Source organism: Nocardioides sp., from assembly GCF_047602075.1.
Taxonomy (GTDB): domain Bacteria; phylum Actinomycetota; class Actinomycetes; order Propionibacteriales; family Nocardioidaceae; genus Nocardioides.
In genome coordinates this window covers 910,362-1,141,047 of record NZ_JASGIF010000002.1, presented here as the reverse complement: position 1 = coordinate 1,141,047, position 230,686 = coordinate 910,362, and the positions used below count along the sequence as shown (strand labels likewise).

212 protein-coding genes, 2 tRNA genes and 6 pseudogenes (1 of these 220 running past the window's edge) are annotated in these 230,686 nt (G+C 68.3%); 96 read left to right on the top strand and 124 right to left on the bottom strand.

Features of this window, described 5'->3' with window-relative positions; translation table 11 throughout:
- Positions 1–369: the 3' end of a 2-phospho-L-lactate transferase gene (gene cofD / locus QM714_RS18180; RefSeq protein WP_415102747.1), read on the top strand. It extends 645 nt beyond the left edge of the window; the window shows 369 of its 1,014 coding nt (coding positions 646–1,014); the start codon falls outside the window, past its left edge; its stop codon occupies positions 367–369.
- Positions 366–1,379: a coenzyme F420-0:L-glutamate ligase gene (locus QM714_RS18175; protein ID WP_415102746.1), complete on the top strand. Its 1,014-nt coding sequence runs from the start codon at positions 366–368 to the stop codon at positions 1,377–1,379. Before cofD ends, QM714_RS18175 begins: the two co-directional genes overlap by 4 nt.
- Positions 1,380–1,395: 16 nt before the next feature.
- Here the strand turns inward: QM714_RS18175 and QM714_RS18170 are convergent, their stop codons facing one another.
- Positions 1,396–2,475 (bottom strand): mannose-1-phosphate guanylyltransferase, encoded by a 1,080-nt coding sequence (locus QM714_RS18170; protein ID WP_415102745.1) that lies wholly within the window; start codon positions 2,473–2,475, stop codon positions 1,396–1,398.
- 24 nt (positions 2,476–2,499) lie between these two features.
- On the opposite strand from QM714_RS18170, the gene QM714_RS18165 reads away from it, so the two are divergent.
- The gene (locus QM714_RS18165) at positions 2,500–3,234 is read left to right on the top strand and encodes a TIGR03089 family protein (RefSeq protein WP_415102744.1); all 735 of its coding nucleotides are present in this window, start codon (positions 2,500–2,502) and stop codon (positions 3,232–3,234) included.
- A gap of 144 nt (positions 3,235–3,378) precedes the next feature.
- On the opposite strand, the gene QM714_RS18160 is transcribed toward QM714_RS18165, so the two are convergent.
- The 4 genes from QM714_RS18160 to QM714_RS18145 all read right to left on the bottom strand — a co-directional run bounded on the left by QM714_RS18160 (position 3,379) and on the right by QM714_RS18145 (position 10,191).
- Positions 3,379–6,297 (bottom strand): FG-GAP-like repeat-containing protein, encoded by a 2,919-nt coding sequence (locus QM714_RS18160; RefSeq protein ID WP_415102743.1) that lies wholly within the window; start codon positions 6,295–6,297, stop codon positions 3,379–3,381.
- Between the two features lie 188 nt (positions 6,298–6,485).
- Positions 6,486–7,283, bottom strand: coding sequence for an ABC transporter ATP-binding protein (locus tag QM714_RS18155; RefSeq protein WP_415102742.1), 798 nt, complete (start codon positions 7,281–7,283; stop codon positions 6,486–6,488).
- Positions 7,280–8,176 carry an ABC transporter permease gene (locus tag QM714_RS18150; RefSeq protein WP_415102741.1) on the bottom strand — a complete coding sequence of 299 codons (897 nt, stop codon included), beginning with the start codon at positions 8,174–8,176 and terminating at the stop codon, positions 7,280–7,282. The genes QM714_RS18155 and QM714_RS18150 overlap by 4 nt, the downstream gene beginning before the upstream one ends.
- A complete protein-coding gene (locus tag QM714_RS18145; RefSeq protein WP_415102740.1) occupies positions 8,173–10,191 on the bottom strand; it encodes a glycosyltransferase in 2,019 nt (672 codons plus the stop codon). Before QM714_RS18145 ends, QM714_RS18150 begins: the two co-directional genes overlap by 4 nt.
- A 94-nt stretch (positions 10,192–10,285) precedes the next feature.
- Between QM714_RS18145 and QM714_RS18140 the strand changes: the two genes are divergently transcribed.
- The gene (locus QM714_RS18140; RefSeq protein ID WP_415102739.1) at positions 10,286–11,527 is read left to right on the top strand and encodes a hypothetical protein; all 1,242 of its coding nucleotides are present in this window, start codon (positions 10,286–10,288) and stop codon (positions 11,525–11,527) included.
- An 80-nt stretch (positions 11,528–11,607) separates the two neighbouring features.
- On the opposite strand, the gene QM714_RS18135 is transcribed toward QM714_RS18140, so the two are convergent.
- Positions 11,608–12,645, bottom strand: a complete 1,038-nt coding sequence (locus QM714_RS18135; RefSeq protein ID WP_415102738.1) for an iron-containing alcohol dehydrogenase family protein — start codon at positions 12,643–12,645, stop codon at positions 11,608–11,610.
- A 5-nt stretch (positions 12,646–12,650) separates the two neighbouring features.
- Entirely contained in the window at positions 12,651–13,385 is a 735-nt protein-coding gene (locus QM714_RS18130; protein ID WP_415102737.1) for a sugar phosphate nucleotidyltransferase, read from the bottom strand.
- A 140-nt stretch (positions 13,386–13,525) separates the two neighbouring features.
- On the opposite strand from QM714_RS18130, the gene QM714_RS18125 reads away from it, so the two are divergent.
- The 4 genes from QM714_RS18125 to QM714_RS18110 all read left to right on the top strand — a co-directional run bounded on the left by QM714_RS18125 (position 13,526) and on the right by QM714_RS18110 (position 16,918).
- Entirely contained in the window at positions 13,526–13,825 is a 300-nt protein-coding gene (locus tag QM714_RS18125) for a DUF6752 domain-containing protein (protein ID WP_415102736.1), read from the top strand.
- On the top strand, positions 13,822–15,405 hold the full coding sequence (locus tag QM714_RS18120) for a LicD family protein (protein ID WP_415102735.1): 1,584 nt from the start codon (positions 13,822–13,824) through the stop codon (positions 15,403–15,405). The genes QM714_RS18125 and QM714_RS18120 overlap by 4 nt, the downstream gene beginning before the upstream one ends.
- A 72-nt stretch (positions 15,406–15,477) precedes the next feature.
- Positions 15,478–15,735, top strand: coding sequence for a DUF6752 domain-containing protein (locus QM714_RS18115; protein WP_415102734.1), 258 nt, complete (start codon positions 15,478–15,480; stop codon positions 15,733–15,735).
- Positions 15,736–15,790: 55 nt separating this feature from the next.
- On the top strand, positions 15,791–16,918 hold the full coding sequence (locus QM714_RS18110) for a hypothetical protein (RefSeq protein ID WP_415102733.1): 1,128 nt from the start codon (positions 15,791–15,793) through the stop codon (positions 16,916–16,918).
- 11 nt (positions 16,919–16,929) lie between these two features.
- Here QM714_RS18110 and QM714_RS18105 read toward each other — a convergent pair whose 3' ends face one another.
- From QM714_RS18105 to QM714_RS18090, 4 genes are all read right to left on the bottom strand, one after another.
- On the bottom strand, positions 16,930–17,931 hold the full coding sequence (locus tag QM714_RS18105; RefSeq protein ID WP_415102732.1) for a hypothetical protein: 1,002 nt from the start codon (positions 17,929–17,931) through the stop codon (positions 16,930–16,932).
- 188 nt (positions 17,932–18,119) lie between these two features.
- Complete coding sequence (locus QM714_RS18100; protein ID WP_415102731.1) at positions 18,120–19,313, bottom strand: hypothetical protein; 1,194 nt, start codon at positions 19,311–19,313, stop codon at positions 18,120–18,122.
- A 5-nt stretch (positions 19,314–19,318) separates the two neighbouring features.
- The gene (locus tag QM714_RS18095; RefSeq protein ID WP_415102730.1) at positions 19,319–20,458 is read right to left on the bottom strand and encodes a hypothetical protein; all 1,140 of its coding nucleotides are present in this window, start codon (positions 20,456–20,458) and stop codon (positions 19,319–19,321) included.
- Between the two features lie 10 nt (positions 20,459–20,468).
- A complete protein-coding gene (locus tag QM714_RS18090) occupies positions 20,469–21,842 on the bottom strand; it encodes a phospholipase D-like domain-containing protein (RefSeq protein WP_415102729.1) in 1,374 nt (457 codons plus the stop codon).
- Between the two features lie 413 nt (positions 21,843–22,255).
- Here QM714_RS18090 and QM714_RS18085 point away from each other — a divergent pair, with 413 nt between their 5' ends.
- The gene (locus QM714_RS18085; RefSeq protein ID WP_415102728.1) at positions 22,256–23,290 is read left to right on the top strand and encodes an endonuclease/exonuclease/phosphatase family protein; all 1,035 of its coding nucleotides are present in this window, start codon (positions 22,256–22,258) and stop codon (positions 23,288–23,290) included.
- A gap of 27 nt (positions 23,291–23,317) precedes the next feature.
- Here the strand turns inward: QM714_RS18085 and glf are convergent, their stop codons facing one another.
- The 4 genes from glf to QM714_RS18065 are packed head-to-tail and all read right to left on the bottom strand — an operon-like array spanning position 23,318 to position 27,924.
- Positions 23,318–24,520, bottom strand: coding sequence for a UDP-galactopyranose mutase (glf, locus tag QM714_RS18080; RefSeq protein WP_415102727.1), 1,203 nt, complete (start codon positions 24,518–24,520; stop codon positions 23,318–23,320).
- Between the two features lie 36 nt (positions 24,521–24,556).
- A complete protein-coding gene (locus QM714_RS18075; RefSeq protein ID WP_415102726.1) occupies positions 24,557–25,474 on the bottom strand; it encodes a glycosyltransferase family 2 protein in 918 nt (305 codons plus the stop codon).
- Complete coding sequence (locus QM714_RS18070; RefSeq protein WP_415102725.1) at positions 25,474–26,406, bottom strand: glycosyltransferase family 2 protein; 933 nt, start codon at positions 26,404–26,406, stop codon at positions 25,474–25,476. Before QM714_RS18070 ends, QM714_RS18075 begins: the two co-directional genes overlap by 1 nt.
- A 48-nt stretch (positions 26,407–26,454) precedes the next feature.
- Positions 26,455–27,924: an LCP family protein gene (locus tag QM714_RS18065; RefSeq protein ID WP_415102724.1), complete on the bottom strand. Its 1,470-nt coding sequence runs from the start codon at positions 27,922–27,924 to the stop codon at positions 26,455–26,457.
- Between the two features lie 142 nt (positions 27,925–28,066).
- On the opposite strand from QM714_RS18065, the gene QM714_RS18060 reads away from it, so the two are divergent.
- Positions 28,067–29,278, top strand: a complete 1,212-nt coding sequence (locus QM714_RS18060) for an LCP family protein (protein ID WP_415102723.1) — start codon at positions 28,067–28,069, stop codon at positions 29,276–29,278.
- Between the two features lie 108 nt (positions 29,279–29,386).
- Here QM714_RS18060 and QM714_RS18055 read toward each other — a convergent pair whose 3' ends face one another.
- Positions 29,387–30,235, bottom strand: coding sequence for an MFS transporter (locus tag QM714_RS18055; RefSeq protein WP_415102722.1), 849 nt, complete (start codon positions 30,233–30,235; stop codon positions 29,387–29,389).
- 120 nt (positions 30,236–30,355) lie between these two features.
- Here QM714_RS18055 and QM714_RS18050 point away from each other — a divergent pair, with 120 nt between their 5' ends.
- The 3 genes from QM714_RS18050 (at position 30,356) to QM714_RS18040 (ending at position 32,872) form a co-directional block, all read left to right on the top strand.
- A complete protein-coding gene (locus tag QM714_RS18050; RefSeq protein ID WP_415102721.1) occupies positions 30,356–31,558 on the top strand; it encodes an MFS transporter in 1,203 nt (400 codons plus the stop codon).
- A gap of 343 nt (positions 31,559–31,901) precedes the next feature.
- A complete protein-coding gene (locus tag QM714_RS18045) occupies positions 31,902–32,144 on the top strand; it encodes a hypothetical protein (protein WP_415102720.1) in 243 nt (80 codons plus the stop codon).
- Positions 32,141–32,872 (top strand): tyrosine-type recombinase/integrase, encoded by a 732-nt coding sequence (locus tag QM714_RS18040; protein ID WP_415102719.1) that lies wholly within the window; start codon positions 32,141–32,143, stop codon positions 32,870–32,872. Before QM714_RS18045 ends, QM714_RS18040 begins: the two co-directional genes overlap by 4 nt.
- Positions 32,873–32,953: 81 nt before the next feature.
- Here the strand turns inward: QM714_RS18040 and QM714_RS18035 are convergent, their stop codons facing one another.
- Positions 32,954–33,550, bottom strand: coding sequence for a hypothetical protein (locus QM714_RS18035; RefSeq protein WP_415102718.1), 597 nt, complete (start codon positions 33,548–33,550; stop codon positions 32,954–32,956).
- Between the two features lie 284 nt (positions 33,551–33,834).
- The gene (gene ychF / locus QM714_RS18030) at positions 33,835–34,911 is read right to left on the bottom strand and encodes a redox-regulated ATPase YchF (protein ID WP_415102717.1); all 1,077 of its coding nucleotides are present in this window, start codon (positions 34,909–34,911) and stop codon (positions 33,835–33,837) included.
- Positions 34,912–34,995: 84 nt separating this feature from the next.
- On the opposite strand from ychF, the gene QM714_RS18025 reads away from it, so the two are divergent.
- From QM714_RS18025 to QM714_RS18005, 5 genes are all read left to right on the top strand, one after another.
- The gene (locus QM714_RS18025) at positions 34,996–35,487 is read left to right on the top strand and encodes a PH domain-containing protein (protein ID WP_415102716.1); all 492 of its coding nucleotides are present in this window, start codon (positions 34,996–34,998) and stop codon (positions 35,485–35,487) included.
- Positions 35,484–37,154 carry a PH domain-containing protein gene (locus QM714_RS18020; protein ID WP_415102715.1) on the top strand — a complete coding sequence of 557 codons (1,671 nt, stop codon included), beginning with the start codon at positions 35,484–35,486 and terminating at the stop codon, positions 37,152–37,154. The genes QM714_RS18025 and QM714_RS18020 overlap by 4 nt, the downstream gene beginning before the upstream one ends.
- A gap of 9 nt (positions 37,155–37,163) precedes the next feature.
- Complete coding sequence (locus tag QM714_RS18015; RefSeq protein WP_415102714.1) at positions 37,164–37,946, top strand: exodeoxyribonuclease III; 783 nt, start codon at positions 37,164–37,166, stop codon at positions 37,944–37,946.
- 136 nt (positions 37,947–38,082) lie between these two features.
- A complete protein-coding gene (locus tag QM714_RS18010; protein WP_415102713.1) occupies positions 38,083–39,216 on the top strand; it encodes a DNA recombination protein RmuC in 1,134 nt (377 codons plus the stop codon).
- Entirely contained in the window at positions 39,213–39,623 is a 411-nt protein-coding gene (locus tag QM714_RS18005; protein ID WP_415102712.1) for a DUF6542 domain-containing protein, read from the top strand. The genes QM714_RS18010 and QM714_RS18005 overlap by 4 nt, the downstream gene beginning before the upstream one ends.
- Here the strand turns inward: QM714_RS18005 and QM714_RS18000 are convergent, their stop codons facing one another.
- Both QM714_RS18000 and QM714_RS17995 read right to left on the bottom strand, forming a co-directional pair.
- The gene (locus QM714_RS18000; RefSeq protein WP_415102711.1) at positions 39,624–40,250 is read right to left on the bottom strand and encodes an L-threonylcarbamoyladenylate synthase; all 627 of its coding nucleotides are present in this window, start codon (positions 40,248–40,250) and stop codon (positions 39,624–39,626) included.
- Between the two features lie 4 nt (positions 40,251–40,254).
- Positions 40,255–41,256 (bottom strand): 4-hydroxy-3-methylbut-2-enyl diphosphate reductase, encoded by a 1,002-nt coding sequence (locus QM714_RS17995; protein ID WP_415102710.1) that lies wholly within the window; start codon positions 41,254–41,256, stop codon positions 40,255–40,257.
- An 80-nt stretch (positions 41,257–41,336) separates the two neighbouring features.
- Here QM714_RS17995 and xseA point away from each other — a divergent pair, with 80 nt between their 5' ends.
- Together xseA and QM714_RS17985 are read left to right on the top strand one after the other, a co-directional pair.
- Positions 41,337–42,620, top strand: a complete 1,284-nt coding sequence (gene xseA, locus QM714_RS17990) for an exodeoxyribonuclease VII large subunit (protein ID WP_415102709.1) — start codon at positions 41,337–41,339, stop codon at positions 42,618–42,620.
- Positions 42,613–42,831, top strand: a complete 219-nt coding sequence (locus QM714_RS17985) for an exodeoxyribonuclease VII small subunit (RefSeq protein WP_415102708.1) — start codon at positions 42,613–42,615, stop codon at positions 42,829–42,831. Before xseA ends, QM714_RS17985 begins: the two co-directional genes overlap by 8 nt.
- 19 nt (positions 42,832–42,850) lie before the next feature.
- On the opposite strand, the gene QM714_RS17980 is transcribed toward QM714_RS17985, so the two are convergent.
- Positions 42,851–43,447 carry a DUF4245 domain-containing protein gene (locus tag QM714_RS17980; protein ID WP_415102707.1) on the bottom strand — a complete coding sequence of 199 codons (597 nt, stop codon included), beginning with the start codon at positions 43,445–43,447 and terminating at the stop codon, positions 42,851–42,853.
- 35 nt (positions 43,448–43,482) lie between these two features.
- Here QM714_RS17980 and QM714_RS17975 point away from each other — a divergent pair, with 35 nt between their 5' ends.
- Positions 43,483–44,736: an SLC13 family permease gene (locus QM714_RS17975; protein WP_415102706.1), complete on the top strand. Its 1,254-nt coding sequence runs from the start codon at positions 43,483–43,485 to the stop codon at positions 44,734–44,736.
- A 94-nt stretch (positions 44,737–44,830) separates the two neighbouring features.
- Positions 44,831–45,757 (top strand): alpha/beta fold hydrolase, encoded by a 927-nt coding sequence (locus tag QM714_RS17970; RefSeq protein WP_415102705.1) that lies wholly within the window; start codon positions 44,831–44,833, stop codon positions 45,755–45,757.
- 81 nt (positions 45,758–45,838) lie between these two features.
- Here the strand turns inward: QM714_RS17970 and QM714_RS17965 are convergent, their stop codons facing one another.
- The gene (locus QM714_RS17965) at positions 45,839–46,921 is read right to left on the bottom strand and encodes an ABC transporter ATP-binding protein (protein ID WP_415102704.1); all 1,083 of its coding nucleotides are present in this window, start codon (positions 46,919–46,921) and stop codon (positions 45,839–45,841) included.
- A 164-nt stretch (positions 46,922–47,085) separates the two neighbouring features.
- On the bottom strand, positions 47,086–48,108 hold the full coding sequence (locus tag QM714_RS17960; RefSeq protein ID WP_415102703.1) for a LacI family DNA-binding transcriptional regulator: 1,023 nt from the start codon (positions 48,106–48,108) through the stop codon (positions 47,086–47,088).
- Between the two features lie 250 nt (positions 48,109–48,358).
- On the opposite strand from QM714_RS17960, the gene QM714_RS17955 reads away from it, so the two are divergent.
- The 4 genes from QM714_RS17955 (at position 48,359) to QM714_RS17940 (ending at position 53,940) form a co-directional block, all read left to right on the top strand.
- Positions 48,359–49,636 carry an ABC transporter substrate-binding protein gene (locus QM714_RS17955; RefSeq protein ID WP_415102702.1) on the top strand — a complete coding sequence of 426 codons (1,278 nt, stop codon included), beginning with the start codon at positions 48,359–48,361 and terminating at the stop codon, positions 49,634–49,636.
- Positions 49,637–49,757: 121 nt separating this feature from the next.
- The gene (locus QM714_RS17950) at positions 49,758–50,741 is read left to right on the top strand and encodes a carbohydrate ABC transporter permease (RefSeq protein WP_415102701.1); all 984 of its coding nucleotides are present in this window, start codon (positions 49,758–49,760) and stop codon (positions 50,739–50,741) included.
- Positions 50,738–51,652: a carbohydrate ABC transporter permease gene (locus QM714_RS17945; protein WP_415102700.1), complete on the top strand. Its 915-nt coding sequence runs from the start codon at positions 50,738–50,740 to the stop codon at positions 51,650–51,652. The genes QM714_RS17950 and QM714_RS17945 overlap by 4 nt, the downstream gene beginning before the upstream one ends.
- A 164-nt stretch (positions 51,653–51,816) precedes the next feature.
- Positions 51,817–53,940, top strand: a complete 2,124-nt coding sequence (locus QM714_RS17940; protein WP_415102699.1) for an alpha-galactosidase — start codon at positions 51,817–51,819, stop codon at positions 53,938–53,940.
- A gap of 8 nt (positions 53,941–53,948) precedes the next feature.
- On the opposite strand, the gene QM714_RS17935 is transcribed toward QM714_RS17940, so the two are convergent.
- Positions 53,949–54,584, bottom strand: coding sequence for a DUF1707 SHOCT-like domain-containing protein (locus QM714_RS17935; RefSeq protein ID WP_415102698.1), 636 nt, complete (start codon positions 54,582–54,584; stop codon positions 53,949–53,951).
- A gap of 55 nt (positions 54,585–54,639) precedes the next feature.
- Between QM714_RS17935 and QM714_RS17930 the strand changes: the two genes are divergently transcribed.
- The 3 genes from QM714_RS17930 (at position 54,640) to QM714_RS17920 (ending at position 58,510) form a co-directional block, all read left to right on the top strand.
- Positions 54,640–56,352, top strand: a complete 1,713-nt coding sequence (locus QM714_RS17930; protein WP_415102697.1) for a fumarate hydratase — start codon at positions 54,640–54,642, stop codon at positions 56,350–56,352.
- Positions 56,353–56,435: 83 nt separating this feature from the next.
- Positions 56,436–57,119 carry a spermidine synthase gene (locus tag QM714_RS17925; RefSeq protein WP_415102696.1) on the top strand — a complete coding sequence of 228 codons (684 nt, stop codon included), beginning with the start codon at positions 56,436–56,438 and terminating at the stop codon, positions 57,117–57,119.
- Entirely contained in the window at positions 57,116–58,510 is a 1,395-nt protein-coding gene (locus tag QM714_RS17920; RefSeq protein ID WP_415102695.1) for a class II fumarate hydratase, read from the top strand. Before QM714_RS17925 ends, QM714_RS17920 begins: the two co-directional genes overlap by 4 nt.
- A gap of 17 nt (positions 58,511–58,527) precedes the next feature.
- Here the strand turns inward: QM714_RS17920 and QM714_RS17915 are convergent, their stop codons facing one another.
- The 4 genes from QM714_RS17915 to QM714_RS17900 all read right to left on the bottom strand — a co-directional run bounded on the left by QM714_RS17915 (position 58,528) and on the right by QM714_RS17900 (position 62,540).
- The gene (locus QM714_RS17915) at positions 58,528–59,199 is read right to left on the bottom strand and encodes a lytic transglycosylase domain-containing protein (RefSeq protein ID WP_415102694.1); all 672 of its coding nucleotides are present in this window, start codon (positions 59,197–59,199) and stop codon (positions 58,528–58,530) included.
- 201 nt (positions 59,200–59,400) lie between these two features.
- Complete coding sequence (locus QM714_RS17910) at positions 59,401–60,753, bottom strand: PhoH family protein (RefSeq protein ID WP_415102693.1); 1,353 nt, start codon at positions 60,751–60,753, stop codon at positions 59,401–59,403.
- 414 nt (positions 60,754–61,167) lie between these two features.
- A complete protein-coding gene (locus tag QM714_RS17905; protein WP_415102692.1) occupies positions 61,168–61,944 on the bottom strand; it encodes an isoprenyl transferase in 777 nt (258 codons plus the stop codon).
- 35 nt (positions 61,945–61,979) lie between these two features.
- Positions 61,980–62,540 (bottom strand): FAD-dependent oxidoreductase, encoded by a 561-nt coding sequence (locus tag QM714_RS17900; RefSeq protein ID WP_415102691.1) that lies wholly within the window; start codon positions 62,538–62,540, stop codon positions 61,980–61,982.
- 76 nt (positions 62,541–62,616) lie between these two features.
- Here QM714_RS17900 and QM714_RS17895 point away from each other — a divergent pair, with 76 nt between their 5' ends.
- Entirely contained in the window at positions 62,617–63,282 is a 666-nt protein-coding gene (locus QM714_RS17895; protein ID WP_415102690.1) for a TetR/AcrR family transcriptional regulator, read from the top strand.
- 5 nt (positions 63,283–63,287) lie between these two features.
- Positions 63,288–63,998: a PAQR family membrane homeostasis protein TrhA gene (trhA, locus tag QM714_RS17890; protein WP_415103057.1), complete on the top strand. Its 711-nt coding sequence runs from the start codon at positions 63,288–63,290 to the stop codon at positions 63,996–63,998.
- A 119-nt stretch (positions 63,999–64,117) separates the two neighbouring features.
- Here the strand turns inward: trhA and QM714_RS17885 are convergent, their stop codons facing one another.
- Positions 64,118–66,094, bottom strand: coding sequence for a thioredoxin domain-containing protein (locus tag QM714_RS17885; RefSeq protein ID WP_415102689.1), 1,977 nt, complete (start codon positions 66,092–66,094; stop codon positions 64,118–64,120).
- A gap of 124 nt (positions 66,095–66,218) precedes the next feature.
- On the opposite strand from QM714_RS17885, the gene QM714_RS17880 reads away from it, so the two are divergent.
- Positions 66,219–67,625, top strand: a complete 1,407-nt coding sequence (locus tag QM714_RS17880; RefSeq protein ID WP_415102688.1) for a hypothetical protein — start codon at positions 66,219–66,221, stop codon at positions 67,623–67,625.
- Positions 67,626–67,678: 53 nt separating this feature from the next.
- On the opposite strand, the gene QM714_RS17875 is transcribed toward QM714_RS17880, so the two are convergent.
- From QM714_RS17875 to QM714_RS17835, 9 genes are all read right to left on the bottom strand, one after another.
- Complete coding sequence (locus QM714_RS17875; protein WP_415102687.1) at positions 67,679–68,557, bottom strand: hypothetical protein; 879 nt, start codon at positions 68,555–68,557, stop codon at positions 67,679–67,681.
- 34 nt (positions 68,558–68,591) lie between these two features.
- A complete protein-coding gene (locus tag QM714_RS17870) occupies positions 68,592–69,008 on the bottom strand; it encodes a hypothetical protein (RefSeq protein ID WP_415102686.1) in 417 nt (138 codons plus the stop codon).
- Positions 69,009–69,141: 133 nt separating this feature from the next.
- Positions 69,142–70,383 carry a hypothetical protein gene (locus tag QM714_RS17865; protein WP_415102685.1) on the bottom strand — a complete coding sequence of 414 codons (1,242 nt, stop codon included), beginning with the start codon at positions 70,381–70,383 and terminating at the stop codon, positions 69,142–69,144.
- A gap of 43 nt (positions 70,384–70,426) precedes the next feature.
- Positions 70,427–73,462, bottom strand: coding sequence for a type I restriction endonuclease subunit R (locus QM714_RS17860; protein ID WP_415102684.1), 3,036 nt, complete (start codon positions 73,460–73,462; stop codon positions 70,427–70,429).
- Complete coding sequence (locus tag QM714_RS17855; RefSeq protein ID WP_415102683.1) at positions 73,459–74,457, bottom strand: Fic family protein; 999 nt, start codon at positions 74,455–74,457, stop codon at positions 73,459–73,461. The genes QM714_RS17860 and QM714_RS17855 overlap by 4 nt, the downstream gene beginning before the upstream one ends.
- The gene (locus tag QM714_RS17850) at positions 74,454–75,041 is read right to left on the bottom strand and encodes a restriction endonuclease subunit S (protein ID WP_415102682.1); all 588 of its coding nucleotides are present in this window, start codon (positions 75,039–75,041) and stop codon (positions 74,454–74,456) included. Before QM714_RS17850 ends, QM714_RS17855 begins: the two co-directional genes overlap by 4 nt.
- Positions 75,034–75,711, bottom strand: coding sequence for a restriction endonuclease subunit S (locus QM714_RS17845; RefSeq protein WP_415102681.1), 678 nt, complete (start codon positions 75,709–75,711; stop codon positions 75,034–75,036). The genes QM714_RS17850 and QM714_RS17845 overlap by 8 nt, the downstream gene beginning before the upstream one ends.
- The gene (locus QM714_RS17840) at positions 75,708–77,270 is read right to left on the bottom strand and encodes a type I restriction-modification system subunit M (protein WP_415102680.1); all 1,563 of its coding nucleotides are present in this window, start codon (positions 77,268–77,270) and stop codon (positions 75,708–75,710) included. The genes QM714_RS17845 and QM714_RS17840 overlap by 4 nt, the downstream gene beginning before the upstream one ends.
- Positions 77,267–79,399, bottom strand: coding sequence for a DUF262 domain-containing protein (locus QM714_RS17835; protein WP_415102679.1), 2,133 nt, complete (start codon positions 79,397–79,399; stop codon positions 77,267–77,269). The genes QM714_RS17840 and QM714_RS17835 overlap by 4 nt, the downstream gene beginning before the upstream one ends.
- A 326-nt stretch (positions 79,400–79,725) precedes the next feature.
- Here QM714_RS17835 and mobF point away from each other — a divergent pair, with 326 nt between their 5' ends.
- Positions 79,726–82,266 (top strand): MobF family relaxase, encoded by a 2,541-nt coding sequence (mobF, locus tag QM714_RS17830; RefSeq protein ID WP_415102678.1) that lies wholly within the window; start codon positions 79,726–79,728, stop codon positions 82,264–82,266.
- On the opposite strand, the gene QM714_RS17825 is transcribed toward mobF, so the two are convergent.
- A complete protein-coding gene (locus QM714_RS17825) occupies positions 82,263–82,925 on the bottom strand; it encodes a helix-turn-helix domain-containing protein (protein ID WP_415102677.1) in 663 nt (220 codons plus the stop codon). The two genes, mobF and QM714_RS17825, sit on opposite strands and share 4 nt — an antisense overlap.
- 118 nt (positions 82,926–83,043) lie before the next feature.
- Here QM714_RS17825 and QM714_RS17820 point away from each other — a divergent pair, with 118 nt between their 5' ends.
- The 5 genes from QM714_RS17820 (at position 83,044) to QM714_RS17800 (ending at position 84,585) form a co-directional block, all read left to right on the top strand.
- The gene (locus tag QM714_RS17820) at positions 83,044–83,292 is read left to right on the top strand and encodes a helix-turn-helix domain-containing protein (protein ID WP_415102676.1); all 249 of its coding nucleotides are present in this window, start codon (positions 83,044–83,046) and stop codon (positions 83,290–83,292) included.
- Between the two features lie 3 nt (positions 83,293–83,295).
- Complete coding sequence (locus QM714_RS17815; protein ID WP_415102675.1) at positions 83,296–83,577, top strand: hypothetical protein; 282 nt, start codon at positions 83,296–83,298, stop codon at positions 83,575–83,577.
- Positions 83,578–83,695: 118 nt separating this feature from the next.
- Positions 83,696–83,932 carry a hypothetical protein gene (locus tag QM714_RS17810; protein WP_415102674.1) on the top strand — a complete coding sequence of 79 codons (237 nt, stop codon included), beginning with the start codon at positions 83,696–83,698 and terminating at the stop codon, positions 83,930–83,932.
- 56 nt (positions 83,933–83,988) lie between these two features.
- The gene (locus tag QM714_RS17805; protein ID WP_415102673.1) at positions 83,989–84,183 is read left to right on the top strand and encodes a hypothetical protein; all 195 of its coding nucleotides are present in this window, start codon (positions 83,989–83,991) and stop codon (positions 84,181–84,183) included.
- Positions 84,184–84,186: 3 nt separating this feature from the next.
- Entirely contained in the window at positions 84,187–84,585 is a 399-nt protein-coding gene (locus QM714_RS17800; protein ID WP_415102672.1) for a PIN domain-containing protein, read from the top strand.
- Positions 84,586–84,598: 13 nt separating this feature from the next.
- Here the strand turns inward: QM714_RS17800 and QM714_RS17795 are convergent, their stop codons facing one another.
- From QM714_RS17795 to QM714_RS17785, 3 genes and pseudogenes are all read right to left on the bottom strand, one after another.
- Entirely contained in the window at positions 84,599–85,363 is a 765-nt protein-coding gene (locus QM714_RS17795) for a helix-turn-helix transcriptional regulator (protein WP_415102671.1), read from the bottom strand.
- A gap of 288 nt (positions 85,364–85,651) precedes the next feature.
- Positions 85,652–85,822 (bottom strand): annotated as a pseudogene (locus QM714_RS17790) (DUF255 domain-containing protein); the annotation flags it as partial.
- Between the two features lie 485 nt (positions 85,823–86,307).
- Complete coding sequence (locus QM714_RS17785) at positions 86,308–86,973, bottom strand: hypothetical protein (protein ID WP_415102670.1); 666 nt, start codon at positions 86,971–86,973, stop codon at positions 86,308–86,310.
- A gap of 106 nt (positions 86,974–87,079) precedes the next feature.
- On the opposite strand from QM714_RS17785, the gene QM714_RS17780 reads away from it, so the two are divergent.
- Positions 87,080–87,739 carry an AAA family ATPase gene (locus QM714_RS17780; RefSeq protein ID WP_415102669.1) on the top strand — a complete coding sequence of 220 codons (660 nt, stop codon included), beginning with the start codon at positions 87,080–87,082 and terminating at the stop codon, positions 87,737–87,739.
- A 16-nt stretch (positions 87,740–87,755) separates the two neighbouring features.
- On the opposite strand, the gene QM714_RS17775 is transcribed toward QM714_RS17780, so the two are convergent.
- Complete coding sequence (locus tag QM714_RS17775; protein ID WP_415102668.1) at positions 87,756–88,535, bottom strand: IS630 family transposase; 780 nt, start codon at positions 88,533–88,535, stop codon at positions 87,756–87,758.
- Complete coding sequence (locus tag QM714_RS17770) at positions 88,424–88,894, bottom strand: helix-turn-helix domain-containing protein (protein WP_415102667.1); 471 nt, start codon at positions 88,892–88,894, stop codon at positions 88,424–88,426. The genes QM714_RS17775 and QM714_RS17770 overlap by 112 nt, the downstream gene beginning before the upstream one ends.
- 252 nt (positions 88,895–89,146) lie before the next feature.
- On the opposite strand from QM714_RS17770, the gene QM714_RS17765 reads away from it, so the two are divergent.
- Positions 89,147–89,533 carry a hypothetical protein gene (locus QM714_RS17765; RefSeq protein WP_415102666.1) on the top strand — a complete coding sequence of 129 codons (387 nt, stop codon included), beginning with the start codon at positions 89,147–89,149 and terminating at the stop codon, positions 89,531–89,533.
- A 106-nt stretch (positions 89,534–89,639) separates the two neighbouring features.
- Here the strand turns inward: QM714_RS17765 and QM714_RS17760 are convergent, their stop codons facing one another.
- From QM714_RS17760 to QM714_RS17730, 7 genes are all read right to left on the bottom strand, one after another.
- Positions 89,640–90,332: a hypothetical protein gene (locus QM714_RS17760; RefSeq protein ID WP_415102665.1), complete on the bottom strand. Its 693-nt coding sequence runs from the start codon at positions 90,330–90,332 to the stop codon at positions 89,640–89,642.
- Positions 90,329–90,841, bottom strand: coding sequence for an RNA polymerase sigma factor (locus QM714_RS17755; protein WP_415102664.1), 513 nt, complete (start codon positions 90,839–90,841; stop codon positions 90,329–90,331). The genes QM714_RS17760 and QM714_RS17755 overlap by 4 nt, the downstream gene beginning before the upstream one ends.
- A 158-nt stretch (positions 90,842–90,999) precedes the next feature.
- On the bottom strand, positions 91,000–91,683 hold the full coding sequence (locus QM714_RS17750) for a hypothetical protein (protein ID WP_415102663.1): 684 nt from the start codon (positions 91,681–91,683) through the stop codon (positions 91,000–91,002).
- Positions 91,683–92,603 (bottom strand): hypothetical protein, encoded by a 921-nt coding sequence (locus QM714_RS17745; protein ID WP_415102662.1) that lies wholly within the window; start codon positions 92,601–92,603, stop codon positions 91,683–91,685. Before QM714_RS17745 ends, QM714_RS17750 begins: the two co-directional genes overlap by 1 nt.
- Positions 92,600–93,466 (bottom strand): ATP-binding cassette domain-containing protein, encoded by an 867-nt coding sequence (locus QM714_RS17740; protein ID WP_415102661.1) that lies wholly within the window; start codon positions 93,464–93,466, stop codon positions 92,600–92,602. Before QM714_RS17740 ends, QM714_RS17745 begins: the two co-directional genes overlap by 4 nt.
- Entirely contained in the window at positions 93,463–94,254 is a 792-nt protein-coding gene (locus tag QM714_RS17735) for a zf-HC2 domain-containing protein (RefSeq protein ID WP_415102660.1), read from the bottom strand. The genes QM714_RS17740 and QM714_RS17735 overlap by 4 nt, the downstream gene beginning before the upstream one ends.
- Positions 94,251–94,814 (bottom strand): RNA polymerase sigma factor, encoded by a 564-nt coding sequence (locus QM714_RS17730; protein ID WP_415102659.1) that lies wholly within the window; start codon positions 94,812–94,814, stop codon positions 94,251–94,253. The genes QM714_RS17735 and QM714_RS17730 overlap by 4 nt, the downstream gene beginning before the upstream one ends.
- Positions 94,815–94,897: 83 nt before the next feature.
- On the opposite strand from QM714_RS17730, the gene QM714_RS17725 reads away from it, so the two are divergent.
- The 6 genes from QM714_RS17725 (at position 94,898) to QM714_RS17700 (ending at position 101,857) form a co-directional block, all read left to right on the top strand.
- Complete coding sequence (locus tag QM714_RS17725; RefSeq protein WP_415102658.1) at positions 94,898–96,151, top strand: hypothetical protein; 1,254 nt, start codon at positions 94,898–94,900, stop codon at positions 96,149–96,151.
- Positions 96,152–96,234: 83 nt separating this feature from the next.
- Positions 96,235–96,669, top strand: coding sequence for a hypothetical protein (locus tag QM714_RS17720; protein ID WP_415102657.1), 435 nt, complete (start codon positions 96,235–96,237; stop codon positions 96,667–96,669).
- 69 nt (positions 96,670–96,738) lie between these two features.
- Entirely contained in the window at positions 96,739–98,505 is a 1,767-nt protein-coding gene (locus QM714_RS17715; RefSeq protein WP_415102656.1) for a DUF429 domain-containing protein, read from the top strand.
- A 97-nt stretch (positions 98,506–98,602) separates the two neighbouring features.
- On the top strand, positions 98,603–99,829 hold the full coding sequence (locus QM714_RS17710; protein WP_415102655.1) for a phosphoglycerate dehydrogenase: 1,227 nt from the start codon (positions 98,603–98,605) through the stop codon (positions 99,827–99,829).
- Positions 99,826–100,908 carry a DUF1015 family protein gene (locus tag QM714_RS17705; protein ID WP_415102654.1) on the top strand — a complete coding sequence of 361 codons (1,083 nt, stop codon included), beginning with the start codon at positions 99,826–99,828 and terminating at the stop codon, positions 100,906–100,908. The genes QM714_RS17710 and QM714_RS17705 overlap by 4 nt, the downstream gene beginning before the upstream one ends.
- A gap of 49 nt (positions 100,909–100,957) precedes the next feature.
- Positions 100,958–101,857, top strand: a complete 900-nt coding sequence (locus QM714_RS17700) for a homocysteine S-methyltransferase family protein (protein WP_415102653.1) — start codon at positions 100,958–100,960, stop codon at positions 101,855–101,857.
- 28 nt (positions 101,858–101,885) lie between these two features.
- Here the strand turns inward: QM714_RS17700 and QM714_RS17695 are convergent, their stop codons facing one another.
- The 15 genes and pseudogenes from QM714_RS17695 to QM714_RS17625 form a co-directional block, all read right to left on the bottom strand.
- On the bottom strand, positions 101,886–103,328 hold the full coding sequence (locus tag QM714_RS17695; RefSeq protein WP_415102652.1) for an aldehyde dehydrogenase: 1,443 nt from the start codon (positions 103,326–103,328) through the stop codon (positions 101,886–101,888).
- A complete protein-coding gene (locus tag QM714_RS17690) occupies positions 103,325–103,537 on the bottom strand; it encodes a tautomerase family protein (protein ID WP_415102651.1) in 213 nt (70 codons plus the stop codon). The genes QM714_RS17695 and QM714_RS17690 overlap by 4 nt, the downstream gene beginning before the upstream one ends.
- Entirely contained in the window at positions 103,537–104,319 is a 783-nt protein-coding gene (locus QM714_RS17685; protein WP_415102650.1) for a 2-keto-4-pentenoate hydratase, read from the bottom strand. The genes QM714_RS17690 and QM714_RS17685 overlap by 1 nt, the downstream gene beginning before the upstream one ends.
- On the bottom strand, positions 104,319–105,449 hold the full coding sequence (gene dmpG / locus QM714_RS17680; protein WP_415102649.1) for a 4-hydroxy-2-oxovalerate aldolase: 1,131 nt from the start codon (positions 105,447–105,449) through the stop codon (positions 104,319–104,321). Before dmpG ends, QM714_RS17685 begins: the two co-directional genes overlap by 1 nt.
- An 11-nt stretch (positions 105,450–105,460) precedes the next feature.
- Entirely contained in the window at positions 105,461–106,426 is a 966-nt protein-coding gene (locus QM714_RS17675) for an acetaldehyde dehydrogenase (acetylating) (RefSeq protein WP_415102648.1), read from the bottom strand.
- On the bottom strand, positions 106,423–107,241 hold the full coding sequence (locus QM714_RS17670) for a 2-keto-4-pentenoate hydratase (RefSeq protein WP_415102647.1): 819 nt from the start codon (positions 107,239–107,241) through the stop codon (positions 106,423–106,425). Before QM714_RS17670 ends, QM714_RS17675 begins: the two co-directional genes overlap by 4 nt.
- The gene (locus tag QM714_RS17665) at positions 107,238–108,206 is read right to left on the bottom strand and encodes a PDR/VanB family oxidoreductase (protein ID WP_415102646.1); all 969 of its coding nucleotides are present in this window, start codon (positions 108,204–108,206) and stop codon (positions 107,238–107,240) included. The genes QM714_RS17670 and QM714_RS17665 overlap by 4 nt, the downstream gene beginning before the upstream one ends.
- A complete protein-coding gene (locus QM714_RS17660) occupies positions 108,199–108,864 on the bottom strand; it encodes an HAD-IA family hydrolase (protein WP_415102645.1) in 666 nt (221 codons plus the stop codon). Before QM714_RS17660 ends, QM714_RS17665 begins: the two co-directional genes overlap by 8 nt.
- Position 108,865: 1 nt before the next feature.
- Positions 108,866–109,162: a hypothetical protein gene (locus QM714_RS17655; RefSeq protein ID WP_415102644.1), complete on the bottom strand. Its 297-nt coding sequence runs from the start codon at positions 109,160–109,162 to the stop codon at positions 108,866–108,868.
- Positions 109,155–110,414, bottom strand: a complete 1,260-nt coding sequence (locus QM714_RS17650) for a Rieske 2Fe-2S domain-containing protein (RefSeq protein WP_415102643.1) — start codon at positions 110,412–110,414, stop codon at positions 109,155–109,157. The genes QM714_RS17655 and QM714_RS17650 overlap by 8 nt, the downstream gene beginning before the upstream one ends.
- A 40-nt stretch (positions 110,415–110,454) precedes the next feature.
- Entirely contained in the window at positions 110,455–112,215 is a 1,761-nt protein-coding gene (locus QM714_RS17645) for a PEP-utilizing enzyme (RefSeq protein ID WP_415102642.1), read from the bottom strand.
- A gap of 149 nt (positions 112,216–112,364) precedes the next feature.
- On the bottom strand, positions 112,365–113,453 hold the full coding sequence (locus QM714_RS17640; RefSeq protein ID WP_415102641.1) for a PEP/pyruvate-binding domain-containing protein: 1,089 nt from the start codon (positions 113,451–113,453) through the stop codon (positions 112,365–112,367).
- Positions 113,446–114,519 (bottom strand): histidine phosphatase family protein, encoded by a 1,074-nt coding sequence (locus QM714_RS17635; RefSeq protein WP_415102640.1) that lies wholly within the window; start codon positions 114,517–114,519, stop codon positions 113,446–113,448. The genes QM714_RS17640 and QM714_RS17635 overlap by 8 nt, the downstream gene beginning before the upstream one ends.
- 9 nt (positions 114,520–114,528) lie before the next feature.
- A pseudogene (locus tag QM714_RS17630) lies at positions 114,529–115,374 on the bottom strand (catechol 2,3-dioxygenase); the annotation flags it as partial.
- 66 nt (positions 115,375–115,440) lie between these two features.
- Positions 115,441–116,535: a catechol 2,3-dioxygenase gene (locus QM714_RS17625; protein WP_415102639.1), complete on the bottom strand. Its 1,095-nt coding sequence runs from the start codon at positions 116,533–116,535 to the stop codon at positions 115,441–115,443.
- A gap of 99 nt (positions 116,536–116,634) precedes the next feature.
- On the opposite strand from QM714_RS17625, the gene QM714_RS17620 reads away from it, so the two are divergent.
- The 4 genes from QM714_RS17620 to QM714_RS17605 are packed head-to-tail and all read left to right on the top strand — an operon-like array spanning position 116,635 to position 119,304.
- Positions 116,635–117,309: a hypothetical protein gene (locus QM714_RS17620; protein WP_415102638.1), complete on the top strand. Its 675-nt coding sequence runs from the start codon at positions 116,635–116,637 to the stop codon at positions 117,307–117,309.
- Entirely contained in the window at positions 117,306–118,085 is a 780-nt protein-coding gene (locus tag QM714_RS17615; RefSeq protein ID WP_415102637.1) for an IclR family transcriptional regulator, read from the top strand. The genes QM714_RS17620 and QM714_RS17615 overlap by 4 nt, the downstream gene beginning before the upstream one ends.
- The gene (locus QM714_RS17610) at positions 118,082–118,483 is read left to right on the top strand and encodes a Rieske (2Fe-2S) protein (RefSeq protein WP_415102636.1); all 402 of its coding nucleotides are present in this window, start codon (positions 118,082–118,084) and stop codon (positions 118,481–118,483) included. The genes QM714_RS17615 and QM714_RS17610 overlap by 4 nt, the downstream gene beginning before the upstream one ends.
- Positions 118,480–119,304 (top strand): alpha/beta fold hydrolase, encoded by an 825-nt coding sequence (locus QM714_RS17605; protein ID WP_415102635.1) that lies wholly within the window; start codon positions 118,480–118,482, stop codon positions 119,302–119,304. The genes QM714_RS17610 and QM714_RS17605 overlap by 4 nt, the downstream gene beginning before the upstream one ends.
- Before the next feature lie 122 nt (positions 119,305–119,426).
- On the opposite strand, the gene QM714_RS17600 is transcribed toward QM714_RS17605, so the two are convergent.
- The 4 genes from QM714_RS17600 to QM714_RS17585 form a co-directional block, all read right to left on the bottom strand.
- Positions 119,427–119,837, bottom strand: a complete 411-nt coding sequence (locus tag QM714_RS17600; protein WP_415102634.1) for a GNAT family N-acetyltransferase — start codon at positions 119,835–119,837, stop codon at positions 119,427–119,429.
- On the bottom strand, positions 119,834–120,415 hold the full coding sequence (locus tag QM714_RS17595; protein WP_415102633.1) for a class I SAM-dependent methyltransferase: 582 nt from the start codon (positions 120,413–120,415) through the stop codon (positions 119,834–119,836). Before QM714_RS17595 ends, QM714_RS17600 begins: the two co-directional genes overlap by 4 nt.
- A 725-nt stretch (positions 120,416–121,140) precedes the next feature.
- Positions 121,141–121,464: a YciI family protein gene (locus QM714_RS17590; protein WP_415103056.1), complete on the bottom strand. Its 324-nt coding sequence runs from the start codon at positions 121,462–121,464 to the stop codon at positions 121,141–121,143.
- Positions 121,465–121,514: 50 nt separating this feature from the next.
- On the bottom strand, positions 121,515–121,871 hold the full coding sequence (locus tag QM714_RS17585; protein WP_415102632.1) for a hypothetical protein: 357 nt from the start codon (positions 121,869–121,871) through the stop codon (positions 121,515–121,517).
- Between the two features lie 245 nt (positions 121,872–122,116).
- Between QM714_RS17585 and QM714_RS17580 the strand changes: the two genes are divergently transcribed.
- Both QM714_RS17580 and QM714_RS17575 read left to right on the top strand, forming a co-directional pair.
- On the top strand, positions 122,117–122,683 hold the full coding sequence (locus QM714_RS17580) for a hypothetical protein (protein WP_415102631.1): 567 nt from the start codon (positions 122,117–122,119) through the stop codon (positions 122,681–122,683).
- Positions 122,680–124,185, top strand: coding sequence for a carboxylesterase/lipase family protein (locus tag QM714_RS17575; RefSeq protein WP_415102630.1), 1,506 nt, complete (start codon positions 122,680–122,682; stop codon positions 124,183–124,185). The genes QM714_RS17580 and QM714_RS17575 overlap by 4 nt, the downstream gene beginning before the upstream one ends.
- Positions 124,186–124,192: 7 nt before the next feature.
- Here QM714_RS17575 and QM714_RS17570 read toward each other — a convergent pair whose 3' ends face one another.
- Together QM714_RS17570 and mca are read right to left on the bottom strand one after the other, a co-directional pair.
- Positions 124,193–124,483, bottom strand: a complete 291-nt coding sequence (locus QM714_RS17570; protein ID WP_415102629.1) for a hypothetical protein — start codon at positions 124,481–124,483, stop codon at positions 124,193–124,195.
- A 12-nt stretch (positions 124,484–124,495) separates the two neighbouring features.
- On the bottom strand, positions 124,496–125,347 hold the full coding sequence (gene mca, locus QM714_RS17565; RefSeq protein WP_415103055.1) for a mycothiol conjugate amidase Mca: 852 nt from the start codon (positions 125,345–125,347) through the stop codon (positions 124,496–124,498).
- Between the two features lie 91 nt (positions 125,348–125,438).
- On the opposite strand from mca, the gene QM714_RS17560 reads away from it, so the two are divergent.
- Together QM714_RS17560 and greA are read left to right on the top strand one after the other, a co-directional pair.
- Entirely contained in the window at positions 125,439–125,837 is a 399-nt protein-coding gene (locus QM714_RS17560; RefSeq protein ID WP_415102628.1) for a DUF4307 domain-containing protein, read from the top strand.
- A gap of 203 nt (positions 125,838–126,040) precedes the next feature.
- Positions 126,041–126,535: a transcription elongation factor GreA gene (gene greA / locus QM714_RS17555; protein WP_415102627.1), complete on the top strand. Its 495-nt coding sequence runs from the start codon at positions 126,041–126,043 to the stop codon at positions 126,533–126,535.
- A gap of 12 nt (positions 126,536–126,547) precedes the next feature.
- On the opposite strand, the gene ilvA is transcribed toward greA, so the two are convergent.
- The 4 genes from ilvA to QM714_RS17535 are packed head-to-tail and all read right to left on the bottom strand — an operon-like array spanning position 126,548 to position 131,709.
- Positions 126,548–127,762, bottom strand: coding sequence for a threonine ammonia-lyase (ilvA, locus tag QM714_RS17550; protein ID WP_415102626.1), 1,215 nt, complete (start codon positions 127,760–127,762; stop codon positions 126,548–126,550).
- A 23-nt stretch (positions 127,763–127,785) separates the two neighbouring features.
- Complete coding sequence (locus QM714_RS17545; protein ID WP_415102625.1) at positions 127,786–129,141, bottom strand: AI-2E family transporter; 1,356 nt, start codon at positions 129,139–129,141, stop codon at positions 127,786–127,788.
- A gap of 10 nt (positions 129,142–129,151) precedes the next feature.
- The gene (locus tag QM714_RS17540; RefSeq protein WP_415102624.1) at positions 129,152–130,549 is read right to left on the bottom strand and encodes a glutamate mutase L; all 1,398 of its coding nucleotides are present in this window, start codon (positions 130,547–130,549) and stop codon (positions 129,152–129,154) included.
- Positions 130,546–131,709 (bottom strand): cystathionine gamma-synthase, encoded by a 1,164-nt coding sequence (locus QM714_RS17535; RefSeq protein ID WP_415102623.1) that lies wholly within the window; start codon positions 131,707–131,709, stop codon positions 130,546–130,548. Before QM714_RS17535 ends, QM714_RS17540 begins: the two co-directional genes overlap by 4 nt.
- Before the next feature lie 95 nt (positions 131,710–131,804).
- On the opposite strand from QM714_RS17535, the gene QM714_RS17530 reads away from it, so the two are divergent.
- The 12 genes from QM714_RS17530 to QM714_RS17475 all read left to right on the top strand — a co-directional run bounded on the left by QM714_RS17530 (position 131,805) and on the right by QM714_RS17475 (position 141,570).
- Positions 131,805–132,164, top strand: a complete 360-nt coding sequence (locus QM714_RS17530; protein WP_415102622.1) for a VOC family protein — start codon at positions 131,805–131,807, stop codon at positions 132,162–132,164.
- Between the two features lie 52 nt (positions 132,165–132,216).
- Positions 132,217–132,711, top strand: a complete 495-nt coding sequence (locus QM714_RS17525; protein WP_415102621.1) for a hypothetical protein — start codon at positions 132,217–132,219, stop codon at positions 132,709–132,711.
- Complete coding sequence (locus tag QM714_RS17520; RefSeq protein WP_415102620.1) at positions 132,647–133,549, top strand: ABC1 kinase family protein; 903 nt, start codon at positions 132,647–132,649, stop codon at positions 133,547–133,549. Before QM714_RS17525 ends, QM714_RS17520 begins: the two co-directional genes overlap by 65 nt.
- 93 nt (positions 133,550–133,642) lie before the next feature.
- Entirely contained in the window at positions 133,643–134,284 is a 642-nt protein-coding gene (msrA, locus tag QM714_RS17515; RefSeq protein ID WP_415102619.1) for a peptide-methionine (S)-S-oxide reductase MsrA, read from the top strand.
- A gap of 74 nt (positions 134,285–134,358) precedes the next feature.
- Positions 134,359–134,685: a VOC family protein gene (locus tag QM714_RS17510; protein ID WP_415102618.1), complete on the top strand. Its 327-nt coding sequence runs from the start codon at positions 134,359–134,361 to the stop codon at positions 134,683–134,685.
- A 246-nt stretch (positions 134,686–134,931) separates the two neighbouring features.
- Complete coding sequence (locus tag QM714_RS17505) at positions 134,932–135,168, top strand: hypothetical protein (RefSeq protein ID WP_415102617.1); 237 nt, start codon at positions 134,932–134,934, stop codon at positions 135,166–135,168.
- A complete protein-coding gene (locus QM714_RS17500; protein ID WP_415102616.1) occupies positions 135,161–135,331 on the top strand; it encodes a hypothetical protein in 171 nt (56 codons plus the stop codon). The genes QM714_RS17505 and QM714_RS17500 overlap by 8 nt, the downstream gene beginning before the upstream one ends.
- A gap of 174 nt (positions 135,332–135,505) precedes the next feature.
- Positions 135,506–136,885, top strand: coding sequence for a hypothetical protein (locus QM714_RS17495; protein WP_415102615.1), 1,380 nt, complete (start codon positions 135,506–135,508; stop codon positions 136,883–136,885).
- 32 nt (positions 136,886–136,917) lie between these two features.
- Positions 136,918–137,814, top strand: coding sequence for a methylenetetrahydrofolate reductase (locus tag QM714_RS17490; RefSeq protein ID WP_415102614.1), 897 nt, complete (start codon positions 136,918–136,920; stop codon positions 137,812–137,814).
- Between the two features lie 37 nt (positions 137,815–137,851).
- The gene (locus QM714_RS17485) at positions 137,852–139,597 is read left to right on the top strand and encodes a PEP-utilizing enzyme (protein WP_415102613.1); all 1,746 of its coding nucleotides are present in this window, start codon (positions 137,852–137,854) and stop codon (positions 139,595–139,597) included.
- On the top strand, positions 139,594–140,655 hold the full coding sequence (locus tag QM714_RS17480) for a PEP/pyruvate-binding domain-containing protein (protein ID WP_415102612.1): 1,062 nt from the start codon (positions 139,594–139,596) through the stop codon (positions 140,653–140,655). The genes QM714_RS17485 and QM714_RS17480 overlap by 4 nt, the downstream gene beginning before the upstream one ends.
- A gap of 87 nt (positions 140,656–140,742) precedes the next feature.
- The gene (locus QM714_RS17475; RefSeq protein WP_415102611.1) at positions 140,743–141,570 is read left to right on the top strand and encodes an IclR family transcriptional regulator; all 828 of its coding nucleotides are present in this window, start codon (positions 140,743–140,745) and stop codon (positions 141,568–141,570) included.
- 51 nt (positions 141,571–141,621) lie between these two features.
- Here QM714_RS17475 and QM714_RS17470 read toward each other — a convergent pair whose 3' ends face one another.
- A complete protein-coding gene (locus QM714_RS17470) occupies positions 141,622–142,263 on the bottom strand; it encodes a TetR/AcrR family transcriptional regulator C-terminal domain-containing protein (RefSeq protein WP_415102610.1) in 642 nt (213 codons plus the stop codon).
- Between the two features lie 59 nt (positions 142,264–142,322).
- Between QM714_RS17470 and QM714_RS17465 the strand changes: the two genes are divergently transcribed.
- The gene (locus QM714_RS17465) at positions 142,323–143,273 is read left to right on the top strand and encodes a zinc-binding dehydrogenase (protein WP_415102609.1); all 951 of its coding nucleotides are present in this window, start codon (positions 142,323–142,325) and stop codon (positions 143,271–143,273) included.
- 110 nt (positions 143,274–143,383) lie between these two features.
- Here QM714_RS17465 and QM714_RS17460 read toward each other — a convergent pair whose 3' ends face one another.
- On the bottom strand, positions 143,384–144,400 hold the full coding sequence (locus QM714_RS17460) for an LLM class flavin-dependent oxidoreductase (protein WP_415102608.1): 1,017 nt from the start codon (positions 144,398–144,400) through the stop codon (positions 143,384–143,386).
- A gap of 109 nt (positions 144,401–144,509) precedes the next feature.
- On the opposite strand from QM714_RS17460, the gene QM714_RS17455 reads away from it, so the two are divergent.
- Positions 144,510–145,067, top strand: a complete 558-nt coding sequence (locus tag QM714_RS17455) for an ArsR/SmtB family transcription factor (RefSeq protein ID WP_415102607.1) — start codon at positions 144,510–144,512, stop codon at positions 145,065–145,067.
- A complete protein-coding gene (locus tag QM714_RS17450) occupies positions 145,064–146,224 on the top strand; it encodes an MFS transporter (protein WP_415102606.1) in 1,161 nt (386 codons plus the stop codon). The genes QM714_RS17455 and QM714_RS17450 overlap by 4 nt, the downstream gene beginning before the upstream one ends.
- Positions 146,225–146,370: 146 nt before the next feature.
- Here the strand turns inward: QM714_RS17450 and QM714_RS17445 are convergent, their stop codons facing one another.
- Positions 146,371–148,401 carry a hypothetical protein gene (locus QM714_RS17445; RefSeq protein ID WP_415102605.1) on the bottom strand — a complete coding sequence of 677 codons (2,031 nt, stop codon included), beginning with the start codon at positions 148,399–148,401 and terminating at the stop codon, positions 146,371–146,373.
- Positions 148,398–149,798, bottom strand: coding sequence for a magnesium chelatase (locus tag QM714_RS17440; protein WP_415102604.1), 1,401 nt, complete (start codon positions 149,796–149,798; stop codon positions 148,398–148,400). The genes QM714_RS17445 and QM714_RS17440 overlap by 4 nt, the downstream gene beginning before the upstream one ends.
- 112 nt (positions 149,799–149,910) lie before the next feature.
- Between QM714_RS17440 and QM714_RS17435 the strand changes: the two genes are divergently transcribed.
- The gene (locus tag QM714_RS17435; protein ID WP_415102603.1) at positions 149,911–150,405 is read left to right on the top strand and encodes a thioesterase family protein; all 495 of its coding nucleotides are present in this window, start codon (positions 149,911–149,913) and stop codon (positions 150,403–150,405) included.
- Positions 150,406–150,652: 247 nt separating this feature from the next.
- Here the strand turns inward: QM714_RS17435 and QM714_RS17430 are convergent, their stop codons facing one another.
- Together QM714_RS17430 and QM714_RS17425 are read right to left on the bottom strand one after the other, a co-directional pair.
- Positions 150,653–151,183 (bottom strand): GNAT family N-acetyltransferase, encoded by a 531-nt coding sequence (locus QM714_RS17430; RefSeq protein ID WP_415102602.1) that lies wholly within the window; start codon positions 151,181–151,183, stop codon positions 150,653–150,655.
- Positions 151,180–151,716, bottom strand: coding sequence for a DinB family protein (locus QM714_RS17425; protein ID WP_415102601.1), 537 nt, complete (start codon positions 151,714–151,716; stop codon positions 151,180–151,182). The genes QM714_RS17430 and QM714_RS17425 overlap by 4 nt, the downstream gene beginning before the upstream one ends.
- A gap of 290 nt (positions 151,717–152,006) precedes the next feature.
- Here QM714_RS17425 and QM714_RS17420 point away from each other — a divergent pair.
- The 3 genes and pseudogenes from QM714_RS17420 to QM714_RS17410 all read left to right on the top strand — a co-directional run.
- Positions 152,007–153,734: pseudogene (locus QM714_RS17420) on the top strand (DUF6531 domain-containing protein); the annotation flags it as partial.
- A 2,530-nt stretch (positions 153,735–156,264) separates the two neighbouring features.
- Positions 156,265–156,486, top strand: a pseudogene (locus tag QM714_RS17415) (RHS repeat-associated core domain-containing protein); the annotation flags it as partial.
- A 285-nt stretch (positions 156,487–156,771) separates the two neighbouring features.
- Positions 156,772–157,074 carry a hypothetical protein gene (locus tag QM714_RS17410; protein ID WP_415103073.1) on the top strand — a complete coding sequence of 101 codons (303 nt, stop codon included), beginning with the start codon at positions 156,772–156,774 and terminating at the stop codon, positions 157,072–157,074.
- Positions 157,075–157,314: 240 nt separating this feature from the next.
- On the opposite strand, the pseudogene QM714_RS17405 reads toward QM714_RS17410, so the two are convergent.
- From QM714_RS17405 to QM714_RS17385, 5 genes and pseudogenes are all read right to left on the bottom strand, one after another.
- Positions 157,315–157,728, bottom strand: a pseudogene (locus QM714_RS17405) (GrpB family protein); the annotation flags it as partial.
- 37 nt (positions 157,729–157,765) lie between these two features.
- Positions 157,766–158,404: pseudogene (locus QM714_RS17400) on the bottom strand (IS1634 family transposase); the annotation flags it as partial.
- A 373-nt stretch (positions 158,405–158,777) separates the two neighbouring features.
- The gene (locus tag QM714_RS17395) at positions 158,778–159,857 is read right to left on the bottom strand and encodes an IS1634 family transposase (protein WP_415102600.1); all 1,080 of its coding nucleotides are present in this window, start codon (positions 159,855–159,857) and stop codon (positions 158,778–158,780) included.
- A gap of 73 nt (positions 159,858–159,930) precedes the next feature.
- Complete coding sequence (locus QM714_RS17390) at positions 159,931–160,458, bottom strand: GrpB family protein (protein WP_415102599.1); 528 nt, start codon at positions 160,456–160,458, stop codon at positions 159,931–159,933.
- Complete coding sequence (locus QM714_RS17385; protein WP_415102598.1) at positions 160,455–161,204, bottom strand: VOC family protein; 750 nt, start codon at positions 161,202–161,204, stop codon at positions 160,455–160,457. The genes QM714_RS17390 and QM714_RS17385 overlap by 4 nt, the downstream gene beginning before the upstream one ends.
- 38 nt (positions 161,205–161,242) lie before the next feature.
- Here QM714_RS17385 and QM714_RS17380 point away from each other — a divergent pair, with 38 nt between their 5' ends.
- Positions 161,243–162,742 (top strand): alkaline phosphatase family protein, encoded by a 1,500-nt coding sequence (locus QM714_RS17380; RefSeq protein ID WP_415102597.1) that lies wholly within the window; start codon positions 161,243–161,245, stop codon positions 162,740–162,742.
- An 11-nt stretch (positions 162,743–162,753) separates the two neighbouring features.
- Here QM714_RS17380 and QM714_RS17375 read toward each other — a convergent pair whose 3' ends face one another.
- Both QM714_RS17375 and QM714_RS17370 read right to left on the bottom strand, forming a co-directional pair.
- Complete coding sequence (locus QM714_RS17375) at positions 162,754–163,125, bottom strand: pyridoxamine 5'-phosphate oxidase family protein (RefSeq protein ID WP_415102596.1); 372 nt, start codon at positions 163,123–163,125, stop codon at positions 162,754–162,756.
- Between the two features lie 9 nt (positions 163,126–163,134).
- Positions 163,135–163,767: a YigZ family protein gene (locus QM714_RS17370; protein ID WP_415102595.1), complete on the bottom strand. Its 633-nt coding sequence runs from the start codon at positions 163,765–163,767 to the stop codon at positions 163,135–163,137.
- A gap of 159 nt (positions 163,768–163,926) precedes the next feature.
- Between QM714_RS17370 and QM714_RS17365 the strand changes: the two genes are divergently transcribed.
- Positions 163,927–164,487 carry a hypothetical protein gene (locus QM714_RS17365; RefSeq protein ID WP_415102594.1) on the top strand — a complete coding sequence of 187 codons (561 nt, stop codon included), beginning with the start codon at positions 163,927–163,929 and terminating at the stop codon, positions 164,485–164,487.
- A 102-nt stretch (positions 164,488–164,589) separates the two neighbouring features.
- On the opposite strand, the gene QM714_RS17360 is transcribed toward QM714_RS17365, so the two are convergent.
- Positions 164,590–166,002 (bottom strand): cystathionine beta-synthase, encoded by a 1,413-nt coding sequence (locus QM714_RS17360; protein ID WP_415102593.1) that lies wholly within the window; start codon positions 166,000–166,002, stop codon positions 164,590–164,592.
- A gap of 85 nt (positions 166,003–166,087) precedes the next feature.
- Between QM714_RS17360 and QM714_RS17355 the strand changes: the two genes are divergently transcribed.
- Positions 166,088–167,164 carry an SGNH/GDSL hydrolase family protein gene (locus tag QM714_RS17355; protein ID WP_415102592.1) on the top strand — a complete coding sequence of 359 codons (1,077 nt, stop codon included), beginning with the start codon at positions 166,088–166,090 and terminating at the stop codon, positions 167,162–167,164.
- 62 nt (positions 167,165–167,226) lie between these two features.
- Here QM714_RS17355 and QM714_RS17350 read toward each other — a convergent pair whose 3' ends face one another.
- Both QM714_RS17350 and QM714_RS17345 read right to left on the bottom strand, forming a co-directional pair.
- Positions 167,227–168,108, bottom strand: coding sequence for a Bax inhibitor-1/YccA family membrane protein (locus QM714_RS17350; protein WP_415102591.1), 882 nt, complete (start codon positions 168,106–168,108; stop codon positions 167,227–167,229).
- Between the two features lie 141 nt (positions 168,109–168,249).
- Positions 168,250–168,323, bottom strand: a tRNA-Leu gene (locus QM714_RS17345).
- A gap of 169 nt (positions 168,324–168,492) precedes the next feature.
- On the opposite strand from QM714_RS17345, the gene QM714_RS17340 reads away from it, so the two are divergent.
- On the top strand, positions 168,493–169,092 hold the full coding sequence (locus QM714_RS17340) for a hypothetical protein (RefSeq protein WP_415102590.1): 600 nt from the start codon (positions 168,493–168,495) through the stop codon (positions 169,090–169,092).
- 13 nt (positions 169,093–169,105) lie between these two features.
- Here QM714_RS17340 and QM714_RS17335 read toward each other — a convergent pair whose 3' ends face one another.
- The 9 genes from QM714_RS17335 to QM714_RS17295 all read right to left on the bottom strand — a co-directional run bounded on the left by QM714_RS17335 (position 169,106) and on the right by QM714_RS17295 (position 179,902).
- Positions 169,106–170,008 (bottom strand): uracil-DNA glycosylase, encoded by a 903-nt coding sequence (locus QM714_RS17335; protein ID WP_415102589.1) that lies wholly within the window; start codon positions 170,006–170,008, stop codon positions 169,106–169,108.
- Positions 170,001–170,939, bottom strand: a complete 939-nt coding sequence (locus tag QM714_RS17330) for an exopolyphosphatase (RefSeq protein ID WP_415102588.1) — start codon at positions 170,937–170,939, stop codon at positions 170,001–170,003. The genes QM714_RS17335 and QM714_RS17330 overlap by 8 nt, the downstream gene beginning before the upstream one ends.
- A complete protein-coding gene (locus QM714_RS17325) occupies positions 170,936–171,445 on the bottom strand; it encodes a DUF501 domain-containing protein (RefSeq protein WP_415102587.1) in 510 nt (169 codons plus the stop codon). The genes QM714_RS17330 and QM714_RS17325 overlap by 4 nt, the downstream gene beginning before the upstream one ends.
- Before the next feature lie 10 nt (positions 171,446–171,455).
- Complete coding sequence (locus QM714_RS17320; protein WP_415102586.1) at positions 171,456–172,028, bottom strand: FtsB family cell division protein; 573 nt, start codon at positions 172,026–172,028, stop codon at positions 171,456–171,458.
- Between the two features lie 63 nt (positions 172,029–172,091).
- Positions 172,092–173,369: a phosphopyruvate hydratase gene (eno, locus tag QM714_RS17315; protein ID WP_415102585.1), complete on the bottom strand. Its 1,278-nt coding sequence runs from the start codon at positions 173,367–173,369 to the stop codon at positions 172,092–172,094.
- Positions 173,370–173,404: 35 nt separating this feature from the next.
- On the bottom strand, positions 173,405–174,184 hold the full coding sequence (locus tag QM714_RS17310) for a MazG family protein (RefSeq protein WP_415102584.1): 780 nt from the start codon (positions 174,182–174,184) through the stop codon (positions 173,405–173,407).
- Positions 174,181–174,897, bottom strand: a complete 717-nt coding sequence (locus QM714_RS17305; protein WP_415102583.1) for a SurA N-terminal domain-containing protein — start codon at positions 174,895–174,897, stop codon at positions 174,181–174,183. Before QM714_RS17305 ends, QM714_RS17310 begins: the two co-directional genes overlap by 4 nt.
- A 2-nt stretch (positions 174,898–174,899) precedes the next feature.
- On the bottom strand, positions 174,900–178,541 hold the full coding sequence (gene mfd / locus QM714_RS17300; protein ID WP_415102582.1) for a transcription-repair coupling factor: 3,642 nt from the start codon (positions 178,539–178,541) through the stop codon (positions 174,900–174,902).
- Between the two features lie 581 nt (positions 178,542–179,122).
- Positions 179,123–179,902 carry a 3'(2'),5'-bisphosphate nucleotidase CysQ gene (locus QM714_RS17295; RefSeq protein ID WP_415102581.1) on the bottom strand — a complete coding sequence of 260 codons (780 nt, stop codon included), beginning with the start codon at positions 179,900–179,902 and terminating at the stop codon, positions 179,123–179,125.
- A gap of 219 nt (positions 179,903–180,121) precedes the next feature.
- Here QM714_RS17295 and QM714_RS17290 point away from each other — a divergent pair, with 219 nt between their 5' ends.
- Genes QM714_RS17290 through QM714_RS17280 form a run of 3 tightly spaced genes read left to right on the top strand, consistent with a single transcriptional unit; the run spans position 180,122 to position 185,922 of the window.
- Positions 180,122–181,915, top strand: a complete 1,794-nt coding sequence (locus QM714_RS17290) for a PKD domain-containing protein (RefSeq protein ID WP_415102580.1) — start codon at positions 180,122–180,124, stop codon at positions 181,913–181,915.
- A 22-nt stretch (positions 181,916–181,937) separates the two neighbouring features.
- Positions 181,938–184,988 (top strand): PKD domain-containing protein, encoded by a 3,051-nt coding sequence (locus QM714_RS17285; protein WP_415103054.1) that lies wholly within the window; start codon positions 181,938–181,940, stop codon positions 184,986–184,988.
- 55 nt (positions 184,989–185,043) lie between these two features.
- Complete coding sequence (locus QM714_RS17280; protein ID WP_415102579.1) at positions 185,044–185,922, top strand: sulfotransferase; 879 nt, start codon at positions 185,044–185,046, stop codon at positions 185,920–185,922.
- Positions 185,923–185,928: 6 nt separating this feature from the next.
- Here the strand turns inward: QM714_RS17280 and QM714_RS17275 are convergent, their stop codons facing one another.
- Positions 185,929–186,936, bottom strand: coding sequence for a hypothetical protein (locus QM714_RS17275; RefSeq protein ID WP_415102578.1), 1,008 nt, complete (start codon positions 186,934–186,936; stop codon positions 185,929–185,931).
- Between the two features lie 72 nt (positions 186,937–187,008).
- Between QM714_RS17275 and QM714_RS17270 the strand changes: the two genes are divergently transcribed.
- Positions 187,009–187,839 carry a hypothetical protein gene (locus QM714_RS17270; protein ID WP_415102577.1) on the top strand — a complete coding sequence of 277 codons (831 nt, stop codon included), beginning with the start codon at positions 187,009–187,011 and terminating at the stop codon, positions 187,837–187,839.
- Positions 187,840–187,942: 103 nt separating this feature from the next.
- Here QM714_RS17270 and QM714_RS17265 read toward each other — a convergent pair whose 3' ends face one another.
- The gene (locus tag QM714_RS17265) at positions 187,943–189,814 is read right to left on the bottom strand and encodes a hypothetical protein (protein ID WP_415102576.1); all 1,872 of its coding nucleotides are present in this window, start codon (positions 189,812–189,814) and stop codon (positions 187,943–187,945) included.
- Between the two features lie 344 nt (positions 189,815–190,158).
- Here QM714_RS17265 and QM714_RS17260 point away from each other — a divergent pair, with 344 nt between their 5' ends.
- Genes QM714_RS17260 through QM714_RS17230 form a run of 7 tightly spaced genes read left to right on the top strand, consistent with a single transcriptional unit; the run spans position 190,159 to position 197,340 of the window.
- Positions 190,159–191,151 (top strand): sulfotransferase, encoded by a 993-nt coding sequence (locus QM714_RS17260; protein ID WP_415102575.1) that lies wholly within the window; start codon positions 190,159–190,161, stop codon positions 191,149–191,151.
- A 26-nt stretch (positions 191,152–191,177) separates the two neighbouring features.
- Positions 191,178–192,113, top strand: a complete 936-nt coding sequence (locus QM714_RS17255) for a glycosyltransferase family 2 protein (protein WP_415102574.1) — start codon at positions 191,178–191,180, stop codon at positions 192,111–192,113.
- Positions 192,110–192,949: a sulfotransferase gene (locus QM714_RS17250; RefSeq protein ID WP_415102573.1), complete on the top strand. Its 840-nt coding sequence runs from the start codon at positions 192,110–192,112 to the stop codon at positions 192,947–192,949. Before QM714_RS17255 ends, QM714_RS17250 begins: the two co-directional genes overlap by 4 nt.
- A complete protein-coding gene (locus QM714_RS17245) occupies positions 192,934–194,370 on the top strand; it encodes a hypothetical protein (RefSeq protein WP_415102572.1) in 1,437 nt (478 codons plus the stop codon). Before QM714_RS17250 ends, QM714_RS17245 begins: the two co-directional genes overlap by 16 nt.
- Complete coding sequence (locus QM714_RS17240) at positions 194,367–195,548, top strand: hypothetical protein (RefSeq protein ID WP_415102571.1); 1,182 nt, start codon at positions 194,367–194,369, stop codon at positions 195,546–195,548. The genes QM714_RS17245 and QM714_RS17240 overlap by 4 nt, the downstream gene beginning before the upstream one ends.
- Positions 195,545–196,393, top strand: coding sequence for a sulfotransferase family protein (locus tag QM714_RS17235; protein WP_415102570.1), 849 nt, complete (start codon positions 195,545–195,547; stop codon positions 196,391–196,393). The genes QM714_RS17240 and QM714_RS17235 overlap by 4 nt, the downstream gene beginning before the upstream one ends.
- Positions 196,394–196,395: 2 nt before the next feature.
- The gene (locus QM714_RS17230; protein WP_415102569.1) at positions 196,396–197,340 is read left to right on the top strand and encodes a hypothetical protein; all 945 of its coding nucleotides are present in this window, start codon (positions 196,396–196,398) and stop codon (positions 197,338–197,340) included.
- A gap of 119 nt (positions 197,341–197,459) precedes the next feature.
- On the opposite strand, the gene QM714_RS17225 is transcribed toward QM714_RS17230, so the two are convergent.
- Positions 197,460–198,236, bottom strand: a complete 777-nt coding sequence (locus QM714_RS17225) for a hypothetical protein (protein WP_415102568.1) — start codon at positions 198,234–198,236, stop codon at positions 197,460–197,462.
- Between QM714_RS17225 and QM714_RS17220 the strand changes: the two genes are divergently transcribed.
- Entirely contained in the window at positions 198,217–198,822 is a 606-nt protein-coding gene (locus tag QM714_RS17220; protein WP_415102567.1) for a hypothetical protein, read from the top strand. The genes QM714_RS17225 and QM714_RS17220 overlap by 20 nt on opposite strands.
- Before the next feature lie 2 nt (positions 198,823–198,824).
- Positions 198,825–200,441 (top strand): polysaccharide biosynthesis C-terminal domain-containing protein, encoded by a 1,617-nt coding sequence (locus tag QM714_RS17215; protein WP_415102566.1) that lies wholly within the window; start codon positions 198,825–198,827, stop codon positions 200,439–200,441.
- Here the strand turns inward: QM714_RS17215 and QM714_RS17210 are convergent.
- The 10 genes from QM714_RS17210 to QM714_RS17165 form a co-directional block, all read right to left on the bottom strand.
- Positions 200,362–201,483, bottom strand: a complete 1,122-nt coding sequence (locus QM714_RS17210; protein WP_415102565.1) for a glycosyltransferase — start codon at positions 201,481–201,483, stop codon at positions 200,362–200,364. The genes QM714_RS17215 and QM714_RS17210 overlap by 80 nt on opposite strands.
- Positions 201,480–201,968, bottom strand: coding sequence for a UDP-N-acetylglucosamine--LPS N-acetylglucosamine transferase (locus QM714_RS17205; protein WP_415102564.1), 489 nt, complete (start codon positions 201,966–201,968; stop codon positions 201,480–201,482). Before QM714_RS17205 ends, QM714_RS17210 begins: the two co-directional genes overlap by 4 nt.
- Positions 201,969–202,127: 159 nt before the next feature.
- Positions 202,128–203,564, bottom strand: coding sequence for an exopolysaccharide biosynthesis polyprenyl glycosylphosphotransferase (locus tag QM714_RS17200; RefSeq protein ID WP_415102563.1), 1,437 nt, complete (start codon positions 203,562–203,564; stop codon positions 202,128–202,130).
- A gap of 447 nt (positions 203,565–204,011) precedes the next feature.
- Positions 204,012–204,602, bottom strand: coding sequence for an aminoacyl-tRNA hydrolase (gene pth, locus QM714_RS17195; RefSeq protein ID WP_415102562.1), 591 nt, complete (start codon positions 204,600–204,602; stop codon positions 204,012–204,014).
- 53 nt (positions 204,603–204,655) lie between these two features.
- Positions 204,656–205,288, bottom strand: a complete 633-nt coding sequence (locus QM714_RS17190; protein ID WP_415102561.1) for a 50S ribosomal protein L25/general stress protein Ctc — start codon at positions 205,286–205,288, stop codon at positions 204,656–204,658.
- A gap of 232 nt (positions 205,289–205,520) precedes the next feature.
- Positions 205,521–206,750: an MFS transporter gene (locus QM714_RS17185; RefSeq protein ID WP_415102560.1), complete on the bottom strand. Its 1,230-nt coding sequence runs from the start codon at positions 206,748–206,750 to the stop codon at positions 205,521–205,523.
- Positions 206,751–206,961: 211 nt separating this feature from the next.
- Positions 206,962–207,933, bottom strand: coding sequence for a ribose-phosphate diphosphokinase (locus QM714_RS17180; protein WP_415103053.1), 972 nt, complete (start codon positions 207,931–207,933; stop codon positions 206,962–206,964).
- A gap of 132 nt (positions 207,934–208,065) precedes the next feature.
- Positions 208,066–209,496, bottom strand: a complete 1,431-nt coding sequence (glmU, locus tag QM714_RS17175; RefSeq protein WP_415102559.1) for a bifunctional UDP-N-acetylglucosamine diphosphorylase/glucosamine-1-phosphate N-acetyltransferase GlmU — start codon at positions 209,494–209,496, stop codon at positions 208,066–208,068.
- Between the two features lie 50 nt (positions 209,497–209,546).
- Positions 209,547–209,625, bottom strand: a tRNA-Gln gene (locus tag QM714_RS17170).
- Between the two features lie 360 nt (positions 209,626–209,985).
- The gene (locus QM714_RS17165; RefSeq protein WP_415102558.1) at positions 209,986–211,221 is read right to left on the bottom strand and encodes an MFS transporter; all 1,236 of its coding nucleotides are present in this window, start codon (positions 211,219–211,221) and stop codon (positions 209,986–209,988) included.
- Between the two features lie 22 nt (positions 211,222–211,243).
- Between QM714_RS17165 and QM714_RS17160 the strand changes: the two genes are divergently transcribed.
- Positions 211,244–212,344, top strand: coding sequence for an ATP-dependent DNA ligase (locus QM714_RS17160; protein WP_415102557.1), 1,101 nt, complete (start codon positions 211,244–211,246; stop codon positions 212,342–212,344).
- A gap of 37 nt (positions 212,345–212,381) precedes the next feature.
- Positions 212,382–212,921, top strand: a complete 540-nt coding sequence (locus QM714_RS17155; protein WP_415102556.1) for a hypothetical protein — start codon at positions 212,382–212,384, stop codon at positions 212,919–212,921.
- 30 nt (positions 212,922–212,951) lie between these two features.
- Here the strand turns inward: QM714_RS17155 and QM714_RS17150 are convergent, their stop codons facing one another.
- Both QM714_RS17150 and QM714_RS17145 read right to left on the bottom strand, forming a co-directional pair.
- The gene (locus QM714_RS17150) at positions 212,952–214,118 is read right to left on the bottom strand and encodes a hypothetical protein (protein ID WP_415102555.1); all 1,167 of its coding nucleotides are present in this window, start codon (positions 214,116–214,118) and stop codon (positions 212,952–212,954) included.
- Between the two features lie 219 nt (positions 214,119–214,337).
- Positions 214,338–215,420, bottom strand: a complete 1,083-nt coding sequence (locus QM714_RS17145; RefSeq protein WP_415102554.1) for a DNA polymerase domain-containing protein — start codon at positions 215,418–215,420, stop codon at positions 214,338–214,340.
- 79 nt (positions 215,421–215,499) lie between these two features.
- On the opposite strand from QM714_RS17145, the gene msrB reads away from it, so the two are divergent.
- The gene (gene msrB / locus QM714_RS17140; protein ID WP_415102553.1) at positions 215,500–215,952 is read left to right on the top strand and encodes a peptide-methionine (R)-S-oxide reductase MsrB; all 453 of its coding nucleotides are present in this window, start codon (positions 215,500–215,502) and stop codon (positions 215,950–215,952) included.
- Here msrB and hemQ read toward each other — a convergent pair.
- Together hemQ and QM714_RS17130 are read right to left on the bottom strand one after the other, a co-directional pair.
- A complete protein-coding gene (hemQ, locus tag QM714_RS17135; RefSeq protein WP_415102552.1) occupies positions 215,936–216,640 on the bottom strand; it encodes a hydrogen peroxide-dependent heme synthase in 705 nt (234 codons plus the stop codon). The genes msrB and hemQ overlap by 17 nt on opposite strands.
- Positions 216,641–216,653: 13 nt before the next feature.
- Positions 216,654–218,036 (bottom strand): protoporphyrinogen/coproporphyrinogen oxidase, encoded by a 1,383-nt coding sequence (locus tag QM714_RS17130; RefSeq protein WP_415102551.1) that lies wholly within the window; start codon positions 218,034–218,036, stop codon positions 216,654–216,656.
- Positions 218,037–218,118: 82 nt separating this feature from the next.
- Here QM714_RS17130 and QM714_RS17125 point away from each other — a divergent pair, with 82 nt between their 5' ends.
- Positions 218,119–219,066, top strand: coding sequence for a DUF4349 domain-containing protein (locus QM714_RS17125; protein WP_415102550.1), 948 nt, complete (start codon positions 218,119–218,121; stop codon positions 219,064–219,066).
- A gap of 112 nt (positions 219,067–219,178) precedes the next feature.
- On the opposite strand, the gene QM714_RS17120 is transcribed toward QM714_RS17125, so the two are convergent.
- Entirely contained in the window at positions 219,179–220,015 is an 837-nt protein-coding gene (locus QM714_RS17120) for a 3,4-dioxygenase subunit beta (protein WP_415102549.1), read from the bottom strand.
- Positions 220,016–220,073: 58 nt separating this feature from the next.
- Positions 220,074–221,153 (bottom strand): uroporphyrinogen decarboxylase, encoded by a 1,080-nt coding sequence (gene hemE / locus QM714_RS17115; RefSeq protein ID WP_415102548.1) that lies wholly within the window; start codon positions 221,151–221,153, stop codon positions 220,074–220,076.
- Between the two features lie 80 nt (positions 221,154–221,233).
- Here hemE and QM714_RS17110 point away from each other — a divergent pair, with 80 nt between their 5' ends.
- Complete coding sequence (locus tag QM714_RS17110; RefSeq protein ID WP_415102547.1) at positions 221,234–221,887, top strand: DUF3000 domain-containing protein; 654 nt, start codon at positions 221,234–221,236, stop codon at positions 221,885–221,887.
- 92 nt (positions 221,888–221,979) lie between these two features.
- Positions 221,980–223,143, top strand: coding sequence for a ribonuclease D (locus QM714_RS17105; RefSeq protein WP_415102546.1), 1,164 nt, complete (start codon positions 221,980–221,982; stop codon positions 223,141–223,143).
- 494 nt (positions 223,144–223,637) lie between these two features.
- Here QM714_RS17105 and QM714_RS17100 read toward each other — a convergent pair whose 3' ends face one another.
- From QM714_RS17100 to hrpA, 4 genes are all read right to left on the bottom strand, one after another.
- On the bottom strand, positions 223,638–224,894 hold the full coding sequence (locus QM714_RS17100) for an extracellular solute-binding protein (protein ID WP_415102545.1): 1,257 nt from the start codon (positions 224,892–224,894) through the stop codon (positions 223,638–223,640).
- A 359-nt stretch (positions 224,895–225,253) separates the two neighbouring features.
- Positions 225,254–225,763 (bottom strand): type II toxin-antitoxin system PemK/MazF family toxin, encoded by a 510-nt coding sequence (locus QM714_RS17095; protein WP_415102544.1) that lies wholly within the window; start codon positions 225,761–225,763, stop codon positions 225,254–225,256.
- A gap of 221 nt (positions 225,764–225,984) precedes the next feature.
- On the bottom strand, positions 225,985–226,608 hold the full coding sequence (locus QM714_RS17090; protein WP_415102543.1) for a hypothetical protein: 624 nt from the start codon (positions 226,606–226,608) through the stop codon (positions 225,985–225,987).
- Positions 226,609–226,689: 81 nt separating this feature from the next.
- Positions 226,690–230,562: an ATP-dependent RNA helicase HrpA gene (gene hrpA / locus QM714_RS17085; protein ID WP_415102542.1), complete on the bottom strand. Its 3,873-nt coding sequence runs from the start codon at positions 230,560–230,562 to the stop codon at positions 226,690–226,692.
- Positions 230,563–230,686 lie beyond the last annotated feature (124 nt).

The window sequence follows — 230,686 nt, the reverse complement described above, 5'->3', positions numbered from 1 at the left end:
CCGTCCAATCCGATCGTCTCGATCGGGACCATCCTGGGCGTGCCGGGCATCACTGAGGCCCTCCGGACCACCAAGGCACCGGTCGTCGGCCTCTCCCCCATCGTCGGCGGCACCCACGTCCGGGGCATGGCCCACCAGTTGCTGACCGCCCTGGAGGTGGAGGTCAGTGCGGCGGGGGTGGCGGAGAGGTACGGCGCCCGCGCGGCAGGCGGCATCCTCGACGGCTGGCTGATCGACGAGGTGGACGCGGCGCTGGTCGAGCGGGTCGAGTCCGCGGGCATCGCGTGCCGCGCCGTACCCCTGATGATGACGGACCTCGCCGCCACCGCCGCGATGGCGAAGGCCGCCGTCGAGCTGGTGCGACCGTGACCGAAGTGGAGGAGCCGACCCCACCGCACGCCTTGACCGTCGTCGCCCCGGCGGGCATCCCCGAGATAGACGAGGGCGCCGACCTGGTCGGTCTGCTCTTGGCGGCGCTGGACCCGATCGATGGTGACATCGTGGTCGTCACCAGCAAAGTGGTCGCCAAGCAGGAAGGGCGAGTGCGGACCGGCGATCGCAGCGCAGCCGTGGCCGAGGAGACAGCCAGGGTGGTCGCGCGGCGTGGCAGCACCAGCATCGTGCGGAACCGGCTCGGGGTGACCCTGGCGGCGGCCGGGGTGGATGCCTCCAACGTCGAGCACGGCCGAATCGTGCTGCTGCCCGTGGATCCGGACGCCTCGGCACGACGGCTGCGCGCGGAGGTGTGGCGGCGTGCCGGGGTCAATGTCGGTGTGGTCATCACCGACACGCTCGGCCGAGCCTGGCGGGTCGGCCAGACAGACCAGGCTGTTGGCGCTGCCGGCGTGCGCGTGATCGAGTCCTTCGCCGGCCAGGTCGACCCCTATGGAAACCCGTTGGCGGTCACCGCCCCGGCGGTCGCCGACGAGTTGGCGGGTGCGGCAGAGCTCACCCAGGGCAAGCTGTCCGGCCGACCGATCGCCCTGGTCCGGGGCCGCGCCGACCTGGTCCTCCCCGTCGACGAGGACGGCCCCGGTGCGACGGCGCTGGTGCGGGAGCCGGCGGGGGATCTGTTCGGGTACGGCGCGCGCGAGGCCGTGATCCGCGCCCTCGCCGGAGTCGACGCCGACCGGGTCGGCTTCGGCGCCTCGGTGTCACCCGACGAACTGATCGACGCGCTGGTGCGGGTGCTCGGTCCGGACGCTGTGGTCCGCGACGATCGCTCAGTCGACGACGAACCGGCAGATGGCGAGGGGGTCGCCGCCGTAGGTGTCACCGGCCCCGCCGACACCGTCGCCGCCTTGGCCTTCGCACACGGATGGGCCGTTCAACCTGACAGAGGCTCGGACTCCTGGCTGCTTGCTCCACTCCCGGATTGATCAGGTCGCTCGTCGGTCAGGTCAGTTCGGCGCGACCCTGTGCGCGCAGCCTCTCCACGACCGCCTTCACCTCCTGGGCCCGGGCCGTGGTGGTGACCAACAGCGCATCGCCGGTGTCGACGACGACCACGTCGTCGAGCCCGACCACGGCGACCAGACGATCGGGATGGGTGACCACCAGTCCGCTCGCGTCCACCGTCTGCACGTGATCACGGTCGCCAAGGACGGTCACCCCCTGGCCGTTGGCGCCTAGCAAGGCGTGCAGGCTGGCGAAGTCACCGATGTCGTCCCACTCGAACCCGGCCGGCACCACGGCGACCCGACCCGCCTCGGCGGCTGGCTCTGCCACCGCATGGTCGACCGCGATCCGGGGCAACATCGGCCAGAGGGACGCCAGCATCTCGGGCGCCGAGGCGAGGCGACGGAGCGCGGCGGCGAACTCGGAGTGGTGAACCGCCAACAGGTCCAGCAGCACCCGAGGTCGAGCCACGAACATGCCTGCGTTCCAGCGGAAGCGCCCCGACGCAACATAGTCGGCGGCGACCTGCGCACTCGGCTTCTCGACGAATCGCACCACCATGTGGACGCCCGGATGGTCGGCGAGGTCGGGGCCTTGCTCGATGTACCCGAATCCGGTGGCCGGCCCGGTCGGCTCGATCCCGATCGTCACCAGCCAGTCGTCGCGAGCGGCGGCCACGGCACGGCGTACGCAAGCGCCGAACTCCTCGACGTCACCGATCACGTGGTCGGCGGCGAAGGACCCCATCACCGCATCCGGATCGATCGCCTCGATGGTTGCTGCCGCCCATCCGATCGCGGCCATCGAGTCCCGCGGCGCCGGCTCGGCCAACACCGCACTGGCCCGCAGCGTCGGCAGCTGCGCGCGTACGGCGTCGCGATGGCCCTGCCCGGTCACGACGAGGACTCGGTCGTCGACCAGGGGCTGGAGGCGATCGACGGTGGCCTGCAGCAGCGAACGACCGGCACCGGTCAGGTCGAGCAGGAACTTCGGCTCTGCTTGACGTGACAGCGGCCAGAGTCTGGTCCCGGCGCCGCCGGCGGGGACCACGGCCCAGAAGTGGTCGATGCCGTCCATGGGGCGGCAGCCTACGCTGGCGCCGTGTCCACCTTTCGCGACGTGCTGGCGAGCCGGCTCGCGAACCGCCCCGGGGAGCCACTCCTCACCTTCTACGACGACGAGTCCGGCGAGCGGACGGAGCTGTCCGTCACCACCTATGCCAACTGGGTCGCCAAGACCGCTTCTCTGCTGGCCGACGAGCTCGACCTGGAGCGCGGCGACCGGTTGCTGGTAGATCTGCCCCCACACTGGCTCGGCCCGGTCATCCTCGGCGCCGCCTGGACCATCGGTCTCGAGGTCGTCTGGGACGCCGAGACCGTGGACGCCTGCAGCGCCGTGGTGTGCGGCCCGGCCGCGCTCGATCGGTGGGCTCCACACGCAGCCGACCTCCCGGTCGTCGCGACGGCGCTGTTGCCGCTCGGCGTGCGCTTCCCCAACGGCGCCCCACCGGGCGTGCACGACCTGGGCGTGGAGGTCTGGGGCCAGCCGGACTCGTTCGTGCCCTGGGATCCACCCGGCCCTGACGATCTTGCTGTGGCCGGGCAGACGCATGCCGAACTGTGGTCAGCGGCCTCTGCCGGCACCCTTCTGTCAGCGGGCGGACGCCTGCTCTCCACCGCCAACCCGACCTCCCCGGCCGGGCTGGCCACCTTCACCGAGCCACTCGCCCGCGCAGGCTCCCTGGTCCTGGTCACCCACCCGGATCCCGATCACCTGAAGACGACCTACGCCTCCGAGCACGCCACCGCCTCCCACCCACCCGGCCTCGCCGGCTGACCCCGGCCCCCTGGCGCCGTCTGCCGCGGTGCTGTGGTGGCCCTGACCCAACTCCCGCGGTCCTGTCGTGGGTTGGAACCCGGTATACGGGCCACTTTGCCACCATAGGACCGCGGGAGACGCAAGAAGACCGCAGCAGTGGGGTCAGCCGACCAGGTTGTAGGCCCCCAGCCCGGAGCCGAGGAACTGGCGCTTCCCGAAGCCGCTCGCCCGACCGGGCAGCACCCAGAGGTCACCAGTGGCTCGCTGTCGCACGAGGAGGTCGGCATGCGGGCTGCCCGTGAGGTTGCCCAGGCCGAGCACCCAGTCGTAGCGGCGCAGGTCGATGTCGAGGGTGCGACCGGCATTGACCAGACCGCCGGGGCCGTTGCCGGGATACATCCGCAGGGCGCGGCCCTTACGGAAGAGGCTGTCCGGGGCACCGTCGGTGTTCCATCGCCCGACCCCCACCTGGCGGCCGGCGTCGATCGGGCCGTAGGCGACGTAGCTCGGGCGCAGTCCATTCGTCCCGGCGCCGGGGTAGATCCGCATCGCGCCACCACGCGGCTGGCCCATCAGATCCGGGTAGCCGTCACCGGTCATGTCACCGACCGCGCTCAGCAACCGCACGCTCCCGAAGCGGGTCCCGATGCGACTCGGCTTGCCGAAGTGACCGTCACCATCGCCGCGCCGGAGCACCAGGGCGCCGTTGGTCTTGCGCACCACGAGATCGTCGTGGCCGTCGCGGTCCCAGTCGCCGACGTTGAGCAGCGCGTTCACCTTGGGCAACACCAGCCCGGTGTCGATCGGCCGGCCCAGGTTGAAGGCGCCCCGGTTGGCGAAGAGAACGTAGCGACTGCCCCGGCGAGCCAGCACGTCCGCCTGCCCGGTGCCCGCCAGGTCAGCACCACTGAGGCCAGCCCTCCCCGCGAGCCGCGGATAGGGGCCGAGCGCGTGGCCATAGCCGGTTCCGTCGGCCGGCAGCACCACGACGGCGCCACTCCGCTTGGTCGCGAGGAGGTCGGGCCGACCGTCGCGGTCATAGTCTCCGAGGCCGGTGATGGCGTCGTACGACGTATACGTCCCGGTCAGCGCGACGGCGCTGCCGAAGGTCGCCCGACCAGTGCCCCGGCGCAGCAAGAGTCGCCCGTCACCGCTCAGCCCGACCAGGTCGACGTGGTGGTCGCCGTCGAGGTCGCCGGCACCGGCGATCGACCGGTAGTCGCCCCACCCGGCGCTCAACCGGTGGCGCTTGAACCGGCCGTTGCCCTTGCCCAGATAGGCATCGAGCCGCCCGGTGCCCGGCTCACGGGCGACCAGGTCGTTGCGGCCGTCCTCGTCGAGGTCACCCACCGCCGTGATCTGGTCACGACCGACGAACTTCTTGGTCGCACCGACCGGACTGTCGAAGCCTCCGTCGCCGTCTCCCGGATAGACGCTGAGCCGACCGTCGGCACCCCGGACCACCACGTCCCCCCGGCCGTCGCCAGTGAGATCGGGCGACGCGACCACGGTGTCCCCGGCGGCCCAACTGGCACTCAACCGCTGGGACGCGAACCCGACGACCCCACCAGTCGGGATCACCATGACATGGTCGTCGGTGGAGCGCCGCGCGATCAGGTCCGGATAGTCCGTGGAAGCCAGATCGGTCTGCCGTTCACGACCTGACCAACCCTGCTGATAGTGCGCGGCAAGCTCCCTGATCCGGGGCAGCTTGGCATAGAGGTACTTGCCCGGGCAGGCAGTGGCCGCCGCATCGCGGTGGCCGTTGATCGCCTGGAACATCGTCGGCCCTACCTGCTGACGGGTCGAGGAGGCGTCCACCCCGTGCAGAGACAGCTTCCACGCGAACAGGCGACCATAGGCGCGCAGCATCTTCTTCGGCGGCTGGACGAGATCGAAGTTCCCGATCGCCGACATCGCGAAGGAGTAGTCGTTGTAGCCGAGCGTGTGGGCGCCGACGACCGGCCGGTCGACACCGCCGTACCGGCCCTCCCAGATCCGACCGAACCGGTCGACCAGGAAGTTGTAGCCGATGTCACTCCAGCCGCGTGACCGCACGTGGTAGGCGTAGATGCCACGGATCAGGGCCGGCACCTGGGCGCGGGTGTAGGTATTCGCGTTGACGGTGTGGTGCACGAATCCCGCATGCACCTCGAAGTAGCGCAGTGAGCTCGCGCTGCGCATGGATTCGTCGGCGCCCCACTGGGCCCTAGAGAAGATCTGCGGCTTGGGGGTGTACGTCGTCGCGCGCAGCGCGAGGGCGCCCTCGCCCGCTACCGGGCCTTTGGCCGCGTTGTCATCCGGAGCGCCCGGAGTGCTCGTCGAGGGAGTGTCCAGGGCAGTGTCGCCCGCGGCCCCCGCAGCTGAGGCTTCGGCCCCCGAGAGGTCCGCGTCCGGAGCGTCGAGCGTGGAGGTGTCGATCGCCGCCTTCTCGACCGCGGTGCTCCCCTCGGCCCCCGGGTCGATCACCGCCATCTTCATGTCGGCAGGCAAGGTCGCTGTGGTGGTCTCCCGCACCTGCACGTCGTCGACGTCACCGACCAGCACCGGGTCGGTGCCCGGTCGGGCATGGCGACCCTCCCGGCTGTCGGGATCGGGCGCGTGGTCAGGGTCGTAGGGCAACGTGGACCACTCCGACCACACCTCACCGGTGCGGGTGCGCACCTCGAAGCTCGCCGCCTGCTCGGGGATCGCTGTTGCATCCGTGGCCCAGGTGATGCCGATAGTGCCGAACCCGGTCACCGGCAGCGGATCGGTCACCATTCGGGCGGCACCGGCCTTGGTCTTGCCCGTCAGCCGCGCATGAAGGCCGGCCTGGGCGGTCTTGCCGAGAGTCCCTTGTCCCGCGGGCGGCGTGAGGGCGTACTCCTTGACCACCGGATCGACGACCTGAGTGGGCACCTGTGCGGTGTCGGTCCCGATCGCCTCGGCCTGGAGTCGCCCGCGAGTGTGCTCGGCCGACCCGCCGCCGACGATGTCGAGGCTGATCACGCTGGCCGCGGGCGTCAGCACGGCAAGCACCGCGCCGAGAACCAACAACTGCTGGCAGGCGGTGACGAAGCGGTCCTGACCGGGGCGCATGCACAACTCCTGTGTGAGGGGAAGGAATCACACGAGTTGCAAGTTTCACACCAGTCACATGCGTCACGGAAGGGAAACTGAGTAACTACAGAGTTGTAATTTCCACTCGACACGCCGAGTGCCCCGGAGATTTTCACCGAATCGAGGCGAGGGCGGCGCTAGTGACGCGCTGGAGGCGGGGTGACGAGCTAGATGTCGTCGCCGGTGTCCTCGTCGCCGTACTCCTCCACGTCGTTCTCCTCGGCGGCGCCCTCCTCGTCGTCCGACTCGTAGTGGAGGTAGCGGATCCCCTCGTCGACGTCACCGTCGAAGCCGACCCGACCCTCTTCGAGCACGACCACGCGGTTGCACATCTTGCGCACCGAGCCCGCGGCGTGGCTGACGTAGAAGAGGGTCCGCCCGCTGTCGCGGATCTCGAGCATCTTCTTGATGCACTTGCGCTTGAAGGGCTTGTCGCCGACGGCCAGCGCCTCGTCGGCCAAGAAGATGTCGGAGTCCACATGGATCGCGATCGCGAAGCCGAGCCGGGCGTTCTGACCGGAGGAGTAGTGCCCGACCTGGGTGTCGAGCCGGTGACCGAGCTCGGCGAACTCCACGATCTCGTCGAACTTCCGCTGTGTCTCCCGCTCGGACATCCCCAAGATGGCGGCGTTGAGATAGAGGTTCTCCCGGCCGGTGAGCTGGGGGTGGAAGCCAGCCCCCGTTGCGATCAGGCCGGCGATCCGGCCGCGGGTCAGCACGGAGCCGGAGTCGGGCCTCATCACCCCGTTGATCAGCTTCAGCAAGGTGCTCTTGCCGGAGCCGTTGAGGCCCATCAGACCAATCGACTCGCCCTGCTCGACGGTGAAGGAGACGTCATCGACCGCGCGCATAGTGCGGCTGGTCTCGTCGCCCCGCGCCATTGCCACCGAGATCTGCTTGATGGTGCGGTGGTAGCGAAGGGTGAAGGTCTTGGTGACGTTCTCGCAGACGATGGAGGTGGTCACAGGCGCTCCGGGATCTTGTTCTCGAGCCGGCTGAAGATCAGCTGGGAGACGAGGAGCAGCACGACGGAGAAGGCCACCATGGCGACCCCGAGCACCATGATGTGGTCGGGCAGGTCGGTAGCCATCGTGTGCGCCGGGTCGGGGGTGGTGCCGACCCAGAAGGCGCGCTGCATCAGCAGCACGGCGACCGCTAACGGGTTGAGCAGGTAGAACTGCGCCGCCTCTCCGAAGCGCTCCTGCACGATCGCGAAGGGGTAGATCATCGGCACGCCGAAGCGGACCAGATGGTTGAGCACCGTGACCACATTGCCGAAGTCACGGAAGAAGACGTTGGCGGCGCTGAACATCAGTGCCGACGCGAGCCCGAGGATGCCGATGAGAAGCACCGCGAGGATGAAGGCGACGAGGTCGATCGGCGTCGGCCACCAGCCGTAGAACAGGCAGGCGATAGTGAGCACGATCACCTGCGGCACGACGTGATACAGCGAGACCAGCATCGTCGCGACCGGGAACATCTCCCGCGGCATCGCCATCTTCTTCACGATGGAGCGGTTGCGCACGATCGAGCGGGTCCCGGCCCCGAAGGTCTCGATGAAGAAGTGCACCACGACCATGCCGGCGAAGATATGGATGCCGAAGTTCTGCACCTGCTTGTGCAGTTGCAGCAGACCGCTCATCAGCCCCCAGTAGATGAGGAACTGGGTGAGCGGATTGACGTAGGACCAGAGCAGGCCCAAGAACGAGCCCTGGTAACGGGCACTGATCTCCCGCCGAACCAGGAGCCGCAAGAGGTAGCGGCGCTCCAACACCCCGAGCAGCCCGTTGCCCGCTGTCGGCGGGGCGAGCGGCACATCGCCGAGGTCGCGCTCCGGCTCGATCACCGGCAGTGTCATTCCTCGACGAGGCCTTCGAACGTGGGCTTCCACGTCTCGGGCGAGGCTAGCTCCGGCAGCGCGGTGCGGTAGCGCTCGGCCAGCTCCGGCCAGTCGCGGTAGAGCTTCGCGTGCAGCTTGGTCGACCGGGCGATCTGGTCGCGGAACTGCGCGCGGTCGCGGCGATACCAGGATGCCGAGCCGCCGTCGGCCGAGGACACGATCGCCGAGTCGAAATGGGCCAGCCGGAACCAGCGCTGGTCGACGTGCGGCACGATGCTCTCCGGCGCCTGGCCGGCCAGTTCGCGCACGGGCAGCACCTGCCGCGCCAGCCCGACGGCAGCCATCTTCGCCTTGCCGACCATGCTGGTCGGGACCGGGACACCCTTGCCGCGACGCGGCGGCTTCTTCAGCCGCGGGGTCGGGAACTCGTCCAACGCGCCCTCGGACTGACCGTCGTCGTACGCGGCGCGCATGGCACGCACCTCACCCAGCCGGTAGGACACGTCGCGATGCATCCGCTCCGGCCCGTCGAGCACATCCTGCAGAGCCAGCAGGATCGTCTCGCCGGTGCTGTACTGCATCGACATCAGCCGCTTGACGTGGTTCTCCAGGCTCTCCCGGACCAGCTTGCCGCCGCGTTCGTACGGCGAGTGCAGCAGACCGGAGATCAACCGGTTCCGCTCGTGGAAGTAGGCCTGCCAGTCGATCGTGTCGTCCTTCTCGGTCCACGGCACGTGCCAGACGGCGACACCGGGCATGGTGACCGTGTGGTAGCCCGCGGCGCCGGCGCGCAGGCCGTACTCTGCGTCATCCCACTTGATGAACATCGGCAGCGAGAGGCCGATCTCCTTGACGACCGAGGTCGGGATCAGGCACATCCACCAGCCGTTGTAGTCGACGTCGACGCGGCGGTGCAGCCAGGCCGTGGAGCGCAACGGCTTGCGCGCGAAGTCGTGGCCGTGCACGGTGGCCGGCGCGGGACCCCAGAACCAGCGGTACTTCTTGATCGTCTCGCCATAGGCATGCATGACCGACCGGTCGTAGAGGCTCAGCATCTGGCCACCGACCAGGACTGTCTCCTTGGCGAGATCGGCCATCGCCACGGCCCGCAGCACGCCCTCGAGCTCGCAGACGACATCGTCGTCGAGCAGCAGCACGTAGTCGGACGACCCGCGCTGCGCCGCCTCGTTCATGGCGCGTGAGAAGCCGCCCGAACCGCCGAGGTTCTTCTGCTCGATGACCCGGAGCTTGTCACCGAGCGCGGCCGCGGCGGCGGCGTAGTCCGGGTCGTCGGTCACCTTCTGGGTGCCCTGGTCCACCACGACCACCTCGTCGAGGATCTCGAGCACTGGCTCGTCCTGGCCGAGGTTTACGAGTTGGGCGACGCAGAAGTCGGGTCGGTTGAAGGTGGTGATCCCGATGGTGACCCGACCCGACGTGGTCTTCTCCGTCTCGAAGCCCCAGACCGCTTCCTCGAGCACCAGCTCAGCATGGGCGGCTTCGACGTCGAACCAGTACCACCCGCCGTCGATGAAGGGCTTCAGCGGAAGGTCGAAGGTGAAGGTCTGCGCGGTCTCGGAGTTGACCTGACAGGAGTCGGCCCGCAGTGAGTGCCCCTTCGAGGTGGACCGATAGACGATTAGGTTGCCCTCACCACGCAGCCGGACCACCAGCCGCACCGCGGAGAAGTCCGTCCAGCGTCGCCAATAGCTGGCGGGGAAGGCGTTGAAGTACGTCGCGAAGGTCACCCGCCGCTCGGGGTCGACGACCAGTTCGCCCTCGGTGTCGACCCGACCGAAGCCACTCAGGCCGCCGATCGCCTCGACGGCGGCCTTGTCCTTGTCCTTGCCGACCTCGAACTCGCTGCCGGACTGACGCATCGACGCGTCTCCACCGGTGAACGAGGAGATACCGCCCATATAGAGCGCCCGCACGTCCAACTCTTGGTCCGGCCGGATGATGGTCCGCTGGACGACCCGGAAGTCTGCGTTGTCGAGGGGCTGCTCAAGGGTCGCGCTGGTGCTGTCGTTCACTCATGTTCCTTCGTCATCGCACCGGTCGTGGGGACGGAACTTAAGGTACCAGCGGAGAGGTCGTTGACCCGCTTTCCCTGCTAGCGTTCCGGCCATGGCCCCCCGCTGGTTGCGTCGCCTTCTAGGCCACCCGGTGGAGCCGATCGTCTACCTTCATGTGGGAGCGAGCAAGACTGGGACGACCTACCTGCAGGACCTGATGGCCAAGAACCGCAGGCACCTGCATGACGCCGGCTGCCTGCTCCCCGGCGATGCCCGGCTTGCGCAGGTCAACGGCGTGCTGCAGGCCATGGCGGTGCTGCGGAATCCGGAGTCAGACCTTGCCACGAGAGCGCCCCGCTGGATGGCGCTGGTCCGCGAGGCGATGGAGTTCAGTGGGCGCTGCTCGGTCATCTCGTCGGAGTACCTCAGCTTCCTCGACGAGGAGCGTGCGGCGCGGCTGCTGGAGACGCTGGCAGGGGCTGAGGTCCACGTGATCTTGACGGTGCGCGATGCCAAGTCGACCCTCCCTGGTCAGTGGCAGACCAGCATCCGCAACGGCGGCGTGCTCACCTTCGATCGCTACCAGCGCGGGCTCAGCAGGTCACTGCGGGTGCGCGTCGCCGAGCTGCCTTCCCGCAAACCGCAGCGACTCTTCCAACGCGCCCAGGGCGTCCCCCGCATGCTCGACGTCTGGCTCCCGCTCGTCGGCCCGAAAGCGCTGCACGTGGTGACGGTCCCGCCGAGTGGTTCGGACCCCGGCGCGCTGTGGAACCGCTTCGCCAAGGTCCTCCACGTCCGGCCCTCGGTCTGCACCGAGGCGCCGAACCGCTCCAACGTCTCGCTCGGCTATCCTTCGGTCGAGTTCCTGCGCCGGGTCAACCTGCACCTGACCGACATGTCCAAGAAGGACTACTTCAAGCTGGTCCGCGGGTTCCTCTCACGCTCGGTGCTGGAGAAGCGTGCGGGCGTCGAGCGGCGAGCGGCACTCGACCAGCGCGGCATGCGGCGTACGGCGCGGTGGAACGCCGCCATCCGCCGAGCCATCGAGGAGCGTGAGCTGCGGGTCGTCGGCTCCCTCGACGACCTGGTGACCACACCGGCGCCCGCACCCAAGTCGATCCCACCGCCGACGAACGCCGAGTTGCTGGTCGCCGCCACTAGCTGCCGCCTCGGCCTCGAGCGCCTCCGCGACCACCTCGCCGCCGGGAACGACTCACAGCAGCTGACGTTGACCGCGGCCGACATCTTGGCCGACGCGGTGGCCGAGCCCGACGACGAGGTCGACGACAAGGTCATCGACGAAGCGGCCCACGATGTGGCCCAGCTCGTGCTGGAGTGCGCCGCCCTGCTTTGACCCCGGCTTTGATCCCGGACCAGTCGACGCTGCTTGCCGACCCGCGCCAACTGGTCAGTGCCGTCAGCTGGTCAGCGCCGTCAGCTGGTCAGTGCGACCAGCTCACTCACCCGGCCAGCGACCTCCTCGGTGCTCAACCCGACGTGCTCCAAGATCGTGTAGCGATCGGGCCGCGTGCTCGGGGCCGACATCACCGCCTCGACGAACTCGGGCTCGGTGAGGCCGATGTCCAAGGGGTTGCGACCCAGGCCGTGTCGGGCCAGGCACTCCGAGATCTGCGCGAAACGCTCCGGCTCACCCCGGAGCAGGGTCGCATAGAGCGCGCCGACGCCGGCCAGCTCACCGTGGTTGGACACGCCGGGGTAGAGCTGGTCGATCGCGTGCACGATCTCGTGGCAGGCGCCGCTACACGGCCGCGAGCTGCCGGCGACCGACATGGCCATCCCGGACAACACGAGCGCCTCGGCCAAGGCGACCAGGAAGTCCTCGGACTCCACGCTGTCGGTGCGCCGCAGGATGGCTTCGCTCGCCGTGCGCGCGAAGGCGATCGCCAGCCCGTCGACCGGCTCTCCGCGCTCGCGGTGGGCCAGCATCCAGTCCTCGATCGCGGAGGTGTTGCTCACCACGTCACCGACGCCGGCGCTGACCAGGTGGCGGGGGGCCGCACGGACATAGTCCAGATCGACCACCACGGCCAGCGGCAGCGCGACTCCGTAGGAGCCCTTGCCGTGCGCGTGCTCCAGTGAGGCCACCGGCGAGCAGATCCCGTCATGGGCCAGGTTCGTTGCGACGGCGACCATCGGCAAGGCGGCCCTAGTCGCGGCGTACTTCGCGACGTCCAAGGTCCGACCGCCGCCGATGCCGACCACCGCGTCGTAGCCGCGCTCGCCAAGGACGCCCTGCAACTCACCGGCCGAGGCCAGGCTCGCGTCGAGGACCCGGAAGAGCGTCGCGTCGGGAAGCGAGTCGGCGATGCGCGCCCAGATCTCTTCACCCTGCGACGGACCGACCGCGACGAGCACACTGCCGGTCGTCGAGATGTAGCGCTCGTGCAGCAGTGCGGAGAGGTTGTCCACGGCGCCGGACCGGATGTCCAGCGACAGCGGACTGGCCAGCATCCGAGCTAGTACAGGCACGCGATCTCCCGTGCGATGGCGAGATCGTCATGGTTGTCGACCTCCACCCAGCGGGTTCCGCTGGGGATCGGCGCGACGTCGATCCGGCCGCCACGATCGACCAGCTCCTGGTAGCCGTCCTCGTAGTAGAGATCCGGGTTGCGCTCGAAGGTGGCCCGCAGCGCGTCGGCCAGGGCGGGCACCACGGATCCCTCGATCAGGGTGGCGCCGATGTACTCACCGTCGGCCGTAACGGGATCCATCAGCTTGGTGATCCGGGTCAACTCTCGGTCCGGCCCGAGTTGGACCTTCATCTCCTCCTCGGCCAGCACCTTCTCGGTGTCGACCGCCAACACGACGTCGGGACCACGAGCGGCGAGCAGGGTCTTCTCGACCTCGACCGGGTGAACGGTGTCGCCGTTGACCATGAGTACGCCGTCGGTCAGGTGCTCGCGAGAGAGCCAGAACGAATAGGCGTTGTTCCAGATCTCCGCCTTGTCGTTGTGCACCAAGGTCAGCGAGACGCCGTAGCGGCGTTCGAGCTCGGCTCGTCGCCTTTCGACCGCGTCCGCGGCGTAACCAACCACGATGACCACGTCGCGCAGCTCGACCTCGGCGAGGTTGCGCAGCGCGATATCCAAGATCGTGGTGTCGCCGTCCACCGGCACCAGCGCCTTGGGCAGCGTGTCCGTGTAGGGCCGGAGCCGCCTGCCGGCTCCCGCCGCCAGCACCATGCCGATCATGCGCCCATCACTTTCGTCGCCCGTTCTGTGTGTGCTGCAGGTCAACCACCGCCCGCAGGCTATCGTCGCGGCGGCTGCCGGGTGGACCCGGCTCGCGTAGTAGGCTTCCCGCCACATCGTCGACCGGGGGTGCACCACAGATGAACGACCAGTCGCCGGGCCGTGGACGGCGCGCACTGGATCGCCTGCGCCGCGGCGGCGGATCCGCGGATCTCGCCGCGCTCAAGGAGCGGCTGGACGACCTCGAGGTCAAGGTCGCCGAGACCCGTCGGCTACGTCGTCGGGTGGCGGAGCTGGAGGCCGATCTGCAAGAGGCCAGGCGGCTCAACCGACGGGTCGCGGAGCTGCTCGACATCGTCGAGGAGCTGTTGGTCCCGCTCTCCTTGCGCGATGAGGAGCGGGTCAAGGCGTTCCTCGACAGCCACACCGTCCCCCTGTGACCGAGGACCACGTGACCACGGTGGGTTCTTCCACGCTCAAGCTGACCGATCAGCGCATCGGGTTGCCTCTCGACCTCGATCCCGAGACGACCTACGACGTGCTGCTCAACGACCTCCATGTCTGGTCCCTCCAACCGGCCCGTGACACCCAGCAGTCGGGCGGTCACCTGGTCGCCGCGTGGCCCAAGGGTCTGCATCGCTACTTGGCGGGGCGGGCAGAGGTCGTGCTCCGCGATCACGTCTCCGAGACGATCCTCGCGACCGGGGAGCATGTGTTCGCGGGCGCCGAGGACAAGGTCGTCAGCGTCACCGACAAGGACGGCCACCCGCTGATCCTCGACAAGTACGGCAAGTTGATCAGGCCGCTCTCCTCGGAGGGTCAAGACACCCTCGACGAGCTGATGGATCACATCGAGCGGCTGCTCCAGGTGCTGAACGACGAGTGCGGCGTGCCGGCGTACATCAGCTATGGCACGCTGCTCGGTGCCGTCCGCAACGGGCGGTTGATCGGCCACGACAACGACGTCGACCTGGCCTATGTCAGCTCCTACGACTACCCGGTCGACGTGATCCGGGAGGCCTACCGGATCGAGCGTGCGCTCTCCGAGCGAGGTTGGTCGGTGCGCCGCGGCTCCGGAGCCCGGATCAACGTCCGGCTGCGTCTGAGTGACGGCACCATGCGCTACGTCGACGTGTTCACCTCGCACTGGGTCGAGGGCGTCTACTACATGCCGCAGGACACCGGCTTCCGGATCGAGCGCGACGCGATCGTTCCGCTGACGACGGTCGAGCTTCTTGGCCGCCAACTGCCCGCTCCCGCGGACTACGAGGCGCTGCTCGCGGCGACGTACGGCGAGGGCTGGCGCACCCCGGACCCGTCGTTCAAGTACCAGACGCCGCGCTGGCTGGCCCGCCGGATCGGCGGCTGGTTCGGTGGCCTGCGGACCGGACGCAAGCAGTGGGACACGTTCTACGGCTCGCATCGCTCCGCATTGCCGACCAAGCCGACGAAGTTCGCCAAGTGGGTGCGCCGCAACTATCCCGCCGACCACCCGATCGTCGATCTGGGCGCCGGCAACGGCCGCGACACCTTGTGGTTCGCCAAGAAGGGGCGGCCGGTGACCGCCATCGACTACTGCATCGGGGTGATGAACCGCACCACCTCCAAGAAGGGCGCGCGCGAGCTCCCGATCAGTTTCGAGGTGGCCAACTTCTACGACACCCGGCAGGTGCTCGCCCTGGGCACCCGCCTCGCCCGCTCCGAGACTCCGGTCGACCTCTACGGTCGCTTCCTGCTGCACTCCCTCACCGCTCCCGGCCGGGAGAACCTGCTGCGCCTCGCCTCCATGTCGTTGCGTTCGGGGGGGCGGCTGTTCTTGGAGTTCCGCACCACCGCCGACGCCGACCTGCCGCATCACTTCCCTCAGGGCGGCCGGCAGTTCCTCGATCCCGACGACGTCGTCGCCCAGATCGAGGCCCGCGGCGGCCGCATCCTCGACCGGCAGGAGGGTCAGGGCTTGGCTCCTTTCGACGAGGAGGACCCCCAGGTTTGTCGGCTGGTCGCGACCTGGCAGCGGTAGGCAGCTCGGCGCCGCGGGGGTAGTAGCCTGACGCCGACCGACCGATGACCACTCGCAAGGGGTTGTGCCCAGATGAACGACCGTCCCGCAGCCGCCGGCCGCGACGCGTTGCGCAAGGTCGCCAAGGTGGCTCCCGGCTCGACCAGACGCGAATTGACCGCACTCCGCGAGCGGGTCGCCGAGTTGGAGGAGGACCTCCAGGAGGCACGGCGCCTCAACGTGCGGGTCGCCGAGCTGCTCGATCTGGTCGAGGAGCTGCTGGTGCCGATGGCCCAGCAGGACGAGGAGCGCGTGCAGCGCTATCTCGACGCCCACACGGCGGTGCTGTGATCCCCGCTGCGACCACGCCCGCCACCTCCACCACCCGGGCCGGTCGGTAGAGACGATGGCGCGCCGAGTCCACCTGCATATCGGCCTCCCGAAGACCGGGACCACCTTCTTGCAGACGACCATGTGGGAGAACCGGGATGCCCTGGCCGACCAGGGATTCTGCTACCCCGGCAGGAATCGAATGCAGCACTACCACGCGTCCCAGGCGGTGCGCGGGATCTCCCGAGCCGCCCAGCGCAAGCACCATGGCGCGTGGCAGGGCCTCATCGACGAGCTCGCTGCGTGGGACGGCGACGGCCTGGTGTCACACGAGTTCTTCAGCATGGCGTCGGCGAAACAGGCGATCGCCGCGGTGCAGGCGCTCGCCCCCGCCAAGGTGCACGTCGTGGTCACCGTGCGCTCCTATGTGCTCCAGTTCCCCGCGGTGTGGCAGGAGGCGCTGAAGATGAACTCCTCGCTCTCCTTCGACCAGTTCATGGAGGCGGCGCTAGCCAATCGGCTGAAGGGCGCGTGGAGCTGGGACTCCCAAGACATTCCCCGTGTCCTGGGGCGTTGGTCCGCTGCGGTGCCTCCCGAGCAGCTCACCGTGGTCACCGTGCCTCCGCCGGGCGCTCCACGCGGACTGTTGTGGGAGCGCTGGCGCGAGGCGATCGGCATCGACGACAACCACTTCGACCTGGACGTCCACTACGCCAACGAGTCGATCGGCGCGGCCCAGGCAGCTCTCCTCCTGCGGGTCAAGCCCTACCTCTCCGGCCCGCTGACCGCCGGGAACGTGCGACACCGCTGGGTGCGGCACTACTTCGGGCACGAGGTGCTGGTCCCGCAACGCGGGGAGCGGTTCGGCCCGCGCCCCGAACAGGCCGCTGCGCTGACCGCAAGGTCCGAACACGCCGTGGAGGTGATCCGCGAAGCCGGCTACCCCGTGATCGGCGACCTGGACGACCTGGTCTCGGTCCAGCCGCGCCAGACCGGCCTCTCCCCGGACGACGTCACCGATGCCGAGATCGTCGATGTCGCGGCTCGCGCGATCGAGCAGATGATCCGCGACGTCAAGCAGCTGACCGAGTCGCGCGACCGCTGGCGCGCCCGCGCAAGACGAGCTCAGGGACACACTCCGCGCGGGTTCGTCCGCCGCGTGTCCGGGCGACTGCGCCGGGCGTGGAGCAAGACCCACGGCTGACGACTCTCCGGTCAGCAGACCGACGCGTGGTGGCGGAAGCAGCCCCTGCTCTGCAGCGTGTAGTCCACCAGGAGCGGCCGGTGGTCGGAGTGCAACCCGACCACGATCTGCTGCGCGACCGGGGTGACCCAGCGGCGCTGCACGTAGTACCCGTAGTCGATGATGCGCTTGTCGAAGCCGTTCGGCAGGACATGGGTGCCACGATCGGGGATGCCCAGCGTCTCGAACGTTGCCGCCGCGCCGACCTGTCCCATGTTGTAGAAGGGGAACAACGGGTCCTTGACGACGCGGTCACTGCGGTAGTTCACGTTCAGGTCACCCAGGACGAAGATCGAACCACCGGTGGTCGTCTTGATCTGGTCGATGAGCGCCCTGAGGCCGTCCATGTGCATGCGGTAGAGCTGCAACCGCTTCTTCTGCTTGTTCGGTCTGCCGTTGCCCTGCTGGACCGTCGGCACCGCGTGATTGTTCAGCACGTAGACCTGGCGCTGGGTGGAGATCTCCCGCAGCCGCGCCCAGATGATGTACTTCGCCCTCATCGTCGACGGGCCAGCGCCCCGCGGGCCGACATAGGTGTCCGGCGAGACCTGCACCATGCCAGTGCCGAGCAGGGTGAACTTGTCGGAGCGGTAGAGGATCGGCTGGCCACCCGGGACCGCCTTGACCGGCATCCAGGCGTCGTACACGCAGGTCGCGCAGTCGACGAAGCGCTTCTGGATCTTGCTGCGCTTCTTCCAGCTCGACATCTCCTGCAGAGCGATGATGTCGGCGCCCTTGTCCATGAGCGCCTTCACATCGGACACCGTCCTGGGCACCCGGACCATGGAGCCGGCGTTGTACGACGCGATCCGGATCGTCGCAGTGACCGGGTCACCCTTCGTCTTCGTCGCGGTCGGGCCTGCCTCGGCGGCGCTCGGGACCAGGGTCGCTACCAGCGCAACGGCGGCGCCGGCGGCTAGAACGGACACTCTGAGCCGGGCCGCGCGGGGGAAGCGGCGGGCTGTGGACCTCATCGGATCAACCTTTCGAGTCCTCGGCGTGTCGCATCATCGAGGGGAGTTGAATGTGTGACGATGCGAATTTCACTTGAGCGACTCTAGTCACAGAAGTTGCGCCCTGTCACACCCTTCACAGAATTGGACAGGTTCTCGCGGGCCTCGACGACCTCGACCGGCCGACTCGGACCCGACTTCCGTCGAGATCAGGCCTCGGGCGCTCCGCGGAGGCGGCGGTAGACGCCGTGTGCTCGACCGAGCAGCGGCCGGGTGCGCGCGGCCTGGACGAGCGCGAAGCGGATCGGCGTCTCTTGCGCGGCACTCGCCATGTCCTCCGCCCGGCGCTGCACGCGGCGCCGCTCGTTGAGCACGACGAGGAGGTCGGCGATGGCGGACACGCTGTCGGTGAGCATCGTCTCGGCGTCGGGCGTGCGATAGGCATCCTCGTCGGCCACGGTGGCCGCTTCGGGCACCAGCTCCTCGAGATCACCGACGACATCGACTCCCGACGCAGCGAGCCGGCCGGCGATGGCGCGCGACTCTGCGACCGCGAACTTGGCGTCGTCTGGCGCCAGGGCCAGTCGAGTGCCTGGGTGCTTCTCCAAGATCCGATGCGCCAACACGTTCTTGACCACCAGCGGGTAGGGACCGGGCAGTGGCAGCCGCTCCCCCAGCTCGAGGTTCACACGCCGCAACAGCTCGGCCTGCTCGGCGCCGAGCGAGCTGTTGGACCGAGGCAGGGCGGTGTTGAATGCTTCCGGATCGACATCGAGGAGGCTGGCGAACCGGCCCCACAGCAGCTCGGAAGATGTGCCGCGGGGCGGCACGGTCACCACGTGCACCTGCGCCGGGGGAAGTCCCGCCCCCCAGCGCTCCAGCACGCTTGCGAAATCCTGCACCTTCCAGAACCAGCCGGTGCGGGCGTCGTCCTCGCGCACCTCCGCTACGAAGTCGGCGAAGGTCTTCGTCGAGCGATGTTTGACGTGCTCTTGCCACTCGGCAGCGACCTGCCGGACCAGGTCCCGTGCGGTCACCACCACATGCACCTCGGCCCCCACCGCCTGCAGCGACTCCACCCCGGCGGCGGCCTGCTCGGCGGTGGCCGCGGCGAACAGCTCGTGCGAAACCAACGCGGTGCCAGACCAGTCGGCCACCTCCGCAACGATCCGATCCCACATCCCGATCGCGCGCGGGGGGTGGATCGGGCGGCGGGAGAGGCCACGCAGGTCCAAAGAGGCCAGATAGTGGTCGTTGAAGCGCTCCATCGGCAGCAGGAGTCCCTGTTCGCGCGCGGTGGCGCGCTGGGACCACAGCACGTTCTGCAAGAAGGTCGTGCCGGTCTTCGGGCTCCCGACATGCAGCACGACCCGCCGCGCCCCGCCCTCACCAGGCATACCCATGCCGGTCACCCTAGTGACCGGCCGACTCGGCGCCGCATGCGCGTCAGAAGGGAGGCGGCATCTGCTGGCCCTTCCGACGTCGCGCCCCCGTCGCGCGCCTGACGGGCGGCCCGGGCCGCCAGCAGGTCGGCGATGGCCCGAACCGCCACAGAGACCTCGTCTTCCGCTGACACGTCGTCGGGGGCGACCGTCGCCGGGTCCGGCGATGCCGGCACCAGGTCGGCCAGGTCGCCGTACACGCGGTACCCCCGTTGGTGCAGCACCTGATTCTGAGTCTCGGCCAGCGTGCGGAGCCTCTCGACCAGCTCGGGAGGGCAGACGGGTTTGGTGGCTGGCTGTGCAGCCAGGAGTTGCTGGGCAAGCTGATTCTTGACGATCCGCCCGTAGCGAGGCTGTTTGATGCGTCCGTCGAGGGCCTTGTTCACCTTGCGTAGGACGGCGACCTGCGCCGTGCCGAGGGTCTGGTTCGCGCGACCCGGGGTCGTCGGGTCGAGGTCGGCGGCGTCGAAGCCGACCGCCTCGCCGAAGCGTCGCCACAGCAGCGTGGGGTCCGCACTGTTGCGCGGCGCCACCACGACGTGCACTCTATCGGCAGAGAGGCCATCGGCCCACCGGTCCAAGACGCCGACCACGTGCTGGTAGCGCCAGAACAGCGAGGTGAACTCGCCACCGTCCAGCTGGTGCTCGATCCGCCGCTGGAACTTGGCGAACGTCGTGGTCGACCCGTTCTTGACCCGCTCCTGCCACTCGGAGGTGACCTGCTTCGCCAGGTCGCGCACCGTCACCAAGACGTGGACCTCCAGGCCGTCGAGGTCAGCGAGACAGGCGGAGACCTGCTCCTCGGTGCAGGCGCTGAGCAGTTCGTGACTCATCACCGTGGTGCCTGAGAACCGCTGCGCGTCGCGACAGAGCCGACGCCAGGTGCCGACGAGCTGCTCGCGGTCGTGGCCCCAGTAGTCGAAGGCCTCTCGAGCCTCGATCGCGGCGTGGAACATGTCCTGCTGCCGATGCCCTGGACAACTCACCCCGACCGCACGCAGTTCGTCACGGTTCTTCCAGAGCGCACGCTGCAGGAAGGTCGTACCGCTCTTGGGTGTCCCCACGTGGAGGACGACCCGCTGCCGCGATACGGGGTCCGCGCTCACGGAGAGGCGCTCACGGGTAGAGGGTGGGCGCGCGCATACCGACGAACTGCTTGCCCTTGGCCGCCGGTGGGTACTGGCTGTAGGGCAGTCGGCGGGAGTGCTTGCGGATCCGCACCCAGTCGGCGAAGTACTTGTTGTAGGCAGACTTCAGACGGATGTTGAGGCTGTTCTCGTCACCCTTGGACAGCGATCCGGCGACCCAGTTCTGAGTGCCCGTCCAGACCTGCCACGACGAGCGGTCCGAGCCCACCGTGCCCTTGACCAGGACGTACTTCGCGTGGGTGCGGACGTCCGCGGTGCCGTCGTCGTTGAGGTCCCAACGACTGTCGTAGAGATTGATCACGTGGTGGGCGGCGGCATTGCGCAGCCGGGCCGCGATCTGGCGGGACGGGGCACCGTAGATGACGTTCACGGCACAGCCGTGATGGGCCAGACTGAACAGCTTGTCAGCGATGTAGTTCCCGCGCTTGCCCTTCCAATAGAACATCGAGACGTGCACCTGGGTGCGGCCGATTGCGCTCGTGCACTTGATCTTGTTGAGGTCCTGCATCGTCGGGTCGTTGCGCTTGGTGGCCTTGCGCATCGGGAAGAACCGGCTGGTGAACGGTCCGTCGTTCACCTGCACCTTCTTGACCGGGGCTCGCACGTCGTCGGTCATGTCGAGGTGGATCCGCTTGTAGGCGGCGACGCTCTTCGGGCGGCCCGTCATGACGTACATGTCGTTCCACCCGAGCAGGGCGCCGCCCATGTTCAGGTTGGAGGAGCTCACGATGACGACGTTCTTGGCCTTGCCCGAATGGGAGAAGACGTAGAACTTCGAGTGCATGTTGCCGCCGGCGCCCCGGCAGCTCCCACTGCACTTCTTGACGTAGCTGCGGTCCTTGCCCCAGGTGACCGGGGTGCTCCGCGGCTTCTTGACGCTGCGTAGCGCGGCCTTGGTCGACATCAGCTTGCGCGGCTGGACCATCACCGGATCGCCGGTCTTGTCCCGGACCAGCTTGCCCTGGGCGTCGACCTTGTGCCGCTTGGTGTTGCAGGGTCCGCGCCGCGGCTTGTGATCGGGCTTCCCGTCGCCGTTGCGGTCCTTGACGTTGTCGGCGTTCAGGGTGGTGATCAGCCGACGACTCGGTCGGCTGGCGATGTCCTCGTCGAAGATGACCCGCACCGAGACCCCGCGCTTGCAGGCGCCGATCAGCGCGTCCGTGGTCTTCTTCCGGTCCATCAGGAAGGTCGAGATCAAGATGAACGGTTTCGGGTCCTTCTTGGTCGGGCGCGTCTTCCTGATCGCCTTCTCGACCGTCCGGACGAGCTCGAAACGCTGCGTGTCGTTGCCCCACGGCCTGGGCACGTTGAACCGCGCTCCCGGCGGTGGCTGGTAGGCCATCGCGGGAGCAGCTTCGAGCACGAGCGACAGGGCCAGGAGCACCCCACAGATGACGGAAAGACGGCGCACTGGATACCTACCCTCGACTCTGGCCCCGCTCCAGGGCCCATGGCGCCCACCAGGATAACCGGAGGATCCGTCCAATCCGAACGGCCGCCGCGCAGCAGCCGGCAGAGTATGATTCGACGGGCCCGACCACGCCGACCCAGGCACCTGTGACGGGCACCACTCAGCGGACTCAGCGGGTCCGCTCGGGCATAGTGATCTGGAGAGGTGACGATCGCGTGGGCAAGCACGCAGGGCCGCGGCCATCTCGGGTGTCACGCCCGGATCAGGCGCGCCCCGGTGAGTCGCGCTCGTCCCGCTCACGCCAGCCGGGGCCGCGCACCACCCGGTTGCTCTCTGTTGTCGGTGTGGTCGCGCTGACCGGTGTGGTGCTAGGCGTCGTCGCCGCGTCAGCGGACCCCACCAAGCGTGCGAGCGGGTCGGCCGACCTCTCGGCCGCTGTCGCCATCCCGGTCCTTCCCGGCAGCGGCGGCGTCACCCAGAGGCAGATCCCCGACCTGCTGGTGATCCCGCCCGGCTCGGATATGACCCAGGGCAAGACTGCAGAGCAGATCTCCGCCAAGGCGCAGCGGGTCGTCACGCTCAGGGACCGCGCAGAGGCGAAGGCGCTGGCCGAGGCGAAGCCCACCGTCTTCAGGGTCGGCAGCCTCAACGTGTTGGGCGCCTCCCACAGCGACGGCGGCAACAAGTCCCGCTACGCGGACGGAGCGACACGGGTCCGGTCGGCCGCCGCCAAGATCCGCGGACTGGGCATCTCGGTCATCGGGCTGCAGGAGTACGAACCCAAGCAGCACTTCGCCTTCGTCAACGCCACCGGCTGGGGTGTCTTCCCGGGCATGTCGATGGGCACCCGCGGCGTCCGCAACTCCATCGCCTGGAATCCGGCCGTGTGGACGCTGGTGGAGTCGCACACCGGGACTACGCCGTACTTCCGCGGCAATCAGGTGCCACTCCCCTACGTCCTGCTCGAGAACAAGGCGACGGGCGGCAAGGCCTGGTTCATCTCGGTCCACAACCCGATCAGCAGCGGCAAGCGCGGGCAGAACCAGAAGTGGCGCAGCATTGCTACCGCCAAGCAGGCCGCCCTGATGACGAGCCTGCGCGCCCAATCCGGCTATCCGGTCTTCCTCACCGGCGACTTCAACGAGCGTGGCGAGGCGTTCTGCCGAGTCACCGCCGGCGGCCGCGCGATCGCCGCCAACGGCGGCACCTCCTCACCGTGCCGACTCCCCGGCACGAACGGCATCGACTGGATCTTCGCCAGTCCCTCGGGGGTCAGCTTCACCGGCTATGTGCGAGACAACAGCACCATCGGGCGGATCTCCGACCACCCGCTGATCTACGCGACCGCCACGCTGGCCCCGCAGCCGAAGACCGACTGATCCTCATCCCGCGAGCGAGGTCAGTTCCTACCCGTCGACGCCGCCGCTCTCCAGCGGCCGATGGTCGGCGAAGTGGGGGCGCAGCAAGTTGTCGAACATCGACAGGGCCGAGCCGATCGCCATGTGCATGTCGAGGTACTTGTAGGTGCCGAGCCGGCCCCCGAAGAGCACCATCGGCTCGCCCTTGGCCAGCTCGCGATACTTCAACAGCTTGGCACGGTCCTCGGCTGTGTTGATCGGGTAGTACGGCTCGTCGTTCTCGTCGGCGAACCGGGAGTACTCGTGCACGATGACCGACTTGCCGGGCAGGTGGGTCTTCACTCGCTCGGGGTGGAAGTGCTTGAACTCGATGATGCGAGTGAACGGCACCTCTTGGTCGTTGTAGTTGACCACGCCGGTGCCCTGGAAGTCGTCGACGTCGACCACGGACTCCTCCAGGTCGACGGTGCGCCAGGAGAGACGACCTTCACAGTTGCCGAAGTACTCGTCGACCGGGCCGGTGTAGACGATCGGCACCTTGCCCTTGTAGTCGTCGGCGACGTCGAAGAAGTCGGTGTTCAGCCGCACCTCGATGTTGGGGTGGTCGGCCATCTTGGTCAGCCACGCGGTGTAGCCGTCGACCGGCAGGCCCTCGTAGGTGTCGCTGAACCAGCGGTTCTCGAAGTTGTAGCGGACCGGCAGGCGGGTGATGATCTCGGCGCTCAGCTTGGTGGGGTCGGTCTGCCACTGCTTCGCGGTGTAGCCCTTGATGAACGCCTCGTAGAGCGGCCGCCCGATCAGGGAGATGGCCTTCTCCTCGAGGTTGGTGGCGTCCTCGGTGGCGATCTCGCTGGCCTGCTCGGCGATCAGGGCGCGGGCCTCGTCGGGAGTGTGGCTGTGGCCGAAGAACTGGTTGATCAGGCCGAGGTTCATCGGCAAGGAGTAGACCTGGCCCTGATACTTGCCGAAGACGCGGTGCTTGTAGTCGGTGAACGACGTGAAGCGGTTGACGTACTCCCACACCCGCTCGTTGGAGGTGTGGAACAGGTGCGCGCCGTACTTGTGCACCTCGATGCCGGTCGTCGGGTCCTTCTCGGAGTAGGCGTTGCCGCCGATGTGGGAGCGTCGCTCGAGGACGAGCACGTTGAGATCCAGCTCACTGGCGCAGCGCTCGGCGATGGTCAGCCCGAAGAATCCGGACCCGACGATGACGAGGTCGGGCGATGGCTGGGTGGTTGGCTGGTCAGACACGAACGTGGACTCCTGGGGTCTCGGGGCGGCCGCAGTCTATCGGCGCGGACCACTCCGGCCAGCATCGCTGGGGAAGCGGCGCGCGTCACGCAGCGCCTGCCACACATTGCGCGCCTCAGCCCTTCCGCCGCGCACCGGACTCAGTCCCAGCACGGCCGCGGTGATCGCGTACGGCTTGGCCCGAACCAACCAGTTGGAGCCGTAGCGACGGTGCACCACGAACAGGTTGCGGTACATGTAATAGCCCTTCCAGCTGTCCAGGGCATGCTGCTGGTCGAAGTCCAGTTGTCGCACGACGACAGCGTCGCGGACCGCCCAGATGCGGAAGCCTGCGCGGCGCGCACGAATCGCGAAGTCGACATCGTCGTAGAAGATGAAGAAGGCATCGTCGGGCAGTCCGATCGCCTCGACGACCCGGCGCTGGACCAGGAAGCCCTCGAAGGCGACCACGTCCAGCTCGACTCGCTCCGGCATCTCGGCCCGGGTGCCGTAGGCAGTCTCGACCGAGTCGCGCTTGGGATGCACGGTCAGTGGGCTGGTGAGATCGAAGTGGACGGCCGCCTTCTCGACCAGGTGGCCGGCCCGGTCCTCCCGGACCACCATCAGGCACGGCTCGTCATAGCGCATCAGGACCTCGAGGCAGTCCGGTGCAGGGACCACGTCGTCGTCCATCAACCAGATCCGGTCCGCGTCGCGGTCGTACGCCGCCTCGACCCCCGCCCGGAAGCCACCCGCGCCTCCGGTGTTGGTCTCCTGCCGCAACACCTCGAGGGGGAGGTCGTCGCGCTCGGCCAGCACCCTCGCGGTGTCGTCGGTGCTCGCGTTGTCGACGACCACCACCAGGTCCGGGGCACGGGTCTGGGCGGCCAGACCGTCCAGCGTCTTCGGCAGCAGCGCGGCCCGGTTGTAGGTCACCACGACCACGATCACCCGTTCAGACCCTGAGGCACTCATCACAGGAACCTCAAGTGGCCGGTGAAGTCTCCGCGCAGTCCGGCCCACATCGCCGAGGCACTCAGCCGCAGCCGCCGCCAGCTCGGCCGAGTGAAGGTGTAGAACCAGCCCGTCTTGGCGACGAACGCGGCCGCGTGGAGCGGGCCGCGGTAGTTGAGCAGGTTGACCAGGTTGTTGCGGGCCATGCAGTAGTGCTTGAGGTCGCTCGGGCTGTGGTTGTAGGTCGTCACTCCGAACGCCATCGGTGTGCCGAGCTCACCCACCGACGGATGCCGGACGACGGCGTCCGCGACGGTCGCGATGCGGGCACCCGCACGCTCCGCCCGCAGTCGATACTCGTGGTCGTCGCCCCAGATGAAGAACTCCTCGCGGACCAGGCCGATCCGCTCGACCAGCTCCCGGGTGACCAACACGCCGTTGAACGGGATCACCACGTCGCGGATGAGCCCGTTTCGTGCAGCCCGGTGCACGGCCGCGCGGTCGAAGACGACCGAGCTCCTTCCGCGGAGCCGGATCGGGAAGACCAGCCGCTCGGGGTCCGCCTCGTCGACCACGACGGGTCCCCAGAAGTCGAGCTGGCCCGCGTAGGCCAACAGGGTGTCCAGGCAGCCGTCGTCGGGCAGTCCGTCGTCGTCCATCAGCCAGACCAGATCGGCGCCGCGCTGCAGCGCCCATCCCAATCCCTCGTGGAATCCCCCGGCGCCGCCGGTGTTGTGCTCCAGCGTCTGGGCAAGCAGGTCGGGTCCGTCGACCGACTCCGCGGACTGCTCCCTCAGCCAGTTCCCGGTGCCGTCGGTCGAGGCGTTGTCGACGACCAGCACCTCGGCCACCCCTGGCGTCGTACGCAGCGTACCGACCAACCGCCGCAGCAGATCCAACCGGTTGAACGTGACGACGACGGCAATCACCCGCGGAGTCGCCTGGTCGGTCACCCGGGCCACCCTACGCAAGCACCGACGTACCCGACGCGGCAGCGCCGGCTAGCAAGAAGTGGCCAGGTTCTGCGACTGGTTCGCGGCGTAGCCGTTGTCGCGGGAGCCGATCGAGCCACCGGTGACGACCTGGCGCTTCAACTTGCGTTTGCCGTGCGACGACTTGTCGGAGTCCGGATGCTCGGACTGCTCGATGGCCTGGTCGACCGCGCGACGGATCACCTTCATGTCGGGGTTGGCTGTGTCGATCATCGGCGGCACCAGGGACACCGTCGCAATGGGCTCACTCTTCGCCTTGAGCGCGAGCGAGACGAAGTTGTCCACTTCACTGCGTGGCAGGTCGGTCGAGATCATCTCGGAGCTCGCCTTGGCGATCTTCTCGAAGTTGGCCACCGCCGTCTGCGGGCTGATCTGCTGGAGCATCGCTCCCATCACACACTTCTGCCGCGCCATCCGTGAGTAGTCGTCCGAGCCATCTCGAGCCCGGGCGAACCACAGCGTCTGGAAGCCGTTGAGCTTGCGCACACCCGGCTTGAGGTAGCCGGTCACGTCGCTGCCCAGGCCACCGACCGGGATCGGCTGACGCACGTTCAGCGTCACGCCCCCGACCGCATCGACCAGCCCCTTGAAGCCCTCGAGGTTCACCATCGCCCAGTAGTTGATCTTCAGGTCGGTGATGCCCTCGATCGCCATGATGGTGGCGTCTACTCCCGGGGCCTTGGAGTGCGGGAACAGGTCGGTGTGGTCGCCGGCCCAGGTGCTGACGCCGTTGAGATAGCAGCCCGTGCAGTCGAAGCCGTGAGGGAACTGCTTGTCCATCACCGAGCCGGCCGCGAACGGGAAGTTCTCCATGTTCCGCGGCAGCCCGATCAGCACGGTCCGGCCGGTCCGGGCGTCGATGCTGGCGATGGTCATCGAGTCGGGCCGCAGCCCCCATCGACCAGCGCCGGAGTCACCGCCGAGCAAGAGCACGTTGAACCGACCGTCGTGAGCACCGGTGGCATCGCCGGTGCCGAACATGGTGACGATGAAGTCGCGCTGGACGGCCACCAGGTGCGCGCCGAAGAGCAGCGTGCCGGCGACCGCGAACGACAAGAACCCGTTGAGGCCCACGGCTGCCAACCGCTGGCGTTGCTGGAGACTCAGCGGCTGCCCCAGTCGCCAGGCGTCGACGAACAACGCTGCCCAGCCGAGGGCCAGCGCGACGAGGAGCAGCCGCAGCACGCCCAGCAGAGCAACGTTGGCGGCCAAGGTGAAGACCAGCTCACGATGGATCAGCACCGCCACCGCGGTGAGCAGGCCAGTCGCCAGCAACGCCATCCATACCCGCAGCGCGATCCTGCCGACCCGCTTGTCGCCCGCGACGAGCTGCGCCGAGCCGGGCAGGAGGAGGGTCATCAGCATCAGCGCGACCGCACGCCGGAAGCGCACTCGAGCGGCGCGGTCAGCACTGGCCAGGCGCGCTGTGGACGGCCGTGGCTGCGGGTGGGGTGGCCCGGGGGAAGGACGGGCGGACATCGAGGCCCTCTCTTGCTGGGGAAGTGGCAAGGGTGGTGAGAGCCAGTATCACCAGTCGTGCCCCCTCCAACCAGCCGCGACGCGCCGAGCAACCGCCCGACGAACCCGGGAGATCTGGGCATCGTTCGCTACCGTCGTGGCCATGGCGGACGGTCCTCGAGCACCCGGCGGCCCCGAGAAGGGGACTCCCGAGTACGACTGGCTCTATGGTCCCGACCCCGCGGCAGCCGGCGGAGCCGACGACGATCCGACCCTGCCCATGGCGGCGGCCGGACCCGATGCCACCCGGTTGATGAAGACCACACCGGTGGACTCCGGCCAGGGCGACCCTCGCACGCCCACGGCGCCGCGCCGCGCACAACAGCCTCCGGGCCAACCACCCGTGGGGCCGCCGACAGCGTCGCCCCGCAAGAAGCGCCGGTTCGGTGGCTGGTTCTGGGCCCGGCTGGTCCTGGTCGCCTGGTTGGCGTTCCTCGTCGCCGTGCCGTTCTGGGCCTGGAGCAAGATCGAGAAGGTGGACGCGTTCCCGGACAAGGGCCGACCCGGCGACCAGGACGGGACGACGTACCTCGTCGTCGGCAGCGACTCCCGTGAGGGCCTGTCGGCCGCCCAACGCAAGAGGCTCGGCACAGGCGACGCGGCCGGCGAGCGGACCGACACGATCATGTTGCTGCACACCGGATCGGGCCCCAACCTGCTGCTGTCGATCCCCAGGGACTCGCTGGTCGAGATCCCCGGCCACGGCACCACCAAGATCAACGCCGCCTTCGCGTACGGCGGACCCAAGCTGCTGGTGCAGACGATCGAGAACAGCACCGGCATCCGCATCGACGACTACATCGAGATCGGCTTCGGCGGGTTCGTCAACGCCGTCGACGCGGTCGGTGGTGTCGAGATCTGCCCGACCCGGGCGATGAAGGACCCGCTGGCCAATCTCGACATCCCGAAGGGGTGTCAGCAGGCCGACGGCGTCACCGCGCTCGGCTATGCCCGATCGCGGCATGTGTATGCCGACAGCGACTTCACGCGCGTCGTGCACCAGCGCGAGGTCGTCTCCGCTGTCGGCCACAAGGCGGTCTCGCCCTGGTCGGTCGTCAACCCCGTTCGCTACTGGCGGCTGAACATGGCGCTCGACTCGCTAAGGATCAGCAAAGGCACCGGCCCGATCGCGCTCGGCAAGTTCGGCTGGGCGATGACCCACCTGTCCGGCTCCGGTGGGATGAGCTGCACCGTTCCCGTCGCCGACAGTGCGATCCATTGGGACACCGAGCGCGCGGATGCTCTCTTCAAGCTGATCGCTGCCGACGAGACCGACAAGGTCGGCAAGTCGCTCTGCACCGCCAAGGGCTACTGACCCCCTGTGGCGGAGGCGCCTCAGGTCTGCAGCTCCTGGCCCGGATGTGCTGCCCGCCACGCCTCCAACGCCCTGGGGCCGCGTCCGGATCGCCGGCCGCACAGCGGACTAGCGGTCGTCCTGCGGGTGGACGCCGGTGGGGATGTCGAGCCGGTCGAGCTGCCGCAACCCCGGCATCCCGAGGGCCGTGAGCGCAGCGAGGACCCCCAGCGTCGCGAACACCAGAGCGGCAGCCTGGACGCCGAGCCACTCCACCAGCGGTCCGGCGATCAGCAATCCGAACGGTCCGGCCGCATAGGCGCTGGAGGTGATCACGCCGATCACCCGGCCGCGCAGCGTCTCCGGGGTGAGCAACTGGATGGCCAGGTTGCCGATCGGGTTCACCGGCCCGTAGAGCGCCCCGACCCCGACCGAGAGGGTGACCATCAACCAGAACGGTGGGAACAAGGCGACTGCGGCGAGCAGCACACAGGTGATGACGATGCTCCAGACGAACCGGAGGCCCTCGGCGGTGCCCCGCCAGATGCCCGCGACCGCCGCGTGCTCAGGTGGCCTGCCAGCGCCCGGGAGGCCGCGGATGCACACGGTCAGGATCGTCGACAACGCGAAGCCGGTGGCCGTCACCCAGAGCGCGTTGAGCGGACCGAACCAGCCGAGGGTCAGCGTCCCGACGACGTCCACCAGCGGGATCGCGGCGACGGCCAGCCCGGAAAGGATGTCGGAGGCGACGGAGGTCCGCTTGCGCCCGACGATGTCGACCAGGGTGCCCGCGAAGACACTCGACACGAGCAGCGGCAGGAGCGTCGCCGCCGAGACCAGGCCCGCGATGCCGGCGCTTCCGGTGAGGTCGAGGACCAGCCACGGCAGCACCACCAGCGCCACACCGTTGCCGATGCCGGACAGGAGCGTGCCGGTCTCCAAGAGCAGGACGGGGCCACGATGCCTCCGCGACGACATCGGCGGCCTCCTCCTTCCTCGCCCACTCGACTCCTCGATTCGGCCGGCTGGCGGCTACTGGTGCGGACGACGCGTCAGGTGCGTCGTACGCACCAGTAGTCGACGCCATAGGCTCCGCCAGTGACCCCAGCCACCCGCCAGCGTGCCCACTCCGTCGGCGTCCTGATGCTCGCCGTGGCGGTGGCGGCGGTCAATCTGCGACCGGGCGCCACCGCGATCGGGCCGGTCCTGGAGGAGTTGCGCGCCGGGCTCGACATGGGCGCCGGGGCGGCCGGACTCCTGACCGCATTGCCACCACTGTGCTTCGGTCTGGGCGGCGCGGCGGCGGTCACCCTCGCCCGGCGGATCGGCCTAAGCGGAAGCATCGCAGCTGGGCTGGTCGCCGCGACGGCCGCACTTCTGCTTCGGGTGCTGACGGATGTCGAGCCGGTCTTCCTCGCCCTGACCGTCGTGGCACTGCTCGCCATGGCGCTGGGCAACGTCTTGGTGCCCGCATGGATCAAGCACGACGGTGCGGGCGCCGATGTGATCTTGATGACGGTTTTCAGCACTGGGCTCGTCGTCGGTGGCGCGTTGGGGCCGCTGGTCACCGCGCCGGTGGCGGAGCACCTCGGAGGCTGGCGTGTCGCGCTGGGCGGATGGAGTGCCCTGATGGCAGTCGCGCTGCCGCTGTGGATCTGGCTGGCGGCCCACGAACGGGGCCGCGGCGCCGACGAGGCTGCGCCGCTGCAGGCTCCCGAGGGACGGATGGCCTCCTCGCCCACCGCCGTCGCGATGACTGCTCTCTTCGGGATGCAGTCGATGCACGCCTACATCCAGTTCGGCTGGCTGCCCCAGATCTACCGCGACCATGGCCTCTCGGCCGCGCACGCCGGTGCGCTCCAGGCCGTGTTGGCCGGTGTCGGTGTTCTCGGTGCCCTGCTCATGCCGACCGTGGCGGCGCGCACGACCAACCTCACGCCGTACATCTTGAGCTTCGGGGCGCTCCTGGTCGGCGGCTACCTCGGGCTGCTCGTCGCCCCGACGACGGTCCCGTGGCTGTGGGCCCTGCTGTTGGGAGTCTCGGGCTTCGCCTTCCCCCTCACCATCGCTCTGATCACCGCCCGCACCCGAGCATCCGCGGTCACAGCCCAGCTGTCCGGCTTCGTGCAGCCGATCGGCTATCTCTTCGCCGCGCTCGGCCCGCTTGCCGTCGGGCTGATCCACGCCGCCACCGGTGGCTGGACGCTCGTCCTCGTGCTGCTGATGCTCTCCGCCGTGCCGTTCACCCTCGCCGGTCTGCGTGTCGCCCGTCCGGTGTACGTCGACGACGAGCTCGCCTAGCGGTGGGGCGTGCGCGCTCCAGGGCCACGGACTACAGCGGATCGATGCGTGCGATCAGTGTCTCCGCGGCCCCGGTGCGAGCAGCAACGACTGCGGCGACACTCGTCTTCGGTGAGTTCGATGCGGTTCATCCACAGGTCGAGCAGCCGTGCTCGGCGCATCGGCGCAGACCGAGGGACACTTGAAGGATCACCCAAGAAGGCGACCTATGGCCGGCAGCATCGCCAAGAGACCTGACGGACGCTGACGCGCCCACTACCGCGACGATGCGGGCAAAGAGCACGCCCAGCACTTCGAGCGACGAGTCGACGCGCAGCGTTGGCTGGATCAGGTCACGGCAACCATGTTGGCCGGGACCTACGCCGACCCCAAGGCCGGGAAGATCACGTTCGCTTCCTTCTACGCCGAGTGGTCGGCCCGGCAGGTGTGGGCGCCGGGCACCGTGACCGCGATGTCACTGGCGGCCCGGACTGTCCCCTTCGGCGCGAAGCCGATCAAGCTGGTCCGGCAGTCAGAGGTGGAGGCCTGGATCAAGGGCATGGACGCGGGTGGTCTCGCGCCGGGACGATCAAGACCCGCTTCGTGAATGTTCGCTCGGTCTTCCGCGCGGCGCTCAAGGACAAGGTCATCGGCACAGACCCGACCGAGGGCGTTCGGCTGCCGCGTGGCCGGCGGGCCGAGGTAGCCATGTCGATCCCCACCCCCGAGGACGTCGGGACGCTCCTGGCCGTCTCGGACGAGCGGTTCCGTGCCTTCGTGGCGCTATGCGCCTTCGCCGGGCTCCGGCTCGGCGAAGCGGCAGGTGTTCAGGTCGGCGACATCCACTTCCTGCGCAAGACCCTGACGGTCCGGCGTCAGGTGCAGCGGGTCAACGGCGGCTCGATCGACATCCGGCCGCCGAAGTACGGCTCCGAGCGCGTCATCTACCTCGCCGACTCACTGGTCACCGTGCTTGCCCAGCATGTCGCGTCATCCGGCAGAACCGAACCCGACGAGTGGCTGTTCGTCGGCGAGGGTGACGACCCGCCGCACCAGAACACCGTCGGCTACTGGTGGCGCAAGACTCTGCGGGACGCCGGCCTGTCCGGGATCAAGCTCCACGACCTGCGGCACTTCTACGCCTCCGGCCTGATCGCCGCCGGGTGCGACGTCGTGACTGTTCAGCGCGCCCTCGGCCACTCGAAGGCGACCACGACGCTGAGCACCTACGCGCACCTGTGGCCGACCGCCGAGGACCGCACCCGCAAGGCCGCCGAGTCGATCATGTCCGCGTCGCTTGGACGCCCAGAGACTGCCGATACGGTGCGGCAATAGAAAACCCGCCCCTCGAAGGAGGCGGGTGGTATGCACCAAGTATTGCACGAGGGGTTGGCGGAGCCAACTCAACGACGAGACTCACCACGGAGCTGGTTTCGTCAAGTTCCCGATCGTGGCGGGCAGTTGACACGTCGTCAGGTCGGTGGCGTCGAGTTGGTGCCACCAGTGGCCACCCACGCCGTCGGCCTGGTCGCCCTTCAGATCACCCGCGAGCATGCTTCGCGTCGGATTCACGGTTCCCACCGGGACCCGGAGCCTCGCCTCCCGGATTGGGAACGCCAAGTCGCTGTCGTTGCTGATGACGACCGCCGCGTCCACACCACCCTGAAGCACGTCGAGCAACAGGTGCGAAGCGACGTTGACGTCGCTGCCCTTCTCCTCCCGACGCGCGACCGAGGCCATGAACATCGCGTCCGGGACATCGCCCACCGCGGCGTCCTTGACCATGATCGGCCAATCAGGCCGGGTGATAACGGGTCGCCCACGACGGTTGGCCGTCGCAAGCGGCGCGGTCGCCACGCGCGACACGTAGTTGCCGAGTTCGATGACATCGGCGGAGCCTGCCGCTTCCAGTGCTCGTAGGTAGACGTGCTGCTCCCTCGGGCCCGGGGCATTGGGCTCGCTCGGATCTGCCTTGATTCGAGCCGTGCAGTAAACGACCCGAGTCGCGCTCACCTGCCAGCCTGCCTGGGAAACAACCAATCGTTCCCCGAGTGCCCGAAGGTCGAGCCATCGCCAGCCGGTCGTACCGCGCCCACAGATGCCTCTCGCCCCGTAATAGAGGTTGAAGCCATCGATGTACACGCCGACCCGCATGGATCAACGGTAGCGGTCGCCTCCGCCAATCCGCCGAGCAGTGGCGCGGCGGGGCAGTGATCGAAACTCTTGCGGACTTTTTGCGGACTAGCGGCCCTCGCAGCGAGGCGATATAGCCTCTGACCTGCGGAAACGCGGGCGGATCACACGTTGAAGCGGAACTCGACCACGTCGCCGTCGTGCATGACGTAGTCCTTGCCCTCCATCCGGACCTTGCCGGCCTCCTTGGCCTTGAGCATGGAGCCGGCGGCGACCAGGTCGTCGTACGACACGACCTCGGCCTTGATGAAGCCGCGCTGGAAGTCGGTGTGGATGACGCCGGCGGCCTCGGGGGCCGTCGCGCCCTTGCGGATCGTCCAGGCGCGGGCCTCCTTGGGGCCGGCGGTGAGGTAGGTCTGCAGGCCGAGGGTGTCGAAGCCGACTCGGGCCAGCACCTCGAGGCCCGGCTCGTCGACGCCGAGCTCGTGGAGGAGCTCGCGCGCCTCGTCCTCGTCGTCGAGCTCGACCAGCTCGGCCTCGAACTTGGCGTCCAAGAAGATCGCCTCGGCCGGGGCGACCAGCGCACGCATCCGGTCCTTGAGCTCCTCGTCGGCCAGTTCGTCGGCATCGCAGTTGAAGACGTAGAGATAGGGCTTCGCGGTGAGCAGCGTCAACTCGCGGATGAGAGTGACGTCCACCGACGTCGCGATCACCGGAGCGCCGGCCTCAAGGGCTTCCTGTGCCTCCTTGGCTGCGGCGACGACGGGCAGCAGGTCCTTCTTGCCCTTCGCCTCCTTCTCCAACCGGGGGATCGCCTTCTCCAGCGTCTGCAGATCGGCGAGGATCATCTCGGTCTGGATCGTGGTGATGTCCGAGGCGGGGTCGATCTCGCCGTCGACGTGGGTGACGTCGGGGTCGCGGAAGACCCGGGTGACCTGACAGATCGCGGCCGACTCGCGGATGTGGGACAAGAACCGGTTGCCGAGCCCCTCACCCTCGGAGGCACCACGGACGATGCCGGCGATGTCCACGAACTCCACGGTCGCCGGGAGGATCCGCTCGGAGCCGAAGATCCCCGCCAGCACTCCCAGCCGGGGATCGGGCACACCGACCACGCCGACGTTCGGCTCGATGGTGGCGAACGGATAGTTCGCGGCGAGCACGTCGTTCTTGGTCAGGGCGTTGAAGAGCGTCGACTTCCCGGCGTTGGGGAGTCCGACGATGCCGATGGTGAGTGCCACGTGCGCGGAGTCTACGGCGCGGCGGCGGCCGCTACCGAAACGTCGAGGATCTGTGTCGATCGCACGTGTGACAGGCTCGTGGCTGTGACCTCACCCGCCCTTCGTGAGCCCGAGCATCAGGTCTCGCCGCGGGCGGTGCGCTACTGGCGCATCGCCGCGGGGCTCCAGGCCGCCGTTCTCATCGTGCCGGCTGTGGTGGCCTACGTCTGGGTCCCCGTGCGGCCGTGGTGGGCGACGGTGCTGCTCGTCCTCCTCGTCCTGGTGACTGCCGGACGGGTCGTGGTGATGCCCGGGCTGCGCTACCGGATCCACCGGTGGGAGGTGACCCCGACCGCCATCTTCACTCGCTCGGGATGGGTCAGCCGCGAGGAGCGCATCGCCCCGCTGAACCGGGTGCAGACCGTCGACTCCCACCAGTCCCCGACGATGAGGCCGTTCAAGCTCGCCACGATCACGGTCACCACTGCCTCGGCAGCCGGGCCGGTCCGCATCGACTGCCTCGACGAAGCGGTGGCGCGTCGGGTGGTCGCCGAGCTGACCGAGATCACGGGCACCTCGGAGGGGGACGCGACGTGACCGACCCGTCGTCGTACGACGACCAGGGACCGGAGCCGACCCTCCCCGGGCCGAACCCGGAGCCGGTCGTTCCGGGGCCGACCGACGCGGAGTGGCAGCGGTTGGACCCCCGGATGCTGCTGATCGGGCCGCTGCACGCGTTGAAGGACTTCGCGATCCCGCTCGTCATTGCGCTGGTCGGCATCACCAGCTCGGCCGGCTCGCTGTCGTGGTACTTCGCCGGACCGATGCTGCTGGCCCCGATCCTCTTCGGCTTCCTGCCCTGGATCACCACGCGCTACCGGGTGACCGCCACGCAATTCCAGCTGCGCAAGGGACTGATCGGGCGTAAGCAAGTCACCGCGCCGCTCGATCGGGTCCGCAGCGTCGACCTCGAGGCATCACTGCTCCACCGGCTGCTCAGCCTGACGAAGGTCCAGATCGGCACCGGTGTCGACGACACCCGGATCGAGTTGAATGCCCTCGGGGTCCCAGCAGCCGAGGAGCTGCGGAGATTCCTGTTGGCGCGCGCTCACCCTGCCGTTTGGGCCCAAACCACAACGAAACCCGCTCCGGACGTGCAGTTTCGGCCCAATCCCGAAGAGTCGTGGACCACAGCCGAGGGCGGCAGCGATGCACCGGAGCCCCCGAATCCGGCGTACGACGCCCCCCAGGTGCTCGCCACCATCGACTGGTCGTGGCTGAGATTCGCACCGTTCAGCCTGTCCCGGCTGGTGGTGGTGGCGGGCGCGATCGGCCTGCTCAGTCAGTACGGCGACCGGCTGCCGTTCTGGGACCAGCAACACCTCGAGCACGCCTGGCAGTGGCTGTTGGGGTTCGCCCTGGCGCTGGTGATCGTGATCGGGATGCTGGGTGGCCTGACTCTGTGGCTGTTGATCTCGATCAGCGGCTACGTCATCCAATGGTGGAACCTCCAACTGACCCGTGAGCACGGGACGATCCGGCTCACTTCGGGCGCCTTCACCACTCGGTCGACCACCGTGGAAGAAGCGCGCGTCCGCGGCGTGGAGATGGTCGAGCCCGTGTTGTTGCGACTGGTGCGGGGTGGCGAGCTCTCGACGCTTGCGACCGGGGTCTCCGAGGGGGTCACCCGCGTGCTGCCGCCGTGCCCCGTAGCCGTCTGCGAGTCGGTCGGGCATGCACTGCTCGACCCACACCACCACCCCGAGACCGCTGGCCCGCTGACGGACGCCCTTGTCCAGCACGGCCCGGCCGCCAAGCGCCGCTGCCACATCCGCTCCCAGCGGGTCGCCGCCGTCGCGCTCGCCGTCGCGATCGCGGCAACCATCTGGCTCGACCTGCCCTGGTGGCTGCTGGTGCTGGTCGGACTGGCATTCGCGGCCCTCGGGATGGCTGTCGCTGAGGCTGAGTATCGCCATCTCGGCCACCGGCTGGACCCCGATCACCTGACCGCGGGCTCCGGCGCGCTCACGCGTCGTCGTACCGTCTTGGAGCGCGACGGCGTCATCGGGTGGGTCGTCAAGCAGACCTGGTTCCAGCGGCGGCGCGGCCTGGCGACACTGGTGGCCACGACCGCGGCCGGCCATGAGCACGTCGAGGTCCGTGACCTGCCCCTGGCCCGCGCCATCGATTTGTGCTGGCAGGTGACCCCGGACGCTCTGCGCCCCTTCCTGGCGGGCGATCCGGTCCGCACGGTGCGCCCGTAGGCTCGGGCCGTGCGCATCGCCACCTGGAACGTCAACTCCCTCCGATCCCGCATCGCCCGCGTCGAGGCCTTCCTCCAACGCCACGAGATCGACGTGCTCGCGGTCCAAGAGACCAAGGCTCGCGAGGACCAGCTGCCACTGATGGGCCTGCAGTCCCTGGGGTACGACGTCGCGGCGGCGGGCTACAACCAGTGGAACGGGGTCGCGATCATCAGCCGGGTCGGCCTCGACGATGTCCAGATCGGCTTCGAGGGCATGCCCGGCTGGGGTGACCCGGCCGGCGCTGAGGCTCGGGCGATCGGCGCCGTGGCGGGCGGCGTACAGATCTGGTCGCTCTACGTCCCCAACGGCCGCAAGGTCGACGATCCGCACTACCACTACAAGCTCGACTGGCTCGCCCGTCTCCGCGACGCCTCGACCGGCTGGCTCGACCGACCTACCGCATTGGTCGGCGACTGGAACATCGCGCCGCGAGACGAGGACGTGTTCGACATCGCGGCGTTCGCCAAGGACACCCACGTGACCCCGCCGGAGCGGGCCGCCTTCCAGGCCTTCCTCGACGAGGGGTACGCCGACCTGGCCCGCCCCTACACCCCCGGCCCCGATGTCTATACCTACTGGGACTACTACCGTCAGCGCTTCGAGCGCAACCGCGGCATGCGCATCGACTTCCTGCTCGGCTCACCCAGCCTCCAGGCCCGCGTCACCGGCGCCTTCGTCGACCGCGACGAGCGAGCCGGCACCGGCGCCTCCGACCACGCACCCGTGGTGGTGGATGTCGCTGACGACTGACCTGCTGTGGACAACTCGCGATAGTACGGTCCCGATTGGCTGTCTTGCCGCACGGAGACCAGCCAATCGGGACCGTACTACCCGAAGTCCCTGTGGAGGAGCGGGAAGTGTCGGGGGTCCCGGGCACGGTGGTGGCATGGAGATCTGGGTGCTACTGACCGGACTGGCTTGGGGCCTCGTCTTGGGCGCGGGTGTGGGCTGGCTCGCTGCGCGAGTGCGGACCGCTGCCGTGGATGCCGCCGCGAGCGGCACGGCCGAGATCACCGAGGTGGAGCGGCGCAGCCTCGAACAGCAGAGCGCAGACCGGGCGGTCGTGCAGGAAGGGCTCGAGCGGCTCCAGGATCAACTGCGCGATCTGGAGCACAATCGAGCCGCCTGGCAAGGTCAGCTCGCCCAGCAGGTGCTGGACATGCGGCACACCGCCGACCTGCTCCGGCGCGAGACTCAGTCGCTGGCCACCGCGCTGCGGCGGCCGCAGGTGCGGGGCCGGTGGGGCGAGTTGCACCTGCGCCGCGCCGTCGAGCTGGCCGGGATGGTCCCGCATGTGGACTTCACCGAGCAGGAGCAGCTTGCTGACGGCGCCCTCCGGCCAGACCTGGTCGTCAAGCTCGCGGGCGGGCGGCGGATCGTGGTCGACGCCAAGGTGCCGCTCGACGCCTTCCTCGACGCCTGTTCCGCGGACGACGATCGTGATCACCACATGAGGCGTCATGCGGGGCAGCTGCGGCAGCACGTGGACAACCTCGCCGCGAAGCGCTACTGGCGGGCACTGCCCGAAACGCCGGAGTTCGTGGTCCTCTTCGTGCCCGCGGAGTCGTTCTTGTCGGCGGCGCTGGAGGTGGAGTCCGACCTGCTGGAGTACGCCGCCGCGCGCCAGGTGGTGCTCGCCACCCCGACGACGCTGATCGCGCTCCTGCGCACCGTCGCCCACGGATGGACCCACGAGACACTCGCCGACCAGGCGCAGGAGATCCACCGGCTTGGGCGCGACCTGCACGCTCGGCTGGCGACGATGTCCGGTCACCTCGACCAGGTCGGCCGCTCGCTCAACGCAGCTGTCACCCACTTCAACACCGCCGTCGGCTCGCTGGAGACCCGGGTGCTGGTCTCGGCGCGCCGGTTCAGCGAGCTGGCGGTCACCGATGACGAGCTGCCCGGCCCCCGGCAGGTCGAGGTGCGAGCCCGCACCGTAGCCGTCCGCAGCCTCCCCCGCGAGGTTCGGCGCGGCGCCGACGCTGCCTCGAGCCTTGACCATAACGTTGCCCTGTGAGCCAGAGCTCCGTCGCGTGGCCTGAGGGTCGCGAGTCCGGTCGCCACGTCGTGGCGCTGGGCATTGCGATCGCGCTCACCGTGGTGACCCTGGACCTGCTGCTGGTCGGCCGGCTCAGTCTGTTCTTCGACCTCTGTTTCGTGGCGCTCTGCGTCGGCCTCGCCTTCGCCGTGCGCCGTGCCGACATGTTCACCGTCGGGGTGCTGCCACCACTCATCATGGCGACCATCCTCATCCTGCTCGCACTCGTGTCGCCCGGGTGGATCGCGCAGCCCCATGACGGGGTGATCCAGGCTGTGGTCACTGGTCTGGCCACCCACAGCGCCGCCCTCGCTGGCGGCTACGCCCTCTGCCTGATCACCCTGGCCGCCAGGCAGCGCCAAACACGAGCCGATCGCCCAGGCTGATCAGACCTCGAAGCGGGTTGGGTCACCGGAGCCGACCCTGGCCACCTGGGGCACGTCGTCGGACCAGTCGACCACGGTGGTTGGCTCCGCGATCACCTCTCCGGCATCGACCACGATGTCGAGCGCGTGGTCGAGCTCCTCCTTGACCTCCCAGCCGTTCGTCCGCGCCTGGGTCTCGCCCGGGAGGATCAGCGTGCTCGACAAGAGCGGCTCGCCTAGTGCCTCGAGCAGCGCACGCACCACGGTGTGGTCGGGGATCCGCACGCCGACGGTCCGCTTCTTGGGGTGCATCAACCGTCGCGGCACCTCCGGCGTCGCGGGCAAGATGAAGGTGTAGGCGCCTGGCGTGGCCGCCTTGATCGCCCGGAACGCGGCGTTGCTGATGTGGACGTACTGCCCGAGCTGGGCGAAGTCGCGGCAGACCAGCGTGAAGTGATGCCGCTCGTCGAGGTCGCGGATCCGCACGATCCGGTCTCGACCGTCGCGGTTGCCGGGTCGACAGCCGAGGGCATAGCCGGAGTCGGTCGGGTAGGCGATCAGCGCATCGTCGTCGCGGACCGCTGCGACCACCTGGTCGACCAACCGGGCCTGCGGGTTGTCGGGGTGCAGGTCGACATAGCGGGCCATCGGATCAGCCCTGCTGAGCGGCGCGCAGGTCCCGGCGGAGCTCGGGTGGCAACGCGAAGATCAGACTCTCCTCCGCGCTGTGCACCGCCCGGGCGTCGGGGTAGCCGCGCTCGGCGAGGAACTGCAACACCCCCTGCACCAGCTCTTCTGGCACCGAGGCGCCCGAGGTCACGCTCACGGTGTTGACGCCCTCCAGCCAGGCCTGCTGGATCTCGGTGGCGTCGTCGACCCGGTGCGCCGCGCGGGCGCCCGCCTCGAGCGCGACCTCGACCAGACGCACGGAGTTGGACGAGTTGCCCGACCCCACCACGATCACCAGATCGGACTCCCGAGCGATCTCCTTCACCGCAAGCTGCCGGTTTTGGGTCGCGTAGCAGATGTCGTCGCTGGGCGGATCGAGCAACTCGGGGAACCGTTCGCGGATCGCGGCGACCGTCGCCATCGTCTCGTCCACCGACAGCGTCGTCTGGGACAGCCAGGCGACCTTGCTCGGATCGCGTACGACGACGCCCGCGACGTCCTCGGGACTCTGCACCAGCTGGATGTGCCCGGGGGCCTCGCCCGCAGTGCCCTCGACCTCTTCGTGGCCCGCGTGCCCGATGAGCAGGATGTCGTAGTCCTCCCCCGCGAAGCGCTTGGCCTCGTGGTGCACCTTGGTGACCAGCGGGCAGGTGGCGTCGATGGTCTTCAGAGCACGCTCGTCCGCTTGTCGATGCACCTCGGGCGAGACGCCGTGCGCGGAGAACACCACGGTGGCGCCTTCGGGCACCTCGTCCAGCTCCTCGACGAAGATCGCCCCACGAGCCTCCAAGGTGGCGACCACATGTCGGTTGTGCACGATCTGCTTGCGCACATAGACGGGGGCGCCGTAGAGATCCAGCGCCTTCTCGACGGTGATGACGGCTCGATCCACCCCGGCGCAGTAGCCACGCGGCGCCGCCAGCAGGACCGCGCGATCCGAGTCATCGGCGGGCAGCACGATGGGGGTGCCGAGGTCGGTGGCCATGGCGCCCAGTGTAGGAGATGGACCAGTGTCACCTGATCACACGAGCACGCACTCGTCGGGGTGACGGCTACGCTCCCGGGGTGGCCTTGCAGACCTCACCCGAGCAGCCCGCTCCGGTCCGGCAGATCGCCAACGCGATCGCCGGCTGGGTGGACCGGCTCGGCGCGGTCTGGGTCAGCGGGCAGATCGCGCAGGTCAACCGGCGACCCGGGGTCGGCACCGTGTTCATGACGCTGCGCGACCCAGTCGCCGACATCTCGGTGACGGTGACCTGTGCGCGCACGCTGGTCGACAGCATGAACCCGCCGCTGGTCGAGGGCGCCAGTGTCGTGGTCCACGCCAAGCCCCTCTACTACGCCAATCGCGGCAGCCTCTCCCTCAGCGCCCGCGAGATCCGCATGGTCGGACTAGGCGAGCTGTTGGCCCAGTTGGAGCGACGTCGACAACTGCTGGCGGCCGAGGGACTGTTCGCCCCCGAGCTCAAGCGGACACTGCCGTTCCTCCCTACCGGCGTCGGCTTGGTCACGGCCCCGGCGTCGGCTGCCGAGCGCGACGTGCTGGAGAACGCACGCCGCCGGTGGCCTTCGGTCGCCTTCGTCACCGCGTACGCCGCCGTGCAGGGACCGCGCGCTGCCAGCGAGGTGATCGAGGCGTTCCAGCGACTCGACCGCGATCCTGCCGTGGACGTGATCGTCATCGCCCGGGGCGGCGGCTCGATCGAGGACCTGCTGCCCTTCTCCGACGAGGCACTGATCCGGGCCGTTCATGGCCGGCGGACCCCCGTCGTCTCCGCGATCGGCCATGAGCAGGACAGCCCGCTGCTCGACCTGGTCGCCGACCTGCGCGCCTCGACGCCTACCGACGCCGCCAAGCTGGTCGTCCCCGATGTGGCGGAGGAGATCCGCGGTGTCGCCTGGGCGCGCGACCGGATCCGCACCGTGCTGAGACAACTGGTCGACCGGGAGCTCAGCGAGCTCACCGCCCTGCGCTCACGCCCGGTGCTGGCCGATCCCCGCTCCCTGGTGGAGGGTCGCGCCGGGGAGATCGAGGCCATGCTCGACCGCGCCCGGCGCGCCTTCGCCCATGCCCTGGACCGCGCCCACGACGACATCGCCCATCACCGTGCCAGGGCGCGCGCTCTCTCACCGCTGGCCACGCTGCAACGCGGCTATGCCATCGTCCAGGACAGCCAGGGCGGGGTGGTCACCTCCGTCGACGACGTCGAGAGCCGCGACCTGCTGGCTGTGCGGGTCGCCGACGGTCGGATCCATGTCTCGGTCGGTGACACCGAAACCCTCCCGCTGACCACCGAATCGGATTCGGCGGCCGACCAACCCCCAGACTCAGGAGCACACCATGACTGACGGTCCCGAGACGACTGTCGACCCGGAGCAGCTCAGCTATGAGGCCGCGCGCACCGAGCTGGTCGAGGTGGTGCGGCAGTTGGAGGTCGGCGGCGCCACCTTGGAGGAGTCGCTGGCGCTCTGGGAGCGGGGCGAGGCGCTGGCGACCGTGTGTCAGCGATGGCTCGACGGCGCTCGCGAGCGGTTGGCGGCCGCCACCGACGAGGAGTGAACTCGCCGGCCCCCCGCGGTCAGTCCTGGAGCCGGGCGGCAGTGAGCGAGCCGATCAGCCGCTCCAGGTCCTCGGGCGTTGCCGAGCCGTAGACCAGCACCCGGCCAGGTGGGACATCGGCGACATAGGCGGTGTCGCCGCCCGAGTCGGTGAAGGTGCGCCAGCGGGTCGCGACCTCGCTCTGCACCGTCACGGTGGGACCTTCAGCCGAATGCTCGTCGACGTAGGTCGCAAGCAGGTCGGACAGTGACTCGTCGGACTGCCGCACCCCGACGAAGGTGTCGGCATCGGTGAGGATCCCGACTCCCCAGGAGAGTCTGGCGGAAGGGTTGGTCGAGCTCGGGTCGACGTCGACGCTGGTCGGGATCCAGGACTTCGGGAGCCGAGCGGGATAGATCGGCAGCCTGCCCTCGTCCTGGAGCGCGCGCACGGCGGCGAGATAGTCCACGGCCTCGGGTCGCACGTCGAGGTCGTCGCGGTTGATCGACCGGAAGGCCACGAACGCGCCCACGGCCAGCAGAGTGACGATCATCGCGCCGATCAGCCCGGCCGTGCTGCGCTGGTAGCGGCCGGGCCGCTCGGGCCGACTGGTGCTGGTGTCGGGGCTGTCGCTCACCCGTCGATTCTCACAGGTGGAGTACCTTCGGCCCGGTGTCGGCCCCTGTCCTGACTGCGTTGCGCGACGTGGTCCCGGTCGCGGCGCTCGTGGTGCTGATCGCTACCGGGCTCCGACCCGCACCGGCTCGCGTCGAGGCCTCGGTCGCCGCGCTGGCCATCGCAGCGACGCTGGCGCTGGGTGTGCCCGGGCAGGCCGAGCTGGTCGAAGTGGTCCACCGACTCGCACCCGTGTTGGCATTCCTGGCCGGCATCCTGATCGTCGCCGAGGTCTGCTCCCTCGGCGGATTGTTCGACCATGCCGCCGCTGTCGTGGCACGCGCCGGGCTGGGCCGACCCGACGTCCTCCTCGCCGGCGCGTTCCTGCTCGCGGCGGCGGTCACCGTGACGCTGAGCCTGGACGCGACCGTGGTGCTCCTCGCACCGGTGGCCATCGGAGCGGCGCGTGCGCTCGACGAGTCGCCCTGGCCGCCGGCGTACGCCTGCCTGCGGATGGCCAACTCGGCCTCGATCCTGCTGCCGACGGCGAACCTGACCAATCTGCTCGCGATGCCCTTCCTGCACATCTCCTTCGTCGGCTTCGCTGTCGCCATGCTGCCGGCCTGGCTGGTGGTGCTGGCGGTGGAGTACGTCGGCCTGCGCTGGCTGCTCGGGGAGGAGCGAGGCACCGCCGGGGAGATCAAGCCGGTCGCTCCCCGGGATCCGGTGCCCTGGTTCCCGGTTGTCGTGGTCGGGCTGATGCTGCTCGGCTTCGCCGCGGGACACGAGCTCGGGCTCGAGCCCTGGGTGGCGGCCGATCTGAGCGCCGCGCTCCTGGCAGGGTGGGCGATCCACCGTCGCAAGATGAGCTTGGCCCGGGTCTGGCCGGCGGCTCATCCCGCGTTCCTGCTCTACGTGCTGGCCCTTGCCGTCGTGGTGGCGGCGCTCACGGTGGGCTTCTTGGGTGACTGGGTCCGCGGTGCTCTACCGACGGACGCGGACCTGGTCGGTCTGCTGACCGTGGCGTTGTTGGCGACCGTGCTCGCCAATCTGCTGACGAACATCTCGGCGGCGCTCCTCCTGTTGCCGCTGCTGGCCCCACTGGGCACGCCCATGGTGCTGGCCGCGCTGTTGGGCCTCAACATCGGCTCCGGGCTGACCTGGACCGGGTCGCTGGCCAACCTGCTCTGGCGGCGAGGGCTGACTGCTCAGGGTCTGACGCCTCGGCAGCGCACGTTCCACGCCCTGTCTTGGGGCCTCACCCCGGTGGCGCTGCTGGCGTCGGTGGTGTGCTTGTGGGCGACCTACTGATCGGCGCGCACGCCGAGGCGACCTGACCGGTCGGTGTCGGTCGGGGTCCGGTTACGATCGGCCAAGAGCCCCACCGACCACTTCGAGAGGGACGATGTCCTCCGCCACCGACGCCGTCTCGGCGATCCCCGTGTCCGACGAGCAGTTCGCCCAGGTCCAACCCGGCATCGAGTTGTGCTACCAGACCTTCGGGGAGCCAGGCGGTGACCCGCTCCTGCTGGTGATGGGCCTGGGTGGCCCGATGACCTGGTGGAACCCGGAGCTCTGCGCGCAACTGGTGGAGCGTGGCTTCTTCGTCATCCGCTACGACAACCGAGACACGGGCCGCTCCACCAAGGTGGGCGGACGCGTGCGCCGCAGCTCCTTGGTCCGCGCCTTCGCCGGCCGCGGCGGGCCACCGCCGTACACCCTCTCGGACATGTCCGAGGACGCCTTCGGCCTGCTGGACCACCTCGGCATCGCGCGTGCGCACGTGGTCGGCGTCTCCATGGGCGGGATGATCGTGCAGACGATGGCGGTCGAGCATCCGGAGCGGTTGATCTCGCTGACCAGCATCATGTCCACGGTCGGGAAGAGGACGGTCGGCTGGCAACATCCCAAGCTGGTGCCGATGATGATCGCGCCGCGCGGGCCGGGTCGGGCGGCGTACGCCGAGACCTCGGCGCGGCTGTGGCAGATGATCGGCTCGCCGGCCTACCCCGAACCGCACGCCGAGGTGCTGCGACGAGCGGGAGAGACCTGGGATCGTGGCTTCAGCGCCAACGGCGTGATGCGGCAGATGCTCGCGATCCTTGCCCAGCCCGACCGGACCGCCGCACTGCACGCGCTGACCATGCCGACGCTGGTCGTGCACGGGCTGTCGGACAAGATGGTGCACGTGTCCGGTGGGCGGGCGACCGCCAACGCCATCCCCGGGGCCGAGCTGTTGCTGGTGGACGGGATGGGACACGACCTGCCCGGCGCCCTCTACCCCACTTTCGCCGACGCCATCCGGCGCACCGCCGATCGCGCCACAGCATGATCAGCGCCGTCTGATCGAGTCCGGACGCACCGACCCGGCGCGGACATGGCGTCCGCGCCGGGTCGGCTTGGCTGGTCTTGCTCAGTCGGAGAGGCGGTCGCCGCTCTCGGTGTCGAAGACGTGCACGCTGGTCGGGTCGGTCGTCACGTGGATGACGTCACCCTTGCGCACGGCATCGCGGGCGCTGACCCTGACGATGACGTTGCTCGGAGTGCCTTCCACATCGCAGGTGCCGTAGACGAAGCCGTCCGCGCCGAGCTCCTCGACGACAGTGACGGTGATCGGCAGGCCACCCTCCTCGGCGGTCACCAAGCGCCACGCCTCGGGACGCACGCCCACCGTGATGTTGCCCTGCATCTTCGCGGCCGCGGTCGCATCGACCGGCACGACGTAGCCACCGATCGTGGCCTTGCCGTCGACCGCCTTGGCCTCGATCAGGTTCATCTGCGGCGAGCCGATGAACCCGGCGACGAAGAGGTTGACCGGCTTGTCGTAGAGATTCAGCGGGGTGTCGACCTGCTGCAAGATGCCCAGCTTCATCACCGCGACCCGGTCGCCCATCGTCATCGCCTCGACCTGGTCGTGGGTGACGTAGACCGTGGTGACCCCGAGATCGGACTGCAGCTTGGCGATGTCGGTGCGGGTCTGCACCCGCATCTTGGCATCCAGGTTGGACAGCGGCTCGTCCATGCAGAAGACCTGCGGGTTGCGGACGATCGCACGACCCATCGCGACACGCTGGCGCTGACCACCGGAGAGCGCCTTCGGCTTGCGGGCGAGGAACTCGGTCAGCCCGAGAATCTTGGCGGCCTCCTCGACGCGCTTCTGCCGCTCCTCAGCGGGCACCTTGGCCATCTTGAGCGCGAAGGCCATGTTGTCGGCCACCGTCATGTGCGGGTAGAGCGCGTAGTTCTGGAACACCATGGCGATGTCGCGGTCCTTCGGAGGAAGGTTCGTGATGTCCCGGTCGCCGATGAAGATCTTGCCGTCGTTGACCTCTTCCAGGCCGGCAAGCATCCGCAGCGTGGTGGACTTGCCGCATCCGGAGGGGCCGACGAGAACCATGAACTCGCCGTCGCCGATCTCAAGGTCGATACCCGGGACGGTCGGCGTGTCATTGCCGGGATACCACCGCTGAGCCTTCTCAAAAGTCACTGACGCCATCTTTTGCTCCCTTCACCGGCAGGTACGTGCCGGACGATCCGTCGTGAAGTGACGGGTGTGACCATAACCACAAACCGGTCGCCGCGTCGAGGGTCGCTCCACCGATGGCCTCGGCGCGAGGAGTCGATGCCTCCGAATCGACCGTGGAGACGAGGGCTCCAGAGTCAGCGCGCGATCGGTCGCACGGAGTCGCCGGCGAGCAGGGGCATCTTGAGCCGCTCGATCGCGTCCGACGGCGTGGCGGGGTCCATCAGCATGCGTACGGCGGCCGCACCGAGCTCGACGTACGGCAACGACACCGAGGTGAGCGAGGGCCGAAGCCAGCTGGCCAAGGTCGAGCCGTCGAAGGACACCACCGTCACCTCCCCAGGCACCGCCAACCCATGGTCGGCGAGCGCCTCGTAGGCGCCGAGCGCGATCCGGTCGTTGAGGCAGATCACCGCCTCCGGACGGACCCCGGACCTTAGCCAGCTCAGAACAGCCTCGTAGGCGGGCAGCACGCTCCACCCGGTCGGCACTACGCCGGCGACCTCGACGCCTGCCTCAGCCAACCGGGCGGTGACGCCCTCCATCCGGAGCGGTCCGGCCAGCGCGTGGGGATTGGGGTCGTGCCCGATCACGTAGACGTCCGTGGTGTGCCCGGCTCCGAGGACGACCTCGGCCGCGGTTCGACCGCCGGCGACCTCGTCCGGCAGCACCGCCGGGAGGGTTCGCTCGCGATCGACACAGTTGAGCAGGACCGAACGGGTCTCCCGCAGACCCTCGGGAATGATCACCTCGCTGGTCACCAGGGTCGCGTAGATGAATCCGTCGACCTGACGGTCGGTCATCTCCTCGATCAGTTGGGCTGCCAAGACCGGGTCGCCCTCGGTCTCGCCGATCACGACGAGGTGGTCCAGCGCACGCGCGGCGGCGCTCGCGCCGGTCAGCATCCGGCTGCCGTACTGTCCGCTCGCGACCGAGTCGGAGATCAAGCCGATCGTGCCGGACCGACGGGTGCGCAGGCTCTGCGCGCTGCGGTTGGGTCGGTAGGAAAGCTCTGCTGCCGCGCGGCGCACTCGCTCGTCGGCGTCGGCGGAGATACGCATCTGTGCCGACCGGTTGTTGAGGATGTAGGAGGCGGTCGTCGTGGACACGCCGGCGCGCGACGCGACGTCGCTGAGCGTCGCCTTGCGATGTGCCGACACCTCGCCCCTTCACCCTGTCGTCCACTCCTCGATTGCCTGTGCGACCCGGCGGCAACTCGAGTTTCGTATCCAAATCGATGCTTGACAGCCTTGTTCGGACAAGACCAAGATCAGGACCGTTGCTGATTCGATTCAGCAGTTTAGTCCCACATCTACGCCCACGAATCGCTCGTGTCAATCGTGCCGTATCTACGCGAGGAGAACAGTCAGGATGCGAACCCCAGTGCGAGCCCGCACAACCATCATGGCGATGGCGGCCGTTGCCGCCTTGGCCCTGCCATTGGCCGGCTGCGGCGGAGACTCCGGAGGAGGAAGCTCCAACAGCAAGACGGTGACCATCTGGTCCAGCGTCGACCAGCCGGTCCAAGACGGACTACAGAAGGCGCTCGAAGACAAGATCAAGGCTGGCGGTGACGACATCACCATCAAGTGGCAGAAGGTTGAGAACATCAGCCAGTTGATCATCACCAAGATCCAGTCCGGCGACACTCCTGACCTCGTGATGGTGCCGCAGCCCGGCGTCGTTCAGCAGATGAACCAGCTCGGCGCGATCAAGCCGCTCGACGACGCGGTCGACATGGACGCGCTCAAGAGCAGCATGATGCCCGGCACGCTTGAGTCCGGCACGGTGGACGGCAAGCTGATGGGCCTGCTCGTCAGCGCCAACGTCAAGGGCCTGATCTTCTATCCCAAGAAGGCTTGGGCCAAGGCCGGCTATGACGCCTCCAGCGTGACCGATATCGCCTCGCTGCAGAAGCTCACCGACCAGATGAAGGCGGACGGCAACACCCCGTGGTGCTTCGGCATCGAGTCCGACACCGCCACCGGTTGGCCGGCCACCGACTGGATCGAGACGCTCGTCATGAAGCAGAGCGGCGCTGACGTCTACAACAAGTGGGTCAGCCACGAGATCCCGTTCAACTCCGACGAGGTGAAGGCAGCCGGCGAGACGATGGAGAAGCTGCTGTTCCCCGACGGCAACGTCCTCGGCGGGATCAAGTCCTCGACGAGCACCAACTTCGGTGAGGCCGGCACCCCGATGTGGGACAAGTCAGGGCCGAAGTGCTGGATGCTCAACCAGGGCTCGTTCATCACCGGCTTCTTCCCCGACGACATCACCAGTGACCTCGATGCGAATGTCGGTGTCTTCGGCTTCCCGCCTGCCACCGCCGGTGGCGAGAACCCGGTCGAGGGCGGTGGCGACCTGCTCACCATGCTCAACGACAGCGCCAACGTGAAGAAGGTCGTGAGCTACCTCTCGGAGACCGACATCGGCGACGATGCCGCGCCGAGCAGCTCCTTCTTCTCGCCGCACAAGGACTTCGACATCAGCCTCTACCCGAACAAGCTCACCCAGGAACAGGCGAAGTACGCCTACGCGGCCTCGTCGTTCCTGTTCGACGGGTCTGACTCGATGCCGGCCGAGGTTGGCACCGGCTCCTTCTGGAAGGAGATGACCGCGTGGATCAGCGGTTCCGAGGACCTTGACACGGCGCTGACCAACATCAACGACAGCTGGCCCAGCTAGCACAACCGCGCCACCCTGACGCAGGGGCGGGCTTCGGGCGCTCCCGGGCCCGCCCCTGCGTCGCCGTCGGGCCGATGTCGGCCCCCAATCCCACGGAACCCCACGGGAAGGACGCCCGCCCATGTTCCTCAAGTTCGTCTCAGCGATCCTCACCGTGGTCGCTGGTATCGGTGCCGCATTGATCATCTTCTGGATCCTCAACAAGATCGCAGAGTTGCTGCCAGGAAGACTGGAGGATCGGATCAAGCCCTACCTCTACATCGCTCCCGCGGCCTTCGCCATCATTCTCTATCTGATCTATCCGTCGATCCTCACCATCATCAACAGCTTCAAGGACAACTTCTCGCGAAACTGGGTAGGGACGAAGAACTACACCGACCTGCTCACCTCCGACGACTTCCGACAAACCCTCTTCAACACGCTGCTCTGGATATTGATCGTGCCGGCGATCACCGTCGCGCTCGGCTTGTTAGTCGCAGTCCTCGCCGACCGGCTGAGCGCGCGAAACGAGAAGACCACCAAGACGGTCATCTTCTTGCCGATGGCGATCAGCATGATCGGTGCGGCGACAATCTGGCGGTTCGTCTACGACGCCGCCCCCAAGGGCGTCACCCAGATCGGCCTGCTGAACGCGATCGGTGGCTTCTTCGGGGCCAATCCGGTCCAATGGCTGCAGACGCAGACCTTCCATCTCAACAGCCTGCTGCTCATGGTGATCCTGATCTGGCTGCAGGTGGGCTTCTCGATGGTGTTGCTGTCCGCAGCCGTCAAGGGTGTGCCCGGCGACACGCTTGAAGCGGCCCGGATCGACGGCGCCAATGAACGGCAGATCTTTACCAAGGTGATCCTGCCGCAGATCAAGGGCACCCTGATCACGGTCTTCATCACCGTGACCATCAGCGTGATGAAGATCTTCGACATCGTCTACGTCAACACCAACGGCAACTTCAACACCAACGTGCTGGGCAACGAGTTCTACAACCAGATCAGCACGTTCGTGAACTACGGCAAGGCATCCGCGATCGTGGTGATATTGATGGTCGCGGTGATTCCGATCATGTGGTACCAGGTGCGCCACTTCAAGGCCGAGGAGGCGAACGCATGACCGACATCCAGACAACCGCTGCCCCCGTGCAGGGAAGGAAGCAACGCAAGGCGGCGGCCTCGTTCGACGCCAACCCGGCCCAGGCCGGCTGGCTGACCAAGATCGTGCTGCTGGTGCTCTGTGTGCTGTGGATGATCCCCCTCCTGGGCACCTTCGTCACCTCGCTCCGCACACTCGACGACGTGAACAGTTCCGGCTGGTGGCATGCCTTCACGCCGTCTGGCATCCGGGCACTCACCTTGGAGAACTACCACAACGCGCTGTCCGGCAAGGGAATGGGCCAGGCATTCATCAACAGCCTCGCGATCACTCTGCCTGCCACCTTCATCCCGATCCTGATCGCAGCGGTCGCGGCCTACGCGTTCACGTTCATGGAGTTCTGGGGCCGTGACGTGCTGTTCTTGACGATCGTCAGCCTGCTGGTCGTGCCCAACTACGTCGCCTTCATCCCGATCAACTCGATCTACCGCGACCTGGGCATGAGCGGCACCTTCCCCGCGGTGTGGCTGGCCCATATCGGCTTCGGCATGTCGTTGGCGATCTATATCCTGCGCAACTACATGGCCACGCTGCCCAAGACGGTGATCGAGTCGGCCAAGATCGACGGCGCCTCGCACTTCCAGACCTTCTACAAGCTCATCTTGCCGATGTCTGTGCCGGCGCTGGCGTCGTTCGCCATCTTCCAGTTCCTCTGGGTCTGGAACGACCTGCTCACCGCCCTGGTCTTCCTCGGGCCTGGTGACAAGGAGCCGGTGACGGTGAACCTGACCCACTTCAAGACTCAGCTGGGTCAAGGGTGGGAGCTCACCACGGCCGGCGGGTTCTTGACCATGATCATCCCGATCATCGTGTTCTTGAGCCTGCAACGGTTCTTCGTCCGCGGCATGACCGCAGGTGCCGTCAAGGGCTGAGCGAGGCAACACGAGGGCCAGCGGCGCGGCGCTCCGGGGAACCCGGAGCGCCGCGCCGCTGTCACGCCCGCCCCATGACATGATCGACGCCGCCACCCCGAACAGGCCGGCTCGTCGACCAACCCCAGTCCTCATCCGAGTCGCCTTCCGAACAGGAGAAAGTCGTGCTGTTCCCCTCGCTCCGACCCGGCGTGACCCGGACGGCCCTCGAGATCGACTCAACCGACGACGGCATGCCCACCGTCCTGTGGGCCGGCCCGGTCGGCGCCGGTCACGATCCGAGCGGCCACGCCCCGCTGGTGCCGAACGGGCCCGGCATGCCTCTGCTGGGCGAACAGTCCCATGGTCTGTTCACCCGCCCCCAGTTGCGCGGCTTCCGGATCGACCCGGTCCACGGCACCACCGGCGCCGCCTGGACCCCTCGGCTGCTGGCGGACTCAATCGACGCGGACGACGCCCGCCTGGTGGTCTCGAGCCACGACCCGGCCGCCGGGCTCTTTGTGGTCGTCGAGATCGAGACACTCACTGGCGGTGCCCTCCGCGCCCGAGCCGCGGTCACCAACACCGGTGAGGGGCGCTACGTCGTCGAGGGGTTGGAACTCTGCCTGCCGGTGTCGGACCAGCTGACCGAACTGCTCGACTTCACCGGGCGCCACGAGCGTGAGCGGACCGCTCAGCGGCACCAGGTCACCGACGGCTTGTGGCTGCGGGAGAGCCGCGCCGGTCGGCCCGGCCTGGAGTCGGCGACCCAGCTCATCTTGGGGCAGCCGGGATTCTCGTTCGGCCATGGTGAGGTGCTCGGCGTCCACGTCGCCTGGAGCGGCAACACGGTGATGAGGGTCGAGCGCAGCCCAGCCCTCGGCACCACGGTCGGCGGCGGCGAGCTGCTGCTACCCGGCGAGATGAGTCTCGACACTGGCGAGAGCTACACCAGTCCATGGGTGATGTTCGCCGCGGCCACAGACGGGCTGGACGGTCTCGCCGCCAGTTGGCACGCCTTCCAGCGCGCCTCGCCGGCCCATCCCGACCTGCAGCCGGTCGTGCTGAACGTCTGGGAAGCCGTCTACTTCGACCACGACCTCGGCCGTCTGAAGCAGATCGCCGACCGCGCGCACCGCGTCGGCGTCGAACGCTTCGTGCTCGACGACGGCTGGTTCCGGCACCGGCGCGACGACACCGCGGGCCTGGGTGACTGGTACGTCGACGAGGGCGTCTGGCCCGACGGGCTCGCGCCGATCGTCGACCACGTCCGCGAGCTCGGCATGGAGTTCGGGCTCTGGTTCGAGCCGGAGATGATCAACCCCGACTCCGACCTCTACCGCGCCCATCCCGATTGGGTCCTCTCCCCTGGCGACCGTCTGCCCCTGCTGCACCGCAACCAGCTCGTCCTCGACCTCACTCGCCCAGATGCCTTCGACTACGTGCTCGAGCGGATGGACGACGTGCTGTCGTCCTACGCCATCTCCTTCGTCAAGTGGGACCACAACCGTGAGCTTCTCGAGGCCGGCAGCGGCCTGCGGGGCGGCGCGGCAGCGGTCCACGAGCAGACGCTCGCCTACTACCGACTGCTCGACACCTTGCGGAGCAGACACCCAGGCGTCGCCTGGGAGTCCTGCGCCGCCGGCGGCGGTCGGATCGACCTCGGCGTGCTCGAGCGCGCCCAGCGGGTCTGGACCTCTGACATGACCGACGCGCTGGCGCGCCAGGAGATCCAGCGCTGGACCCTGCAGCTGGTCGCCCCGGAGTACGCCGGAGCGCACGTCTCCTCACCTGTCTCGCACTCGACCTGGCGCAGCCTCTACCTCGACTTCCGAGCCGCGACCGCCCTCTTCGGCGCCTTCGGGATCGAGTGGGACCTCACCCAGGCCACCGAGGAGGACCTCGACCGCCTGGCCTCCTGGGTGGATCGGTTCAAGCGCTTCCGTCCGCTGCTGCACTCCGGTCGGATGATCCGGCCGGAGTCCTCGGATCCTGCGGTTCTCCTCCACGGAGTCGTGGCCGCCGACCGTGGCGAAGCGTTGGTCGGTCACTTCCAGCTCGACGAGTCCGCCCACAACCGCGGTGTGTGGGTGCGGGTGCCCGGCCTCGAGCCGGATGCGTCGTACGACTTGTCCTGGGAGGGTCCGGTCGTGGACATCGCCACCAGCATGTCCGCCGCGCCACCGGCCGACGGGCCGACGGCGGGCCAGCCGGTGAGCGGCTACGCACTCGGCGTCCAGGGCTTCTGGATGCCGCGAGGTCGTCCGGAGTTCGCCTCCCTCGTCCACGTGCGTCGGATCAGGCCCTGATCCCGAGGTTACCTCCGCCGCGGACGCGGTTGCTCCTTGCGGACGACGTTGACCCCGGCCATCAGCGCGAGGCCCTTCACCCGGACCACCGGGGAGTCCTGACCCAGCTCGGCCTCGACCTTGTCGCGAGCTTGCGAGAAGTCGCCCATCACGCCGACGCCGTCGACGAAGACCTGGGTGAAGGCGTCGACGATCACCTCGACGCTGCCCATGATCGCGGTGGCGGTGATGGTCACCTCGTGCTCGGCGAAGGTCGCCTCGCGGAGATCCAGCACCACGCTGCCCATCATCGCGAAGGCCGTGTGGTGCTCCGGCATCAGCCAGGGGCCGCGGCGAGCGGATTCGCTCATGACGGCCACCGAGCTGCCATGGCTGGCCACCGCCGGCGCCCGCTCCGGGCGCGTCGCAGGAACCGGGGCGGGCTTCGGCATCCCGGTCGACGGGTGTGACGGCAGATCGACGGTGATCGGGACCAGGTCGGCATATGTCTTGGCGGCGTAGGCAGCTTCCAGCCGCTGGTCCAGCTCGTCCAGATCCAGCCTGCCCTCGCCTGCCGCGTCCCGCAGCAGCTCGGCAACCCGATGCCGGTCCTCGTCGGAGATCCGCAGCTGTGCGGGGTCGGGACGATCGAGTTCACCGGGCATGGCGCCCAGGGTAGTCGGCTCCGACCGCGCGGCGCCGGGACACTAACCTGAGGTCGTGACCAGTCCCGCTCCCGGCCCCGAGTTCTGCTACTCCGATCTGTTGCCGATCGGGGCCGACGAGGCGCCGTACCGCTTGGTGACGACCGAAGGGGTCGACGCGTTCGAGGCCGGTGGGCGGCGCTTCCTGCGCGTAGCCCCGGAGGCTATCCAGCGGCTCACAGCCGAAGCGATGCACGACATCGCGCACTATCTGCGACCCGCCCACCTTGCTCAGCTGCGCAAGATCATCGACGACCCGGAGGCGTCCGGCAACGACCGCTTCGTCGCGCTGGACCTGCTCAAGAACGTCAACATCTCCGCCGGCGGGGTGCTGCCGATGTGTCAGGACACCGGCACGGCGATCGTGATGGGCAAGAAGTCCGAGGGTGTCCTCACCGGGATCGATGACGGCGAGGCGATCTCGCGCGGGGTGTACGACGCCTACACCCGGCTGAACCTGCGCTACTCCCAGCTCGCACCGCTGACAATGTGGGAGGAGAAGAACACCGGCACCAACCTGCCCGCGCAGATCGAGATCTACGCCACGCCGGACACGGTGCTGGACTCCGGGGCGAGGGAGCCGGAGTACAAGTTCCTCTTCATGGCCAAGGGCGGCGGCTCGGCGAACAAGTCCTTCCTCTTCCAGGAGACCAAGGCGGTTCTCAACCCGACGCGGATGATCGACTTCCTCGACGAGAAGATCCGCTCCCTCGGCACGGCTGCCTGTCCGCCGTACCACCTGGCTGTCGTGGTCGGTGGCACGTCGGCCGAGTTCGCATTGAAGACTGCGAAGTACGCCTCCGCCCACTACCTCGACCACCTGCCCACATCGGGCTCGTTGTCGGCGCACGGATTCCGTGACCTCGAGTTGGAGGAAGAGGTCTTCAAGCTCACCCAGTCGTTCGGGATCGGCGCCCAGTTCGGCGGGAAGTACTTCTGCCACGACGTCCGGGTGATCCGGCTGCCACGGCACGGCGCGTCCTGCCCCGTCGCCATCGCCGTCTCGTGCTCCGCGGACCGCCAGGCACTCGGCAAGATCACTGCCAAGGGCGTCTTCCTCGAGCAGCTCGAGACCGATCCCGCCCACTATCTGCCCGACCCGCACGAGGCGGAGCTGATCGCCGGCGGCGCGGTGGTCCCGATCGACCTGAACCGGCCGATGCCGGAGATCCTTGCCGAGTTGTCCCGGCATCCGGTGAAGACCCGGCTGTCGCTGACCGGCCCACTGGTGGTGGCCCGCGACATCGCACACGCCAAGATCAAGGAGCGGCTGGACGCCGGTGAGCCGATGCCCGCCTACCTGCGCGACCACCCCGTCTACTACGCCGGGCCGGCCAAGACCCCGGAGGGGATGCCCTCGGGGTCGTTCGGGCCGACCACCGCAGGACGGATGGACTCCTATGTCGACCAGTTCCAAACTGCCGGCGGCTCGTTGGTGATGCTCGCCAAGGGCAACCGCAGCAAGGTGGTGACCGAGGCCTGCGCCACACACGGCGGCTTCTATCTCGGCTCCATCGGCGGGCCCGCCGCCCGGCTGGCGCAGGACTGCATCCGGTCCGTCGAGGTGCTGGAGTATCCCGAGCTCGGCATGGAGGCGGTGTGGAAGATCGAGGTCGAGGACTTCCCTGCCTTCATCGTGGTCGACGACAAGGGCAACGACTTCTTCACCGATCCCTCCGGCGCAGTCACCGTCCCCCTCTCCGGCATCCGCGTCCGCTCTGCGCAGTAGGTCTGCCGGACGTCGTGTGGGCTGGCCGACCGCCCGGCCGACCGGAGAGGATGACGTCCCCACCGGCAGGGCAGGATGGGCCGATGGAGTACGTCGTGATCGCCCGCGCCACCTCTCCACGAGGAGAGCTGGTGCTCCGAGAGCGGCGCAGCGAGAGGGGACCGACCAGCCTCGAGTTGCGCGTCAACGGGATCTTCGTGATGGACACCGTCGAGACCGACACCGAGCAGACACTCGCGACAGCCGGCCTCGCTGCGGTCTCGAACCCGCAGAAGGTCCTGGTCGGCGGGCTCGGCCTCGGCTTCACCATGCACGCCGTGCTCGGGGACAGCCGGGTCCAGCGCTGTCGGGTGGTCGAGATCGAGGAGGCCCTCGTCGACTGGCTGCGCGCGGGCACGGTGCCCCATGGGCCGCAGTTCTTGGCCGACGAGCGGGTGGAAGTGGTCGTCGGCGATGTGGCCCAGGTGCTGACCGAGACGCCCGCGTCGTTGTACGACGTGATCCTCCTCGATGTCGACAACGGACCGGATCAGCTCGTCCACGAGCAGAACGCCGGGCTGTACGAAGAGCCCTTCCTGCGCGTCGCACGACGGGCGCTCCGGGACGGCGGTGCCCTGGTCATCTGGTCGGCAGCCGAGTCTCGGACCCTGTTGGACGGACTGGCAGCGGAGTTCGACACCGCCGAGGGGAACGCCTACGAGGTCCTGCTCCAGGGCCGCGACGAGCACTACTGGCTCTATCTGGCCCGGGTAGCCTCGCCAGAGTGACCGAACCCGCGCCGACCCGCATCGAGCACGACTCCCTCGGCGAGGTAGAGGTGCCGCGCGACGCGCTCTGGCGGGCACAGACCCAGCGCGCGGTGGAGAACTTCCCGATCAGCGGCACCCCCATCGAGCCGGCCCTGATCCACGCCATCGGGCAGATCAAGGCCGCCGCCGCCAAGGCCAACCGCCAGTTGGAGGTGTTGACCGACGAGCAGGCCGGCGCGATCCTGGCTGCCGCACGGGCGGTCGCCGCAGGCGAGGTCGACGACGCGTTCCCGATCGACTGCTTCCAGACCGGGTCCGGCACCAGCTCGAACATGAACGCCAACGAGGTGATCGCGGGGCTCGCTGCCCGATCCGGTGTCGAGGTCCACCCCAACGACCACGTCAACGCCAGCCAGTCGAGCAACGACACCTTCCCGTCCGCGATCCAGGTGGCCGCGGTGCGCGCTGTGACCGGCGAGCTGGCGCCTTCGTTGGGCGTCCTTGCCGGATCGCTTGAGGCCAGGGCGGACGAGTTCGCCACTGTGGTGAAGTCCGGACGCACCCACCTGATGGACGCCACGCCGGTGACCCTGGGTCAGGAGTTCGGAGGCTACGCCGCCACCGTGCGGCTCGCCGTCGAGCGACTCGAGTCGGTCCTGCCGCGAGTGCGCGAACTGCCTCTGGGCGGGACCGCCGTCGGCACCGGGATCAACACCCCGAAGGGCTTCGCCGCCCTGGTGATCGACGAGCTCTCTCGAACTACGGGTGAGCCGTTCGCCGAGACGCGCAACCACTTCGAGGCCCAAGGGACCCGGGACTCGCTGGTCGAGCTGAGCGGGGTGCTGCGCACCATTGCGGTGGGTCTGACCAAGATCTGCAACGACCTGCGCTGGATGTCGTCGGGGCCGAGCACGGGCTTGGCGGAGATCCATCTCCCCGACCTCCAGCCCGGGTCGAGCATCATGCCGGGCAAGGTCAACCCGGTGCTGCCGGAGGCGACCCTGATGGTGTGCGCCCAGGTGGTCGGCAACGATGCCGCCGTCGCGTGGTCCGGCGCGGCGGGGAACTTCGAGCTCAACGTGATGATGCCAGTGCTGGCCCGCAACGTGTTGGAGTCGATCCGCCTGCTCGCCTCGGTGAGTCGCCTGTTGGCCTCCCGCTGCATCGACGGCATCACCGCGGACGAGGCACGGCTGCGCCGCTATGCGGAGGCGTCCCCGGCGGTGGTGACGCCGTTGAACAAGTACGTCGGCTACGAGGCCGCCGCGAAGATCGCCAAGCGGGCGTTGGCCGACGGTGCCACCATCCGCGAGACGGTGCTCGCGCTGGGCTATGTCGATCGTGGCGAGATCAGCCTGGCCGAGCTGGACGCCGCGCTGGACGTCGACAAGATGACCGGCCGCGGCTGATCCTGTCCAGCGGTCGGTCAGTAGTAGCCGTGGCCCTGCTTGAACGACCAGGCGCCGCAGGGCGTGCCGTAGCGGTCGGCGATGTAGCCCAGGCCCCACCGGATCTGGGTGACCGGGTTGGTCGCCCAATCGGCACCGGCGGAGGCCATCTTCGAGCCGGGTAGCGCCTGCGGGATGCCGTAGGCCGAGGAGTTCGGGTTGTCGGCGTCGACCCGCCAGCCGCTCTCGCCCATGTAGAGCGAGTCGAGGCACTGGAACTGGTCGTCTCCGAAGCCGAACTCCGGCAGCAGCGCCTTGGCGATCGTGCGCGGATCCGCGTCGGAGAGATCCTCGGTCTTGGCTGCGGCCGGGGAGTCGGCGCCGGAGAGGACGGCGACCTTGGCCGGGTCCTGCTGGGTCCGTCGATCCGAGCGGGACACCGATGCCGTCTGGGCGCGCTCCTGGAGCTCGGCGTCGGCGAGGGTGGGGTCGGTGCCGGCCAACGGCTCGAAGACATCGGCGGCGACCGGCGCAGTGGGATTGCTGCTCGCCACGCCACTGGCGACGACACCCGTGGTGGCGGCGACGGCCAGGGAGGTCATCACCACGGTGTTCCGGGTGACCTTCGCGGCCGACGGCAGCCGGGACGCGCGCGGGGCACGATGCCGGGGCGGCGCCTTGTGCCGGGGCACAGGCTTGGCTCTGCTCACGCGCGGGCTCACTTCGTCGGGGGTCGGACTGACCGCTTCGTGTCCGCCTCGGCCCCCATGGTCACGAAATGATCACGGGCCAGACTTCCCGAGATTGCCCGAGTCCGCAAACCGAACGGCCGATTTTGGTCAGCGGGATCGGTCACATTGTGCCGCCACCGACACACCAGCCCCACGAACCACTTTCGTCACACTGGTGGGCTAGAGCGTCACGTTCTCCAGCATCTCGGTCACGAGCGCCGCGATCGGCGAGCGCTCGGACCGGGTGAGCGTGACGTGGGCGAAGAGCGGGTGCCCCTTGAGCTTCTCCACGACCGCGACCACGCCGTCGTGGCGCCCGACCCGGAGGTTGTCGCGCTGGGCGACGTCGTGGGTCAGCACCACCTTGGAGTTGGCCCCGATCCGAGACAGCACCGTCAGCAGCACGTTGCGCTCCAGCGACTGCGCCTCGTCGACCACGACGAAGGAGTCGTGCAGCGACCGGCCCCTGATGTGGGTGAGCGGCAGCACCTCGAGCATGTCCCGGGCCAGCACCTCGTCGATCACCTCGCGCGACGTGACCGCACCCAGGGTGTCGAAGACGGCCTGGGCCCACGGCGACATCTTCTCCGACTCCGAGCCCGGGAGATAGCCGAGCTCCTGGCCGCCGACGGCGTAGAGAGGCCGGAAGACGACGACCTTCTGGTGCTGACCTCGCTCAAGCACGGCCTCCAAGCCGGCGCACAGGGCAAGCGCCGACTTGCCGGTGCCAGCCCGGCCGCCGAGGGAGACGATGCCCACCTCGGGGTCGAGCAGCATCTCCAGCGCGATCCGCTGCTCCGCCGAGCGGCCGTGGATGCCGAACGCCTCCCGGTCGCCACGGACGAGGTGCACCCGCTTGTCCGCGCCGATCCGTCCGAGGGCGGTCCCCCGCTCGGAGAGCAGCACCAACCCGGTGTGGCAGGGCAGGTCGCGGGCCTCGTCGACGTCGACCGCGCCGTCGTCGTACAGCTCGTCGAGCACGGCGGCAGGCAGGTCGAGCTCGGCCATGCCGGTGTAGCCGCTGTCGGAATCGGAGACGGTCTCGGCGCGATACTCCTCAGCCACCAGTCCGACTGCGGACGCCTTGATCCGCAGCGGCAGGTCCTTGGAGACGAGGGTGACGTCGTGGCCCTCGTCGGCCAGGTTGCGGGCAACGGCCAGGATGCGGGTGTCGTTGTCGCCGAGCCGGAAGCCGGACGGGAGCGCGGTCGGATCGGTGTGGTTGAGCTCGACGCGGACCGTGCCCCCCTCGTCGTTGACGGGCACCGGCTGGTCGAGGCGACCGTGGCTGACCCGGAGGTCGTCGAGCTGCCGCAGCGCGGTGCGCGCGAAGAAGCCCAGTTCGGGATGGTGCCGCTTCCCCTCGAGCTCGGTGATCACGACCACCGGCAAGACGACCTCATGCTCGGCGAACCGGCGCAGGGCGCCAGGGTCGGCCAGCAGCACGCTCGTGTCGAGCACGAAGGTGGTCGTCTGCGGATCGGTGGCTGACGTGCGGGAGGAACCGGTTCTCTTCGCGGCCGACACGTGCATCCCCTCACCGACCGGAGCGCGCACTTTCGCCCGGCCGCGCTAATTCGCATTGACGGACCGGGACGTGGCCCGGGCGCCGAAGTGCCGGCGCACCGTCGCGCGACGGGTCCGCCGCACGATCTGGTCGTGAATCTTCACGAACGTCTGGCCTCCCGATAGCGACAGACTTCCCCATCTGTCACTGTGGCGAACGTACGTCGCCCAGGTAACCGTTTTGGGTCGACACGCCCGAGCGGTGGGTGAACAGGAGATCACGGGCCTCCAGGGGGCCCACCTACGCCGGGGCGGCCGGTGGCCGGCTACTGGTGCGTACGACACGGCATATGTGACCTACGCACCAGTAGCCGTGCTCAGCTGCCCTGTCGGTCAGCACCACCGACTGCGGCAGCCCGAGGAACGGGAGAGGCAGCGTGGTCAGGCGCCGAATCGACGCTCACGCTCGGCGTACGCCCGGATGGCACGCAGGAAGTCGACCCGGCGGAAGTCGGGCCATAGCGCCTCGCAGAAGTAGAACTCGCTGTGCGCGCTCTGCCAGAGCAGGAAGCCGCCGAGGCGCTGCTCGCCGGAGGTGCGGATGACCAGGTCGGGGTCGGGCTGGCCCTTGGTGTAGAGGTGCTCGGAGATGTCCTCGGCAGAGATGGTCTCGGCGACCTGCTCAAGGGAGCGGCCCTCGGCGGCCTGCTCGAGGAGCAGCGACCGGACGGCATCGGCGATCTCGCGGCGACCGCCGTACCCGACCGCGATGTTGACCAGCAGCCCGTCGATGTCGCGGGTGGCGTCGGCTGCTGCCTTGAGCCGTTCCGAGGTGGTTGCCGGGAGCAGGTCCAACGCGCCGACGGGGTTGAGGCGCCAGCGGTGCGCCGCGGCGAGGGAGTCCACCGCGTTCTCGATGACCGAGAGCAGCCCGGTGAGCTGTTCGCTCGGCCGGTTGAGGTTGTCGGTCGACAACAGCCAGAGGGTGACCACCTTGACGCCGACCTCTTCGCACCAGCCCAGCAGCGGCTCGATGTTGTCGGCGCCCGCGCGATAGCCGTGTGCGGTGTCGGCGCCGACCGCCTTGGCCCATCTCCGGTTGCCGTCGAGCATCACGCCGACGTGATGGGGGATCCGCTCGTTCGGGAGGTGCCGGACCACTCGGGCTTCGTAGGCCGGGTAGAGCACCCGGCGCACGGCGTCCTTCCAACTGGCCACACCTTGATGGTAGTCGGCACTCGCCGTCCGCGTCGTCAGACTGCGACAGCGGCCAGCATCTCGACCAGGTCGTCGCGGCCGGGGCCGGCGGCGTACGGCGGTCGCCAGCCCGAGTCGTAGGCCGCGCGGGCCAGCGGCTCCGCGGGCTCCAGACAGGCGGGGAGCGCGGTCATCATGTAGAACGGGGCCGCGATCTCGTCGATGCGGGTGGTGAGTAGCGCATCGATGTGGCCCACCCGCAACTCGAGCCCAGGAGTGCGGAGGGCGGCCGCACGAAGAGCGCGCTCGAAGGTCGACCGCAGGGACCGGTGCCCGATCGGGACCGTCGTGCCGTCCGGCAGGGTGATCTCGACCGGCTCGGCGCCGGTCTCCAGCCAGGCCTCGAGCCCGGCGGGCCACCGCTTCGCGAGCACGTCGCCGACCTGGGGTCGGAAGCCGTGGGCGTGCTCGAACTGCATCACTCCGCGCCGGACCCAGCTGCCGTCGGCGGCGGGTCCCGGGTCGCGATCGACGCTGACGACCGGGTGGCCGCGTTGGGCGAGGGCGGCACCGGTCAGCAGTCCGGCTGGTCCTGATCCGATCACGACGATGTCCATCGCACTCACCCACTGGTTCGATACACTTAAAGTGTGTTCGTTACATTGATAGTAGCTCAAAATTGGAGGGTGTCAATTGCCTTCTCGTCCCTATCACTCCGAGCTGCGCGCCGAGCAAGCCCGCGCGACCCGACGGTCCCTGGTGGAGGCCGCCCACGAGCTGTTCGTCGAGCGGGGGTATGCCGGGACCACGATCGACGCCGTCGCCGAGCGCGCCCGGGTCAGCCGCAAGACCGTGTTCACGTCGGTCGGAGGCAAGGCGGAACTGCTCAAGGTGGCCTGGGACTGGGCGCTGGTCGGTGACGACGAACCAGTCCCGATGGTCGAGCGGCCCGAGGTGGCCGCCATGCTCGCCGAGACGGATCCGGCTCGCCTGGTCCACGCGTGGACCCGCTTCGTGGTCCCGATCACCCGACGACTCGCGCCCCTGCATCCGGTGATGGTGTCCGCGGCCAGGTCCGACCCCGAGATCGCGGCGCTCAACGAGATCTCCGAACAGAACCTGCTCGGCGGCGCCACCTCGTTCGTCGGCAGTCTGGCGAGGCTCGGTGGCTTGCGCGAGGGCTGGACCGTGGAGCGCGCGGCACAGGTGACCACCACGCTGATGGACCCGATGGCCTTCGACCGCCTCGTCCTCCGGTCTGGATGGACCGACGAGGAGTTCGCCGATTGGGTCGAGGACGTGGTGCTTGCCACGTTCTTCGCCGGACCCGCCACTGACGTCGTACTCTCGTCAGGGTGAACGACATGATCCGGGCCCGGATCGACGAGCTGCAGGGGCACCTCGACGATGTCCTGGCCGAGGTGAAGCCCCGGCTGCGCGGGTGGCTACACGCTGCCACGGCTCCGTTGACCTTGGCCGCTGGAATCGTGCTCGTGGCGCTGTCACCGACGGCGCCGACGCGGGTCGGCTCAGCGGTCTACGCCCTGTCGGCTCTGCTGCTGTTCACCGTCTCGGCGGTCTACCACCGGGGCCGCTGGTCTCCTCGGGCCCATGAGTTCTTGAAGCGCTTCGACCACGCCAACATCTTCGTGTTGATCGCGGGCTCCTACACCCCCTTCTCCTTGCTGCTGCTGGAGGGGCGCGACCGCGTGGTGATGCTGAGCGTGGTGTGGATCGGCGCCGCGCTCGGCGGGCTGTTCCGGATCTTCTGGGTGTCGGCGCCGCGCTGGCTGACCACGGCCATCTACCTCGCCCTCGGCTGGGCTGCGGTCTTCTACACGCCGGCGTTCGTCTCTGGCGCGCGCAATCTCGGGGTGGGGATCGGCACCGCCGTGCTGGTGCTTCTCGCCGTCGGCGGCGCCCTCTACACCTTGGGTGGGATCGTCTACGGCTTCCGGCGGCCCAATCCCTGGCCGCGGTGGTTCGGCTTCCACGAGGTCTTCCACACCCTCACCATCGTGGCCTTCGTGACCCACTACGTCGGCGTCTCGCTCGCGACGTACTCCCTGCGCTGACGCGCGGGGCGAGCTGGGCGGACGTCGTAGCGAGCGGTCGCTTGAGCGACCAGGGCGTATGACGTCCCACGGGGTGTGCCGAGAACGTCATCCTCTCCGGTCGCTACCGCGACCAGGTCCTACGACGTCCCACCCGGCTCGAGGGCGGCCGGGTCGGTGACGGGGGCAGCGCAGACCTGGTGGCGGCAGACATAGGCGGCAGGGCGACCGTCGACGGCATGCCGGCCGTCGAGAAGCGGGATGCCCGACACCGGGCCGTCGGCGACCGCGACGACCGCCCCGGGGCGGCGCCTGGCAACCTCAGCCAGGGCATCTCGATCGGCTTCCGGCGGTCCGACGACGGCGATCTCCTCGGGCCCGAGGGCCTGGACGGCGGCCGCGGCCAAGCTCCAGCCAGCGAACCGCGGCGCCTGCTCGGCGAGGCCGGTGATGGACGCCAGCGCCTCCTCGGCGGCCTCGCGATGCCGGGTCGAGCCGGTCAGAGCGGCATAGGTCGTCAACGCATGGACGGTCGCCGACAACCCAGCCGGGGAGGCGTTGTCGCCGGGGTCGCGCGGTCGCGTGACCAGCTGCTCGGCGTCGTCCGCGGTGTCGTAGAAGCCGCCGTCCTCGGCGCGGAAGTGAGCCAATGCCGTGTCGAGGAGCGTGCCGGCGAGCTCCAGCCAGGCGGGGTCCGCGGTAGCACCGCAGAGGGCCAGAAAGCCCGCGGCGACACAGCCGTAGTCCTCGAGCACGCCGGCATGCGGCCCGGCCACTCCGTCCCGGGAGACCCGCAGCAGCCGGTCGCCGCGGAGATGGATCTCGCGCAAGAGCTCGGCTGTCGCGGCGGCAGCGTCGACGTACTCCTGCTCGCCGAGCAACAGTCCCGCCTCGACCAGACCGGAGATGGCCAGCCCGTTCCATGCCGCGACGACCTTGTCGTCCCGTGCCGGCCGCACTCGGTCGGCGCGGGCCTCGAACAACCGCGCTCGTATGGCGTCCAGCCGGGCCGCGTCGTGGGCATCGACCGGGTCGGCGGGCAGCTGCAGGGTGGACGCACCGTGCTCGAACGTCCCCCGCGGCGTCACCTGGAGGACGTCGGCCGCCCAGGCGCCATCCTCCTCGCCGAGCACGTCGCGCAGCTGTCCGGGCGTCCACACATAGAAGCGGCCCTCCTCCCCCTCGGAGTCCGCGTCGAGGGCAGAGGCGAAGCCGGCCTGCGGCGTGCGCAGCTCACGGAGCAGGAAGTCGGCCGACTCGCGGGCGATCCGGTCACCGAGTGGGCCACCCCAGCGCGCATAGAGACCGACCAGCTGCGCGTTGTCGTAGAGCATCTTCTCGAAGTGCGGAACCACCCAGGCTTCGTCCACCGAGTAGCGAGCGAAGCCACCGCCGAGCTGGTCGTAGATCCCGCCGCGGGCCATCGCCTCCAGGGTGCCGTCGACCATCTGTCGGGCCACTTCGCCGCCGCGGAGCCGGAGGAACTCCAACACCATCGAGGGCGGGAACTTCGGCGCACCCCCGAAGCCACCGTGTGCGGCGTCGTACTGCGGTGCGAGCCGGTCGACCGCCCGGTTCAACGCCGCGTCATCGAGCGGCTGCTCGCCGCCCAGCGCCCCTTGCCGCTGCAGATGCGCCCGCACGCTGGCCGCTGCCCGGCTGACCTCGTCCCCGCGCTCCCGCCAGGCCTCCACGATCGCGGCCAGGACCTGCCGGAAGGCCGGCTGTCCGTGCCGCGGTTTGTCAGGGAAGTAGGTGCCCGCGAAGAACGGACTGCCGTCATGGTCGAGCACGCACGTCATCGGCCACCCGCCCTGGCCGGTCATCGTCTGCGTCGCCAGCATGTAGACCGTATCGATGTCGGGCCGCTCCTCCCGGTCGACCTTGATCGAGACGAAGTGCTCGTCGAGGTACGCCGCCGTCCCCGGGTCCTCGAACGACTCGTGGGCCATCACATGACACCAGTGACATGCAGCGTAGCCGACCGACAGCAGGATTGGTGTATCACGACGCTTCGCTTCCTCGAAGGCGTCGGGTCCCCACTCCCACCAATCCACTGGATTCTCGGCGTGTTGGAGCAGATACGGGCTTGTCGCGTTGGCGAGACGGTTGGCCATTCTCTGACTCCTGACGAGTGGCACGTGTATCATTTTGAGCCAAGTGATACACGAGAGTGATACACGAAGCAGATTTCGGAGAGTCGGGCGCGACTCCCACTCATCCAGCCTAGGAGGGACGCCGATGGCCACTCGCAAGAAGCCCACCCTGCTGGCCCAAGGCAAGCCCCGCACGCTCGGCGGCAGTGCGCGCCCGTGGCGGGTGCGGCTCTATGCGCCGGAGGACGGCGGCACGAAGTACCAGGTGATGTTCCGCGCCCCAGCTGGCGAGGGCGAGCCGTGGAAGCGCGTCCTGCGTCGGGCGAACTCCGAGGAGGAGGCGCGCAAGATCTTCGCCCAGGCAGAGGCAGCCCTCGACACCGAGAGGGAGACACCGGCCGGCGCCGACGTTCGTGCGAGTCGAACGATCGAGATGCTCGGCCGGGAGTACCTCTCGGAGAGCACACGGCGAGGCAAGCAGCCCCGCACGATGGAGCAGCGCGAGTCGCGCCTCAACGCCCACATCCTGCCCACCATCGGCGGCGTGCCCGTCGCGAAATGGCGGGTCGAGCACAGTCGACTCGTCATGGAGAAGGGAGCGAAGACGATCTTCTCCCAGCGCGGCCGCGAGGACCTACGTGGTCAGCTCGCCGCGATGCGCAAGCTCGCCTGGAGGCTCGACTGGCTCGACCAATCGATCGACCCGCTCGACGGCTTGGAGATCGGCCGGGCCAACGTCCTGCACGGAGCCACGGCGCAGTACGTCGACCCCCGTCTGCGGCCGGAGACGCGACAGGTGAAGGCGATGGCCGACGCCGCCGACAAGCTCTGTGGCCCGGGCGGAACCGACCCGCTGCTGACCCGGCTCCCCCTGTTCGGCACGAAAATCCGTGTCGCCGGCTTCGGCGGCCTGCGCCTCGGCGAGCAGAACGCGCTGCGCGCGATCGACGTCTTCTTCGAACACGGCTACGTCCACGTCAACGGCGCCTGGATCACACCGCGCGGCGCTGCCGGATTCCGTGGCCCGGTGAAGAACCACACCCTCCACGAGGTGCCGCTGCCCAAGTCGCTCCTGGTCGGCGAACTCCTCCCCCGCGTCAAGGAGCTGCTAGACCTACCCGGGAAGGCGTCTCTCCAGCAAGTCGTCAACGCCCAAGAGGAGGAGCGCCAGCGGCGTGCATCACTGGCCGCGAAGGAGAAGGACCGGAACCTCGCATGGTGGAACTACCCGGTTGCACCCGAGGACGAGTTCTGGCTCTTCGTCGACACCGAGACCGGCCTCCCCGTGAAGCCCGAGGCCCACAACGAACGCTGGCACCGCATCCGCGCCTGGGTCGAGGACAACGACCCAGACAACGCCTGGCCCAAGACGATCGTCTACCGCAACCTGCGCCACCACGCCGCGACCAAATGGTTCCACGACGAGCTCGGCGAGCCCTGGGAGGTCGTCGCCCAGTACCTCGGCGACAAGCTCACGACCGTGCTCAACCACTACGTCCGAGCTGGCGAGGATGCCCTACGGGACTCGGTCAGCAAGCTGGCCGAGTTGTAGTGCCGTCCAATCCAAGTGAGAATCCAAGCTTCTGTAACCACAGTCCCGCTCAATCACCCTTGGGCCGTCTCGCCTTCGGCGGTGTCGCCGGAACCGCCGTCGATCGAGTCTGTCTCCTGCTGCACCTCTTCGATGCCGAAGCGGAGCACGCGGGGATCTTCGCCCGGCCAAACAACAAAGTACTCGCCAGTCTCGATGCGCACCTGTGGCTCATCTTCGCCCTGAACGTCCTCGAACACACCCAAGGCGATGGAGGTGCCGTCGACGGGAGAGAGGCCTTCCTTGCCCTCAGGCATCCTGCAGGACATCAGGGAAGTGCGCCGGTCAAAGAGAATCGCCTCGGCGTCGAGCACGCCTGTCTCAATGTGGGTAACACGATCAAGAGCTTCCCTAAACTCGATCGAGTACCAAACCTCAAGTTCGTCAAGTCCGCCGTACGGTGTTACGAGGACGTAGTGTCCTGCGTTGTCTCCTAGGCCCTCAATCTCACGGAGGATCGTCGACGCTGTCGGTTCAAGCACATCGTCTCGCAGCGACCGGAGCTCTTTGACGATCTTGTGCTCCTCGCCCTCTGCGAATCCCTGGGCGATGATTCGACCAAGTTCTTTCGGATCGGCATAGGTCTGGTTGAACACCTTGTCGACGACGTAGTGCCGTGGAACTCGGAAGTTCATCCCAAGGATGGGGCGAGACGCGTCAGCAGCCACCGGAACGTCTTCAACAACCTGAATCTCGGCAGCAAGCTGCGGTCGCTCACGCAACGTCTCACGGAGACCAACTCGCAGTTCCTCGACGCGTTCTGCGGACACAGGTTCCCGTGCCAGACGCCCGTCCTCCGCGGCGTCCCACTTGGCGATCTCCTCGGAGAACCTCTGTTTGAGGCTCGTTTCCCTCGCGGTCAAGTCGGTGCCGCCACCTTCGAGAAGGCGCAAGAACCGCTTGTACTCTGACGCGGTCTCTTGGTCGTCAGCCGGAGGCAATGGACCGCGTGACGCGGCGAGCGCCGCCAACTGGGCACGATCGATGTAGCCGGAGAAGCTGAAGAGTCTGCGCGCGGCTCGATGTCGTTGTCCGCATCTCCCACCAGTCCCATCGGCTGAATGGTGCAGCTCCTCGCTCTGCCAAGCTGCGCGCCGCAAGGATTTCGGCCCACGTGCCTCGCGGTGTTACCACCGCGCGCAGATCCGAGTCATCAGGATCGCGCTCGTCCTTCTTGTCGGCGAGGTAGTCCAACCATCCGGCGAGAACCAGTTGGCCGCCTCGGACGTGAGAACGGCCCGACCCTTCCCGGTCGAACTCAAACAGGCCGTTCAACTCCTGCGCAGCCAGCTTGGCCGCGTCAGGCTTCTTGGCGTCCAGGGCCAACTTGACCAGTTCGACCATCGCCCAGGTTCCTCGAGCCTGAAAGTCCTCACGCTCGACTGAGGCAGAATAGGAGTAGGCGGCCAGGTTCTGGACACACGTTGTGATCCGTGATGGCACGGAGTCGAACTCAGGGCCGCCGTGCCGAAGAACGTCAAACCACAGCCGGGTGAAGCTCCTGAGGCATTCGTCGACGTACTCGGCCAAGCCGGTTCTGGGGGCTTCCAACGCACGTGTCATCGCTGCGCTGACGAACATGCCAGCAATACGGGGTGACAGCAGCGCATCCTGTTCGACCTCGCCGATGCTGCGGAACAACCAGTCCCGGCGAGTGAACGATGCCCGCCGAGAGGAGTCCAGACTCGCAGGCTCGGCCATCCAAACGCCGCGGACGACGTGACCGAGGAAGCTCCAAGGCTCGTTCGGCGGTGGCGAGGGCCCCCGATCGCAGATTGGTGCCGATTGCGTCCTTCAGGTTGGCGATCTCGCGATCAGTTTCCTCGTCGGGTGTCACCGATCCAGTTGGCTCGAGTTCAATGCTGGATTGGAGAAGCCGCACAACTCGGACAGTCGTCGCTTCATCGAGCGGTTTGGACGTGACAACGCGGAAAGCCGTCTCACCCAGCCGCGTTCGGTCGCCCGGCTCTACGTCAATCGAGACCCGAGGCGGCTCATACACCTCGGCGGGATCGCTGCTTGTCGGGCTTCCCTCGGTCGCACGTAAGCCGAGTGAGTCAATGGCCTGCTGGACGATCTTGGCCCGTATCGTCTTGATGACGCGGCCCGCCTCGGAGACGGGCACTCGTACGGTCGCTGACGATGCCTTTGGAAGCCCCGCTGACCAATCGGCGACCACGAGACCTTCCAGTTGCCTCCTCGCGTCTGCGTACCGGCGCGACACCGCGCTAAGCCGAGTAGACAGAGTGTCGACCAGCGACACGCGCACGACCTCGTCAAGACGCGACGGGTGTCCGAACAGTTGCATCAACTTGGTCGTCGACACGACGAGCATGAAGACGGTAGGCGTGAACCAGAGGATGGCTACACCGAGTGTCCCGAAGCCACTTGGGAGCCAGATCGTTTCGATAGCTATCACTGCGTTGGCGACGAGGCCCACGCCCACGAACCAGCCTGCCTTGATGTACTCCAACACTCGGTCCCGTGAGGCACCGATGGCGAGCGGCGCTTCAGCAAACAGTTGGGCGGCAATGGCGAGCCCCGCGAATCCCACCGACAGGAAGGTCGTTTGCACCTGCCAGAGGATTCCGTCGCCTCCGGCGGTGGCGGGCAGGTGTTGGCGGACCCAGCCAGGGTCGCCCTCGTAGTGCGCCACGGCGAGCAGCGCCACGCTGATGATGAGCGTGCACACCAGGAACAGGACATCGCGCCACTTCATGCGGCCGGACTCTCTGATCGGACCTTTGGCTGGAGCTGCATCGTCACACCAGCCCGAAGTAGCGATCGAAGAACGTGAGCAGCTTCTCGATGACCGTCTGCTTCTTGGCGGCGTGGCCGGCACCCGGTGAGAACCGGGAGACGGGCGGGAGGATGCGCGTGATGGCCGTTCCTCCAGTTGGGACCGCACCGTCGCGGAAGGCGCTCTCGACGAACGCGCGGGTCTCCTCGGGCTTGAGGTTCTCCTCGGAGATGATCGCCTCCAACTCCTCGGCTCGCCTCGCCTCTACGAAGATGCGCCAGTCCTCACGGGTATCGCCGGTGACGTTGACGGAGTCGACGAAGGCCATGATGAGGTCGCTCTTGTTGCGCAACGACGGGCTGGAGTCGATGGCGCGGGTGATGTTGGTGACGGCTTCCATCTCGACGCCGGAGCCGTTGCCTCGCGCTTCGCGCCACTGCTCGATGAGCAAGAGGATGTAGTCGACGTTGACCTCGACCTGCTTGACCAACTCGATCTCGAAGACGACATCGTCGTTGATCGACTCCTTCTCGGCATCGTCGACCTGCCGGAACTCCGCGTAGAGGTTGAGGTAGATCGAGCGGTAGTCCTGGAACTCTCGCTCGGTGAGCAGCTCGTTGCCGGTGAAGTCGTCGAAGGCCGTGAGGATGTTGCGCAGGCGCAGCACCCCGCCGAACAGCGCGATGAACTCCTTCTTCGCCGACTCCCCCACGATATCCACGCCGAGCGGGTAGAGCGACTTGAGTTCGGTGACGATGCGCTCGTACTCGGCGTAGTACTCCGCGTACGGCTTGAGCAGGACGATGCCGCGGGCGTCCTTGTTGCCGAACAGAGCGAGCGCGTCGTTGGTCGCGTCCTCTAGATCCCGGAAGGACACGATGTTGCCGTAGGTCTTCACCGAGTTCAGAATCCGGTTGGTGCGTGAGTACGCCTGGATCAGCCCGTGGGCGCGGAGGTTCTTGTCGACCCACAAGGTGTTGAGCGTTGTCGCGTCGAAGCCGGTGAGGAACATGTTGACCACGATCGCCATGTCGAGCTCGCGGTTCTTCAGCCGTCCCGACAGGTCCTTGTAGTAGGACTGAAAGCCGTCGGCGCTGGTGTCCCATGATGTGCCGAACATGTCGTTGAAGTCTTGGATCGCGTCTTCCAGGAAGTCGCGCGAGCTCTCGTCCAGCGCTCCGGTGTCGAAGCCCTCCTCGTCGAGCAGACCGTCAGCCTCGGCCTCGTTGGCGGCGTAGGAGTAGATGATGCCGATCTTCAACCGCTGGTACGCCGGGTCGAGCTCCTCGCGCTTGCGCTGCTCCATCTCGAACAGCGTGTAGTAGCGCTTGGCTGCGTCGATGGATGCAGCCGCGAACATCGAGTTGAACCCGCTGACCCGCTTGTCCTTCAACACGTACGTCGAGTTGCGCTTGGTCTTCTGGTCGAAGTGGTCGAGGGCGTAGGTGACGACATTGCCCATCCGCTCGGGCGAGAGCAGTGCCTTCTCCGTGTCGATCGCCGCTACCTGCGCGGTCGGCAGATGATCGGGCAGCTTGACGGTGTTGACGTAGTCGATCCGGAACGGCAGCACGTTCTTGTCGTTGATCGCATCCACGATCGTGTAGGTGTGCAGCCGCTCACCGAAGGCCTGCTCGGTGGTTCGCAAACGTGGGCTGCCAGCGGTACCGGCGTTCTCGGCGAAGATCGGAGTGCCCGTGAAGCCGAACAAGTGATAGCGCTTGAACGCCTTCTCCACCGCCTCGTGCATGTCTCCGAACTGGCTGCGGTGGCACTCATCGAAGATGACCACGACGTGGCCGTTGAAGATCTCATGTCCGCGGCTATGGCCGATGAATCGAGCAAGCTTCTGGATCGTGGTGACGATGATTCGTGACCCCGGGTCTTCAAGCCTCCTCGCCAGATGGGCAGTGTTGTTGGTCCCGTCGACCGCGCCCTTTTCGAAGCGGTCGTACTCCCGCTGGGTTTGGTAGTCGAGGTCCTTGCGGTCGACCACGAACAGCACCTTGTCGACGCCCTCCATCTTCGAGGCGAGCTGCGCCGCCTTGAAGGAAGTGAGCGTCTTGCCCGAGCCCGTCGTGTGCCAGACGTAGCCGCCAGCCGCCGCAGTGCCGAGCTGCTTGGCGTTGGTTGAGGTCAGGATGCGCAACAGGATTCGCTCGGCGGCGACGATCTGGTAGGGCCGCATCACCAGCAGTTTCTGGTCGACGTCGAAGACGCAGTACTTCGTCAAGATGTTGAGCAGCGTGTGCTTGGCGAAGAAGGTCTTGGTAAACCCGACCAGATCGGTGATCGCACGGTTGTTGGCATCCGCCCACCAGCTCGTGAACTCGAAGCTGTTGGATGTCTTTCGTCGACCACGCTTGCCTCCGGCCTGCTCGGCAAGGTGGGAGTCGCGAGTGGTGTTGGAGTAGTACTTCGTCAGCGTGCCGTTGGAGATCACGAACAACTGGACGTACTCGAACAGCCCGGATCCGGCCCAGAACGAGTCGCGCTGGTAGCGGTTGATCTGGTTGAACGCCTCGCGGATGTCGACCCCGCGCCGCTTGAGCTCGATGTGGACCATCGGCAGGCCGTTGACGAGCACCGTGACGTCGTATCGGTTCGCACGGACGCCCGGCACCTCGTACTGGTTGATGACCTGGAGTCGGTTGTTGTGGATGTTGGTCTTGTCGAGCAGGTAGATGTTCTTGCTCGTGCCGTCGTCGCGCTTAAGGACCTGGACGTGGTCGGTCTGGATACGAGCGGTCTTCTCGACAATCCCCTCGTTCGCACCGGAGATCTTGTCGAACATCTGCTTCCACTCGGCTTCGGAGAACTCGACCCGGTTGAGAGCCTCCAGTTGGGCGCGGAGGTTCGCGATCAGGTCGGCCTCGCCTCTGATCGGCAGGTACTCATACGCCTGGCCCTGGAGTTGCGCAACGAAGGCCGCCTCCATTTCGGCCTCCGACTGGTAGCCCGTCGCCGGAGTCTCCTCAGGCACGAACTCGGCGACAACCGTGCTCTCGTCAGAGACCGAGATCGGCTCGTAGCGGTACGTCGGGTCGGGCGCACTCATGACTCGACCACCACCCACCATCCGGCCTTAGCCGATCCAACGCGGCGCACCCGGCCCTCGGCCTTGAGATCTGCGAGGTGCCGTTCGACGGTGCGTGAGGTCTTGCCGAGACGATCTGCGATCGCGGCGGCGCTCAGGGTCGGCTCACCGCGCAGGAGAAGGAGGATCGAGTCGGTTACTCCGACATTTGCCCCGACATTTACTCCGACATTGGCGACGTCAGCCTTCGCGCGCGCCTCGTAGGAGGCGAGCGACTCCGTGATGACGCCGAGCATGTAGTCGATGAAGACAGCCGCATCGATCTCCGGCTCCCGGGACGCCTGGAGGGCCTGGTAGTAACCCTCCTGCTCCTGACGGATCAGCGTCTCGGTCGGCATCCAGGCGAACACCGGACGCCACCGGCTCAGGATCAGCGTCTGCCACAGCCGGCCGATCCGGCCGTTCCCGTCACGGAACGGGTGAATGTGCTCGATCAGGAAGTGGGCTGCGCTGGAGACGATCAGTGGGTGATCAGCGGAAGCACTACCCCACTCCATAAGCTCGGTGACCAACCGCGGCACCTTCGCCACCCGTGAGCCGGTGTGCAGCACCGTCCCGTCTGGATGGACGATCTCCACATCTACCGTGCGGAATACGCCCGCCTCCGGTTGCAGCCCGACGGTCAGCAGACCGTGGGCGCGCAGGAAGTCGTCGACGCTCCACGGGTCGAGATCCCCGAGCGCGTCGTAGGCGGCGAGCGCGTTCTCGACCTCCTTCACCTCGCGAGGCGGCGCGAACACCGGCTCCCCGTTCGCGACGTCCTCGACCTGAGCCAGCGTCAACTCATTGCCCTCGATCGCGGTCGAGGAGTGCACCGAGTTGATCCGGTTCGTGCGACGCAGCTCCGGCACGCGACCCGACAGCTCCTCGACCGCACTGATTCGGCCGAGCAGTTCGACGATCTGCTCGATCCGCCCCGGCCAGTCCGGCCTGCGGCTGTAGAAGTCGGGGATCACGCCGCCGCCTTCTCAGGGAAGGTGAGCAGCCGGTCGCGGTAGAACTCGTACTGCCGCCTTCGCGCAGCGATCTCCGCCGGGAGGCCAGCCGAGAGGTCGTTCACGAGGGCGTCGAACTTGTCGAGGATCGCGACGATGCGGTCCTGCTCACCTCGGTCCGGGACCGGAATCGCAATCTTGGAGAAGCCCTCCAGGAGCAAGGTGTTGACCTTGGTCCGGGCCACGTACTTCACCTTCTGGCGTGTGAACCAATCGGTCTGCATCACGTAGGAGACATACGACGGGTTGAGGTCATGCCGGAAGGCATAGCTGTGGTCGTGAATCGCAACCGGCTCGACGCCCAGCCAGGCGACTGCCTTGGCTACGTCCTCAACTGTCTCGCCGACATCGACAAGCACTACATCCCCCGGTTCGGCGTAGCGGAGCCCAGCACCGATCTCAGGACGGAGGTAGGAGATGACCTCGTCAGCTGCCGTTCCGTAGTGCGTATAGATCTCGCCGTAGTGGATGCACGGAACGCCTTCATCTGCGTAGTCGGCCTTTGTGAATCGCCTTCCGCGAATGAACTGGCCAAGCTCACCCATCGGAACCCACCGGACCGATTGGGGGGGGGGCTTCGGCGAATGTCAGGAGCGAGTCGCGATAAAACGCATACTGGCGAGAGCGCAACTCAAGCTCGGCCTCAAACTCGGCCTCAAGCTCGGCTTGCAGCATCTCCATTTTACCGAGCATTTCGGCGATCGCCTGCTGAACCGCCGGCGGGGGCACAGGAATCTTGAATTCCAGCAGCGCGGGGCCACCGATGGCAGCCATCGAGCCATCCGTTCGGCCAGCTGACGACAGAATCGCCCCCGCCCTGGCCCGGCAGACTTGGGCCACGTAGTCGAGAAGTATGTCCTCGCGCGGCACAAGGGCACGCATGTCCTGATTCAGCGTCGTAGCGAACGGCACCAACGCCACCGGGAGACGGCGACGAAGGATGTTGGATCGGACAACGAAGGCCACCGAGCCGGCCGGCACCAACTTGACCGCAGACGATTCGAGAGCCGCCGCAGCAATGCGGTCCTCCGTCCCGGAGAGCGTGCCGCGGATCATGTCCTTCGGCGAAAGCCACGGGATGATGCCGTCCTGCCAATAGTCAGCGCGACCCTTCGAGGGCGTTCCTCCGCCATACCAGGTCCCGATGTTGCGAAGTGCCTCAAACGGAACCCCGTCGGGGCAGTGCTCCGCGATGAGGTCGTCGATGCGACTCACGACTCCCCCTCCAGGTCAGCGACGATGGCGTCGATCTCGGTGCGGAGCGCTGACTGACGCTCGACAACGCGGGCGATCTCAGCATTGAGCGCCTTGATGTCGGTTGCCTCGCGGGTGTCCTCCGCTTCGACGTACGAGCTGACCGCGATGTTGTAGCCGTTGTCGGCGACGGTCGCGTGGTCGACCAGGGTGGCGAAGTGAGCGATGTCCTCGCGGTTGGTGAAGGCATCGAGGATCGTCTGCTGGTGCGCAACGGTGAGCTTGTTCTTGTTGCCCTGCCGCGTGAAGAGCGCCGAGCCGTCGATGAAGAGGACGTGGTTGTCGGTCTTGGACTTCTTGAGCACGATGATGCAGGTCGCGATCGTCGTGCCGAAGAACAGGTCCTGCGGGAGTTGGATGACGGTGTCGACGAAGTTGTTGTCGACCAAGTACTTGCGGATCTTGGCCTCGGCTCCGCCTCGGTAGAGCACACCGGGGAACTCGACGATCGCGGCTGTCCCGTTGACCGCGAGCCAGCTCAGGATGTGCATCGTGAAGGCAAGGTCCGCCTTCGACTTCGGCGCCAGCACGCCCGCCGGGGCGTAGCGCGGGTCGTTGATGAGCAGCGGGTTCGCGTCGCCCTCCCACCTGATGGAGTAGGGCGGGTTGGACACGATCGCCTCGAACGGCTCGTCGTCCCAGTGGGCCGGGTCTATGAGGGTGTCGCCGTGGGCGATGTCGAACTTCTCGTAGTTGATGTCGTGCAGGAACATGTTGATTCGACACAGGTTGAAGGTGGTCAGGTTGATCTCTTGGCCGAAGTAGCCCTGACGCACGTTCTCGTGGCCGAGCACCTTGTCGAACTTCAAGAGCAGTGAGCCTGACCCGCAGGCGGGGTCGTAGACCTTGTTGACCTCGGTCTTGCCGACGACCGTGATCCGAGCGAGCAGCTCGGAGACCTCCTGCGGCGTGTAGTACTCGCCGCCGGACTTGCCGGCGCTGGAGGCGTACATGCCCATCAGGAACTCGTAGGCGTCCCCGAACGCGTCGATCGTGTTGTTCGCGTAACCAAGCGGCAGGTCCCCGATCGCGTCGAGCAGCTTGACCAGCTTTTCGTTGCGCTTGGCCACCGTCGGCCCGAGTTTGCTGCTGTTGACGTCGAGGTCGTCAAACAATCCCTTGATGTCGTCCTCAGAGTCCGAGCCGACCGCGCTGCCCTCGATGTTCTTGAACACTCGCGCCAGCGTCTCGTTGAGGTCAGCGTCGTGGCGCGCCTTCTCGCGGACGTTGGCGAAGAGGTCTTGGGGAAGGACGTAGAAGCCCTTCTCCTTGACGGTCTCCTCGCGCCCGAACTCCGCGTCGGCGCCTGCGAGGTAGCGGTAGTCGAAGTCGGGATTGCCGGCCTTGCGCTCGGCCTCGTTGAGGTAGGCGGTCAGGTTCTCGGAGATGAAGCGGTAGAACAGCATTCCAAGCACGTAGGACTTGAAGTCCCAGCCGTCGACGCTGCCGCGCAGGTCGTTGGCGATCCGCCAGATCGTCTTGTGGAGCTCCGCGCGCTGCGCTTCCTTGGAGGCGCTCACGCGTCGAACTCCAATTGCTCGTCCGCAGGCATGGAGTTCTGGAACTCGGTGCGGACGTCCCGCAACCTTCGGCCGTCCGCCACCGCCCAGAAGTACCAGCCGTTGGTGGCTCTCTTCCGCAACGAGTGTCCAGCGGCCGACGGGGACGTGAAGCGCTTCCCGCCCAACTCGATGGCGCCATCAGCGGTCAAGACTGCTTCAGTGCCCTTGAAGTCACGGTGAGTCGCAACGAGCTTGTCCCCAGCGGCAAGCAGTCCTGCCTCGATGAGGTGCTTGAGCTCGACCCAGTCGCCGGCCTTGGTCTGCGGGTCGACGACCTTGCCGTGGTGGCCCTCGGGGACCGGCCATACGCTGAGCAGCCTGTCGATCAGTTCCGTCGTCCGCTCATCGATGAGGGGCTCAGCCCATGTCTCGCCTTCGGTCCGCTTGATGACGCGGCCGGTGAGGGTGATCGTGTTGTGGTCCTGCAATGCGCCACGCTTCGACGTCCACGGTCCGTTCGACACCTTGGAGTTCAGCGACTTGGTCAGGAGCGTCAGGTTGCCGAGTCGGTGAACCCTTGCTTGTCGAGCCTCCGCTTCCTCAGGGGTGCCGACTGGCCAGGTGTCCTTCCAGCTCCGTGGCAGGAGGTGCTCGATGGGGTAGCCCTTCCGCTCGATCTGAGGCTGTCCGGTCTCGGCGCGGTAGCTGTCCTCGATCGCCTCCAGGACCATGCGCAAGCGACCGCGGGGGAACCGGGAGTAGGCAGCCTCGGTGGTCAGCGTCCTGCGGAGCTCTTCGTCACCCGGCCAGTAGGTGCTGGTCACGTTGAGACGTGCGAGATGTCCGGTGATCCGCTCAGCCAGATCGGTTGACGGCGCGCTTAAGTTGGCCGCGATCACGTCGGCCACGATGCGGCCTAGATCGCTACCCGACAGGCGGAGGAGCTGACGCCGCACAACCCAGCTCTCGGCAGCTCGGATGATCTTGTCGATCGAGTCGGGCGCAAGATCCCGGCCCGGTTCGTGGAGCCAGATCAGTAACGGCTTCAGAACTTCGACGCCTCCGGCCTGCATGCGGTAGACCGCCATCTCGGCGGCGTTGAGACTCCCACCGGGCCTGGCAGCCGCCTCGGTCCACGCTTCGTACTGCTCGGCCTGGCTTTTGATGACGGGCAGCAGGTCGGCCATCTTGTGACCGGACTCCAGTTCGACGTACGACTTGAACCGATTGAAGGTCGCCTGCGGGCTGACCTCTTCGCCCGTACAAGCGACGAGCCACTGGTTGAGGAACAGCGAGCTGCGACTGACGAAGTTACGTCCGACACTGACTTCCTTCATCCAGAACTTCGTCTCGAAGGGCCAGTCCTCACGGTAGGCCTTGGTCGTGTCGCCACCTTCTGCCTCAAGGCGTTGGAACACGAAGTTGCGCACCAGGTCGGCCGCCGTCAGCGGCGTGCCGCGGGCGTTGAGGGTCTCGAAGATCTCCTGGGAGTTCTCCGATGCCTCCAGCTCGATCGAGACCAGTTGAAGTCCGTCGAGCAGGACATCGGTGAGCTCCTTCGCCTTGCTGACGTAGTCGCCTGACTCCGGTGAACCAAGCCATTGCTCGACCACCGTGGAAAAGTAGGCGTGCGCGGCAACGATCTGCGAGTCCGCATGGGTGAGGTCGGCATGGTCGACAGGCGGTTCGGCCGACATCACCTCATCGAAGGCCGGCTTGTCCTTATTGAGATGACGGACCTTGAGCCGACTGTCGCCTTCCTCGACGTAGATCTCGTCGTTGTGCGTGAGGCGCTCGAGCTGACCGGCCAGCCGTGTTTGACCGGACTCGGCCAACAATGCGCACGTTGCGTCGGCAAGGATCTGCAACGTGGTCAGACGCTGTTGGCCGTCGATGACGTTCCACGTCGTCAGGCGTTTGCTCTGAGCCTCGTGGGACTGGATGACAACCGCACCCAGGAAGTGCGTGGCCGCCAGATGAGGCTCCGCGATTCGCAGCTCGGCGATCCGGCGGATGTCCTTCCACAACGGCTCCCACTGCTCGTCCTCCTTCCAGACGTACGGGCGCTGGAACAGCGGGATGACGAAGTGCTGCGGCAGGTTGAACAACTGCAGCGGCGTCCGCTTGAAGGTCTCCACGTGGCCCATCCTGCCGTGTACCTCCGACAAAAGTCGGAGAAACCCCCGCGACTACGAGCTGAGCGCGTCGCTGGCTGCTGCAAGCAGGAGTTCGAGACTCGGGCCGTCGACGCCGTGCTCGACAAGATCGGCCACCGCGATCCTCTGGAGGACCCGCCGTCGTCGACATCCGTCAACGGTCACTGACGGCTCCCGAATCCGCCCTTCCGATCGGCCTTCTCAACCCCCTCAAGGCCCGGCACGCATGCTACGAAAGTAGGTAACCCCATGCGCGTGAAAGTGGGTCTGAACTGCGGGTTCGTGGTTGTCGACGGTTGTGGACGGAGGTGATTTCGATGCACGGTGGCATGAAGGTCTACCGGGGCGCAGCAGCGGCGGCTCGGCACTACGTCGAGGCTGACCGTTCGCGGGCTGACGACTACTACCTTGCCGAGGGCACCGGGGTCGCCATGCGGATCGTCGCCACTCCCGACTCTCTTGGCCAGCGCGCCGACATGGACGGCGAGACGTACGAGAGGTGGGTGGGTGGATTCGACGTCGAGGCCGGTGCTACCAAGGGCCGGTTGCGTAAGGACGACCAGGCAGTGCGCTTCGTCGAGATCACTGTGAACGGGCCGAAGACATGGTCGCTCGCGGCGGCGTTGCACCCCGAGATCGCCGAGGCGTACGACGCCGCGCAGATGGCGGCGGCCGAGGAGGTCGCCAGTTGGCTCGCCTCCCACGCCACCACCCGCGTCGGGCCGCGTGGGCGGCAGGTGCAGGTGCCTGTCGAGCAGATCGAGGCGGCCGTCGTACGCCACTTCACCTCCCGGGCCGGTGACCCGCATCGGCATCTGCACCTCCAGATCAACGCCCGGGTGTTCGCGCAAGGCGCATGGCGGGGTCTGCACACCGTCGGGGTCCGCGACAGCCTGGAGGCGATCAACGGCATCGGCCAGGCGGCCGTGATGACCCACCCGGCGTTCCGGGCCGCGCTGGCTGCACACGGGCTCACGCTGGATGCCGAGACCGGGGAGGTCGCTGAGCTGGCACCGTATGCCGGGGCGTTCAGCGCCCGTGCTCGGCAGATCGAGACGAACATCGACACCTACGAAGCCCAGTGGCGTGCCGACCACCCAGGTGAGGAGCCCGGGCCGGCGTTGCAACAGGCATGGGACCGTCGCGCGTGGGCCGACGCCCGCCCCGACAAGGTGGTGCCGACCAGCGGTGCCGCGTTGCAAGCGCGGTGGGTCGAGGAGTTGCACGAGCTCGGATACCGCGCGCCCCTGGTTGCGCCCGTGGTGCCCGCGTTGCGCCCGGGGTCGCTGGACCGCAACGGGCTGGTCGAGCTCGCAATGGTCCGGCTCGGTGCGCGACGCTCGGCCTGGAACGCCGCCGACGCCCGTGGTGAGGTCGAGCGGCTGCTGGCATCCACGGGCGCAGCCGTCGACGGCGCCGTGCGCCGTGAGCTGGCCGAGGATCTGACTGCGATGGTGGTTGCGGCGTCGCGGCCGTTGCTGGGTCGCTCCGATGTGCCCGAGCACGTCCGCAACCTGACGGCGACCGACGTGCTCGCCGTCGAGCACGAGATCGTCGACCGCATCACCGCCCGTGCCGAGGCCAAGACCCTCACCGTCATCGAAGGAGCTGCGGGCGCGGGCAAGACGACCCGGCTGGCCGCAACCCGGAAGGCGGTCGAAGCCCGAGGCCACCTGATGCTCGTCGTCACACCGACGCGCAAAGCCGCACAGGTCGCGACCGCCGAGGTCGGCAGGGCGCACTCGGTCGCATGGTTGCTGTTCCAGCACGGGTTCCGCTGGGACGCCGACGGACGCTGGACCCGCGTCGAGGCGCAGCCCTCGCGCGGTGCATTGCTCTCCCCCGGCGACCTCATGGTGGTCGACGAGGCCGGCATGCTCGACCAGGACACCGCCCGCGCGCTCCTGCACCTGGCCGACGAGATGCGCGCCACCGTGATGCTCGTCGGCGACCGACACCAACTTCCCGCCGTCGGACGCGGCGGCGTGCTCGACCTCGCCGTCCGTTACGCACCCGACCGGGTGACGCAGCTCGACACCGTGCGCCGCTTCACCGACCCCGCCTACGCCGAGCTGTCGTTGCAGATGCGCCGTGGCGAGAAGCCGGGCGAGGTCTTCGACGAGTTGCTGCGTCGTGGCGAGATCATGATCCACGCCAGCGACGTCGAACGGCAGCAGAAGCTCGCGGTGCGCACCATGCGTGGCGACCTCGTCGTCGCCGACACCCGCGAGCAGGTCGCCAGGATCAACGGCCTCACGCATCAGGTGCGCACAAGCATCGGCGAGGTCACCGACGCCGTCGTGACCGCCTCGGGCGAACGCATCGGTGTCGGCGACCGCATCGCCACCCGACGCAACGACCACGACACCGATGTCGCCAACCGCGAGACCTGGACCGTCATCGCAGCCGAGGGCGGCACGCTCACCGTCCAGGGCGAGGCGGGCAAGCGGGTGCTGCCACCGGAGTACTTGCGTGCTCACGTCGAACTGGCTTACGCGACCACCGCCTACGGTGCACAGGGCTCCACCGTGCCGGTCTCCCACGTCGTCGTCGGCGAGCACACCGGCGCGGCGTCGGCGTACGTCGGCATGACCCGCGGCCGCGAGCGGAACGTCGCCCACATGGTCGCTGAGTCGGTCGAGGATGCCCGCAGCCAGTGGGTTGCCGTGTTCGGCCGCGACCGCGCGGACCTCGGTCCGACCCACGCACGCGGAGCAGCAGCCGAGGCGATCGAGCGCTACGGCCCCAACGCACCCAAGCGGCCCGCCCAGCGGCGAGTGGCGCGGCGCAACGACGACGACTTCACCTACCGCCCGCCAGCCTCGTCGCCGTCGTCCGGCCCCAGCCTCGGTCTCTAACCTTCGGCAGGCGGAGGGCGCGGGTCGAAGCGCGACCGTCGCGGTGGAGGGGGTTTCGGCAGGCGAAGCCGCTTCGTCTGACGGTTCCAGACCTGCGAGGTCTGGCCCGGCACGATCTGTTCCATCGCGTACCGCTCGGCGTCGATGTCGAACGGCTCCCGCGCGATGAACACGGCCAGCTTCCATGCCTCGCGGATCGGCTCGGGCAGGTTGAGCTCGTCCCAGACGTCGATAAGCAGAGCGCCGTCGATCCAGCGGATCATCTCGTCAGGGTGATGCCGCTGGATGAGAATCTCGTAGGCGCGCTTGCGGTCCTCGCGGTTGAGCAGATGGAACGTGCGTCTCTGGCCGTCGCGCAGCGAGTCCCTGATGGTCAGCCGTGCGAAGCACGCCGGTGTCTCCACGCCCCACAGGATGCTCGGCGACCAGAACGGCACCACGTCCGGGTGGAGGTGCTGGACCCAGTCGATGTGCACCCGCAGGTTGATGTCGTGCCCGGTGGCTTCGAGGAGCCGCTGAGCGACCTTGAGCGACGGTGACTTCAGACCACGCTCGTACGCCGACAGCGTCGCCTGCGACGTACCCGCCTTCTCCGCCAGCTCGACCTGGGTCATGCCGCGCGACCGGCGAGCCCATTCGATCAAGTAGGAGCGGTCCATCCGCCCACGATAAACCCGCTGTATATCCGATTGAACGTATTGACCTCGAAAAGTGGGACCCCGAGAACACCTACCTGTTGCAGCGAACCACCGGGGTTCGCGCCAACTTGGAGGAACCATGCACAGGCACACCACCGACACCCCGTTCCACGAGCGCCACGACGAGGAGCTGCTGACCCTGGAGGAGGTCGCCGAGATCCTGAAGGCGTCCGAGCACACGCTGCGCTGGTGGCGCCAGCAGGGCAAGGGGCCGGAGTTCTTCACGATGGGCAAGCGGCTCTACACCACCGTCGGCGACGTCCGCGGCTTCATCCGCAAGCAGCGCCTCGCCGCCAAGCCGATCATCGGCCGGCCGAAGGGGGTGTGAGCGATGGACGACCCGCGTCACGTCTTCCTGAGCGCGGGCGAGGTGATCGCCCGCTACGGCTGGGGCAAGACGCGCGGCTACCAGCACCTCAAGGACCGCACTCTGATCCAGCCGCCCTTGATGACCCACCCCGACCGGTGGCGCCTCGACCAACTGCTCGACTGGGAGGAGAAGCGCATCGCCCTGGCCGAGGCCGCACTCGCAGCCCTCGTCGTGCCGGAACGGGAGGAGGTCGGGATCACCGACCTCCTCCCCCAGCCCAAGCGACGACGGCGGGCGGGGTGAGGCCCCCTTGAGCAAGTGCCGCTTGCACAATCCCGCGCCAAGATGACAGCCGAAAGTTGCTGGGCGCTCCGCGCCGGCGCGTGCAACGCTTGTGTCACCAAAGAAGGGAGTCGGAGCCATGAGCAACAGCGCGTTCTGGGATGACCTCCACGGCGACCTCGAAGACCCGGTGTTTCGCGACGACTTCGTCGCGGCGGCCGAGGAGATCGCCGAGACCGACGCCGCCAACTCGGTGTCACCTGAGGAACTCCGCCATCGTCGCAATCAGTTCATCGCCGAGAGCTCGGCCGAGCTCGGAGACATCGACGCGTCCGAGGTTGCCGACCTGCTCGACGAGGCGCGCCGCAACGCCTGATCCTCACGCGCCGCATGGCACACTTGAAATGTTCGACGTAGACCCAGGAGGCAGCCATGACTCTCAATCCGCAGTCTGACCTGCCCGCCGAGTGGATCAGCGACAAGCAAGACCTCGCCGAGCTCGTGAAAGGCGTGAAGCCCTACACCGGCGGTGACGAGTACGCGATCCCGGGCTTCTTCGCCAGCGACGAGGAGCAGCAGGAGTTCGTCGCTTGGGTGCGAGCCGAGCGCGACAAGGAACTCGTCTGACGCATGGCTGTCGTCGTCCTCGACACCGACGTCATCTCGGGACTCGTCAAGAAGAACCTGCCAGCAAGCCTCAACGCGAAGCTCGTCGGCCACCAACTGATCACGACATTCGTCAGCGCGGGCGAGCTCGAACGCTGGGTGGTCCAACGCGACCTGGGCGCACGACGCAGGGCCGAGATCGAGCGATGGGTCGCTGGTCCGCTCATCACCGGTGGCCGCGACATTGCCCGCAAGTGGGGCGAGATCATGGCCTACGCGGAGAATCGCGGTCGGCCTCGGCCGGTCAACGACTCGTGGATCGCCGCGTGTTGCTTGGTGCAAGACGTGCCGTTGGCGACCTTGAACACAGGACACTTCGGCGACTTCGCCGAACATGAGGGCCTCAAGATCATCACGCCGTAGAAGTTGGAGTCCGTCACGCGACTCGCCGACCAAGCAGCAAGTCCGCTTGCTCGGGCATCCGGTCGACGCCGCCGTAGGCGTCAATGACGACTTGGTCACGCGAGGCGACGGTGATGCCGTCGATCTTCTTCCGGCCGACTTCGCTCACGCCGTCGAACGGAATCAGGGTGATGCGAAGGCCGAAGGAGCCCGGCTCCTTGCGGACAAGCTTTGCAGCGCTCGCCGAGCGAACGACGTCCTCGACGTAGAGCACCGGCCACGCCTCCCCCGCACTGGACAGGTAGGCGTTTGCGCCTGCGTCGCCGGTGAGCGCGTAGTCGAGATGTTTGCGACCCAGCGCGACCGCCACCTCTTGCGCGCCTGACCCTGGCTCGAAGTCGACCGAGCCCGATCGTCGAGTGAGCCGAGCGGCGCGGCCCGCCCGGAGCAGCAGCTCTGCCTCCCTGCCGACCACCGCTCGACCCACCTTGTCGACAAGACCGATCCGCGCCCAGCGCTGCCGCCACACGTCGATCCCGGGCACGGCCGCGAGGTCGGCGCTCGTCGGGTCAAGCGCCAGTCGTGCGGCCGCGATCGCAGCGACATCGGCTTCGCCAGTGAAGCCGATCGGCTCCCCCAAGACCGCCAGGATCTCCTGCGCCAAGTCGAACGACGGGCTGACCTGGCCGGCCTCGATTCGAGTGACGGTGGTCGGGGCGACGTCGACCAGCGCCGCGAGCTGACGGGCGCTGAGCCCGTTCACGCGGCGCAAGGTCGAGATGCGCTCCGCAAGGTCCATGACACCAGTCTAAAGCGGCGTTGCAAATCTGCAACATGTCAAGAAATCGGCCGAAAGCTAACACGTCTCCACGACCTGTTAGATGACCTCACACGTCACCCGAACACGTGCGGCGAGACCGCTTCGAGCCGTGCCACTGGCCGCCAGCGGCAGGCCAAAGTGATACACGAGAGTGATACACGAAGCCCCGGAAACGGTGTCCAGCGGCGATACGGCGTGAACCGAGATGACGCGCCGTACCCACTCTGACCTGCGGTTTCGTCGAAACCCGTCGATGGTCGCCTACGCGGCCACTTCGTGGCACCAGTGGCAGGCGGCGTAGCCGACGCTCAGCAGGACCGGCACGTTGCGCCGCCTGGCCTCCTCGAACGCCGCTGGCTCCCACTCCCACCAATCGACAGGATTGTCCTTGTGCTGCAGGAGATAGGGGCTCGTCGCGTTGGCGAGACGGTTGGCCATTCTCTGACTCCTGACGGGCGGCACATGTATCTTCTCTCGCCCCGGTGATGCACGAGAGTGATGCACGAGGCAGGTTCTGGGGAACCAACGGCGACTCCCCTCCTCCAGCCTAGGAGGGAGCGTGTTGCCGCCGTGCTTGACGCCCGCCCCGCTGGCCCAGGGCAAGCCCCGCACGCTCGGCGGAAGTGCGCGCCCGTGGCGGCTGCGTCTCTACGCGTCGGAGGACGGCGGCACGAATCATCAAGTGATGTCCCGCGCCCCCACCGGCGAGGGCGAGCCGTGGAAGCGCGTCCTACGCCGGGCCAACTCCGAGGAGGAAGCGCGCAAGACCTTCGCCCAGGCCGAGGCAGCTCTCGACACCGAGAAGGACACCCCGGCCGGCGCCGACGTCCGCGCAAGCCGCACCGTCGAGACGCTCGGCAACGAGTACCTCAAGGACAGCATCGAGCGCGGCAAGCAGCCCCGGCACGATGGAGGGACGCGAGTCACGACTCAACGCCCACATCCTGCCCACCATCGGCGGCGTGCCCGTCGCGAAATGGCGGGTCGAGCACAGCCGTCTCGTGATGGAGAAGGGAGCGAAGACGATCTTCTCCCAGCGCGGCCGCGAGGACCTGCGCGGACAGCTCGCCGCGATGCGCAAGCTCGCCTGGAGGCTCGACTGGCTCAACCGCAGCATCGACCCCCTCGACGGCCTGGAGATCGGCAAGGCCAACGTCCTCCACGGAGCGACAGCGCAGTACGTCGACCCCCGCCTGCGTCCCGAGACACGACAGGTGAGAGCGATGGCCGACGCCGCCGAACAACTCTGCGGCCCCGACGGCACCGACCCGCTGCTCACCCGGCTCCCCCTGTTCGGCACCAAGATCCGCGTCGCCGGCTTCGGCGGCCTGCGCCTCGGCGAACAGAACGCGCTCCGCGCGATCGACGTCTTCTTCGAGCACGGCTACATCCACGTCAACGGCGCATGGATCACCCCGCGCGGTGCCGCAGGCTTTCGTGGGCCGGTGAAGAACCACACCCTCCACGAGGTGCCGCTGCCCAAGTCGCTGATGCACGACGAACTCCTCCCCCGCGTCAAGGAGTTGCTCGGACTGCCTGCGAAGGCGTCCCTCCAACAGGTCGTCAACGCCCAAGAGGAAGAGCGCCAACGCCGAGCGTCACTGGCCGCGAAGGAGAAGGACCGGAACCTCGCGTGGTGGAACTACCCGGTCGCCCCCGAGGACGAGCTCTGGCTCCCCGGACATCGCCGAGCGGATGCGCCCGGGCGACGTCTTGGTCATCGACGAGGCAGGGATGCTCGACCAGGACACTGCCCGCGCACTGCTGACGCTGGCCGACGAGGTCCAGACGACGCTGCTGATGGTGGGCGACCGACACCAGCTCCCTGCCGTCGGTCGCGGCGGAGTGCTCGACCTCGCGATCCGGTACGCGCCCGACCGGGTGACGCAGCTCGACGCGGTGCGCCGGTTCTCAGACCCCGCCTACGCCGAGCTGTCGTTGCAGATGCGCCGCGGCGAGAAGCCCGGCGAAGTCTTCGACGAGCTGGTGCGTCGTGGCGAGATCGTGATCCACGCCAACGACGTCGAGCGGCAGCAGAAGCTCGCCGTCCGATCCATGCGCGGCGAACTCGTTGTCGGCGACACCCGCGAGCAGGTCGCCAAGATCAACAGCCTCACCCATCACGTCCGCGCCACTATCGGCGAAGTGACCGACGACGTCGTCACCGCATCTGGCGAGCGGATCGGAGTTGGCGACAAGATCGCCACCCGCCGCAACGACCACGACGCCGACGTCGCCAACCGCGAGACCTGGACCGTGATCGCCTGCGATCGCGGCACGCTTACGGTCAAGGGCGAAGCCGGCCAGCGGACGCTGTCGCCTGGATATGTGCGGTCTCATGTCGAGCTCGCCTAGTAGAGCGTCGCAGCTGTTAGTTGGGGTATAGGTGGCGGAGTTTGATCCGGGCGTTGTCAGTCGTGAACTGCCAATCGACCTGACGCTGGTCAGCGTTGGTGGCGTGCTGCCAGGCGGTGAGCTCGGTGTTGAGGACGTCGAGGTCGGCGATGCGGCGGTCCAGGCATTGCCGAGTCAGCGCGGAGAGCTCGATCTCGGCGATGCTGAGCCAGGACCCGTGCTTGGGCGTGTGGTGGATCTCGAGTCGCTGAGCCAACGCGAGAGCCTCGGCCGGTCCGAAGGCCTCGTAGAGCGAGGCGATGTTGTGGGTGTTGAGGTTGTCCATCACCAGCACCACGGTCTCGGCGTCGGGGTAGTCATGAGTGAGTATCTGCTTGACCTGGCTGGCCCAGTCCAGGCGGGTCCGGCGCCGCAGGGCCTGCACACGTCGCCACCCGGCCAGCGGCTCGACCCACACGAAGATCGAGCAGGTCCCGTGCCTGACGTACTCGGAGTCCTCGCGCAGGTCGCGGCCCGGTGCCGCGGGGACCGGGTCGCGAGCGTGGTCGAGGAGCCGGTAGGGCTTCTCGTCCATACACACCACCGGACGCATCGGGTCATAGATCCGGGCGTAGACCGAGAGGATGTCCTCCATCCGGGCCGCGAACTCTGCGTTCGCCTTCGGTGGAATCGTCCAGCAAGCCTTCAGATGAGGACGCAGTTTCGTTTTTTTAAGACCCGCCCGATGGTGGAGTGATCCAGGTCCGGGATGTCGTTGACCAACACGACGTGCTTCTCCAACAGCCGCAGTGACCACCGCGAGTAGCCCTCCGGCGGCGTCGAGCAGGCCAGTTTGATCAGTCGGGCCTCAACCTCGCCGGTGACCGGCGAGGGCACCGGAGGACCGGCTGGCTTCTTACGCCCAATCGTGGCGTGCACATCTCCACCCGTCTCAGCGAACCGCTTGGCCACCAACCGAAGTGTCTCGCCCGATACCTCGAGCCGGGCCGCGATCTCCTCGCCGAAGTCGATCTCTCCCATCGAGGTATCCAACGCAAGCAGCACCCGCGCCCGCCTGATCATCGAGGCCGGATGGACCCCGGTCACGGTGATCCGAACCAACTCTTCACGACCTGCCTCGGTCAACAACACCGGGCGCTTCTTGTGCGACGGCATGACGAACGTCCTGTCAGGCAGAGGGGAAAGATCCGCCAGAACCAACCTCCCAACAAAACACCCCAGAACTCAGCAGCCACACGCTACTAGTCGAGGTTCTGCAAACGCACTCACCTGTGATCGTGCGCGTCTGCGCGGTTTCAGTCTACTGCGGTTCAGGTCGTGGGGGCAGAACAAAGCCCCGCGGTGCCCAACTAGCCGAGGCTAGACAGAGGACGGTTCCCGCGGGGCGATGTACTGAGGATAGCAGGTATGTCCGAACCTCCGCGTCTGCTTGATGCCGTGCAGGCTGAGCGGTGGCTGAGTGCGCCGAGGTATCGACGCTATCTCGCGGTGGCGGGCGGAGACCACGCCCTCGCGATGGAGACCTACCTGTGGAACTCCCGCGTCGCAGCGGCGGGGATCGTGGATGTCGGGCACCTCGAAATCGCTGTCCGCAACGCCTATGACCGTGAGCTGTCGCGGCGGTTCTCCGATTGGTCGATCAATGCGCAGTCGTCGTTGTTCCGGTTGGAGCAGGGTGTGCAGCGTGCCCGCGTGAGGCAGCATCGTCGGAACCAGGCGAGCCTGGCCCGGATCGCGGATGCGAAGCGGGGCCGGCGCCTTCCCGCGCCGCCTCAGCGACAGCTACACCCATGACGCGGGCCCGGCTTCGGCCCCAGACCTCGACATCCTCAACACCGAACTCGCCGCTTGGCAGGCCGCGACCAACACTGAGCAACGCCAGCTGTGTGCCAGCCGCAGGCTACTCGGACTCGATGGCGACGGTGTCGGTCCTGCTGGCGATCGTGTTTCCTCGGGCGTCGAGGTAGTTGAAGCGGACCTGGTCGCCGTCCGCGCCGGTCGGGACCTCCCCACCGAACGCTGTCTCCTCGACGGGAAAAGACCTGGTCCAGCCCGGTCCCGTCACCTCGACACTGGCGACGTCGGCCGTCACGCCTTTGAACTCGCCGTAGACGACAGCCGGGCCATCTGGGGATATCTGCCAGTAGACACCGCGACGCGGGTCGGTTTCCTCGCCGGGATTCCAGCGGGCGCAATCAATGCCGACGTCTTCGGGCCGTGTCACCGTGCCGGTCATGTCGCGGATGACGCACTGGCCGTCGGCGTCGGCCGTGTCGGCGTACCAGATGCGGGCGTGCTTGCCGTTGCCGAGCGGGATGTCCGCCACCAGACGTTCGCCATTGATCGGGTAGGGCCAGCCGTCCTGCCCGTCGCGGAGTTGCTGGAACCGCTCGGTGACGATGTCAGGGACGAGCCCGGTGGCGTGGGCGGTCCCGCCTGCGACGATGACGCCGCACAGGCCGAAGGCGGCGACCCAGTTCCATCGCGGCTTGCGCCGGCGTTGCGGCGTGGTCTGCACGCGGTTGAGCATCTCGAGGGAGTGCTCGTCAGTGAGGTGTTCGGCGCGGGGCCGGATCTGGTCGAGGATGTTCATGGCGTGCTCCTGGTCAGGCGAAGGTTCGGAGTGGCTGCCGAGGACTCGATGCGCGCTCGGGCTCGGTGGAGTCGCATTCGGAGGGCTCCGGGGCGGCACCCCAGGACCTCGGCTGCTTGCTCGGTGGTGAGGCCTTCCCAGGCCACAAGCAGGAGCGCCTCGCGGTCGCGTTCGGGCATGGCCGCGAGGACTGCGAGTGCTTCTGCTCGCTGGGCAGCGGTGACGTCTGCGTCCGTTGCCGGGTGGGCTGATTCATCGAGCAGCGCGAGGCGTTGTTCCAGGCTGCCTCGCCGGCGAAGGGAGCGGCGATGATTTCGGACGTGCCCGTGGGCGACGGATATCAGCCAGGGCAGGGCCTCAGCGGGGACCGCGTCCCAGGTTCGCCAGGCGGTGAGGAACGTCGCGGCGGCAACATCGTAGGCCGCGTCGAGGCCCACATGTCGCTCGGCATAGGCCACCACGCGGCGGATGTGTGCGTGCCAGCACGCTTCGAACTGCTCGGCGTCCACGTGCGCTCCGTTCCTCGACCTCACACTATGGAACGTCCGGCGCGGCAGTGGGTGTCACGCCCGAGTTCGGGTTTGATCGCACAGTTCGCCGATCCGTTCGCCGCCGACAGTGACCTCGGGGTAGCTCGATGGTCCGCGGGTCGCGGTCCCTCGGTTGATCAGCAGGTGCGGGTTGGCGCTGTCGGGCCAGCGGTGGTTCCGGTGGTCGAGCCACGCTGCGAGACGTCGAAGGGACGATGAGAGCCTCGCCACCAGCGAGCATCGGCAAGGGTGATCCCGAGGGCGATCAGGGCGAACGCGCCCGCGGTGGTCCAGCCGATCGTGCTCGTCTGCCAGTCGCCGTACTCCCCACCGAGGGCGTAGGGGAAGACCGGGAGCCCGTGCTGGAACGGGCGCACGAGCGCCCAGCCGGTAGCGACCGGGACGGCGAACGTCGCGGCGAGCAGGCCCGGCATCGCCTCGCCTCCCGATCGTCGCCAGGTCGCCCAAGCCGTGCCCGCGACGATCGCGACCAGGCCCTGGAGGAGGATCGCGAGCTCGTGCTCGAAGAGCACCGACCGCGCATGGAGGACGACCGCTACCCACACCGCGGCCAGCGACACCACTGCCGGCAGGCGAGCGGTCGTGCGCCACGCGAGACCACGTGGTGCCACGTCGACGACCGCGGCGGCCTGCTCGTCAAAGCACCAGGCCGCCGCTCCGACGAGGACGGCGACGGCGGTGCCTTCCAGCGGCCAGAGGACCCACGGGTCCCGTCGCACCAGCTCGATGAGTACGACGACGAGCGCCGCCGCCAGGGCGACCCGTGTCCACGGGACCGCCCTGGCGGCGTAGCCGAGCATCAGCAGAAGCCGCAGATCGCCGGGTTCACGACCTGGTCGGTGTAGCCGACCGTCATCGCGAGCACGCCGAGCACGACTGCAGCGGCGACGAGCCCGAGCGCGACCCTCCGCAGCTGCACCCGGTCCGACTCCGGGTCGTGGTAGACCGCGATCACGACGCCGAGCACGCAGAGGACGATCAGGTAGACCAGCCAGATGAACGGGTTGCCCGGGTAGGTCCCCATGTGCCACTCGTAGTCGGGGCCTGCGCCGGCCGTCATCGCGCCGGTGAACTCCCCGTCGTGGAGCGCGACCTGACTGAGGAAGTAGGTCCACACCCAGAAGACTCGGTAGGGCTGCAGCCCGATCAGCCCGCCCTGCAGCAGGATCGTCACGATCACGAGCAGAACCGAGGCGATCACCGCGACGCCGCGCTTGGGCAGATAGCGCGCCAGCAACAGCCCCAGCAGCGGGCCTCCGACGGCACTCATCACGCCGTCGCCGAACTGCATCGCGTGCACGAATGCGTTCGAGATGCCGGGCGGCATCACGTCGTCGGTCGGCGGGTGCACGTACCACGTGATCACCGCGGCTACCCAGGCCACGAGCGCCACCGACGCGGGCACGACGACTGCCGCAGCGAGCGCGAGAGTGCGCGTGCGCTCCGGCACGGCTACGGCACCGGCCGCCGCGGCGGCACGGTCCGACCTGTGGGTCAGGCCGTTCATGACCACCAGGCCGAGCACACCGAGCAGCGCGCCCGGGACGATCATGTAGCTGCCACTCGAGCCGCCATCCAGGCCGATGCCCGCAAGCATCAGGGCCGCGAGGAGCAAGGTCAGCGCAGCGCCGAACCAGAACAGCTTGTGGTCGAGATAGTTGCGGATCTCCTGCTTGGCGAGCACACCAAGCGTCGACCCAGGTGCGAGCGATGTGATCATGGGGTGACCCCTTCGGCGAATCGCTGCTCCGCCCGGAGCAGCAGATAGGCGTCCTCGACACTCGGGTCGACGACGGAGGAGTCGGGAGCGGGCTGTCCCCCGACGGACCGGACCAGCCCGGTTCCGGTCTTCCAGGTCTGGACCGCGCCCACACTGGCGGTCGGCCCTATGTGCACACGAGCGGTAGCGGTCGCGAGCAGCTCGGGGACGGATCCGTCGAAGCGGACCCGGCCACCGTCGAGGACGATCACCCGGTCACAGAGCGCGGCGACGTCCTCGGTCTGGTGGGTGGAGATCAGCACGGTGCCAGCGGCACCAGAGAGCAGGCCGCGCAGGGACGCACGCTGCTCGGGATCGAGGCCGGTGGTTGGCTCGTCGAGGATCAACAGCTCCGGCGCACCGATCAGCGCCTGGGCGATCGCGAGGCGACGACGCTGGCCGCCCGAGAGCTTTGCCACCTTCATCGAGCCCCGGTCGCCGAGGTCGACGAGAGCGAGCACGCGACGCACCTCGGCGTGACGGGCTCCGCTCTCCTTCCACTCTTTGAGCACGGCGATGTAGTCGAGGAAGCCGAAAGCGGTCATGCCGCGCGGGAACACCACTTCCTGCGGCGTGTACCCGATCCGGCGACGCGCCTCGACCCGGGCGGCATGGCCGCCGGTGACTTCCTGGCCGGAGACCTCGATGCGACCCGCGCTCGGCGGCAGGGCCGTGGAGAGCAGTCGCAGCAGGGTGGTCTTGCCGGCGCCGTTCGGGCCGAGGAGACCGATGACACCGGTCTGCAGGTCGATGCTCGTCGGGTGCAACGCCGTGGTGGCGCCGTACCTCTTGGAGACATCGGCGAGCGATGCGACCGGCGTCATCGGGCACCCCCCAGCTTGAGGGTCGTCGTACGCAGCACGAGTACGACGGCCAGTGCGACCGCAACTGCCGCGACCAGCAACTGGGCGGTCATCGTGCTCAACTCGGAGTAGACCGGACTCACGACCACGACCCACACGGCGCTGACGACTCCGGCTGCGACCCAGGCATCCAGCCAGGTGTGCAGCACCAGCGCCGCGAGGACCAGCCCGAGTGACGGCAGCAGCCACACGGACGTCAGCGAGCCTAGGCCGGGCACTACGAACCCGATGGCCGCTGTGGCGGGCACCGCGATCGCCAGGGCCGCCGCGGCCCTGAGCAGTGCAACCCGGAGCTTGCTGACGGGAGTGGGCTCCGCTACCTCTCGGAGCGAGTCGGTGGCGTCGAACGCCGCGACCACCGAGAGCACCGGCACGAGCGGGACGAGGAGAAGGAAGGCCAGCTCCTGACGAACGCCGGCTAGCGTCGTCGCCAGGACCGACGCCAGCGCACCGGCCACGGCAACCGCCCACGACACCGTGATCGCGTCCGACGCCCCGATCACGACCAGGTCGCTCTCGGGGATGCCCAGCCGCTGTAGGGGCCGCAGCGGCCGGGGCAGCCGCGGGCGGGTGATCGTCGCCTGCACGGCCTCCCACACGGCCGGGGCAGGTGCGGCATAGGCCCGGGCTGCCGCCCGGCACCCCGCGCAGCCCGCCACGTGCGTCTCGACCGACGCCTCGGCGGCGGCGTCGAGCATGCCCGCTGTGTACGCCGCCCAGACCGGTGCCTCCACATGCCAGACGGTCATGTCAGTCCCTCCAGAGCGATCAGTTGCTCACGCAGCCTCGACTTCGCGATCCGGACCCGGCTCTTCACCGTGCCCTGTGGGATCCCGAGAAGTGCGGCTGCCTCCTTGGTAGTGAGGCCGTCGATGACGGTTGCCTGAAGCGCTTGCACGAGCTCGGGGGAGAGAGTCTTGAGTGCGTCTCCGACCGAGCCGTGCGCCACCGCGACGAGCAACTCGTCCTCCGCGCTGGCCACGACCGGGCCGGCCGCGGTGAGCACGTCGTCGGCGACCGGGGTCGGCGCGGCCCTCTTCCGCAGGCGGCTGATCAACTGCCGGATCGCGATCCCCCACAGCCACGCACCCAGATCTCCATCACCACGAAACGCCTGGGGCTGCCTCCAGACGGCAACAAAGGTGTCGTGCAGCGCCTCGTGCGCGAGGTCCTCGTCCGGGGTGCGGCGCTTGAGCCGGAGCATCAGCCACGCCGAGTGCCGCTCCACCAATTCGCGCAGAGCGGCCTCATCGCGTTCGGCCACGAGCGCCAAGAGCCCCGTGTCGTCGATGTCGGCGAGCGTTTGCACAACAACACTGTCGCGCGTCGGGGCCGAAACGGATCACATACCGGCCACACAGATTGCAGAGTCACCGCGGATGCGGGGATCTTGTGAAGATCGACTACGACCACTCCAACTCCGACCCAGAGTCCACTAGCGTCCGGTTCCGGGGGTGCGACATGGGGATGCGCAGGGTCCTGATCGGTGGCGCGTGGCTGGTGACTGTGTCTGCTCTGGTCGTCTCGATGGCGCCTGGTGTCGGGGCACACCTCGGCGGAGTGTGGCCCGGGCTTCCGGTGCATGGCTATCCGCAGCGGGTCGGGTTCGTCCGAGGCGCTCCCGACCTCACCAGCTCGGCGGGGCGTCTGGCACTCGTCGTAGAAGACAACAACTTCGGCAACGCCACCTACGAGGCGCTCAACGCCGCCGGCCGGGCCTGGACCGTGCGCAGCGCCACCCCGCCGTCATTGTCGCCGGATGGGCTGCTGATCGCGACCACGGTTGGTCGAGACGACGACACGGTGCTGCGAATCCGGGACCTCGGCGACGGTCGCACGATCACCCAGGACGAGATCCGGTACGCCGCGGGCGACCCCGCAGCTGACGGCCCACGGCCACGGTTGGCCTTCGACCCGCTCTTGGCGTGGTCGGCTGACGGCAGCGCTCTCCTGATCCAACTGCGAGGGCGGCGGCCGACTCCGGCGGCGGTTCTCGACGTCGCGACCGGCCAACTCCACTCGGTCCCCGGCCGCGGTGCCCCACTGGGGCTCCTGCCAGATGGCCGGGTAGTGCGGCTGGCTGTCATCGGCCCCCGAGACGCCCCGACCTTGCTGGTCGCCACCACAACACCCGGCGGGCCGGCAGGTCCGGCCACGGCACTCCGCCCGGACGAGCCGTGGGGTGACCCCGGTCACCCACTGGGCTGGGCGATGGCTCCCGACGGCGACCTGGTCGTGTGGGACCAGGCACCCGACGGCGGGACCCGCCTGCGTTGGTTCTCGGTGTCGGACGGAAGCCAGACCCGCACGGTCACCGCCGACCTGGACCCCATCTGCGCGGTGGGCTGGCGCGGCGACCAACCAGTGTTGAGCACGAAGTCCCGCAGCTACGGCCACCAGGCCGAGACGCTGCCGCTCGGCGACGACGGCGACCTGGAGTCGCTCGTGGCGGTCCACCACCGGATGCAGTCGTCCTGCGTCACCTTCGCTGACGACGCCCTCGAGGCCGGACCGACCCGGATGCTCTGGGGGACCTGGGATGCCCTGTGGACGTGGTACTGGCGCCCGCTGCTCCTCGGACTGTTGCTCCTCGGCGGGCTCGGGTGGCTATGGTCGCGCCGTGGGCGGAAGGTGAGCAGAAGGTGACCTGGTGACTGGATAGCCGATCAGGCGACGGTGGCCCGGCTACGAATCGGGGAACGGCCCCGGTCCAACCGAGAGGCATCACCATGAACAGGAGCCAACTCATCGCCCCACTGCTGGTCGGAGCGCTCGCCGGGCTCGGTCCGGTTCGGGCGGCAACGGCCGTCGCCCCGAAGGCGGCAGCCGCCGGGAGCGAGACTTGCTCTCTCCGGCTGGTCACCACCAAGGCAGTGAACCTGCAGCACGACGGCAGCGGCACCGACGAAGTGCGAGCTCGCTTGGGCAACACCAACACCCGGACGCGGGCCTACACGCTGGGGCAGCGACGCAACACCTTGAGCGACGGCACGGAGCACTTCAGCGACACCACCCAGCTCTCGCTGCAGGTGTTGGTGCGCGACGTGGTCTGGCAGACCATCGACACCCGGTCGGTTCGATGCGAGGACCGGACGCGCGACTTCGTGCTGTCCAACTCGGACGCTCGATACAAGACACGGGCCGTCATCGAGGTGCTGCCCTGACCCGAGCGGCCGGGGCCTTCCGGTGTCGTCAGTGGAGTGGTCGGGCGACCTCGCCGTAGCGTGTGCCTCGTGCACTATGTCGGCGTTGACCTCGCTTGGGGGCAGAAGCGACCAACCGGGGTGGCGGTGCTCGACGCCGCGGGCCGGCTCGTCCACGTGGCGACGATGGTGGGCGACGAGGAGATCGTCGCCACCGTGTCGCCGTACCTGGCCGCCGACTGCGTCGTCGCGTTCGACGCCCCGCTGATCGTGAAGAACCCCACCGGCAACCGCAAGGCCGAGGCTGACCTCAACCGCGACTTCGCCCGCTTCGAGGCCGGTGCCCACCCGTCCAACACCGGGAAGCCCGAGCTCACCAAGCCGCGAGGCGCCGCGTTGAGCGCTCGCCTGGGCCTGGACATGGATCCCCGGTCGACGTCGAGTCGGCGGGCGCTGGAGGTCTATCCGCATCCGGCGACCGTGGCGCTGTTCCGGCTGGGCCGGACGTTGAAGTACAAGCAGAAGTCGGGCCGCTCCCTGGAGACGCTGCGCACCGATCTCTTGCTGCTGGCCCAGCTCTTGGAGGGGCTGGCGACCGCCGACTGCCCCCTGCACCTTGCCGACCATGACGGCTGGCGTGAGTTGGTGGCGACCGTGCAGACCGCCAGCCGCAAGAGCGAGCTGCGCGCTGTCGAGGACCAGGTCGACGCTGTCGTGTGTGCCTATGTCGCCATGCTCGCCGACCAGCGACCCGACCGGGTCACGATCTACGGCGACGTCGAGTCCGGCTACATCCTCACCCCGACCCTGCCCGCGGGGCATCAGCCGTCTCCGCGGCCACCCAAGCCGTTCGCAGATCCGGTGGCTGCGGCGGTGCGCGACTACGCGGCCCTACGACCAGCCCTGGTCCCCGCCGCGGAGCAGGTGGTTGCGCTGATCACCGGCCTGCTGGACGACGCCGGCATCAACTACCAAACGGTCACCGGTCGCACCAAGACGGTGGCGTCCTTCGCCGCCAAGGTGGGCCGGTTCCTAGCCACCGCCCCGGACGCCTCGCCGCTGCTCGACATGACCGACCTGATCGGCATCCGGGTGATCACCTATGTCCACCGCGATGTCGACGCCGTCGCCACGTTGCTGCACGACGAGTTGGAGGTGCACGACGACCGCGACCTCGGCGAGGAGACCGCGAGCCAGGGTCGGTTCGGCTACTCGAGCCGACATCTGCAGGCGAGGTTCGGCCCCGAAGCCACGGCCAGCTGCCCCGCGGTCGGCGAGCGCCAGGTGCAGATCCAGATCCGCACCGTCCTGCAGCATGCGTGGGCGGAGTTCGAGCACGACATCCGCTACAAGGGGACGGTGCCCGAGGAGCACACCCACGACCTGGATCGCCGATTCACCCTGGCGGCCGGCCTCCTCGAGCTCGCCGACCAGGAGTTCTCGACGATCCAGGACCGGCTCCGCTCGCGCCTGGTCGACCACGAGCCAGATGTCGACGCGGACATCGGCGCCGAGGATCCTCGCATCACGGCGCCGGAGCTGGCCGCATTCCTCGCCGGGCAGTACCACGACGCCGACTGGTCGCGCACCGACCACTACGCGTGGATCGCGGGTCTGGTCCTTGAGCTCGGGATCACCTCGCTGAGGGAGCTGGCGGAGGTGATCCGCCAAATCGACTCCGGTGCGTTGGAGGCCAAACTGGGCTACCGCCACCGGACGGGCGCGGTCCGCCGCCTGGACGACGCCCTGCTCGCGGCGTACGGCGAACGCTACGTCGCCCTGAGCGGCAACGCCCACCGGATCGGGCTGCTCACCGACCGCCTCGCCCGAATGGCGGGGCCGCCGACATCGCGGTAGCCCCCGAGGGGACGATCCCCCGCCCCATGGCCAACGTGGACCCGAGGCGTTAGCGTGGCGACCCCGCCGTCGGCCCACAGTTCCCAGAGGTTCTCACATGCGCATCTTCTTCGCGGACAAGCTGCCGGAGCAGACCGTCAGCGACCTTGAGACCCGTGGGCATCGCTGCGTGTGCGAGCCGGGGCTGAGCGCCGGTGAGCTAGCGGAGCGGATCGGCGGCTACGACGTCCTGGTGGTGCGGAGCACGAAGGTCCCACGCGAGGTGTTCGAGGCCGCGGACCGGCTGGTGCTGGTGATCCGCGCCGGCGCCGGCACCAACACGATCGACACCGACGCCGCAGCCGAGCGCGGGGTCTTCGTCAGCAACGTCCCGGGTCGCAACGCCGCGGCCGTCGCGGAGCTGACGTTGGGGCTGCTGCTTGCCGTCGACCGAAGGATCGCCGACAACGTCGTCGACTCCCGCGGTCACCAGTGGAACAAGGCGACGTACGCCAAGTCCGACGGTCTGTTGGGCTCGACGATGGGGATCCTCGGGCTGGGGTCGATCGGCTTCCTGGTTGCAGAGCGAGCCGCCGCATTCGGCATCCGCATCCAGGCAGTGACGAAACCGGACCGATCCCCCGCAGCCAGGGCACGGGCCGAGGAGCTCGGGATCATGCTCTGCGAGTCTCTCGAGGAGCTGGTCGCGTCCTCCGACATCGTGTCCGTCCACGTGCCTGCCAGCGCCGGGACCAAGCACCTCGTCGACGAGGCATTCCTGAGCCGGATGAAGCCGGGCGCGATCCTGCTCAACACCTCACGCGGCGACGTCGTCGACGAAGCGGCACTGTTGAGGGCGTTGGACGAGGGCAGAGTCCGGGCCGGACTGGATGTGTACGACGGCGAGCCGGGCTCCGGCCGAGCCGAGTGGGATTCGCCCTTGGCTCGGCACCCCGCCGTCGTGGCCACCCACCACATCGGCGCGTCCACCACTCAGGCGCAACGGGCCATCGCGCAGGGGGTGACCGAGCTGATCGACGCCTTCGTGGCCGGCGAGGTGCGCGACTGCGTCAACCTCGACCCCGACCGACTCGGCACGATCGCGCTGACCGTCCGGCATCTCGATCGGGTCGGCGTGCTGGCGCAGGTGCTCGATCGGCTCAGCGCGGCGGGCTTGAACGTGCAGCACATGGTCAACCGTGTGTTCCGTGGTGGACAGGCGGCCGTCGCCTTCATCGACGTGGAGGGGCAGGCGTCCCCCGAGCTGCTCGAGTCCCTCGGGGCGATCCCTGACGTGCTCGGTGTCTCGGTCGTGACGCTGCGCAAGGACGAGCCCGCTCCATGACCGGCGCGATGAGCGCAGTGCGGCCGTTCCCGGCACACCTCGTGCGCCAGGATCACGCACACCGCACGGTGTCAGCGATGTCGGAGTCACAAGACGAGTCCGGCGTGGACCTCTACGGGGTCGCGGTCGACAGGTCGGCGTACGCCGAGGCTCCCGCCTCGCTCTACGTCTACCGCCAGCGCCGAGGCGACGCTTCCTACGCCGGCATCATCTGCGATGTCGCCGTCCACGCCATCGCCGATGGGCAGGTGCGCGGACACGAGGCAGTGCATCAAACCCGGGTGGATGCGCTGATCTGGCATCACGGGAGGAGCAACTCACCGCCCGCCCTGGTGAAGCTGCTCCACCGCGCCGGGCCGCAGTTCACGCGAGTGGTGGCCGCAGCGCAGCAGACCGAGCCGACCTTGGACTTCGCCGGCCCGCATGGTTTCCAGCAGACCCTGTGGCGGCTCGGCGCCGGCCCGGGAATCGACCCGCTGATCGACGAGCTGGCGGCAACCAGGCTCTACATCGCCGACGGTCACCACCGCACCGCGGCCGCCCTCGGAGAGTGGCGGATCGCGGGTCAGCCCGCCGAAGCCGGACTGCTGTGCGCGGTCTATCCCGCCGACGGGCTCACCTTGTCTGCCTTCCATCGCCGGGTGTCCGGACCGGTCGACCCGACGCGACTGCTCACCCTGCTCGACGGGGCCTTCCGAGTCCGAGAGGTCGCCGTGGCCCCGGCGCCAGCGGTCGGTTCGCTAGGTCTCTACGTCGGGAAGCGCTGGTACGACGTCAGTGTCACTGCCGACCGTCTGCCCGGGGCCGCCGGCCTCGACGTCGCGATCCTGCAGAGCCGCGTGCTCGACCGTCTCGACCCAGCTCCGCCCGGGAGGGTCCGCACCGTCGACACGATCCCGGCAGCCACCCCGCTCGACACGCTCCTCGCCCGCTGCGACGGCGACGACGGAGCGCTCTTCACGCTGGCACCCCCCTCCGCCGAGGCGGTGATCGAGGTGGCCGACGCCGGCGAGGTGATGCCGCCGAAAGCGACGTACTTCGAGCCTAAGCCGGCGGCGGGGATGTTCCTACGCCGCTAGACGTCGCGACGATGCCGCCCGCGCCATCGACCTACCGTAGATTTCGCGCGTGAGCGACAACCGACTGCACAACCTCCTCGGCGACCTCCCGGTCGTCATCGACGGCGGCTACGGCTGGCTGATGGGTGACCGCGGCCTGCCGCCCGGGGAGGCAGCCGAGTTCTGGAACGTCGACCACCCAGACGTCATCACCGCCCTTCACGAGGAGTACGCCGTCGCCGGCGCCCGAATCCTGACCACGAACACCTTCGGCGGCAGTCGCGCGCGGTTGGTGGCCAGCGGTCTCGCGGACCGGACCGTCGAGCTGAACCGGGCCGCTGCGCGATTGGCCCGAGCGGTCGCCGACCGTCACCAGGTGTTCGTGGCCGGCAACGTGGGACCCACCGGAGAACTGCTCGAGCCGTTGGGCACCCTCACCGAGACCGATGCCGTCGAGATCTTCGCCGAGCAGGTGACCGCCCTCCGCGAGGGCGGAGCGGACCTGATCCTGATCGAGACGATGAGCGATCTCGCCGAAGTCGCCGCGGCCATCGAGGGAGCTCGCCGGGCGGCACCCGAGCTGCCCATCGTGGCCACCATGAGCTTCGACACGAACCTGCGCACGATGATGGGCGTGACTCCACGAGCCGCCGTGGAGGCCCTCGCGGCGCTCGAGATAGAGGCAGTGGGGGCGAACTGCGGACGAGGCCCGGAGGAGATGATCCAGATCGCCACCGAGATGGCGCAGGCTCGAGGCGACGCGGGCGTGCTCTTGGCCGCGCAGTCGAATGCGGGTCTTCCGCAGGTGGCCGGCGCCGGCTTCGTCTACGACGTCGACCCGGCCGGCATAGCCGAGCACGGTGCCCAACTGCGCGCTCTGGGCTTCGAGCTGGTCGGATCCTGCTGCGGCTCGTCAGCCGAGCACACCCGCGCCATCGCCGAGCGGCTGGCGGCCGAAGGCCGCGTCTGACCGCCCCCGCGGGCCGACCGCAGCGGGCTCAGCGTCGGATCTGCATGACGACGGCCTTCGGCTCGGTGAAGAACTCCCGGCTGAAGTTGCCGCCCTCCCGACCCACCCCGCTGTCGCCAACCCCACCGAAGGGGGTGCGTAGGTCGCGGATGAAGAAGCAGTTGACCCACACCGTGCCCGCGCGGAGTTGGGAGGCGACCCGGTGCGCACGGGAGAGGTTCTCGGTGAACAGCATCGCGTTGAGGCCGAACCGTGTGTCGTTCGCTAGCGCGACCACCTCACCCTCGTCCTCGAAACGGTTGACGACGCACACCGGTCCGAAGATCTCCTCGCAGTAGGCCGGAGCGGTCACTGGGAGGTCGGTGACGATCGTCGGACGCACCAGCCAGCGGCCCTCGTCGTCGACGCCGCCGGTGAGGACCTTGCCGCCATCGAGCGGCACACTGTCGACGTACGACGACACCTTGTCGAAGTGCTTGCGACTCGCCAGGCTGGAGAACTTGGTGGCGGGGTCGAACGGGTCCCCGATGGTGAGTGCTTCGGCCGCAGCGACGAAGCGGTCCATGAACTCGTCGTAGATGCCCGAGGCGACGAAGAGGCGCGACCCGGCCAGACAGATCTGGCCGGAGTTCCGGAAGATGGCCTCCACCGCCCAGTGCACAGCGTTGTCGAGGTCGGCGTCCTCGAAGACGATGTTGGCGCCCTTGCCACCCAGCTCCAGGGACACCGGGGCCAGGTGGCTCGAAGCCGAGGCCATCACTGCCCGGCCGGTGGCCGAGGATCCGGTGAAGGTGACGCGGTCGACGCGGTCGTCCGCTGTCAGTGACGAGCCGGCGGGGCTGCCGTGTCCGTTCAGCACGTTGAGCACCCCGGGAGGTAGGCCGGCCTCCGCGGCCAGGCGTCCCAGCAACGTCACCGAGGCGGGGGTGTCCTCGGACGGCTTGATGATGCAGGTGTTGCCCCACGCGATCGCTGGTGCGACCTTCCAGGTGGCCATCATCAGCGGGAAGTTCCACGGGCTGATGGCCGCGACCACGCCAGCCGGGCCGTATTCACTGTAGGTGTGGTGGCCCGAGTCCATCGGGTAGACCTCACCGGTGTGGTCGCGCTGATGGTCGGCGAAGAAGCGGAAGTTCCACACTGACCTGGCAACGTCGTGCTGCGCCTGGGCGAACGGCTTGGCCATGTTGGTGGTGTCGAGCCAGGCAAGGTCGTCGGCACGCTCCTCCATCAGGTCGGCCAGCCGGCGCATGGCGGCGGCTCGCTCGGCACGCGCCATCCGCGGCCACGGTCCCTCGTCGAAGGCTCGCCGCGCACTCGCGACCGCTCGGTCGGCGTCGGCGGCGCTCCCCTCGGCCGCCTCGGCCCAGACCTCCCGGGTCCACGGGTTCCAGACCTCGAAGGTGGCGCCGTCGGTCGACGGCACCTCCTCACCGTCGATGACGTGGCCGAAGAACTGCCGCTCACTCATGCCTGCTCCTGCCCCTGTTGCTGCCTCCGCTCGGCGATGGTCACGTCGCCGGCGGCCCAATGAGTCTGGGGCACCTCTCGAAGGACGACCCGAACACTCTCGCGCGGGGCGTCGATGGCCGCCACTGCGGCATCGGTCAGGCCGGCGATGAGCGCCCGCAACTGTTCGGGGGTGCGGCCTTCGGTGAGGGTCACGTCGATGAACGGCATCATTCGCCCCCGTTGACGAAGATCGAGCCCAGGTTGGTGAAGTGGATCGCCACCGACGTGCCCGCGGGAGCGGGTACGGCGTCGGTCATGCCGCCGGTGAGCACGATCCAACCGGGCTCCAGCGCGTGCCCCCGTTTGGCCAGTTCGTTGGCTGCGAGCGCCAGTGCCTCGCCCGGGTGACCCTGCACCGCGGCGCCCGTGGCGGAGTCGACGATCACACCGTCGACCTCGACCAGGGCCGCCTCCAAGGAGAGGTCGAGGTCGCCCGGCGCCACCCCGACCGGCCCGGTGACGAATGCCCCGGAGGAAGCGTTGTCAGCGACCACATCGCCGGCGGTGAAACGGAAGTCCCGGAACCGACTGTCGATCACTTCGGCTCCACCCCAGACGGTGTCGACGGCGGCCATTGCGGTCGCACACGTGACACCTGGACCGGCCAGTCGCTCCCGCATGACGAAAACGATCTCGGGCTCGATGCGCGGGTGGATCAGCCGCGGCTGCGGCACCGGGTCGCCGGCGGGCATGACCATGGCGTCGGTCAGCCACGCCACGAACGGGAAGTGCACGCCCATCCGTTGCTGCTTGGCCTTGCTGGTCAGCCCGAGCTTGACGCCGACGAGCGTCTCGCCGCGGTCGAGCCTCGCTTGGAGGGTGCGGTCCTGGATGGCGTAGCCGGTCGCGAGGTCGAGCTCGGGCCACTCGTCGCTGAACGGTGGTCGGTCAACCCGCTCGGCCTCGCACCGAAGCAGCTCGGCTGCCACTGACTCGATGTCCCAGGCCATCAACGCACCCCCACTCCGGCCAGGTCACCGAGCGTCTGCTCCTCGGCCAGCTGGACCGCGATGTCGATGATCATGTCCTCCTGACCGCCGACGTAGCCATGCTCGCCGACTCTCTGCAAGATCGCGTGAGCCGGCACGCCGTACCTCTCCGCGGCCCGCTCGGCATGCAGCAGGAAGGAAGAGTAGACCCCGGCGTAGCCCTGGGTGATCGAGGAGCGGTCCATCCACGGCAGCCGCGGGATGAAGGGGCGCACCACCTCCTCGGCTGCAGAGAGCACCTCACCGAGGTCGACACCGGTGCGAATGCCCATCCGCTCGAAGGTTGCCGCCAGCACCTCGGTCGGTGAGTTGCCGGCGCCGGCACCGAGGGCGCACAGGGCGCCGTCGATCTGCTTCGCGCCGGCCTGGTAGGCCAGCACCGAGTTGGCGATGCCCAGACTGAGGTTCTGGTGGCCGTGGAAGCCCACCTGTGCACCGTCACGGCCGATCTCACCGATCACCGCCTCGACTCGCTCCTGGGCGTCGGACAGCACCAACGCACCGGCGGAGTCGACGACATAGACGCACTGGGCACCCGCGTCGACCATCGTGCGGGCGTTGCGGGCAAGGATCTCGGGGGTGGCCATGTGCGAGAGCATCAGGAAGCCGACCGTCTCCATGCCGAGCGCCCGCGCCTCGCCGAAGTGCTGGATCGACACGTCCGCCTCGGTGCAGTGGGTGGCGATCCGGGCCACCGATGCGCCGACGGCGTGGGCCCTCTTCAGGTGCTTGACCGTTGCCAGACCGGGCAGCATCAAGATCGCGATCTTGGCGCGCGTAGCCTCGTCGACCGCCGCCGAGATCAGGTCGAACTCGTCGACCTTGCTGAAGCCGTAGTTGAAGCTCGACCCACCGAGGCCGTCACCGTGGCTGACCTCGATCACCTGCACGCCGGCGCGATCGAGAGCAGACACGACTCCACGCACCTGTTCTTCGGTGAACTGGTGGCTCATCGCGTGCGAGCCGTCGCGCAGCGTCGAGTCGGTGATGCGCAGGTCGGTCGAGCCGCCGGGAGTCGTCGCGTTGGCGAGCACCTCGCTCTCGGTCACCTCGCGACCGACGGCCGGAGTGTCCTCGGGACGGATCGTCATGTCACCCACGGTCACACCCCTGCCCTCGCGAGGTCGGAGCTGGACTTCCACGACGCGTCGATGCCGAGGCGATGGGCAACCATGAGGTCGCCGACCCGGACCGCAGCCGCGGTGATGATGTCGAGGTTGCCCGCGTAGTCGGGCAGATAGTCGCCGCCCCCCTTCACCTCGATCGGGATGAAGACGCGCGCCTGGCCGCGCCACGCGTCACGCGCGGGGTCGAACTGCGGGTCAGAGCGCAGGTGGTAGCCGGCGACGTACTCCTGGACGGTGGCGACCATCGCATGGATGGACTCCAGGATCTTGTCCTGCAGGTCACCGGGCTCTCCGGCTTCCTCGGGGATGGCGCAGAACACCGAGTTGCGCATCATCAGCGGCGGCTCGACCGGGTTGAGGATGATGATCGCCTTGCCCTCGCTGGCACCGCCGATCGCCTTGACCGCCTCCGCGGTCGTCTCGGTGAACTCGTCGATGTTGGCACGGGTGCCGGGTCCGGCCGACCTGCTGGAGACCGAGGCGACGATCTCTGCGTAGGGCACCGGGACCACCGACGACACCGCGTGCACCATCGGAACGGTCGCCTGGCCCCCGCAGGTGATCATGTTGACGTTGGGGGCGTCGAGGTTGAACTCCAGGTTGACCGGCGGGCACAAGAAGGGCCCCACCGCTGCCGGGGTGAGGTCCACGGCGAGGATGCCGGCGTCGGCATAGCGTGGCGCGTTGGCCTGGTGAGCCTTGGCGGAGGTCGCCTCGAAGACGATGTCGGGCAGCTCGTCCTGGCCGAGCAGCCAGTCCACGCCCCCGGCCGAGGCCTCCAGCCCCATCCTCGTGGCCCGGGCCAGTCCGTCCGAGGTCGGGTCGACCCCGACCATGAAGCGCGGCTCGACGATCTCGCTGCGGCGGATCAGCTTGAACATCAGGTCGGTGCCGATGTTGCCTGGTCCGACGATGGCAGCGGTGGCCTTGTTGGTCGTCATCCCTGTTCCTCTCGGTTGCCGGAGAACCGGGCAGTGACCGAGCCCAGTCCGGCGAAGGTCGCGGTGAAGGTGTCGCCCGGGGACACCGGCGCCATCGCGCAGATCGACCCGGGAAGGACGACATGGCCGGCCTCGAGGATGACGCCCCGGGCACCGACGGTGTTGGCCAGCCAGACCAGTGAGGTCAACGGCGAACCGAGCACGGCACCCCCGGCACCGGTGCCGACCACCTCGCCGTTGCGGGTCATCACCCCGCCGCTCAGCCGGAGGTCGACCTCGGCGAGCGACGTCGGAGTGGATCCGAGCACGAGCGCCCCCGAGCTCGCGTTGTCTGCGATGGTGTCGGGCAGCCCGATCTTCCAGTCCGCAACGCGACTGTCCACGATCTCGAGCGCCGGAAGCACGAAGTCGACCGCCGCCATCGCCTCGGGCACGGTCACACCAGGCCCCCGCAAGGGTCTCTTGAGCACGAACGCGATCTCGGGCTCGATGCGCGGCTGCAGGAAACGCCCCACCGGGATGGGGGTGTGCTCGAGGAAGAAGAAGTCGTCCATGAGGTGCCCGTAGTCGGGCTCGTGGACCCCGAGCAGCCGCTGCATCGCATGGCTGGTGAGACCGACCTTGTGACCCCGCACCGTGCGGCCGGACGCCACCCACTGCTGGACCTGCAACAGCTGGATCGCGTAGGCGTCGCCGACGCCCATGCCCTGATAGGTGCTGGTCGGTGGCGCGATCGGCTCGCCGCTGTCGTACGCCGCCAACAGCGACTGCGCGGCGGCAGCGCGCGTCTCCTCGTCCAAACCCTCGACGGTCACAAGTCCAACTCCAGCCGTTCACTCGTGGGTCGCGAGCAGCAGATCATCATCTTGTCCATTGCCACCTGCTCCCGCTTGGTCAACACGAGATCCTGGTGGTCGACCGTGCCCGACAGCACTCGGGTCACGCACGAGCCGCAGATCCCGTCACGACAGTCGTTCTCCACCTCGATGCCCAGCGCGAGCACAGTCTCGAGGATGTTGGCGTCAGGCTTCATCCGCAGCGTGTGACCGGCCTGCGCAAGGACCAGCTCGTAGCTGTCGCCGTCCAGAGGCGCTGCCTCCTTCGGCTCGACACCCACGCGGCTGAACAGCTCGAAGCGGACGATGTCGTGGTCGGGCCCGTGCACCTTCTCGGCGGCCTCCTCGACCGCGCGCAGCAGACCCACCGGTCCGCAGACGTAGATCAGCCCACCCTCGGGGAGGCTGCGCACGACCCCTTCCAGGTCGGGCCGCCCGTCGGTGTCCTCGGCGAGCATCCGCACCCTGTCACCGAGCGCACCGAGGCGGTCGCAGAACGCCATCGAGTCGCGAGTGCGACCTCCATAGGTCAGTTGGAACGGCTTGCCGGCACGGTCCAGGTGCTCGGCGAAGGTGACGATCGGGGTGACCCCCACGCCGCCGGCGAGCAGGGCATGGAAGGAGGCGTCCTCGAGCGCGAAGCCCTGTTTGGGCCGAGTGACCAGGAGCCGGTCTCCGACACGGAGCTGATCGTGGACGAACAGGGAGCCTCCGCGTCCATCCGGTTCGCGCAGCACCGCGATCTCGTAAGCCGACAGGTCCCGCGGGTCGCCGCAGAGGGAATACTGCCGGGTGCTGCCGTCGGGGACGTAGACGTCGATGTGGGCACCGGGCTCCCACTCGGGGAGGGGCTTGTTGCTCTCGATGCGGGTCAGTCGGAGCGAGATCACGCCGTCGGCCTCGAGCCGCATCTGGGTGACCCGCAGCTCGCGCTGCTCAACCATCGCCCACCTCCTCGGCCAGACCGAGGAGCTTGCGGACTTGGGCGTACGACGAACCTGGATCGGTCACGTCGAACAGCACGGACCTGATGCCCAGGTCTTCGGCCCCCCTGATGTTCGTCGCCTGGTCGTCGAGGAACACCATGTCGCCGAACGCCACGTCGAGTCGTTCGGAGAGCAGCTCGTAGAGTCTCGGGTCAGGCTTCAGGAAGCCTTCGACCGACCCGTCGACGATCACGTCGATGTCACCGAGGATGTCGATCTTCTCGATCCACGAGTCGCTGTGGAAGTCGCGCAGGTCGTTGGTGAGGATCCCCACCGGGATGCCCGCCTCGTGGGCGTCGCGGACCAGTGTCCGGGCTCGATCGCGGATCAGCTCAGGGCGAGCCGGCTCGTACAAGTGGGCTACCAGAGCGCGGATGTTCCCCCCGGCGCCACCGGCGGCGTGCCACTCCTCGGAGCGGTGCGCCCAGTAGGCACGCTCGGTGATCCGACCTGCCTGCAGGTCAGCCCAGTCTGGATCTGGCCGATCAGCGGGCGCAAACGGTCCTCGCTCGTGCAGGAGGGCATGGGCCGGCGAGTCAGCATCGGCGGCGACCAGTTCGAAGATGGTGAGCAGGACCGGCCCGCCGAAGTCGAGGACGAGCGCCCGAGTGGTCATCTCAGTGCTCCGGCTCCTCGATGACGGCGCGTGAGAAGAGCACCACGTTGCCCGTCCACCGGCACTCCGCACACCAGGTGAGGAAGATCCGGTCTTCGCCGCTCCACCACTCCGAGATCAGCCCGCGGTCCAGCGAGACCCCGCAGTGCGGGCAGAACTTCGGCTTGTCGAGCAGGTGGAGTGCCGCATCCGAGGCGAACCAGTCGCCAGGCGGCGGAAGCCGATGTGGATCAGGCGGCAGGTCCGGCCACGGCCCGTGATGGGCGGCTCGCCTCGCCTGCTGCTCGAGGTCAGGCACCGGAACCCGCCTTCTCCCGCACCGCTGCAGCGTCTCGGTGCAGCGCGAGCAGCTGCTCGCGGATCGGGCTGTAGCGCATCGAGCCGCCGTTGATCCATTGGTCGGTGAAAGCGGTGCCGGCACCGAACTTGTCCTTCTCGCAGGGCAGGTCGATGATGTCGTGCTTCTCACGCACGACTCCCGGCGGGTCCTCGCCGTCCTCGATGGCGGCCATCGCCTCCTTGAACATCTTGCGCAGCATCGCAACGCCCTGGTCGGAGCGACCGAGGTGCTCTTGCGAGCGGTCGGTGATGGTGCCCTGCGAGACCCACGCCATCACGTCTTGGCCCTCGACGTAGTCGGTGATGAACTCGCCGTTCTCGTCGATCCACTCGTAGTCGTAGACCACCGGTCGATCCTGCTTCTCCCAGGTGCCGCCCTCGGGGTGGTGCAGGCTGTAGAACAGCTTCCAGGTGGTGGTGTCGTCGATCGGGACCCGGATCTGCATCTGGTCGATCCACATCCCACCCACCCGCATACCGTAGGGGAACATCAGGGGATGGCCGATGGCCCAGTCGTCGCTCTCCTCCGTATGGCCCTCGAGCACCCGCCGCTTGATGATGCCGAACTCGAACTCGTCGAAGGACACCTTGATGTGCTTCTTCTGGAACGACTTGGGCGCCTCGAACCCCTCGACTTGGCCGAGGAACTCGAAGTAGGCACCGTGGAGCCACTCGACGTGGTGGGGGTCGACGGAGTTCTCCATGATCTGGAACCAGTTGCACGGCAGGGTCGCCACGCCGATGTCCCGGATGCCGTCTTGGACGTAGACGTCGAAGCGCGGCAGCTCCGGCACCGGTTGGGGCCCGACATAGACCCACACCATGCCGCCCATCGTCTGGGCGACCCCGGCCTTGGCCTTGATCTTGTCGCGGAACGCGGTGTTGTCGTTCTCCGCAGGCTGGTCGATGCACTGGCCGTCGAAGTCGTACTTCCACCCGTGGTAGCCGCAGCTGATCCCGTCGTCACGAACGACGCCGTAGGTCAACGATGCGCGGCGGTGCGGGCAGGACTCACCGATGATGCCGTACCTGCCGGACGGAGTCTTGTAGAGCGTCCAGTTCTCGCCGAGCAGACGCACGGTCTTGCTCGGCCTGCCCTCGTCGAAGTCCTGCTCGAAAGCGATCGGGTACCAATAGCGGCGTAGCAGCTCGCCCATCGGGGTGCCGGGACCAACCCGAGTCAACTCTTCGTTCTGTTCCACGGTCAGCATCTGGATATGTCTCCTAAGGGATGAAGAATGGCCAGGATCGTCAGTCGAGGACGGTGACCTTGCCGGTGTTGCCGTCGACCCGGATCATCTGTCCGGTCCTGATGGTCTTGGTTCCGAAAGCGGTGCCGGTGACGGCGGGGAGGCCGTACTCGCGACAGACGATGGCTGCGTGGCTCATCATCCCGCCGACATCGGTGACCGTGGCCTTGATCTTGCCGAACACGGGCGCCCACGAGGGCGCGGTGAGCGGCGCGACCAGGATCTCGCCATCTTGGAGCTGACCGATCTCGTCGGCGCCGAAGATGACCCGAGCCGGACCCTCGACCAGCCCTGGGGAGGCGGCGAAACCGGACAGGGTGCCGTCGCCGTCCTCGCCGGAACCGACCTGCAGCCACGCGGACACCGAGTCGGAGGTGATGCCCCAGAGCATGACCGTGAACGGCTCGGTGACCACCTCCGGCGGGATGCCGAGCGCCGGCGGCGGGCTCCACGCCTTGAGTGCGGACAAGATGCCCTTACGACGTTCGATCTCCTTGATCCAGTAGCCACCCTGACCACGCGAGGGAGCGCCGACCGCCCAGCCGGAGTAGTAGTCGTAGAGCGCCTCGGCGACCTCGTAGCGCTTGAACATGAACACGTCGTCGATCTCGTTGATGAACCCGGCCTCGAGGAGCACCTCACCGAAGGCCCGCATCTTGCGCCACAGCACCGAGTGCGCCCAGTGCTCGACGTAGAAGTTGTGGTTCTCCACGTAGGGGAACACCACACGCGACAGCCCGAGCTTGGCGTCGAACGCCGCGCGATCCTCGTCGGAGTCGAGCAGGTCCCGGTATTCGGAGACCACGCGGTCGCGCTCGGCGTGCAACGCCTCGACCGGGCGGTTGAGGTCGACGCCCTTCTTGACCTTCTCGATGTAGTCGGCGATGTAGCCGAACGGCACCTCGACGTTCTGGATCCAGATCTTGTCGGAGTGGTAGAAGCCAGAGCCGGTGGAGAAGTTGAACCACGGCTCGCTGGCCTCCTCCCACGCGGCCAGCCAGGCCCGGCCGGCGTCGGAGCGTTCCAGTGCCTCCTTGATCGCCCCAGGGTCACGCGAGCCGAAGTGGTCGTCGATTCCGGATCCGACGGCGAGCCGGGCCAGCTTCTTCAGCTCGTCGTCGGGCCGGAACAGGTCGACGTCCACCCCGGCCACCATCTTGGCGATCGAGAGGTCGGGGATGCTGGGGAAGGCCTGCTTGCAGAACCCGAAGAAATCGAGGTAGGCCGCGTAGCCGAGGTTCAAGAACTCGAAGTGGTACTGCCACAGCTTCAACGCCAGGCCGAGGAGCTGATGGTACGTCGTGATCAGGCCCAGTCCCGAGCCCGTGCCGACTCCCGACGTGATGACATCGAGGTCCTCCTTCTCCGGCAGCGGAGCCACCTCGAGTTCGCTCATCTCCTGCACGAGTGCGCGGATCTTCACCAGCCAGTCGCCGTAGAGCCGGTCCCAGTTCCCGAAGTAGAACCCGGCTCGCTCGAGGAACATCGGCACTCGCGCCTCGATGTCCTCCGGCGGGGCCGGAACCGGGGAAAGGTAGGCGTAGCCGTTGAGGATCCGGTAGTCGACACCGTACGCCGGCGGGATGATGTAGTGCCGGGTGTTGTACTGCGACAGCGAGCTGATCGCGAACTCGTAGAAGGTCGTCTCCCAAGGGGTCACGGCCTCGGGCCAGTGCACCCCGTCCTGGAACCAGAACCCTCCGTCCTCGTACTCGCGACGCTCCTCACAGAAGAGGGAGGAGTAGCTGGAGGCTCCTCCCAACCTTCAGCGCCCGGAGGCGCGGCGATCTCGAACGGGCTCGGGAAACGATCGGCCATGGTGCTGACTTCCTCCGGAGGTGCGACCCGACGGGTGCCGGGTAGGTGGGTGATGGATGGTGCTTCGACCACGGGTCCTATGAAGGCTCGGGCTCAGGTGTCCGAGGTCGCCCCCTTGTGGGCGTACAGCGGGTTGACCAGCGTCGAGACGATGCTCGACATCAGGTCGGTGTCGGCCTTGACCTCGTGGCTCTGCTTGCTCCACACGGTCTCGGGTCGAGCCTGGAGGAGGACCACGTCCTCGCCTGCCGGAAGATCGTCGTCGACCGCCCACTCGATGTCCTGCGGGCAGCCGTAGTGCTTCTCCGCGGTGCGTGCCAGCCGGGCGATCGCCACGATCTCCTCGTCGGTGAGCGACGGCTGAAGGTGTAGGTCCTCGGACAGTTCGACCCGGCTGACCCGATCGTCGGCTAACTGGTAGGCGTGCGTCTTGGGTGAGATCGTGCGCCGGCTGATCGACCACATGACCTTGTCCACCAAGAAGTTGTCCGGGGTGACCTCGCCGGACACCACGCCCTCGCCGAAGCCCCACGCGGAGTCGATGCAGATCCCCGACCTGTCGCCGTTGGTGGGGTCGAGGGTGAAGGCGACCCCGGCGGAGCGTGGCCGCACCATCTTCTGCACTGCCACCCCCATGTCGACCTTGGTGTGGTCGTAGCCCATCTCCTCGCGGTAGGCGATGGCCCGGTCGGTGAACAGGCTGGCCCAGCAGGCGCGCACCCTTGCGAGGACGTCATCGATCCCACGGACCCAGAGGTAGGTGTCGTGTTCACCCGCGAAGGACGCATCCGGGGTGTCCTCCGCCGTGGCCGACGACCGGACTGCTACCGGGACGTTCTCCACACCGCAGTGCGCGCAGAGGTCGGCGTACCCCTTGCGGATCAACCGCTCGGCGTCCTGCGGGATCGGCCAGCTGCGCACCATGGCCCGAGCCCGCTTCGCCGCTGCCGTCAGTCCGTCGGTGTCGCCGACCGGCACGGTCTGCAGCATGTCGGTGAGCTCGTCGTAGTCGGGAGCCAGCTCCTTCGCGGCGGCATAGACCGACGTAGTCACCGCGAATCCCGGTGGAACGGGCAGTCCGGCCTGGCTCATGGTGCCGAGCGAGGCGCACTTGCCGCCGACGACGGGCTTGGCCTCCTCTGTCAGGGTGTCGAAGGTGATGACGTACGGCGCGTCACTCATCGGGCCCCTCCTGCTGGTCGAAACGCGGATCGTGGATGGGCGGGAGGGCGTCGAGGTCGGGGACGGCGACCTCTTGGACGCGGTTGCGGTAGAGCACCAGCGCGGTCACCCCACCCTCGAGCAGCCGCACCCGGACGAACTCGGTGTTGAACGGTTCGCCGGGGTCGTAGCCCATCGCGAGAGCGGCGAAGGCGCGGATCGGTCCCGAGTGGGTGGCCACCACGATCGAGCGGGCGGAGGTCCGCTCATAGGCGGCCAAGATGCCACGCCAGAACCGGCGCACACAGGAGACCGGCGGCTCGAAGTACATCATCGGCATCGTCAGCCAGTGTGTGATCGGGTCGCCGCCGCCCTGCTGGATGCCCCAGAACCGGTCGACGTCGACGAGCCAGCCGGGGCGCTCGCCCAAGCCGACCCGTTCGTACTTCTCCATCTCCCGGTGGTAGATCCGGAAGGCGCTGGTGACGTCGCGGGGGCCGTCCGGGGTGGCGACCTCGAAGTTGCGGAAGAGCTGGTCGTCCTGGAGCTCGCTGACCTCGGGGTCGCCGCGCCCGTAGAGCTCGATGTTGTCGATCAGTCCGCGGCGTAGGTGCTCACCGGTCTGGCGCGCACGGTTCGTCGGCGCGCACAGCATCTCGACGCGCTGTCCGTCGAAGACTCGGCGGGCGAGCTCCTGGCCTCGGCGGTGTGCCTGCCAGGAGCCCAGCGGGGTGAGCCCGGACTCCGAGGAGTAGCCCTGGGTCTCGCCGTGCCGCACCAGATAGACATCGCAGTCGATCCCGGCCAGCTGGTCTCGCCGCTCCGGGACGAGCTCCTTGGTGCGGGTGACCTCCGCCCAGGCCCGGGAGGTGCCGACGACGTCGCCGTCGTACATCACCGGGTCGCTGTGCTGGTCGCCTCGCTCGCGGAATCGGCGCAGGTAGAGCGGGAGGGAGGGATCTTGAGGATCCGGCGAGGGCGACGTCGGTGGGACCGAGCGGCGGGCCCGATGGCGGGTCAGGTAGGCCGGCGCGTCGGGGCGTTCGGTTCGCGGCAACGTCCGGCCGGTCTCCTCGTCGATGGTCATCGCCGGTCCTCAGCTATGCACCGTGAGGAACTGCTGGTTGACGACGCCGTCGTAGTAGAACATCGCTCGACCCATCTCCGCCTCGGTCCAGGTGATCGGCTCTGCACCGGGATCGACCCAGTAGCCACCGGTGAACATCTCGTTGCGATTGCCCACGGGGTCGAAGAAGTAGAGACACTGCCCGCGCGTGGCGCCATGCCGAGTGGGGTTCGTCTCCACGTGGACACCGTGGTAGACGCAGGTGTCGGCCGCTCCACGCAGGTCGGTCCAGCTGTCGACCCACCAGGCGAAGTGGTGCAAGCCTTGATTCGGGCCGGTGATGAAGGCGATGTCGTGCGAGCGGTGGGAGACCTCCAGCCAGCTGGCGATCTGGAAGCCGTCGTCACCGAGAACCTGCTCGGTAAGCCTGAAGTCGAGGTGGTCGATGAGGAATCGCGTGTTGGTGTCGACCTCCTCCGCCGTCAAGAAGACGTGGTCGATCCGCGGCGGAGCGATGCCGACCAGGTCCATCGGTCGCGGTGGCGGGTTGGTCTGGGGCAACAGGTTGCCCACCTGCTGCATGCCGTAGACCAGCTCCATCTGGTGACCGCTGGGCAGGGTGAATCGGATCGACGTGCCGTGCCCGTCGGCCCACTCGTCGGCGGCGTACCTGCGCACCCCGACGCCGGCGGCCTCCAGCCGCTGCTGATAGTGGTCGAGGTCGGCGGCATCGGTGACCTTGAAGCCGAAGTGGTTGATCCCGTGGGTCGGCTCCAAGGTCAGCACGACACTGTGGTGCTGGTGCTCGTCCCAGCACTTGAGGAACACGCGAGACGAATCCCGCCCGGTCTCGATCAGGCCGACGACCTCGGAGTAGTAGGCAGTCGCAAGCTTCGAGGTCCGGGACCCGGATCTCGACGTGGGACAGACGCAGAATGGACATCAGGTATGCACCTTCATGAAGCGGTCGTTGAGCTCGCCCTCGTAGTAGAAGATCGCCCGGCCGACGTTGTCCTCGGTCCAGGTGATCGTGGGAAAGTCCGGATCGGGCTTGTAGCCGCCGGTGAAGACCTCGTTGCGAGTGCCCAACGGGTCGAAGAAGTAGATGGTCGAGCCGCGCGTGATGCCGTGCCGGGTCGGCCCCACATCGAGCTGGATCCCGTTGTAGGCGAGGATGTCCGCCGACTCTCGCACGTCCTCCCAATCGTCGAGCCAGAACGCGAAGTGGTGGAGTCCGCCGTTGGCGCCGTGCACGATCGCGAGATCGTGGGGTGAGTGCGACCGCTCCAGCCAGGTCCCGAGTTGATGGCCGTTGCCGTCGAGAAGCTGCTCGGTGATCCGAAAGCCCAGCACATCCATGAAGAACCGGGTGGACTCCCCGACCTCCTCGGCGTTGATCAGCATGTGGTCCATCCGGGGTGGTGCGATCACGTCCCGCACCCGCCGACCGTCGTTCTCGAGCATGGAGTCCGCCAGGTTGCGCGGCCTCGAGGTGCCGACCTTCTCCACGTCGGCCACGAGCTCCATCAGGTGCCCGCTCGGGGTGGAGAACCGGATCGACTCTCCCTGCCCGAGCTCCTCGCCTCTGCTGGCCCGCTCGACCGGGAAGCCGTATCGAGAGACTCGGTTCTCCAGGTCTGCGAGATCGTCCTCGTGATGGACCTTGAACGACATCGAGTCCATCCCCACCCGCGGCGCGTAGCGCAACCGCAGCGAGTGGTGGTCCTCCTCGTCCCAGCACTTGAGGTAGACCGAGTCGTTCGTCCTCGCGGTGACCTCCATGCCCATGACGCCGGTGTAGTAGGCCGTGGCCAGGTCCAGGTCGGTGCAGGTGATGTTGACATGACCCAGGCGCAGGATCCCGCGCGGCCTCCCGGCGACGGTGCTCCGGCCCGAGAGTCGGCGTGCCTGGCGGCTGTCGGACGGATCGACTCCTGGCCCGTCAGACGGCGCGTCGGGCGCGACCAGGCGACGGGTGCCCTCGGGCGTGCCCTCGGCTAGGTCACGATGACCTGTGACGTCGTTCACGTCTGTCATGCGGCCATCTTTGGATCGCCAGCGAGCTGCTCGGTGCAGGCGTTCCGCCATACGGAACAGATTCTGTCCATTTGTCTCTTCGGGGATCACTCTGGGGTGGTGAGCGATGACCCCACCCGTGCCGGGCCTGAGGCCATGCGCGAGCTGGTCCGTGACTACGTCAGCGCACTGCACACGACCTACCTCGACCACGTTCGGCACCTGCCGCCGGCCGAGCGTGCAGGGCTGCCGTTGGTATCCGCTCCGAAGGTCACCGTGATCGCCGCGGCATCGCGTCGCCTGCACCTGGTGGCCACCCTCGACACTCTGCCGCCGCTGCGCGGGCCCGAAGTCGCCTTCGATGACGACTACCTCGGAGTGCACTGGACGCTCCGGTTCTACGATCCCTCGGTGCTGCCCGAGCTCGGGTTGCTGAGTGAGGACACCCCAGCAGAGGTACGACGGGTGCTGGGCGTCACTGACACGGCCTACCACCTGACCGTCGACGTGGGCGGCGGCCTGGGTGCCCATCACGCGCAGCACTCGGGGGTGGCGCTGGCCAACCTGCACACGAAGACCGCGCGTGACCTGGATCGGGTCCGCCGCGCCCTGCCCGGTCAGCAGAACAGCGTCGACGAGCTCGGCGTCTGTGTGCGCGCCGGGCTGGACCGGGCGGCCGCCCTGCTCGTCGGCGACCTCACCTCGGGCCGGGTCGTCCTCGGCAGCAGAGCCTCCGCCGAGCAGAGCCTGGACGCACTGATGCAGGACATCTCGACCCAGGACGTCACTCGATGACCGAGCAGTCCTCCGTCGGCGGCGAGCGACTCTCCAGCGTCGCCGCCGCGGCCAGGATCCTGCGCGAGTTCGGCAAGCACACCACCCAGATGGGTGTCAGTCAGCTCGCTCGACGGGTGGGCGTCGGGAAGAGCACGGCCCATCGGATCATCTGGACGCTCGTCGAGGAGGGTCTCCTGGAGAAGGTCGAGGAGACCGGGCTGTTCCGGCTCACCTCGACGATGCGTTCGCTCGGCGCCAGCGCCGAGACCGCCCAGCGGCTGCACGAGGCCGCCACCATTCCGCTGGACCAGCTGCGCAAGGCCACCACCGGCACGCTCCACCTCGCGATCCTGGACGGCACCGACGTGCTCTATGTCGAGCGACGGGAGGGCCCGGGAGCCATTCCCGTCTTCCGCGCGGTCGGCAGCCGCAACGCCGCTCACGCCACCTCCAGCGGCAAGGTGATCTTGGCCTTCCTGCCGGCTGAGCGTCAGAAGCTGCTCGTCGACGGCATGCGACTCTCACCCAAGACCCCACGCACGATCACCTCGAAGGCTGAGTTCATGGCCGAGCTGGATCGGGTGCGGCGGCAGGGCTTCGCGGAGAACCGCGGCGAGTCCCAGCCCGGGATGTGCTCGGTCGCCGCGCCGATCCGCGACCCACTCGGCCAGGTGATCGCCTCGGTGTCGGTGGCCGAGTGGGTCGAGTCCGTGGACGCCGGCCTGCGTCACATGGTGCGGCCGGTCATCGAGACCGCGCTGCGTATCTCCTCCAGCCTGGGGTGGAACAGGTGAGCGAGACCTGGGTGCGCATCTGCCGGATCGACGAGGTTGACGCCGAGCGGCCGATCGGTCGCATCGTCGGCGACTCCGGCCAGGACCGAGATCGTGTGTGCGTCGTCCTCACCCCGCAGGGGGTGCCAGTGGCGATGCTCGATCGCTGTCCACATCGCGACATCGCACTCTCCGGCGGGCTGATCAAGGACGGCACGCTCGTCTGCCCCGGCCACTTCTGGTGCTTCGACGTGAGCACCGGCGCCCGCACAGACCTGCCCGAGCGCGGCGCAACCGTCTATCCCACCCGAGTGGTCGACGGATGGGTCGAGGCCGTCCTACCCCCGCCCAAGGAGCCCCAATCGATGCGCGAGTGGCTGTTGGCTCAGGCCAGAGGTGAGCCCCGAGGTGAGCAATGAGCGACGCAACGAGTCCCGAGATCGGCAGCAACGTCGTCGCCGCCGGAGTGCGCACGAACTATCACGACGTGGGATCTGGCGAGCCGGTGCTGCTCATCCACGGCTCCGGCCCAGGGGTGAGCGCGTGGGCGAACTGGCGACTCAACCTGCCGGTGCTCGCGAAGCGCTTCCGAGTCGTCGCCGCTGACATGCTGGGCTTCGGCTACACCGACCCCGCCCCCGACCACCGCTACGACCTGGACGTCTGGACCGCCCACCTGGTCGGCCTCCTCGACGAGCTCGGCCTGGACCGGATATCCGTGGTCGGCAACAGCTTCGGCGGCGCGCTTGCCCTGAGCCTTGCCGTCCGAGACCCGGACCGGGTCGAGCGTCTGGTGTTGATGGGCAGCGTCGGGGTGCCCTTCGAGATCACCCCCGCCCTCGACGCGGTCTGGGGGTTCGAGCCGTCCCTCGAAGCGATGCGCGGGCTGCTCGACATCTTCGCCTACGACCGAAGCCTCGTCTCCGACGACCTGGCCCGACTGCGCCTGCGCGCAGCCACCCGTACGGGGGTGCAGGAGGCGTTCGCGGCGATGTTCCCCGCCCCGAGGCAGGCCGGCGTCGACGCCCTGACCATTGCCGACGACCTGATCAGGTCGATCACCTGCCCCACGCTGGTGGTGCACGGACGAGACGACCAGGTGATCCCGCTGGAGAACTCGCTCCGGCTGCTCGAACTGATCGACGACGCCCGGCTGCACGTGTTCGGCCGCTGTGGCCATTGGGTGCAGATCGAGCACGCCGACTCGTTCAACCGACTGGTGGTCGACTTCTTGAGCTGACGGGCTGCGGTGTGGCCGGCCGCTGCTCCATCACGCTCACCGGGACGCTCGTGTCACTGCCGCCCCGATGCGGTCGGCCTCGCATCACAGTCAGTCGAGTGCTCGGATCACGGGTAGATGTGTCACTCGATGAGCGGCTTGCGGAAGATCAGCTCCGCCGGCTCGTCCGGCAGCAGCAGGACACCGCTGTCGACGTAGCCGAGCCGTCGATACAGATGCTGCGCGGACTCGGCCGATACCGTCGAAGTGAGCACCATGGCGTGACCGGCAGCGCGTTGCGCCTGCTCCCATGCCTCGACCAACGCCGTGCCGACTCCTTGACCACGCGACTCCGGAACGACCCAGAGAAGGTTCATGAAGGGCACCTGGTCCCAGAACAGACCCCATCGCAACAATCCGACGACGGCCCCCTCGACCTCGGCGACCATCACCCGCCCCGACTTCACGATGTCGGTGAGGTCGAGGGAAGACACATGTCCGTCAAGCTCGACGAGAACAGGCAGGTCTGAGTCGGTCGCCGTGCGAGTGGTCACGCTCGTCCCGCCCATCCTGAGCGCTCGATCACGTCAGCAGCGACCGCGCTAACGGACCGGTCGTCAGTAGGGACGCGGTGAATCCACAAAGGAGCTTTCATGTCGAGATACCCTGCCATGCGGCGCCAGACCCATGGGACGGACGCAACCTGAACCTCGTCGGCGGGAAAGAGTCCCTCTGCTTGCTCTTCTGCCGGTGGTTGAACGATGCCCTTCTTGTCAGGGTCGATGCCGGCGAGCTCGTACTCCCACTCATGCACGGGCGTGACCTTGTTCCACACGAGAGCGAGCCATCCTCCGGGCCGCAGGACGCGACCAACCTCGGCGATCGTCTCTTGGACTGGAAACCAGTGCCATGCGTCGGCACTCACCACGGCATCGACGCTCTGGTCTGGCAGAGGGATCTTGTGGGCCCAGCTTTCGTAGGTGTGTGCGGCAGGAGCATGCCGACGCAACGCCGCGATCATTCGTGCATCGGCTTCGACCGCGTGCACGGCTATTCCGCGCTGGAGAAGTTGGCCGGTGAGCTGGCCAGTGCCGGCTCCAAGTTCAACGACGGCTTGAGCGCCGACCAACATCCATTCAACAGCCTCGGCTGGATAGATGGGACGCCACCTGGCATAGGCCTCCGCGACCTCTCCGAACGCTAGGGCTCGGTCTGAACGTGTCGTTGACACATCGGTCCATCATGTCAACGATCACATGTTCCTCGGTGATGTGGAAGGCAGTCCGAGTGTTCCAGCTGACGGCCGCGTTGCTGGTCACCTGGGGTCACGATCGACAAGGCAGCTACCGGAAAGCAGCGCTCGACCTCCGGTTCCCGTCCGGGTTGCCGGCTGCGGTGGTCACTCCTGTCACAGCTTCATCAAGGTGTCTGGGTCGGCCTGCACCCACCACGGCGAGTACGCCATGAGAGGTGGCGCTTCATCCACCTACCTTGATGAAGCAGCGATGCGTGTGACTGACCGGATCGCAGCAAGCGATGGACTCCGGGATGGGTGCCTCGATCGGGCCGAAACTGCATCCCGCCCCGTCTGGCGCGGTGCTGTGGTGGCCCTGACCCATCTGCCGCGGTGCTGTTGTGGCTGAGGACCCGGAATACAGGGCACTTTGCCACCACAAGACCGCGGCAGACGCACGAAGACCGCGGGAGATGCGAGCGCCTCACCCGCGGCCTCCTCAGCGATGTCGATGTCACCGAAGCGGCGCACGAGTGAGGTGATCAGGCGGCCGTACTCCTCGCGGAAGACCCGCTCGACCCTCGCCGCGGCTCCGCGCTCCATCGATCGTCGATCTCAGCGGCTCAGGCGAAGCCCTGGAACGGCCGCACCTCGACCTTGCCGCGGCAGGCCTTCGAGCCCTCGGCCGCCAGCTTGAGCGCCACGTCGAGGTCTGGCGCGTCGATGACCCAGAAGCCTCCGATGACCTCCTTGGTCTCCAAGTAGGGGCCGTCGGTCATCACCGGTGCCTCACCTCGGCCGTCGACCACGGTCGCGGTCGACGCCGGCTTGAGACCACCCGCGAAGACCCAATAGCCGTCGGCGTGAAGCTGGTCGTTGAAGGCACCGGTCGCGGCGAACGCCTCCTCCATCTCCTCCTTGGAGACGTAGTTGCCGAACTCGTTCATCTCGGCAGGACCATGCACGGACAACAGGTAGTGCGTCATCTTCAATCTCCTCAGCTCCGGCGGTCCCAACGACCACCCTCTACCCCTGCTACGAACAACCACCCGCCGATACGACAACCTGCCGGAAAGAAGGATGAAGAAGGATGGTGTTCCTGGTTGATCAGCGTGCGGCCTGCTGCCGGAGACCGGCGAGAAGGAGGTCGAGACCCGCGGAACTGCTCGGCGTCGTCGTGGACGGCGAACTCCTCGACGATGTAGTGGACGAACGGAAACGCCGCCGGGTCCAGCGCACGCCACTGGTCGGCATGCCGATCGATGTAGGTCGCTCGATCGATGGTGCCGTCCAGGATCTCCTGCGGCGGCTGCGGACCCAGCTCCGCGGCGACACCAACCACGAAGCCGACCACCGCGGAGACTGCGTGGAAGCTTCTCCCTCGGACCGATCCGCTCGTAGAGCAGGACGCCGTTGGGTTGGACCCCCGTGTCACGCATGAAGTAGGCCCCGAACCACGGGGAGCAGATCACCTACGCGATCTTGGCGGTGATCGTCGGCGTGATCGCAGGCTGGGGAGCGCTGACCCTGACCGATTCCCACGCCACCGAGGAACCTGCCTGACAAGGCCGGCCCGACCACCCACTACGCTCTCCACCCATGCGCGTGTTCGTGCTGTCCACCGGTCGCTGCGGGTCGACCACCTTCGAGCGGGCATGCCGTCACATCACCAACTTCACCGCTGGCCACGAGACGAACAAGCGACGGGTCGGCGAGCGGCGGTTCGACTACCCCGACCAGCACATCGAGTCCGACAACCGACTCTCCTGGTTCCTCGGCGGGCTGCAGACCCGCTTCGACCACGGACAGACCTTCTACGTCCACCTGACCAGAGATCCGCGCAGGGTGGCGGCGTCGTACGCCGGACGCTGGGACAGCGGCTTCCACTCCGGGATCATCCGCGCGTTCGCCCAAGGCATCGTGATGCGCAAGCAGTATCAGGAGAAGCAGCGGATTCGACTGGCCCGCTTCTACGTCAGCACCGTCAACGAGAACATCGCCGCCTTTCTCGCCGAGAAGCCGCATCGGTTGGACTTCCCGCTGGAGCGGGCCGAAGAGCTCTTCCCGACCTTCTGGCGACAGATCGGTGCGGAGGGCGATCTGGACGCCGCACTCCGCGAGTTCAAGATCCGCCACAACGCCTCGCCCTCGGCGAACCCGACATGACGATCAGCGACCAGCCTGAGGTGACCACCAGCGCCGGAGTCGTGCGCGGACTCTGGCGGGAGGGGTCGGCGGCCTTCCTCGGCATCCCGTTCGCCCAGCCACCCGTGGGCGACCTCCGCTTCGCCGCACCCGTCCCGCATCAGGAGTGGTCCGGCGTCCGCGAGGCGACGACGTACGGCGCCACCCCCCAACGCGGTGAGTCCGCCGAGATCACCCTGATCCCCGAGCCGTCGGTGGCAGGTGCGTCGACCCTGAACGCGAACGTCTTCACCCCCCGACCCGGCGAACCGGCTGCCGCGCTGCCGGTGCTGGTCTACATCCATGGCGGCGGCTACATCTCCGGGTCGCCCGCCAGTCCGTGGTACGACGGGGCGGCCTTCAACCGCGACGGAGTCGTCACGGTGAGCGTCTCCTACCGCCTCGGGTTCGACGGCTTCGGCTGGATCGAGGACGCGCCTCACAACCGGGCCATCCTGGACTGGATCCTCGCGCTGGAGTGGGTGCGCGACAACATCGCGGCGTTCGGTGGCGACCCGGGCAGGATCACCATCGCCGGCCAGTCAGCCGGTGGCGGAGCAGTGCTCACGCTGCTGAGCACGCCCCGAGCCGCTGGGCTGTTCCAGCGGGCCATCTCGCTCTCCGGCACGACCGCGCACGTGCCACTCGACCGGGCCGAGCAGCTCGGGCGCGCTCTCGCCGACGCTGCCGGGGTCGCGCCGACCCGAGCAGGCTGGGCCACCCTGACCGAGGACGACGTGCTCCGGCTCCAGCAGCAGGTCAGCGCGCCGATCCCGGTCCAGCGAGAGGGCGACGGGTCAGACCCGCTGGCACTCCTCACCGGTATGACGTCAGGCACCCCGTTGTCGTGGGCTCCGGTCGTCGACGGCGACCTCCTGCCGGAGTCCATCGAGGACGCGATCGCCCATGGCGTCGGCGCCGACAAGGGCCTGCTGCTCGGCGCCACCGACCACGAGTTCAACCAGGTGGTCACCGAACGACGTGAAGCCCTGGCCGGGACCGACCCGGCGACGGTGCTGGCCGCCCTGGGTGTCCCTGGACCGACCGCCGCCGCCTATCTGGTCGGGCACCAAGGGCTGGATCCCGCCGACCTGCTTGCGCAGTACGTCACCGATGCCATGTTCCGGGCCCGCAGCTGGAGGATCGCCGAGTTGCGCGCGGCGAGCGGGGCACCAGCCTGGCTCTATCGGTTCTCTTGGGTGTCGCAGAGCTTCGGCATCGCGGTGCACTGCGTGGACGTCCCGTTCTTCTTCGACTGCCTGGGCCTCGACCGCGTCGACTATCTCACCGGTGCCCAACCACCGCGGGCGCTCGCCGACGACGTCCACGGTGCCGCCGTGGCCCTCATCGCCGGCGGCGATCCGGGCTGGCCGGCCTACACCCCGCCCGAGCGCTCGGTGCGGGTCTACGACGTGCCGTCCTCGGTGCGATCCGACGCCTACAGCGACGTCGCCGTCGTCGGGTCGCTTCGCCCAGCCGACTGACGTTGGTTCAGGTCGACGAGGAGCCGTCGCCCTCACCGGTGCGAGCGGCCGTGCCCGACGGACCATCGTCGGCATGATCGTCACCGTCGGCCACCGGCTCGTCGCCGTACACCCCCGCCTCCTTGGCGGCCTGGACCTTGCGCAACTGCTTGGTGAAGCTGAACAGCAAGAAGACCACCGAGCCGATCAGGGCCACGAAGATCACTGCGCCCCAAGGGCCGGCCACCACGTCGTTGTCCTGGGGGACGGGATCGTCGGCGAGGATCGACGAGATCGTGGTGAGCACTTCGATGACCATACGGCCAGTGTGTCAGGTGGGCGTGTCGATGCCAGCGAAGAGGTCGTCCTCGGGAAGCTCCGTCGGCACGTGGCTTGCCACGAGCTCGTAGTCCTCGTACGGCCAGAACTCCTCCTGCAACTCCCGCGGGATCGAGAACCACGAGCCGTCCGGGTCGATCTGGGTGGCATGGGCCATCAGGGCCTGGTCGCGGACCCCGAAGTAGTCCGCACACTCGACCTGGGTAGTGATCCGGGAGTCCCATTCCGGGTCGGGCTGCCACTCCTCGAGCCGTTCGGCGTAGGGCGAGTGGAGGCCATGCGCGACCATCGCGTCGTGCAACGCCTGCGTGCGCGGCCGGTTGAAGGTGTGGTGGTAGTAGAGCTTCAGCGGCTGCCACGGCTCGCCCGCGTCCGGGTAGCGCTCGGCGTTGCCGGCGGCATGGAAGGCCTCAACAGCGATCCGGTGGCACATGACGTGGTCCGGATGCGGGTAGCCGCCCCGCTCGTCGTACGTCGTCACGACGTGCGGCCGCAGCGACCTGATCAGCCGCACCAAGGGGGCGGCCGCCTCCTCCACCGGGATGCTCGCGAAGCAGCCGGTTGGCAGGGGCGGTTTCGGATCGCCCTCCGGCAAGCCGGAGTCGACGAAACCCAGCCAGTCCTGGGTGACGCCCAAGATGTCGCGGGCTCGCTCCATCTCCTGTCGACGCACCTCGCCGATGTGGTCGACGATGTCGGGACGATCCATCTTCGGGTTGAGGATCGAACCCCGCTCGCCGCCCGTGCAGGTCACCACATGCACATCGACGCCCTCGGCGACGTAGCGCGCCGTCGACGCCGCACCCTTGCTCGACTCGTCGTCGGGGTGGGCGTGCACATGCATGAGCCGGTAGCCGGCGCGGGGATGTTCGGACACCACTCCATCGTAGGAGTCCGTCGACGGCGGTCCGCGCGACGCGTGCAAGCATGGACCGGTGAGCAAGACCGAGGATCTTCTGGCGACGCGGTACGGCGGCGCGCGCCGCGGCCGCCGCGTTGCGGTGGGAGCCGTGGTGACGATCCTGGCCGCCGCGTTCTTGGCGTGGGTCGCCTGGGCCGTGTGGATCCACACGACGCCACAAGCGACCTCGGAACTGCTCGGCTGGACGGTGGTCGACGACCACGCGCTGGAGGCTCGGGTGGCCGTGCACGTGGACGAGGGCGCGCAGGCACGTTGCGTGGTCCGCGCGTTGGCCGAGGACCATACCCCCGTCGGCGACTACTCCTGGGTGCCCACGAGCGGCACCAACACCGTCACGATCCGCACCGAGCGGCGGGCCACCGCGGTCGATCTGGTGGGCTGCACCACGCCCGACCAACAGAGCCCGCGCTGATCTCCTCGCGGTGACCCTGAGGGTTGATCTCCTGGGATTGGCGGGGCGGCACCGATCATCCTTGCTAGACTGGACGGTCTGGTCCCGCGGGCTGACCGACAGCCGAGTCGTTGATGAGCGGAAAGAGCCGCCGACTACCAGCGGGACAGGCCCGAGAACCCAAGGCGTAGGCACGTCCTCGTCGCACAGTAGGAGGCAACCCGATGACCCAGTCCAGTGAGCAGACCATCTGGTTGACCCAGGACGCCTTCGACAAGTTGCAGGCCGAGCTCGACCACCTGCGCGGCCCGGTCCGTCAGGAGATCATCGACCGGATCAGTGCCGCTCGCGACGAGGGTGACCTCAAGGAGAACGGCGGCTATCACGCCGCCAAGGACGAGCAGGGCAAGGTCGAGGCGCGGATCCGACAGCTCGAGGACATGATGCGCCGCGCCGAGGTCGGTGAGACCCCGCCTGACGACGGCGTGGTCGAGCAGGGCATGAAGGTGACCTACCGATTCGTCGGCGACGACGACACCGAGACCTTCCTGTTGGGTCACCGTGAGATGGAGGACGGGACCATCCAGGTCTTCTCCCCGCAGTCGCCGCTCGGCTCGGCGATCATGGGTGCCCGTCGCGGCGACACGGTCAGCTATGCCGCCCCCAACGGCAACATGCTGCAGGTCGAGATCGTCGACGCCGTGCCCTACACCCGCTGACCCGGCGGACGCTCAGTCCACGATTCGGTAGCCGAGCTCCTCGAGCCTGGCCCGCAGCCGGGTTGCGTGCTCGGCACCGCGGGTCTCGAGCTGCAGCCCGATCTCGACCTCGTTGAGGGCGAGATCGGCTGAGATCCGCTCGTGGCTGAGATCGATCACGCTGGCACCGAGAGCAGCGACCTCGGTGAGCAGACCGGCGAGGCCGCCCGGGAGGTCGGAGATGACCACACCGAGGTAGAGATAGCGGCCGGCCGCAGCGAGACCGTGTCGCACCACCTTGTTGAGCAGCAACGGGTCGATGTTGCCGCCGGACACCACGGCCACCGCGGGTGTCTCGAACGCGTCCGGATCAGTGGCCATGGCGGCCACCGCCGCGGCACCGGCCGGCTCGACCACCTGCTTGCTGCGCTCGAGCAGGGTGACCAGCGCCCGCGCCAGGGAGTCCTCCGAGACCGTCTTGATCTCGTCGACATGCTCCTGCACCGCGCGGAAGGTGATGTCTCCTGGCCGGCCGACGGCGATGCCGTCTGCCATCGTGCGCATCGCCTCCAGCCGGATCGGGTGTCCCGCAGCCAGTGAGGGCGGGAACGCCGCGGCGGCCTCGGCCTGCACGCCGATCACCCGGATGTCGGGACGAAGCGCCTTGACCGCAATGGCGATGCCGGCGAGCAGCCCGCCTCCGCCGGTAGGCACCACGAGCGTGCGCACCTCGGGTGCCTGCTCGAGGATCTCCAGGCCGCAGGTGCCCTGCCCCGCCACGATGTCGGGATGGTCGAAGGGCGAGATGAACACCGCCCCGGTCTCGGCCGCGAACTCCTGGGCGGCCTCGATGGCCTGGTCGAGATACTGCCCGCGAAAGACCACCTCGGCGCCGTACCCCCGGGTGGCGTTCACCTTGGGGATCGGCGCACCCTCGGGCATGAAGATGGTCGAGGAGATGCCCAGCCGCTGGGCGGACATCGCCACCCCTTGGGCGTGGTTTCCGGCGGACGCGGCGACCACCCCGGCTGCCCGCTCGGCGTCGCTCAGTCGGGATAGCCGCAGGTAGGCACCGCGCGGCTTGAACGACCCGGTGCGCTGAAGGTTCTCCAGTTTCAGCCGCACATCGCCGCCGAGGCGCTCGGCGAGCCAGCGCGCGTTGCGGGTGGGCGTGCGGGCCACCACCCCGTCGAGCACACCCGCTGCGGCCTGGATATCGGCCAAGCTGACCGTGGGGACCTCCGTCATCGCTTCTCCTCCGCCTGCCGCGTCTAGTCCGTCGCCTGGCCAGAACTCGGTCGGTCAGGTGGCTCGGGAAGCACGTCGTCAGCGAGCGGCGCCGATTCGTCGGACTCGTCGCCCCCGGCTAGGTGCAGCACGACCGCGTTGATCGCCGCGGCACAGGGTACGGCGACCAGGGCGCCCGCGACACCGGCAACGAGCACACCGCAGCCGATCGCCACGATGATCCCGAGCGGGTGGATCGCCACGAACCTGCCCATCAGGAACGGCTGCAGCACGTGCCCCTCGAGCTGCTGGACGGCGATCACACCGAGCAGCATGAACAGCGCGGCATAGGGCCCTTGGTCGACCAGGGCCACCAGCACGGCCACCGTCCCGGCGACGGCCGCGCCGACCATCGGGATGAAGGCGCCGAGGAAGACCAGGACGCCGATCGCCAGCACGAAGGGCACCCGCAAGATCGTGGCGACGAGCATCACGCCGAGGGCGTCGACCAGGGCGACGATCACCGTCGCCCGGACGAACTGGGTGAGTGAGATCCACGCGACCCGACCGGAGGAGTCGACTCGCTCGCGAGCCGCCCGGGGCGCGATCCGGACCGCCCAGGCCCAGATCCGGTCACCGTCGGCCAAGAAGAAGTAGGTCGAGAAGAGCACGATGAAGAAGCCGGCGAACACATGAGTGACCGCCGTGCCCACCTCGGTGGCATGGGTGACCAGCTTGCCGTCCTCGGTGTACTTCGTCAGGGCGTGCTGAGCCTTGTCGATGTAGGCGTTGATCTGCGTGTCGCTGGCGTTGAGCGGCCCTTCCCGCAGCCAGTTCTTGATCTGGTCGAGACCCTTGACGACCTGGTTCGCTAGGTCAGTGGCGCCGTTGGCGACCTGCTGACCGGCGAAGGTGAGCAGCAGCGCGACGGACCCGATCCCCAAGATCACCACGACCAGCGCCGACAGGGACCGGCGCACCCCGATCTTCTCCAGCCAACGCACCACCGGCGAGGAGAGCGCGGTGATGAGCAGCGCAATCACCAGGGGCAGCGTGATCACCGCGAAGTGGCCCAGGGTCCACACGATGAGCAGACCCGCGGCGACGATGACCAGGAACCGCCACGCCCAGGCCGCGGCGAGGTCGAGGCCCCAGGGCACCTGCGCCCGGCTGAAGTTCGAGGGCCCGGTCACGATGACCGGTTGGGTCGACTCCTGACGCCGCTCGGCACGCAGTTGCGCCCACTGCTGTGCCCACTGCTGGGTCAGCCTGGGACCACCGCCCGGCTCTGCTCCCTCGAGAGGAGCGCTCTCAGGCTGGGCGCTCTCAGGCTGGGCGCTCTGAGCCTGGGCGCTCTCAGGCTGGGGCGCAGACTCGGAAGGCACGTCCTCGTCGCTCACGCCCGCAACGTTACCGAGGCGAGGCCACTGCGATCCTCGCGGCGAGCCGATAGGCCGCCTCCGGATACGCCGTCGCAAGCAGGCCGGCAGCCGCCAGCACGTAGTCCGAGTCGACGACCACCGCCGCGCGCCGTGGCAGCTGCCAGCCCCCTTCGACCTCCTCCCCGAGGCTGCCGTCGAGCACGCGACCGGCCACGCCCGGACGGCCGTTGCGGAGGACACCACCGGAGCCGACCAGGAGGTCGATCTCACGCAGGTCCTTGCCGGTCCGCTCGACGACCCGGCCCTCGGGGCTCACGACCACCCTGCTCCGGCCGGCGTGACGGCGCAGTGCGAGCCCGACGGCGGCGCGGGCGATCGTTTCGTCGACGTCGGTCTCCTCCTCGGAGTCGGGGAGGTACGCCGGATCGCGGCGTCGCCGAGCGGCCGCCTCGTCGAAGGCGTCCAGCCCCGCGGCGCGGACCGTGTCCGGAGCCGACCAGCGCATGCCCAGGTCACCCTCCACAGTCCGGGTCACCGGCGTGGTGGCCACCACCTCACGGCCGAGACCGTCGGGCGCGGCAGCGTCTTCGGGATCGAGCTCGACCACCGAGTGCACATCGGTGGTCGCACCACCAACGTCGACGACGACCACGTCGCCGGCACCGGGGTGGGCCGCGTCGAGGCCGCGGGCCAGCAGCTCGACACCGGTCAGCACGATGTCAGGAGTGGCTCCGCGCACCATCGCGGTGAAGTCGGCGCGCCTGCTCAGATGCTTGCCGCCGATGACGTGGACCAGGAACATCTCACGGATGGCGGCCCGGGCACCCTCGGGATGCAGCACGCCGATCCGCGGCACGACGTTGTCGGTGACCACCGACGGCAGGCCTGCGTCGTCGAGGATCGCCCGCACCTCCTCCCGGGCGTCGGCGTTGCCCGCGACGACCACCGGCCCGCGCCACTCCCCCGCGGCAAGGTCATGGGCGCACGCCAGCAGGGCTTCGCTGTTGCCACCGTCGGTGCCACCGGTGAGCAGGACCACGTCGGGCGCAACCTCGGTCAGGCCGGCCAGGTCGTCGCCCCGGCTGGCCGCGAAGACCCCCACCACCCGGCCGCCACTGGAGAGCGCCACTCGTCGGCCCGCCTCGGCGGTGACCAGCTCCTCGTTGCCGATGACGGCAATCCGGAGTCCGCCGCCGGCGCTCGAACAGGCGAGCACCTCGGCATCCGCGGCCCGCGGATCCTGGCTGATCAGCTCGGCCAAGCACGCGTCGTACCCGTCGAGCACGTCGGTGTCGATCGTGGTGCGATGCGAGGCCTGGGCGACGATCCTGCCCTCTGCCAGGTCGACCAACGCGGTCTTGGTGAAGGTGGAGCCGAAGTCTGCGCAGATGACGACATCCGCCCCGCTGTCGGAGTCGCTGCTCACCCGAGCGCTCGGTCCAGGTCGGCGACCAGGTCGTCCGCGGACTCGATGCCGACCGACAGTCGGACCAGGTCGCCGGGCACCTCGAGCTCGGTGCCGGCCACCGACGCGTGGGTCATCCGGCCGGGATGCTCGATCAGGCTCTCGACGCCACCGAGCGACTCCCCCAGGGTGAAGACCTCCGCGCGGCCACACACGTCGACCGCCGCTTGCTCCCCCGCCTTGACCCGGAAGCTGACGATGCCGCCGAACCGCCGCATCTGCTGCGCCGCGACCTGGTGGCCCGGATGTCCGGACAGGGCGGGATAGAAGACGTCCCCCACCTTGGCGTGCCCGACGAGGAAGTCGACCACGCGCTCGGCGTTGTCGCAGTGCCGGTCCATCCGCACCGCGAGTGTCTTGAGCCCGCGCAGCACGAGCCAGGAGTCGAACGGACCGGCGACCGCCCCGATGGAGTTCTGGTGGAAGGCGATCTGCTCGGCCAGCTCTAGATCACGCACGACGAGGGCGCCGCCGATGACGTCGGAGTGGCCGCCGCAGTACTTCGTCGTCGAGTGCACGACCACGTCGGCTCCGAGGGTCAGCGGCTGCTGGAGGTACGGCGACGCGAAGGTGTTGTCGACTACCAGGAGGGCTCCCGCGTCATGGGCGACCCGGGCGAGCGCGGCGATGTCGGCGATGTTGAGCAGAGGGTTGGTCGGCGTCTCGATCCAGACCAGCTTGGTTCGGCCGGGCTGCATGGCGGCGCCCACGGCCGCGGTGTCGAACACCGGCGCGGCCGTGTGCGCCAACCCCCACGCCTTCTCGACCTTGTCGAACAGCCGGAACGTGCCGCCGTACGCATCTCCGGGCAGCACCACATGGTCGCCCGGACGACACACCGCACGAACCAGGGTGTCCTCGGCCGCCAGACCGGAGGCGAAGGCGAAGCCCGCCTCGCCCTCCTCCAACGCAGCGAGGTTGCCCTCGAGCGCGGTGCGGGTCGGGTTGGCGGAGCGACTGTACTCATATCCACCGCGCAGCCCGCCCACGCCGTCCTGCTTGAAGGTGGAGGTCGCGAAGATGGGCGGGATCACCGCCCCGGTGATCGGGTCGGGCTCGTAGCCGGCATGGATGGCACGGGTCTCGAAGCCGGCCTTGTGCCGGTGCTGCTGCTCGCTCACCGAGCCGACGATAGTCGGCCGGCTGCTGGTGGACCCAGTTGTAGTGAGCCGCTTGTCGTGGGCCGCTGTCGGTCCCGCGTGGCAGGCTGGGTTGCATGGCCATTGCAACGTTCCCCGGGTTCGCCATCGACTGCCCGGACACTCTCGCGCTCGCGGAGTTCTACGCCACCCTGCTGGACTGGCAGGTCACCGGCGACGAGGAGTGGGCCGACATCCGGCCCGCGGACGGCAGCAACTGCATCTCCTTCCAGCGCGTGGACGACTACCGCGCGCCTACCTGGCCCAGCCAGGACGTTCCCCAGCAGATGCACCTCGACGTGATCGTCGGCGACCTCGACGCCGGCGAGGCCGCCGTGCTCCCGCTGGGCGCGACCCGCACGGAGCACCAACCGGGCGACACATTCCGTGTCTTCCTCGACCCGGCCGGGCACCCCTTCTGCCTCTGCGTGGAATAGCCCGACCGGAATCTCGCTCGGAGTCGCCGGTCGCGTCCCGCACAATGGGGTCATGACCGAGCTGCCCCGCAAGGCGATCACGCGCACGGCGCGGCTTGCCGCCTTGCCGATGGGGTACGCCGGCCGCACCGCGCTCGGCCTCGGCAAGCGGTTGGGCGGGAAGCCGGCCGACGCCGTGCTGACCGAGGTCCAGCAGCGCACAGCCGAGCAGCTCTTCCGCACGCTCGGCGAGCTCAAGGGCGGCGCGATGAAGTTCGGCCAGGCGCTCTCCGTGCTGGAGGCGGCGCTGCCCGACGAGCTCGCGGCGCCCTACCGCGAGCACCTCACCGCGCTGCAGGACTCCGCTCCCCCGATGCCGACACAGACGGTGCGCGACGAGATCGAGAAGGACCTCGGCGCAGACTGGCGCGAACGACTGGTCTGGCTCGAACGGTGGCCCGACCGCGGCCGCCTCGATCGGGCAGGTGCACCGAGGTCGTTGGGTGGACGGCCGCGAGGTCGCGGTCAAGGTGCAGTATCCCGGTGCCGGCGAAGCGCTGCTCGGTGACCTTCGCCGGCTCGCCCGGCTCGCTCGCGGGGTGGCGCCGGTCTTCCCCGGCATCGACATCAAGCCGTTGGTGGAGGAGATCCAGGCCCGCGCGGAGGAGGAGCTGGACTACCACCTCGAGGCGGAGGCTCAGCACACCTTCGCCGAGGCGTTCCGCGGCGACCCCCAGTTCTTCGTGCCCGATGTCGTCGAGGGTGGCACGACCGTGCTGGTCACCGAGTGGCTGGAGAGCCCCGGCTCGCTGGCGACGGTGATCGCGGAGGGGACCCAGGAGGAGCGCGACCATTACGGAGAGCTGCTGGTGCGGTTCCTTTTCTCCGGGCCGCAGCGGACCGGGATGCTGCACGCCGATCCACACCCCGGCAACTTCCGCATCATGCCCCACGAGGACGGCTCGCCCGGGCGCCTCGGGGTGCTCGACTTCGGCGCGGTCGCGAGACTCCCGGAGCACGGCCTCCCACCGGCGATGGGTCGGCTGCTGAAGATTGCGTCGGCGGAGGATCACGAGGAGCTGGCCGAAGGGCTGCGTCGCGAGGGATTCATCAAGGACAACATCCGGGTGGACCCGCAGCTGGTGCTCGACTACCTCGCGCCGTTCGTGGAGCCGACCCGGGTCGAGCGGTTCCGGTTCACCCGGGAGTGGATGCGCGGACAGTTCGAACGGCTCAACGACCCGCGGCAGCCGACGTACACGGTCGCCACCAAGCTGAACCTGCCGCCGTCGTACCTGCTCATCCACCGCACTTGGCTCGGCGGCATCGGCCTGCTCAGCCAGCTGGGCGCCGAGGCCCCCTTCCGCAGCATCCTGGAGGAGCTGCTGCCCGGCTTCTCCGACTGAGCTGTCCCGTCGGCACGCGGGAACGATCCCGCGGTGCAGACTGTTGGACCAGATGTCGCCCCGTCCTGGGGGCGGCTCTGCAGAGGAGGTCCCGTGTTCATCGTCCGCACCAAGGCGACCCTGCCCACTCCTGACGAGGCGCTGCCAGGCCGCGAGACGCCGTGGGTGGTGCTGTCCGATCGACATCGCGTGCTCGACGCACCACTCGTCACCGACGAGGTGCCCGACGGCCTCGAGATCGCGCTCTTCGGGCTGGGCTGTTTCTGGGGCGCCGAGGAGATCTTCTGGCAGCGGTCCGGGGTCTGGTCGACCTCCGTCGGGTACGCCGGAGGCTTGACGCCGAACCCGTCCTACGAGGAGGTCTGCTCCGGCCGCACCGGCCACACCGAGGCCGTCCGCGTGGTCTACGACCCGACCGTGGTCTCCTATGCCGACCTGGTGAAGATCTTCTTCGAGGTCCACGACCCCACTCAGGGCATGCGGCAGGGCAACGACGTCGGCACGCAGTATCGCTCCGCGATCTACTACACGACCCCCAAGCAGGAAGAGGTCGCCCGGGACCTGACCGCCCGCTACCAGGCCGTCCTGGTCGAGCGGGGCCTGGGCGAGATCACCACCGAGATCGCCCCCGCGCCGTCGTACTACTACGCCGAGGACTACCACCAGCAGTATCTGGCTAAGAACCCGAACGGCTACCGCTGCCACGCCAACACCGGCGTGAAGTTCCCGGACTGACGCGCGCGTGACCAGGGCGGTTGAGTGCGGTCGATGGCGTTGCCCAACACACGCCGGCGTGTGAAAGTGGCACCGTGTTGAGACTCGGAGCAGTAGTGCTGAAGGTGTCCGACATCGACCGGGCTGGTGCGTTCTGGTCAGCGGCCCTGGGCTATGAGAGACAGCCGCAGAACCCCGCGTTCCTGGCGCCCGCGGGCGCGGCACCCGGCACTCGTCTCCACCTTGACGACGAAGACCGGACGCACCTCGACCTGTGGGCCGACGACGAGGCCGATCAGCAAGCCCAGGTCGAGCGTCTGATCTCGCTCGGCGCTCGGAGAGTCGACTGGGAGTACCCCGCCGACGCCGACTTCGTCGTGCTCGCCGATCCCGACGGGAATCTCTTCTGCGTGATCGCCTGATCGCGAGAAGCCCCGGTCGCCGGGACCGGTTCCGGTAGTCGACGTACAGAGGCAACTCGGGCTGTCGGTGCGCGTCCCTAGCCTGACCTTCATGAGTTCGACGACGGTGGTGCCGCTGTGGCTCATCGTGGTGCTCACCATCGCCCCAGCTCTCGTCGCCGGTGCGTCCGCAGTCCTAGCGGTGTGGCTGGGGGCGCCCGCAAGGCAGCCCAAGAGCTGGATCGTTGGCGTCGGCGTGAAGAGGCGATGCGGATCCTGCGCTGGGCATCGGACAAAGTGACGTCGGGCAATGAAGACGAGCGGCTGGTCGCGCTGTCGGTCCTGGAGGGCTTGGATAACTCGAAGCCCGTGCTGCTCCAAGACGAGGACCAGGGCATCCTGGATGCGGTGCTGGTAGCGGTCTTCTCCGACGCCAGAACCGTGGTCGCGGAGTATCCTGACGCCAGCGGCAACTACGACGTGAAGGTGGTCGATCATGATTGATCGCCGCATCCCAGGGCAGACAGCGACGTTCGTGACTCGGGCGGAGGTCAAGGCTGCTCAGATGATGGTGCGCCGGATGCGGGCGCGCGGCGAGGAGCCCTCCCGTGCGCTCCTTGCGATCGCCAACGCCACCGATGGTTCACGCGTTTCTCAGCCGGCTTAGCGGACGACAGGTGTAGCGGAGCGCCGCTCGCCGGACCAACACGTGCGAGAGACCGTTGCAGACGGCCGCGTCGTTCGCCTCAGCCGAACGACGGTGTTCCGTCAGCACCGACAGCCTCCTACCGTCCAACTCCTGACAACGCAGAGACACATCAGCGGATCCAGGAGGAGCGAGATGACCGAGGCCCAGGACGCGGCAACACTGCAGGAGCTGCTCGATTCTCAGCCCAACTTCGTGGCCTTCCTCTTCGCGAACCGCAAGGGGTCGGTCGTGCGCGACGCCGTACAACGCCAACCTTCGCAGTTCGTGCAGCCCGAGTTCACCAACTGGCGAGACGAGCAGTGTGCGTGGCGGCAGACGGTCGCGCTCTACGACCAGTCCTTCCACATGACCACCACCATTGCGCGCGGCGCTGACGCGCTGCCGTTCTTCGAGTCTCTGGGGATCAACGGCTTCAAGACCTTCGGCCCGGAGAAGGCGAGGCACTTCGTCTCGTGCGGACCTAGCGGCCATGTGATCGGTGACGGCATCTTGTACTGCGAGAGCCCTGAGGAGGTCACCCTCGTCGGTCGAGCAGCGGGCCACAACTGGGTGCAGTATCAGGCGGAGACAGGCGGCTGGAACGTCACCTTGGAACGGGACGAGATCTTCTCCAGCAATCCCGCTGGCCGACGTCACGTCTACCGCTACCAGCTAGAGGGACCAAACGCTTTCGCGCTCCTGGAGAACCTGACCGGCGCGCCGCTGCCCGACACGAGCACCTTCCAGATCATCACCCTCACCATCGCCGGCCATCAGGTCTCGGCCCTGCGGCACACGATGGCAGGCGGTCCGGGCTACGAGCTCTACGGACCGTGGGACGAGGGACCGGCCGTCAAGGAGGCCATCGTCGCCGCCGGCAAGGCGTTCGGGCTGCGCCAGGTGGGCTCGATGGCCTACTTCACCACGGCGGTCGAGCTGGGCTGGATCCCACGCCCGTTGCCCGCCGTCTTCACCGGCGACGAGCTGCACTCCTTCCGCAAGTGGCTGCCGGCCACCAGTGACGAGGCCACCTGGTCGCTGGGCGGGAGCTTCTACTCGCCCGACATCGCCGACTACTACTTCACCCCATGGGAGCTCGGCTACGGACACCTGATCAAGTTCAACCACGACTTCGTCGGCAGGGACGCACTGGAGCAGATGGTCGATGGTCCTCACCGACAGAAGGTGACGCTGGTGTGGAACGCCGACGACCTCGGCAAGGCGTTCGCGTCCTATGCGAATCCGCAGGAGCTGCCGGCCAGGTTCATCGATCTGCCCCGGGCAACCTACGCCACCTGGCAGTACGACGCGGTAAAGGACAGCCAAGGTCGGCAGGTCGGCGTCGCCAACTACACCTGCATGACCTGGAACGAACGCGCGATGCTCTCCCTCGCTGTCGTCGACGCCGAGCATGCTGCCCCGGGCACGGAGCTCACCGTCGTGTGGGGGGAGCCCGAGGGTGGTGCCAAGAGCGAGCCGTGGCTCGAGCCGCACCGACAGGTCGAGATCCGGGCGACGGTCGCGCCTCACTGACCCGGCGTACCGACCACCCAGCAAGGGACACCATGGTCACCGCACCACGCAGAGCGGCCCCCGATGTGGCCGGTCTGCTGAGGGACTTCTCCTTGGAGATGACGGGCAAGGACGTCACCGCCCTCAGCCAGGCGCGTGCCAGCATCCCGCCCGGCACCCGCGTCAACGTGACCTACCTTGCCCACGAGGACCTCGGGACACGGGTGAAAGCCGCGAGAGCCGCAGCCGACCTCGGCCTCGTCCCGGTGCCTCATGTCTCGGCCCGCCGGCTCGGCTCACCAGCACAGCTCGAGGAGTTCCTCGAAGCCCTGCAGGCGGACGGCAACTCCGAGCACGTGTTCGTCGTCGGCGGGGATCCGCGGCACCCAGAGGGGCCGTATCCGGATGCCCTGGCGGTCATCGAGTCCGGTCTGCTGCAGCGCTATGGCGTCCGGCACGTCGGAGTCGCCGGCTACCCCGGCGGCCATCCCACCATCACCACCCCAGCCCTGTGGCAGGCACTGCAGGACAAGACTGCCGTCCTGCGCGATCTCGGCCTGCAGGGAAGCGTGATCACGCAGTTCGGCTTCGATCCCGAGGCCGTCGCGGCCTGGGTCGAGGCCGCCAGGCAGCGTGGCATCACCGTGCCGATCCGGGTAGGTGTGCCCGGGCCGGCCGGGGCCAAGCGCCTGCTCAGCTATGCGACCCGGTTCGGGGTCGCGACCAGTGCCGGCATTGCCCGCAAATACGGCCTGTCGCTGACCAACCTGATGGGCAGCACCGGGCCGGACCGGTTTATCGCGTCGCTCGCGGAGCGGCTCGAGCCAAAGCGACACGGCGAAGTCAAACTGCACTTCTACACGTTTGGCGGGCTCGCCGCCACCGCTGACTGGATCCACGCGTTCGGCGGGGGCGAACAAATGTGTTGTCAGTCACACCGTGGTTGTTGACGGTGGGCACAACCTCATTCGAACCGAAGGAGTTGCGATGGCCACGGTGATCCCGATCGACGAGTTCGTGAAAGAGGAGTGGTATCCCGGCTTCAAGCCGAGCTACGACCACGCCCCGTGGGTGGTGGACCCGGTCAACACCTTCCAGAAGAAGGACGAGGAGACCTTCTGGTTCCTCGACTTCCACTGGCCCCGCGGGATGACACCGATGGGGATGATCTGGAACGAGGACGGCTACAACTGGGGGACCCAACTGGCTGCGGAGACGCTTCCGCTGCCACCCGGACGGGGCATCACCACCCGGTTCGCCGGGACACACATCTATGCCTCGGCGCTCCCGGTCACCGACGAGCGTCAGATCATGGCCAGGGCCAAGCGCATCGAGAAGTCCCTCCCACCGTTCCTGGGGAACTTCGAGGAGATCTGGGCCACCCGACGCGACGAGCTCGAGGACCAATGGGCCTACTTCCGGTCCGTCGACCTGAGCTCGCTCTCGCTCGCCGAGCTCGGCGAGAATCTTGTCCAGGCCCGCGCGTATCACAAGCGCGCGTTCGAGATCCACTTCGAGATCATGTATCCCCTGCTGGCGAACTTCGTGGGCTTCTACGGCCAGTGCGTCGAGTTCGGGATCGATCCCAGTGATGTCGGCAAGTTCCTCCAGGGCGAAGACACCAAGATCATGGAGACCGACCGGGCCATGTGGTCACTGACCGCCAAGGCCCGCGCGGCCGGGTTGGACGCCGTCTTCGCCGGCACCGAAGCCGAGGACCTCCGGCCCGCGCTCACCGCTGCCGGTGGAAGCGCCTCCACGTGGCTCACCGACTTCGACGACTTCTTGCAGGTCTATGGCTGGCGGACCGAGGGCTCGTGCGACATCGCGCTGCCCTCCTGGATGGAGGATCCGACTCCGGCACTGGGCATGATCAAGACCTTCCTGCAGAAGGACGAGGTCCACGACTTCGAGGCCGCGCGGGCGGCGGCGCTCGACGAGCGGGACGAGGCCGTCGACCGGGCCCGGAGCATCCTCACCGCCGAGGAGCAGGCCGTCTTCGACGCAGGGCTCGCATCCTGCCGGGCAGCGAACTTCCCGTGGTGGCAGGACGACCACAACTACTACCTCGACCTGAAGGTGTCGCTGCCGATGCGGTGGGCATGCCAGGAGATCGCGAAGCGCGTGGGAGCCGACGCCGAAGACGACATGATCTTCTTGTTCTGGCCCGAGAACATGCGCTTGGTGAACGGGGACAGCACCTATGCCGAGTTTCGGTCGATCATCGCCGAGCGCCGACAGTACTTCGATCACTGGCATGAGCGCCGCCCGAGCATGCCGAAGATGCTCGGTTCCATTCCAGACTCAGTCGACGACCCGATCCTGATCGAGATCTTCGGTCTCAACGCTCAGTTCCTCGACACCATCAAGGCCACCAGCGAGGGTCGCGAGATCAACACGCTGCAGGGTGTTGCCGCCGCCAAGGGGACTGCGCGAGGCGTCGCCCGCGTGCTCAGCAACGCAGACGAGCTGCATCGTCTCCAGCCTGGGGAAATCTTGGTGTGTGAGTCCACCTCGCCGAACTGGACGCCTGCGTTCGCCAAGATCATTGGCTGCATCTGCGATGGTGGCGGCATGTTGTCTCACGCCGCGATCGTGGGCCGCGAGTACGGCGTGCCGACGGTGACCGCGGTAGGTGTGGCGACCGCGGTCATCAAGGACGGCGACATCGTCGAGGTCGACGGCACGACGGGGACGGTGACGGTGTTCCGCGACACGAAGGAACCCGTGTGACATCAGCACCAGTGCTCTGGCTCGACACGGTCGAGCCAGAGCAGGCGATCGCGCTCACGGGTGCCAAGATGGGCCGCCTGTGCGAGTTGCGCGCTGCCGGAGCCGCCGTCCCGGACGGGTTCTCGGTGAGCATCGACGGCTACCGCCAGCACACGGCGGCCGCCGGCCTCGACGACTTCATCGAGACCGTCCTCGGCGAACTCGGGTCCGACCCGAGCCCGGGTGACGTCGAGACCGCCTCCGCCACGATCCGCGGCGAGTTCGAGGTGCGCCCGGTCGAGCCGTCTTTGGCGTCCGCGATCATCGAGGCGTACGACGAGCTGAGCGAGCGCTGCCTCGAGGTCAACCCTCCGGTGGCGGTGCGGAGCTCCGCCACCGGAGAGGACTCCGCGGACGCCTCGTTCGCCGGCATCTTCGACACCTACCTCGGCATCTCTGGGGCCGATCGCGTGCTCGGCGCAGTCCGTCGCTGTTGGGGCAGCCTCTTCACCGGGCGCGCTCTGGACTATCGACACCGTCGCGGGATCAGCCACCTGGACATGCCGATCGCCGTCGGGGTGATCGAGCTCGTCCATGCCCGCTGCTCCGGTGTCGCCTTCTCGGTGCACCCGGTCACCGGCAAGACCGATCGAGTCGTCATCGAGGGCAACTGGGGGTGGGGCGAGGCTGTGGTCCAAGGTCTGGTCACCCCGGACCACATCGAGGTCGGCAAGAGCGACAGACGGGTGCTACGACACGAGGTCGCCAAGAAGACCGTCGTGTCCGCCTTCGACTACGCGCGCGGTCATGTGGTCGAGACCGACATGCCCGCGCGATTGGCCGAACGACCCATCCTCGACGACGAGCAGATCGGAGCGATCACCGAGGACGTGCTGGCGATCGAGAAGCACTACGGCTATCCGGTCGACGTCGAGTGGGTGATCAGTCGGCACCGACGCTCCGGCGACCCCGTGTCCATCGTGCAGGCGCGACCGGTTTCCGTGGCCAGTGTTGCACCGACGCCCGGAGGCTGGAATCCGGTCGCCATGGCCGCCAAACACGCCTTCCACACCCCGTAGGCGCGCCTTGTCCCAGCCGGCGCCCAGCGTTGTGTTCCTCCATGCGGGACGATGCTCCGATCAATCAGGCGCCGTCCATAGTGTGACGTGGGTAACACTCCGGCCGAGGCGGGAGGGAAGGCCACCACGATGACGACCTCTGCTCAGCTTCACCTCGTCAGTCCCGGCCTGCGCTCGGTCACCACCTCGACACAGGTGCTCGACTGCTTCGTCGACCACGAGGTCCTCGGGCCGACCCAGGTCGCCCGGGAGTTGGGCGTGGCGAAGAGCACGGCTCACCAGATGCTGACGTCATTGGCCAACGGCGGGTTGCTCGAGCGCACCAGCTCGGGTCGATACCGGCTCAGTCTTCGCCTGTTCGACTACGGACAGCTGGTCTTGGACCGCCTGCCGATCCGTCGCCTGGCCCGACCCGCGCTGGTCGCCCTGCACAAGCAGGTCGGGCACGTGGTCCAGCTAGGGCTGCCAGCCAACGGCTACGTGATCTACGTCGAGCGTTTCGGCCACGACCCGCTGCGTCCACAGATCAGCGGCGAATGGATGCGCAAGGTGGGTGGATACGCCTCCAGCGCCGGGCGGGCGATGGCGGCGGCGGACCCGGCGATCGAGCGGGCCACCCTGGCGGTCCCCATGGTCCGCCACACCCCGCAGACAGTGACCGACCCAGCGCGGCTGCGCCGGATCCTGGCGCGTGCCCGCACCGATGGCTGGGTCTGCTCGGTCGACGAGTCCGTCGCGGGATTCACCTCGATCGCGGCGCCGGTGCGCGATCGCGCAGGCGCCGCCGTAGCCGCCGTATCAGTGGTGGGTCCGAGCGCCAAGATGGTCAGCCACCGCACCGACAGCCTCGTTCGCGCTCTGCTCGGCGCCGTGCGGCGAATCGGCCACCAATGCGACGAGTACGGCGACGGGTGACCGAGAAGGCGGTGAGCGCCGTCACCGCTCCGACCCGACGTGGTCGGCGACTCAAGCTCCTGAGCGCATCGTGGCCGCCAGTCCGTCCAGGAGAACATTGACGAGGCGCTCGAAGCGCGCCGAGGGGTCGTCGTAGATGATGCGGCCGGACTCGTGCACGAGCGGGGCGTCGGGGCCGACATTCGCATCGCGCTCGCTCAGGGAGTAGCGCTGCTGACCACCCTGGGCCCGCTCCTGCTCCTCGATGACGAAGCCGACGACGAAGGACGTGACCAAGGTGGCGGCGTCGGTCGCGTCCTGGATCGAGAGGCCCTGGTCGACCCAGCGCTGCAGCCAGGGCTCCTGGGCGCGCAGCACCTCGGGATCGGTGAGCCGGGTGCCGCTGAACGTGCGGGCTCCGTCTCGGTGGGCGAGGTACTCCTCGCGGAGGACCCGTGCATAGGTGGTCAGCCCCTCTCGCCAGTCGGCCTTCTCGTCCAGCCGCGCGACGAGTTCTTGGATCACTCGGCGCTGGATCTCGGTGCCCATCTCGTCGAGCAGCTCCTGCTTGCCAGCGACGTGCCAGTAGAGCGCCGGCGCCTTGACGTCCAACCGCTGTGCCACCGCCCGCACCGTGACGCCGTCGATCCCGTCGTCATCGAGCACGGCCAGCGCCGCGTCGACGATCACCGACCGACTGAGTCCCTTCGCCACGGTTGACACCTTAACAGCGTTAAGGAATCCTGAAATTGAACTTAGTTAAGGAGGCAGAGATGCGAGCCATCGTCGTCGAGAAGCCGGGTCAGTCGCCCGTAGCTGCGGAGTTCCCCGATCCGGAGCCAGCCGCGGGCGAGCAGGAGCTCGAGCTGGTCGCCGCCGGCGTCCACTGGGTCGTCCGGTCGCTGGCGAGCGGGCAACACTACGGGTCCCAGGACAGCTATCCGCTCGTGCCCGGAGTGGACGCCGTCGCTCGGACCGCGGACGGTCGGTTGGTCTTCACCGGCTGGGTCCGCTCGCCGTGGGGCACGATGGCCGAGCGTCTGGCCGCACCCGTGGGCCTTGAGCTCCCGGCCGGCGCCGACCCGCTGGCGATCGCCGCGGGGCTGAATCCCGGAATGTCTTGTTGGCTGCCGTTGGTCGCGCGGAAGGACGAGCTCGGGTCGCTAGGCACCGTGCTCGTGATCGGGGCGACCGGCATGGCCGGTCGGATGGCCGCACAGGCGGCGCTGCACCTCGGCGCCGACCGCGTGGTCGGCGTGGGCCGCGATCCCCAGCGGCTGGCTCAGCTCGCCGAGCTCGGCGTCACCACCGCGCACGCCGATGCGCACGACCCCGCCCGCGCGATTGCCGAAGCTCTGGACGACTCGGCGCCCTCGCTGGCGCTGGACTACGTCTGGGGCTCGGCGGCCGAAGCGGCCTTCGGGGCGCTCGCCCGGCGCGGCATGGGCGACGACGACGACGACATCACCTACACCCAGATCGGCTCCCTCGGCGGACCGACCGCCGCCCTGCCCGGCTCGCTGCTGCGCAGCCGTCGCATCCGGATCGTCGGCAGCGGAGCCGGCTCGAGCTCCACCCAGCGCATCATGGCCGAGCTCCCACAGCTGATGGGCCTGATCACCGACGGCACCCTCTCGGTGCCCTACACGCCGTACTCCTTCGACCAGGCCGCCGAGGCCTGGGCCGCCGCTTCTGGAGCCCGTCGCGCGGTCATCACTCCCTGAGCGCGCACTCCCCCACGGGTCCGATTTCGTTGCGGTTTGGGCCCAAACGGCATCAGATCGGCCGACTTCGTTGCGGTTTGGGCCCAAACGGCAGAGCTACGACGCCGGACTCACCGCCAGCCGAGCTCCGGCGCGACCTGCGTCAGCACCGTCTCGAGCAGGTGGGCGTTGTAGTCGACACCGAGCTGGTTGGGCACGGTGAGCAGGACCGTGTCGGCAGCAGCGACGGCCTCGTCCTCGGCCAACTCCTTGACCAGCTGGTCCGGCTCGCCGGAGTAGGTCTTGCCGAAGCGGGCGACGCCACCGTCGATGTAGCCGACCTGGTCGTCACCGCCCGATCCAGCGAAGTAGGCGCGGTCGAGGTCGCTGACGATCGGCAGCACGCTGCGGCTGACCGAGACGCGCGGCTCACGAGTGTGTCCTGCTGCCTGCCAGGCGTCTCGGAACCGCTGGATCTGCTCGGCCTGGAGCTGGTGGAACGGCACCCCGGTGTCCTCGGTGAGCAGCGTGGAGCTCATCAGATTCAGCCCCTGCTCGGCGGCCCACTCAGCGGTGGCGCGGGTGCCGGCGCCCCACCAGATCCGGTCGCGCAGCCCCGCGGAGTACGGCTCGATCCGCAGCAGGCCGGGCGGGTTGGGGAACATCGGCCGTGGACTGGGCTCGGCGAAGCCCTCCCCCTCGATGACCTGCAAGAAGAGCTTCGCATGATCACGCGCCATCTGCGCGGCATCGGAGCCCTCGGCCGGCTGGTAGCCGAAGTAGCGGAACCCGTCGACCACCTGCTCGGGTGATCCCCGGCTGATGCCGAGCTGCAGGCGCCCACCGGCGATCAGATCCGCGGCGCCCGCGTCCTCGGCCATGTAGAGGGGGTTCTCATAGCGCATGTCGATGACGCCGGTGCCGATCTCGATCCGGCTGGTCCGCGCGCCGATGGCGGACAGCAGCGGGAACGGCGATCCGAGTTGCCGCGCGAAGTGGTGGACACGGTAATACGCACCGTCGACGCCCAACTCCTCCGCCGCCACCGCCAGGTCGATCGCCTGGAGCAGCGCATCCGACGCCGAGCGCGTCTGCGACTGCGGCGAGGGGGTCCAGTGACCGAAGGACAGGTATCCAATGTTCTTCACGATTCAACTAACACAGGGGTACGGCGAAACCTTCCCCCGAAGCGACCGAGTCCCAACAAGACCGCAAAGATTTCTTTGCAAAGGATTCTTTGTGATCTATCCTCTCGGCATGGAACTCACCTCGGTCTCCCCGGACCCCGCGGGACTCAAGGCACTCGCCCATCCGCTGCGGCTCCGCATGCTCGGCATGCTGCGCATCGACGGCCCGGCGACCGCAACCGGTCTCGCCGAGAGGCTGAGCGTCAACACCGGGGCGACCTCCTACCATCTGCGTCAGCTCGCCCAGCACGGCTTCATCGTCGAGGACGTCGACCAGGGCAACGGCCGCGAGCGGTGGTGGCGCGCGGCCCACGAGAGCACTCGCACGAAGGGGGACGGCGGGGACACCGAGGCGATGTCCGCCTATATCCACGCGATCGCGGCCTTCTACGCCGAGCAGCAGCAGCGAGCCCTGATCGAGTATCCCTTCCTTCCCGAGGAGTGGAGCCGAGCCACCACGCTCAGCGACTGGGTGATCCGGCTGACCCCGGCCCGCGCACAGGCATTGCGCGACTACCTGGGGGCCGAGATCCATGCCCAGGAGGAGGTGCCAGAAGACGCCGAGGGCAGCGCGCACTTCGTCGTACAGCTCTCCACCTACCCGCTCCCCGGCGAGGTCGTCCCATGACGAGAACCCCCGCTGGCAGGCCGTTGCGCGGGCTGCTGACCGCCGAGGCGGTGTCGATCACGGGCACGCGGGTCTCGATGATCGCGCTGCCGTGGTTCGTGCTGTCGACGACAGGGTCGGCGACCCAGACCGGGCTGGTGGCGGCCGTGGAGATCGCCCCCTTGGTGGTGGTGCGCGCGCTCGGCGGGCCGCTCATCGACCGGGTCGGGCCACGGCGGGTCTCGGTGGGCTGCGATCTGCTCAGCGTCGTTGCCGTCGGCCTGATCCCGCTGTTGCACGTGGCCGGCCTGCTGACCATGCCCGTCCTGCTGCTCCTGGTCGCCCTGGGCGGTGCGTTGCGCGGGCCAGGCGACGCGGCCAAGTCCTCCCTCGTGCCCGCGGTGTCAGCGCACGCCGGGGTGTCCCTGGAGCGGACCACCGGCCTGTCCAGCAGCATCGAGCGAACGGCGTCGATGCTCGGCGCCGCCCTGGCCGGCGGTCTGGTGGCGCCACCTCCGCGCTCGGGCTGGCTGTTCCTGCGCGGCGAATCGGTGCTGATGGCACTCACCCTGATGGTGGCCACCACCAACCTGCTCGATCTGGCCTATAGCGCGGTGCTGCTGCCGGTGTGGGCCAAGGACTCCGGGCATGGGGCTGGGGTGGTGGGCCTGGTGTTCGCGGTCTTCAGCGGCGCCTCGATCCTGGGGTCCCTGGCAGCGGCCACCTGGGCAGAGCGGCTCCCCCGCTTCCGCATCTACGTCGTCGCGTTCCTCCTCGCTGGGCTGCCGCGGTTCGTGGTGCTGGCCCTCGGCTACCCCGTCTGGGTGGTCCTCGTGGTGGGCGTCGTCGGAGGCTTCGCGGCGGGATTCCTCAAACCGATCCTGGGTGCCGTCTTCTTCGAGCGCATTCCGGCGCCACTGATCGGGCGGGTCAACTCGCTGTCGTCGGCGATGGGTTGGGGCCTGATGCCGCTCGGCGGTATGGCAGGCGGCCTGCTCGCCACCGGGCTGGGAGTCGAGCCGGCTCTTCTGGTGGTCGGCGCCCTCTACTTCGCCACGACGATGGCGCCGGTTGCCTTGCCCGCCTTCCGAGAGATGGACCGGCGTTCGACGACGGCGGCCGACGGGCGAACTGGTGCTGACGTCGACCACAGGGCCGTGACGACGAACGGCACCTGAGGCAGGCATCTGCCGCGGCGTTGCTGCGTCTGCCGCGGTCTTGTGGCGGCAAAGTGGGCTGTATACCGGGTCCTCGGCCACCACAGCACCGCGGAAGATGGGTCGGGCCCACCACAGCACCGCACCAGTGAGGTCGGCCCGCAGCCTCAGTCGCCCACCCAGAAGCCCCGGCCGCCGAACCAGTCGCCGTAGTGACCGTACGCCGAGGCGGGGCCGCGCGCGCCGAGATAGGAGCCGACGACCGCGGCACCCAGGTCGTCGAGCTCGGGGGCCACCACCCGTCCGTCCACGCGCCGGGCCATCGACTCGATGAAGCGGGCCAGCCCAGGGTCGTCGCCGAGCCGGAAGAACGTGGTCTGCGCACCCAGCCTGCCGGCGGCATCCAGCTCGCGCACGGAGTGGGCGATCGTCAGCGGGTGTGGCGGGTAGGAGAAGAACACCTCGCCGTTGCCCTCGAGATGCGACGTGGGCTCACCGTCGGTCACGATCAGCAGGACCGGCTGGGCGGAGGGGTGCTTGCGGAAGTGCCGGTTGGCCAGCAGCAGGGCGTGGTGCAGATTGGTGCCCTTGTCCCACATCGCGTCCAGCCCGGTGAGCTCGTCGATGTCCATCACCTGGGCGTGCCGCCCGAAGCCGATCAGCTGCAGATGGTCACCACGGAAGCGCGAGCGGATCAGCGTGTGCAGCGCCAACGCGGTCCGCTTCATCGGCACCCACCGGCCGTCCATCGCCATCGAGAACGACGTGTCCACCAACAGCGCGACCGCGGCCTGGGTGCGAGCCTCGGTCTCCTGCACTTCGACGTCGCGCACGTCGATCCGGACCGGTCGGGTCGGACCGCCCTCGGCCGCGGAGCGGCGTACGGCGTTGGTGATCGTCCGCGTGACGTCCCACGGCTCGGTGTCGCCGAACGCCCACTCTCGGGTAGCGCCGGAGCGCTCACCAGCGGCGCCGGCCTGACGCAGGTCGCGCTGTCCCTGCCGGCCCGACATCCGGCTGGCCACGTCGCGCAGCAGCGCCTTGCCGAGCTGTCGCATCGCCTTCGGGGAGAGCCGGAGCTGCCCGTCGGTGCCGCGCTTGAGATAGCCGGAGTCACGCAGCGCTCGCTCGAGCTCGGCGAGCGTCCGCGCGTCGACCGCGGCTTGGTCGCCGAGCTGGCGGGCCAGCAGATCGAGGTCGACATCGTCCATCCGCGCACCGGGATGGGCCTGAGCCAGCTGCCCGGCCAGGGCGTCCATATCAGCAAGGTCCTGCATCACGCCGGTGCCGTCCCCGAGCCCCATCCCCTGCTCACCGGAGAAGCGCTCGGAGCCCGACCAGTCCTCCCCCGGCCGAAGCGCCTGCAGGTTGGCGTCGAGCCGAGCCAGCGACTGCGTGAGCTGAGGTGAGCCGAACGCCTGCTCGGAGAGCGCCATCAGCTCGGCGCGCTGCTCGGCAGACATCGAGTTCAGCATCCGTTGGGCCGCCGCAGCCCGAGCAGCCAGCGCGTCGATCAGCTCGTCGACGTTGCGCGGGTTCTCCGGGAAAAAATCCCCATGCTTCTCCATGAAGTCGGCGAACTGCTGGTCGGTGTCCTCGCCCCGCGTGTGTGATTCCAGCAGGTCGTTGAGGTCGGACAGCATCTCGTTGACGGCTGCTCGGTCCTCGTCGGTGGCGTTCTCCAGCGCCTCCTTCATCCCGGCGAAGCGTTGGTCGAGCATCTCCCGGCCGAGCAGGTCCTTGATCCGTTCGTAGTCCTCGCGCGCCTCCGCGCTCTGCCAGTCGTACGACGACAGCTCGGCCACCGCTGCTGCCGTCGAGGGAGGCAGATTGTCCAGCTCCAGCTCGCGGAGCGCCCGGTCTCCGTCGTCCATCGTCACGTCACGGGCGAGCTGCTTGCGCTCGTTGAGGACGGCGCGGTCGAGCAGCTCACGGACCTCCTGCAGGGTGCCGTCCAGCCGATGCTCCTGCAGCAGCTGTTGCCGCTTGGCCGCCACCCGGGCCGCGAGCTCGTCCAGGCCGGTCTGGTGGGTGCCGCCGCGGCGCAGGAACTCCCTCATCGCCCGCTCCGGGCTGTAGCCAGCCATCACGTCCTCGCCGATCGCATCCAGCGCCTCGGCCAGGTCGACCGGAGGCGCCAGCGGATCGCCGCCGACGTAGCGACCGTAGCGAGAGCGGTGCGGGTCGCTGATGCTCATCCGTAGACGGTCTCCCCGCCGCCCGACTCCTTGCCGATCTTGCGAGCCAGGTAGAGCCCCTCCAAGGCGAGCTCGATCGCTCCGGCCCGCTCGCCGTCATTCTGCGCGTCGAGGCGGTCGCACACTTGGTCGTACAGCTCGGACTCCCCGAGCACCGGCAAGCCGGTGAGGAAGTCCCGGGCGGTCACCCGGTCGCCGGTCACCACCATCGCGCCGCCATCCAGGGCATCGACCAGCAGCCGGAAGTCGATCCCGCGGAAGTGCTCGCGGACCGCCTCAGCGGTCGCAGTGCGCAGCAGGTGGGTGAGGATCTCGGTCTCACGTCCCTCCTCCCCGGTCTCGAACTCGACCTTGCCGCCCAGCACGTCGACAGCTGTCTCCAGGTCGATGACCCGGGCGACGGCCTCGGGCTCGCCGACTGCCGTAGCCCGGCGCAGGGCTGCCGCTGCGATCGTCTCCGCACCCGCGATCGCGAAGCGGGCGCTGACGCCCGACCGCTGATCGACCGCGTTGGACTCTCGCAGCGCCCGGGTGAAGCGCGCCAAGATCTCGATCAGGTGATCCGGCACGGCGGCCACCAGGTGCGCCTCCTGGCGGACCACCGCGACCTCGTCGACAAGCTCGACCGGATAGTGGGTGCGGATCTCGGCACCGAAACGGTCCTTCAGCGGCGTGATGATCCGGCCGCGGTTGGTGTAGTCCTCTGGGTTCGCGCTCGCGACGACGAGCACGTCCAGCGGCAGCCGCAGCACGTAGCCGCGGATCTGGATGTCTCGCTCCTCCATCACGTTGAGCATCGCCACTTGGATCCGCTCGGCGAGGTCGGGCAGCTCGTTGATGGCCACGATCCCTCGATGGGACCTGGGGATCAGGCCGAAGTGGATGGTCTCCGGATCGCCCAGGCTGCGCCCCTCGGCGACCTTGATCGGGTCGACGTCACCGATCAGGTCCGCGACCGAGGTGTCGGGGGTCGCCAGCTTCTCGGCGTACCGCTCGCTGCGGTGTCGCCACTCGACCGGGAGCTCATCCCCCAGCTCGGCCGCGCGGCGTCGCGACTCGACAGTGATCGGGTCGTAGGGGTGCTCGCCGAGCTCGCTGCCGCCGATCACCGGCGTCCACTCGTCGAGCAGGCCGTTCAGGGTGCGCAGCAGCCGGGTCTTGCCCTGCCCGCGCTCGCCGAGCAGGACCACGTCGTGGCCGGCGATCAGCGCACGCTCGAGCTGCGGGATGACGGTGTCCTCGAAGCCGTGCAGTCCGGGCCACGGGTCCTCCCCCTCCCGCAGCTTGGCCAGCAGGTTGTCGCGGATCTCCTCGCGCAGGTGCTTCTGCTGGTGCCCGGAGGCGCGCAGCTCGCCGAGAGTGCGGGGGGTGGGGGCCGTGCCTTGGTCGTGACTCACCCGTTCACGCTAGCCCCGCGAGACAACCTCCCTCTACGGCATTCTCGGCGAACCGTCGATCCGTGGAGGGGTGCGCTGGCCCGGCGCGGGGGACCCGGCACAATCTCGGCACATGCGCGCGCTTCCGACCTACGACCAGGTGCTCACGCTTCCTTCGGCAAGCAGGTTGGCGGTGCCGCCAGAGTACGGCGACCTCAACGGCCACATGAACGTCCGCAACTACCTCGGGATCTACGACGACGCCGAGTGGGAGATCTTCGGCGCGATGGGGGCGGGCGCGGAGGAGGCCGCGGCAGGCCAGGGCGGCGTCTTCGCGCTCGAGCAGACCATCATCTATCGGCGCGAGGTGCTGGTCGGCGACGAGGTCTCTACTCATATGCGGCTCGTCGCCCGACGCAAGTCGCTCCTGCACATCGTGAGCTATCTGGCCAACCACACCCGCCAAGAGATCGCCGGCAGCATGGAGGCGCTGGAGGGTTTCGTCGCCTACGACACCCGGCGCCTCTCCCCCTGGCCAGGCCGCACCGCCGTCGCGCTCGACGCCGAGATCGCGCGCTGCAACACCCTCGACTGGCAACCCGAGCTCGCCGGCGCCATCAACCTCTGAGCCTCTCCGCGGCTCCTGCCGCGGCCGTCCCGTGGCTGCAGGCCGTGGCTGCAGGCCGTGGTGCTGGTCTTGGGGTTGCGGTCGGTGGGCAGGTGCGGTGGCCGGGCCGGCACAGGGGCCCCGCGCGCCAACCACCCCTGCGCTCGCACGCGTCGCGCAGGGGGGCCAGTCCCATCCACGGCGCTGTGGGGCCCCTGTGCCCACCCGGCCACCGCGTCAGGCTCACCGCCCGCAGCCGGGGCTCGGCTCACCCGCCGCCGTGGTCACCCTCCGCAGGGTCACCTGCTTCGGTCAGGTCGAGGAACATCACGTGTAGTCCGACGTAGCCGTGGGTCGCTGAGCGGAAGGCACCAGGCACCACCCCGACGGAGCGGAAGCCCAGGTCGCGCCAGAGCTGCAGCGCATGGGTGTTGGTCTCGACGACGGCGTTGAACTGGATGCCGCGATATCCCTCACGGCGGTGCCAGTCGATCATCCACTCCGCGAGTGCCCGGCCCACGCCGCGGCCGCGTGCTTCCGGGGCGACCATGAAGCTCGCGGTGCCGATGTGAGAGCCCCTCGCCGGGCGGTTCGGACCCATCTTCGCGCTGCCGAGAACAACCCCGTCGTCGTACACGATCGTGATCCCGGGCGGCGTTTCCAACCAGAGCGCGGCTGCCTCAGCAGAGGTCAGGTCGTCGGGGTAGGCGTAGGTCCCCCCTGCGGCCACCGTGGATTGGAAGAACGGCCAGATCTGGGCCCAGTCGTCGGCGGTGGCCACCCGGATGGGAGCCGTCATAGATCGGTGGCGCCGTCGATGGACTCGCGGATGAGGTCGGCGTGGCCGGCGTGGCGGGCGTACTCCTCGATCAGGTGCACCAGCACCCACCTCAGCGTCGCCCGGTCGCCGTTGTCACGAGCCTGCACAGCGGGCCGGTCGAGGCTGCCGCCCTCAAGCAACTCGTCGAGGATCCGGTCAGACTTGGCCCGAGCCTCATCGAAGAGCTGGGCTAGGAACGCCGGGTCGTCATCTACCGCGCTGTTCCAGTCCCAGTCCACGTCGTCCTCGTCGTCCGCGGCTGCCCAGTACGGCGACGGGTCGTTGCCCTGCATCACCATCGACAGCCACCACTCCTCGACCCCAGCGAGGTGCTTGAGCATCCCGCCCAGCGTCATCGTTGACGGCGGCAGCGTCACTGCGAGCTGCTCGGCCGTCAGCCCATCGGTCTGGCGTCGGATCGTGGCGCGGTAGAAGTCCAAGAACGCCCGCAGCATCGTCACCTCGTCCGCGGCGTACGGCGGGCTGGTCCGCGGTGTCTCGTTCTCGCTCACCCCAGCAACGTAGGCCGACGACGTTGGCCTGTCGACCCGCGCCAAGGCGAGTCGCAGTTTCCACAACCAGCCGATTAGGGCGTCATTCGCGGCAGCTACCCCTCACCGCTCCTGACTGGCCCAACCTCGTCACCGACGTCAACGCGAGCGCTCCGAGTGCATGACATCATCGAGGCCCGCCGACTGCTGTTGCGGTCGCGGAAAGGGTGTCCTACGATCCGAAGGTTCGCTCCTGATGGTGCGCTCGCCGCATCTTGCGGGAGACCGGGCGGCTTATCGGGAGGCCTAGGATGCGTCGTGTTGGCATAGTCGGTGCTCTTGTCGCGGTGTTGTCTCTGGGGGTGGTGGCACCGGCTCAGGCGGCTAAGTCGCCCACGGTTCCTACGAACCAGTCGGTGAGTCCGTGCATCGAGTCGTGTGTGCCGAAGGCGGTCTCGTCGCTGGTCCCGGTCTTTACTGGCACCTCGACCGACGCCGATAGCCCCACAATCGCCTATGTCGTGGAGTTCCGGGTGAGCGGGACATCGACGACGATCGGGTCGGCGACCGGCCCGTCTGTCACCCAGGGCACGCCCGGTTCGGTTGCGGCGCCTGCGGGGCTGCTGTCGGATGGCGTCATCTATCAATATCGCCTGGGTGCGACCGATGGCGCGTTGACCGCGTTCGGGGCGTGGACGAAGTTCCAGACCAAGGTAGGGACCGATACCCCGGTCTACTGGGACTCAAGCCTCGCGCTGACGGCTGACGCGACATGGGGGCCCAACGGGTCTCCGTACGTGCTGCAGGCGTCTTTGACGGTTCCTGCGGGCATCACTTTCACGGTGAAGCCGGGGACGGTGATCAAGTCCGACGGCGGCCAGATTGGTGTGCGTGGCCGCCTCTTGTCGAAGGGAACCGCTGAGGCGCCGATCTATTACACCTCGATCGAGGACGACTCGGTGGGCGGGGATTCGGGTCTCGACGGGCCGACACAGGGTTCTCCTGGCGATTACGCGACGATTCTGCGGTTCAATCCCACTGTCGACGAGGCCAGCGAGTCGAAGACTTCGATCATCACCAACAGTTCATTCAGGTACGGCGGATGGTATTCGCCGGTACGCTGCTACCTCAGCGAGATGGTCTCCCTTGAGGGCGAGGCCAGGGTCAGCATCGACCACAGCGAGTTCACCGATAGCCTCATCGCGGGAATAACACTTGCTGCGGGGTCTAAGGGTCTTGGGTCCGTCTCGATCAGCCATTCGCTGTTCGAACGCAACGGGGCATGTGGGATCAACACCACTTCCAGCCAGGGCAGAGCAGAGATCCGGGCGAACTTGTTCGCCGACACTTGGCCTTATCCGATCTATTCGCTCGGGAACCCCGGGCATGGGATCAGCGTGACCGAGAACTGGTTCTACGGGAAGCTCTTCCATTTCACGAACTTTGATCCGATCACTCCGGACACGATCTCCTACAAGCACAACGCGTTCATGGGCAGTTGGGTCAACTCATCGTGGGTCGGCGGGTACTACGATCCCGAGGATCTTTCTGACAACTATTGGCCGGTCAACTTCGAGCCGCCACATTGTGTCGACCCGGATGTGGTCCTTTACTTGATACCTCCAGTGGACACCCGCACCAATCTTGGATGCGACGACAACACGGAGGCCTACAAGTATTTCACCACCGTCACGCCGCTCTCGGATCCACCGCCGGTAGTGCCCGTGGGTCTCGAGGGGTCGCCGGTGTTGCCTGTTGCCGTGCCCCCTGGTCAGGTGCTGGGCAACGGCGACTCGGAGTTCGCGATCAATCCATCGGGGTACCAGGTTGACCCGGTCAACACCGTCAACGGGTCGTACGTCGAGACCGTAGTCGACGCCAGCATGCCCACCCTGGGCGGCGACTTGACCTTGGATCGCACCTACAACTCCGCCGACGAGACCACTGGGCCGCTGGGGCAGGGCTGGAGCACCGGGCTGGCACCGAGGTTGAGCTTCCCCGACACCGATGTCGTGATGTTGACCGGCTCGGACGGTCAACAGGCCGTCTTCCGATGGGATGACGACGAGTCGGAGTACCTCCCTGATCCCGGTGTCACCGCGCACCTGGTCGAGACCTCCGGTGGGGCCTTCGAGGTGACCACCAAGGACGACCTGACCTACGACTTCCACTCAGATGGTCGGGTCGACGAGGTGGTCGATGCCAATGGGAACGCCATCGAGTTCGGCTACGACAGCGGGCATCTGAGCGAGGTGTCGGTCGGCGCGCGTTCGTTCGAGCTGTCCTGGAGCGGCGGGAAGATCACCAGCGTCGAGCTCCCCGACGGGCGCGAGGTCGACTACGGCTACACCAACGGACAGCTGACCTCGGTCACTGATCTCGCCGGAGAGACGACTACCTACACCTACGACCAGGACGGTCGGCTGCTCACCAAGACCGACCCGCTCGGCCACACCCAGCTCGAACTGGCCTACGACGCCCAAACCGGGCGAGTGAGCCAGCAGACCAACGCGGTCGGCAAGGTCAGCACGTTCGACTGGGATCCCGGCACCGGGGACGGAACCGGCACCGCTACTTTGACAGACCCCCGCGGCGGGGAGTGGCGCGATGTCTACCGGGGATACCAGCTCATCGAACGCACCGACCCCCTCGGCCACACGTGGTCGTACGAGTACGACGCCAACCAGCGGATGGTCGCCACCGAAGACCCACGCGGTTTCCGGTCCACCTTCGTCTGGGATGGGGACAACCACCTGGCAAGCTCGACCACCCCGACGGGGACCGTCGTCAATGCCTACGACTCCGCCGGCAACCTGACCCGCACCTGGGACGCGCGCGGCACCTTGACCGCCCAGGACTTCGACACCCATCACAACGTGGTGAGCATCGAGCAGCACGGCGCACCCAGCGATACCACCCGGGTCACGACCTTCACCTACGACACCGCCGGGTTCGCCACCTCCACCACGGCACCCAGCGGCGCGACCACTACCCGCACCCGCACCGCCAACGGCGACCTGGCCACCATCACCACACCAGAGGGCAATACCACCGAGATGACCTACGACTCGGTAGGTCGCATGGTCGAACTCACCACGCCGCGCGGCACCGAGACACCCACGCCAGGAGACTTCACCACCACCTACACCTATGACGACGCCGACCGAGTCACTCAGATCGAGGATCCACTCGGCCGCACCGTCGAGTACACCTACGACGCCGCCGGCCGTCTCACCACCAGCGAAGACCGCTCCGGGCACGTCACCGAGACGACCTACCGCAACGACAACCAGCCATCCGCGGTTCAAGGCCCCGACTCGTCAATTTCCCCCACGACATACACCTATGACAACAGCGGCAACCTCAAGACGCTCACCGACCCCTCGGGACGGGTGGAGACCTACACCTACGACGCCGCCAACCAACTGATCGGCAGGGACGGGCCCGCTGGGACCTTCACCTACACCCGCAACGCCAACGGCGACATCGCCAGCGAGACCCGGCCCGGGAACCAGACTGTCAACTACCGCTACAACCCCGCGGGACAGATCCGGCTCATCGACTACCCGACCGGCACCACCGATGTCAGCTTTACCTACGACGCCAACGGCAACCGCAAGACCATGGCGCAAGGCTCGACGACCACCAACTACACCTACGACAGGTTCAACGAGCTCACCCAGGCCAAGACCGGCACCGCCACCTACAGCTACACCTACGATCTGGACGGCCGCTTGGCCAGCACTACCGCGCCGACAACGACAGTCACCGGCTACACCTACGACGACGACGGCCGACTGCACCAGGCCAAGCGCAACGGCACCACCCAAGCCACCTACGACTACGACCCCGATGGCCACCTCGCCCAGGCCGCCTTGGCAGACGGATCGACACGCGCCTACACCTACGATCCCGGTGGACGGGTGACCCGCCTAACCGACACCGCCCCCGGCTCACGGGAGATCATCGACGACCAGATCACCTACGACGACAACGACAACCCGACCAGCATCGAGCACGCCGACAGCACCACCGACACCTACACCTACGACGACCTCGACCGACTCACCGGGGTCTGCTACGACACGGCTAGCTGCGACGGAACAGCCACCGACTACGTCCGCTGGACCTACGACCCGGTCGGCAACCGCACCAGCGAGGAGCGGCCCACTGGAACCACCACCTACACCCGAGCGACCGGCACCGGCCGGCTGACCTCCACCACCGCTCCCGGGCCGGTCACCACCAACTACACCTACGACGCGCAGGGCCGCCTCACCAGCGACGGCACCACGACCTACACCTACAACGCCGCCAACCAGCTCACCACCGAACAGGCCAGCGGCCAACCGGTGACCACCTACACCTACGACGGCGACGGCCGCCGCACCAAAGCCGTTACCGACTCGGTGACCACCAACTACTTGTGGGACCCCCTCAGCTACCAGCTCGCCGCGCAAACTGACCAGACCGGCACCACTCAAGCCGAGATCACCTACGGCCTCGGGCCGGTCGCCCAGTACAACTCCACCACCGCCACCTACCTACACCAAGACCTCCAAAAGCTCCGTGGTCGAAACCACCGACAACACCGGCGCGGCGACCAACACCTACACCTACGAGCCCTACGGCCTCACCCGCACCAACGCCACCACAGCCGGACCGGAACCACTCCTCCGCTGGGGTGGTCAGTACCAAGACACGTCCGGGGACTACCACCTCAGGGCACGCCAATACCAACCCGACCTCGGCTCCTTCGTCGCCCCCGACCCAGCACACGCCGTCCTCGGCTCAGCCACCTACACCTACGCCGACGCCAACCCCATGGTCAACGCCGACCCCACCGGACTCTGGCCATCCTCCGGAGGCTCCGTCTGGGACACCGTCAGCTACATCGGCCAGAACATCATCGGCATCAGCCCCGCCGGCCCAGCACTCCAAGCCTTCAACGAATGCACCAACGGAATCAAAGGCTCCTGCGGCCCAGACGTCGTCGCCATGGGCATCATCGGCGTCGCCGGCATCCGCGCCGGACTCGCCACCACAACCGCCGCAAGGGGCCTGGACGACAGCGTCGTGCTGGTCCGTGGTGGAACCAACACGGCTGAGCGGTTCGCCAACGGCAGCGGCGTCACGTCAGATGCCGCAGGCTACCTATCGGGCGTCTCAGTCAACTCTGGCAGAACGGTCGAGGAAGCCGCCCGGGGCATCAAGAACAATCAGATCGGCGTGAGCACTGTCGGAGATATCCGCAATGCTGGCGGATCAGTGACGCGCGACCCCACGCCACACAACCCGAATCATTGCCTGATCAGCGGCTGCACAGCCGACGTGCTGAGCAACCTATTCACGCCAACTGTCAAGAATCCCCGGAAGTGAGTGCCTCCATGTCCCTGTCTGATGAGGAACTCGACCACTTGGAGCGTCTCTCTGAGCGGTGCGACCCACCGCCCTGGAGGGCCATGGTCGAGGGGCGCGACCATGAATCGGGAGACAGCTTTATTCAAGTCGGCGACGTCGGCGACCGCGGGGAGGACATCTATGTGACTCGGGACAGCGGACCGGCCGACGCTTCTTTCCTCGATCTCATCGCCGCAGCCCGGACGTACCTCCCGGAGCTCATCGCAGAAGCGCGTCAGGCTCGTTCAGATTCTGAACAGGCGTAGTCTCGCGATCGCGCTGGCACTGGGCACGGCGTTTGCTGACCCTGCCGGCGCTCTTGATCATGTGCGGCCCCCGATTTTCGGTCCTCCGCGGCTGCGGCGTGTGGGCGTGGGCCGGGTCGGCGGTGAAGATCTTCTCGTAGAGGTCGTAGACGAACCCGGCCTTGGCGTTGTTGTAGGCCATGCCGTCGGTGAACCCGCGGGCGGCCACCTCGCGCTTGCAGGCAGCGTAGGCCTCTCGGTCGTCGGCATGGGTGCGCAACCAGTCGCGGAAGAGCAGGTGTCGTTGCGGCTCGACTGCTCCGGGCGAGAACACATGCAGATTGGTGTCGGGCTCCAGCAGCTTGAACAGGCGGTGCTCCTCCCAGTCCGGTTCCCTGACTCGGACCTGAGTTGGGCCAAACGCGTTAGTGCGTGACGCCGGGCGAGTTCAGTGCGTCGAGGATCTCTTGGTGCCCTGAGGTGACTTCGGGCCTGAAGGTCTGCCGGGCACCGTTGATCGCGATGGTCGCGCTGCGCAGCGGGCGTAGCTGTCGGACGATGTTGCCGATCGCCAGCCCGGTGCGGTTCTGGGCCTCGCGGGCGACGGCCAGTGCGGTAAACACGACGGTGAGGTGGGCCTCGATCGCGTCGCGGGTGTGGTGGAAGATCGGCCTGGCGCGCAGGTCGGTTTTGGACATGCGGAAGGACTGCTCGACGTGCCACAGGTCGTGGTACTTCGCGATGACCTCGGCGGCGGGCATCGTCGTGGCGTCGAGGTTGGTGACGTAGCCCTTCAACCCGACCAGCCGGCGAGCCCGTGCCAGTGATGCCTCGTCCAGGGTGGGTTTGCCCTTGCTGGTTTTGACGAACCGGGTGGCCTTCGCCTTCTTCTCACCGGCGATGACGTCCTTGGCCCGGTTCTCCTGAATGGTGAGCGTCTTGTTGTCACGCGCCGCGCGTTTGGCCGAGTAGGCCCACACCACCCGCCACGATCCCGGATGCTGCTGCCGGTCCCAGATCGGTTCGACCCTTTCCAGTTCGTCGTTGTCGATGACCCGGGCGTTCTTCCCGACTCGTGCCACCGGGGTGTGTCAGTGAGCGCTAATCTGCGGCGCGGTCAGGATGATCGGCCCCGTCCGGCGGGATCAGGTCGACGCGATTGAGTCGTACCCGGGGCCGCGGATGGTGATCTGGGGGCTGGCGGGACGATGACCCGGCCTTGTTGCCCGGTACCGACATGCTCAGGGGCGATGTCTCGTCCGTCGCGGGGCTCCGCGAGCTCGGGATCTTGATGCTGCCGGAGCTGCCCGGGGTCTTCCTCACGAACGCCATGAGCAGGCGCTGCCGAGGGGCGGGGTGTGTCAATGAGCGACGACGCAACCCCGTGACCTGCACAGACACCGGCGGGAACGCCGAATCTCGATCAAGTGGCACGAGTCAGGAGATCGGTTCGACCCTTTCCAGTTCGTCGTTGTCGATGACCCGGGCGTTCTTGGGTGTGGTGGTGTCGATGATCTGCCCGTCGGTGAACGCGTCCCCATGCCAGCGGAAGTGGGAGGCCAGGTCGATGGGTGCCTTCGTGGTGCGGGAGCCGACGATGAACCTCAAGTTAGCCCCGTCCAGAGCGGTGAGGTTCTTCGCCGAGAGCATCCCGGCATCAGCGACGATGACCATGTCAGCGATGCCATGCCGGTCAGCGAACTGTTCGATGATCGGGACGATCGTGGTCGTCTCTGCCGTGTCGCCCTCGAAACAGCCGATCTCCAGGGGGAATCCCTGCCGGTCGACCAATAGGCCGACCACGATTTGTGGGTCGATGCGACGCTCCTTGGAGTAGCCTACTTTGCGAAACGCGTCCTCGTTCTCGGCCTCGAAGTAGAGCGTCGTCACGTCGTACAGGCACAGTGAGACGTCCCCGGCCGAGAGGGCATGGGCAAAGCACCTGGCGGCGATCTGGTCGCGGTACTTGGCGGTCTTGACCCGTCGCAGGGTGCGTTTCATCGTCGAATACGACGACGCAGCAACACCCAGGTCGGCCAGCACCCGGGCACTGTCAAGCAGCGAGGTCGGCTCCACGATCCGCGCCACCACCAGGCTCCGGAACGTCTCGTCGCCCAGCACGTCGAATCCCAGCTCGTCGTAGACCGCCGTGAGAGCCTCGTACAGCAGCCGTGACCCCGTCGCCACCACCCGGCCGGGCCGGTCCCTGCCAGCACCCCGAGCAACACGGTCCTCCTCGATACCCGAGTCACGCCCGGCAACGTCGAACAGGAGCGGCTCGCCGACCTCGGGCACCAGCCCAGCCACCGCCGGCGTTGGCTCGACCTCGAGCGGCAGCAGTCCTTGTGACGGATCGGCCAGCAGTTCGCGGGCCTGCTCCAGCAACAGCCCGAGCTCGGCTTCGGTATGGGCCGAGCCGAGGTGCTTCACGATCCGCTGACGGCCCTGGCCGGCGTACTCCGCGACCTGCACCGCCGTCGCGCCCGACGCCGTTCGGACCCGTCGGATGAACGCCATCCAGTGACCCTAAACCGACCCCGTTAGTGCGTGGAAACCCACCAAACCCACCGCATCACCACAGGTCACAGGCCTACGACCCGACACAACCCAAGCGCGTGACCCAAGTCAGGTCGCGCTTGCAGGCAGCGTAGGCCTCTCGGTCGTCGGCATGGGTGCGCAACCAGTCGCGGAAGAGCAGGTGTCGTTGCGGCTCGACTGCTCCGGGCGAGAACACATGCAGATTGGTGTCGGGCTCCAGCAGCTTGAACAGGCGGTGCTCCTCCCAGTCCGGTTCCCTGACTCGGAGGTGGAAACCGGCATTCTCCAGCGCCGGGAGATAGCTGGCCTCGTCCGCGGAGTCGGGGACGGTCAGGTCGATGTCGACGATCGGCTTCGCCCAGAGGCCCGGCACCGAGGTCGACCCGATGTGCTCGACCGCGACGACAGCGTCACCGAGTGTGTCCAGCACCAGGCGCCGTACAGCGTCGAACTGTGCCGGCCATCGCTCGTCAGGCGCGACCACCTCGACCAGGGTCCGCGGATGCACCCCGACCCTGGCTCGCGCGATGGCATCGTCGTCGGGCACCTCGAAGGGACGCCATAGGGGATGCGTGCTCACGCCGGCAGCGTCCGGGTCGAGGGGTCGCGGTCGGTGATGCAGTAGGTCATCCCGACCGGATCGCGCAGCACGGTCCAGAAGCGGTGTTCGCCGACCACGCTCGCGCCGAGGCCCACGTGCCGGGCAACCTCTTCCGCTCGATCGGTGGCACCGACGTCGAGGTGCGCGGAGGCCGGTCCATCCGCACGGCCGAGTCGCTGCACGAGGACGTCGAGCGCCATCGGGGTCGTCATCCGCAGCCAGGAGAACTCCGGCACCTCCTCGAGCAGCTCGACGCGTGCATCGAGGATGCTGGCCCAGAAGCGAAGCTCGTCGTCGTACGACGACACGGGCAGGTCGAGGCAGACCTGGTAGACCATCGACTCGTCGCCACCGGGCCACTCGAGCGCCGCTGGCACAGTCGAGGCGGGCGCGGTGACGAAGCAGAAGACCAGCCCACCCGGAGACCGCAGGACGACGTACTCCTCCCGGTCCTCGAGCTCCTCGGCTCCGGACGCGACAGCAGCGTCCGCGGCGGCACCCGGATCGGGCACGTGCAGATCCAGGTGGATCCGTGTAGGTCCAGAGGCCAGGCGCTGGACACGCAGGTAGTCGTCGCCGACCGGCGGCACCAAGGTGGCGAACTCGTCGTCCTCCCCACGTGCGGGCGACAGCTCGAAGCCGGTCACCCCACGCCAGAAGCCACATCCGTCCTCGAAGTCCTCGGCCGCGAAGTCGAGGAATGCACTCAGCCAGAACGGGCCCATGGCAGCCAACCTACGGTCTCCGCCACTACGGTGGCGCCATGACTGCCACACCCGAGCAGCGCGAGGCGTTGATCGGCGCGCTCTGTGCTCCCGAGCTCGCCGACATCGTGGACCTGGTCTGCTGGGTTGCGGACGACCCGACGGGCAGGACGGCGTACGCCGCCAACAGCATCGGCCGGGTCCGCTTCCACCTCGACGGGCCGGCCGAGGTGGTCGACGGCGAGAACCCCATCGGCAGTGAGGATCCGCTGGCCTTCCTGCCCTACGACAAGGAGGTCGCCGACCCGTCCCCGCGGCGCTCCACCGGCAACAGCTATCCGCTCGCGGCGCAGCGGCTGCTGTCCTTCTTCGCCAACCCCGACCGCAGCCCGGATCTGGCCATCGTGCACACGCCGCGACACTTCTTCCCCGACGAGGGCGGCCACGTCGGCGAGCATGGGTCGCTCGACGTGATCCAGTCGCGGGCGCCCTTCATCCTCAGTGGAGCAGGGGTACGCCGCCTCGGATACATCAACGCCCACGCGCGGCTGGTGGATGTGGGCCCGACGCTGGCCCATCTGGTGGGCGTCCCGGACAGCGCCTTGGTGGACCGGGTCGGCGACGAGCTGGACGGGCGCCCTCAGGTGGAGTACCTCGAGAAGGGCGCCGCCCGCTCGCACGTCATCGGAGTGCTCTGGGACGGCGGCCACTGCGGCGACCTGCTGCACCTGGCCGAGACCGGCGAGCTGCCGGCGGTGGCCCGGCTGATCGATCGCGGGATGGCGCTGCGCGGTGGTGCCGTCGCCGAGTTTCCCAGCATCACGCTGACCAACCACACCGCGATCCTGACCGGAGTCGGCCCCGGTCGGCACGGCGTGATGGGCAACGTCTACTACGACCGCGCCGCCGCGGAGCGGGTCGTGCCCAACGACGAGAGCACCTGGCACCGCAGCGCCGAGTGGCTGCTGCCCCAGGCTCGGACGATCTTCGAGACCGTCAACGACCACCTCGGCGAGACCGGGGGCGTGCGCACCGCGAGCGTGGACGAGGCGATCGACCGCGGTGCCGACTATTCGACGATGGCGCTGATCCGAGCCAGCGGTGAGGCCGGGGCCGACGCGCTCGACGACGCCCTGCCCGATCCGACCACCTCACCGTTCCTAGGTGATCCCGCCTTCTTGGAAGAAGACTACTTCCGCTGGGGCATGCGAGTGGACGATCTCGGCCTGCAGCAGATGATGGATCTCTTCGCCGATCCCGGCGCAGCCCCGGTGCTCACCTGGTGGGCCAACGTGGTGACCGATGGCGGCCACCACGGCGGTGGCCCGAGGTCACCGATGGCGCGGGACTCCCTCAAACAGGCCGACGCGCGGCTCGGTGCCTTCCTCGACCACCTCGAGAGCATTGGCATCCTCGACGACGTGACCATCCTGCTCACCGCCGACCACGGCTTCGAGGGCTCGTCGCCCGACTGCACGGGCTCGTGGCGCTCCGCCCTCGAAGCGACCGGGATCCCGCACCGCGACGAGGGCCCCGGGCTGATCTACGTCACCGGCTGAAGGGGCGAGGCTCAGATCCGAACGCAGTCGTTGCTGCAGCTCCCGGGTGCGGGCGGGCCGTCGGCGTGGTCGGCGGGGCGGTGGAGCACCGCGGCGTCCGGTGCGATCTCGAAGCCGTCCTCGACGACGCGAGCCACGCCATCCACGATCAGGGTGTAGCCGTGGCGTTCCCGAGGCGGGTAGACCAAGGTCACCGCAGGGTTGTCGGCCAAGTTAGCCGCCGAGCCCCGGCTCCCACCAGGGATCCGCACCAGCGCAGCCTCCACCACCGGCTCGACCGTGACGGCCTTCACCTTGCCCTCGGGCGAGACGGTCAGCAGATAGCCGGCGTCGAAGTCCGTGACTGCGTCGGCCAGCTTGTCCAGGTCAACCGGGATGCTCATGGATCGAGGCTACGCCCGTCCGGAGTCCACCCATCGCTCCCCTGCTGCGACCGCGAGGGCCCGCCCTCCGGACAACTCGGCCACCAAGCCGTGCAACCGGTCGACGTCGTCCGGCGCGACGCCGAGCCGCAGGGTCACCGTGGCGGAATAGGAGGCGTCAACGACCACCACCCCGCGCGCCCGCAGCTCGCTCTCGGCCCTGGCGGCCTCGGCGTGACCGAGCTCGACGACCCACTCCGTCAGCAGCCTGCGGCGTTGCAGTCCGACCTCGTCAAGGGTGGCCCGCACGGCGTCGCCGTACGCCCTGACCAGGCCGCCCGCACCCAGCAGCACTCCCCCGAACCATCGGGTGACGACGGCGACGACGTCGCTGACCTCCCGGCCGCGTAGCACCTCCAGCATCGGCGCGCCGGCTGTCCCCGCCGGCTCACCGTCGTCGCTGGAGCGCTGCACCTGCGCACTCGGCCCCAGCACGAAGGCGGAGCAGTGGTGCCGGGCGTTCCAGTGCTCGCGGCGGAGCCGTTCGACGACGGCTCGGGCGGCCGCCTCCTCCTCAACCCTCGTCACGGTGGCCAGGAAGCGGGAGCGCTTGACCTCGATCTCGCTCTGGCCGTCCCGAGCGATGGTCAGATAGTCGGTCACCACGACGCCACCGAGCCGCGATCCATCCCCTCAGCCTAGGTGTCGTCGTACGACGACATGTATCTCGCTATGCCCGGGCGCCTCATCTCTACTCGTCAGCACCCCGAGATCCGGGGACATCGCGCGGCCGTCGATGCCGCGCCGAAGAGAGGAACCCAGATGAGCAACAAGCTTCGCCGCAACACCATCGTCGCCGCTGCTGTGGTGGCCACCGGGGCCCTTGCCCTCACGACGCCGTCGATGGCGCAGTCCATCGCCCAGAAGCTGGACGGCTACCACGCCAACCAGCTCAACAAGACCCAGTACTTCGCGCAGGCCAAGACGTTCGACGACTTCGACAGCTGCGACTACACGCCGGTGCTGTCCCGCACGTTCAAGGCCCCGGCCAAGGGTGTCGTCTCGGTGACCGGCAGCCTCGGTGCCGCCCGCGACGTCTCCGACCCCGACACCTCCGAGCTCTCGGTGACCGTGTTCATCGACGGCAAGCAGGCCGGCAACTACTCCAGCGTCTTCCTCGAGGACGGTGGCACCCATGAGGGCACCAGCTCGCCGATCGGTGCCGCCAAGGTCAAGGGCGGCAAGCACACCATCCAGCTGCGTGCCTCGGAGTGCACTGACGGCATGGCCTTCATCTACAACGAGTCGATGTTGGTCGAGTTCTCGCCGTTCGGCTCGGTGCAGAAGCCTGGCCCGCTGAAGATGGTCAAGCAGAACGGCTGACCAACGCCAGCTGAACAACGCGGGACGACGGCTCGGCCCCCGCGGGGCCGGGCCGTCGTCGTGCAATCCCGGATCGAGGGCCAGTCGGCCACGCCCTCTCGATCAGCCCGCGGCCAAGAATGTCAACAGATCGTGCCGGGTGAGCACCCCGATGGGCTTGCCGTCCTCGTGGACGAGCACCGCATCAGCCGACTCGAGCAAGCTCACGGCGGCGCTCGCAGGCTCGGTCGATCCGATCGTCGGCAATGGCGGCGACATGTGGGCCTCGACGGCGTCGGTGAGCCTGGCAGCGCCCGTGAAGAGGGCGTCGAGCAGGGTGCGCTCCGACACCGACCCGGCCACTTCGGCGGCGACGATCGGCGGCTCGGCGCGGACGACGGGCATCTGGGAGACGGCGTACTCCTGCAAGATGGCGACCGCCTCCGCGATGGTCTCGTTCGGGTGGGTGTGCACCAGGTCCGGCAGGTCGCCGACCTTGCCGCGCAGCACCTCCCCGACCGACTTCTGACCACCGTCACCGACGGCAACGCTGAAGCCGTACTGCGCGAGCCATTCGTCGCTGAAGATCTTGGACAGATAGCCGCGACCCGAGTCGGGCAGGAGGACGACGATCACCGCATCAGCGCCGCTTCCGGCGTCGGCCAGCTCGTGGGCGAGCTGGCAGGCGGCGTGCACGGCCATGCCGGAGGACCCGCCGACCAGCAGCCCTTCCTCGCGAGCGAGCCTGCGTGTCATCGCGAAGGAGTCGGCGTCGGACACTTCGATGATCCGGTCGGCGATGTCCCGGTCGTAGGTCGTCGGCCAGAAGTCCTCGCCGACGCCCTCGACCAGATAGGGGCGACCGGTGCCGCCGCTGTAGACCGAGCCGGCGGGGTCGGCGCCGACGATCTGAACGGATGGATTCTGCTCCTTCAGATACCGACCGGTGCCGGAGATCGTCCCTCCGGTGCCGACTCCGGCGACGAAGTGGGTGATCCGACCCTCCGTCTGTCGCCAGATCTCCGGACCGGTGGACTCGTAGTGGGAGCGGGGGTTCTCCGGATTGGAGTACTGATCGGGCTTCCACGCTCCCGGCGTCTCGCGGACCAGCCGATCGCTGACGTTGTAGTAGGAGTCCGGATGCTCGGGCGCGACCGCGGTCGGGCAGACGACCACCTCGGCGCCGTACGCCTTGAGCACGTTGCGCTTGTCCTCGCTGACTTTGTCCGGGCACACGAAGATGCACCGATAGCCGCGCTCCTGGGCGACCAAGGCGAGCCCGATGCCGGTGTTGCCTGACGTGGGTTCGACGATCACGCCGCCAGGCTGGAGTTCGCCCGACGCCTCGGCCGCGTCGACCATCCGGATGGCAATGCGGTCCTTCACCGAGCCGCCGGGGTTGAGGTACTCCAGCTTCACCAGCACGATCGGCCCGCTCTCGCTCGACGTGGGTCGGTCCGTGGTTGCCAGCGCGGGGGCAAGCCGCAGCAGCGGTGTGTTGCCGATCAGATCCAGCGGCGAGTCGACGTAGTCCACTCGGCCAACCTATTCGATCCTGCCGATTCTCTCCGATTCCGCTGACGCGACCATCCGGCGTCGTGCGGATACGTACAGTGTTGGCATGAGCAGAGCCGGAGCCGCACGCAAGCTGGCCTCCGCCGCAGCCTTCGGCGGGGGTGGGCTGTCGTTGCTCGGGGGTGCGCTGTACGGCGTGCTGCGGGCCGAGGCGACCATCGCTCGCAAGGCGATCGGCAACGCCTCGGACGTGCCGCCACCGGATGCGACCGGGTGGTACGGCCGCGGCCGCCCCGGACCCAGCGTCAAGATCGCCCTGCTGGGCGATTCGAGCGCGGCCGGCTATGGCGTGGACCGCGTCGAGGAGACTCCGGGAGCGCTGCTCGCCTCGGGTGTCGCCGATGCTGCCAACAGGCGGGTCTACCTGCGTTCCTTCGCCGTCGTGGGTGCCCAGACGTCGGATCTTGCCGGACAGCTCGACCGGGCACTGCCCACCGAGCCGGACCTGGCGGTGATCTTCATCGGCGCCAACGACGTGACCCACACGGTGCTGCCGTCCCAGTCGGTGCAGCGCCTCGGCGACGGCGTACGCCGCTTGCGCGATGCCGGCGTGACCGTGGTCGTCGGAACGTGCCCCGACCTGGGCACGGTCAAGCCGATCGCACCGCCGCTCAAGCAGGTCGCGCGGGCCTGGTCACGACGGCTCGCGGCCGCCCAGACGATCGCGGTGGTGGAGGCTGGTGGCCGGACGGTGTCGCTCGGTTCGATCCTGGGGCCGGACTTCGCGGCTGCCCCCTCGGTGCTCTTCGGACCCGACCAGTTCCACCCCTCGGCGGACGGGTACCACCAACTCGCCTCGGTGATGCTGCCCTCGGTGCTGGCGGCGCTGGACCTGCTGCCCACCGACGACCTGGAGCAGACCCTGCGCCGGCCGGGCGCCGTGCTCCCCGTAGCCGACGCGGCCATCCAGGCCGTGCGGGCGCCGGGCACGGAGCTCGACGGCACCGAGGTCGGCGGAGCTCAGCGGGGCCTGCGCGGCCGCTGGGTGCGGCTGCAGCGGCGCCGGCGGAGGCCGCAGGCAGAGGTCGAGTCGCCGGCGGCCACCAGCGACGACAGCGGAGTCGATCCCGAAGTGACGTCGGAGCTGCCTTCCGACATGACCCCAGAGATGACCTGGAAATGACGGAGTCCCCGGGCCTGTCAGGCTCCGGGGACTCTGCGTCAGGCCTCAGCCGCGGCTGAGGCTCAGTCGCGATTGAGGATGGCCAGGATCCGCAGCAGGTTGGTGTAGATCCAGACCAGGCTCACGGTCAGTGCGAAGGCGGCTCGCCACGACTCACGCTCGGGCAGACCGGCGGCCACGCCCTTCTCGACGAAGTCGAAGTCGAGCACCAGCATGAAGATGCCGAGCACCAGACCGGCGACCGCCATCAGCAGGCCCAACGTGCCGAAGCCGAACAGGCCGGTCGAGATGCCGAACAGGCTGAGCACCAACTCCAAGAGCCCCAGGCCGACGATCCCGAACATCGCGGCGATGGTGAACGTGCGGAACCGGTTGCCGACCTGGATGTCGAAGAACTTGTAGGCCGCCAGGGTGCCGGCGAAGGCCGCGAAGGTGCCGAGGACCGCCTGCATCACGATGCCGTCGTAGAACTGCACCTCGAACGCCTTGCTGAGCGCACCGAGGGCGACGCCCTCGAACGCTGCGAAGACGAGCACCAGCGCGGGGCTGATCGCGCGCTTGAAGGAGTTGACCATCGACAGCACGAAGGCGCCACCGGAGCCCACCAGCAATGCGGTCGACAGCTGGGCGAGGTTCTGCTGGTCGCCCAGCGCGGTGCCGGTGGCGATGTCGCCGATGTAGGCCCAGGTCAGCGCGGCCATCACGAGGACGAGACCGAAGGTGATCGCGGACTTCTGGACCACCGAGTCGACGGTCATCCGCTCGACCGGACCGGCCTGCTGGTCCTGCGGAGTGCCGACGCTCCAGGTGGAGGGGTCGGACGGGTTCTGCTGCGGGGCGCCGTAGCCGGGGTAGTTGCTGCCCGAGCCGGCATAGGTCTGGGTGTCGGTGTACTGCCCGTTGAACTCTGGGGATCGGTTGAACACCGGGTTGTTGCTACGCATCTGTGGTCTCTCCTCGAGGCCTCGGCGACCCCCACGATGAGGGCCAACACGACGAGCCCCGAGTCTAACGGGGCTCACCGGATTCAACGACTGGTCAGGGTGTGATGTTCCCGGCGACCGGTTGGCGCGGTCGCCGCACAGTGCCCCCGGTGGGGCTCGAACCCACACTGAATCGCTTTTAAGGCGACTTCCTCTGCCGGTTGGGATACGGGGGCGGGACAACGGTACGACGAGACGCCGCGCCAGGTGGATCCTCGAAGTTGCCCATTGTCTGCGATCTGGATCACGCCCTAGATTGGCAACCTGTTAGCCGCCCAGTCGTCCGTTCGGACACCGGTCTGCTCGGGGACCTCCTCACCCATCTCATCGCAGGGAGAAAACCGCATGACTCGCAAAGCCTCGCGCACCACCGTGCTCACCGTTGCTGGCTGCGCCCTGGCGCTGGCCGCCGTTGGCGGCACCAGCTATGCCGCTGGACAGATCACCGGCAAGCAGATCAAGGACAAGACCCTCGGCCCCAACGACCTTCTCGTCCGGGTGGCCTCCAAGCAGGTCGACGACAACGCGATCGCCGGCTTCTCGACCGGTACCGCAACGGCGCTGAAGGTCCAGGTCACGGCGCCCACCAAGGGCTACGTGGTAGTGACCGCGTCATCGGATGTCTACGACTTCAGCGCGCCCACCTACACCAACTGCTGGATCTCGCTGAACGGTCACTATGCACGTGGCTCCGAACGCTCTGTCCACATCACCGCCGACGATCAGGAGCAGAACTGCGGCACCAACGTGACGATCCCGGTGGGGGCGGGCAAGAAGACCGTCTCGTTCGACGCCGACGGCGGCTCGAACACCATCTACGACGAAACCACCCTCTCCGCTGAGTTCATCCCGTTCAACGGCAACGGCAAGCGGCCCAGCAAGAGCGAGATCAAGAACGCGCTCAGCAAGGCCGCGCCCAGCAAAGCGGACCGCAGCAACCGCTGACCGACTGGACGGACTACCTACTGGCGGCGGCGCCCAGCACCTCGTCCAGCATCTGCGGGGTCAGCCGGCCGGTGAAGGTGTTGTGTTGGCTGGGGTGGTAGCAGCCCAGCAGCGTCACCTCGCCGTCGGGCCAGGACAGCGACACCTCGCGGCCGTGACCGAACGTCGGTCGCGGCCGTGGGGTGCCGCACCCCATCGCGCGCCAGCTCCGCAGCACCGCGTCCCAGCCGTATCCCCCGAGCGCAACGATGCAGCGCAGGCTGGGTAGCACGAGTCGCAGCTCGGTGAGCAGCCACGGAGCGCAGGTGTCCCTCTCCTGCACCGTGGGCCTGTTGTCGGGCGGAGCGCAACGGACCGTGGCGACCATCCGAGCACCGATCAGTCGTTGGCCGTCGGCGGCGCTGGTGCTCGTCGGCAGCGCGGCAAGCCCCACCCGGTGCAGGCTCGCAAAGAGCCAGTCCCCGGAGGAGTCGCCGGTGAACACCCGGCCGGTCCGATTGCCGCCGTTGGCTGCAGGGGCAAGCCCCACGATCAGCACCCGCGGCGCCGGCTCGCCCCAGCCCGCGATCGGACGACCCCAGTAGGGCTGGTCGGCGAACGACGCCCGCTTGGTGACGGCCACCTCCTCGCGCCACCGGACCAGCCTCGGACAGGCCCGGCAGACCGAGATCCGGGCATCCAGGTCGGCCAGCTCCTCGGCTCGGGTTGTTGCCGATTGGGCCCAAACGGTGGAGATTTCGGGCCCAGGGATGCAGTTTCGGGCCAATCGCTGGACTTCACGGCCGCCTTGAGCGACCGGAGTTTCCGGTTCGGCAGGGTCGTCCGGCCAACCGGTGCCGGGCGGCACAGGGCTGTCGAAGAGCACACCGGTGACCGGGTGTGGGAGGGCCCGCGATCCAGCCTGGATCTCATCCATCGGCGATGGACCAGGCGATGCCGTCCAAGATGTCCGCCTCCGAGATGACCAGGGAGTCGGTGCGGGTGCGGCGCAGCACTCGGTCCAAGATGAGCGCACCGCCCACGATCACGTCGGCACGCCCCGGGTGCATGTAGGGCAATGCCAGCCGCTGGGCGAGGGTCAACTGAGCGAGCCGCCGGACGTAGTCGTGCACACCGTCCACCGGCACCACCGCCTGATCGGTGCGGATGGGGTCATAGGTCGGCAGATCCAGCACCCCTGCGCCGACGGTGATGATGGTGCCAGCCACCCCGACCACCGTCCGCGCAAGAGCAAGGTCGACCGGCGAGCCGTCGAGCGCGGTGTCGGCGTCGGCGGCGCACGCCGCCAGCTCGGCCGACGAAGGCGGGTCGGAGTGGAGATGGCGCTCGGAGAGGCGCACCGAGCCGATGTCGAGCGACACCGCCGACTCGACCCTCGACCGGCCATCGGCACCACGCCGACCGAGGACGAGCTCGGTCGAGCCGCCGCCGATGTCGATGACCAGCACGGGTGGCTCGGGGTCGCGGACCAGGTTGCGCACCGCTCCGTCGAAGCTCAGTCGGGCTTCCTCGTCCCCCGAGACGACCTCGGGGTCGACGCCGAGTCGCTCGCGCACGCCGGCAGCGAAGACCTCCGCGTTCGAAGCGTCGCGCGTTGCCGAGGTCGCGCAGAATCGGATGCGCTCGACGGGGTGCTGGGCGATCAGGGCGGCGTACTCGTCCAGTGCCGCGAAGGCCCGCACCAGGGCCTCCTCTGCCAGCTCGCCGGAGGTGTCGACGCCTTGACCCAAACGCACGGCGCGGGACTCCCGCACGACGATCTCGGGGAGCTGGCCGATCAGCATCTTGATGGTGTTGGTGCCACAGTCGACTGCAGCGATCATCGGCCGAAGCCCCGCCTTCCTCATGCGAGCTCCCCCTCGGACACGCAGGCTCCCTCGGTCCACCAGGCGCCCAGCAGGTCCAGCACCTCGTCACCCAACGGGTTCACACCAGGCCCCGCGCTGAGCGCATGCGCAGCAAGGACATGGAGGCACTTGACCCGATCGGGCATGCCCCCCGCGGAGGTGCCGGCGATCTCGGGGACCTCCCCGAGCTCCTCGCGCGCGGCAAGATAGGCCTCATGAGCGGCACGGTACGCCGCCGCGAGGTCGGCGTCGCTCGCCAGCCGGTCCTGCATCTCCCGCATCAGCCCCGATCCCTCGAGCGTCCCGATCCGCGACGCAGCCCGCGGACACGTGAGGTAGAAGGTGGTCGGGAAGGGCGTCCCGTCGGGCAGCCTGGGCTCGGTGACCACCACGTCGGGGTTCCGGCAGGGACACCGATGCCCGACCGCGTGGATGCCACGAGGGGTTCGACCCAACTGTGCGGCGACGATCGCCTCGTCGGCCGGGTCGATACCCGGCTCGGTCACTGCGGCCCTGTCACTGGGACTCCGAAATCTTCTTCGCCGGGCCGCCGATGTGGGTCGCTGGTGGGTCCTGATCCGCTGGCGGATGGCCGGCAAGCTCCACCGATCCCCAGGCCTTCTCCCACCAGGCGGTGGGGGTCTGGTGGACGACGTCGTCGGGGTCCGACAACTTCGCCTGGTCCTCCAGTCGCGTCCCGTCAGCGCCGACGACCACCCAGGCACGCTCGCCCGGATCGACGTAGCCGAACCGGGTGCGGGCCTGGTCCTTGACGTAGGCCGGGTCCTTCCAGCGCTGCGTCTCCCGCGCCAACTTGTCGATGCTCGTCTGCTTCGTGGCGATCTGCGCCTCGAGGTCCGAGATGTGCGCACGCTGCTGGAGGTAGGCGCGCATCGAGGAGGCATAGGAGATCGCCAGCACTGCCAGCACCAGGGCCAAGATCGCGGCGCGCCCGGTCAGCTTGGAGCGCGGTCGTTTCGTCTCGCCCGGCGATAGCGGCGTGACGTCGGCCGCGGCCGACCGGGGGGTGCCGCGGTCACCGGGTCGCCTGCTGCGGCCGGGACCCGAAGGCTGGCGGACGCGCTTCACCGGTGACCACCGCCGGACATGCGTGGGGAAGCGGTGATGATCACTCACCCATCATGACAAGGATCAGCGCTGGTACCGGGGGAACGCGCCGACGCCGGCGTACCTCGCTGCGTCGCCGAGCTCGCTCTCGATCCGGAGCAGCTGGTTGTACTTCGCTACCCGCTCGGAGCGGGCCGGCGCCCCGGTCTTGATCTGGCCGCAGTTCGTGGCGACGGCGAGGTCGGCGATGGTGGTGTCCTCGGTCTCGCCCGAGCGGTGACTCATCATGCAATGGAACCCACTGCGGTGCGCCAACTCGACGGCGTCGAGGGTCTCGGTGAGCGACCCGATCTGGTTGACCTTGACCAGAAGCGCGTTGCCCTGGCCACCGTCGATGCCGCGCTGGAGTCGCTCGACGTTGGTGACGAACAGGTCGTCACCGACCAACTGGATCTTGGTGCCCAGCTCATCGGTAATCGCCTTCCAGCCCTTCCAGTCCTCCTCGTCGAGAGGGTCCTCGATCGAGACGATGGGGTAGGACGCCGCCAGATCGGCGTAGTAGGCGATCATCTTGTCGCTGGCGAGCTTCTGACCCTCGAAGGAGTACTTGCCGCGGTTGTGGAACTCCGACGCGGCGACATCGAGGGCCAACACGATGTCCCGACCGAGCTTGAGGCCGGCGCCCTTGACCGCCTCGGCGATCAGGTCGAGCGCCGCCCGGTTGCTCTCCAGGTTGGGCGCGAAGCCGCCTTCGTCGCCGAGGCCGGTCGCCAAACCCTTCTTCTTCAGCACCGACTTCAGCGAGTGGTACACCTCGGCGCCCATCCTGAGCGCCTCGGCGAAGGTCGACGCACCGACCGGAGCGATCATGAACTCCTGGATGTCCACATTGGAGTCAGCGTGTGATCCGCCGTTGAGGATGTTCAGCATCGGCACCGGCAGCAGGTAGGCGTTGGGCCCACCGACGTAGCGGTAGAGCGGGAGCCCGGCCGACTCGGCGGCGGCACGGGCCACCGCGAGCGAGACGCCGAGAATGGCGTTGGCCCCGACCTTGGCCTTGTTGGGCGTGCCGTCGACCTGCGCCATCGTCTGGTCGATCAGGCGCTGGTCGTCCGCTTCGAGGCCGACCACCACCGGCGCCAGCGAGTCGAGGACTCCGGCGACCGCCTTCTGGACCCCCTTGCCGAGGTAGCGCTTCGCCCCGTCACGCAGCTCGACGGCTTCGAACGCCCCGGTCGAGGCGCCGCTCGGGACCGCAGCGCGGCCATAGGCGCCGTCGTCCAGCATCACTTCGACCTCGACGGTGGGGTTGCCGCGCGAGTCGAGGATCTCTCGTGCGCCGACTGCTGCGATAGATGCCACGATGCTGCTCCTGCCCGGAAGGGAAACGAACGGGTTCAGCCTAGTGGTGAGGGGATGGATCGCCCATCAGTGTCCGCGAGCAGTCGTCGTACGGCGTCGCGCAGCGCCTGCTCGGGATCCACTCCGCTCGCCCGAGCATCGGCGACGACGGCCAACAGACTCTCCCCGATCTCCGTCGAGCTGCGGGCAACAGGCCCCTGTTCCGCTGGGCGTGGCGCTTCTCGCTGTCCGGACCGAGCCAGCCGGTCGAGCACCTTGTCGGCGTAGAGGAGCGCCGGCAACGAGGTCGGCAGGCCCTCGGTCGGCGTGGCCCGCCGCTTCTCGGTCGCCTTGATCGCCTCCCACACCTCGTTCACCGCGGCCGCATCGGGACGCTCCGGTGCGGCTCGGCCATCTTCCGCAGCGCTGGACGAGTCGGAGAAGACATGGGGGTTGCGGCGGCGCATCTTGGCGATGATGTCGGCGAGCACGTCATCGAGAGCGAACTCACCGGCCTGTTCGGCGATGACGGCGTGGAACCAGACCTGGAGCAGCAGGTCACCCAGCTCTTCGCGCAGGTCGGCCAGCGACCCGGTCTCGATCGCCTCGGCCGTCTCGTGCGCCTCCTCGAGGAGGTAGCGCACCAGCGAGCGGTGCGACTGCGACGCCTTCCAGCTGCACTCCGAGCGCAGTTGGCGCATCACCTGGAGGAACTCCAGCACTCGCTCCCGGGTGACATCCTCGTCGCCCCACTTAGCACCGGCCTGGTGGCCGATATCGACCCGCCTGGGTTGCTGCGTCAACCCGGCCTCGGCATCGTGTTCAGGCGTGGTCACTTAGTGCAACGAAGCGACATCGGCACGAGGGCCAGCGCAGCGTCCACGTCGTCTTGGGTCGCCTCGCTGCTCGCCGCCTTGACCGCGGTCTTGGCGACCGAGCTCGCGGCGAAGGACACCGTGGTGTCGGTGGTGCCGAGGTCGGCGTCCAGCCCGAAGCGGGGGTCGATGGAGATGTCGGCCTTCTTCATGTACCCGGCGAGCAGGCCGGTTGCCTGCAGGTTGACCTGCTCGTCCGTCGGCGATGTGTTGCCTGCCGCGGCAAGCTGCTTCTTGGCGGCCGCGGTCAGCACGTCGGTGACATAGGGGCCGGCCGTCTGGAGGTCGATCAGGGTCTGTTGGACCCCCGCCGGCAGGCTGGCGACAGACGCCTTGGCACTATTCACCGCGTCGTTGTAGGACGACCCAGTCGAGACATCGAGGTCCGCGGCGACCTGCTCAGCCACCTGTCGGGTGACCATCGTCTGGACGATGTTGCTCCGCAGCCTTCCCATGGTGAACGCGGCGGGGGTCTGCCCGGTGCCGAGCTGTGGTCGAAGGCCAGTGCACAGATCGTCGGCGGCCTGGTCGACCGTGGCCATCGTGATCGTGTCGTCGCCGACCTTGGCGGCGACGCCCGGGTGGACGTCGGCGCAACCGGTCAGCAGGAGCAGAGCACCGGCAGCCACAGCGGTCCAGGTCGCGCGCCGGCGCGGCGTGCTCGACGATCGCACATCTACTCCTTGTCCTGGCCGACCACCCGCGCAGCGGTGCGCTCGGCGGGCGGATCGATCACCGTGTCGATGACTGTCCGGGCCCATTCAAGCAGGGCGACCCCGGACACCGGTGGCTGGCCGACCCGCGGCGGCAGCGGCCGGGGCACCAGCACGGTCTTCAGCGGCGGTTTGACCACGCTCTTGGGATAGAGCCGCTGCAGGCGCACGACGCGCGAGTCGGGCAGCTCGACCGGAGCGAACCGGACGAACTTCCCGGCCAGCGTGATCTCGCCGACGCCGGCCTCGCGGGCCCGCGCTCGGAAGCGAGCCACCAGCAGCAGGGAGGCAACCTCGGCGGGCGGCTCGCCGTACCGATCCGTCAGCTCGTCGCGCAGCTCGTCGACGTCGGCGTCGGAGCGCACCTCGGCCAGTCGCTTGTACATCTCCAGCCGGAGCCGCTCGGAGCCGATGTAGTCGTGCGGCAGATGCGCGTCGACCGGCAGCTCGATGCGCACCTCTGCCAGCTCGGGCTCTCCGTCGCCTCGGAACTCCGAGACCGCCTCACCGACAAGCCGGACGTAGAGGTCGAAGCCGACATCGGCGATATGGCCCGACTGCTCGCCGCCGAGCAGATTGCCGGCGCCCCGGATCTCCAGGTCCTTCATCGCGATCGCCATGCCGCCGCCGAGGTCGGAGTGCTGGGCCAGGGTCGCAAGTCGCTCGTGGGCGGTCTCGGTGAGCGGCTTCTCCGGCGGGTAGAGGAAGTAGGCGTAGGCACGTTCACGCGAGCGGCCGACCCGGCCCCGCAGCTGGTGCAGCTGGGAGAGGCCGAGCATGTCCGCCCGCTCGATGATCATGGTGTTGGCATTGGAGACGTCCAACCCGGACTCCACGATGGTGGTGCAGACGAGGACGTCGAAGCGCTTCTCCCAGAAGTCGAGCATCACCTGTTCGAGTTGGTGCTCGCCCATCTGGCCGTGTCCGACCGCGACCCGAGCCTCGGGGACCATCTCGCGGATCCGGGCGGCCGCCTTCTCGATGGAGTTGACCCGGTTGTGGATGTAGAAGACCTGGCCATCGCGGAGCAGCTCCCTCCGGATGGCGGCGACCACCTGGCGATCCTCGTAGGCGCCGACGTAGGTGAGCACCGGGTGCCGCTCCTCGGGCGGCGTGGTGATGGTCGACATCTCGCGGATGCCGGTGATCGCCATCTCCAGGGTGCGCGGGATCGGGGTAGCCGACATGGAGAGGACGTCGACCGAGGTGCGCAAACGCTTCATTAGCTCCTTGTGCTCCACGCCGAAGCGCTGCTCCTCGTCGACGATGATCAGGCCGAGGTCCTTGAACCGCACGTCGGGGTTGAGCAGCCGGTGGGTGCCGATGACGATGTCGATGCTGCCATCGGCCAGGCCCTCGAGCACCTCGCGCGCCTCCTTGTCGGTCTGGAAGCGCGACAGCGCCTTGAGCACGACGGGGAAGGCCCCCATCCGCTCGGCAAAGGTCGTCATGTGCTGCTGCACCAGCAGCGTGGTCGGCACCAGGACGGCGACCTGCTTGCCGTCTTGGACGGCCTTGAACGCGGCCCGCACCGCGATCTCGGTCTTGCCGTAGCCGACGTCGCCGCACACCAACCGGTCCATCGGAACCGTCCGGCGCATGTCGGCCTTGACCTCGTCGACGGTGCTCAGCTGGTCGGGGGTCTCGGTGAACACGAAGGCGTCCTCGAGCTCGCGTTGCCAGGGTGTGTCCGGCCCGAAGGCGTAGCCCTGGGTGGCCTGACGAGCGGCGTACAGCTTGATCAGCTCCGCCGCTATCTCTCGTACGGCGCGGCGTGCCCGGCCCTTGCGCTTGGCCCAGTCCGATCCGCCGAGACGGTCCAAGCTGGGCTGCTCGCCACCGACGTATCGGGTGACCTGGTCGAGGCTGTCAGCGGGCACGAAGAGTCGGTCGGGCGGGCCGCCTCGCTTGGAGGCGCCGTACTCCAGGACGAGGTACTCCCGCGTGGCGCCCTGGACCTCGCGCTGCCGCATCTCCACGAACCGGCCGACACCGTGCTGCTCGTGCACGACATAGTCTCCGGCTCGCAACTCGAGAGGATCGATCTGGCGCTTCCGCCGGGCCGGCAGCCGTCGCATGTCACGTGTGGAGCTCGCCTGACCGGACAGATCCTCGCCGGTCAGCACGACCAGCTCGTGGGCGAGGTCGACCAGGCCATGCGTCAACGAGCCCGTCGTGACCAGCACGACACCGCGCTCGCTGGCGTCCGGGAGCTCCGGCAGCTCCTCGACCAGTCGCGCCGGGAGATCGTGCTCGCCCAGCGCCTCGACCGTCCGCTCGGCCGTCCCGTGGCCGGGCTGGAGGACGACGACTCGACACCGATCGCGGAGCCAATCTCGGATGTCGGTGGCCACTCGGTCGAGGTCACCGCGATACTCGACGGCCGGGACGGCCGACAGCGCCCGGGCTGGCAGCCCGTCGTCCGGGACCGTCGCCGCGGCTGCGGACCCCTCGGCGGCCGAGGGATCAGCGATGCCGAACGGACTGACCGTCCACCAGGGCCGGCCACTGCCGATCGTGTGGGCGCGGACGTCGCCGAGGGAACGGTAGGAGGCCGCGCCGAGGTCGATCGGCGCCTGGCCGCCTCCCGCTGCCGCGGCCCAGCTCGCGCCCAGGAACTCCTCGCTGGTCGCGACCAGGTCATGGGAGCGGGTCCGCACCCGCTCCGGGTCGAGCACCACCACCGCCGTGTCGGCTGGCATCACGTCGACGAGCAGCTCCATCCGGTCGACCAGCACGGGCGCCAGCGACTCCATCCCCTCGACCGCGATGCCGGCAGCGATCTTGTCGGTCAACTCGACCAGTTGCGGGTGCCGCTCGCCGAGGTCGGCGGCACGGCGTCGCACCTCGTCGGTGAGCAACAGCTCGCGGCACGGTGGCGCCCACAACCGCTCCACCTCGCCGAGGGTGCGCTGATCGGCGACGGAGAAACTGCGCAACTCCTCGACGTCGTCCCCCCAGAACTCGACTCGGATCGGATGCTCCTCGGTCGGCGGGAACACGTCGACGATGCCGCCGCGGACGGCGAACTCGCCCCGCTTCTCGACCAGGTCGACCCGTTGGTAGGCGGCCCCTGCCAGACGGCGTACGACGTCGTCGAGCGGAGCGCTGTCTCCCGAAGACAGCTCGACGGGCTCCAAGTCGCCCAGCCCCGCCACCTGAGGCTGCAGCACCGAGCGCACCGGAGCCACCACCACGCGGAGCGGTCCGGTGGCGGCGTCACGGCCGGGGTGGCGCAACCGACGCAGGACCGCCAGTCGACGCCCGACGGTGTCGCTGCGCGGGCTGAGCCGCTCGTGCGGCAGGGTCTCCCAGCTCGGGAAGTAGGCCACCGTCTCGGGATCGACCAGGTCGGCCAGCTCGGCGACCAGGTCTTCGGCCTCCCGGGTGGTCGCGGTGACGGCGAGCACGGTCCGGTCGGTGCCCACCAGTCCGGCTACGACGAAGGGGCGAGTCGCCGCCGGGCCCGTCAGGTCCAGCTCTGACAGCAGGCCCGCACGAAGGTCGGCAAGCGACTCTGCCAATGCCGGGTCGGCGAGCACGGCATCGGTCAAACCGGCGAGCTTTCCCGCAGATGTCCCCGCGAGTGTCTCCGCTGAAGTCACGGTGCCTCCTCGGCACTGGTGGAGAGGATCGGACAGCACGACAGCCCCCTCTCGGCGACGAGAGGGGGTGTGCCGTCCGATTCTACGAGGTGGTCCAGACCGGGTCGGTGGTCCAGACCGGGTCGGTCCGGCCGATGTGGTCCAGACCGGTCCGCCCGGCGGACGTCGTGCGATCCGGCCGATCGCAACGACGCTCCGCTGATCTCGGCGCGACGCGATCAGGCGACGCGGCCGGTAGCGCGAAAGCCCTCGGGGCGGCAGTCGCAACTGTCGGAGCACGGCAACACCGTGTGCAGCGCGTGCCCGCAGTCGGGGCACGGCCGGTCGTGCGACAGCCAAGAGTGCTGCTCTTCTGCGACGTCCCACATGGCGACCCCTCCTCTCCGTCGGCTCGCTGCCAGGTCTCCTGGGAATGTGACGGACGACCGCGGCAGCAATGACGCGGAATCGGCGCCGTGTTCGACCATGACTTCGAGGAGCCGGCCCAGGCCGTGCTGATACGGCACTCGCGGCGGGGCCGGCCAACGCCCACGGAGTCTGCGCAGCCGAGGCTCAGACCGGAAAGAACGGAGGAGAAGGGATCAGTCGGTGCCGTGCCGGCGCACGAAGTCCAAGATCGGCTGAGCGAGCTCAGGCCGGCAGACGATCAGGTCGGGCAGAGAGACGTTCTCCTGGTTGTAGACCAGGTCCGAACCGTCGACCCGCGAGCAGAACAGGCCGGCCGCACGGGCAACGGCCACGGGGGCGGCGTTGTCCCATTCGTACTGGCCGCCGGCGTGCACATAGGCGTCGGTGAGGTCACGGGTGACCGAGATGACCTTGACCCCGGCCGAGCCCATCGGCACCAGCTCGGCGTCGATCTCGGCCGCCAACGCCTCGACGAAAGCCGGCGGGCGAGTCCGGGAGACCGCGATCCGCGGCCGGCCCGACGTGCGCGGCGGCACACTCGGGGGGGCAGCCGTGGAGAATGTCTCACCCAGCGCCGGCTGGGCGACCGCCCCCGCCACCAGCTCCCCGCGCTCCCACAACGCGACGTGTACGGCCCAGTCGTCTCGGGGTGGCTCGGAGAACTCCCGGGTCCCGTCCAGCGGGTCCACGATCCACACCCGATCCGCAGTGAGCCGGACCGGGTCGTCCTTGCCTTCCTCGGAGAGCACCGCATCGTCGGGACGCACCGCGGCCAGCAGTCTCATCAGCAGCTCGTGGGCGGCCAGGTCGCCGGCATCCTTGAGCTCGCGCCCGGTCAACCCCTCCTCACGAACTTCGAGCAGGCGCTCGCCCGCAGCGGTCGCGAGCCAAGCGGCCAACGCATGGTCGTCGAGATGGGCTGCCTCGCGCAGGGCATCGACTGAGTCATTCACCGGCCCAGTCTCTCAACTCCCGCATCGCTGGTGTCGGCCGCCTCCGATCTGTGCCGAGACTGGCGCTCCCCGATGTCCAGGGATGTCGAGCGTCAGCACGGCCTCACCGGAAGATTTGACCCGATCGGACCTTGACCAAGCGGGGTCACCAACGACTACTGTTTTGGACTTCGTGGGGGTGTCACCGGCCGGGTTCCGGTGACAAGTGAGGGGCTCGTCATGGGTTTCAGGCGTCTGTGCCGTATCGTCATCGCAACATTGATCGCTCTGGCAACAGCAGCGACCACTGTCGCAGTCACCACATCGCCGGTCGCCGCCGCACCAGCGGACCTGTCGTTCGTGGCGTCGGCGAGCACCGCTGGGGCGAGGACCAGCCATCGGGTAGTCATCCCGGCCTCGGTGCAAGCGGGTGACGCGCTGGTGCTGGTCCTCACCACCAACAATCTCAACGGCACGGTCACCGCGCCTTCGGGGTGGGAGTCCCTGCAGAGCCGGGAGGGCAAGGGGATCCGCGGCCGGCTGTGGAGCAAGACCGCGACGGCCAGCGACGCCGGCAGCACCATCACCGTGACCTCGAGCGCGAGCGCCAAGTCCGCGATGGTCGTGGCTGCCTACCGCAGCTCGGGCGGGACCGCGAGGGTCACCGCGTCGGCCATCGGGGGCAGCGACAGTGCCGCCGCCAGCCACACCACACCGTCGGTCGCGGTGGCGGAGCAGCAGTCCTGGCTGGTGAGCGCCTGGAGCGAGAAGTCTCCCACCGTGGCCACCTGGCAGCTGCCAGGCGGCGTGACCCAACGGACGACCGCGTCGGCCAACGGCACCGGGAAGGTCAGTGCCGTCTTCGCCGACTCCAACGGCGCGGTCGCGGTGGGCACCGCCGCCGGCCGCACAGCGACGACCACGGCCAACGTCAACAGGTCGGTGCTCTACTCCGTCGTGGTCAGCCCAGGCGAGACCACCACCGGACCGACCAACACCCCACCCGTCGCACGCTTCACCTCGTCGTGCGCCGGACTGACCTGCAGCTTCGACGCGGCGGGCTCGTCTGACGCCGACGGTGACTCGCTGACCTACAGCTGGGCCTTCGGCGACGGCCAGACCGGGACGGGGGTCTCGCCGACCCATGCCTACAGCAACGGCACCACCCGCACGGTCACGCTGACCGTCAGCGACAGCCAAGCGACCGGCCAGACGACGGGGCAGGTCTCGCCGCAGGCGCCCACCAGCGGCCCGGGCCACACGGCCGTCGTCCCCGACATCGTCTCGACGAACATGCCGCGGATCACCTCCGGCGAGATCGAGGACCTGGAGTACATCGGCAATCGCGTCTACGTCGCCGGCGGATTCAGCTCGATCCGCAACAACACGAGCGGCAACACCACCAACTACGACCAGCGGTTCCTCGCGGCTTTCAACCTGACGACCGGCCTGGTCGACGCCAACTTCCGACCGACCTTCAGCGGTGGTGGCGTCTCAGACATCGAGGCTAGCCCGGACGGCACCAAGCTCTTCGTCGCCGGCACGTTCAACTCCGTCAACGGCGTGGCGAAGAAGAAGTTCGCCTCGATCAACCCGACCACTGGTGCCACGATCAGCGGTTGGACCGCCGACGCCAATGGCGCCGGCACCGAGCTTCGAGGCCACCAACTCCACCGTCTACCTCGGCGGGAAGTTCACCAAGATCAACGGCGCCGACCACCGCGGCCTCGCCGCCGTCAGCGCCACTACCGGCGAGCTCGTCGGCCGCACCAACGCCAATCCGGGCGGCACCTGGAACAACGACATCACCGGTGGGATCGGACCCAACGGCTCGCTCAACGTGCAGGAGCTCAAGCTCACCCACGACCTCTCCAAGCTCGTCGTGGTGCACACCGGCCGACAGATCGCCGGCCAAGACCGCTACGGCGTCGGCATCATCAACACCGCCACCGGTCAGCTCTCGCCTTGGCGGACCCGGCTATGGGAGGACAACCTGCAGTACGTCGGCGGCATCCAGCGCGCCTTCGCCGGTGACATCTCCCCCGACGACTCCTTCATGGTCGTGACCAGCGGCTCCGGTGGCGACCGGCCGCCCATCAACGACACTGCGGTGGCGCTGCCGTTGACCGGCACCGACGGCGTCGAGCCGCTGTGGATCTCACGCGCCTTCGACAGCGTCTACTCCGTCGCGATCACGGAGAAGGCCGTCTACATCGGCGGCCACTTCTCGTGGAACGAGTCGCCGACCGCCAAGGACCCCTGGCCCGGGCTCGACAACGTCGGCTACGGCACCGGTCAGGGCCTCTCGGGCTACGGACTCGGTGACGAGGTCGTCCGCCGAGACCACGTCGGTGCGCTCAGCCCGACCGACGGCAAAGCCGTCGAGTGGAACCCCGGCTCCAACTCCTTCGAAGGCAACAAGGCGATGCTGGCCACGCCACTCGGGTTGATCACCGGAGGCGATGCGACCACCCAGGGCGGACAGAACGTCGGCCGCGTGGCGGCGTACCTCTTCTCGAGCGCTCCCGCCTCGGGTGCCAACGAGACCACGATCACCCACCCGATCGAGGGTCGCGTGGAGCCCGGCGGCGAAGAGTTCGTCATCGACGGCACAGCGCAGGCCACCAGCGGTGTCCAGCGGGTGCAGCTCGAACTGCAGGACCGGGACACCAATCAGTACCTCCAGGACGACCTGACCAGCTGGGGTCCGTCCAACACCATCAACGTCAACCTGGCCAACCCCGGCGCCACCACCACGGATTGGTCACTCCCGGTCACCGTCCAGGAGAACCGAGTCCTCAAGGTGCTGGCCAAGACTTTCGCCACCAATGGCACCAGTGACGCCTCCAAGGCCACCAAGAAGTTCGAGACGTTCAGCGTGCTGGATGCGCCCCCGACGGCGCGGGTCACCGGGCCGACCGGCATCGTGCCATCGACGACGTTCACGATCACCGGCACGGCCACCGACGACTTCGGGGTCCGCTCGCTCAGCTACGTCATCAAGAACGGCTCCTCGCTGTTCCTCCAAGACGACGGCACGGTGAGCTCCAACTACAACGCCTTCACCATCCAGCCCGATGTGGTCGACGCGGTGAGCACCACCTGGTCCACCGAGGTCACGGTGCCCTACGAGGGCGTCTGGCGGATCGCCGTGACGCCGCGCGACACAGGCGGGCAGTCCTCGCTCGACGAGACCACCCGTGACTTCACGGTCAGCTCGACCGGCATCGCACCCTCGGTGACGATCACGGCACCGGCCCTGATGGTGCCGCCGAACGCCACAGCGCCGGCCAGCGCCACGCCTGGCAACCCGCTGACGTTCGCCGGCACCGCCACCGACGACGAGAACCTCGCGAACGTCGAGATCCAGCTTCGCAACACCACTACCCGGGAGGCCCTCGCCTCCGATGGCACCTGGGGAGTAGGCCTGTCGGCAGGGTGGTATCGCGTGACAGCACTCAACGTGAACAACGACCGGCTCAACTGGTCGTGGACGACGCCCTTCAACCTCACCCCGGGCAGTTACACCTTCTCGGTGCGGGCGACCGACGACATCGGTCTGACGACCTCGTCGGCCAACCAGGGCAAGTTGACGATCAACGCCCAGATCCCAGGGGACGCACCGCCGGACGGCCTGCTCGACGTGACCGGCACGCAGACCGGAGGCCAGGTCCTGCACCTTGACCTCACCGGCACCGCGACCGACGACAAGGGCGTCGCCAAGGTGGGCGTCACCATCTACGACAACGACACCCGCCGCTATCTGCAGCCCAACGGCGCGCTGTCGGCGACGTACGCCGAGTTGACGGCGAACCTCGCCTCGCCTGGGGCTACGAGCACCACCTTCTCGCTGTCTCGGGACCTCCCGGCCGAGGGCGATTGGTCGGTGACGGCCTACGCCTACGACAGTGTCGGGCAGGTCGACACGTCGACGACCGGGGCCACGGCTCGCTACGAGATCTACCCCGGTGACGTCGCGCCGACGTTCAACGAGGCGCTGCGCCTGCCGCAGGGGGGAGAGACCTACACCGAGGGTCGGATCCCGGTCACGGGTCGGGTCGAGGACGACCGCCAGATCTCGGGAGTCCAGGTGGCGGTGCGCAACACGGCTGGGCAGTACATGAACGCCAGCGGGCAGTTCACCAGCACGTCGGAGAGCTGGCGATCGGCGTTCTTGAACTCGCCGGGATCCCCGGGTTCCAACTACTCCTACACCACACCGGTCATCCCAGACGGCAGCTACGTGGTGCGCGTGCGCGGAGTCGACAACCACGGCTTCACGACCGACCCACCGCTCGACGCGACGGTCACCGTCACCCACCCGGCGAACAACCCGCCGGTGGCGAACTTCACGATGACCTGCAACCAGAACGTCTGCGGTTTCGACGGCACGACCTCCACGGACGAGAACCCGTCAGCGTTGACCTACAGCTGGAACTTCGGCAACGGCACCGGAACCGGATCGGTGGTGAGCCGCACCTACACCAGTGCCAACACCTACACCGTCACCCTCACCGTGACCGACGAGTACGGCCTCACCGCGACGGCGACGAAGACGCTGACGATTGCCGAGCCCACGGGCAACCAAGCACCCACCGCCATCATCGGGGCACCGACCTGTTCGGCTCGAGTGTGCAGCTTCACCAGCAGTCAGTCGACCGACCCGAACCCGGGTGACTCGATGACCCGCCTGTGGAACTTCGGAGACGGCACCACCAGCACGGCCACCTCGCCGACGAAGACCTACGCCGCCGACGGCACCTACACGGTGTCTCTGACCGTGACGGACGGGTGGGGCAAGGCGAACACAGTCACCCGTCAGGTGGTCATCGCCGAGCCCGCTAGCAACCACGCGCCGTCGGCAGTGTTCGATCCCCCGTCCTGCACGGGGATGGCCTGCACCTTCTCCAGCGTCAACTCCACCGACCCCGATGGAGATGCGATCACCCGACTGTGGAGCTTCGGAGACGGGGGCGCCACCAGCACGGCCACCTCACCGACGAAGACCTACAGCACGCCGGGCACCTACACGGTGACCCTGACCGTGACCGATGGGTGGGGCAAGTCGAGCTCGGTCACCCGGAGCGTCACTGTCCCCGCGGGCTGAGGAGAAACATGGCGCCTGGCAGACAGACGGGCCTGCGCACGGACAGAATGGGGCGGTGACCTCACGAGATCGACGCCCCCTGCTGGTGACCGGTGTGCCCCGCTCGGGGACCACCTGGTGCGCGCGGCTGCTCGCGACTGCGGCGGGCACAGCGCTAGCGGGGCGGGAGCCGATGAACCCGAGGGACGGGCAGTATGCCCTCGGGGGGACGCTCGCCGGGTGGGCACGACTGGCCGCCCTCAGCTCCCGTCAACGCCGAGTGTTGCGGGCGACCTATGCCGGCCGGAACCTGCGCGCCTACGGTCGCTACGGACGCCATCAGTGGCGCGGACCGCTGCCCACGAGCCGTCTGGTGGTGAAGGATCCCTTCGCGATGCTCTCCACCCCCGCGATCACGCGGGTCACCAACGCCCGGGTCCTCCAGGTCTATCGACACCCCGCTGCGGTATGGAGCAGCTACCGTCGAATGGGCTGGCGCCCCGATCTCGACGAGATCGCACCCTTCGTGCCGGAGGCGATCCGGGTGGAGCCCGGCCTGAGCGAGGTGTGGGAGCGGGGACTTCACGCGCTGGGTCCGGCCGCACAGATGGGCTTCTTCTGGAGTGTGCTGCAGACGTTGATGATGATCGACCTCAAGCAGACCTCCGACACCTTGGTCATCGCCCATCACGAGCTCGCCTCCGGCGGGCCGGCCGCGGCCACGGCGCTGTTCGACGCGATCGGGCTGCGTCCGACCGCCGAGACCGTCGAAGAGATGCGCGGTGATGCGCGCGCACCGTCACCCTCGGCGACCCGTCTGCATCAGCTGGACCGCTCACCCGCCGAGGTGGCGTCGTCATGGCGAAGCGGGCTCGAGGCGGACGAGATCGAGCAGATCGAGCAGATCGCAGGCCCGACCATCGCCGCGGTCGACAGGCTGCGCTTCAGCTGGTGATCCGGGCTACGGACGGAACCGGTATACCTCGGGCCGACGGCTGAGCTCTCGCAACTTGGTGCGCGCAGCGCGATCGAGTTGGCGTCGTTGGCCGCCCAACAGCCGAGAATCGAACCAAGCGAGCCCAGCGAGCCCTTCGCGGACCGCGGTGTCGAAGGCGCCCCTGAACCACTGCGCCGCACGCAACGGGTCGAACGGATCCGCCGTGGTGCCGGCTTCGGGCACGATCACCGGCTGCTCACCCACCAAGCTCGCGACGTCGGCGTACAGATCGGCAAACTCGACCCAGCTGCCCGCATTTCCCTCGCGCCAGGGGTTGTACATGTCCACCCCGATCACCGATGCCTCGGGGACCAGCCAGTGATGCGGCCGGCGACCGGAGTGGGGCTGGAAGGTGTAACTCATCAGGGTCGGCACCGCGATCACGTGTGGTGTCCCAGCGGTGCGCGTGATCAAGCGTCGCTGCATCTCCACCCAGGAGGCAGCAGTGTTGTCACCGCTGACGTCGTTCTCCGGCTCGTGGTGCAGCGCCAAGAAGGCCGGCGAGCCCAGCGCGTCCAAGCCGGCGATCAACTGGTCCAGCCACGCGTCGTGCTCCCCCGCAGCCACCGAAGCCCAGCTGCCCGGGGTCTTGAAGGACACGAACGGCACGATTTCAGCCGCAACATCCTCGGTCAGCATCTGCTCCATCAGAGCGATCTGATGTGGTCGGTAGAACCGCCGAGACAACGTTGCGTTGGTCCCACCCAGCTCCGGCGCGCTGGCCGCGAGCTGGTCGATGCCGAGACTGATCCCGAGATAGAGACGTCCCGGACCAGGGTCACCGAAGAAACGGGCGTGGCTCGTGGTCGGTGAGGAGCTGGTCGGCGACGCGGACGAAGGGCTCGGCGTCAAGGACGGGCCGCCACGGCACCCGGAGAGCGCGGCCGCAGCACCGACGACGGCCAGCAGAGCGGCCCGGCGGCTCGTGGTCACCGGGGCGCGCCAAGACCAGGGCGGGGTCTCCTCGCTCATGATTGGATTGTCCCATCGCGAGATTGGAATGTCCCATCGCGAGCATCGCTGAGCCGTACTGGGGAGAGAAGCATGGCACGACGCCCGCTGGTGGCCGCGCTCCTCGGTGCGGTGCTGTTGCTCGCTGCCTGCTCGCCCGACCACAAACCACCGGCCGAGCGGGCCGCACCGTGGCCCGACGACCCGGACCTTCTCATCGACTTCACCCAGCCCACGGGCGGAGCGGTTCCGGGCATCGTCGCGACTCCGGCCGACACCGAGGTGGAGACGGTCGCCGTGGGCGGCGCTCGGTTGTCGCAGCGCCCGGGACCTGGGCCGGGCAGCACCGCCGCGGTCTTCCCGAGCGAGGACGAGGCCGTCGACGGAGGGCTCCTCGCCCTCACGATCACGCCGCCGGACGACGACGAGGCCTTCGCACCCGGTGGTCGCGACTTCGTGTTCGGTGTCGACGTGTTGCTGCCGGTGCCCTCGAGCAGGTCGGAGGAGGACAACGGCGACAACCTGGTGCAGCGTGGGCTGTTCGGCGACACCGGTCAGGTGAAGCTCCAAGTCGACGACGGCGTCCCATCCTGTCGGGTGGCCGGCGACCAGGGGGTGGCCACCGTGAAGGCGGCCAGCGGAGGGCTGGCGACCGAGACGTGGTTCCGCCTCCGCTGCCAGCGAGAAGGCGATCGGCTCACGCTCTACGTCGGCCGACTCGACGACGAGGGGGACGTCGCGTCGTGGGAGCACTGGTCTGCGGTTCACAGCACCGGCACGGTGAGCTTCCCCGACCCCGCCACCCCGATCTCCGTCGGCGCCAAGCTCAACCCCCGCGGCGGCCTGGTCGTCAGGGCACCCGACCAGTTCAACGGCGCCCTGGCCCACGTCGTGTTCACGCTACGAGATCACGCCGACGACTAGCGGGCCCGGACCCATCTACCGCGGTGCTGTAGTGGGTCAGGGCCCGGTATACCAGGCACTTTGCCACCATAAGACCGCGGGAGACGCAAGAAGACCGCGGCAGTTAGGGCGCCAGGAAGAGCGCCCGGCCTCGCCAGTCGCGGCTGCCGTCGACCAGCGTGGAGGATCCGGTGGGCAGCCCACCCGAGAGTGAGATCCGCCGCAGCCTCCCGGTGGACCGGGACACGAAGTAGAGGTCGTCGCCAGAAGTGAAAGCGACCTGAGCCTTGCGCCACGAGATGCCGTTGGAGGCGTTGAAGGTCTGGCTCCCAAGCGTGCCGGAGTCGGCGCTGAAGTAGCGGTAGCGCAGCACGGGTGACCCGGCGACGGTGTAGTAGACCCGGCCGCGGTAGTAGGCCATGCCGGACACCGAGCCGAGGTTGGCGAACAGCGACGGGTTCGCCCCGGTGTAGGTCGTGTTGCCGGAGCCGGTGCGAACACCGGCCCACTGCGGGTCGTGGTAGGGATCGAGCTTGACCGCGGGACCGAACGTGCTGTTGGTGTAGGTGCGGCTGTAGATCCATCCGTTGGCGCGGCCGTAGAACAGCGTGCCGCCGATCCAGAAGGCTCCGCGAGTCTTCCCCCATGGCACTCCGGAGTCAGTGACAGTGGTGGGGACACCCACGGTGGTGCCGTCGAAGCTCTGACTGGTGAGACCGTCACCGGACGCTCCGGGCGATCCGATCAGGATGCGGCCGGGCAGCCCAGCACGATAGTCGTCCGCGACCGCGCGCCCGCCGGCGAGGGGGAAGAAGGCCAGCCGCGGTCGCTTGTAGGTGAAGGCACCGATCCAGTCGGTGTTGCTTCCGAGATACAGCCCCTCACTGGTCGCCAAGAACGTGTAGACCGCTTCCCCGCGCGGGTGGCGACCGGGGTTCCACGCCAACGGCATGCCGTTGTCCGGGTCCAGCGCGGCGATGCCCGGCCGCGGCACCGCTCCCTGGGCGGCCCGGTCGCGGCCGTTGACGTTGTTCATCCAGCGCATGTGGCCACCCACGTAGACGGCGTCAGCAGTCGCCTGGACACCCCACACCGTGTCCCCGCCCGTGTAGTCCACCCAGGTCGGGCCGAGCTTGGTGCCGCTGGCGTAGGTCTCGAAACGTGCCGCGCTGTCGCACAGGACACCCTTCCTGGCGCCGCCGCTCGATCCGACGACGAAATAGCTGCCGTCCGGCGAGATGCTGAGGTCTCGCACCCATGAGTCGAAGGAGCGCTTGTGGCAGTAGGACGAGAACGCGCTGGTCGCCCAGGTGGGCGACACCACCGAGGAGGCGCCGTCGGTGTTGAGCACCACGACCTGGTCGCGTCGCAGTCGGTCCACCTTCTTGAAGTTGCCGATCGCCACGACTCGGTCCCCCGCCGGCGTGACCTCCAGCTCGGTCACCCCCACCGCACCCCTGGCCCCGGACCCGGTGTCGTTGTGCCGCCGGGCCACCTGGTTGTCGACGAACGGATCGAGGGCACCCGTGGTGAAGTTCAGTGATGCGATGCCGGCATGGGCGACTCCGCCGACCTCGGTGAAGTTGCCGCCGATGTACAGCCGATTGCCGTGGACGGCCAGCGAGCTGATCCGACCGTTGACCGAGGCGGCCTTGAAGGAATCGATCCGGGTGCCGGTCAGGGTGTTGATGAGCACCAACCGGCCGACGCTCTTGCCGTTCAACTTCTTGAAGGCACCGGCCGCGAGCACGCTGTCGGCGACCGGACCCGGCACCAGTGCATAGACGGTCCCGTTCAGTTTGGGCGCGAAGCCCTCGACCAAGGCACCGGTGCCTGGCTCGAAGGCCAACAGCCGGGACCGCGCTTCGGTCTTGTCATCGTTCCACGACCTGGCCTGGGTGAAGCTCCCGCCCGCCACGATCGTGTCGCCGACCTGGGTGAGCGCGTAGACCCCGCCATCGAGGACCGCCGGTGTCTTCCCCGGCGTCGGCGCCACTAGTCCTGCCGCCTGCGCAGATCCACCTGCAACGCTGAGACCGGAGACGCTCAACGCGACTACACTCAACGTGGCAGCGACCGCGCGCAACACGTTCCGCTCGCCTCTGGCCACCAGGCCCCCCACGTAGGCTCGACGGCGGCCACGTCGGCGTGACCGCGCCGACATGCTACGACAACTGTCCGATCAGACCCGGGCGTGGTCCACATGGACTAGTCCGGTCGGGTGCAGGACTGGCGCAAAACAACCAAGGAAAGACCAGAGCACCTACGATGGTGACAACTCGGCGCGGGGCGCGATGCCGAGTCAGGGAATGTCACTGATGGGGAGTGGGCGGGGGAAGCGTGCTGAGCCACCAACAGCCATGGGCGCAACCCCGCGTGATCTATCTCGGCGGCTTCGGACGCTCCGGAAGCACTCTGCTGGAGCGGATGCTGGGAGCCGTGCCTGGGTGGGTCAACGTCGGTGAGCTGGTGGATCTGCCCCGGTCCGTCCAACCCGACGACGAGAAGTGCGGCTGCGGCGAGCCGTTCTCGACCTGCCCGTTCTGGGACAAGGTAGGCGAGCAGGCGTTCGGCGGCTGGCAGTCCGCGCCGGTCAGACGGCTGGCCGAGTTGCGCCGGACAGCGGCCCGACAGCGGTTGGTCCCCAGTCTGCTCCGCCTGAGCCGCGGAGGCGGCTCGGCGTCTCTGCGTCGCCGCGTGGCTGAGTATCAACAGGGCTACGGCCGGATCTACCAGGCGGTCGCCGAGGTCAGCGGAGCGACCACGATCGTCGACGCGAGCAAGGGCCCCGCGCATGGCCTGGCTCTGGGGCTCGACCTCACTGCCGATGGTGGCGTGAAGGCCGACTACCGGCTCACCATGGTCAATCTGGTCCGCGACCCACGCGGGGTCGCCTACTCCTGGTCGCGCCGCGCCCTGGATCGCCCGCAGGCAGGCAGCCGGAGCCAGATGTGGTCGATCGGCGTGGGCAGGTCCGCCGCGCAGTGGGCGGCGCTCCAGACCGAGGTGGCCCTGATCAACGGGCTCAGCGGCATCCCGTCGGCCCGAATCCGCTACGAGGACCTCGTCGCCGCTCCCCGACCGACCCTGCGCCGTCTGCTCACGACCCTCGGGCAGGGCGACGAGGAGACGGCGTTGGACCATGTGGCAGACCACGCCGTCACACTCGCCCCGAGTCACGGTCTCTCCGGCAACCCCGGCCGATTCCGCCACGGCACCCTGGATCTGGTGGCCGACGACGAGTGGCGCCACGGACTGCCAGCCAAGGAGCGCCGCCTGGTCACTGCGGTGACCCTGCCCTGGCTGCACCGCTACGGATACCCGAGCCTATGAAACCGAAGACATCTCAGGAGAATGTGTTGAGCACCGACGAGTCCGCCTCTGGCCTGCCTCTCGTCTCCGTCGTCATCCCGACCCGCGGCCGACCCGAGCTGTTGCGCGAGACCATGGCGACGATCGTCGGGCAGGACTATGCCGGCGAGATCGATCTGCTCGTGGTCCACGACCAGGAGGAGGCGGATCCCTCCCTGGCCGACCTCGGACAGGAGCGGCGCTCGGTGCGATCGCTCACCAACGAGGGCAAGCCCGGTCTCGCCGGTGCTCGCAACTTCGGGCTCCGCAACACCAGCGGCGAGATCGTCGCCAGCTGCGACGACGACGACCTGTGGCATCCGGAGAAGATCCGCAAGCAGGTGGACCTGCTGCAGCAGGAGCCACGGATGCTTGCGGTCGGCACCGGCATCCGGCTGCTCATGGGTGACCGCGACGTGGACTGGCCCGGCCGGTCCGAGCGGGTCACCCACCAGCGTCTGCTCCGCAACCGGGTCAAGGAGCTGCACAGCTCCACCCTCGCGATGCGCCGAAGCGCCTTCGCCAAGGCCGGCGAGTACGACGAGGACCTGCCGCATGGGTATGGCGAGGACTACGACTGGCTGTTGCGGGCCTCCCGGGTCGGCGAGATCGGCGTGGTCACCGACGTCTTGGCCGATATTCGCAAGGACGTGCCGTCCTGGTTCCGCGGGCGGTCGCTCAACACTGCCGACGCCTTGGAATACATGCTGGCCAAGCATCCTGACTTCGCCGACGATCGGCGCGCCTACTCGCGGGTGCTGGGGCAGATCGCCTATGCCCGAGGCACCGCAGGCGAACGCAAGGCGGCGGCGAGGTACGCCGGCCGCGCGCTGCTGACCTATCCACTCGCCCCGCACGGCTGGCTGGGTCTGGCGAGCATCTCCGGCGTCGATCCGCAGAAGGTGCTGGGCGTCGCACGCGTCTTCGGTCGAGGAGTGTCGTGACCAGGCTGCCCAACTTCCTCTACATCGGGCCGGACAAGGCGGGTTCGTCCTGGCTGCACGAGACCCTGATCAGGCATCCCGAGGTCTACCTGACCCCGGCAAAGGACCTCTACTACTTCGACCGCTACTACGACCGCGGCACCGAGTGGTACGCCGACCAGTTCCGCGGGGCGACGGACAGCCAGCCCATCGTCGGCGAGATCTGCCAAGACTACTTGTTCCACCCCGAGGCCTCGGCGCGCATCGCCAAGACGCTCGAGGACCCGCAGCTGATGGTGTCCCTGCGCGACCCGGTCGAGCGAGCCTGGTCGTCGTGGCTCTACGCCCGCAAACACGGCATGTGGCCGGCCGACTTCGGTGAGGCGTTGCGCAGCGTCGAGGAACTGCTGGGGCACAGCCGCTACGCCACCGGTCTGGATCGGTTCACCACGCATCACGACCGCGACCGCATCCACATTGCCGTCTTCGACGACCTGGTGGCCGACCCACAGGCGTTCCTGGACGCGACCACCGACTTCCTCGGTGTCGCCACGATGCCGCTGACCGAGGACGACCTGGCCGCCAAGCTTCCAGCCGCGAAAGCGCGCTCGCTCATGGTCGCGAACGCGGCACGACGGACCGCCGACTGGGTGCGCGAGCACGACGGGGCCCGACTCGTCGGTGCGGTGAAGCGCTCTCGGTTGGCGCACCGCCTCCTCTACCAGCCCATCGACAAGAGCAGCGTCCGCCCCGATCAGGCCAGCGTCGACTACATCCGTGAGCAGCTCGACGACGAGGTGACCCGGATCGAGAACGTCTATGGTGTTGCGGTGCGGGAGCGGTGGGGCTGGAGGTGACCCAGACCGCGACCACCCCTCGCGAGTCCGGCTGGGATCCGGTCTCGACCTGGCCGCCCCCCCGTCGGCAGCATCGAGGCCTCCTCACTCGTCACCTGGATGCCTACTGGCCGCTCACCGTCTACGTCTACCTCTACCCGCTGTGGTGGGTGCTCGGAGTCTCCAAGGTCATCTTATTCGTGTTGACAGTGCCCATGTTGTGGGCGCTGCTGCGCCACCGCGAGATCCGGGTCCCGCGTGGGTTCGGCATCTACGGGGTGTTCTTGGTCTGGGTCGCTCTCGGCGCCACCCTGCTCTGGGTCCAGGCACCCGGCACTGAGGAGAAGGCCGGGCTCGGACCTCTGATCGCCTTCACCTACCGCGGGTTGTGGTACTTCGCCGTGACGGTGACCTGTCTTTACATCCTCAACGCGGACCGCACCCAGCTCACCGTCGATCGGGTGACCCGGACCTTCGGTTTCCTGTTCGTGCTCACGACAGCCGGTGGGCTGCTCGGTGTGCTGATGCCGCACCTGGACTTCCCCTCCGTGCTCGAGCTCGTGATGCCCAAGTCGGCGACGCGGGCGGAGTTCATGAACGCGCTCTTCCACCCGCGGGTCGCCCTGCAGTCGGAGTTCCTCGGCTACAGCCAGCCGCGCGTCACTGCGCCGTATTCCTATCCCAACACCTGGGGCAACGCCTACGGTCTGTTGCTGCCGTTCTTCGTCTACTCCTGGCTGGGCCGCAACGGTGGGTGGCGCCGATGGGTCGGTCCGCTCATCCTGTTGGTCTCTCTGGTGCCGGTGGTCTATTCACTCAACCGTGGGCTGTGGCTCGGGCTGGGTGTCTCGGCGGCCTGGATCGTGGTCCGGCGGCTGGCCGCCGGCGACCTGCGCGCCGTGGTCGGCGTCGCGCTGGCCGCCGCCGTGCTCGTCGTGGGCTACGTGGCCACGCCGCTCGGCGCCACCATCCAGACCAGGATCGACACCCCTCACAGTGATGAACGCCGCCAAGACACCGTCGTGGAGGTCTTCCGCACCACGTGGGCGTCCTCGCCGGTGCTCGGCTATGGCGGCACGCGTCAGATGGTGGGCAACTTCAACTCCATCGCCGGCGGCGACACACCCGGCTGTCACCAGTGCGCGGCGCCACCGCTGGGGACACAGGGGTTCTTGTGGGGCCTGGTCTTCATGACGGGTTTCGTCGGCGCAACGCTGATGCTGCTCTTCTTGGCCTGGCAGCTGATTCTCAACGCTCGACGCACCACGACCCTGGCGCTGCTCACCTCGACGGTGCTGTTGTCGTCGATGTTCTACTTCCTCTTCTACGACGCCCTCGACGTGCCGATGCTGGTCACCATGGCCGCGATCGGGTTGTCCTCGCGCGAACACGCGGCTGACCCCGACCACACCTGGCCGATCGGAGGCGAGACCTCGACATGACCAGTGCCCAGCGGTTGACTCCCCCGCTCGCCGATCTGCTCGGCGAGCTCGGCCTTGACCCGACCCAGTCGGGGCTGCACCGCCTCCCAGGAGCGCGCAGCCGAGAGTTCCTCTGCCTGCCGTCCCACAGCCGACCGCAGGTGCTGGTTCCTCTCACGGCGGGCGGCGCCGACCTCGTGCTCGAACGTCGGTCTCGAACCCTGCCGGCCAAGATGCTGAAGCAACTGGTGGCGACCGGGCTCCGGTCGCGCACCCTGCCGCTGCTGCCGGTCACCCGCCTACGCGTCGACGACCCCGCCCTGACCGAGCTCATCTCATGGCTCGGCGGCGAGCCGGACAGCAGGGTCGGCATCTTGGTCGGGCCGCCCCGGGCCAACAGGAAACCGGTGCTGCGTCTGCTCACCGCAGCCGGCGCCACCACCGCGTTCGCGAAGATCGGCACCACGCCGGTCGCGGCCGAGCTGGTTCGACGAGAGGCTGCCGCCCTGGAGCTCGTGGGCCGGGCAGGCTGGTCGTCGGTGCGGCCGCCCAGGCTGCTGCGAGCCGGTCAGTGGCGCGACCGCGAAATCGTCGTGACGAGTGCGCTCGCGGGTGACGCCGAGGAGCGGCAACCCACCGCACTCCCGATCGGCCCCACTCGCGAGATCGCCGCGACCGGGGCACGCACCGACCTGGCGATCGGTCAGGCCGCCGTCCTAGCGGCTGGCAACCCGCTCGCCTGGGGCCGCTGGGGTGGCGACATCGCCCACCTCGGCGACCGGCTGCGCACCACGATCGGTGACCGGCGGATCCCCCTCGGCGCCAGTCACGGCGACTGGACGCCGTGGAACATGGCCTGGCAGGACCAGGTCCTCGAGGTCTGGGACTGGGAGCGCTACGCCGAGGCGGTGCCACAAGGCTTCGACGTCGTGCACTTCGCCGCCTCCCGAGTGCGCGCCGACGATCCGGCAGAGGCTGAAGGCCGCTTCCTCACCGAGCTCCCGACGCTGCTCGAATCGTGCGGTGTCGACGCGGCCCTGACCGACCAGGTGCTGGCGCTCTATCTCCTGTCCACTGCGCGGCGATACGCCGCCGACCTCACCGCAATGCCCGTCGCCGCGGTGGCCACCCGACTGGAATGGGTGCTGCGCCTGCTTCGCGCAACGACGGATCGTGTCGAGCTAGGAGCCGTGGCGTGAATCTACGCAAGAGCGCACCGAGGTCCCTCCGCGTCGGCGGCCGCAAGGCGGCGGTGTGGTGGGGAGAGCGCACGGCCAGCCGCCGTCCGCCGCCCGACTTCTTGGTGATCGGTGGTCAGCGCTGCGGCACCACCTCGTTGTTCCGCGCGCTGATGGCTCACCCGCAGATCCGTCGACCGCAGCTCCACAAGGGCGTCAACTACTTCGACCTGGACTACGACCGTGGCGAGGCCTGGTATCGCGGCCACTTCCCCGTGCGACGGCCCGAAGACGACCTGCGGGTCTTCGACTCCAGCGGCTACTACATGTTCCATCCGCAGGCGCCGGCGCGGATCATCCACGACCTCCCCGAGGTCAAGGTCGTCGCTATGGTCCGTGACCCGGTCGAGCGTGCCTACTCCGCCTACAAGCACGAACTGGCCCGTGGGTTCGAGTGGGAGAAGTCCTTCGGGCGTGCCCTAGAGTTGGAGGACGCCCGGCTCAAGGGTGAGGTGGAGCAGATGGTGGCCGACCCGTCGTACCAGAGCTTCAACCACCGCCACCATGCTTACCGACGCCGCGGGGAGTACGCCGCGCAACTGGCTCCGTTCATCGACGGGTTGGGCGCCGACCACGTCCTCGTGGTGGAGTCCGAGTCGTTCTTCGCCGATCCGCTGACCGACTACCGTCGCATCGTCGACTTCCTCGACATCGCCGACTTCGAGCCGGAGTCCTTCGACCGCTACAACGCCCGCCCCGGCACCGGGCTGGATCGCGCCGTGGCAGCCGAGCTCCGGACCCGGTTCGAGCCCCATGACGCGGCTCTGGCCGAGATCATCGGGCACCCGCCCGTGTGGAGGAGGTGACCATGCCAGCCGCCCCGGAGGAGAAGCCGCTGCCGCAGCTGTCGTCGTACGCCGACCATCTACACCGCCACTGGTTGGTCCTGCTCGTCACGACCATCCTCGGCGCGTTGATCGGATCGGCGATCTACTTCTCCATGCCGCAGCGCTACCTCGCCTCCTCCCGGGTCGCGGTGTCACCGCAGATCACCTACCTCTCTCTCAACACCCAGAACGAGAAGCAGTCGCTCGTCACCTTGGACACCACCGCCGCGCTGCTGCGATCCGACGGCGCGCTGGACAAGATCTCGACGGCGATGGGAGTGAGCCCCGACCAGGCCTCCGACAGCCTGACCATCTCGGCCAAGCCGGGCTCACGCGTGCTGATCCTCCAGATCGCGGGCGACTCTCGCCGGCAGGCAGTGGCTGGCGCGAATGCCGCCACCGAGCAGCTGCTCTCGCTGCAGTCTCACACCTTCGCGCTCAGCAGCAGTCAGGTCAGGTTGTTGAAGAAGCGGGTCAACGTGCTGCGCCGGCAGGCGCTCGACCAGATCGACCAGGGCGCGCCCGCGCAGAGCCTCTTGCAGACCGTCAGCATCCTGCAGACCCGGTTGGACAAGGCCATCGATACCAACAACACCACCTCGGCGGTCATCATGCGAGCCCATGTCGTGCAGTACCGCCCCGGACAGCTGGAGGTCCTCGTGGCCAGCGGCATCTCGCTCGGACTCCTCGGAGGCCTCGGCCTCACCTTGCTTCCCCGACCACGGCGCCCACGGCGCCGAACCGGAACCGCTGCCCAGCGGGCTAGACCGCGGTTCCACATCGGTCGGACCGACCCGACCCCGACAGGTATGATCTCCTCGCGGTCCGCTGCGGTGCAGCCGGCCGGCAGGTGGCTCTGGGTGGGTCTCGGGACGCGGCAGACCTCAGCAACGACGCATGACGCAAACCCGGGGGAAGCACGATGAGCACACCTGAGCCGATCGCCCGATTGCGTCTCGGTCTCGACGCCGCCCTCCGCCCGCACCTCCTGCTGATCGCCGTCCTCGGCGTGCTCTTCGGTCTGCTCACGGGCACCGCTGCGGCGCTACTCCCGGCAGAGTACGTCGCCACCGGCAAGGTGCTTATCCAACCGTTGGTCGGCAATCCCTACAGTCCGGACACCGCCGGCAGCGACCTCACCCGACTCGAAACCGAAGCCCAGATCGTCTCCTCCGACGTCATCGTCGACGCGGTGCGCGACGACCTGCCGAGCGACCGGGCGGTGAACCTCACCCAAGGACTCATCGTCTCGATCCCGGCCAACACCCAGATCATCCAGATCGGCTTCCGCGCGGCCGATGCGGACACCGCGACCGCTGTCGCCAGCCAGTTCGCGACGAACTACCTGGACTATCGCACCGAGCGCCGCAACACCTACGTGCGCAACCGTGAGGCCGGGATCAACGACCAGCTGGACAACCTCAGCGAGAAACTGGACAACCTGCGCCAGAAGGGCGATCGAACCGCCGAGGTCACCGCGATCACCGCCCAGATGCAGAACCTCCGTCTCCAGCTGTCCACTCTGGATACCACGGACTCGATCGCCGGCCAGGTGATCTCCGAGCCGCGGGCCAAGGCGTCTGGCATCGCCGTGCCTGTCTGGGCGGCCGCAACGGGCGGCGTGCTCCTGGGCGCACTGATCGGCGCCGTGATCGCGGTCGCTCGCGAGCGGCGCCGCGACGTGCTGCGCACCGTCGACGACGTCGAGAGCCTCGGTGTCCCTGTCTTGGGCCACCTCGCCGGCAGCAGCCGGCACACGGACAACACGGGCTCGCCAGATCAGCTTCTCCGATGCCTCGCTGATGGTCGCGGCACTCCTCACCCGACGCGTGGCGGCCCCGGCGGCGGTGGCCGTCGGCGAGCTCTCCTCGGCCTCCGCCTCGACGAACGGCTTCGCCAGCGATCTCGCCTGGGCGCTCACCCAGGGGCGGCAGCGGGTGCTGCTCATCGACGGCAGTTCCGAGGAGGCCAGCAGCGCCGAGGGCCTCTCCGATGCCCTGCTCCGCTCCGGCAAGCTCGGCCCGCTGACCCAGACCGACGGAGAGCTGGCCCGCCTGTCGGTGGGACAGGACCCGAAGGCGGGTCGTCGGCTCTATGGCACACCCCGTCTCGACGCCGTCCTGACCTCGGCATCCGAGGCCTACGACTGGGTGGTCGTCGAGGCGCCCGCGACCGACCAGACCGACGGGCGGGCGCTGGTGGGCGGCTGCGGCTACTGGGTGCCCATCGTGACCCTGGGCTCCACCTCCCGCCATGACCTCGAGAACGGTCTGCAGTGGGCGCAGGCGTCCGGCGCCCACCCGTTGGGCGCCGTCGCCGTCACCGTAGACGCGGCGGACCACCCCACGCACGGCGCTCAGGAGGCTAGCAGCGCCAGCAGCGCCAGCAGCGCCAGCAGCAGCGAGTAGGCATGAGCGACACTCCCCAGTCGACACCAGCGAGCACCGGGAGTGACCGCGCCGAGCTTCGCACCCTGGCCCGGGGAGGCATCGGCGGACTGCTCGCCTCCTTGGTGAGCGGCCTGGGCGGGCTGGCCTTCATCACCGTCGCGGCATGGGGCTTCCCCAAGGCCGAGGTGGGCATCGTCTTCACCTTGACCTCACTCTTCTTGATCGCCTTGGCCATCGTCACGCTCGGCTCGGACGTCGGCGTGGTCCGTTTCGTGGCCATCAAGATGCACAGCGGCCAGAACGACGATGTCGCGGCCGTGCTGATGGCCACGCTCGCACCCGTATGGGTCCTCTCCCTCGTCGTGACGGGGCTGCTCTGGTTCTGCCTTCCGTTCCTGCCGTTCCAGCATGAGTATGTGCGCAGTGCTCAGGTGGTCAGCCTGTTCCTGCCGTGGGCAGCGACGTCCAACCTCGTCCTCGCCGGCACCCGAGGACTCGGCTCGGTGCGGCCGACCATCATGGTCGAGAGCCTGCTGCGGCAGGCCCTCCAGCCGATCCTCGCCGCGATCGCCGCCTTCCAGACCAACAGTGCAGTGTGGTTGGCACTGGCGTGGGTCTTCCCCTACGCCGTGGCCTGTCTGGTCGGACTGCGCAGCTACACCCGGCTCTGTGCTGCCAAGGGTCGCCAGGCGTGGCTGTCGCCCTTCGCACCGCCCGTCCGCGCGGTGAGTCGAGAGGTCTGGGCGTTCAACGCGCCCCGCGCGCTCACCCAGATCGCGCAGATCGGCATCCGTCGCGCCGATATCCCCCTGGTCACCCTGCTAGCCGGACCCGCACAGGCGGCCGTCTACACCGCCGCGTCCCGGTTCGTCGCCTCGGGGCTGCAGGCCATCAAGGGAATCCAGCAGATGGTGGGGCCGCAGATCGCTCGGCTGTACGCCGCCGGCCGCCCCGACCAGGCCGGTCTTGCGCTGCGGACGGCGACCACGTGGAACGTGATGATCGCCTGGCCGGTGTATGTCACCTGCGCCGTGATCCCATCGGTGATCTTGATGATCTTCGGACGCGACTACGCCTCCGGTTCCTCGGTCGTGGTGATCCTCGCCCTCGGCATGCTGGTGGGCATCGCCGCGGGACCCGTCGACATCGCGCTGCTGATGCTCGGGCGCAGCGGGCTCAGCCTGCGCAACAACCTGGCTGCTCTGATCACCAACCTGATCCTCAACATCTTGTTGATCCCAGGCCTCGGCATCAACGGCGCGGCGTTCGCCTGGACGGCCTCGATCCTGGTGTCCAACGCCCTGCCGACATGGCAGATCAGGCCGATTCTCGGCAACGCCTCGGACCGCACCACCGCGCTGGTCGCGGCGCTCGCGGTGGTCTCGATCGCGACGCCGGCGACGGTGCTCCGCCTGGTCGGCGTCGAGCAGCCGCTGGCCTTGTTCGTCGCCACCGTGGTGGGCGGGCTGGTCTATCTCGGTCTAGCCTGGCGTTTCCGCAGGCGGCTGCACCTCGGTGAGTTGGCTGCCGTGATCCGACGCAGACGCAACCGCAAGGTCAACGGTGCGACAGGCTCAGCCGCAGGTCTGGGCCGTGTGTCACCGACGGCGACTGCACCGCAGGAGCCGACCTCCTGAGCGAGGCCAGGTCCTCGCTCACGATGTGGCGCCGATCCAGCGTCGCACGCTCGGCGCGAGTGCTCGGCCCAGCGGCGAGTTCGATCCTGCGGTCGTGACTGAGCATCAAGAGAGGGTCCAGGCCGCCGCGCAGGACGACCAGAGGGTCGCCCAGCAGCCTCGACAGGTGCGACAGGATCGCGCGCGGCGCGGCCGCCGCCGCGAGCACGGCGACCCGGTCAAGGCGCCTCAGGTGCCGTCGTCGTACGACTCGCGGAGCCGCCTGGGCGGTCAACACCAGGTCGGCGGGAGCAAGGTGAAGCTCGGCCGCGGCGGAGGCGATCGCGCTGGACCACACCACACAGTCCGTCGTCCGGGCCCCGCAGGCGCACCGGGCCGATCCCGACACCACAGCGGGGAGCAGGTCGAGGGCCTGGCCCACCAGCGCGGCGCCGGCACCGGCCAGCGCCTCCTCGTGGGTCGCAAGGACCGTCTCGGACAGCCACACCACCCTCGGCGAGCCAGCCAAGGCACTGCCTCGACCGACCGTGGGTCTGCCCACGATCTCCGCGAAGGCCGCGACACTGGCCTCCTTCGACGCCGACGCGAGATCGGCCTGACGACTGTCGGTGCCTTCGGCAAGCCGACGCTCCAGATCGCTGATGCTTCGGGCCAACTCCACGACCCCGCGCTCGGCACACCACGCCGAGAACCTCAGTTGGTGGTCGTCGACGTGCTCGCCCAGCGCTGGGTCACGGGGCACCACGATCGGGCGATGATCCGACCTGCGGGCATCACTGATCGTCCCTGGCCCACCATGGGTGATGACGACATCCGCAGCGGCCATCGCGGTCAGGATCTCCCGATGCGGGCCGAAGTCGAAGCCCTCTGCCCGGGCGGGTCCTCTGGTCCAGCCATGCTGGACCACCACCCTGTCTTGAACGTGGCGTTCCTGCCAGTCGTCGGCCCATCGCACGATCCGGTCGAACGGATGATGATCGGTGCCGACACTGATGACGATCGACCTGCCGCGGTGCACCGCCAAGTCCTGGTCACCGCTCATAGCAGTGGTCCGATGGGAAGCGCGTCGTCGTAGAGCGGAACCTGCTCGGGCCACTGGACGAGCATCAGGTCCGCCACCGGACGGCATAGTCGACCGGTCAAGGTCGGCGTGTCGATGCGGTCGTAGACCTCGACGTAGACCGTGCGGATGCCTCGTTGCCGCGCAGCCACGAAGAACGGCAAGGCGACTGCGGCGCCGGTCGACACGACGATCGTGGGACGGAACCCAGCGACCACTCGTCGAGCCAGTCTGCCGTTGCGGACAAGGTTGGGCAGGTTGCGGGTGGTCGGATGGTGGGCCCACCAGACATGTTCCTCGTCGCGTAGTGCATGCATCGCGTCGGGTGTATCGAAGGTCACCCACCCGTGCTCGATCTGGTGCCACCAAGGCTCAAGTGCGAGCAACTGGGTCAAGTGACCCCCACTCGACCCCACGAGCAGCGCCCGTTGCGGCGCACCGGCGGTGCTGAACTCTGGCGTTGACATTGCGACCAATGGTAATGCCCTTCGACGCATCCCTGGCGCCGATGGTCGACTCCGGTGGACAACCCGCGTTGGTCGACGAGACCGCGACAGCCCCTGGTCTAGACGGGTTGGCCGTCTGGACCAGGGGCTCGCTCGGCGGCTCGTCGACCGAGGGCCGCGTCAGTAGGCGCCGCGGGACCGCACGACGGCATCGGCGGTGCGCAGTCCGATGAGGACATCGGAGGTCAGCCGCCAGTTGTCGGCGTAGTGGAGGTCGAGCTCGACCGACCGCTCCCACGACAGGTTGGACCTGCCGCTGACCTGCCACAGTCCGGTGATGCCCGGGCGAACGGCGAGGCGACGACGCTCGGTCGGGGTGTACTTCGCCACCTCTTCCGGCAGCGCCGGGCGAGGGCCGACTAGAGACATCTGGCCGAGCACGACGTTCATCAACTGCGGAAGCTCGTCGAGTGAGGTCTTGCGCAGCAGCCGGCCGGCCCTGGTCACGCGCGGGTCGTCGCGGATCTTGAACAGCACGCCGTTGCCTTCGTCCATGGTGGCCAGCTCGGCCTTGACCTTCTCTGCGTCGACTCGCATCGTGCGCAGCTTGTACATCGTGAAGGTCTTGCCGTCGAGGCCGACCCGGGTCTGCTTGAAGATGGCCGGACCGCGCGAGTCCAAGCGCACCAGCGCCATCATGGTCAGCAGCGGGATCCCAGCCATCGCGAGCAGCGCGACGGCGGCGAGCCGGTCGACGGCGTGCTTCACGGTGCGCACGAACGCCGAGCGCTTGCTCGACCGCACGTGCAGCAGAGTGCCGTCGGCGAACCGCGCAGTGTCGATGCGATGCGGAGCCACCTTGTCCAAGAGACCGGTCACGGCCATCGACGCATGCGTGTCTTCAAGGTGCCAGGCGAGCCGCTGCACCACGTCGGCGGTGATCGCGTCGCCGGGGATCAGCACGACCAGGTCGGCGTCCCAGCGCTGCACCCACTGCTCGACCTCGTCGAGCTGGCCGATAGCGCGCACGCCGAACGAGTCGAGGTCGCTGAGATCGACACCCTCCTCGCCGAGAGCCAGCGCACCGACCACCTTCGCCCTGTTGTCGCCGGCCCAGCGTGTCGCGGACTTCGCGACGTCGGCCGGGCTGCCCACCACCAACAGCCGCATCTGGCCGCTCACTGCGCGACGAGCAACCGTCCCGGCCACCGCGACGACAGCAACAGCGCCGACGATCCACAGCGTGTCCGACAGAAGGGTGCCCGGCACGATCCCGAGCACCATGCCCACAGCGACGGCCGTCACCGGCACACCCTGATCCTTCAGGATGCGGCCGATGTGCGGCAACCCGGGCCGGACCGTCTCACGACCGGCGTGATAGTTGACGACCAGTGCCAACGCGGCCACCGCACTGCCGAAGACCAGAGGCGTGTCGCTGATCACCAGCACGGTCAGCGCAAGCGCGGCGGCCAGCCCCAACTCGATAGGGAGGTACCACTCCCGAAGGCGCCGACGCACCCGCTCCGCCGGATGCGTGCGCGGCGCCTCGATTCCCCCTGCAAAATCGTTCGGTGTCGCTGCCCTCGGCAGCGGCACGACGACGTCCTGAGACGTCACCTGACTCATTCGTCCCCCACTCAGCTCGTTTCCCCACAACAACGAGAGAGCGCTGCTTGCCGCCGAGATCGACCTGCGACCGCCCCTTGTCCCTTAGAGAGAGCCAGGTCTCTGCCTGTGGATACAGCACAGCGAGTCGGCGACGCGATGGAGGGGGCCAAAAAACGGGCCCGCGCATACGCGGTAATTCTGCTCTTGTCTCCCCCGAGGGCTTCGCGTCGCCACGACCTGGAACCTCCTCGGAACCGTCTGAGACCCCACGACTCAGACGCAGGACAAGTTTGCGTCGCGGGGGCCTAGAAGGTCAACTCGTAACCGCAGCAACGTGGGCAAAATCTGCACAATTTCAGACACCCACGGCTCGCGGTGGTGTACACCGTCCGTTCGAGTGTCCATCTTCGTGACATTTTGCGGCCAACCGTCAATGCGACCATCCTGACCGACGGCTCAAGAGTTGAACCGCTGCTGGGTCTGCGCCAGGCCTTCGGTCACCAGGCACTCGACCGCGTCGGCCGCGTCGGCGATCTGGATCGGCAGCTCGACCCGCTCGGCCGCGGAATAGTCCGAAAGCACGTAGTCCGCCACCTCTTGGCGTCCCGGAGGTCGTCCCACGCCGCACCGGACCCGATAGAAGTCTCCGGTGCCGAGCGAGGCGCGCAGCGACCGCAGACCGTTGTGGCCGTTGTCACCGCCGCCGAACTTCACCCGGATTCGGTCGAACGGCAAGTCGAGCTCGTCGTGGATCACCACCAGCCGGCCGGCCGCAATGCCATAGAACTTCGAGAGCCCCACCACCGGCCCTCCGGACTCGTTCATGTAGCTCCGGGCGCGTCCCAGGACCACGCGGGGCCCGGGCAGGCCTGGCATCTCGAGCCGTCCCTCCAAGACGTCGGCCCGGCCGAGCTTATGGGCGCGCAACGAGCCGCCCATCCGCTCGGCCATCGCGTCGACGACCCGGTAGCCGATGTTGTGCCTGTGCCCGGCGTACCGCGCGCCAGGATTGCCCAGCCCGACGACGAGCCAGGCCTCGGAGACCACCGATCAGCCCCGCCTGCTGCGCGCCGCGATGCGACCCGCTGGCCGCGCCACGGTCACTCCGAGTCGCCGGCCTCGGCCGGAGCCTCCGGCGCCTCGCCTTCGGCGGCCTCGGGCTCACCCTCGGCGGCCCCAGGCTCAGCCTCGGCGACCGGCGCGGTCACGTTGACCACGAGGGTCTCGCCGTCGGTGAGCAAGGTGGTGCCCTTCGGAAGCGCCAGGTCCGAGGCGTGGATCTGAGTGCCGACCTCGGCGCCCTCGATGTCGATCTCGATGTACTCCGGAATGTGCGTGGCCTCGGCCTCGACCTCGATGGTGGCGTTCTCGGTCACCACCAGCGAGTCGCGCACCGCCTCGCCGACCAGGTGGACCGGGACGTCGACGGTCACCTTCTCGCCGCGCTTGACCGCGACGAAGTCGATGTGCTCCAGGGACCGGCGGATCGGGTCGACCTGGACCTGCTTGGTGAGGGCCAGCTGGGTGGAGCCCTCGATCTCAAGCTCGAGCAGGGCGTTCGCGCCACCGTGCTTGATGGCCATCATCGTGTCGTGGCCTGGCAGGCTCACGTGGACAGGGGCGTTGCCGTGGCCGTAGATCACGGCCGGGATCTTGTGGTCCCGACGGATGCGACGCGCGGCGCCCTTTCCGAACTCGGTGCGCAACTCGGCGACGATCTTCTCCGACGACATCTCTTCAACTCCTGCATGGCCTCAAGGTGGATGACTGCCTAGTGAGGTGGGCCCGGAGCCGACGCACGCTGCACCCCGTGGACGAAGGCGCGGCGCGGGGCCTGCCCTGTCGATCACGGTTCGCCGGTGGCGTCTAGCACCGAGGCGTCCCCTCGCCGAGGCAACCGCAGCAGTCTAGCCGCGGTGGGTGTCCGGCACCCAATCGGCCAACCGTGAGTCCGAACGGGTCGGGTCAGCGGGCTCCTCCTTCGAGCCGCACATCGGCGATCACCGGCCTGGTCGCGCCGACCAGCGCAACCAGGATGCAGAGGGCGGCGGCCCCGAGCTCGACGCGCTGAGTACCGAAGGCGACCGCGAGCGGGCCGACCGCGAGCTGGCCGATCGGCATGGCCACGAAGGAGAAGAACCCGTCGATCGACATGACCCGGGAGAGCATCTGCTCGGGGACCTTCTCCTGAACGGTCAGGTTCCACGCCAGATCTAGGGCGCTGAGCCCGACACCGGCCACGACGAAGGCCAAGGCGAGCGCGACGACGCCCACTCGAGTGCCGAGCACCAACATCGGCAGCGCGCTGAGCGAGAAGCCGATTACGCAGGTCCGCAGCGGCCGGCCGATGGTCACCTTCGCGAGCACGAAGGCCGCCACGAACACGCCGATCGCCTGGCCGGACCGGGCCAGTCCCCATCCGTCACTCCCGATGGTGTCTTCGGCGATCGCCGGCCCGAGCACCCCGAGTGCGCCGCTGATCAGCGCGTTGAAGACCAACGAGCAGGAGGCGACCGGGATCACCCACCCCAAGGACCTGACGAAGGACCAGCCGGCCACGAAGTCGCCGATCACGCTGGGCCTCTTGTCGGGGCGCTCCCCCACCGGGATCCGCAGCACGGCCAGGAAGCCCGCAGCCACGGCGTACGTCGCCGCGTCCACCGCCAGTCCCCATCCTGGTCCGACAGTGGCGACCAGAATGCCGGCGACGGCGGGGCCGAGAATGCTCAGTGCGCTCTCGGACTGGCTCAGCAGGAGGAAGGCGGCCTTGCGCTTGGGTGGCGGCAACAGGATCGGCACCATGCCGTGGAAGGCGGGATAGCTCACCGCGAACACCGTCCCGCTGATGAATTGCAGCACCGCCAGCTGCCAGACCTGGGCATGCCCGGTCACCACCAGGGCCGCGGACGCTGCCTGGGTGACCCCTTGGATCAGGTTGCAACCCCGCAGCACGATCGCACGCGGCAGCCGATCAGAGACCGCACCGCCCAGCAGCATCAGCGCCACCATCGGCACGGTCCAGGCCGCCACCACCACACCGAGCGCCGTCGGCGAGTCGCTGATCGCCAGCACCGCGAACGCCAACGCCACCCCCGACATCGAGGATCCGGCGGTGTTGACCACCTCGCCGAGGAAGAAGTAGCGGAAGTTCGGCGTCGCCAGGGGCTCCAAGCGGCCCGTGCCCGCGGTGGTCACCCGCGCATCCTGCCCTCGGATGGTCGGCCTGTCGACTGCCTTTCTGACCATCTGCCGCGGTGCTGTAGTGGCTTGGGATCCGGTACACGGGGCACTTCGCCACGACAAGACCGCGACAGACGCACGAAGACCGCGGCAGATAGGACCCGGGCCCTAGGTGCCTATCGCCATACGGCACCCACAGCGAACAGGCCCGAGGTTGCCACGAACTTCAGGCGTGCCCGTCGAACATCGAGGTGACCGAGCCGTCCTCGAAGACCTCGCGGATCGCCCGGGACAACAGCGGGGCGATAGAGAGCACCGTCAACTTGTCGAACTGCTTGTCGGGGCTGATCGGGAGAGTGTTGGTCACCACCACCTCGGTGACCGGACTGTTCTTGAGCCGGTCGACCGCCGGGTCGGAGAGGATCGCGTGGGTGGCCGCGACCAGCACCCCAGCCGCGCCGGACTCCATCAACGCCTCGGCCGCCTTCACGATGGTGCCGCCGGTGTCGATCATGTCGTCGACCAGCACGCAGACACGGCCCTTGACCTCACCGACTACCCGGTTGGCCACCGTCTCGTTGGGTCGGTCGATGTTCCGCGTTTTGTGGATGAAGGCCAGCGGCGCGCCACCGAGGCGGCTCGACCAACGCTCCGCCACCTTGATCCGGCCGGCGTCGGGAGAGACCACGGCGAACGGCTGGTCGGCGTACGTCTCGGCGACATACTCGGCGAGGATCGGCAACGCCATCAGGTGATCCACCGGACCGTCGAAGAAGCCCTGGACCTGGTCGGCATGGAGGTCCATCACGATCAGTCGGTTGGCGCCGGCGGTCTTGAACAGATCGGCCATCAGCCGCGCCGAGATCGGCTCCCGGCCTCGATGCTTCTTGTCTTGCCGTGCGTAGGGATAGAAGGGCATCACGACCGTGATCCGCTTGGCCGAGGCGCGCTTCAGCGCGTCGACCATGATCAGGTGCTCCATCACCCACTCGTTGATCGGCGCGGTGTGGCTCTGGATGACGAAAGCGTCGCAGCCGCGAACCGACTCCTCGTAGCGGATGTAGATCTCGGAGTTGGCGAAGTCATAGGCCGAGGTCGGCACCAGGCCGGTGCCGAGCTGCTCGGCGACCTCCTCGGCCAGCTCGGGGTAGGCCCGCCCGCTGAAAACCATCAGATTCTTCTCGGTGGCTCGCTTCATCCCGCTCACGAGTGGATCTCCCTGGTCGCCGGCCGTTTGGAGGAGTGCTGCTTGTCGATTCTCGCGCACCGGGCCGCGCAAGAAAACTCTGGGTGCACCTCGAGATCCCGTCAGGCGCGGGTACGGCGTCGGTTACGGCTCCTCGCGTTGGAGCCCCTGCTCGGCCGCCTCCGCCTGAGGCGTGCCCGCTCGGCGGCGCAGCGTCCAGCCCTCGAGGTTGCGCTGGGGACCACCGGAGACGGCGAGAGCTCCCGGCGGCACGTTGCGCCGAACCACGGCCCCGGCGCCCGTCGCCGCACCGTCGCCGACCTCGACCGGAGCCACGAACACGTTGCCCGAACCGGTTCGCACGTGGCGGCCAACCTTGCTGCGGTGCTTCTCGACACCGTCGTAGTTGGCGAAGATCGTGCCCGCACCGATGTTGCTGGCCGCGCCGATCTCGGCGTCACCCACATAGGACAGATGCGGCACCTTGGCGCCGTCCCCGAGCTGGGCGTTCTTCGCCTCGACGAATGCGCCCAACTTAGCCGCACTGCCGAGCAGCGTGCCGGGCCGCATATAGGTGAACGGCCCGACATCGGCCTGCGGACCGATCACCGCCAACTCGCCATGCGCTCGCACGACCCGTGCCCCCGAGCCGACCTCGCAGTCCTTCAAGGTGGTGTCCGGACCGATGACCGCGTCCTCGGCGACCACGGTCGCGCCGAGCAGTTGGGTGCCCGGAAGGATCGTCACATCCGGCGCCAACTGCACGTCGGCATCGATCCACGTCGTCGCAGGGTCCATCACCGTCACCCCGTCCAGCATCCAGCGGGTGACGATGCGCCGGTTGAGCTCTCGGCCGAGCTCTGCCAACTGGACCCGGTCGTTGGCGCCCTCGGTCTGCCAGACGTCCTCGATCGGATGAGCACCGACGGTCAGGCCGTCCTCCCTCGCCACCGACACCAGGTCGGTGAGGTAGAACTCGCCCTTGGCGTTGTCGTTGCCGAGGCGCGGCAGGGCATGGCGCAGGAACTCGGCGTCGAAGGCCATGATCCCGCTGTTGATCTCTCGGATCTCCCGTTGGTCGACCGTGGCGTCCTTCTCCTCCACGATCGCCTCCACCTCGCCGTCCGGGCTCCGGATCAGGCGGCCGTAGCCGAACGGGTTCACCACCACCGCGGTCAGGATGCTCACCGCCCGCTCAGCCGCGTCATGCTCAGCGGCGAAGGTCCGCAGGGTGTCCCCCTCGAGAAGGGGGGTGTCGCCATACGCCACCAACACGGTGCCGGTGCTCATCTCGACCTGCTCCATCGCGACGCGGACGGCGCCCCCGGTGCCGTCGAGATCGTCTTGGACCACGAGCTGGCAGTCGGGGCAGTACTCCTGGATGTGCGGCCCGACCATCTCCCGCTGGGTGCCGACCACGGCAACCACCTGCTGCGGTGAGACGGAGGCGATCGCGGTGAGCACGTGACCGACCATGCTCCGGCCACCCAGCCGGTGGAGCACCTTCATGGTCTTGGACCTCATCCGGGTCCCGCCACCCGCGGCCAACACGATCACGGTCAGGTCGTTGGTCATCTGCATGCTCTCCCTACCGTCGTCGGCGACCGTGCCGCCTGCTCACGGAGCTCCCCGGGTAGGAGTCGAACCTACGTCGCTAATCCTGATTCAAAGTCAGGCGGGCCCTGCCGGCAGACCAACCGGGGATAGAGAGACCACCTTAAGGCCCGCCTGGCGGGGCAGCATCCTTGGCCCGGCAGACCAACCGGGGATAGAGAGACCACCTTAAGGCCCGCCTGGCGGGGCAGCATCCTTGGCCCGGCAGGCCAACCGGGGATAGAGGAACCACCTTAAGGCCCGCCTGGCGGGGCAGCATCCTTGGCCCGGCAGGCCAACCGGGGATAGAGGAACCACCTTAAGGCCCGCCTGGCGGGGCAGCATCCTTGACCCGGCAGACCAACCGGGGATAGAAAGACCACCTTAGGGCCCCAGCGGGACGTCATACGAACTGGTCGCGCCGACCACCGCAGGATACGACGCTGCACAGCCTCGACAACGTCACCCAGCTCAGCTTGCCAACTGAGGGGGCGCGGCTCCGGTCAAGCGCACATCGGTGATGATGCGTCGCGTGGCGCCGAACGCCGCAACGAGCACAGCAATGCCGAAGCACCCGAGCTGAACCTTGCTCGCGCCGAAAGCGATCGCAAGAGGCCCGACGGCAAGCTCTTCCAACGGGATGGCGACGAAGGAGAAGAAGCCGTCGATCGCCATGATCCGCGACAGCATCTCTTCGGGCACCTTCTCCTGGACAGTCAGGTTCCAGGCCAGGTCGAGAAAGCCCACCCCCGCACCGGCGATGAGGAAGGACGCCGACAACAGCCATACGTTCACATGGGTGCCGAGCACCACCATCGGGACGCACCACACCGCGAACGCGATCATGATCGCCCGCAAGGGCACCCTCACGGTCACCTTCGCCAAGAAGAACGCCGCCACGAACACGCCGACCGCCTGACTCGAGGTCGCCACTCCCCAACCCTCACTGCCGATCGTCTCGTCGGCAATCACCGGGCCCAGAACACCGATCGCGCCGCTCACCAAGGCGTTGAAGACCATGGCCGCCAACGACGCGGGGATGACCCAGCCGAGGTGGCGGGCGAACGACCAGCCAGCGGCGAAGTCGCCGATGACGCTCAAGCGAGCGTTGCTCCGGTCACCGGGAGGCAACCGCACCAAAGCCAGCAGGCCCGCAGCGACGAGGTAGGTTCCCGCGTCGAACGCGAGCGCCCATCCCGGGTTGGCAACCGCAACCAACAGCCCCGAGACTGCAGGCCCGAGGATGCCGACGGCACTTTCGGCCTGACCGATGAGGAGGAAGGCAGCCTGGCGTTCCTGGGTCGGGAGCAGAATCGGAACCATGCCCAAGAAGGCCGGGTAGCTGACCGCGAACACCGTCCCGGCCAGGGCCTGAAGAACGATGAGGTGCCAGATCTCGGCCCGGCCACTGAGCACCAGGCCGGCAGTGAGCGCCTGCGCCACACCCTGGACGAGGTTGCAGCCACGCAGCACGACGGCTCGCGGCAGGCGATCAGCGATGGCCCCACCAAGCAGCATGAACACGACCATCGGCACGCTCGACGCCGCCACCACCCACCCCAGGGCAGACGGAGATCTGCTGATGTCGAGAACGGCGAACGCCAGCGCAACACCTGCCATCGACGACCCCGCCCGGTTCACCACCTGGCCGACGAAGAAGTACCGGAACGCGGGCACCGCCAACGGCGACAGGCGGCTGCTACTCACAGGTGAACACTACGGTTGAGCCGTGGACCTGCCCGTGATGCCGCCCGTGCTGCCCATGCTGGCCAAGTCGGTGAAGGGTCTCCCGGATCCGGCGAAGTACTCCGTCGGCGAAGTGCCGGGCCTGTACTTCGAGCCGAAGTGGGACGGCTTCCGTTGTGTGGTGTTCCGCGACGGCGATGAGATCGAGCTGGCGTCGCGCAACACCAAACCGTTGACGCGCTACTTCCCCGAGGTGGTGGAAGCGATGCGTGCGCAGTTGCCGGCCAGGTGCGTGCTCGACGGCGAGATCTTCGTCGCGATCGACGACCGGTTGGAGTTCGAGGTGCTGCAGAACCGGCTGCACCCGGCCGCGTCCCGGGTGAACCTGCTGGCCGAGCAGACCCCGGCCGGGTTCGTGGCCTTCGATCTGCTCGCGCTCGGCGACACGTCGTACCTCGACAGCCCCTTCGCGGAGCGAAGGGCCGCGCTGGAAGAGGCGCTCAGCGGTGCGCCGGGGCCGGTCTTCCTCACCCGCACGACCACCGACACCGGGGTTGCCGAGGAGTGGTTCCACCAGTTCGAGGGCGCCGGGCTCGACGGGGTCGTCGCCAAGCCGCTCGGGGCACCGTACCAACAGAACGCACGCGCCATGCTCAAGATCAAGCACGAGCGCACCGCCGACGTGGTGGTGGCCGGCTATCGCGAACACAAGACCTCGACGCCGGAGCACCCGCTGCTCGGATCACTGCTGCTCGGGTTGTACGACGACGGCCAGCTGCAGCACGTCGGCGTCTCGGCGTCCTTCACAGCAGCGCGGCGCGCCGAGCTGCACGCCGAGCTGCAGCCGCTCGTCTGCGAGGTCTCCGACCATCCCTGGGGCGAGTGGCAGGAGTGGGCGATCGCCAACCCCGACCGGGCGCCGGGCACGCAGAGCAGATGGAGCGTCGGCAAGGACCTCACGTTCACCCCGCTGCGCCCCGATCGTGTCCTCGAGGTCGCCTACGACCACATGGAGGGCCGCCGGTTCCGGCATACCGCGCAGTTCCGACGCTGGCGCCCGGATCGCGAGCCCGCGTCGTGCGGATACGACCAACTCGATGAACCGGTGAAATACGACCTGGCTAGGATTTTGAGTGTGGAGTGAGGCACTCCGCACCCAACGAGCCCAGGGGGCGATGGTCGTGAGCGAACCGTACAACGTCGTGTTGCTCGTCGAGCAGGAACTGACCGAGCGGGACGCCGCCCAGGTCCACTCTCTGCACGAGGGGATCGAGGACCCGGTCGTCTATCACGTGCTGTTGCCCATCGAGGACGCCTCTGCGCGCGTCGAGGCCGCGATGGGATCACTCGCGGCCGGCGAGGTGATGGCCACGCCCGCGATGGTGATGAGCGACGCGGATCTGGAGGCGCTGCGGCGAGACTGCGAGGAGCGCTCGACCGACGAGCTCGCCCACACGCTGGCGGCGCTGCGTGCCAGCGGCGCGGAGGCTGTGGGCACGGTGGTCACCGAGCCGCCGATCGATGCCCTCACCGCGAAGGTCACCGAGGTGGACGGCCGCGAGGCGATCATCTTGACCCGTCCGCACATCGTGGCCGAGTTCTTCCACGTCGACTGGACCTCTCGCGCCCGGCGCAAGATCGGGGTGCCCGTCTTGCACCTCCTCGAGCACGAGTCCTTCGACGAGCAGGCCGGCGAGGGCGAGGGCATCACGGGCGTGTAGGGCTGGTACGACGACCTGCCGCGCACCGTTCTACGGCGTGCCGAACACCGCGAGGTAGGGAATGGCGTTCGCGCCACCGTTGATCGTGGTGAACTCGCCACCCATGGCGAGTTCCTTCAGCCCCGGCAGGGCGTCGAGCGCGAGAACGCCCCAGGCCGAGTTGGCGTCCGGGTTCCAGTCCAACAGCGTCCCGCTCCTGCTGTAGGCAGCGCCTCGCTTCCGGATCTCGAGTGCATCGGCGCAACCAGCGGGTCCATGAGAGTCGTGGGTGGCACAAGCCCGGCTGAAGTGGCCGCCGAAGTAGACCGCGCCACCCAACACCGTGACAGCTTGCGCATCGCCGTCGACGAATCGCGCCCATACGGTTGCACCCGAGCGTCGGTCGCTGGCGACGGCATGACCACCACCCGGACCACCGATCGCAGTGTAGACCCGCTGCTTCGTGACCACCATGTCGATCACACGCCGAGTGATCGGCGGATCGAAGGAGGTCACCAAGCGACCATCGCTGGCACGCACGAGAGCGAGCTTGCGGAACCTGTGGTTGCCGTTGAGGAACTCGAACCCGCCGGCGACGTACACCCCGGAGCGCCGGACCGCGATGCTGCTCACACCGCCGTCCTGCGCCAACGGCGCCCAAGACGTCAGCCGATACTGCTTGCCGAGGGCGATCGCCGCGAGGTGGCCCCGGGCTCGTCCGCCGAGCCGCTCGAACGAGCCACCGAGGTAGATCTTGGAGCCGCCGCCGGCGAGGGTCAGGACGGCGCCGTCGGCCTGGAAGCGGAACAACTTGTCGACCTTGCCCACGCCTGCACGCTTGACCATGACGAGGTTGTTGCGCGGCGTCCCCTTCACGGCGGTGAAGTCGCCTCCGATGACCACTCGGTCGCCCACGGGCAGGATCGCTCGAACGGTGCCGCGAACTCGGGGGTTCCACGGCAGCACGCTCCCCGTCGAGGCGTCGATCGCGACCGCGCCGAGGCGGCGATAGACGGTGCCGTCCGCGGCGGTGACATGGGTGAACTGGCCACCGGCGTAGAGCACGTTGCCTCGGTGCACGATGGTGTAGACGGGTGCATCGAAGCTAGGAAACCGACCGGTGACCGGCATCGAACTCACCGCCGCCTGGGCCGGCGCGACCAAGCCCAGCAGGCCCACCATCACGAAGAAGACCAGCGGCACAACACGACGAAACACTGACAACACCCCCACATAGACCAGCGGCGGTCAATCTACGTCCGTCACACCAGCCACTCAAGGGCGGACCCACCGCGAGGGCCGCGGAGAACCGCTCGACGCACCCAGAGTGACCGGTGTGACTATTGTGGTGTCTGTGGTCTAGACGGACCGGACCGCTCCCCCGCTGAGGAGGCGATGCGGCGTTGAGGGTCGCGCTGGTGGTCTCCTGACGGAGCCTCAAGTGCCCTCGATGCGGTTGCCGTGCTCGTCCCAGTGCGAGGCGACCTTCTTGCTCGGCTGCACCCGAGGTGGCTCGCCGGGCATCTTCGGATAGTCGGGTGGGTAGTTGAGCTCGACCGGGTTCGCCTCCCACAGCGCCAACAACGGATCGAGCGAGTGCGAGACGTCGTCGATGCCGGCCCAGGCGTCGCCACGCTCGGCCAGCAGGCCAGGCACCGTGAAGAGGTTGAACACCTTCGGGTCCTCGACCTCCGCCAGCTGCGTCCAGGTCAACGGCATCGACACGGGCGCACCGGGCACCGCCCGCAGCGAGTAGGCCGAGGCGATGGTGCGGTCGCGGTTGTTCTGGTTGAAGTCGACGAAGATGCGCTCACCGCGCTCCTCCTTCCACCAAGCGGTCGTGACGCCGGCGTCTCGCCGCTCCAGCTCGCGGCCGAACCCGATGGCAGCGTGGCGGAGGTCGACGAAGTCCCAGCGCGGTTCGATCCGCACATAGATATGGACGCCGCGGTTGCCGGACGTCTTCGGGAAGCCGACCAGACCCAACTCCTCCAAGAGCTCGTTCGCGACCCCGGCCACCCGCACGGCGTCGCCGAACGTGGTGCCTGGCTGCGGGTCGAGATCGATGCGCAGCTCGTCGGGCCGATCGATGTCGTCGCGGCGCACCGGCCACGGGTGGAAGGTGAGCGTGCCCATGTGTGCACACCAGACGGCGACGGCGATCTCGGTCGGGCAGATCTCGTCGGCGGTGCGGCCGGACGGAAAGGTGACCTCGACGGTCTCGACGTACGGCGGAGCACCCTTGGGCACCCGCTTCTGATAGAAGGCGTCGGCCTTCTCCCCCGGCCGGCCCGTTGCCAGCTTGATCCCCGGATGGACGCCGGCGGGCCACCGCTCCAGCGCCGTCGGTCGGTCGCGCAGGGCGCGCATCAGGCCGTCGCCGACCGACGCGAAATACTCCGCCACCATCACCTTGGTGACCTCGGGAGTCTGTTCGGTCGCCGGATAGATCACGCGATCGGGGCTGGTGACCCGCACGCTCCGTCCGCCGGCGTCGACCGCGGCTGCTGAGGTGGCCATGGCCCCATCGTGACGGGTCCGATCCGACGAAGCCAGCGCATCCCGAGGCAGCCATCCGTGGCTGAGTAGGCTGGTCGACATGGGCTATCAGGTCGAGAAGGCCGACGAAGAGTGGCGCGAGCAGTTGACCCCGGAGGAGTACGCCGTCCTCCGTCAGGCCGCGACCGAGCGGCCGTTCACCGGTGAATACACCGACACCGAGACGGTCGGTGTCTACCGGTGCAAGGCCTGCCAGGCCGAGCTGTTCCGCTCCGACACGAAGTTCCACTCCGGGTGCGGCTGGCCCAGCTTCTATCAACCGATCTCGGACACCGTCGAGTATCTCTCCGACACCACGCACGGGATGGTCCGCACCGAGGTGCGCTGCGCGCGCTGCGGGTCGCACCTCGGTCATGTGTTCCCCGATGGCTACGGCACGCCCACCGGCGACCGCTACTGCATCAACTCCGTCAGCCTGACGCTCGAGCCGGTCGCCGACTCTACGAGCCCCGCGGCGACACCCGACCCGGTGTCGGTCACGGAAGCCGAGTGATCAGGTCGAGCGGCTCGACCCGGGGGCCGGTGTAGAAGGGGATCTCCTCGCGCACGTGCAGACGCGCCTCGGAGGCGCGCAGGTGCCGCATCAGGTCGACGATGCGGTGCAGCTCGTCGGCCTCGAAGGCGAGGATCCACTCGTAGTCCCCGAGCGCGAAGGCCGAGACGGTGTTGGCCCGCACGTCGGGATACTCCCGACCCATCCGGCCGTGCTCGGCGAGCATCCGACGTCGGTCGCCCTCGTCCAGCACGTACCACTCGTAGGACCGCACGAACGGGTAGACGCAGATGTAGCCGCGCGGCTCCTCACCGGCCAGGAACGCTGGAATGTGGGCCTTGTTGAACTCAGCCGGGCGGTGCATGGCGAGCTGGCTCCAGACCGGCTCCAGCCGCGAACCGAAGGCCGTCCGGCGCAGCCGGTTGTAGGCGTCCTGCAGTTCCTCGGGGGTCGTCGCGTGCCACCACACCATCAGGTCGGCATCGGCCCTGACCCCGGAGAGGTCGTAGACGCCGCGCACGACGACGTCGTCGGCGTTCAGCTTGGCGAGTAGGTCGCTCACCTCGGTCGCCTCCGTCGCCCGGTCGGCGTCACCGAGCGGTCGAACCAACCGGAAGACCGACCACATGGTGTAGCGGATCTGCTCGTTGATCTCCCGGGCGCTGGCGGCGTTCGTCATGCCGCCCATTGTGCTCCCCCGCTCACCCACACAAGACACCGGTCACCGCGCGGCCGGACGCGATCACGGCCGGGATCCCGACGCCGTCGTACGTCGCACCGCACACGGCCAGCCCCGGCACCTCGGCGACGCCGGCACGGACCCGGCCGACCAGGTCGAGGTGGCCCACGGCGTACTGCGGCAGTCCGTCCGGCCAGCGTTGCACGTGGGTATCGACGGGCTCGACGACGATGCCGACCGCTTCGGCCAGCTCGGCGCGGGAGACCGCAACCAGCTCGGCGTCGGAGCGTTCGAGTACGTCGACCTCTCCGTGGCGGCCGAGCGACGTGCGGAGGAATGCCAGGTCCTCGCCGGCGGGCCCGGCGCCCTTCCCGGAGTCGCGGACCCACGCCCACTTGTTGAACGAGAAGGTCGAGGCCTTGATCTGCCGACCTTCGATCGGCGGCACCAGGAACCCCGAGCCAGGCAGGTCAGGGAGATCTTCGGCGCGGAAGGCAAACGTGACCACGACGACCGACGCGGACTCGACACCCGCCAGGTCGGCGGCCACCTCGGGCAGCAGCTCGGCGAGCAGCCGCGCGGTCGGCTCGGCGGGTGTCGCCAGCACCACGTGATCGGCCCCTACCGTGTCCGCGCCCGACGAGCCCGAGCTCCACGACAGTGTGAATCCGCCGCCCGCACGCGGCCGTATCGTCTCGACCGTCGTATGACAGCGGACCTCGAACCCACCGGCGTGCACCAGTGTCTCGGGGAGGAGTCCCATCCCACCGGGAATGCCGGCGAAGACTGGGGCGTCGTAGGTCGGCGCGCCGGTCGGTGCCCCACCACGACCCGTCAACATCGGGATCAGTGCCGGCACGGCGGCACGCGCCGAGATGGCGCGCGCGTGACCGGCGTACACCCCGCCCAGCAGCGGCTCGACCAGTCGGTCGACCACCTCGTCGCCAAAGCGCGCTGCCACCAGGTCTCCCACCGAGCCATCACCGTCGAGCTCGAGGTCCGGCACCGCCGACGCACGACATGCCGCCGCCAGACCCTCGGGCGAGAGCACCCCGGACGCCGCCAGCCCGTCGATGTCCAAGGGGACGCCCATCAGGGTCCGGGGCAACGGCCGCAGCACACCCCGCGTCCAGATCTGTGACTGCGCGATGGCCGGATGGACGATGTCGAGGCCGAGTGCGCGAGCCAACTCGACGCCCTCCGGACGCCGATTCAGCATCGCCTCGGCCCCGACGTCGACCCCGACGCCCGCGACCGACTCGATCCGCAGCTTCCCGCCAGCCCTGGACGACGCCTCCAGCACGAGCACCTCGGCCGCCGGATCCGCCCTAGCCAGGAAGTGTGCCGCAGCCAGGCCACCGAGGCCGCCGCCGACAACCACGCGGCGCCGGGTCGAGGTGGTCACACCTGCCACTGTGCCAGCGAGGCCGGGTCACGGGTTGCGGGGGGGGTGGGAACCGGTCCCCGTCTTCGGGCGTCCGACGATCATGAGACGACGCTCCCAGGACCTCCGTCGACGCGCTGCCCGACCTGTTCCGCTGGCCTTCGCCTCGCTCCTGACCGCCCTCCTGCTGGTCGGCTGCTCCGCCCAGGGTGGCGGGGCAGAGTCCGACGCCGCTGGGGGATCGACGGACACGGCAGCCGGCGAGAATGCGCCCGTCCCGGCGGAAGCTGACGCGGCGATGTCCACCATCGCGCGCAAGAACGCCGTCGACAAGCCGGCACTCAACGCGAGCTACGTCATCTCGACGGGGTCGGTATCTCTATCCGGCAAAGATGTCGCCGATCTCCGCTTCGATGTCCAGGAGGTGCTCGACCGTCACCGGGCCCGGGTCGACAAGGACGAGACCGACACCGGGGACGACAACGCGGTCATCCGATCCAGGACCGTCTTCCGAGTGCCGGTCGACGAGTTCGACGACGCCATGGACGAGCTGGAGAAGCTTTCCGGACTAACCGCGTCGTCTCGCGAGAGCGAGGACGTGACCACCCAGGTGATCGACACCGATGTCCGGGTGAAGTCGCAGGAGAAGAGCATCGAGCGCATCCGGATCCTGCTCGACCGAGCTCAGAGCATCCGCGACATCATGGCGATCGAAGGCCAGCTCTCCCGCCGGGAAGCCGACCTGGACTCACTCAAGCAGCAGCAGGCCTGGCTCGCCGAGCAGAGCTCCTGGAGCACCATCACGGTGCATCTCAAGCAGAAGACAGCGAAGGACGCCGACACCGACGAGACCGGCTTCCTCGCCGGGCTGCACTCGGGCTGGCACGCTTTCACCGGCGCCAGCGTCGCCGTGATCACCGCGGTCGGCGCCTTGCTGCCCTTCACGGTCCTTCTGGTCCTGGTCGGCACCCCGCTCTTGATCCTGCTACGCCGTCGCGCCGGACGGCGTAGCTCCCCACCGGTCGCCGAGGCGGGTCCTGCGGGCTCGTGAGACTCCAACCGGCATACCGTGCCGAGGTGGGCATCATCTCTCCCGAGCCGCCCGCGATCACCCGGTGGCCGCCGAGCCAGGCTGGTCCCAGGCCTCACTCAGCCAATCCCGCTCAGGCGTCGACGGGCACGACCAAGCGCACCCGGTAGCCCTTCTTCAGCGACCCGGTCACCGTGCCGAGCTCACGCACGCCGCCGTCGTCACCGAAGACGTTGTCAGTGCCCAGCGATACCCGGTTCAGGTTGGTCACCGACTCGTCATAGCCCTTCGCGTGGCGATAGACGTGCATCGACTCCTTGCGCGGCAGCGCGATCTGCGAGGTAACCACCGGTGTGCCACCGTGAGTTGCGGCGTGCCGGCTCTCGTAGACCTCGAAGTGGATGTGCGGCCACCTGCCGGAGTAGCACGCCGGATAGATGCTCCGGAAGCGCACCACGCCGTTGGCGTTGCTCACTTGCACGCCCCGCAGGTAATTCTCGTCCTCGACCCCTTCGCTGTACATCGAGTACCGGCCCTTGCGGTCGCAGTGCCACAGATAGACCGCCATGCCCTCCAGCGGCTTGCACGTGTCGGTGGACTGAAGCACCAGCCGGATCTTGAGCGGGACGCCCTTCGCCTTGCCGGTAGCGCCGCCAATGCTCGATCGAATGTCGCGGCGGACGACACCGCTCTCGGCCAACACGTCGGGGCCGTTGGAGCCATCCCCGGGGTAGGGGCCGGCCGTTTCAGACGGGATCTCGTCGCTGGCGCACGAGCTGGCCGACCGGCCGGCAACGGACGTGGCGGCGTTCGCGGTGCCGGGTCGCAGCAGCACGGCACCGCCGACTGCCGCGGCCAGGCCACCCCCGAGCAAGCCGAGCACTGCGCGCCGTTGCCGCTGCTGGTTGATGGTCGCAAGGTCCGCCTCGAGGCCGAGGTCGAACGGGTCGTCGTGATCTGTACTCGTCATGGACCCAGCACAGCAGATCTCGCTGTGCGCTGTCGCGGCGGTTCCTGTGAGGTCGCTGTCAGCCGGCGGGCCGATACCCCTGCACGAACTCGGTCAGCCGCTTGAGCTGGTCGGGGTCGGTGGAGGGGATCACCCCGTGGCCCAGGTTGAAGATATGGCCGCGGGCGGCCCGACCGGCCTCGATCACCTCGGCTGCCCGAGCGGTCATCACCTCGGTGGGCGCGAACACCAAAGTGGGGTCGAGGTTCCCCTGCACCGCGCGGGGACCCACCAGGTCGAGGGCGCGGTCTAGCGGCGTACGCCAGTCGACACCCACCACGTCGGCGCCGGCCTCCCCCATCAGCGGCAACAGGTTGCCCGTGCCGACCCCGAAGTGGATGCGCGGCACCCCCAACTCCCCCACCTGGCGCAGCACCGACGCAGAGTGCGGCATCACGAAGTCGCGATAGTCGGACGGGGTCAGCGCACCCGCCCAGGAGTCGAAGAGCTGCACGGCTGATGCTCCGGCGCGGACCTGGATCTCGAGGAAGGCAGCGGCGATCCCCGCGATCTTCGCCAGCAGCGCGGCCCACACGTCCGGGGCGCCGAACATCATCGCCTTGGTGCGGGCATGGTCCTTCGAGGGACCGCCCTCGACAAGGTAGGACGCCACGGTGAACGGGGCTCCGGCGAAGCCGATCAGCGGTGTCTCGCCCAGCTCATCGACTAGTCCGCGGACCGCCTCGATGACGAACGGAACGTGGCTGGCCTCGAGGTCGGGGATCGCCTCGACGTCGGCGAGGGTGCGCACCGGGCTGGCCACGACCGGTCCCACGCCGGGTTTGATGTCCAGGTCGACTCCGACTGCCTTGAGTGGCAGCACGATGTCGGAGAAGAAGATCGCCGCGTCGACGGCGTACCTCCGCACCGGCTGCAAGGTCAGCTCGACGATCAGCTCCGGGGTCATGCAGGACTCGAGCATGCCGACGCCCTGACGGGCGGCGCGGTACTCCGGCAGTGACCGGCCCGCCTGGCGCATGAACCAGACCGGCGTGTGGTCGGGCGTCTCTCCCCTCGCGGCCCGCAGGAAGGGGCTGCGAGAGGTCGGCGACGTCGGGGCCACAGAGTCGGCCTGGGTCTGGCGCGCGGTGCTGGACATGCCCGAATCCTCCCAGGTCGGCCGTCGGGGCGGCGTGTTGGCACGGGGGGCAGCGGGCGGCGGGCCGTACTGTGCATGTCATGGTCGTCGGCCACGACAAGCGCACGGGAGCGGACGAGGAGAGCCCTCCCGAGTTTCAGGCTGCCGTCGCGGGTCTGCATGCCGCGCGTTTGCGCCCGGAGATCTTCTGCGAAGAGATGCCCGCCCCACAGCGGATCGCGCCCCACGCCGCGGCCCTCACCGCGGACGTCACCGTGGACGGCATCGAGGTAGGCACCGGGCGGATCATCGTGCTCCACGACCCCGACGGCAACGACGCCTGGCAGGGCACTTTCCGCTGCGTGGCGTACTGCCGCGCGGACCTCGACCCCGACCTGATCACCGATCCGCTCCTGGCAGAGGTCGGCTGGAGCTGGCTGTTGGAGGCGCTGGAGGGACACCGGGCAGCTCACATCGCCGCGTCCGGCACGGTCACCCGAGTCGCCACCGAGAGTTTCGGCGGGATGGCCGACGAGGAGGCGACCGCACAGATCGAGATCCGGGCGTCGTGGACGCCCTGCACCGCGGCCGGCGAGTCCTATGACGTCGTGCCCGACATCGCGGCGCACACCGAGGCGTGGGGCGAGCTGCTCTGCACCGCCGCTGGCCTTCCCCCGGTCCCCGACGGAGTGGCCCAGATGCCGAGTCGCCGCGGACAGCGGGGGGCGACGGGCGGACGAGGGGCCCGACGCTGACCGAGACGCCCCAACCGGCCAGCACTGCTGACCGCGACGAGCCCGTCGCGGAGCTGGCTCCTCTGCTCAAGCTCCGAGACGGCCTACCCACGGTGACCGACACCGCGACCTCGTTGCGCGAGGTCGCGGACGCGCTCGCGGCGGGCTCGGGGCCTGTCGCGATCGACGCCGAACGGGCATCCGGCTACCGCTATCACGCCCGCGCCTACCTCCTGCAGCTGAGGCGAGCGGGCTCGGGCTCCGCCCTGGTCGATCCGATCCCCCTGACCGATCTGACTCCGCTGCGGTCGGCCCTGGCAGGCACCGAATGGGTGCTGCACGCCGCGACCCAGGATCTGGGCTGCCTGGCCGAGCTCGACCTGCGCCCGCACGGGCTCTTCGACACCGAGCTGGCCGGCCGCCTGCTCGGCTATCCGCGGGTCGGGCTGGCCACCCTGGTCGAGGAGCTGCTCGGCCGGCGGCTGCGCAAGGAGCACTCGGCCGTCGACTGGTCCACCCGCCCACTGCCCGAGCCGTGGCTGGAGTACGCCGCCCTCGACGTCGAGCCCTTGCTCGAGCTTCGGCAGGTGATGATCGAGCGTCTCGACCAGGCCGGCAAGACCGAGTGGGCGCGCCAGGAGTTCGAGCATCTGTTGACCTTCGAGCCGACGGTCCGGACCGACCCGTGGCGGCGCACCTCTGGGGCCCATCGCGTCCGCGGGCGGCGCCACCTGGCGGCCGTCCGGTCGCTCTGGCAGGCACGGGATCGGATCGCGCAGGAGCGCGACCTCGCGCCGGGTCGGCTGATCCCGGACTCCGCCATCGTCGCCGCCGCCCAGGCGATGCCCACCAGCACCCGGCAGCTGCTCAACACCCCCGGCTTCCACGGCCGCGGGGCGCGCCGCTATGCCCGCGCCTGGCAGGCAGCGGTGGACGAGGCTCGGACGCTCCCCGAGAACGAGCTGCCCGGCCGCGCGCCCCGCGCAGAGGGGCCACCTCAAGCTCGCGCCTGGGCCGACAAGGACCCGGTCGCCGCAGCCCGACTCTCACAAGCTCGCGCAAAGCTGGCCGAGCTCTGCGAGCAGTTGTCGGTGCCCGCGGAGAATCTGCTGTCGCCCGATCACCTGCGACGCGTCCTGTGGACCCCCCCTGCCACCCGTGACCCGGCCGAGCTTGCCGACGAGGTGGCCCGGCAGCTGACGTCGTACGCCGCCCGCCCCTGGCAGATCGAGCTCACCGCACCGATCCTGGTCGACGCGATCCTCGCCGCCGACTGACAGTGAGCCGGGTTGCTGGTTGCCGGTGGTCACTCCTGTCGCTGCTTCATCAAGGTATCTGGGTGAGCCTGCACTTCTCATTGCGTGTACGCCGTGAGAGGTGAGGCTTCATCCACTTACCTTGGTGAAGCAGCAACCCGTGTGACCCCTGGGAACCAGAGCGGCTCTTGGCCCCGAGGATGGGGGCATCGATTGTTCCGCAACCGCATCCCACCCGTCTGCCGCGGTGCTGTGGTGGGTGAGTGCCCGGCATACGGGGCACTCTGCCACCACAGGACCGCGGCAGACGCAAGAACACCGCGGCAGACACAGTCCCCGCCCCCGAGAGCCAGGCAGCACCGGCGACCCGGCCGACAACCCGAACCACCGGCTGCCTCTCCGGTCGCCGCCCCATCGGTCGCAACCCAAGGCGACCGGCAACCCGGCAGCGATCGAGACCGACGACGAAGCTCGCCCGTCGTAGCTGCCCCGTCGGTCAGCACCAACCGAGCCTCTCAGCCGGACGGGGACTCCGAGGGTGAGGCGGAGTCCGACTCGGTCTCGGGGCTGAGCACTGTGCGCGATGCCTCGTCGATCCGCTCGGTTAGATCCTGCAGGGTGTCGTCGCCGAACGGAGCGGTGACGAGCTGTTGCAGCAGCGGCGCCACGGCGGTCTGCAGCCGCGACCAGGAGTCCAGGAGGGGAGGCACCTGGATGGCCCGGACGCTCTGGTTGAAGACCGCGGCGTTGGCCGGCTGCCGGCCGGGCTGCAAGAAGGCATCTGAGGTGGCGACCGAAACCTTGGACGGGACCAGGTAGCCCGCTCGGGCAACGGCCGACATGGCCCCGTCCGAGAGCAGGTGAACCATCAAGTCAGCGGCCTCGTCGAGATGCTCGGTGTTCGCCGAGATGCACAACCCGGTCACGTCGCCGACGGTCGCCGAGCGACCGATCTTGGGCATCGGCATCACGTCGAAGTTCAGCCTGTTGTTCAAGCGCAGCCGCGGAGTCAGCCCACGGAAGCCCGCGATCATGCCGAGGCGGCCCTTCTCGAAGAGCTTCAGTGGCGTGTGCTGGTTCAGCTGGTCCGGGGTCGGGGTCACCTGGGCGTTGCGGAGCAGCGTCAGCGTCGTCTCGAGCGCTGCTTGGGTGTCGCCGTCGGAGAAGGCCAGCGAGGTCGGGCTGCGGTCGTCGTCGAAGACCTTGCCGCCGCCGGAGTAGATGAACGGCGCAAGGCCGAGCAGCGAGGGATCGATGTAGACCCCACGCGAGTGTTTCCCGGGTCGGGTCGCGAACTGCGCCGCCGCCGTGAACTGGTCGAACGTCCACTGTTCCGGCCGACCGCTCTCCTCGTCGATCTCCGGCGCATCGAGGCCCTGTCGGCGCATCTTGTTGAAGTTGACCAGGTCGGTGTTGATGTACATCACCATCGGCGAGACCGAGTAGGGCATGCACGCCAGCGAGTTGTCGGTGGAGAACGCCGCCAACGAGTCGCGGGAGTAGTCATCGCCGAAGGAGACGCCGCGCTCGTCGAGAAGCTCGTCGACCGGGTGGGTCAACTTCTCGTCGGTGAACGCCGCCAGGTCGCGTTGGGACAGCATGAAGACGTCGGGCAGGTCACCGGTGCGATAGGCGCGGACGGCCTGGTCCCGACCAGAATATGTCCGGGTCTCGACGGTCACGTCGGTGTCTGGGTCTTGGAAGGCGGCGGCCTGCTTGGTGAACGCGTCACGCTCCGGCGGTGCCCCGAAGACACCGACGGTGAGCGTCACCTTCCGGGGTGTCTGGCTGGTCGTCGGGGAGCTCGGCGACGGCTGTGACCCGGGGTTCCCACTACAACTGGTCAGCGCCGCTGTCAGGAGGGTCAGCGCGGCGAAGCCGCCGAGCGCGCGGCTCGGCCACCCCGATCGACCCCAGTTCACGTGTCCCTCCGTGTGCACCCTCCACGCAGGGCACCACACTCACCCTACCGACCGGCTCATCCCACCACCGGCCCGGGCGGACAGAGGACCCGAACGACCCCGGCCGACGGTGCACCACGGCAGCGAAGTTGACCTGCAGTGTCCACCAAGTGGGCCCACCAAATGGGACCTTCCAATGCGATCCACCGGCCGGTGGGCCAGCGGATCTGTCAGGCCAGCTCGTGGAACGTGCGCGCCTCGGCCAACACCTGGTCGAAGATGGCGCGGTCGAGGGCGGCACCCTCACGCCGGATGGCGCTCTCCGGGAGCCGAAGCAAGCGGTCCAGACGGACCTCGCTGGGGCGTCCTTGACTGTCCCAGGCGCCCGACCCGACATCCATCCAGTAGCGGCCCCAGCGTGCCTCGTCGGCAGCGTCGCGGTCGTGGTCCTTGCTGGTCAGCATCAGTGCACACCAGTCCCCGCCCTGCTCGGCGAGCAGGAGGACCGGCCGGTCCTTGCCCTGGCTGGGGTCGTCCTCGTAGGCCACCCAGGCCCAGACCACCTCGCCCGGATCTGGTCGGCCGTCGGGATGGGGGTCGTACTCCACCACGGGCGTGTCGTCCTGCGAGCCAACCCGCTCGCCCCAGTCGACGGTCGGGTGGGGCGGAACGGTGGAGCCCGCCGTAGGCGTGCTGCCGAGCGCGGCAAGCCGGGCGCGCAGGGTGCGGAGCAGGCTCATCGCAGGAGGCTCCTCGCAGTCGGCGGGTCTGCCGCGGGTGGGACCACCGCGGCGATCTGGTGGGTGTGGGTGCGCCGGACCGGGAGCGCCTCACGGCGCGTGGCCGCTCGCAGCGGCAAATGTTGGGACCCGGGGCTGCCGCGGCCCGGCGCACTCACACGGGTGATTGTAGGACCCGGGCAAGTCGATCGTCTGCGACTCCCCACAACTACGGCCGCGGGTCAGGCCAGTCCGTGGCTGAGCTCTTGATGACCGGCCCGCTCCAGCTGCTCGGCGAGGATCAGCATCCGGCCGGCGTCGTGACCCACCCCGTCGGCATCGTCGGGGAGGCTGGCCCGACCAGTGGCCACCACGCGCGCGAAGGCGGCGGCGCGGAAGAGCACGTCGGCGAAGTCGCCCTCGGCGATGCCGCGCAGCACCTGGTCGACCATCGCCCGCAACTCCTCCGGGCCGGGTGGCTCGGCCACGCCGGCGACGACTCGCGCCACCGGGGCCCGGATCCGGCCGGCGTCGAACTGGCGCGCTGCCCCGGCCGGGTCGGCATACACCCAGGCCCGCAGCACGTAGAGCCGCCACAGGCAACCGGCCAACGAGTCGACCGGAGCACCGGCCCAGAGCTCGGCCAGCGTCTCGAGCCCTTCGGCATCGGCGAGATGCACCACCCGCTCGGCGATCTCGGCGTCGTCGGCATCGTGGGCGCCCCTGACCAACAATGTGGCTGCGCGCTCGGCCGCCTCCGACAGCCGCCACGGATCGGCTCCGCCCGTGCGGGTCTCGAAGAACCCGTCACCCGGTGTCGCCGGCCGGTGATGCGGCCGCGGCTGGTCCGCGGAAGAGTCGCCCACCACACCAGCCTACGAGCCGTCGCGGGACGTCATCGTCTCCGGTCGCCCCGGCGACCGGTCGGTACGACGTTGCGCGCGAGGTCAGCGGGCGAGCACGCGCCGGATCCTCCGGTCGCTGACCGGCGCTGCGGTGCCGAGCTGTTGGGCCCACAGCGAGACGCGATACTCCTCGAGCAGCCAGCGCGCCGCGCGAAGGTCCTCCGGGGCGGGGGCACCGGGCACCAGGGCAGCGAGGCGGTGCCGATAGGACGCCTGAAGCTCGGCCACCTGGTCCATCAGCTGGCGATCGCGGGCGAGTTGCTCGGGGAGTCGCTGCCGACGCAGCGAGATGGCTTGGAGATAGCGGCGGTACTCCCTCAGTCGGGCCACACCGACCTCGCCGACGAAGCCGTCGTACACCAGCCGAGCGAGCTGGTCGCGCATGTCCGTCAGCGCGGGCAGCAGGGTGATCTCGGCTCGACCGGAGAGCTCTCGGTCCGCCGTGCGCCATTCGTCGAGCACCGTGATCAGCGTCGCCAGCACACCCTCGAGCCGGGCTGCCCTGTCGTGGCGCGCGGCGGCGACCAGCCGCTCGAAGGCGGCCGCAGAGCGCACCTCGGGTGCGGCGTCGACCAGGTCGAGGACCAGGCCGGCCTCGAGGTCGCAGAGAAGCCCGGCCACGGAGGAGTACGGCGACCCCGCCAGGGCCAGCTTCTGGGTGTTGTCGAGATCGGGGGGCGGCAGAGCACCGGCGGTGTCGGCCAGTCGGAGCAGCACCAGGCGGCGCACCCCGAGCCGGTGGCGGGCCCACGCCTCGTCCGCCGAGCCGAAGACACCGAGTCCGACGCTGTCCCCCTCGTCGACCAGTGCTGGATGGACGACGACCTCGTGCCCGGCACGCTTGTGCACCAGGGTGGTCTCGAGCTCACCGAAGGTCCACGATCGCTGACCGCTGCCGGTCCGGCCGACCTCGTCGGCGACCTCCGCCATCGCGTCGGCGAAGCTCGGCTGCAGCGGCTCCTTGAGGGCGGTCAGATCCTTGCCGGACCCCGCCACGTGGCCGGACTCCTCCACCACCCGGAATGTGGGCCGGAGGTGGGCCGGCACCTTCTCCCAGTCCCAGGCCTCGCGAGGCACGACGACCCCGGTGGTCGAGCGGAGGTAGCGCTCCAGCGCGGTGAGCAACGGCTCGTCCCCCGGTGGCACTGCGGTCAGGAACTCCCGCGCCGTGTTCGGTGCGGGGACGAAGCTGACCCGGAGGTTCTTCGGAAGGCTGCGGATCAGGCTGGTCACCAGCTCCTCACGCAGGCCGGGCACGTTCCAGGAGAAGTCGTCGGCGTCGACCCGGTTGAGGGTGGCTATCGGCACCTCGATGGTGAGTCCGTCGTCGGCCGCACCCGGCTCGAAGTGATAGCTGATCGGGAAGGTGAGACCCTCGTCCTCCCACGCGGTGGGGAAGTCCGCCTCGCGGACCTGCTCCGTGGTGTCGTGGGTCAGCATCGACGGGTCGAAGGTGAGCAGCTCGGGCCGTCGCTGCCGCTCCTTCTTCCACCACTGGTCGAAGTGCGCACCGCTGACCACCTCGGCACCCACCCGGGCATCGTAGAAGTCGAAGAGGGTGTGCTCGTCGACCACCAGATCCCGGCGGCGGGCGCGGTGCTCCAACTCCTCAGCCTCCTCGAGGAGGCGACGGTTTTCGGCATAGAACCGGTGCCGGGTGGTCCACTCGCCGTACACCAGCGCGTGCCTGATGAACAGCTCCCTGCTGAGGGCAGGATCGATCCGGCCGTAGTTCACCAGCCGGTCGGCGACCAGAGGTACGCCGTACAGCAGCACGCGCTCTCGGGCCATCACAGCCGCGCGCTTGCTGGACCAGTGCGGCTCGCTGTAGCTGCGTTTGACCAGGTGGCCGCCGAGGCGCTCGGCCCACTCGGGCTTGATGGCGGCGTTCTGCCGGGCCCATAGTCGTGAGGTCTCGACCAGCTCTGCACTCATCAGGAACTGCGGATTCTTCCCACGCAGGACGCTGCCCGGGAAGATCGCGAATCGGGTGCCGCGCGCACCGAGATACTCCCTCGGCCCGCGCGGACCGCGCGCCTGCGGGTCCCTCACGCGCTCCTCGAGCATCCCGATGTGAGAGAGCAGCCCGGAGAGCAGGGACTGGTGGATCCCGTCACTGTCGGGTAGGTCGGCAGGGCGGCCGACGTGCACCTTCATCTCCTTGCAGACCGCGCGCAGCTGACTCTCGAAGTCCTGCCATTCCCGAACCCGGAGGTAGTTGAGGTATTCGCGGCGGCACATCCGCCGGAACGCACTGGACGACAACGCCCGCTGCTGTTGGCGCAGGTAGCGCCACAGGTTCAGCCAGGTGAGGAAGTCCGAGGACTCGTCCTTGAAGCGGGCATGCTGCTGGTCGGCCTGAGCCTGCTGCTCGGCGGGTCGCTCTCGCGGGTCCTGCAGTGACAGGGCCGCGGCGATCACGATCACCTCGCGCAGACAGCCCAGCCGCTCCGCCTCCAGCACCATCCGGCCGAGCCGTGGGTCGATCGGCAGCCGCGCCAGTCGCCTGCCCAGCCGGGTCAGCCGAGGCCCCCTCCCTCGGCCCGAACCTGGTCGGCCCGAACCTGGTCGGCCCGAACCTGGTCGGTCCGGCGGGCCCGTCCCGCCGGTCGAGCCCGTCGGGGCCAGCGCACCGAGCTCCTCCAACAACTGCCTTCCGGCAGTCACGTTGCGTCGGTCGGGTGAGTCGACGAACGGGAACCGGGCGACGTCTCCGAGCCCGAGCGAGGTCATCTGGAGGATGACCGAGGCCAGGTTGGTGCGCAGGATCTCGGGGTCGGTGAACTCCGGCCGAGCCTCGAACTCCTCCTCGGAGTAGAGCCGGATCGCGATCCCGGCCTCCACTCGGCCACATCGCCCGGACCGCTGGTTGGCCGAGGCCTGGCTGATCGGCTCGATCGGCAGCCGCTGGACCTTCGTGCGCATGGAGTAGCGACTGATCCGGGCGACTCCGCTGTCGACGACGTACCTGACCCCTGGCACGGTCAGCGAGGTCTCGGCAACGTTGGTGGCCAACACGATGCGCCTGCCCTGGTGAGGCTGGAACACGCGGTGCTGCTCGGCGGCGGAGAGCCGGGAGTAGAGCGGCACGATCTCGAGCGAACGACCGCGCGGTGGTGCAGCCAGGTCGGTGAGGGCGTCGGCGGTGTCGCGGATCTCCCGTTCGCCGGGCAGGAAGACCAAGATGTCGCCCGGCCCCTCGGCAGTGAGCTCACGGATGCCGTCGAGGATGGCCTCGGTCTGGTCGCGCACGACCGGTTCGCCGTCGTCGTCCTGCTCCGGCAGCTCGACGAGCGGGCGGTAGCGGATCTCGACCGGATAGGTGCGCCCGGACACCTCGATGATCGGTGCCGGCCGACCGCGACGGTCGGCGAAGTGGGCGGCGAAGCGCTCGGGGTCGATGGTCGCCGAGGTGATGATCAGCTTCAGATCCGGCCGGCGCGGCAGCAACCGCTTGAGATAGCCGAGCAGGAAGTCGATGTTGAGGCTCCGCTCGTGCGCCTCGTCGATGATGATCGTGTCGTAGCGGCGCAGCTGCGGGTCCCGCTGCAGCTCCGCCAACAAGATGCCGTCGGTCATCAGCTTGATCCGACTGCTGCGGGAGGTGCGATCGGTGAACCGGACCTGATAGCCCACGACGTCACCGAGGCCCGAGCCGATTCCGTCGGCCGCGAGCTCCTCGGAGATCCGCTCCGCCACCGATCGCGCCGCGATCCGCCGCGGTTGGGTGTGTCCGATCAGCCCGTTTCCGCCTCGGCCCAGCTCTAGGCAGATCTTCGGCAGCTGGGTGGTCTTCCCCGAGCCGGTCTCCCCCGCCACAATGACGACCTGATGGTCCCGGATCGCGGCGGCGATGTCCTCACGTCGCTGGCTGACCGGCAGGTCGGCGGGGAAGGAGATCTGCGGATCGGCCATAGCGAGCCCCATTGTGCCCGGGGACGGAGGCCGTCGCCGAGCCGGTGACCGCATATCTGCGGCGGCGACCCCGCGCCATGTCGGCAGTCAGCCCAACTCGGGCCGAACGACACGGTCGCGCCGG

Excerpts from the sequence above, each read along its gene's own strand:
- QM714_RS18170 (WP_415102745.1), bottom strand. The coding sequence starts at position 2,475 with ATGGACGGCATCGACCACTTCTGGGCCGTGGTCCCCGCCGGCGGCGCC.
- QM714_RS18160 (WP_415102743.1), bottom strand. The coding sequence starts at position 6,297 with ATGCGCCCCGGTCAGGACCGCTTCGTCACCGCCTGCCAGCAGTTGTTG.
- QM714_RS18150 (WP_415102741.1), bottom strand. The coding sequence starts at position 8,176 with ATGACACTGCCGGTGATCGAGCCGGAGCGCGACCTCGGCGATGTGCCG.
- QM714_RS18140 (WP_415102739.1), top strand. The coding sequence starts at position 10,286 with ATGGCCCCCCGCTGGTTGCGTCGCCTTCTAGGCCACCCGGTGGAGCCG.
- QM714_RS18135 (WP_415102738.1), bottom strand. The coding sequence starts at position 12,645 with ATGCTGGCCAGTCCGCTGTCGCTGGACATCCGGTCCGGCGCCGTGGAC.
- QM714_RS18130 (WP_415102737.1), bottom strand. The coding sequence starts at position 13,385 with ATGATCGGCATGGTGCTGGCGGCGGGAGCCGGCAGGCGGCTCCGGCCC.
- QM714_RS18125 (WP_415102736.1), top strand. The coding sequence starts at position 13,526 with ATGAACGACCAGTCGCCGGGCCGTGGACGGCGCGCACTGGATCGCCTG.
- QM714_RS18115 (WP_415102734.1), top strand. The coding sequence starts at position 15,478 with ATGAACGACCGTCCCGCAGCCGCCGGCCGCGACGCGTTGCGCAAGGTC.
- QM714_RS18110 (WP_415102733.1), top strand. The coding sequence starts at position 15,791 with ATGGCGCGCCGAGTCCACCTGCATATCGGCCTCCCGAAGACCGGGACC.
- QM714_RS18105 (WP_415102732.1), bottom strand. The coding sequence starts at position 17,931 with ATGAGGTCCACAGCCCGCCGCTTCCCCCGCGCGGCCCGGCTCAGAGTG.
- QM714_RS18100 (WP_415102731.1), bottom strand. The coding sequence starts at position 19,313 with ATGGGTATGCCTGGTGAGGGCGGGGCGCGGCGGGTCGTGCTGCATGTC.
- QM714_RS18090 (WP_415102729.1), bottom strand. The coding sequence starts at position 21,842 with ATGGCCTACCAGCCACCGCCGGGAGCGCGGTTCAACGTGCCCAGGCCG.
- QM714_RS18075 (WP_415102726.1), bottom strand. The coding sequence starts at position 25,474 with ATGAGTGCCTCAGGGTCTGAACGGGTGATCGTGGTCGTGGTGACCTAC.
- QM714_RS18065 (WP_415102724.1), bottom strand. The coding sequence starts at position 27,924 with ATGTCCGCCCGTCCTTCCCCCGGGCCACCCCACCCGCAGCCACGGCCG.
- QM714_RS18060 (WP_415102723.1), top strand. The coding sequence starts at position 28,067 with ATGGCGGACGGTCCTCGAGCACCCGGCGGCCCCGAGAAGGGGACTCCC.
- QM714_RS18055 (WP_415102722.1), bottom strand. The coding sequence starts at position 30,235 with ATGTCGTCGCGGAGGCATCGTGGCCCCGTCCTGCTCTTGGAGACCGGC.
- QM714_RS18045 (WP_415102720.1), top strand. The coding sequence starts at position 31,902 with ATGTTGGCCGGGACCTACGCCGACCCCAAGGCCGGGAAGATCACGTTC.
- QM714_RS18010 (WP_415102713.1), top strand. The coding sequence starts at position 38,083 with ATGGAGATCTGGGTGCTACTGACCGGACTGGCTTGGGGCCTCGTCTTG.
- QM714_RS18000 (WP_415102711.1), bottom strand. The coding sequence starts at position 40,250 with ATGGCCCGCTATGTCGACCTGCACCCCGACAACCCGCAGGCCCGGTTG.
- QM714_RS17995 (WP_415102710.1), bottom strand. The coding sequence starts at position 41,256 with ATGGCCACCGACCTCGGCACCCCCATCGTGCTGCCCGCCGATGACTCG.
- QM714_RS17985 (WP_415102708.1), top strand. The coding sequence starts at position 42,613 with ATGACTGACGGTCCCGAGACGACTGTCGACCCGGAGCAGCTCAGCTAT.
- QM714_RS17970 (WP_415102705.1), top strand. The coding sequence starts at position 44,831 with ATGTCCTCCGCCACCGACGCCGTCTCGGCGATCCCCGTGTCCGACGAG.
- QM714_RS17965 (WP_415102704.1), bottom strand. The coding sequence starts at position 46,921 with ATGGCGTCAGTGACTTTTGAGAAGGCTCAGCGGTGGTATCCCGGCAAT.
- QM714_RS17955 (WP_415102702.1), top strand. The coding sequence starts at position 48,359 with ATGGCGGCCGTTGCCGCCTTGGCCCTGCCATTGGCCGGCTGCGGCGGA.
- QM714_RS17950 (WP_415102701.1), top strand. The coding sequence starts at position 49,758 with ATGTTCCTCAAGTTCGTCTCAGCGATCCTCACCGTGGTCGCTGGTATC.
- QM714_RS17945 (WP_415102700.1), top strand. The coding sequence starts at position 50,738 with ATGACCGACATCCAGACAACCGCTGCCCCCGTGCAGGGAAGGAAGCAA.
- QM714_RS17935 (WP_415102698.1), bottom strand. The coding sequence starts at position 54,584 with ATGCCCGGTGAACTCGATCGTCCCGACCCCGCACAGCTGCGGATCTCC.
- QM714_RS17925 (WP_415102696.1), top strand. The coding sequence starts at position 56,436 with ATGGAGTACGTCGTGATCGCCCGCGCCACCTCTCCACGAGGAGAGCTG.
- QM714_RS17910 (WP_415102693.1), bottom strand. The coding sequence starts at position 60,753 with ATGCACGTGTCGGCCGCGAAGAGAACCGGTTCCTCCCGCACGTCAGCC.
- QM714_RS17900 (WP_415102691.1), bottom strand. The coding sequence starts at position 62,540 with ATGGACATCGTCGTGATCGGATCAGGACCAGCCGGACTGCTGACCGGT.
- trhA (WP_415103057.1), top strand. The coding sequence starts at position 63,288 with ATGATCCGGGCCCGGATCGACGAGCTGCAGGGGCACCTCGACGATGTC.
- QM714_RS17885 (WP_415102689.1), bottom strand. The coding sequence starts at position 66,094 with ATGGCCAACCGTCTCGCCAACGCGACAAGCCCGTATCTGCTCCAACAC.
- QM714_RS17880 (WP_415102688.1), top strand. The coding sequence starts at position 66,219 with ATGGCCACTCGCAAGAAGCCCACCCTGCTGGCCCAAGGCAAGCCCCGC.
- QM714_RS17870 (WP_415102686.1), bottom strand. The coding sequence starts at position 69,008 with ATGGTCGAACTGGTCAAGTTGGCCCTGGACGCCAAGAAGCCTGACGCG.
- QM714_RS17865 (WP_415102685.1), bottom strand. The coding sequence starts at position 70,383 with ATGAAGTGGCGCGATGTCCTGTTCCTGGTGTGCACGCTCATCATCAGC.
- QM714_RS17860 (WP_415102684.1), bottom strand. The coding sequence starts at position 73,462 with ATGAGTGCGCCCGACCCGACGTACCGCTACGAGCCGATCTCGGTCTCT.
- QM714_RS17850 (WP_415102682.1), bottom strand. The coding sequence starts at position 75,041 with ATGGGTGAGCTTGGCCAGTTCATTCGCGGAAGGCGATTCACAAAGGCC.
- QM714_RS17835 (WP_415102679.1), bottom strand. The coding sequence starts at position 79,399 with ATGGGCCACGTGGAGACCTTCAAGCGGACGCCGCTGCAGTTGTTCAAC.
- mobF (WP_415102678.1), top strand. The coding sequence starts at position 79,726 with ATGCACGGTGGCATGAAGGTCTACCGGGGCGCAGCAGCGGCGGCTCGG.
- QM714_RS17825 (WP_415102677.1), bottom strand. The coding sequence starts at position 82,925 with ATGGACCGCTCCTACTTGATCGAATGGGCTCGCCGGTCGCGCGGCATG.
- QM714_RS17820 (WP_415102676.1), top strand. The coding sequence starts at position 83,044 with ATGCACAGGCACACCACCGACACCCCGTTCCACGAGCGCCACGACGAG.
- QM714_RS17815 (WP_415102675.1), top strand. The coding sequence starts at position 83,296 with ATGGACGACCCGCGTCACGTCTTCCTGAGCGCGGGCGAGGTGATCGCC.
- QM714_RS17810 (WP_415102674.1), top strand. The coding sequence starts at position 83,696 with ATGAGCAACAGCGCGTTCTGGGATGACCTCCACGGCGACCTCGAAGAC.
- QM714_RS17805 (WP_415102673.1), top strand. The coding sequence starts at position 83,989 with ATGACTCTCAATCCGCAGTCTGACCTGCCCGCCGAGTGGATCAGCGAC.
- QM714_RS17800 (WP_415102672.1), top strand. The coding sequence starts at position 84,187 with ATGGCTGTCGTCGTCCTCGACACCGACGTCATCTCGGGACTCGTCAAG.
- QM714_RS17795 (WP_415102671.1), bottom strand. The coding sequence starts at position 85,363 with ATGGACCTTGCGGAGCGCATCTCGACCTTGCGCCGCGTGAACGGGCTC.
- QM714_RS17780 (WP_415102669.1), top strand. The coding sequence starts at position 87,080 with ATGCGCCCGGGCGACGTCTTGGTCATCGACGAGGCAGGGATGCTCGAC.
- QM714_RS17770 (WP_415102667.1), bottom strand. The coding sequence starts at position 88,894 with ATGCCGTCGCACAAGAAGCGCCCGGTGTTGTTGACCGAGGCAGGTCGT.
- QM714_RS17765 (WP_415102666.1), top strand. The coding sequence starts at position 89,147 with ATGTCCGAACCTCCGCGTCTGCTTGATGCCGTGCAGGCTGAGCGGTGG.
- QM714_RS17760 (WP_415102665.1), bottom strand. The coding sequence starts at position 90,332 with ATGAACATCCTCGACCAGATCCGGCCCCGCGCCGAACACCTCACTGAC.
- QM714_RS17750 (WP_415102663.1), bottom strand. The coding sequence starts at position 91,683 with ATGCTCGGCTACGCCGCCAGGGCGGTCCCGTGGACACGGGTCGCCCTG.
- QM714_RS17745 (WP_415102662.1), bottom strand. The coding sequence starts at position 92,603 with ATGATCACATCGCTCGCACCTGGGTCGACGCTTGGTGTGCTCGCCAAG.
- QM714_RS17740 (WP_415102661.1), bottom strand. The coding sequence starts at position 93,466 with ATGACGCCGGTCGCATCGCTCGCCGATGTCTCCAAGAGGTACGGCGCC.
- QM714_RS17735 (WP_415102660.1), bottom strand. The coding sequence starts at position 94,254 with ATGACCGTCTGGCATGTGGAGGCACCGGTCTGGGCGGCGTACACAGCG.
- QM714_RS17720 (WP_415102657.1), top strand. The coding sequence starts at position 96,235 with ATGAACAGGAGCCAACTCATCGCCCCACTGCTGGTCGGAGCGCTCGCC.
- QM714_RS17710 (WP_415102655.1), top strand. The coding sequence starts at position 98,603 with ATGCGCATCTTCTTCGCGGACAAGCTGCCGGAGCAGACCGTCAGCGAC.
- QM714_RS17705 (WP_415102654.1), top strand. The coding sequence starts at position 99,826 with ATGACCGGCGCGATGAGCGCAGTGCGGCCGTTCCCGGCACACCTCGTG.
- QM714_RS17695 (WP_415102652.1), bottom strand. The coding sequence starts at position 103,328 with ATGAGTGAGCGGCAGTTCTTCGGCCACGTCATCGACGGTGAGGAGGTG.
- QM714_RS17690 (WP_415102651.1), bottom strand. The coding sequence starts at position 103,537 with ATGCCGTTCATCGACGTGACCCTCACCGAAGGCCGCACCCCCGAACAG.
- QM714_RS17685 (WP_415102650.1), bottom strand. The coding sequence starts at position 104,319 with ATGGCCTGGGACATCGAGTCAGTGGCAGCCGAGCTGCTTCGGTGCGAG.
- dmpG (WP_415102649.1), bottom strand. The coding sequence starts at position 105,449 with ATGACGATCCGTCCCGAGGACACTCCGGCCGTCGGTCGCGAGGTGACC.
- QM714_RS17675 (WP_415102648.1), bottom strand. The coding sequence starts at position 106,426 with ATGACGACCAACAAGGCCACCGCTGCCATCGTCGGACCAGGCAACATC.
- QM714_RS17665 (WP_415102646.1), bottom strand. The coding sequence starts at position 108,206 with ATGGTTGAGCAGCGCGAGCTGCGGGTCACCCAGATGCGGCTCGAGGCC.
- QM714_RS17660 (WP_415102645.1), bottom strand. The coding sequence starts at position 108,864 with ATGACCACTCGGGCGCTCGTCCTCGACTTCGGCGGGCCGGTCCTGCTC.
- QM714_RS17650 (WP_415102643.1), bottom strand. The coding sequence starts at position 110,414 with ATGCTGACCGTGGAACAGAACGAAGAGTTGACTCGGGTTGGTCCCGGC.
- QM714_RS17640 (WP_415102641.1), bottom strand. The coding sequence starts at position 113,453 with ATGAGTGACGCGCCGTACGTCATCACCTTCGACACCCTGACAGAGGAG.
- QM714_RS17635 (WP_415102640.1), bottom strand. The coding sequence starts at position 114,519 with ATGACCATCGACGAGGAGACCGGCCGGACGTTGCCGCGAACCGAACGC.
- QM714_RS17625 (WP_415102639.1), bottom strand. The coding sequence starts at position 116,535 with ATGACAGACGTGAACGACGTCACAGGTCATCGTGACCTAGCCGAGGGC.
- QM714_RS17615 (WP_415102637.1), top strand. The coding sequence starts at position 117,306 with ATGACCGAGCAGTCCTCCGTCGGCGGCGAGCGACTCTCCAGCGTCGCC.
- QM714_RS17605 (WP_415102635.1), top strand. The coding sequence starts at position 118,480 with ATGAGCGACGCAACGAGTCCCGAGATCGGCAGCAACGTCGTCGCCGCC.
- QM714_RS17595 (WP_415102633.1), bottom strand. The coding sequence starts at position 120,415 with ATGTTGGTCGGCGCTCAAGCCGTCGTTGAACTTGGAGCCGGCACTGGC.
- QM714_RS17590 (WP_415103056.1), bottom strand. The coding sequence starts at position 121,464 with ATGAACGAGTTCGGCAACTACGTCTCCAAGGAGGAGATGGAGGAGGCG.
- QM714_RS17580 (WP_415102631.1), top strand. The coding sequence starts at position 122,117 with ATGCGCGTGTTCGTGCTGTCCACCGGTCGCTGCGGGTCGACCACCTTC.
- QM714_RS17575 (WP_415102630.1), top strand. The coding sequence starts at position 122,680 with ATGACGATCAGCGACCAGCCTGAGGTGACCACCAGCGCCGGAGTCGTG.
- QM714_RS17570 (WP_415102629.1), bottom strand. The coding sequence starts at position 124,483 with ATGGTCATCGAAGTGCTCACCACGATCTCGTCGATCCTCGCCGACGAT.
- mca (WP_415103055.1), bottom strand. The coding sequence starts at position 125,347 with ATGCATGTGCACGCCCACCCCGACGACGAGTCGAGCAAGGGTGCGGCG.
- greA (WP_415102627.1), top strand. The coding sequence starts at position 126,041 with ATGACCCAGTCCAGTGAGCAGACCATCTGGTTGACCCAGGACGCCTTC.
- ilvA (WP_415102626.1), bottom strand. The coding sequence starts at position 127,762 with ATGACGGAGGTCCCCACGGTCAGCTTGGCCGATATCCAGGCCGCAGCG.
- QM714_RS17530 (WP_415102622.1), top strand. The coding sequence starts at position 131,805 with ATGGCCATTGCAACGTTCCCCGGGTTCGCCATCGACTGCCCGGACACT.
- QM714_RS17525 (WP_415102621.1), top strand. The coding sequence starts at position 132,217 with ATGACCGAGCTGCCCCGCAAGGCGATCACGCGCACGGCGCGGCTTGCC.
- QM714_RS17505 (WP_415102617.1), top strand. The coding sequence starts at position 134,932 with ATGCGGATCCTGCGCTGGGCATCGGACAAAGTGACGTCGGGCAATGAA.
- QM714_RS17500 (WP_415102616.1), top strand. The coding sequence starts at position 135,161 with ATGATTGATCGCCGCATCCCAGGGCAGACAGCGACGTTCGTGACTCGG.
- QM714_RS17495 (WP_415102615.1), top strand. The coding sequence starts at position 135,506 with ATGACCGAGGCCCAGGACGCGGCAACACTGCAGGAGCTGCTCGATTCT.
- QM714_RS17490 (WP_415102614.1), top strand. The coding sequence starts at position 136,918 with ATGGTCACCGCACCACGCAGAGCGGCCCCCGATGTGGCCGGTCTGCTG.
- QM714_RS17485 (WP_415102613.1), top strand. The coding sequence starts at position 137,852 with ATGGCCACGGTGATCCCGATCGACGAGTTCGTGAAAGAGGAGTGGTAT.
- QM714_RS17465 (WP_415102609.1), top strand. The coding sequence starts at position 142,323 with ATGCGAGCCATCGTCGTCGAGAAGCCGGGTCAGTCGCCCGTAGCTGCG.
- QM714_RS17455 (WP_415102607.1), top strand. The coding sequence starts at position 144,510 with ATGGAACTCACCTCGGTCTCCCCGGACCCCGCGGGACTCAAGGCACTC.
- QM714_RS17450 (WP_415102606.1), top strand. The coding sequence starts at position 145,064 with ATGACGAGAACCCCCGCTGGCAGGCCGTTGCGCGGGCTGCTGACCGCC.
- QM714_RS17445 (WP_415102605.1), bottom strand. The coding sequence starts at position 148,401 with ATGAGCATCAGCGACCCGCACCGCTCTCGCTACGGTCGCTACGTCGGC.
- QM714_RS17435 (WP_415102603.1), top strand. The coding sequence starts at position 149,911 with ATGCGCGCGCTTCCGACCTACGACCAGGTGCTCACGCTTCCTTCGGCA.
- QM714_RS17430 (WP_415102602.1), bottom strand. The coding sequence starts at position 151,183 with ATGACGGCTCCCATCCGGGTGGCCACCGCCGACGACTGGGCCCAGATC.
- QM714_RS17395 (WP_415102600.1), bottom strand. The coding sequence starts at position 159,857 with ATGGCGTTCATCCGACGGGTCCGAACGGCGTCGGGCGCGACGGCGGTG.
- QM714_RS17385 (WP_415102598.1), bottom strand. The coding sequence starts at position 161,204 with ATGGGCCCGTTCTGGCTGAGTGCATTCCTCGACTTCGCGGCCGAGGAC.
- QM714_RS17380 (WP_415102597.1), top strand. The coding sequence starts at position 161,243 with ATGACTGCCACACCCGAGCAGCGCGAGGCGTTGATCGGCGCGCTCTGT.
- QM714_RS17375 (WP_415102596.1), bottom strand. The coding sequence starts at position 163,125 with ATGAGCATCCCGGTTGACCTGGACAAGCTGGCCGACGCAGTCACGGAC.
- QM714_RS17365 (WP_415102594.1), top strand. The coding sequence starts at position 163,927 with ATGAGCAACAAGCTTCGCCGCAACACCATCGTCGCCGCTGCTGTGGTG.
- QM714_RS17355 (WP_415102592.1), top strand. The coding sequence starts at position 166,088 with ATGAGCAGAGCCGGAGCCGCACGCAAGCTGGCCTCCGCCGCAGCCTTC.
- QM714_RS17350 (WP_415102591.1), bottom strand. The coding sequence starts at position 168,108 with ATGCGTAGCAACAACCCGGTGTTCAACCGATCCCCAGAGTTCAACGGG.
- QM714_RS17340 (WP_415102590.1), top strand. The coding sequence starts at position 168,493 with ATGACTCGCAAAGCCTCGCGCACCACCGTGCTCACCGTTGCTGGCTGC.
- QM714_RS17335 (WP_415102589.1), bottom strand. The coding sequence starts at position 170,008 with ATGGATGAGATCCAGGCTGGATCGCGGGCCCTCCCACACCCGGTCACC.
- QM714_RS17330 (WP_415102588.1), bottom strand. The coding sequence starts at position 170,939 with ATGAGGAAGGCGGGGCTTCGGCCGATGATCGCTGCAGTCGACTGTGGC.
- QM714_RS17290 (WP_415102580.1), top strand. The coding sequence starts at position 180,122 with ATGGGTTTCAGGCGTCTGTGCCGTATCGTCATCGCAACATTGATCGCT.
- QM714_RS17285 (WP_415103054.1), top strand. The coding sequence starts at position 181,938 with ATGGTCGTGACCAGCGGCTCCGGTGGCGACCGGCCGCCCATCAACGAC.
- QM714_RS17275 (WP_415102578.1), bottom strand. The coding sequence starts at position 186,936 with ATGAGCGAGGAGACCCCGCCCTGGTCTTGGCGCGCCCCGGTGACCACG.
- QM714_RS17270 (WP_415102577.1), top strand. The coding sequence starts at position 187,009 with ATGGCACGACGCCCGCTGGTGGCCGCGCTCCTCGGTGCGGTGCTGTTG.
- QM714_RS17240 (WP_415102571.1), top strand. The coding sequence starts at position 194,367 with ATGACCAGTGCCCAGCGGTTGACTCCCCCGCTCGCCGATCTGCTCGGC.
- QM714_RS17230 (WP_415102569.1), top strand. The coding sequence starts at position 196,396 with ATGCCAGCCGCCCCGGAGGAGAAGCCGCTGCCGCAGCTGTCGTCGTAC.
- QM714_RS17220 (WP_415102567.1), top strand. The coding sequence starts at position 198,217 with ATGGTCGCGGCACTCCTCACCCGACGCGTGGCGGCCCCGGCGGCGGTG.
- QM714_RS17215 (WP_415102566.1), top strand. The coding sequence starts at position 198,825 with ATGAGCGACACTCCCCAGTCGACACCAGCGAGCACCGGGAGTGACCGC.
- QM714_RS17210 (WP_415102565.1), bottom strand. The coding sequence starts at position 201,483 with ATGAGCGGTGACCAGGACTTGGCGGTGCACCGCGGCAGGTCGATCGTC.
- QM714_RS17205 (WP_415102564.1), bottom strand. The coding sequence starts at position 201,968 with ATGTCAACGCCAGAGTTCAGCACCGCCGGTGCGCCGCAACGGGCGCTG.
- QM714_RS17190 (WP_415102561.1), bottom strand. The coding sequence starts at position 205,288 with ATGTCGTCGGAGAAGATCGTCGCCGAGTTGCGCACCGAGTTCGGAAAG.
- QM714_RS17180 (WP_415103053.1), bottom strand. The coding sequence starts at position 207,933 with ATGAAGCGAGCCACCGAGAAGAATCTGATGGTTTTCAGCGGGCGGGCC.
- glmU (WP_415102559.1), bottom strand. The coding sequence starts at position 209,496 with ATGACCAACGACCTGACCGTGATCGTGTTGGCCGCGGGTGGCGGGACC.
- QM714_RS17145 (WP_415102554.1), bottom strand. The coding sequence starts at position 215,420 with ATGGCCACCTCAGCAGCCGCGGTCGACGCCGGCGGACGGAGCGTGCGG.
- msrB (WP_415102553.1), top strand. The coding sequence starts at position 215,500 with ATGGGCTATCAGGTCGAGAAGGCCGACGAAGAGTGGCGCGAGCAGTTG.
- hemQ (WP_415102552.1), bottom strand. The coding sequence starts at position 216,640 with ATGGGCGGCATGACGAACGCCGCCAGCGCCCGGGAGATCAACGAGCAG.
- QM714_RS17125 (WP_415102550.1), top strand. The coding sequence starts at position 218,119 with ATGAGACGACGCTCCCAGGACCTCCGTCGACGCGCTGCCCGACCTGTT.
- QM714_RS17120 (WP_415102549.1), bottom strand. The coding sequence starts at position 220,015 with ATGACGAGTACAGATCACGACGACCCGTTCGACCTCGGCCTCGAGGCG.
- hemE (WP_415102548.1), bottom strand. The coding sequence starts at position 221,153 with ATGTCCAGCACCGCGCGCCAGACCCAGGCCGACTCTGTGGCCCCGACG.
- QM714_RS17110 (WP_415102547.1), top strand. The coding sequence starts at position 221,234 with ATGGTCGTCGGCCACGACAAGCGCACGGGAGCGGACGAGGAGAGCCCT.
- QM714_RS17095 (WP_415102544.1), bottom strand. The coding sequence starts at position 225,763 with ATGAGCCTGCTCCGCACCCTGCGCGCCCGGCTTGCCGCGCTCGGCAGC.
- hrpA (WP_415102542.1), bottom strand. The coding sequence starts at position 230,562 with ATGGCCGATCCGCAGATCTCCTTCCCCGCCGACCTGCCGGTCAGCCAG.